This is a genomic window from Pseudomonas neustonica, assembly GCF_003797945.1.
In the GTDB taxonomy this organism is placed as follows: Bacteria; Pseudomonadota; Gammaproteobacteria; order Pseudomonadales; family Pseudomonadaceae; genus Halopseudomonas; species Halopseudomonas neustonica.
In genome coordinates, this window is record NZ_RKKU01000004.1 from 1 (window position 1) to 215,163 (window position 215,163).

205 protein-coding genes, 1 tRNA gene and 2 pseudogenes are annotated in these 215,163 nt (G+C 56.7%); 135 read left to right on the forward strand and 73 right to left on the reverse strand.

The genetic code is table 11. From position 1 onward, the window contains the following. Nucleotides 1-596 precede the first annotated feature (596 nt). The 12 genes from EF096_RS04995 (at nucleotide 597) to EF096_RS05050 (ending at nucleotide 9,993) form a co-directional block, all read left to right on the forward strand. Nucleotides 597-1,178, forward strand: a complete 582-nt coding sequence (locus tag EF096_RS04995) for a hypothetical protein (protein ID WP_123888528.1) — start codon at nucleotides 597-599, stop codon at nucleotides 1,176-1,178. Between the two features lie 52 nt (nucleotides 1,179-1,230). Beyond that, nucleotides 1,231-2,280 (forward strand): DUF2931 family protein, encoded by a 1,050-nt coding sequence (locus EF096_RS05000; RefSeq protein ID WP_123888529.1) that lies wholly within the window; start codon nucleotides 1,231-1,233, stop codon nucleotides 2,278-2,280. A gap of 49 nt (nucleotides 2,281-2,329) precedes the next feature. Further along, nucleotides 2,330-2,764: a hypothetical protein gene (locus EF096_RS05005; RefSeq protein ID WP_235869634.1), complete on the forward strand. Its 435-nt coding sequence runs from the start codon at nucleotides 2,330-2,332 to the stop codon at nucleotides 2,762-2,764. A 35-nt stretch (nucleotides 2,765-2,799) separates the two neighbouring features. Next, a complete protein-coding gene (locus tag EF096_RS05010; protein WP_123888530.1) occupies nucleotides 2,800-3,432 on the forward strand; it encodes a hypothetical protein in 633 nt (210 codons plus the stop codon). 244 nt (nucleotides 3,433-3,676) lie between these two features. Then, a complete protein-coding gene (locus tag EF096_RS05015) occupies nucleotides 3,677-4,138 on the forward strand; it encodes a DUF4112 domain-containing protein (RefSeq protein ID WP_123888531.1) in 462 nt (153 codons plus the stop codon). 227 nt (nucleotides 4,139-4,365) lie between these two features. Further along, nucleotides 4,366-5,049, forward strand: coding sequence for a nitroreductase (locus tag EF096_RS05020; RefSeq protein WP_123888532.1), 684 nt, complete (start codon nucleotides 4,366-4,368; stop codon nucleotides 5,047-5,049). 148 nt (nucleotides 5,050-5,197) lie between these two features. Beyond that, nucleotides 5,198-6,550, forward strand: a complete 1,353-nt coding sequence (locus tag EF096_RS05025; protein ID WP_123888533.1) for an NDP-hexose 2,3-dehydratase family protein — start codon at nucleotides 5,198-5,200, stop codon at nucleotides 6,548-6,550. A gap of 7 nt (nucleotides 6,551-6,557) precedes the next feature. Next, a complete protein-coding gene (locus tag EF096_RS05030) occupies nucleotides 6,558-7,571 on the forward strand; it encodes a glycosyltransferase family 2 protein (protein ID WP_158611238.1) in 1,014 nt (337 codons plus the stop codon). A 145-nt stretch (nucleotides 7,572-7,716) separates the two neighbouring features. Further along, a complete protein-coding gene (locus EF096_RS05035) occupies nucleotides 7,717-8,019 on the forward strand; it encodes a YkgJ family cysteine cluster protein (RefSeq protein WP_123888535.1) in 303 nt (100 codons plus the stop codon). Between the two features lie 203 nt (nucleotides 8,020-8,222). Beyond that, nucleotides 8,223-8,603, forward strand: a complete 381-nt coding sequence (locus EF096_RS05040) for a septal ring lytic transglycosylase RlpA family protein (RefSeq protein ID WP_235869635.1) — start codon at nucleotides 8,223-8,225, stop codon at nucleotides 8,601-8,603. Between the two features lie 85 nt (nucleotides 8,604-8,688). After that, entirely contained in the window at nucleotides 8,689-9,573 is an 885-nt protein-coding gene (locus EF096_RS05045) for a DNA ligase (protein WP_123888536.1), read from the forward strand. 87 nt (nucleotides 9,574-9,660) lie between these two features. Next, entirely contained in the window at nucleotides 9,661-9,993 is a 333-nt protein-coding gene (locus EF096_RS05050; protein ID WP_123888537.1) for a YnfA family protein, read from the forward strand. 95 nt (nucleotides 9,994-10,088) lie between these two features. Here the strand turns inward: EF096_RS05050 and EF096_RS05055 are convergent, their stop codons facing one another. Continuing rightward, nucleotides 10,089-11,195, reverse strand: a complete 1,107-nt coding sequence (locus EF096_RS05055; RefSeq protein WP_123888538.1) for a DUF2855 family protein — start codon at nucleotides 11,193-11,195, stop codon at nucleotides 10,089-10,091. 77 nt (nucleotides 11,196-11,272) lie between these two features. Here EF096_RS05055 and EF096_RS05060 point away from each other — a divergent pair, with 77 nt between their 5' ends. After that, on the forward strand, nucleotides 11,273-11,920 hold the full coding sequence (locus tag EF096_RS05060; RefSeq protein ID WP_123888539.1) for a TetR/AcrR family transcriptional regulator: 648 nt from the start codon (nucleotides 11,273-11,275) through the stop codon (nucleotides 11,918-11,920). Nucleotides 11,921-11,924: 4 nt separating this feature from the next. Here the strand turns inward: EF096_RS05060 and EF096_RS05065 are convergent, their stop codons facing one another. After that, nucleotides 11,925-12,251, reverse strand: coding sequence for a hypothetical protein (locus EF096_RS05065; protein WP_123888540.1), 327 nt, complete (start codon nucleotides 12,249-12,251; stop codon nucleotides 11,925-11,927). Nucleotides 12,252-12,364: 113 nt separating this feature from the next. Here EF096_RS05065 and EF096_RS05070 point away from each other — a divergent pair, with 113 nt between their 5' ends. Continuing rightward, complete coding sequence (locus tag EF096_RS05070) at nucleotides 12,365-12,676, forward strand: Nif3-like dinuclear metal center hexameric protein (RefSeq protein WP_123888541.1); 312 nt, start codon at nucleotides 12,365-12,367, stop codon at nucleotides 12,674-12,676. 123 nt (nucleotides 12,677-12,799) lie between these two features. Here EF096_RS05070 and EF096_RS20870 read toward each other — a convergent pair whose 3' ends face one another. From EF096_RS20870 to EF096_RS05085, 4 genes and pseudogenes are all read right to left on the reverse strand, one after another. Continuing rightward, nucleotides 12,800-13,330 (reverse strand): methyl-accepting chemotaxis protein, encoded by a 531-nt coding sequence (locus EF096_RS20870; RefSeq protein WP_408003376.1) that lies wholly within the window; start codon nucleotides 13,328-13,330, stop codon nucleotides 12,800-12,802. 12 nt (nucleotides 13,331-13,342) lie between these two features. After that, nucleotides 13,343-14,116 (reverse strand): annotated as a pseudogene (locus EF096_RS20875) (PAS domain-containing protein); the annotation flags it as partial. A gap of 227 nt (nucleotides 14,117-14,343) precedes the next feature. Next, on the reverse strand, nucleotides 14,344-14,832 hold the full coding sequence (locus tag EF096_RS05080) for a L,D-transpeptidase family protein (protein WP_123888543.1): 489 nt from the start codon (nucleotides 14,830-14,832) through the stop codon (nucleotides 14,344-14,346). Next, the gene (locus tag EF096_RS05085; protein WP_123888544.1) at nucleotides 14,832-15,380 is read right to left on the reverse strand and encodes an NUDIX hydrolase; all 549 of its coding nucleotides are present in this window, start codon (nucleotides 15,378-15,380) and stop codon (nucleotides 14,832-14,834) included. The genes EF096_RS05080 and EF096_RS05085 overlap by 1 nt, the downstream gene beginning before the upstream one ends. A gap of 223 nt (nucleotides 15,381-15,603) precedes the next feature. Between EF096_RS05085 and EF096_RS05090 the strand changes: the two genes are divergently transcribed. Genes EF096_RS05090 through EF096_RS05110 form a run of 5 tightly spaced genes read left to right on the forward strand, consistent with a single transcriptional unit; the run spans nucleotide 15,604 to nucleotide 18,881 of the window. After that, the gene (locus tag EF096_RS05090; RefSeq protein WP_123888545.1) at nucleotides 15,604-16,197 is read left to right on the forward strand and encodes an NUDIX hydrolase; all 594 of its coding nucleotides are present in this window, start codon (nucleotides 15,604-15,606) and stop codon (nucleotides 16,195-16,197) included. A gap of 11 nt (nucleotides 16,198-16,208) precedes the next feature. Further along, the gene (locus EF096_RS05095; RefSeq protein WP_123888546.1) at nucleotides 16,209-16,733 is read left to right on the forward strand and encodes a gamma carbonic anhydrase family protein; all 525 of its coding nucleotides are present in this window, start codon (nucleotides 16,209-16,211) and stop codon (nucleotides 16,731-16,733) included. Beyond that, a complete protein-coding gene (locus EF096_RS05100; protein WP_123888547.1) occupies nucleotides 16,733-16,951 on the forward strand; it encodes a DUF1289 domain-containing protein in 219 nt (72 codons plus the stop codon). The genes EF096_RS05095 and EF096_RS05100 overlap by 1 nt, the downstream gene beginning before the upstream one ends. Further along, on the forward strand, nucleotides 16,948-18,132 hold the full coding sequence (purT, locus tag EF096_RS05105; protein WP_123888548.1) for a formate-dependent phosphoribosylglycinamide formyltransferase: 1,185 nt from the start codon (nucleotides 16,948-16,950) through the stop codon (nucleotides 18,130-18,132). Before EF096_RS05100 ends, purT begins: the two co-directional genes overlap by 4 nt. 29 nt (nucleotides 18,133-18,161) lie before the next feature. Further along, a complete protein-coding gene (locus tag EF096_RS05110; protein WP_235869636.1) occupies nucleotides 18,162-18,881 on the forward strand; it encodes an SGNH/GDSL hydrolase family protein in 720 nt (239 codons plus the stop codon). On the opposite strand, the gene EF096_RS05115 is transcribed toward EF096_RS05110, so the two are convergent. Both EF096_RS05115 and EF096_RS05120 read right to left on the reverse strand, forming a co-directional pair. Continuing rightward, entirely contained in the window at nucleotides 18,824-20,140 is a 1,317-nt protein-coding gene (locus EF096_RS05115) for an HlyC/CorC family transporter (RefSeq protein WP_123888550.1), read from the reverse strand. The two genes, EF096_RS05110 and EF096_RS05115, sit on opposite strands and share 58 nt — an antisense overlap. Nucleotides 20,141-20,174: 34 nt before the next feature. Continuing rightward, nucleotides 20,175-20,975, reverse strand: coding sequence for a cytochrome C assembly family protein (locus EF096_RS05120; protein WP_123888551.1), 801 nt, complete (start codon nucleotides 20,973-20,975; stop codon nucleotides 20,175-20,177). A 442-nt stretch (nucleotides 20,976-21,417) separates the two neighbouring features. On the opposite strand from EF096_RS05120, the gene ffh reads away from it, so the two are divergent. The 10 genes from ffh (at nucleotide 21,418) to EF096_RS05170 (ending at nucleotide 30,228) form a co-directional block, all read left to right on the forward strand. Continuing rightward, on the forward strand, nucleotides 21,418-22,830 hold the full coding sequence (ffh, locus tag EF096_RS05125) for a signal recognition particle protein (protein WP_123888552.1): 1,413 nt from the start codon (nucleotides 21,418-21,420) through the stop codon (nucleotides 22,828-22,830). Nucleotides 22,831-23,003: 173 nt separating this feature from the next. Further along, nucleotides 23,004-23,252, forward strand: a complete 249-nt coding sequence (gene rpsP / locus EF096_RS05130; protein WP_123888553.1) for a 30S ribosomal protein S16 — start codon at nucleotides 23,004-23,006, stop codon at nucleotides 23,250-23,252. A gap of 2 nt (nucleotides 23,253-23,254) precedes the next feature. Continuing rightward, nucleotides 23,255-23,797 (forward strand): ribosome maturation factor RimM, encoded by a 543-nt coding sequence (gene rimM / locus EF096_RS05135; protein ID WP_123888554.1) that lies wholly within the window; start codon nucleotides 23,255-23,257, stop codon nucleotides 23,795-23,797. Nucleotides 23,798-23,800: 3 nt separating this feature from the next. Continuing rightward, nucleotides 23,801-24,550, forward strand: a complete 750-nt coding sequence (trmD, locus tag EF096_RS05140; RefSeq protein ID WP_123888555.1) for a tRNA (guanosine(37)-N1)-methyltransferase TrmD — start codon at nucleotides 23,801-23,803, stop codon at nucleotides 24,548-24,550. A 32-nt stretch (nucleotides 24,551-24,582) separates the two neighbouring features. Beyond that, on the forward strand, nucleotides 24,583-24,930 hold the full coding sequence (rplS, locus tag EF096_RS05145; RefSeq protein ID WP_123888556.1) for a 50S ribosomal protein L19: 348 nt from the start codon (nucleotides 24,583-24,585) through the stop codon (nucleotides 24,928-24,930). A 93-nt stretch (nucleotides 24,931-25,023) separates the two neighbouring features. Continuing rightward, complete coding sequence (xerD, locus tag EF096_RS05150) at nucleotides 25,024-25,944, forward strand: site-specific tyrosine recombinase XerD (RefSeq protein WP_123888557.1); 921 nt, start codon at nucleotides 25,024-25,026, stop codon at nucleotides 25,942-25,944. A 47-nt stretch (nucleotides 25,945-25,991) separates the two neighbouring features. Continuing rightward, on the forward strand, nucleotides 25,992-26,714 hold the full coding sequence (dsbC, locus tag EF096_RS05155) for a bifunctional protein-disulfide isomerase/oxidoreductase DsbC (protein ID WP_123888558.1): 723 nt from the start codon (nucleotides 25,992-25,994) through the stop codon (nucleotides 26,712-26,714). 74 nt (nucleotides 26,715-26,788) lie between these two features. Next, the gene (locus EF096_RS05160) at nucleotides 26,789-28,093 is read left to right on the forward strand and encodes a homoserine dehydrogenase (protein ID WP_123888559.1); all 1,305 of its coding nucleotides are present in this window, start codon (nucleotides 26,789-26,791) and stop codon (nucleotides 28,091-28,093) included. 91 nt (nucleotides 28,094-28,184) lie between these two features. Next, entirely contained in the window at nucleotides 28,185-29,594 is a 1,410-nt protein-coding gene (thrC, locus tag EF096_RS05165) for a threonine synthase (protein ID WP_123888560.1), read from the forward strand. Between the two features lie 49 nt (nucleotides 29,595-29,643). Continuing rightward, nucleotides 29,644-30,228, forward strand: coding sequence for an exopolysaccharide biosynthesis protein (locus tag EF096_RS05170; RefSeq protein WP_123888561.1), 585 nt, complete (start codon nucleotides 29,644-29,646; stop codon nucleotides 30,226-30,228). A gap of 90 nt (nucleotides 30,229-30,318) precedes the next feature. Here the strand turns inward: EF096_RS05170 and EF096_RS05175 are convergent, their stop codons facing one another. Both EF096_RS05175 and EF096_RS05180 read right to left on the reverse strand, forming a co-directional pair. Further along, a complete protein-coding gene (locus EF096_RS05175) occupies nucleotides 30,319-30,744 on the reverse strand; it encodes an organic hydroperoxide resistance protein (RefSeq protein ID WP_123888562.1) in 426 nt (141 codons plus the stop codon). Nucleotides 30,745-30,913: 169 nt separating this feature from the next. After that, the gene (locus EF096_RS05180) at nucleotides 30,914-31,369 is read right to left on the reverse strand and encodes a MarR family winged helix-turn-helix transcriptional regulator (protein ID WP_123888563.1); all 456 of its coding nucleotides are present in this window, start codon (nucleotides 31,367-31,369) and stop codon (nucleotides 30,914-30,916) included. Between the two features lie 146 nt (nucleotides 31,370-31,515). Between EF096_RS05180 and EF096_RS05185 the strand changes: the two genes are divergently transcribed. Further along, a complete protein-coding gene (locus tag EF096_RS05185; protein WP_123888564.1) occupies nucleotides 31,516-32,391 on the forward strand; it encodes an EamA family transporter in 876 nt (291 codons plus the stop codon). A gap of 5 nt (nucleotides 32,392-32,396) precedes the next feature. Here the strand turns inward: EF096_RS05185 and ypfJ are convergent, their stop codons facing one another. Next, the gene (gene ypfJ, locus EF096_RS05190) at nucleotides 32,397-33,302 is read right to left on the reverse strand and encodes a KPN_02809 family neutral zinc metallopeptidase (protein WP_123888565.1); all 906 of its coding nucleotides are present in this window, start codon (nucleotides 33,300-33,302) and stop codon (nucleotides 32,397-32,399) included. Between the two features lie 98 nt (nucleotides 33,303-33,400). Next, nucleotides 33,401-34,234 (reverse strand): CHAD domain-containing protein, encoded by an 834-nt coding sequence (locus EF096_RS05195; RefSeq protein WP_123888566.1) that lies wholly within the window; start codon nucleotides 34,232-34,234, stop codon nucleotides 33,401-33,403. A 231-nt stretch (nucleotides 34,235-34,465) separates the two neighbouring features. Here EF096_RS05195 and EF096_RS05200 point away from each other — a divergent pair, with 231 nt between their 5' ends. Continuing rightward, the gene (locus EF096_RS05200) at nucleotides 34,466-34,834 is read left to right on the forward strand and encodes a thiol-disulfide oxidoreductase DCC family protein (RefSeq protein WP_218565716.1); all 369 of its coding nucleotides are present in this window, start codon (nucleotides 34,466-34,468) and stop codon (nucleotides 34,832-34,834) included. Between the two features lie 6 nt (nucleotides 34,835-34,840). Here EF096_RS05200 and EF096_RS05205 read toward each other — a convergent pair whose 3' ends face one another. The 4 genes from EF096_RS05205 to EF096_RS05220 form a co-directional block, all read right to left on the reverse strand. Then, on the reverse strand, nucleotides 34,841-35,656 hold the full coding sequence (locus tag EF096_RS05205) for a LysR family transcriptional regulator (protein WP_123888568.1): 816 nt from the start codon (nucleotides 35,654-35,656) through the stop codon (nucleotides 34,841-34,843). Between the two features lie 15 nt (nucleotides 35,657-35,671). After that, nucleotides 35,672-36,568, reverse strand: a complete 897-nt coding sequence (locus EF096_RS05210; RefSeq protein ID WP_123888569.1) for an MBL fold metallo-hydrolase — start codon at nucleotides 36,566-36,568, stop codon at nucleotides 35,672-35,674. A gap of 135 nt (nucleotides 36,569-36,703) precedes the next feature. After that, nucleotides 36,704-37,408: a PspA/IM30 family protein gene (locus EF096_RS05215; RefSeq protein WP_123888570.1), complete on the reverse strand. Its 705-nt coding sequence runs from the start codon at nucleotides 37,406-37,408 to the stop codon at nucleotides 36,704-36,706. 5 nt (nucleotides 37,409-37,413) lie between these two features. Beyond that, on the reverse strand, nucleotides 37,414-37,683 hold the full coding sequence (locus EF096_RS05220) for a YiaA/YiaB family inner membrane protein (protein ID WP_123888571.1): 270 nt from the start codon (nucleotides 37,681-37,683) through the stop codon (nucleotides 37,414-37,416). 163 nt (nucleotides 37,684-37,846) lie between these two features. Between EF096_RS05220 and EF096_RS05225 the strand changes: the two genes are divergently transcribed. Both EF096_RS05225 and EF096_RS05230 read left to right on the forward strand, forming a co-directional pair. Next, nucleotides 37,847-38,629, forward strand: a complete 783-nt coding sequence (locus tag EF096_RS05225; protein WP_123888572.1) for a helix-turn-helix domain-containing protein — start codon at nucleotides 37,847-37,849, stop codon at nucleotides 38,627-38,629. Beyond that, nucleotides 38,577-39,713, forward strand: coding sequence for a mechanosensitive ion channel domain-containing protein (locus EF096_RS05230; protein WP_218565715.1), 1,137 nt, complete (start codon nucleotides 38,577-38,579; stop codon nucleotides 39,711-39,713). Before EF096_RS05225 ends, EF096_RS05230 begins: the two co-directional genes overlap by 53 nt. A 114-nt stretch (nucleotides 39,714-39,827) precedes the next feature. Here the strand turns inward: EF096_RS05230 and EF096_RS05235 are convergent, their stop codons facing one another. Continuing rightward, a complete protein-coding gene (locus EF096_RS05235) occupies nucleotides 39,828-40,544 on the reverse strand; it encodes a YebC/PmpR family DNA-binding transcriptional regulator (protein ID WP_123888573.1) in 717 nt (238 codons plus the stop codon). 147 nt (nucleotides 40,545-40,691) lie between these two features. Here EF096_RS05235 and EF096_RS20735 point away from each other — a divergent pair, with 147 nt between their 5' ends. After that, nucleotides 40,692-41,093, forward strand: a complete 402-nt coding sequence (locus EF096_RS20735; RefSeq protein ID WP_218565714.1) for a YoaK family protein — start codon at nucleotides 40,692-40,694, stop codon at nucleotides 41,091-41,093. Beyond that, a complete protein-coding gene (locus EF096_RS20740; protein ID WP_218565713.1) occupies nucleotides 41,087-41,359 on the forward strand; it encodes a DUF1275 family protein in 273 nt (90 codons plus the stop codon). Before EF096_RS20735 ends, EF096_RS20740 begins: the two co-directional genes overlap by 7 nt. A gap of 12 nt (nucleotides 41,360-41,371) precedes the next feature. On the opposite strand, the gene EF096_RS05245 is transcribed toward EF096_RS20740, so the two are convergent. The 10 genes from EF096_RS05245 to EF096_RS05290 all read right to left on the reverse strand — a co-directional run bounded on the left by EF096_RS05245 (nucleotide 41,372) and on the right by EF096_RS05290 (nucleotide 54,393). After that, on the reverse strand, nucleotides 41,372-42,661 hold the full coding sequence (locus EF096_RS05245; RefSeq protein WP_123888574.1) for a sensor histidine kinase: 1,290 nt from the start codon (nucleotides 42,659-42,661) through the stop codon (nucleotides 41,372-41,374). Next, nucleotides 42,627-43,319 carry a response regulator transcription factor gene (locus EF096_RS05250; protein WP_123888575.1) on the reverse strand — a complete coding sequence of 231 codons (693 nt, stop codon included), beginning with the start codon at nucleotides 43,317-43,319 and terminating at the stop codon, nucleotides 42,627-42,629. Before EF096_RS05250 ends, EF096_RS05245 begins: the two co-directional genes overlap by 35 nt. Continuing rightward, a complete protein-coding gene (locus tag EF096_RS05255; protein WP_123888576.1) occupies nucleotides 43,313-46,468 on the reverse strand; it encodes an efflux RND transporter permease subunit in 3,156 nt (1,051 codons plus the stop codon). Before EF096_RS05255 ends, EF096_RS05250 begins: the two co-directional genes overlap by 7 nt. Next, on the reverse strand, nucleotides 46,461-47,633 hold the full coding sequence (locus EF096_RS05260; protein WP_123888577.1) for an efflux RND transporter periplasmic adaptor subunit: 1,173 nt from the start codon (nucleotides 47,631-47,633) through the stop codon (nucleotides 46,461-46,463). Before EF096_RS05260 ends, EF096_RS05255 begins: the two co-directional genes overlap by 8 nt. Next, on the reverse strand, nucleotides 47,630-48,991 hold the full coding sequence (locus tag EF096_RS05265; protein ID WP_218565712.1) for a TolC family protein: 1,362 nt from the start codon (nucleotides 48,989-48,991) through the stop codon (nucleotides 47,630-47,632). The genes EF096_RS05260 and EF096_RS05265 overlap by 4 nt, the downstream gene beginning before the upstream one ends. Nucleotides 48,992-49,182: 191 nt before the next feature. After that, the gene (locus EF096_RS05270) at nucleotides 49,183-49,512 is read right to left on the reverse strand and encodes a hypothetical protein (protein ID WP_218565711.1); all 330 of its coding nucleotides are present in this window, start codon (nucleotides 49,510-49,512) and stop codon (nucleotides 49,183-49,185) included. A gap of 223 nt (nucleotides 49,513-49,735) precedes the next feature. Beyond that, nucleotides 49,736-51,847, reverse strand: a complete 2,112-nt coding sequence (mdoH, locus tag EF096_RS05275) for a glucans biosynthesis glucosyltransferase MdoH (RefSeq protein ID WP_218565710.1) — start codon at nucleotides 51,845-51,847, stop codon at nucleotides 49,736-49,738. Continuing rightward, nucleotides 51,847-52,101 (reverse strand): hypothetical protein, encoded by a 255-nt coding sequence (locus tag EF096_RS05280; protein WP_123888579.1) that lies wholly within the window; start codon nucleotides 52,099-52,101, stop codon nucleotides 51,847-51,849. Before EF096_RS05280 ends, mdoH begins: the two co-directional genes overlap by 1 nt. A 4-nt stretch (nucleotides 52,102-52,105) precedes the next feature. After that, complete coding sequence (locus tag EF096_RS05285; protein WP_123888580.1) at nucleotides 52,106-53,650, reverse strand: glucan biosynthesis protein G; 1,545 nt, start codon at nucleotides 53,648-53,650, stop codon at nucleotides 52,106-52,108. 323 nt (nucleotides 53,651-53,973) lie between these two features. Next, complete coding sequence (locus tag EF096_RS05290) at nucleotides 53,974-54,393, reverse strand: DUF4399 domain-containing protein (RefSeq protein ID WP_177412299.1); 420 nt, start codon at nucleotides 54,391-54,393, stop codon at nucleotides 53,974-53,976. On the opposite strand from EF096_RS05290, the gene EF096_RS05295 reads away from it, so the two are divergent. From EF096_RS05295 to EF096_RS05325, 7 genes are all read left to right on the forward strand, one after another. After that, nucleotides 54,376-54,612 carry a hypothetical protein gene (locus tag EF096_RS05295; RefSeq protein WP_123888581.1) on the forward strand — a complete coding sequence of 79 codons (237 nt, stop codon included), beginning with the start codon at nucleotides 54,376-54,378 and terminating at the stop codon, nucleotides 54,610-54,612. The two genes, EF096_RS05290 and EF096_RS05295, sit on opposite strands and share 18 nt — an antisense overlap. 144 nt (nucleotides 54,613-54,756) lie before the next feature. After that, complete coding sequence (locus tag EF096_RS05300) at nucleotides 54,757-56,217, forward strand: NAD-dependent succinate-semialdehyde dehydrogenase (RefSeq protein WP_123888582.1); 1,461 nt, start codon at nucleotides 54,757-54,759, stop codon at nucleotides 56,215-56,217. Nucleotides 56,218-56,221: 4 nt separating this feature from the next. Then, nucleotides 56,222-57,358: an isocitrate/isopropylmalate dehydrogenase family protein gene (locus EF096_RS05305; RefSeq protein WP_123888583.1), complete on the forward strand. Its 1,137-nt coding sequence runs from the start codon at nucleotides 56,222-56,224 to the stop codon at nucleotides 57,356-57,358. Between the two features lie 100 nt (nucleotides 57,359-57,458). Continuing rightward, complete coding sequence (locus tag EF096_RS05310) at nucleotides 57,459-58,712, forward strand: aspartate aminotransferase family protein (protein ID WP_123888584.1); 1,254 nt, start codon at nucleotides 57,459-57,461, stop codon at nucleotides 58,710-58,712. Continuing rightward, the gene (locus EF096_RS05315) at nucleotides 58,709-59,659 is read left to right on the forward strand and encodes a D-2-hydroxyacid dehydrogenase (protein ID WP_123888585.1); all 951 of its coding nucleotides are present in this window, start codon (nucleotides 58,709-58,711) and stop codon (nucleotides 59,657-59,659) included. Before EF096_RS05310 ends, EF096_RS05315 begins: the two co-directional genes overlap by 4 nt. Nucleotides 59,660-59,718: 59 nt before the next feature. Next, the gene (locus EF096_RS05320; RefSeq protein WP_123888586.1) at nucleotides 59,719-61,128 is read left to right on the forward strand and encodes an amidase; all 1,410 of its coding nucleotides are present in this window, start codon (nucleotides 59,719-59,721) and stop codon (nucleotides 61,126-61,128) included. A 15-nt stretch (nucleotides 61,129-61,143) separates the two neighbouring features. Further along, nucleotides 61,144-62,349: a pyridoxal phosphate-dependent aminotransferase gene (locus EF096_RS05325; protein WP_123888587.1), complete on the forward strand. Its 1,206-nt coding sequence runs from the start codon at nucleotides 61,144-61,146 to the stop codon at nucleotides 62,347-62,349. A gap of 101 nt (nucleotides 62,350-62,450) precedes the next feature. Here EF096_RS05325 and EF096_RS05330 read toward each other — a convergent pair whose 3' ends face one another. Together EF096_RS05330 and EF096_RS05335 are read right to left on the reverse strand one after the other, a co-directional pair. Next, complete coding sequence (locus EF096_RS05330) at nucleotides 62,451-63,479, reverse strand: IS30-like element ISPsp4 family transposase (RefSeq protein ID WP_123888588.1); 1,029 nt, start codon at nucleotides 63,477-63,479, stop codon at nucleotides 62,451-62,453. 378 nt (nucleotides 63,480-63,857) lie between these two features. Beyond that, nucleotides 63,858-65,054 carry a CaiB/BaiF CoA transferase family protein gene (locus EF096_RS05335; RefSeq protein WP_123888589.1) on the reverse strand — a complete coding sequence of 399 codons (1,197 nt, stop codon included), beginning with the start codon at nucleotides 65,052-65,054 and terminating at the stop codon, nucleotides 63,858-63,860. A gap of 272 nt (nucleotides 65,055-65,326) precedes the next feature. On the opposite strand from EF096_RS05335, the gene EF096_RS05340 reads away from it, so the two are divergent. Further along, nucleotides 65,327-66,241, forward strand: coding sequence for a DUF808 domain-containing protein (locus EF096_RS05340; protein ID WP_123888590.1), 915 nt, complete (start codon nucleotides 65,327-65,329; stop codon nucleotides 66,239-66,241). On the opposite strand, the gene EF096_RS05345 is transcribed toward EF096_RS05340, so the two are convergent. Further along, the gene (locus tag EF096_RS05345) at nucleotides 66,242-67,564 is read right to left on the reverse strand and encodes a diguanylate cyclase domain-containing protein (RefSeq protein WP_158611239.1); all 1,323 of its coding nucleotides are present in this window, start codon (nucleotides 67,562-67,564) and stop codon (nucleotides 66,242-66,244) included. Nucleotides 67,565-67,732: 168 nt separating this feature from the next. On the opposite strand from EF096_RS05345, the gene EF096_RS05350 reads away from it, so the two are divergent. The 11 genes from EF096_RS05350 (at nucleotide 67,733) to ung (ending at nucleotide 80,753) form a co-directional block, all read left to right on the forward strand. After that, the gene (locus tag EF096_RS05350) at nucleotides 67,733-68,230 is read left to right on the forward strand and encodes an MgtC/SapB family protein (RefSeq protein ID WP_123888592.1); all 498 of its coding nucleotides are present in this window, start codon (nucleotides 67,733-67,735) and stop codon (nucleotides 68,228-68,230) included. Between the two features lie 182 nt (nucleotides 68,231-68,412). Next, entirely contained in the window at nucleotides 68,413-68,952 is a 540-nt protein-coding gene (locus tag EF096_RS05355; protein ID WP_123888593.1) for a YaeQ family protein, read from the forward strand. 5 nt (nucleotides 68,953-68,957) lie between these two features. Beyond that, nucleotides 68,958-70,679 carry a single-stranded-DNA-specific exonuclease RecJ gene (gene recJ, locus EF096_RS05360; RefSeq protein WP_123888594.1) on the forward strand — a complete coding sequence of 574 codons (1,722 nt, stop codon included), beginning with the start codon at nucleotides 68,958-68,960 and terminating at the stop codon, nucleotides 70,677-70,679. A 145-nt stretch (nucleotides 70,680-70,824) separates the two neighbouring features. Further along, nucleotides 70,825-73,080, forward strand: coding sequence for an EAL domain-containing protein (locus EF096_RS05365; RefSeq protein WP_235869637.1), 2,256 nt, complete (start codon nucleotides 70,825-70,827; stop codon nucleotides 73,078-73,080). A gap of 42 nt (nucleotides 73,081-73,122) precedes the next feature. After that, nucleotides 73,123-73,533 (forward strand): hypothetical protein, encoded by a 411-nt coding sequence (locus EF096_RS05370; RefSeq protein ID WP_123888596.1) that lies wholly within the window; start codon nucleotides 73,123-73,125, stop codon nucleotides 73,531-73,533. A gap of 312 nt (nucleotides 73,534-73,845) precedes the next feature. Beyond that, nucleotides 73,846-75,471: a methyl-accepting chemotaxis protein gene (locus tag EF096_RS05375; protein ID WP_123888597.1), complete on the forward strand. Its 1,626-nt coding sequence runs from the start codon at nucleotides 73,846-73,848 to the stop codon at nucleotides 75,469-75,471. Between the two features lie 123 nt (nucleotides 75,472-75,594). After that, a protein-coding gene (gene prfB / locus EF096_RS05380) for a peptide chain release factor 2 (protein ID WP_123888598.1) occupies nucleotides 75,595-76,690 on the forward strand; the annotation gives its coding sequence in 2 pieces (ribosomal slippage) (nucleotides 75,595-75,666 and nucleotides 75,668-76,690; 1,095 coding nt in all). A gap of 73 nt (nucleotides 76,691-76,763) precedes the next feature. Beyond that, the gene (lysS, locus tag EF096_RS05385; protein WP_123888599.1) at nucleotides 76,764-78,269 is read left to right on the forward strand and encodes a lysine--tRNA ligase; all 1,506 of its coding nucleotides are present in this window, start codon (nucleotides 76,764-76,766) and stop codon (nucleotides 78,267-78,269) included. 166 nt (nucleotides 78,270-78,435) lie between these two features. After that, nucleotides 78,436-79,716 (forward strand): flavohemoglobin expression-modulating QEGLA motif protein, encoded by a 1,281-nt coding sequence (locus tag EF096_RS05390; RefSeq protein ID WP_123888600.1) that lies wholly within the window; start codon nucleotides 78,436-78,438, stop codon nucleotides 79,714-79,716. Between the two features lie 12 nt (nucleotides 79,717-79,728). Beyond that, nucleotides 79,729-80,058 carry a hypothetical protein gene (locus EF096_RS05395; RefSeq protein WP_123888601.1) on the forward strand — a complete coding sequence of 110 codons (330 nt, stop codon included), beginning with the start codon at nucleotides 79,729-79,731 and terminating at the stop codon, nucleotides 80,056-80,058. 2 nt (nucleotides 80,059-80,060) lie between these two features. Beyond that, nucleotides 80,061-80,753 carry a uracil-DNA glycosylase gene (gene ung, locus EF096_RS05400; RefSeq protein WP_177412301.1) on the forward strand — a complete coding sequence of 231 codons (693 nt, stop codon included), beginning with the start codon at nucleotides 80,061-80,063 and terminating at the stop codon, nucleotides 80,751-80,753. Between the two features lie 158 nt (nucleotides 80,754-80,911). Here the strand turns inward: ung and EF096_RS05405 are convergent, their stop codons facing one another. Both EF096_RS05405 and ygfZ read right to left on the reverse strand, forming a co-directional pair. Beyond that, complete coding sequence (locus tag EF096_RS05405) at nucleotides 80,912-81,745, reverse strand: HDOD domain-containing protein (protein ID WP_123888603.1); 834 nt, start codon at nucleotides 81,743-81,745, stop codon at nucleotides 80,912-80,914. Nucleotides 81,746-81,766: 21 nt separating this feature from the next. Then, a complete protein-coding gene (gene ygfZ, locus EF096_RS05410) occupies nucleotides 81,767-82,780 on the reverse strand; it encodes a CAF17-like 4Fe-4S cluster assembly/insertion protein YgfZ (RefSeq protein ID WP_123888604.1) in 1,014 nt (337 codons plus the stop codon). 125 nt (nucleotides 82,781-82,905) lie between these two features. Between ygfZ and EF096_RS05420 the strand changes: the two genes are divergently transcribed. Both EF096_RS05420 and EF096_RS05425 read left to right on the forward strand, forming a co-directional pair. After that, on the forward strand, nucleotides 82,906-83,160 hold the full coding sequence (locus tag EF096_RS05420; RefSeq protein WP_123888605.1) for an FAD assembly factor SdhE: 255 nt from the start codon (nucleotides 82,906-82,908) through the stop codon (nucleotides 83,158-83,160). Next, a complete protein-coding gene (locus tag EF096_RS05425) occupies nucleotides 83,144-83,596 on the forward strand; it encodes a protein YgfX (RefSeq protein ID WP_123888606.1) in 453 nt (150 codons plus the stop codon). The genes EF096_RS05420 and EF096_RS05425 overlap by 17 nt, the downstream gene beginning before the upstream one ends. Here the strand turns inward: EF096_RS05425 and nadB are convergent. Then, on the reverse strand, nucleotides 83,565-85,178 hold the full coding sequence (nadB, locus tag EF096_RS05430; RefSeq protein ID WP_123888607.1) for an L-aspartate oxidase: 1,614 nt from the start codon (nucleotides 85,176-85,178) through the stop codon (nucleotides 83,565-83,567). The two genes, EF096_RS05425 and nadB, sit on opposite strands and share 32 nt — an antisense overlap. Nucleotides 85,179-85,455: 277 nt before the next feature. Here nadB and rpoE point away from each other — a divergent pair, with 277 nt between their 5' ends. The 13 genes from rpoE to acpS all read left to right on the forward strand — a co-directional run bounded on the left by rpoE (nucleotide 85,456) and on the right by acpS (nucleotide 96,374). Then, on the forward strand, nucleotides 85,456-86,031 hold the full coding sequence (gene rpoE, locus EF096_RS05435; protein ID WP_123888608.1) for an RNA polymerase sigma factor RpoE: 576 nt from the start codon (nucleotides 85,456-85,458) through the stop codon (nucleotides 86,029-86,031). Nucleotides 86,032-86,089: 58 nt separating this feature from the next. After that, the gene (locus EF096_RS05440; RefSeq protein ID WP_123888609.1) at nucleotides 86,090-86,716 is read left to right on the forward strand and encodes a sigma-E factor negative regulatory protein; all 627 of its coding nucleotides are present in this window, start codon (nucleotides 86,090-86,092) and stop codon (nucleotides 86,714-86,716) included. A 2-nt stretch (nucleotides 86,717-86,718) separates the two neighbouring features. Beyond that, the gene (locus EF096_RS05445; protein ID WP_235869638.1) at nucleotides 86,719-87,669 is read left to right on the forward strand and encodes a MucB/RseB C-terminal domain-containing protein; all 951 of its coding nucleotides are present in this window, start codon (nucleotides 86,719-86,721) and stop codon (nucleotides 87,667-87,669) included. Beyond that, nucleotides 87,666-88,130, forward strand: a complete 465-nt coding sequence (locus EF096_RS05450) for a SoxR reducing system RseC family protein (RefSeq protein ID WP_123888610.1) — start codon at nucleotides 87,666-87,668, stop codon at nucleotides 88,128-88,130. The genes EF096_RS05445 and EF096_RS05450 overlap by 4 nt, the downstream gene beginning before the upstream one ends. Before the next feature lie 54 nt (nucleotides 88,131-88,184). Next, nucleotides 88,185-89,612: a DegQ family serine endoprotease gene (locus tag EF096_RS05455; RefSeq protein WP_123888611.1), complete on the forward strand. Its 1,428-nt coding sequence runs from the start codon at nucleotides 88,185-88,187 to the stop codon at nucleotides 89,610-89,612. 163 nt (nucleotides 89,613-89,775) lie between these two features. Further along, on the forward strand, nucleotides 89,776-91,575 hold the full coding sequence (lepA, locus tag EF096_RS05460) for a translation elongation factor 4 (protein WP_123888612.1): 1,800 nt from the start codon (nucleotides 89,776-89,778) through the stop codon (nucleotides 91,573-91,575). A 21-nt stretch (nucleotides 91,576-91,596) separates the two neighbouring features. Then, complete coding sequence (lepB, locus tag EF096_RS05465; protein WP_123888722.1) at nucleotides 91,597-92,475, forward strand: signal peptidase I; 879 nt, start codon at nucleotides 91,597-91,599, stop codon at nucleotides 92,473-92,475. Nucleotides 92,476-92,528: 53 nt separating this feature from the next. Then, nucleotides 92,529-92,906 (forward strand): DUF4845 domain-containing protein, encoded by a 378-nt coding sequence (locus EF096_RS05470; protein ID WP_123888613.1) that lies wholly within the window; start codon nucleotides 92,529-92,531, stop codon nucleotides 92,904-92,906. Next, nucleotides 92,903-93,592, forward strand: a complete 690-nt coding sequence (gene rnc, locus EF096_RS05475) for a ribonuclease III (RefSeq protein WP_123888614.1) — start codon at nucleotides 92,903-92,905, stop codon at nucleotides 93,590-93,592. Before EF096_RS05470 ends, rnc begins: the two co-directional genes overlap by 4 nt. Next, on the forward strand, nucleotides 93,585-94,487 hold the full coding sequence (era, locus tag EF096_RS05480; RefSeq protein ID WP_123888615.1) for a GTPase Era: 903 nt from the start codon (nucleotides 93,585-93,587) through the stop codon (nucleotides 94,485-94,487). Before rnc ends, era begins: the two co-directional genes overlap by 8 nt. Nucleotides 94,488-94,502: 15 nt before the next feature. Beyond that, a complete protein-coding gene (gene recO, locus EF096_RS05485) occupies nucleotides 94,503-95,201 on the forward strand; it encodes a DNA repair protein RecO (protein WP_123888616.1) in 699 nt (232 codons plus the stop codon). Between the two features lie 52 nt (nucleotides 95,202-95,253). Further along, complete coding sequence (pdxJ, locus tag EF096_RS05490) at nucleotides 95,254-95,997, forward strand: pyridoxine 5'-phosphate synthase (protein WP_123888617.1); 744 nt, start codon at nucleotides 95,254-95,256, stop codon at nucleotides 95,995-95,997. Further along, the gene (acpS, locus tag EF096_RS05495; protein WP_123888618.1) at nucleotides 95,994-96,374 is read left to right on the forward strand and encodes a holo-ACP synthase; all 381 of its coding nucleotides are present in this window, start codon (nucleotides 95,994-95,996) and stop codon (nucleotides 96,372-96,374) included. Before pdxJ ends, acpS begins: the two co-directional genes overlap by 4 nt. On the opposite strand, the gene EF096_RS05500 is transcribed toward acpS, so the two are convergent. Beyond that, nucleotides 96,363-99,143: a response regulator gene (locus EF096_RS05500; RefSeq protein ID WP_123888619.1), complete on the reverse strand. Its 2,781-nt coding sequence runs from the start codon at nucleotides 99,141-99,143 to the stop codon at nucleotides 96,363-96,365. The two genes, acpS and EF096_RS05500, sit on opposite strands and share 12 nt — an antisense overlap. A gap of 102 nt (nucleotides 99,144-99,245) precedes the next feature. Here EF096_RS05500 and cysM point away from each other — a divergent pair, with 102 nt between their 5' ends. The 4 genes from cysM to mazG are packed head-to-tail and all read left to right on the forward strand — an operon-like array spanning nucleotide 99,246 to nucleotide 104,587. Beyond that, a complete protein-coding gene (gene cysM, locus EF096_RS05505; protein ID WP_123888620.1) occupies nucleotides 99,246-100,148 on the forward strand; it encodes a cysteine synthase CysM in 903 nt (300 codons plus the stop codon). Beyond that, nucleotides 100,145-101,494: a 23S rRNA (uracil(1939)-C(5))-methyltransferase RlmD gene (rlmD, locus tag EF096_RS05510; RefSeq protein ID WP_123888621.1), complete on the forward strand. Its 1,350-nt coding sequence runs from the start codon at nucleotides 100,145-100,147 to the stop codon at nucleotides 101,492-101,494. Before cysM ends, rlmD begins: the two co-directional genes overlap by 4 nt. A gap of 31 nt (nucleotides 101,495-101,525) precedes the next feature. Continuing rightward, nucleotides 101,526-103,772, forward strand: coding sequence for a GTP diphosphokinase (gene relA / locus EF096_RS05515; RefSeq protein WP_123888622.1), 2,247 nt, complete (start codon nucleotides 101,526-101,528; stop codon nucleotides 103,770-103,772). Then, nucleotides 103,769-104,587 (forward strand): nucleoside triphosphate pyrophosphohydrolase, encoded by an 819-nt coding sequence (mazG, locus tag EF096_RS05520; protein ID WP_256671250.1) that lies wholly within the window; start codon nucleotides 103,769-103,771, stop codon nucleotides 104,585-104,587. The genes relA and mazG overlap by 4 nt, the downstream gene beginning before the upstream one ends. A gap of 87 nt (nucleotides 104,588-104,674) precedes the next feature. Here mazG and EF096_RS05525 read toward each other — a convergent pair whose 3' ends face one another. Further along, nucleotides 104,675-105,019 carry a pilin assembly protein gene (locus tag EF096_RS05525; protein ID WP_123888623.1) on the reverse strand — a complete coding sequence of 115 codons (345 nt, stop codon included), beginning with the start codon at nucleotides 105,017-105,019 and terminating at the stop codon, nucleotides 104,675-104,677. A gap of 183 nt (nucleotides 105,020-105,202) precedes the next feature. Here EF096_RS05525 and ppc point away from each other — a divergent pair, with 183 nt between their 5' ends. The 6 genes from ppc to EF096_RS05555 all read left to right on the forward strand — a co-directional run bounded on the left by ppc (nucleotide 105,203) and on the right by EF096_RS05555 (nucleotide 111,592). Next, nucleotides 105,203-107,842, forward strand: coding sequence for a phosphoenolpyruvate carboxylase (gene ppc, locus EF096_RS05530; protein ID WP_123888624.1), 2,640 nt, complete (start codon nucleotides 105,203-105,205; stop codon nucleotides 107,840-107,842). 242 nt (nucleotides 107,843-108,084) lie between these two features. Then, on the forward strand, nucleotides 108,085-108,732 hold the full coding sequence (adk, locus tag EF096_RS05535) for an adenylate kinase (protein WP_123888625.1): 648 nt from the start codon (nucleotides 108,085-108,087) through the stop codon (nucleotides 108,730-108,732). Between the two features lie 101 nt (nucleotides 108,733-108,833). Beyond that, nucleotides 108,834-109,514 (forward strand): tRNA (adenosine(37)-N6)-threonylcarbamoyltransferase complex dimerization subunit type 1 TsaB, encoded by a 681-nt coding sequence (tsaB, locus tag EF096_RS05540; RefSeq protein ID WP_123888626.1) that lies wholly within the window; start codon nucleotides 108,834-108,836, stop codon nucleotides 109,512-109,514. A 30-nt stretch (nucleotides 109,515-109,544) separates the two neighbouring features. After that, entirely contained in the window at nucleotides 109,545-109,859 is a 315-nt protein-coding gene (locus tag EF096_RS05545) for a hypothetical protein (protein ID WP_123888627.1), read from the forward strand. A 3-nt stretch (nucleotides 109,860-109,862) separates the two neighbouring features. Beyond that, the gene (locus EF096_RS05550) at nucleotides 109,863-110,753 is read left to right on the forward strand and encodes a DUF72 domain-containing protein (RefSeq protein WP_235869639.1); all 891 of its coding nucleotides are present in this window, start codon (nucleotides 109,863-109,865) and stop codon (nucleotides 110,751-110,753) included. 35 nt (nucleotides 110,754-110,788) lie between these two features. After that, a complete protein-coding gene (locus EF096_RS05555) occupies nucleotides 110,789-111,592 on the forward strand; it encodes a class I SAM-dependent methyltransferase (RefSeq protein WP_123888628.1) in 804 nt (267 codons plus the stop codon). Between the two features lie 4 nt (nucleotides 111,593-111,596). Here EF096_RS05555 and plsB read toward each other — a convergent pair whose 3' ends face one another. Beyond that, nucleotides 111,597-114,065: a glycerol-3-phosphate 1-O-acyltransferase PlsB gene (gene plsB, locus EF096_RS05560; RefSeq protein WP_123888629.1), complete on the reverse strand. Its 2,469-nt coding sequence runs from the start codon at nucleotides 114,063-114,065 to the stop codon at nucleotides 111,597-111,599. A gap of 365 nt (nucleotides 114,066-114,430) precedes the next feature. Between plsB and EF096_RS05565 the strand changes: the two genes are divergently transcribed. From EF096_RS05565 to EF096_RS05580, 4 genes are read left to right on the forward strand one after another with little or no spacing between them, the layout of a single operon-like run. Continuing rightward, nucleotides 114,431-115,360, forward strand: coding sequence for an ABC transporter ATP-binding protein (locus EF096_RS05565; protein ID WP_123888630.1), 930 nt, complete (start codon nucleotides 114,431-114,433; stop codon nucleotides 115,358-115,360). Then, nucleotides 115,357-116,091 carry an ABC transporter permease gene (locus tag EF096_RS05570; protein WP_123888631.1) on the forward strand — a complete coding sequence of 245 codons (735 nt, stop codon included), beginning with the start codon at nucleotides 115,357-115,359 and terminating at the stop codon, nucleotides 116,089-116,091. Before EF096_RS05565 ends, EF096_RS05570 begins: the two co-directional genes overlap by 4 nt. A 15-nt stretch (nucleotides 116,092-116,106) precedes the next feature. Beyond that, nucleotides 116,107-117,948 (forward strand): Gldg family protein, encoded by a 1,842-nt coding sequence (locus EF096_RS05575; protein ID WP_123888632.1) that lies wholly within the window; start codon nucleotides 116,107-116,109, stop codon nucleotides 117,946-117,948. An 11-nt stretch (nucleotides 117,949-117,959) separates the two neighbouring features. Beyond that, nucleotides 117,960-118,940 carry a DUF4340 domain-containing protein gene (locus EF096_RS05580; RefSeq protein WP_123888633.1) on the forward strand — a complete coding sequence of 327 codons (981 nt, stop codon included), beginning with the start codon at nucleotides 117,960-117,962 and terminating at the stop codon, nucleotides 118,938-118,940. Nucleotides 118,941-119,077: 137 nt separating this feature from the next. On the opposite strand, the gene trxC is transcribed toward EF096_RS05580, so the two are convergent. The 6 genes from trxC to rlmF form a co-directional block, all read right to left on the reverse strand. Then, nucleotides 119,078-119,518 (reverse strand): thioredoxin TrxC, encoded by a 441-nt coding sequence (gene trxC, locus EF096_RS05585; protein WP_123888634.1) that lies wholly within the window; start codon nucleotides 119,516-119,518, stop codon nucleotides 119,078-119,080. Nucleotides 119,519-119,582: 64 nt separating this feature from the next. Next, entirely contained in the window at nucleotides 119,583-120,038 is a 456-nt protein-coding gene (locus EF096_RS05590) for a potassium channel family protein (protein WP_123888635.1), read from the reverse strand. A gap of 3 nt (nucleotides 120,039-120,041) precedes the next feature. After that, the gene (locus tag EF096_RS05595; protein WP_123888636.1) at nucleotides 120,042-120,419 is read right to left on the reverse strand and encodes a hypothetical protein; all 378 of its coding nucleotides are present in this window, start codon (nucleotides 120,417-120,419) and stop codon (nucleotides 120,042-120,044) included. Nucleotides 120,420-120,451: 32 nt separating this feature from the next. After that, nucleotides 120,452-121,255 (reverse strand): putative RNA methyltransferase, encoded by an 804-nt coding sequence (locus EF096_RS05600; protein ID WP_123888637.1) that lies wholly within the window; start codon nucleotides 121,253-121,255, stop codon nucleotides 120,452-120,454. Next, nucleotides 121,255-122,391: a succinyl-diaminopimelate desuccinylase gene (gene dapE / locus EF096_RS05605; protein WP_123888638.1), complete on the reverse strand. Its 1,137-nt coding sequence runs from the start codon at nucleotides 122,389-122,391 to the stop codon at nucleotides 121,255-121,257. Before dapE ends, EF096_RS05600 begins: the two co-directional genes overlap by 1 nt. 103 nt (nucleotides 122,392-122,494) lie before the next feature. Beyond that, nucleotides 122,495-123,481, reverse strand: a complete 987-nt coding sequence (gene rlmF, locus EF096_RS05610) for a 23S rRNA (adenine(1618)-N(6))-methyltransferase RlmF (RefSeq protein ID WP_123888639.1) — start codon at nucleotides 123,479-123,481, stop codon at nucleotides 122,495-122,497. Between the two features lie 241 nt (nucleotides 123,482-123,722). Here rlmF and tcdA point away from each other — a divergent pair, with 241 nt between their 5' ends. Beyond that, nucleotides 123,723-124,499 (forward strand): tRNA cyclic N6-threonylcarbamoyladenosine(37) synthase TcdA, encoded by a 777-nt coding sequence (gene tcdA / locus EF096_RS05615; protein ID WP_123888640.1) that lies wholly within the window; start codon nucleotides 123,723-123,725, stop codon nucleotides 124,497-124,499. A 299-nt stretch (nucleotides 124,500-124,798) separates the two neighbouring features. On the opposite strand, the gene dapD is transcribed toward tcdA, so the two are convergent. Genes dapD through map form a run of 5 tightly spaced genes read right to left on the reverse strand, consistent with a single transcriptional unit; the run spans nucleotide 124,799 to nucleotide 130,953 of the window. Further along, the gene (gene dapD / locus EF096_RS05620; protein WP_123888641.1) at nucleotides 124,799-125,833 is read right to left on the reverse strand and encodes a 2,3,4,5-tetrahydropyridine-2,6-dicarboxylate N-succinyltransferase; all 1,035 of its coding nucleotides are present in this window, start codon (nucleotides 125,831-125,833) and stop codon (nucleotides 124,799-124,801) included. Between the two features lie 18 nt (nucleotides 125,834-125,851). Continuing rightward, nucleotides 125,852-126,205, reverse strand: a complete 354-nt coding sequence (locus tag EF096_RS05625) for an ArsC family reductase (protein ID WP_256671249.1) — start codon at nucleotides 126,203-126,205, stop codon at nucleotides 125,852-125,854. A gap of 3 nt (nucleotides 126,206-126,208) precedes the next feature. Next, the gene (dapC, locus tag EF096_RS05630; protein WP_123888642.1) at nucleotides 126,209-127,405 is read right to left on the reverse strand and encodes a succinyldiaminopimelate transaminase; all 1,197 of its coding nucleotides are present in this window, start codon (nucleotides 127,403-127,405) and stop codon (nucleotides 126,209-126,211) included. A gap of 9 nt (nucleotides 127,406-127,414) precedes the next feature. Then, complete coding sequence (locus EF096_RS05635; RefSeq protein ID WP_123888643.1) at nucleotides 127,415-130,123, reverse strand: [protein-PII] uridylyltransferase; 2,709 nt, start codon at nucleotides 130,121-130,123, stop codon at nucleotides 127,415-127,417. A 41-nt stretch (nucleotides 130,124-130,164) separates the two neighbouring features. Then, nucleotides 130,165-130,953, reverse strand: a complete 789-nt coding sequence (map, locus tag EF096_RS05640) for a type I methionyl aminopeptidase (RefSeq protein WP_123888644.1) — start codon at nucleotides 130,951-130,953, stop codon at nucleotides 130,165-130,167. Nucleotides 130,954-131,238: 285 nt separating this feature from the next. Here map and rpsB point away from each other — a divergent pair, with 285 nt between their 5' ends. The 26 genes from rpsB to EF096_RS05770 all read left to right on the forward strand — a co-directional run bounded on the left by rpsB (nucleotide 131,239) and on the right by EF096_RS05770 (nucleotide 161,961). Next, the gene (rpsB, locus tag EF096_RS05645; RefSeq protein ID WP_123888645.1) at nucleotides 131,239-131,976 is read left to right on the forward strand and encodes a 30S ribosomal protein S2; all 738 of its coding nucleotides are present in this window, start codon (nucleotides 131,239-131,241) and stop codon (nucleotides 131,974-131,976) included. Between the two features lie 137 nt (nucleotides 131,977-132,113). Next, nucleotides 132,114-132,983: a translation elongation factor Ts gene (gene tsf / locus EF096_RS05650; protein ID WP_123888646.1), complete on the forward strand. Its 870-nt coding sequence runs from the start codon at nucleotides 132,114-132,116 to the stop codon at nucleotides 132,981-132,983. 186 nt (nucleotides 132,984-133,169) lie between these two features. Then, on the forward strand, nucleotides 133,170-133,904 hold the full coding sequence (gene pyrH, locus EF096_RS05655) for a UMP kinase (protein WP_123888647.1): 735 nt from the start codon (nucleotides 133,170-133,172) through the stop codon (nucleotides 133,902-133,904). 3 nt (nucleotides 133,905-133,907) lie between these two features. Continuing rightward, complete coding sequence (frr, locus tag EF096_RS05660) at nucleotides 133,908-134,465, forward strand: ribosome recycling factor (protein WP_123888648.1); 558 nt, start codon at nucleotides 133,908-133,910, stop codon at nucleotides 134,463-134,465. A 25-nt stretch (nucleotides 134,466-134,490) separates the two neighbouring features. Further along, complete coding sequence (gene uppS, locus EF096_RS05665) at nucleotides 134,491-135,243, forward strand: polyprenyl diphosphate synthase (protein ID WP_123888649.1); 753 nt, start codon at nucleotides 134,491-134,493, stop codon at nucleotides 135,241-135,243. Then, entirely contained in the window at nucleotides 135,243-136,058 is an 816-nt protein-coding gene (locus tag EF096_RS05670) for a phosphatidate cytidylyltransferase (protein WP_123888650.1), read from the forward strand. Before uppS ends, EF096_RS05670 begins: the two co-directional genes overlap by 1 nt. Beyond that, on the forward strand, nucleotides 136,055-137,239 hold the full coding sequence (ispC, locus tag EF096_RS05675) for a 1-deoxy-D-xylulose-5-phosphate reductoisomerase (RefSeq protein ID WP_235869640.1): 1,185 nt from the start codon (nucleotides 136,055-136,057) through the stop codon (nucleotides 137,237-137,239). The genes EF096_RS05670 and ispC overlap by 4 nt, the downstream gene beginning before the upstream one ends. 45 nt (nucleotides 137,240-137,284) lie before the next feature. Continuing rightward, nucleotides 137,285-138,646: an RIP metalloprotease RseP gene (gene rseP, locus EF096_RS05680; RefSeq protein ID WP_123888651.1), complete on the forward strand. Its 1,362-nt coding sequence runs from the start codon at nucleotides 137,285-137,287 to the stop codon at nucleotides 138,644-138,646. Nucleotides 138,647-138,722: 76 nt separating this feature from the next. Continuing rightward, the gene (gene bamA / locus EF096_RS05685; RefSeq protein WP_123888652.1) at nucleotides 138,723-141,074 is read left to right on the forward strand and encodes an outer membrane protein assembly factor BamA; all 2,352 of its coding nucleotides are present in this window, start codon (nucleotides 138,723-138,725) and stop codon (nucleotides 141,072-141,074) included. Between the two features lie 106 nt (nucleotides 141,075-141,180). Beyond that, nucleotides 141,181-141,618: an OmpH family outer membrane protein gene (locus tag EF096_RS05690; RefSeq protein WP_259364692.1), complete on the forward strand. Its 438-nt coding sequence runs from the start codon at nucleotides 141,181-141,183 to the stop codon at nucleotides 141,616-141,618. Between the two features lie 9 nt (nucleotides 141,619-141,627). Further along, on the forward strand, nucleotides 141,628-142,689 hold the full coding sequence (gene lpxD, locus EF096_RS05695) for a UDP-3-O-(3-hydroxymyristoyl)glucosamine N-acyltransferase (protein WP_123888654.1): 1,062 nt from the start codon (nucleotides 141,628-141,630) through the stop codon (nucleotides 142,687-142,689). 49 nt (nucleotides 142,690-142,738) lie between these two features. Beyond that, nucleotides 142,739-143,176: a 3-hydroxyacyl-ACP dehydratase FabZ gene (fabZ, locus tag EF096_RS05700; protein ID WP_123888655.1), complete on the forward strand. Its 438-nt coding sequence runs from the start codon at nucleotides 142,739-142,741 to the stop codon at nucleotides 143,174-143,176. Further along, a complete protein-coding gene (gene lpxA / locus EF096_RS05705) occupies nucleotides 143,173-143,949 on the forward strand; it encodes an acyl-ACP--UDP-N-acetylglucosamine O-acyltransferase (protein WP_123888656.1) in 777 nt (258 codons plus the stop codon). The genes fabZ and lpxA overlap by 4 nt, the downstream gene beginning before the upstream one ends. A gap of 18 nt (nucleotides 143,950-143,967) precedes the next feature. Further along, nucleotides 143,968-145,137 (forward strand): lipid-A-disaccharide synthase, encoded by a 1,170-nt coding sequence (gene lpxB, locus EF096_RS05710; protein ID WP_123888657.1) that lies wholly within the window; start codon nucleotides 143,968-143,970, stop codon nucleotides 145,135-145,137. A gap of 8 nt (nucleotides 145,138-145,145) precedes the next feature. Continuing rightward, complete coding sequence (gene rnhB / locus EF096_RS05715) at nucleotides 145,146-145,736, forward strand: ribonuclease HII (protein WP_123888727.1); 591 nt, start codon at nucleotides 145,146-145,148, stop codon at nucleotides 145,734-145,736. A 91-nt stretch (nucleotides 145,737-145,827) separates the two neighbouring features. Continuing rightward, entirely contained in the window at nucleotides 145,828-149,352 is a 3,525-nt protein-coding gene (gene dnaE, locus EF096_RS05720; protein ID WP_123888658.1) for a DNA polymerase III subunit alpha, read from the forward strand. Nucleotides 149,353-149,447: 95 nt separating this feature from the next. After that, complete coding sequence (gene accA, locus EF096_RS05725; protein WP_123888659.1) at nucleotides 149,448-150,404, forward strand: acetyl-CoA carboxylase carboxyl transferase subunit alpha; 957 nt, start codon at nucleotides 149,448-149,450, stop codon at nucleotides 150,402-150,404. Between the two features lie 43 nt (nucleotides 150,405-150,447). Continuing rightward, nucleotides 150,448-151,722, forward strand: a complete 1,275-nt coding sequence (tilS, locus tag EF096_RS05730) for a tRNA lysidine(34) synthetase TilS (RefSeq protein WP_158611240.1) — start codon at nucleotides 150,448-150,450, stop codon at nucleotides 151,720-151,722. Between the two features lie 129 nt (nucleotides 151,723-151,851). After that, the gene (locus tag EF096_RS05735; RefSeq protein ID WP_123888661.1) at nucleotides 151,852-153,483 is read left to right on the forward strand and encodes a CTP synthase; all 1,632 of its coding nucleotides are present in this window, start codon (nucleotides 151,852-151,854) and stop codon (nucleotides 153,481-153,483) included. A 15-nt stretch (nucleotides 153,484-153,498) separates the two neighbouring features. Next, on the forward strand, nucleotides 153,499-154,344 hold the full coding sequence (gene kdsA, locus EF096_RS05740) for a 3-deoxy-8-phosphooctulonate synthase (protein WP_123888662.1): 846 nt from the start codon (nucleotides 153,499-153,501) through the stop codon (nucleotides 154,342-154,344). A gap of 43 nt (nucleotides 154,345-154,387) precedes the next feature. After that, nucleotides 154,388-155,677, forward strand: coding sequence for a phosphopyruvate hydratase (gene eno / locus EF096_RS05745; RefSeq protein WP_123888663.1), 1,290 nt, complete (start codon nucleotides 154,388-154,390; stop codon nucleotides 155,675-155,677). 54 nt (nucleotides 155,678-155,731) lie between these two features. After that, nucleotides 155,732-156,004: a septum formation initiator family protein gene (locus EF096_RS05750; protein ID WP_372237852.1), complete on the forward strand. Its 273-nt coding sequence runs from the start codon at nucleotides 155,732-155,734 to the stop codon at nucleotides 156,002-156,004. Further along, nucleotides 156,001-156,699, forward strand: a complete 699-nt coding sequence (gene ispD / locus EF096_RS05755) for a 2-C-methyl-D-erythritol 4-phosphate cytidylyltransferase (RefSeq protein ID WP_123888665.1) — start codon at nucleotides 156,001-156,003, stop codon at nucleotides 156,697-156,699. The genes EF096_RS05750 and ispD overlap by 4 nt, the downstream gene beginning before the upstream one ends. A 153-nt stretch (nucleotides 156,700-156,852) precedes the next feature. Beyond that, the gene (gene imuA, locus EF096_RS05760) at nucleotides 156,853-157,470 is read left to right on the forward strand and encodes a translesion DNA synthesis-associated protein ImuA (RefSeq protein ID WP_123888666.1); all 618 of its coding nucleotides are present in this window, start codon (nucleotides 156,853-156,855) and stop codon (nucleotides 157,468-157,470) included. Nucleotides 157,471-157,477: 7 nt separating this feature from the next. Next, nucleotides 157,478-158,887, forward strand: coding sequence for a Y-family DNA polymerase (locus tag EF096_RS05765; protein ID WP_123888667.1), 1,410 nt, complete (start codon nucleotides 157,478-157,480; stop codon nucleotides 158,885-158,887). Then, the gene (locus EF096_RS05770) at nucleotides 158,863-161,961 is read left to right on the forward strand and encodes an error-prone DNA polymerase (protein WP_218565717.1); all 3,099 of its coding nucleotides are present in this window, start codon (nucleotides 158,863-158,865) and stop codon (nucleotides 161,959-161,961) included. Before EF096_RS05765 ends, EF096_RS05770 begins: the two co-directional genes overlap by 25 nt. A gap of 14 nt (nucleotides 161,962-161,975) precedes the next feature. Here EF096_RS05770 and EF096_RS05775 read toward each other — a convergent pair whose 3' ends face one another. The 6 genes from EF096_RS05775 to EF096_RS05800 all read right to left on the reverse strand — a co-directional run bounded on the left by EF096_RS05775 (nucleotide 161,976) and on the right by EF096_RS05800 (nucleotide 169,694). Next, nucleotides 161,976-163,022 (reverse strand): enoyl-CoA hydratase/isomerase family protein, encoded by a 1,047-nt coding sequence (locus EF096_RS05775; RefSeq protein ID WP_123888669.1) that lies wholly within the window; start codon nucleotides 163,020-163,022, stop codon nucleotides 161,976-161,978. A gap of 11 nt (nucleotides 163,023-163,033) precedes the next feature. Then, nucleotides 163,034-164,260 (reverse strand): MFS transporter, encoded by a 1,227-nt coding sequence (locus tag EF096_RS05780; protein ID WP_123888670.1) that lies wholly within the window; start codon nucleotides 164,258-164,260, stop codon nucleotides 163,034-163,036. Nucleotides 164,261-164,377: 117 nt separating this feature from the next. After that, nucleotides 164,378-165,247 (reverse strand): MBL fold metallo-hydrolase, encoded by an 870-nt coding sequence (locus EF096_RS05785; protein ID WP_123888671.1) that lies wholly within the window; start codon nucleotides 165,245-165,247, stop codon nucleotides 164,378-164,380. Between the two features lie 98 nt (nucleotides 165,248-165,345). Next, nucleotides 165,346-166,599, reverse strand: coding sequence for an OprD family porin (locus EF096_RS05790; RefSeq protein WP_123888672.1), 1,254 nt, complete (start codon nucleotides 166,597-166,599; stop codon nucleotides 165,346-165,348). Between the two features lie 19 nt (nucleotides 166,600-166,618). After that, nucleotides 166,619-167,995 carry a solute carrier family 23 protein gene (locus EF096_RS05795; protein ID WP_123888673.1) on the reverse strand — a complete coding sequence of 459 codons (1,377 nt, stop codon included), beginning with the start codon at nucleotides 167,993-167,995 and terminating at the stop codon, nucleotides 166,619-166,621. 79 nt (nucleotides 167,996-168,074) lie between these two features. Next, the gene (locus tag EF096_RS05800) at nucleotides 168,075-169,694 is read right to left on the reverse strand and encodes an acyl-CoA synthetase (RefSeq protein WP_123888674.1); all 1,620 of its coding nucleotides are present in this window, start codon (nucleotides 169,692-169,694) and stop codon (nucleotides 168,075-168,077) included. A gap of 175 nt (nucleotides 169,695-169,869) precedes the next feature. Here EF096_RS05800 and EF096_RS05805 point away from each other — a divergent pair, with 175 nt between their 5' ends. Continuing rightward, nucleotides 169,870-171,300: a sensor histidine kinase gene (locus EF096_RS05805; RefSeq protein WP_123888675.1), complete on the forward strand. Its 1,431-nt coding sequence runs from the start codon at nucleotides 169,870-169,872 to the stop codon at nucleotides 171,298-171,300. A gap of 26 nt (nucleotides 171,301-171,326) precedes the next feature. Further along, nucleotides 171,327-171,962 (forward strand): response regulator transcription factor, encoded by a 636-nt coding sequence (locus EF096_RS05810; protein WP_123888676.1) that lies wholly within the window; start codon nucleotides 171,327-171,329, stop codon nucleotides 171,960-171,962. Nucleotides 171,963-172,098: 136 nt separating this feature from the next. Here EF096_RS05810 and EF096_RS05815 read toward each other — a convergent pair. Further along, a tRNA-Met gene (locus EF096_RS05815) sits at nucleotides 172,099-172,175 on the reverse strand. A gap of 235 nt (nucleotides 172,176-172,410) precedes the next feature. Here EF096_RS05815 and EF096_RS05820 point away from each other — a divergent pair. Beyond that, complete coding sequence (locus EF096_RS05820) at nucleotides 172,411-173,592, forward strand: GGDEF domain-containing protein (RefSeq protein ID WP_123888677.1); 1,182 nt, start codon at nucleotides 172,411-172,413, stop codon at nucleotides 173,590-173,592. Between the two features lie 47 nt (nucleotides 173,593-173,639). Further along, entirely contained in the window at nucleotides 173,640-174,692 is a 1,053-nt protein-coding gene (gene dinB, locus EF096_RS05825) for a DNA polymerase IV (protein WP_123888678.1), read from the forward strand. A gap of 56 nt (nucleotides 174,693-174,748) precedes the next feature. Here the strand turns inward: dinB and EF096_RS05830 are convergent, their stop codons facing one another. Next, nucleotides 174,749-175,192 (reverse strand): hypothetical protein, encoded by a 444-nt coding sequence (locus tag EF096_RS05830; protein WP_123888728.1) that lies wholly within the window; start codon nucleotides 175,190-175,192, stop codon nucleotides 174,749-174,751. Nucleotides 175,193-175,339: 147 nt separating this feature from the next. Here EF096_RS05830 and EF096_RS05835 point away from each other — a divergent pair, with 147 nt between their 5' ends. Further along, nucleotides 175,340-176,122, forward strand: coding sequence for an SDR family oxidoreductase (locus EF096_RS05835; RefSeq protein ID WP_123888679.1), 783 nt, complete (start codon nucleotides 175,340-175,342; stop codon nucleotides 176,120-176,122). 37 nt (nucleotides 176,123-176,159) lie between these two features. Here EF096_RS05835 and EF096_RS05840 read toward each other — a convergent pair whose 3' ends face one another. Together EF096_RS05840 and EF096_RS05845 are read right to left on the reverse strand one after the other, a co-directional pair. Then, entirely contained in the window at nucleotides 176,160-176,600 is a 441-nt protein-coding gene (locus EF096_RS05840) for a DUF2489 domain-containing protein (protein WP_123888680.1), read from the reverse strand. Nucleotides 176,601-176,605: 5 nt separating this feature from the next. Beyond that, nucleotides 176,606-177,076 (reverse strand): LEA type 2 family protein, encoded by a 471-nt coding sequence (locus EF096_RS05845; protein WP_123888681.1) that lies wholly within the window; start codon nucleotides 177,074-177,076, stop codon nucleotides 176,606-176,608. Nucleotides 177,077-177,177: 101 nt separating this feature from the next. On the opposite strand from EF096_RS05845, the gene EF096_RS05850 reads away from it, so the two are divergent. After that, complete coding sequence (locus EF096_RS05850; protein WP_123888682.1) at nucleotides 177,178-177,756, forward strand: hypothetical protein; 579 nt, start codon at nucleotides 177,178-177,180, stop codon at nucleotides 177,754-177,756. Nucleotides 177,757-177,812: 56 nt separating this feature from the next. On the opposite strand, the gene EF096_RS05855 is transcribed toward EF096_RS05850, so the two are convergent. Together EF096_RS05855 and EF096_RS05860 are read right to left on the reverse strand one after the other, a co-directional pair. Continuing rightward, a complete protein-coding gene (locus EF096_RS05855; RefSeq protein WP_123888683.1) occupies nucleotides 177,813-178,298 on the reverse strand; it encodes a YchJ family protein in 486 nt (161 codons plus the stop codon). Nucleotides 178,299-178,300: 2 nt separating this feature from the next. Then, on the reverse strand, nucleotides 178,301-178,798 hold the full coding sequence (locus EF096_RS05860) for a DUF6231 family protein (RefSeq protein WP_123888684.1): 498 nt from the start codon (nucleotides 178,796-178,798) through the stop codon (nucleotides 178,301-178,303). 127 nt (nucleotides 178,799-178,925) lie between these two features. Between EF096_RS05860 and dinG the strand changes: the two genes are divergently transcribed. From dinG to EF096_RS05880, 4 genes are all read left to right on the forward strand, one after another. Beyond that, nucleotides 178,926-181,061: an ATP-dependent DNA helicase DinG gene (dinG, locus tag EF096_RS05865; protein ID WP_123888685.1), complete on the forward strand. Its 2,136-nt coding sequence runs from the start codon at nucleotides 178,926-178,928 to the stop codon at nucleotides 181,059-181,061. 131 nt (nucleotides 181,062-181,192) lie between these two features. Beyond that, nucleotides 181,193-182,365 carry a serine hydrolase domain-containing protein gene (locus EF096_RS05870; protein ID WP_123888686.1) on the forward strand — a complete coding sequence of 391 codons (1,173 nt, stop codon included), beginning with the start codon at nucleotides 181,193-181,195 and terminating at the stop codon, nucleotides 182,363-182,365. A gap of 88 nt (nucleotides 182,366-182,453) precedes the next feature. Next, the gene (gene pdxH, locus EF096_RS05875; protein WP_123888687.1) at nucleotides 182,454-183,095 is read left to right on the forward strand and encodes a pyridoxamine 5'-phosphate oxidase; all 642 of its coding nucleotides are present in this window, start codon (nucleotides 182,454-182,456) and stop codon (nucleotides 183,093-183,095) included. Between the two features lie 78 nt (nucleotides 183,096-183,173). Continuing rightward, nucleotides 183,174-183,998 (forward strand): SDR family oxidoreductase, encoded by an 825-nt coding sequence (locus EF096_RS05880; protein WP_123888688.1) that lies wholly within the window; start codon nucleotides 183,174-183,176, stop codon nucleotides 183,996-183,998. On the opposite strand, the gene EF096_RS05885 is transcribed toward EF096_RS05880, so the two are convergent. From EF096_RS05885 to EF096_RS05895, 3 genes are all read right to left on the reverse strand, one after another. Beyond that, nucleotides 183,976-185,220: a TIGR03862 family flavoprotein gene (locus EF096_RS05885; RefSeq protein ID WP_123888689.1), complete on the reverse strand. Its 1,245-nt coding sequence runs from the start codon at nucleotides 185,218-185,220 to the stop codon at nucleotides 183,976-183,978. The genes EF096_RS05880 and EF096_RS05885 overlap by 23 nt on opposite strands. Before the next feature lie 204 nt (nucleotides 185,221-185,424). Beyond that, the gene (locus EF096_RS05890) at nucleotides 185,425-186,639 is read right to left on the reverse strand and encodes a hypothetical protein (protein ID WP_123888690.1); all 1,215 of its coding nucleotides are present in this window, start codon (nucleotides 186,637-186,639) and stop codon (nucleotides 185,425-185,427) included. A 228-nt stretch (nucleotides 186,640-186,867) separates the two neighbouring features. Next, complete coding sequence (locus EF096_RS05895; RefSeq protein ID WP_123888691.1) at nucleotides 186,868-187,788, reverse strand: histone deacetylase family protein; 921 nt, start codon at nucleotides 187,786-187,788, stop codon at nucleotides 186,868-186,870. Between the two features lie 202 nt (nucleotides 187,789-187,990). Here EF096_RS05895 and tesB point away from each other — a divergent pair, with 202 nt between their 5' ends. Both tesB and EF096_RS05905 read left to right on the forward strand, forming a co-directional pair. After that, the gene (gene tesB / locus EF096_RS05900; RefSeq protein WP_123888692.1) at nucleotides 187,991-188,854 is read left to right on the forward strand and encodes an acyl-CoA thioesterase II; all 864 of its coding nucleotides are present in this window, start codon (nucleotides 187,991-187,993) and stop codon (nucleotides 188,852-188,854) included. Beyond that, the gene (locus EF096_RS05905) at nucleotides 188,851-189,435 is read left to right on the forward strand and encodes an HAD family hydrolase (RefSeq protein WP_123888693.1); all 585 of its coding nucleotides are present in this window, start codon (nucleotides 188,851-188,853) and stop codon (nucleotides 189,433-189,435) included. Before tesB ends, EF096_RS05905 begins: the two co-directional genes overlap by 4 nt. Nucleotides 189,436-189,440: 5 nt before the next feature. Here EF096_RS05905 and nadC read toward each other — a convergent pair whose 3' ends face one another. Next, the gene (gene nadC, locus EF096_RS05910) at nucleotides 189,441-190,298 is read right to left on the reverse strand and encodes a carboxylating nicotinate-nucleotide diphosphorylase (RefSeq protein ID WP_123888694.1); all 858 of its coding nucleotides are present in this window, start codon (nucleotides 190,296-190,298) and stop codon (nucleotides 189,441-189,443) included. A 113-nt stretch (nucleotides 190,299-190,411) separates the two neighbouring features. Next, a complete protein-coding gene (locus EF096_RS05915) occupies nucleotides 190,412-191,764 on the reverse strand; it encodes an alanine/glycine:cation symporter family protein (protein WP_123888695.1) in 1,353 nt (450 codons plus the stop codon). Nucleotides 191,765-192,109: 345 nt separating this feature from the next. On the opposite strand from EF096_RS05915, the gene EF096_RS05920 reads away from it, so the two are divergent. The 5 genes and pseudogenes from EF096_RS05920 to EF096_RS20885 all read left to right on the forward strand — a co-directional run bounded on the left by EF096_RS05920 (nucleotide 192,110) and on the right by EF096_RS20885 (nucleotide 198,166). Then, nucleotides 192,110-194,509: a DUF1631 domain-containing protein gene (locus tag EF096_RS05920; protein ID WP_123888696.1), complete on the forward strand. Its 2,400-nt coding sequence runs from the start codon at nucleotides 192,110-192,112 to the stop codon at nucleotides 194,507-194,509. Between the two features lie 68 nt (nucleotides 194,510-194,577). After that, nucleotides 194,578-195,138, forward strand: a complete 561-nt coding sequence (gene ampD / locus EF096_RS05925; RefSeq protein ID WP_123888697.1) for a 1,6-anhydro-N-acetylmuramyl-L-alanine amidase AmpD — start codon at nucleotides 194,578-194,580, stop codon at nucleotides 195,136-195,138. A gap of 11 nt (nucleotides 195,139-195,149) precedes the next feature. Further along, complete coding sequence (gene ampE, locus EF096_RS05930; RefSeq protein WP_123888698.1) at nucleotides 195,150-195,971, forward strand: regulatory signaling modulator protein AmpE; 822 nt, start codon at nucleotides 195,150-195,152, stop codon at nucleotides 195,969-195,971. A 1,202-nt stretch (nucleotides 195,972-197,173) separates the two neighbouring features. Beyond that, a pseudogene (locus EF096_RS20880) lies at nucleotides 197,174-197,305 on the forward strand (HAMP domain-containing protein); the annotation flags it as partial. Nucleotides 197,306-197,461: 156 nt separating this feature from the next. Then, nucleotides 197,462-198,166, forward strand: coding sequence for a methyl-accepting chemotaxis protein (locus EF096_RS20885; RefSeq protein WP_408003377.1), 705 nt, complete (start codon nucleotides 197,462-197,464; stop codon nucleotides 198,164-198,166). A gap of 19 nt (nucleotides 198,167-198,185) precedes the next feature. Here the strand turns inward: EF096_RS20885 and EF096_RS05940 are convergent, their stop codons facing one another. The 3 genes from EF096_RS05940 to EF096_RS05950 form a co-directional block, all read right to left on the reverse strand. Next, nucleotides 198,186-198,752: a cob(I)yrinic acid a,c-diamide adenosyltransferase gene (locus EF096_RS05940; RefSeq protein ID WP_123888700.1), complete on the reverse strand. Its 567-nt coding sequence runs from the start codon at nucleotides 198,750-198,752 to the stop codon at nucleotides 198,186-198,188. Nucleotides 198,753-198,824: 72 nt separating this feature from the next. Continuing rightward, nucleotides 198,825-199,736: a 2-dehydropantoate 2-reductase gene (locus EF096_RS05945; protein ID WP_123888701.1), complete on the reverse strand. Its 912-nt coding sequence runs from the start codon at nucleotides 199,734-199,736 to the stop codon at nucleotides 198,825-198,827. Between the two features lie 8 nt (nucleotides 199,737-199,744). After that, nucleotides 199,745-200,701, reverse strand: coding sequence for a GGDEF domain-containing response regulator (locus EF096_RS05950; protein ID WP_123888702.1), 957 nt, complete (start codon nucleotides 200,699-200,701; stop codon nucleotides 199,745-199,747). A 110-nt stretch (nucleotides 200,702-200,811) separates the two neighbouring features. Between EF096_RS05950 and EF096_RS05955 the strand changes: the two genes are divergently transcribed. Both EF096_RS05955 and EF096_RS05960 read left to right on the forward strand, forming a co-directional pair. Further along, a complete protein-coding gene (locus EF096_RS05955) occupies nucleotides 200,812-201,297 on the forward strand; it encodes a YajQ family cyclic di-GMP-binding protein (RefSeq protein WP_123888703.1) in 486 nt (161 codons plus the stop codon). A gap of 29 nt (nucleotides 201,298-201,326) precedes the next feature. Continuing rightward, nucleotides 201,327-202,163 (forward strand): mechanosensitive ion channel family protein, encoded by an 837-nt coding sequence (locus EF096_RS05960; RefSeq protein WP_123888704.1) that lies wholly within the window; start codon nucleotides 201,327-201,329, stop codon nucleotides 202,161-202,163. A gap of 62 nt (nucleotides 202,164-202,225) precedes the next feature. Here EF096_RS05960 and EF096_RS05965 read toward each other — a convergent pair whose 3' ends face one another. Together EF096_RS05965 and EF096_RS05970 are read right to left on the reverse strand one after the other, a co-directional pair. After that, on the reverse strand, nucleotides 202,226-203,599 hold the full coding sequence (locus EF096_RS05965; protein ID WP_123888705.1) for an AmpG family muropeptide MFS transporter: 1,374 nt from the start codon (nucleotides 203,597-203,599) through the stop codon (nucleotides 202,226-202,228). Nucleotides 203,600-203,629: 30 nt separating this feature from the next. After that, entirely contained in the window at nucleotides 203,630-203,986 is a 357-nt protein-coding gene (locus tag EF096_RS05970) for an MGMT family protein (protein ID WP_123888706.1), read from the reverse strand. Between the two features lie 45 nt (nucleotides 203,987-204,031). On the opposite strand from EF096_RS05970, the gene EF096_RS05975 reads away from it, so the two are divergent. Further along, the gene (locus EF096_RS05975) at nucleotides 204,032-205,054 is read left to right on the forward strand and encodes a DUF481 domain-containing protein (RefSeq protein WP_158611241.1); all 1,023 of its coding nucleotides are present in this window, start codon (nucleotides 204,032-204,034) and stop codon (nucleotides 205,052-205,054) included. A 73-nt stretch (nucleotides 205,055-205,127) separates the two neighbouring features. Here EF096_RS05975 and EF096_RS05980 read toward each other — a convergent pair whose 3' ends face one another. Then, on the reverse strand, nucleotides 205,128-205,886 hold the full coding sequence (locus EF096_RS05980) for an SDR family oxidoreductase (protein ID WP_123888708.1): 759 nt from the start codon (nucleotides 205,884-205,886) through the stop codon (nucleotides 205,128-205,130). Between the two features lie 190 nt (nucleotides 205,887-206,076). Between EF096_RS05980 and EF096_RS05985 the strand changes: the two genes are divergently transcribed. The 4 genes from EF096_RS05985 to ltrA all read left to right on the forward strand — a co-directional run bounded on the left by EF096_RS05985 (nucleotide 206,077) and on the right by ltrA (nucleotide 210,577). Further along, nucleotides 206,077-206,526: an FxsA family protein gene (locus EF096_RS05985; protein WP_123888709.1), complete on the forward strand. Its 450-nt coding sequence runs from the start codon at nucleotides 206,077-206,079 to the stop codon at nucleotides 206,524-206,526. Nucleotides 206,527-206,727: 201 nt separating this feature from the next. Further along, nucleotides 206,728-207,021, forward strand: a complete 294-nt coding sequence (locus tag EF096_RS05990; RefSeq protein WP_092288096.1) for a co-chaperone GroES — start codon at nucleotides 206,728-206,730, stop codon at nucleotides 207,019-207,021. A gap of 49 nt (nucleotides 207,022-207,070) precedes the next feature. Further along, nucleotides 207,071-208,720 (forward strand): chaperonin GroEL, encoded by a 1,650-nt coding sequence (groL, locus tag EF096_RS05995; RefSeq protein WP_123888710.1) that lies wholly within the window; start codon nucleotides 207,071-207,073, stop codon nucleotides 208,718-208,720. Nucleotides 208,721-209,320: 600 nt separating this feature from the next. After that, nucleotides 209,321-210,577 carry a group II intron reverse transcriptase/maturase gene (gene ltrA, locus EF096_RS06005; protein ID WP_218565709.1) on the forward strand — a complete coding sequence of 419 codons (1,257 nt, stop codon included), beginning with the start codon at nucleotides 209,321-209,323 and terminating at the stop codon, nucleotides 210,575-210,577. Nucleotides 210,578-211,235: 658 nt separating this feature from the next. Here the strand turns inward: ltrA and fdxA are convergent. Together fdxA and mutS are read right to left on the reverse strand one after the other, a co-directional pair. Then, complete coding sequence (fdxA, locus tag EF096_RS06010; protein ID WP_123888712.1) at nucleotides 211,236-211,559, reverse strand: ferredoxin FdxA; 324 nt, start codon at nucleotides 211,557-211,559, stop codon at nucleotides 211,236-211,238. A 147-nt stretch (nucleotides 211,560-211,706) separates the two neighbouring features. Then, the gene (mutS, locus tag EF096_RS06015) at nucleotides 211,707-214,247 is read right to left on the reverse strand and encodes a DNA mismatch repair protein MutS (protein ID WP_123888729.1); all 2,541 of its coding nucleotides are present in this window, start codon (nucleotides 214,245-214,247) and stop codon (nucleotides 211,707-211,709) included. A 217-nt stretch (nucleotides 214,248-214,464) separates the two neighbouring features. Between mutS and EF096_RS06020 the strand changes: the two genes are divergently transcribed. Then, a complete protein-coding gene (locus EF096_RS06020; protein WP_218565708.1) occupies nucleotides 214,465-215,040 on the forward strand; it encodes an Arm DNA-binding domain-containing protein in 576 nt (191 codons plus the stop codon). A 15-nt stretch (nucleotides 215,041-215,055) separates the two neighbouring features. Here EF096_RS06020 and EF096_RS06025 read toward each other — a convergent pair. Next, on the reverse strand, nucleotides 215,056-215,163 hold a 108-nt coding region (locus EF096_RS06025; protein WP_148079639.1), incomplete at its 5' end, for an IS3 family transposase.

Below are 215,163 nucleotides of genomic sequence, written 5' to 3' on the forward strand. Positions count from 1 at the left end.
CAAGCTGAGGCCTTGGGCATGACTAACTTGAATGGTGGCACGCTCTGCAACGCTGAGTTCGGAATAAGACATAGGGCAGCACCGTACCGGAAAGGTCAGGTGTTGCACTCAGTTTTTGCCGCCGCCTGGCCTAAATAATTCAAGCAGCGAAGCACACGGTGCAACAGTCATGTGTTGGATGATGGTTGTCTGCCCACTTATAACTGTAGTCTCATTGCCGTTGGATGTTGCAATTGATACGCTTCTTTTGCCTGTGGACGCACTGAGTGATCGCGATGACAAAAAAACAGATCAGTAATAGTGGCGTATAACTAGTATTCCCATTCGCTGCTCTGCGAACACAGAGCCAGTATGCGTAAGATCGTCTGGGATGACGGCATTGAGTTCACCAGCAAACCGATTTTTTTGGTGCAAGGAAATCGGCGTGCTTCTGGGGTTTATTCAGCTCGGTAGGCTTATTCAGGATTTCTACTAGAGCGGACTTTTGCTGTAGATTTTTTGAAAGAGTGAACTAGGCTGAAAAGCTCATAGACGTTCTTGGTCCTTGGGAGCGCTGGATAAATGGCGTTGTTTTTAACTTGAATGGCGTCTGCAGTGTGAATGTTATAAAAAAGTCATGTTTCGCCGGTCTTGGCCTTGGGCTGATTTTATTAGTATCTGCCTGTATGCCCGTATTCCTCTATCAAAAAGACTATTCTTTTTATGATGCGGATTTCGCATTAAGCGCAAATTCCGCGCTGCGCACTGATGGTTTTTATGTGTTTGAAGGGATGGCTGGCCAGCAAGGTAATATTGCTGATAAACCAGATGTGTATGAGGTGTATAAGTTCTATAAATCCGGTCAGGTCAATTTTTTATTGACGGATATGCTGCAGGAAAATGGCGTTTATTTGAACGCCATGAAAGATCAGATTGAGGCGGGCGAGGCGGGGCGGACGTTATTTCAGGGGTACTACAAGATATACGGCGATAAAATCATTATCGAGCAGGTCAATACTGTGACGACGAATTTTATCTATTCATATGCGTTGGTAGATCATGACACGCTGACGGTCGTTAAAAAGACTATCGAGGGTGGCGGAGCGTTCAGGGCCGACTATTTTTCCGGCAAGTCTACTCTGGTCTATCGTTTTACCCCTGACGAAAAAGCAGAGTCTGAGCTGTCACCTAACTGGTGAAATACGGCTTCGGTTTTATTTGGCGTGATTGATAGCCTTACATGGAGGGTATATGGGCAGCGAGACAACAGGTTCGATTTTCCGTCGGCTGAAAATGCTGAGTATCCTGGCGATGAGCATGGCAATCATGGCCTGTCAGAATTTCAGCGCAGAGCAAAAGTACGATTGGTCAGCCACGCTGTCTGCGCCTGAGGAATATCCAGTGCAGGCTTACGCTGGAGCGATCATTGCTGAAGGTTATCAGCAGTCGTTGGCGGGTTTTGGCGATGCTGATGACGGCTGGGGCAATGCGTCAGGCTATGTCGTTATGGGGCCGGATACAAAAAATCTGCCTGATCGTCTGCAAGTCTCTTGGCATTCATTCGTGGATCAAAGGAACTACGAAGGCGCATGGGATTTGCCCAAGGATGCTATCGCGCAGCTATTTGCTGAGGGCTTTATTGATCACACCACGAAGAAGAAACGTACCTACACCACCTTCGTTATAGGCTTGGCCCCCAATGGACTGGTGGTGGTATGGCTGTCTGGTGATGGCAACCAGGTTGAGGTAGCCAATTTTAAAGCACAAGAGACGTTAGTCGATATCGATTACGTTTCGGATGACAGCAGACCTGTTTTCTCAAAAAAATATAACGATGTGGTCTTGTCCCAGTTAAACGACGAATTCAATACATTCGAACGCATCAGGCTGGGTGAATACCCGAGCCCCGATCTGTACGAGCAATTCAGGCAGCGTTACTTATGGCGGCCTGTGGTTGCGCTGCCCGAAGAGTACCAGCTCGATAGCTTTGTATTGCATACCTATAATGGCGAAGTTGAAATAACCTCAAGTGATAATCAAGACAGGCTGTTTGATTATCAAAAGAGAGGTCTGCTGAAAGGCTTTTTCTTTAGTTGGCGTGATGTTGATAACGTGAAAGTGGCGACCTGTTGGCTGGAAGACTTTGATCAGGCTGAAGTGATGAGGGCTTATGCAAACTTCAGCCCTTCAGACAATGTAGACTTGATCGTCAGGGGAGTGGGCTCGCCAGCCATATCGCTTGCCTTGAGAGGGGGCGATAAGGAAATTGAAATCAACACCTTTAAAGCCACAATTGAATGATTGCCTCCCTTTGGCGGGCTGGCTTTTTGGCAGTATATGGGGCGTTAGCATGTTGCAAGCAAAGATGATCCAGCCAGTCGTGCAGGAAGAAGCCACTGGGTGCGGCATTGCATCGGTTGCCAATATTCTGGGCAAAACCTACTCAGACATGAAAGCGATTGCTAACGCGATGGGGATTCAGGCATCGGATCGATCACTGTGGTCAGACACGCGCTATGTGCGCCGCCTGTTATCCAGCGCCGGCGTCACATGCTCTGACGCGGAAATACCTTTTCAATCCTGGGATGGTTTGCCTGATTTAGCCCTGCTATCGATCAAGCACCACCAGGAAGACGGCAAGGATTTTTGGCATTGGGTGGTATTCAAGCGTGTGGCAGGTCAGCCGTTTGTGCTCGATTCAGCCAGCTATCTACCGTCGAATATTCGCCAAGATTTCGCCGCTATGCAGCCTAAATGGTTTATCGAGGTTTATTCGGCGTTGTGAGCTTCTCAATTTAAAGATGGACGGTGGTTAGCAATATGGACGCGATGGAGCTGCGCTTTGTGGTGACAGCAGGGCAGCTAGTGACGCTAGCTGACAGCATCAACGCCCGGCGAAATGAGAAGAACGAAATGCAGGCGACTAAAGCGTATCCTGTTTTTTTACGCCTTTTCTCGTTTTGGCTTCCATTGCTGTTCATGGCCGTGGTCTTTTATTTTTTGTTGGATAAAGACGCGCCAGAAACCTATGTATCTCTAGCTCTGAGTCTTATCGCTTATCTTTTGGCCTGGAAATTTCTGTTAAAAAGACTGGTAGAAAGCCGTGCGCCACCCTTGGTACTAAAAAAGCCGCCACCAGATGGGAGGCTGGAGCCACTGACGCTTTTGCGGTTAAAGCCGCTGCAAGGAGAGCATCGGGTCAAAATAGCGTCTTCCGGTTTACTCTTTTTTCTGCCTAATCGTAAAAGCGTGACGGTGCCTTGGTCGAGGTGCTGCAACCTGAAGCAAGGTTCGGATTTTTACTTCATAACGGTGCGCACTATCGGCTTTTTTAAAGCGACTTACCTGGTCGCGATCTCGGGTGAAGTGGTGGGTGGAGCTAGCTATCAGGCTGGTTTGGATTACCTCTGTAGTCGTCTTGATATCGACAACGGTCCCGCACAAAAAGCCTGAGGCCGCTTGCTCTAGCGTTCAAGGGTTGCCGCTGCGCAGGACGCTCCCAGGGTTATTCTTGATTGCAGCGATTGGTTTGGGAAGAGGCCTTCAAAGGTTCTCTCTAGATGTGGCGAGTCTGACCGCGGCGCAATGGGAGGAGCGGGGTCGCGGTTGTTGCTGAACACCGCGAGCAGGCTGGCATGAACAGCTCCAATTTCACCTTGGCGTGCTTGGCAGACGCTTTACTGTTTCTGGAGGCGTTATGGCGCAACAAGGGATGCAAGCCCGGCAGCGGGCGATATTGAAGCGGCTGGAAAGGTTTAGCCGTTTGACCGATAGCAGTATCAGCTTGCCGTTTACACGATTCAAGATTGGCCTGGAGGCGGTGATTGGCCTGCTACCCGTGGTGGGCGATTTTGTCGGGTTGGTGTTGTCGGGTTACGTGCTGTTTGAGGCGCAGCGAGCGGGTGCGAGCAAGGACCTAAGGCGCCGCATGCTGCGTAATATTGTGGTCGATTTCGTTGGTGGTCTGGTGCCCGTTGTGGGTGATGCCTTTGATGCTATTTTTAAGGCCAATACGCGCAATACCCGGCTGCTGAAAAATCACTTGGAAGAACAGTTGAGTATCGAGCCGCCGCCACCGGCCTTTCCCTGGACGTTACTGATCGGCTTGTCCTTCGTGTTTGCGGTTCTGGTCGGTGCTTTTGTGCTTATTTTAAAATGATCTGCTGAGCTGGAGGCGCTGCCGCTTTGCGGGATTCCAGCGTGACTCACGTATAAGTCGAGGCGGGTTATAGAGGCGCCTTATAAGCTCCTATTGCCGAGCCACCCTTCAGCCGGAGGGCAGACATTACTGTGCTAATGTCAGGTCCGCAGGCTAGCCGCATCCGCGCGCAGTATCTTTTGCGCCCGCCGGATTGCTAGCTCCCCTATCTTGTGAGGAGTTAAACCGTGAACTACGAAGAAGTCGTATTCGGGCGTCGCAGTATTCGCGCTTTTCAACAGAAACCGGTGCCGCGCAGCGTTTTGGAAGAGGTGATAGCCATGGCGACGCGCGCGCCATCTTCCATGAATACCCAACCTTGGCATCTGCATGTGCTGACCGGCGAGCCGCTGGACCGTATTCGGGCTGACAACACCGAGCGCATGCTCAACGGCACGCCACCGTCCAAGGAAAGTCGCGGTATTGGCTCATACGAGGGCGAGCATCGTCAGCGTCAGGTTGATATTGCCGTGCAACTGTTTCAGGCCATGGGCATCGCCCGTGATGACAAGGAAAAGCGACAGGATTGGATTCTGCGTGGTTTCAGGCAGTTTGATGCGCCCATCTCTATAGTGATCACTTACGATAAGGTCTTGCAGGAGGGCGATATTGCTCAGTTTGACTGTGGCGCTCTGGTTAATGGCCTGGTGAATGCGGCCTGGTCGCGTGGCCTGGGCTGTGTAGTCAATAGCCAAGGCATCATGCACTCGCCGGTTGTGCGTGAGCATGCTGGCATTCCTGAGGATCAGGTGATCATGATTTGTGTTGCAATGGGCTATCCGGACGAAGACTTTCCCGCTAACGCGGTGGTGTCGAAGCGCCGTCCGGTCAGTGAGGTTGCCAATTTTGTCGGATTTACCGAAACAGCTTGATAGCCCGCTTGGCCGCTAAGCAGAATACCTCGATCTGCTAGCGTTGCTGCTCGGCGCTAACAGCTTCATGGCTTTTATCGGCACAGCCCATGTGGCTGCTGCGCCGTTAAGCGTTCTGTTGTTTGGTTGTTATGGAGTGGCTAAGTGCATGCAAAGGAATGAGCTGGTGGTCTGGCTGGATGATCATCGCGCGCGCTGTGACATGCAAGTTGAGGAAATCCCCTGGCAAGCGTCGCAGGAATGGGCTCTGCAGCAAGGTCACCTGTGCCATCGGTCCGGCGGCTTTTTCAGCATTGTGGGCGTTTCGCTTGAGGGGGGCTCATCGCGCCATCCCCCGCAGCCGCTTATTTACCAGCCTGAGATAGGTATTCTGGGGTTTTTGCTGCAACGTCAGGCCGGGCGCAAGCATGTATTGGTTCAGGCCAAGCCTGAGCCAGGCAATGTTGGGCTGGTGCAAGCCTCTCCTTCAGTGCAGGCAACGCAGAGCAACTACACCAGAAAGCATCAGGGCAAAGAAACGCCGTTCCTCGACTGTTTTATCGGCACGCCTGATGTTCAGGTACATGCCAGCACGCTGCAGTCGGAGCAGGGCACCCGTTTTCTCGGTAAATATAACCGTAACCTGCTGGTTGAATTGCCGCCCTCTCTGGTTGTTGATGAGGTGGAGGGCTATCGCTGGGCTCCCCTGGAGGAGCTATGCGCACTGCTGGCGATGGACTTTCAGATCAATACCGACGCGCGCTCGGTGCTGGTTTGCTCCCCTTGGCGATTGCTGGCCGCTACAGGCGAACCGTTCCAACGCTGGCGGGGTAAAGGCGGCCTGGGCGAGCAATTGCTGTGCTCTTATTCTGCGCCCGAACGCGCGTTTGCCAGCTCAGACGAGCATGTCGCGGGCAGACTCGAACGCATGCGCGAGACCTTTGCATTTACCACGCAGATGACCAGTCTCGGTTTTGCGCCGGAGTGGATGGCAGGTCGCGCTGCTGTTTTATCTGGCGCTTATGGCAGCTTTGAGGTGCGTCACTACCAGGTCAGCAGCAGTGCGAGGGAAGTGGATTTCTGGGATCAGCCGTTGATTGCTTCCACGGAAGAGGGACTGGCGGTTCTGCTGGCCAAGGAGATCAATGGCGTGCTGCACTTTCTCTTCAAGTGCCGGGCGGAGATTGGATTTACCGAATGCTTTCAGTACGGTCCGTCTATCCAGAGTTCGGGCGGCGTGCCCGCCATTATCGCCGGGCTTGATCAGGAAGATGAAGCGCTTATGGCGGCGCTACAGCAGGCCGAGCCACTGCTTTCCAGTCGTCACTCCGATGAGGGCGGACGTTTTTATAAGTGTGTTTCCTGCTATCGCGTGATGCTGCTCGATAGCGCACAGGAAACGCCGGTAACCGATGCCCTGAGCTGGATGACTCTGGCGCAGGTGGAGCGCTTTTCGCAGCAGCAGGGGTTCTTTTCCAATGAAGCGAGAAGCCTGGTCTCCATGCTGCTTGCCTATCTCTGAGCGCATTATGCAAACACCTCGCGTGACCTTTATTATCGCCACATACCGACGTGTTGATGCACTGCACTCTACGCTTCGCTCGTTGCAGTTGCAGACCTGCCAGCAGTGGGAGGCCATCGTCGTTGGCGATTGTTGCGGGCCAGAGACTGGCGCGATGCTCCACACTCTTGCCGACGATCGCATCCGCTACTACAACTTTCCTGAGCGCTTTGGCGAGCAATCCGGCCCCAATAGTTTCGGTCTGCACCTGGCCACAGGTGATTTTGTCTGTTTTCTCAATCACGATGACCTGCTACTGGCCGATCACCTGGACTATGCGCTTGGCCAGATTGCCGCTGCGGGAGCCGATTTCTATATCGGGCAGGCCGCTAACGGATACCAACTTGCTGCAGACGCTTCAGGTGCCATCATGCCGGTATTTACCTCGGTGTTGCCTTTGCAGCCTGATTTGGTAGACCTGATCAAGGAGGATGATTATGCCTTTGATCCCAGTAGTTTCTGGCTGGTGCGCAGGGCCTATGCCAGAAAGGTTGGGTCCTGGCAGCATTCCAGCCGTCTTTGGCGCACGCCGCTCAGACATTGGATCATGCGGGCGTGGCGGCTTGGCGGTGTTTTCAGCTTTGGCGACAGGGTAACCGGCCTGCGTTTTTGGACGCAGAATGTGCGGGCCAGTACGTCGCTTTATGACGTCGAAACCACTGAGCACCAATACATGATCAAGATGATGGAAGCGCGCTCAGTGCACGATGTACACGCGTTTATTGCTCAGCAGCTGCAAGAGGCAGCGAGCAAACGGGGACCGGCCAGGCGCAAAAAGCCGATAGGTACCCGTCGAGCGCTGCAAAAAGCGCTTTTCCTGCATTTGGGTATAGATCATCTGGTCGTCAGATCCTGGTTCTCTCGCAGGGATAAGGGTGGGCTGCACAAAACTCTGTTGCAAAAGCGCACTGGCGAGTCGATTTCACAGCCAATGGATATCGATAGCCTACTTAAGAACCCCGAGGCCCTTCGGGTCTTGTAAGATACACGTCATCGTTGGCTGCTTTTTACTAGAGTGACGTCGCTGTGCGACTCATCATCCATGCCCGGTGGTAGCCTATCCAGGCAACGCGTATTTGCCAGGCGCTATTGGCGCCTAACCCCCACAAGACGGTCTAGCCTCATCCATGAAGATTGACGCGATAAACTTGCCTGACGCTGATGTCACTTGCGCAACCTGCAGAGCGAATTGCTGTCGCCTGGAGGTGATGCTGATTACGGATACGGGTGTGCCAGACAAGTACGTCGCGGTGGACGAGTGGGGCGGCATGACCATGGCGCGATTAGATGACGGCTGGTGTGCGGCGCTGGACCGAGAAACCATGCTCTGTGGTATCTACGAAAAGCGCCCCTGGATTTGTCGGGAGTTCGAGATGGGCGGTTATGAATGCCTCGAAGAGCGAGCCTCGCTGCCATCCCCCGATGCTTGAGATTTGTCACTGATACCTTCCGCCTTGATGGCAATGTCTTCGTTGCCAGCGACCTGGGGTCATCTTTGCTTGCCAGCCTTTAGGGCGCAAACGCTTAGGCAGACCGACTACGGGTCGTCAGTTTGCAGGCAAGCCCGTTGCGTTGCGATCTGCCTTTCGGTAAAAGCAACAATATCCGTACTCTCAATAAGGTTCCCAAGATCGTGAAATACCTGGCTTTGCTTTCTTTCTTGTTATTGATGCTCGCAGGCTGCAGCACCGCTCAGCCCCGCGCTGCTGGAGATTGGGCCGGGTATAAAGAATCTGGTCAGGCGTCCTTTTATGCTGATAAACACCAGAACCAAAGGACCGCGAGCGGTGCGTTGTACCGGCATGATCTGAGCACGGCCGCCCACAAGAAGCTGCCTTTTGGTTCTGTGGTTAAAGTCACCAATACCAGTAACGGAAAAAGTGTATTGGTGACCATAAACGATCGCGGACCCTTTGTACGCGGGCGTGTTATTGATCTCTCAAAATCCGCTTTCAGCCGTATTGGAAATACCGCCTCCGGATTGTTGAATGTTGAAATTGAAGTGATTCGCTAAACTCAGGCAGTCCCGTGATCAGCCGCTCTAGCGGCTATCGGGTACTCGCCTTCTCCGCCCACGCAGCCATGACAAGGATGTCATCATGCGCACGCTTTTATCCCTGCTGTTGATTGTTTTTCTTACCTACCTCCCGCATGCAGTCTCAGCTGGGCCCAAGGGGCATGAGCCGATGCTGGCGACTGTCTACTCGGGCAACGCCGATGTCACGTCATTCTGGGTTAGCGAGAAGCTGGATGGGGTGCGTGCACACTGGGATGGGCAGGCGCTGTGGAGCAGGGGTGGTTACCGTATTGCGTCGCCAGGCTGGTTTACCGCAGGCTGGCCTGCCATGGCAATGGACGGCGAGTTGTGGCTTGGTCGAGGCCGTTTTGCTGAGGTCAGCGGTATTGTGCGCACAGGCGAGCCGGACGATGCGCACTGGCGTCAGGTCAAGTTCATGGTCTTCGATCTGCCCACGCATGGAGGGACCTTTACGCAGCGGGTGAGGGCGATGGAAGCCTTACCGGCCGTTGGGGGCAACTGGTTGCAAGCGGTACCTCAGTTTAGAGTGGCCAGTGCCGACGAGCTGGACGCACGTCTGTCCACGCTGGTTGCGGCAGGTGCCGAGGGCCTGATGCTGCATCATCAGGATGCGCGCTATCACGCTGGCCGCAGCGCAGCTCTGCTGAAGTACAAGCCCTATGAGGATGCCGAGGCATGGGTCGTAGGGTATACCGCAGGCCAGGGTAAATATGCAGGCATGGTAGGGGCGTTGGAGGTTGAGGACGAGGCAGGACGTCGCTTTCGGTTAGGTAGTGGCCTGAGCGATGCCGAGCGGGCCGACCCACCGCCGCTGGGTAGCTGGGTGACCTATCGCTTTAACGGACTGACGCGCAACGGCTTGCCGCGCTTTGCCCGCTTTTTGCGTGTACGCGAAGACAGGCTGGGCGTCACCATTAAGTCCGCCGACCAGAATACAGGTGGTTGACTGGTAAGGCTTGAGCATTGCGGTGATGCTGCGCATGATGGCCTACGCTTGCTCTGATTTTTCCTGCCCTATCGGGAGTTGTACACTTTGCTGGAACTGAAAACCCTGGGCCTCTTTCTGCTGACGGCGTTGGCAGAAATTCTGGGCTGCTATCTGCCCTATCTTTGGTTACGCGAAGGGAAGAGCATCTGGCTCTTGCTGCCTGCCGCGTTGAGTCTGGCCATGTTCGCCTGGTTGCTGTCGCTGCATCCCCAGGCCGCGGGACGGGTATACGCGGCCTATGGCGGCGTCTACATCTTCGCGGCTATTTTGTGGTTGTGGGCAGTAGACGGGGTCCGCCCGACTGCCTGGGATATGCTGGGCTCCGCTGTTGCCCTGACGGGCATGGCGATCATTATGTTTGCGCCCCGAACGGCTTAATACATCCAGTCGGGAGCGCATGTCGTGCAAGCTTGTTACCCGTTAGCACCACGCGGGCATGGTGGATGTCCGGTAGCGATTGTTACGCTCTCAGCTTAGCCGAGTACGACCGCATGACCTTCCTTCGGATCAATACGCCCGGCTACCAGATCCTCAACCAGTTTTTTTGCTTGCTCAAGGCCGACGTGTTCATTGACCAGCATCCAGGGTTGTTGCGGATTTTTTACCCGCTGAATGAACGCCAGTTGGGCCTCATTGAACTTGCGTGTTACCTCGGCGGCACCCCAGTCGGCGTTGCGTTTCTTGATTTGGTAGGGCGCGAAGTAGGGCTGCGGTGCCGGGCCGTGAGCTGGTGCGTCGGCGGCACTGAGATGTTCATGGTTTTGCGATGAGCCGGCAAAGCAGCTATGCACCAGGTTATCGTTGAAGTGAGCGTGAATGCGGTTGCGCAGCTCGTTATTGCCCGAAAAGTCGACATAAAGCGTCGGCACACTGGCGTCCAGTTGCTCAACCTCATCGTAGGCCATAGCGCGCTGGTAGCAGCCCAGGTTGTCGACAAAGTCAGTGTTGCCGCTGGACGTGAGGCCAATCAACTCAACCTTGGGGTTATTTTCCAGGCAGAAGGCGGTGCCGTAAGCGGTTTTGCTGGACGCGCTGGATATCACGATGCGGCGCGCGCCAAAGAAGTCGTTGTCTTGCAGAAAGTCGGCCAGCATGAAGGAGGTAATGAACAGCGGGCGCAGCAGCATCTGATAGTTCTCATCTTCTGCACGGTAGGCCGCGTCCGTGCTGACGCGCTGATACTGATTGTAGGCTGAGGTCAGCTCCAGGCGGTGTTCGGCCCCGTCGTAAAAGCCGCGCTCTGAGACCCGCACTGGCTTCATCACTACATGACTGGCTACTGGCCAAAAACCATAGAAACGCTCGCCTTTGTGCAGGCCCTCGACTGAGGTTTCCACAATCTCGGCAAAGCCCCAGGCCGGCATGTGGAACCAGGCCTGGTCATTGGTTGGATAGAAGCCCCAGTAACGCAAATGTGGGGTTTCACCAAAAGCCGCGTAGGTAATATTGTTGGTGGTCAGGGCCAGATTACAGATGCGCAGCAAGGCTTCTCCTGCTTGTAGCTCAGGTATGGCTTCGCTGTGGATACGGGCCTGCTGCAGGTCTGCTTTGTTGTTCTGTAATTGGCTGAGGGTCTTCATATTTTGGCTCCTTGGATAGGTGAAACGTGGTGACAATGACTGTAGCCTGTACGCCCGCTTAACGGGTTCGGATATCCATGAGTAACAAGTCAACGCCGCTATACCCCCGTCCCAAGCCGCTCAAGCGACCTACACAGTCGCGCGCCAAGGCCACGGTGCAGGCCATTTTTGATACCTATGTTCGGATTTGGCAGCGTGATGGCTGGGAGCGACTCACCACTCGGGCCATCGCTCTGGAGGCAGGCGTTGCGGTTGGTACCCTGTATGACTACTTTCCCAGCAAGCAGGCACTGCACTCAGGCTATGTACGCCACTGCATCGAGTCGCTATTGCAGGTGATCGAGCTGCGGGCGGTGCAGCCGCAAGACTTAACCTGGGAGCAGCGCGTGTCATGCCTTGTGCGTCTGCTGTGTGGGGCGGAAGGGGCCAGCTCCTGGTTTCATCCGGACATGCTGGAATTGGAGCCTATGGTTGCGGAGCAGAAACACCAGCGTCGCGCCTATGATGAACTTCTGAGTGCCTGGCGCCGGGTTTTGCAAGCCGCAACTGATCTACCCGCGCAGCCATCAGATAGTACGCTGGAGGCATTGCATCTGGCGGTTTGGGGTGGTCGCCGCTACGCCATGCTGGTGCAACTGGATGCTGTCGCCATGCTAGCGTGGGCTGCGCAGATGGAGTCCTTCTGTCACGCCGCTATCAGCTCGGCTGCTGTTCACCGCAGCTAACGGTTCAGGCGTGACGGCTGGTGCGCACCTTGAGATAGTCGCGTTGAATGGCCGTTTCCAGCGCATTGGCTGCACTGACCAGTTCATCGAAGGTTTCCCGTTTGGCTTTGAGTTCGCCGATTTGCTCAAGCGTTGGTTGGTCACCGGTATTTTGCTCAGCCAGTTCGACCAGCGCTTTCAGATAATCCCTGCGCGCCTCGGCAACCAGGGTGATGATCGGCTGCAGGTTGGTAAGGTTCAGTTCAGGCAAAGCGGAGTTGATAACGCTGAAGTTGGTCTCGCGCCGCAGTTTTTCAAATTCCAGCAACAGGCGGTTGCTATCAATGGTCATGCTTGCTTCCTTCCAGATTTGAATGGCTTGTACCCTATACTTACTCTAGTTGAATGCCGTCAGCCAAGATGTGATTTGGGTTGGCAAATGCAGCTATTTTTAGGGGCCGTTGTATGTACAAATTATGTTTTTTTGTTCCGGTTGCTGATGCGGAACAGGTCAAGCAGGCCGTGTTTGCTGCTGGAGCTGGCCGTATTGGTGATTACGATTGCTGCAGCTGGCAGGTGTTGGGGCAGGGGCAGTTCCGGCCGCTAAGCGGCAGTAATCCACATATTGGTGAGCATGGCAAGTTGGAGCAGGTGGCAGAGTTGCGTGTCGAGATGGTCTGCGCAGATGAGTGTATTCTTGAGGCTGTTGCAGCACTGCGGGCCGCTCATCCTTATGAGGAGCCGGCCTTTGATTTTTTTCGCACTAACACGCTCTGAGTGTCAGGCCGTTGGCCATAACGTTAGGCTGAGAACCTGCTTGCTTCAGCCTGGCGGCTGGCTAACGTGCATGACTGCTGACGGTAAAGATGACAAACAAAGTAACATGCGCGAATGAGCATATTACTTTAATTGGTTTGCAAATTGGCTAACGGCATTAACAACTTGTTGGGCGCCCCTTTTGATTTCGGTCATGACCCGGCCGGACTCGTTTGATAATTCCAGCCCTTGTTGTGCCTTATCTTGCCCTTGCCTTATCACTGTTACGGTTGATCGAGTGAGCTGCTGGTTCTTTTGTACAACCTCTACGATTTCCACTGTTGCTTGACTGGTGCGTGAGGCAAGTTGTCTGACCTCGTCTGCAACCACGGCAAAGCCTCTACCTTGTTCGCCTGCTCTCGCTGCCTCAATCGCAGCGTTGAGTGCCAGCAAGTTGGTTTGGTCGGCAATACTGCTAATGCTTTGCACAATAGTCGCGATGAGTTGTGATTGTTTATCCAGTGCGGACATTTCTGTACCCGCTTGCTCCATTTGTTCTGAGAGCTCGCGGATGACCTGAACGGTCCGATCAATGACCTGCGCGCCCTGGTCGGCAATAGCGTCGGTTTCAATTGAGGTGCTGTAGGCAATGCCGGCAGCATCAGAAACGGCCATTTCCCGTTCTATTTCGTTAGTGATAACGGTGGCAAATTTAACCACCTTGTAGAGCTCGTTTTCGTTATTGAATATCGGATTGTAAGAGGCCTCTAGCCAAACCGTATTGCCGTGTCGGTCAAAGCGTTTGAAGCGACCTGAAACGTGCTCGCCGCGCCCCAGCCTGGCCCAGAAAGCGGCGTATTCTGAGGTGTTAACCTCAGCGGGATCGCAAAAGACGCTATGGTGCTTGCCCTTGATCTCATCTTTTTTATAACCCATGGCAGCCAGAAATCGGTCGTTTGCCCCTAGCACATGGCCATTGGTATCAAACTCGATCAATGCCATGGACCGGTTAAGTGCGAGGATCAAGTCCTGGTGCTCTCGAGAGGTCTCAATGGTGCGGGTTAAAACCGTACTGTGTAAGGTGAACTCTTCAAGTTTATTATTGATATCCACGATCGGCTGCAGTATGGATCGAAGCCATGCCTGGCTGCCGTCTGCGTGCTCAAACTGGATAGCGCCCACCCAATGTTTTTTTTGTTCAATCGCCTTTTTGAGCGCGTGATAGTGCTTGGTGTCGCGAGCCTTGCCAGGTACAAAATCCAGTAACTTCTTATTTGCGATTTTTTCTTCGGAGTAGCCTAACTCTTTCGCTGAGTTGGCATTTTGCCAGGTAACAGTGCCTGACTCGTTAAGTGTTAGCACCAGCATGTCGGTGTCCAGGCTGTCTTTCACCTGTTGGAATCTGAGTATTTTTTTTTGCAGGGTGCTAATTTTTTGCTTTAAGTGTTTATCAAAAAACATAGTGCACCTGTATTGATATGTGCTGGCGTTTGCGTGCTTGATTTGCTGGCGGTGGCGTTAGCTGGCAGGGGGCTATAGGTCCAGTATAGCTAGCTGTGAGGCGATGCTAAGAATGGACATATTTCCTCATAATATTTCCAGCGGTCGCTGATCGGCTCTCTAATATCGCTATGCTCGCCCTGTATGGCGCTTCTCACGCGTTATAAAAGCGTGTTTCACCGTCAGTCTCAGGGGCGAATCTCAACCAGGGTGCCATCGGGTACCAGGTTCCATACTTCCTGCATCTCTGCATTGCCCAAGGCAATGCAGCCATTGGTCCAGTCGAGCCCCTTGAAGTACCACTCGGGGTACTCCTCATCTATCGGGGTGCCGTGAATCATGATCATGCCACCGGGGTCTACGTCATTCTTGTAGGCCTCCATTTTGTCCTTCAGATTCGGATAGTCGATGTGCATGCTGAGATTGTAGGCCGGGCTCTCATGCCGCCAGTCAATGGTGTAAATGCCTTCTGGTGTGCGCTCATCGCCCTGCTGGCGTTTGTGGCCAACCGGTTGGCCGCCCAGGGATATGCGGTATTGGTGCAGTACAGCGCCGTCGCTAATCAACTGCAGACGACGTTCGTCCTTTAGGATTAGTATTTTATCGATCACCGGATTTGCGGCGCTGGTGACGAAGCTGCAACCACACAGCAGCAAGGCTAGCAACAGTCGGCGCATCAGCGCGCCTGCTGGGGGCGGTAGAGAATATCGCGGATGCGCACTGGGAACTCATTAGTCTGTCGGTCGATAAAATACTGTTTCAGTGTTTTGCCGACCGTCGGAAAGGCGAGCTCAGTCCAGGGTATCTCCGCTTCGCTAAAGAGCCTTACTTCCAGGCTTTCTTCGCCTGCGCTGAAGTTGAGGTCGGCCAGTTCGCCGCGAAAGAACATATACACCTGATTGATATGCGGCAAGTTGAACAGCATGTACAGCTCGTGCCCCTGCATGCTGGCGCGTGCCTCTTCCCAGGTTTCGCGTAGCGCAGCTTCTTCAGTTGTTTCGCCGTTTTCCATATAGCCAGCCGGTAAGGTCCAGAAACCGACACGGGGTTCTATGGCGCGGCGGCATAGCAGCACATAGCCCTGGTGGGTGGCCAGGCAACCGGCGACGATACGCGGGTTCTGATAGTGGACGGTCTCGCAATGATCACAAATGAACCGAGAGCGGGTGTCGCCCGAGGGTATGCGTGCGGAAACTGTTTTGCCGCACTCACTACAGAAGTTCATGTTTTGTTCCGGCTTGGTCTGGACGTGAATTCGCTCTATCTTGCGGGGCAAAACGCGCTTGGGCAAGAGACTCAGAGCACAAAAGTGTGCGCTGAACCGGGGTGAGGGGTGCAGCTTGGCGGGCCTTGCGTTCGCTGGCTATCGGAGGGTATTCACGCCGGTGTGCGTCTGGTTCTGCTCCCTTGATCATGCCATCATGAGAAAAAGAATAGAGGATCTGTGCATGCTGGATAAAATGCGCATGCAGGTACAGGCGCACTCTCCCCGAACGGTTGAGGCTGCGGGTCTCCCGGAAGCGGGTGTGTTGATCCCCATTACCTGTGTGCATGACCGCCCCGAAGTTATTCTCACGCTACGCTCACAGCGTTTGTCGACGCATTCTGGTGAGGTGGCTTTTCCTGGTGGCAGGCGTGATCCGGGCGATGTCGATCTGCGCTTTACGGCGCTGCGCGAAGCCCACGAAGAGATAGGCCTGTTACCTGAGCTGGTCGATGTTATCGGGCCTATGGGGTCGTTAGTGTCGCGCTACGGTATCAAGGTCACGCCCTACGTAGGCATTGTGCCGGATGTGTTCGATCTGATGCCCAATAGTGGCGAGATAGCTGACGTCTTTCGGGTGCCGGTCGAGTTCTTTCTGGATGATCCACGGGAAATGACCCACCGTATCGATTATGAGGGTCGCAGCTGGTATGTGCCCAGTTACCGCTACGAAGGTTTCAAGATCTGGGGGCTGACAGCCCTGATGTTGGCTGAGCTGATGAATACCGGCTTTGATGCCGGCATTCCGTTGCACACGCCCTACGACAAGCATAAATAAGAGGAGCTCGCATGAAGTACAGCCTGGGTAATGACCGTGTAGAGATGGCGGATGACGCCTGGATTGCCGACTCTGCTGCCGTGATTGGTAAGGTAAAGCTGGAGGCGGGCGCCAACGTCTGGTTTAGCGCGGTGATTCGCGGTGACGTTGAGCAGATCACCATAGGCGAGCACAGCAACGTGCAAGACGGTGCGGTGATGCATGCGGACTATGGTGTACCGCTGGTGCTCGGCAAGGGTATTACGGTTGGTCATAACGCCATGTTGCATGGTTGCACTGTGGGTGATTACAGCCTGATTGGTATCAATGCGGTGGTGCTTAACGGCGCTACCATTGGCAAGCACTGCATCATTGGCGCCAACGCATTGATTCCCGAGGGTAAGGATATTCCGGATGGTTCGCTGGTGATGGGCTCCCCCGGCAAGGTGGTTAAAACCCTGAGTGAGCAACAGAAGAAAATGCTCGAACTGAGCGCTGCGCACTATGTGCAGAACGCCAAGCGCTTTCGCGAGCAACTAAAGGTGCAGGAAGATTAATGAGCGAGCAGGCGCCGGTCCGCTCACCCTGCGTTAGTATTTGCGCATTGGATGACGACGATATCTGTACCGGCTGCCAGCGCAGCGGTATGGAGATCGCGACCTGGGGCCGGATGAGCGAGGTGCAGCGTCGTGATGTGCTGCAGCGTTGCGAGGTGCGCGCTCGCAAACAGGGCCTCTGGTTGGGTTCCGTTAACGAAAAAGGACAACAGGCATGACCGTCGTAATAGGTACTCCGTATTCGGAAGATGCAACCCGCGTACTGCTGCTGGGTTCCGGTGAGCTGGGTAAAGAGCTGGCAATCGAGCTACAACGCTTGGGCTGTGAAGTGATTGCGGTGGATCGCTACGCCCATGCGCCGGCGATGCAGGTGGCGCATCGCAATCATGTGATCAGCATGCTCGATGGGCAGGCGCTGCGTGAGGTGATTGAGGCGGAGCAGCCCGATTACATCGTGCCGGAGATTGAGGCGATTGCTACGCCGACGCTGGTCGAGCTGGAAAGTGAAGGTTACCGGGTGGTCCCGACGGCTGAGGCAACGCGCCTGACCATGGACCGCGAAGGCATTCGGCGTTTGGCGGCAGAAAAGCTGGGTTTGCCTACCTCGGCTTATCGCTTTGCCGAAACGCTGGAAGATTACCGCGCGGCCGTGGCAGAAGTGGGTATGCCCTGCGTGATCAAGCCGGTCATGAGTTCGTCGGGCAAGGGCCAGAGCCTGGTCCGCGAAGCGGCTGATATCGATGCTGCCTGGGAATATGCCCAGGCTGGCGGCCGCGCAGGCAAGGGGCGGGTCATTGTTGAAGGCTTTGTCGACTTTGATTATGAAATCACCCTTTTGACCGTCCGTCACATTGACGGCACCAGTTTCTGTGCGCCTATTGGTCATCGTCAGGAGTCGGGCGATTACCGTGAGTCCTGGCAGCCGCAGGCGATGTCCGAGGCGGCGCTGGCGGAAGCGCAGCGGGTTGCGCAAGAAGTGACAGCAGCGCTGGGTGGTCGTGGCCTGTTTGGGGTTGAGCTGTTCGTTAAGGGCGACAGCGTATGGTTTAGTGAAGTTTCGCCGCGCCCGCACGATACTGGCATGGTTACCCTGATCTCGCAGGATCTGTCTGAGTTTGCTCTGCACGCGCGAGCGATTCTCGGGCTGCCGATTCCCGCTATTCGCCAATACGGCCCGGCGGCCTCTGCGGTGATTATGGTGGAAGGCCAGTCGGCCAATGTCAGCTTTGGTAACCTGGATGAGGCGTTGGCTATCCCGGACACTCAGTTGCGCTTGTTCGGTAAGCCGGAAGTCGATGGTCAGCGGCGCATGGGTGTTGCGCTGGCGCTGGATGAAAGCATCGATCTGGCGGTAAAAAAGGCCGTGCGTGCCGCCGCTACGGTCAAGGTAAAGCTCTGAGTCGCTGGTGGTATCTGGTAGCGCCAGCGTTGCCGCTGTTGTTACCACAGGCGCTGTGGGTCAAGCGAACCGCATTGCGTCTACCTGACGCCTCGCCGCCCTGGCAAGGCTTGGTGCCCGGACAGACACCGTCAACGCCACCACTGCGTTTGTTGTTGTTGGGCGAGTCGACGGTCAGTGGCGTTGGAGTTGATCGGCAAGCTGATGCGCTGGCGGGTCAGCTTGCCGCGCAGCTCGCCGCTATTACTGGTCGCCCAGTGCAATGGCAGGCGCTAGGGCGTAACGGCGCGGATGCGCAAGCCTGTCTGCAGGACCTGCTGCCGCAAGTGCTTGATCAGCGGTGGGATCTGGCGCTACTGGTGTTGGGCGTTAATGACACTACCCACCTGACGTCGCGGCGCCAATGGCGCACGCGGCTGGCTTGCTTGTTGGCGGGTTTGAGTTCGCGTTCGGTACAAGTAGGCGTGACTGCCGTGCCGCCCCTGGGGCGCTTTACTGCCTTGCCGCAGCCTTTGCGGGGCTGGTTCGGCTTGCGTTCTGGTTTGCTGGATCGGGATTTGCGACAGGTTGCTGCGCGACAGCATGCGCTTTATCTGCCTTTGGATTTATCGTTTGAGTCGGCCTATCTGGCGCGCGATGGTTTCCATCCTTCGGCGGCCGGCTACCGCGAGTGGGCGGCCGGCATTGCCCGTCAGTGGGCGCCGCCCGGTGCAGAGCCGTCGCCCTCTTCTGTCGAAGTTGGTACCTGATCCCGGCTACGCTCCCATACGCGTACGCTTTTCACCATGTTGTCCTTGGTCTGCAGAATCTCCATGCGATAGGTGCCGTTCGCCAGACAAACACTGGTTTCCGGGATGCTCTCCAGCTGCTCGGTAATCAAGCCGTTGATGGTTTTGGGACCATTGGCTGGCAGTTTCCAGTTCAGGTGACGGTTGATATCACGGATGGCTGCGCTGCCATCAATGACGTAGGTGCCATCTTCCTGTGGGTGGATGTCCTGGCTGGGGATCAACATGTCGGTGGTGAATTCGCCGACGATCTCTTCCAGAATATCTTCAAGAGTCACCAGGCCAATTACATCGCCGTACTCGTCGACCACGATCGCGATGCGGCGTTTCTGTTTCTGAAAGTTGAACAGCTGCGTATGCAGCGGGGTGCTTTCCGGAATGAAGTAGGGGGCCTTGCAGGCGCCGATCAGGGCTTCCTTGGTCAGCTCGCCGCGACTTAGCAGGCGAGCTATGGAGCGCATGTGAACCAGGCCGGTGACGTTATTTATGTCGCCGTGATACACCGGCAGACGCGTGTAGTGACAGCTGCGCAGTTGCTGGTTGATGGTGGTCATGCTGTCTTCCAGATCAATGCCCACGGCTTCGTTGCGCGGGATCATAATGTCATTGACCGTCATTTTTTCCAGATCAAGGATGCCCAGCAGCATATTCTGGCGGCTGCGGGTAATACCCAGTCCGGCCTCACGCACCACAGTGCGCAGTTCTTCGGTGGTCAGCTGGTCACCGTCGCTATCGTTTGGATTGACGCCTATCAGGCGCAGCAACATGTTGCTGATGACGTTACAGACCCAGACGACGGGGTAGAGCAGACGTTGTAGAAACGCCAGAATGACACTGGCAGGAAAGGCGATCAGCTCTGGTCGTAATGCTGCCAGTGTCTTTGGCGTTATCTCGCCGAAGATCAGAATGATGACAGTCAGCAACATGGTGGCGATGGCGATACCGGCCTCACCCCATATCTCCACGGCGACCACGGTGGCGATGGAGGCGGCGAGAATGTTGACGATGTTGTTGCCGACCAGAATAGTACCGAGCAGGCGATCAGGTCGCTCCAGCAGGCGTGATGCTCGCTTGGCAGCGCGATGACCTTCCTTGCTCAGATGCTTCAACCGATAACGGTTCAGGCTCATCATGCTGGTCTCCGAACTGGAGAAAAACGCAGACAGAATGATCAGCAAGGCCAGTAGTAACAGCAGCAGGCCAGTGTGGGATTCGTTCAAGAGCGTGCCTCAAACAGGTTGGGATAGGGGAGCGTCAGGCGCCAATCAGAACTTCGCGTACCAGCTTGCTGCCAAAATAGGCGAGCATCAGCAGTAGGAAGCCAGCTAGCGTCCAGCGAATGGCGTTGCTGCCGCGCCAGCCACGGAAGTGGCGGCCCCAGAGCAGAATGCCAAAGACCACCCAGGCCAGGCACGACAGCAGTGTCTTGTGTACCAGGTGTTGGGCAAACATGTTTTCCAGAAAGACGAAGCCGGAAATGAGAGCGACGGTCAATAGCAGCTCACCGCAGAGCAGAAACTGAAACAACAGGCGTTCCATCGTCTGTAACGGCGGGAAGGTGCGAATAAAGCGGGTGGGATGTTTGTGCTTGAGTTGATAGTCCTGAACCGCCAGCAGCGTTGCCTGAAAGGCTGCAATGGTAAGAATGCCGTAGGCCAGGACCGACAAGACGATATGCACCAGCAGGCCTTTTTGCCCAGCCGGAAGGGTAGTGGCTTCGTGCGGGAACAGGCCAGCGAGCAGTGCCGTGACGAGTGCCAGAGGATAGAGGCCAAGCAGCAGGCTGGTGACCGGTGCGCGAAAGCTCGACAGCAGGGTGAGGGCAACAATTAGCCAGGCGATGAGCGAGCCTATATTGAATAACCCGAGAGCTAGCCCATGATCGGTCATCAGCTGCAGGTAAAGACTGGCAGCGTGAGCGACCAATGCGATTAGACCTATGCCTCGCAATAGCCCGGTGTTGACGGTCAGGCGTTTGCCCAGACAAAACATCTGGTAAAGCATACCGCCCAAGTAAAAAGCGGCGGCTAGCAGGCTGGGAGTGAGGGCTGTCATACGTCCTTGAGAGCGGTTACCAACAAAACCGCAGTGTGGCACAAGCCGCGCCGCGGTTAAAGCGCTTCGATGGGCTTCCCTATCATCACCCCGGTCGCGGAGGTATACTGCGCCGATAAATTGCTTCGCATGCCCTTGTGGCGGGGGCCGGGGGCTGTTGCTGATTCATCACGAACCCTGTTGCTGTGCAAAGAGTTGCCAGCCTGGACGCGGGGCGCAAAAGTTAGCCGCTCCCTTGTCCAGCCCGAAACGGCGCATATGGCACGCTAACACGCGTAACCCGGAGGGTCGGCCTGTTTCTGCGCGATGCTGCGTTACGCGTCATTTTATTTGGAATGAACAAGCTGTATTCCGTGTGCCTTGCTCCGTGCAATTAAAGCAGGCGCTGGCGCGGTCACGATAATTAGGCAGCAGACCCTAGATAAGCTCAGGAGAGTTAGTGATGTTCGAGAATCTTACCGAGCGCCTGTCGCACAGCCTGCGGGGCGTGACCGGTCAGGCCAAGCTGACAGAAGACAACATTAAGGACACCCTGCGAGAAGTTCGCATGGCGTTGCTTGAGGCTGATGTAGCCTTGCCCGTGGTCAAGGCCTTTGTTGATCAAGTGCGTGAGCGCGCTGTAGGTCATGAAGTGTCACGCAGCCTGTCGCCGGGGCAGGCCTTCGTCAAGATCGTGAAGTCCGAGCTGGAAGCGGTTATGGGGCAGACCGAAGGTCTGAACCTGGCGGTTACCCCTCCGGCAGTGATTTTGATGGCGGGTCTGCAGGGCGCGGGTAAAACTACCAGTGTCGCCAAGTTGGCGAAGACGCTGCGTGAGCGTGAAAAGAAAAAGGTCATGGTGGTCAGCGTCGACGTTTACCGTCCGGCGGCGATCAAGCAGTTGGAGACTCTGGCTGCTGAAGTGGATGTCACGTTTTTCCCCTCGGATCTTGAGCAGAAGCCGGTAGCCATCGTCGAGGCAGCGCTACGTGAAGCGAAGAACCGCTTTATGGACGTGCTGATTGTCGATACCGCGGGTCGTTTGCATATCGACGCCGAGATGATGGCTGAAATCAAGCAGGTGCACGCCGCGGCCAAGCCCTCGGAGACCCTGTTTGTAGTTGACGCCATGACCGGTCAGGACGCGGCCAATACCGCGCAGGCCTTTAACGAGGCGCTGCCGCTGACGGGCGTGATCCTCACCAAGGTTGATGGTGATGCGCGCGGTGGTGCTGCGCTCTCGGTTCGTCACATTACCGGCAAGCCGATCAAGTTCCTCGGGATGGGCGAGAAGGTCGATGCGCTTGAGGTATTCCACCCTGATCGCGTTGCTTCGCGCATTCTTGGTATGGGCGATGTGCTCAGCCTGATCGAGCAAGCCGAGCAAAAGCTGGATAAGGACAAGGCCGAGAAGCTGGCCAAGAAGTTGAAAAAGGGTAAGGGCTTCGACCTTGAAGACTTCCGTGATCAGCTACAGCAAATGAACAGCATGGGCGGTCTGGGCTCGATGATGGAAAAGCTGCCGATGATGGGTGGCAAGATGAATCCGGCCCAGATGGAAACCGCGCAGACTGAAGCGACCAAGCAATTCAAGCGCATGGAGGCGATCATCAACTCGATGACGCCCGGCGAGCGCCGTAACCCCGATATCATCAGCGGCTCACGCAAGCGCCGCATTGCGGCGGGCTCAGGTTCGCAGATTCAGGACATCGGCCGGGTGCTTAAGCAGCATAAGCAGATGCAGAAAATGATGAAAAAGGTCACGGGTAAGGGTGGCATGGCCAAGCTTATGCGTGGCATGGGTGGAATGGGCGGCGGCGGTATGGGTGGCGGCGGTGGTATGTTGCCCCCCGGCGGCGGCATGCCTCGATTCTGAGCTGTTTATCCTTTAGGGGATGGGTCAGTACGGCCTTAAATAAAAAAGAGTTTTCATCGGTCGCGATATTCCGTAGAATACGCGACCTTTCGGGCCCTAGGTGTATGCGTTAATTGCAGCACAGCCCGTGATGAATTTTGTAGCGTTATTCAAACACAGGAAACGATGTCCACATGGTAACCATTCGTCTTGCTCGTGGTGGCTCCAAGAAGCGCCCCTTCTATCATTTGACTGTTGCCAACAGCCGTAACGCCCGTGATGGTCGTTTTGTTGAGCGCGTTGGCTTCTTCAACCCGGTTGCATCCGGTGCAGAAATCCGTTTGTCCGTAAACGACGAGCGTGTTCAGTACTGGTTGAGCAAGGGTGCACAGCCTTCTGAGCGTGTTGCTGCTCTGTTGAAGGAATCTCAGGCAGCTGCCTGAATATGATAGCTGCTCCTGAATCGACAGAATCGCCTCGGGTGATTCTCGGCAAGATCGTATCGGTTCATGGGCTGCGCGGGGCGGTCAAGGTGTATTCGCACACCGACCCGCTGGACAATGTGCTGGGTTATGCGCAGTGGAGCCTTAGTAGAGGTTCCGAGCAACGCACAGTGTCCGTCCTTGGTGGTCGCCTGCAAGGGCGAGTCCTGATTGTTGAGCTCAAGGGCGTAGATGATCGCGATAAAGCCGAGGCGCTGGTTAACTTCGAGATTAGTGTAGAGGCTGGTTCTCTGCCCGAACTCGAAGAAGGTGAGTATTACTGGTACCAGCTGGAAGGCTTGCAGGTGATTAACCTGGAAGGCCAGTTGTTCGGCAAGGTGGATCACCTGCTCGAAACCGGTTCCAACGACGTAATGGTGGTCAAGCCCTGCGAAGGCAGTATTGATCAGCGTGAACGTGTGTTGCCCTACTTGCCCGGCCAGTTTGTAGTGAATATTGATTTGGACAAGGCAACTATCCAGGTCGACTGGGATTCGGAGTTCTGATCGGTGTGGGCCGGTGTGGTAACCCTGTTTCCCGAAATGTTTACAGCGCTGACCGAGTCTGGTGTAACCGGACGAGCCGTCAAGCGCGGACAGCTGGAAGTTGTTTTCAGTAATCCCCGTGAACATGCACATGATCGTCACCGTACGGTAGATGATCGACCCTTTGGCGGCGGCCCTGGCATGCTGATGAAGGTTGAGCCTTTGCTTGAGTCCATTACGGCGATCAAGCAGCAGGCACCCTCGCAAGCCCGGGTGATCTATTTGTCACCGCAGGGTCAGCCACTCACTCAGCAACGGGTTGAGCAGCTGGCAAAGCTGGACAGTGTGATTTTGCTGTGTGGTCGCTATGAGGGCATTGATGAGCGCATTATTGAGCGCTGTGTCGATGAAGAAATTTCCATTGGCGACTACGTGTTGTCCGGTGGTGAGCTGGGAGCCATGGTGCTTCTGGATGCAGTAACCCGATTGATCCCCGGCGTGCTTGGGCATGCGGATTCAGCGGTTGAAGATTCTTTTTCGGCGGGGTGGCTGGATTGCCCACATTACACTCGGCCGGAAGAATTTGACGGGCAGCGCGTACCGGAGGTGTTGCTCAGCGGTAATCATGAACTGATCCGGCGCTGGCGTCTCAAGCAGTCTTTGGGAAGAACCTGGCAACGTCGGCCAGAGTTGCTCGAAGAGCTGGAATTGAGCAAAGAACAGCAGAAGCTGTTGGCGGAATTTATCCGCGAACAGGAAACCGATAACCATTAACAGGTCCGACGGCCTGTGCAGGAGAAGCAACGATGTCCAATATTATTGCCCAGATTGAAGCTGAACAGATGTCCAAGGAAATCCCCGCGTTCGCGCCGGGTGATACCGTCATTGTCCAGGTCAAAGTGAAGGAAGGCGATCGCTCGCGTCTGCAGGCCTTTGAAGGCGTGGTTATCGGTAAGCGTAACCGTGGTCTGAACTCTGCTTTCACCGTTCGCAAGATCTCTAGCGGTGTTGGTGTTGAGCGTACTTTCCAGACTTACTCGCCGCTGATCGACAGCATTTCTGTCAAGCGTCGCGGTGATGTACGTAAAGCGAAATTGTACTACCTGCGTGCCTTGTCTGGCCGTGCAGCACGTATCAAGGAAAAGCTGTCCTGAACGGACGCTTGACCCACAAAAAAGCAGCCTAAGGGCTGCTTTTTTGTGGGCGACTGTTTTTAATGGTGGTTTCCTCAGCACAGTGAGCAGGTCATGTCCGCAGACGAAAACGCGCCGGTCGCACCGGACGACCAGCAACTGATTGTCGAGTTTCTCGATAGTCTGTGGCTGGAACGTGGGTTGTCAAAGCATACGTTGACGGCCTATCGCACCGACCTGAGTTTGCTCGCCGGTTGGCTGGGGCAACGCCGTAGCGACTTGCTCAACGCCTCGCGCGCTGATCTGATGGAGCATCTGGGTTGGCGCATAGCTCAGGGATATCAGGCGCGATCCAGTGCCCGGTTACTGTCCTGTTTACGTGGTTTCTATCGTTATCTGGTCCGCGTGGGCCGGTTGACGCTGGATCCCACCCTGGACGTGGCCATGCCCAAGTTAGGCCGGCCCTTGCCCAAGGCGCTGAGTGAGCGGGACGTTGAGCTGTTGCTGGCGGCCCCGGATATTGAAGACAGTCTGGGTATGCGTGATCGCTGCATGCTCGAAGTGCTTTATGCCTGTGGCCTGCGTGTCAGCGAATTGGTTGGTCTGCGGTTGGACCAGGTCAACCTGCGTCAGGGCATAGTGCGGGTGACCGGTAAAGGCAACAAAGAGCGACTGGTGCCTTTGGGTGAAGAGGCCATGGTCTGGCTTGAACGCTATGTGCAGGATAGTCGGCCAGCGCTATTGGCTGGCAAGCCGAGTGACGTGGTTTTTCCTAGCCGTTTGGGACGGGAGATGACGCGCCAGACATTCTGGCACCGCATCAAGCTACATGCACGCCAGGCCGGTGTCAGCTCTTCGCTGTCGCCACATACCTTGCGACATGCCTTTGCTACCCATCTGCTCAACCATGGCGCGGATTTACGCGTGGTGCAGATGTTGCTCGGCCATAGTGATCTGTCTACTACACAGATATACACACATATTGCCCGCCAGCGATTGCGTGACATGCACGCAGAGCACCATCCCCGTGGGTGATAGGGAGGTTTCATGATAAGCTTTGCCGTCTTCTAGAGGATCAGATTATGCGACTGAGATACGGCGTGACCTGTCTGCTTGCCCTGTGGGGCTCACACGTAATGGCAGATACCCAGACTGCGATCACCGAGGGTCTGGCAAAACTCAAATTTGACGTGCCGGTATCGGCTATTTCTGAAACGCCGGTTGACGGTCTGTATCAGGTTCAGCTGGAAACCGGGCGCGTGCTTTATGCCACCGCTGATGGCAAGTATTTCATGCAGGGCACGCTGATCGAAGTGAACGACGGTCAGCCGCGCAACCTGACATCGGTTGCGGAGGCCAGCGGTATCGCCCAGGTGCTCGATAGAGTCGATGCCAGTGACATGGTGGTGTTTGCGCCGGAAGAGCCAAAAACCCATATCACGGTGTTTACCGACGTGGATTGTGGCTACTGCCGCAAGCTGCATAGCGAAGTTGAACAGTTGAATAATCTGGGCATTGAAGTGCGCTATATGGCCTTCCCGCGCGGCGGCATGCAGTCGCCGGCAGCTCAGGTCATGCAGTCTGTCTGGTGTGCAGACAACCGCCAGCAGGCCATGACGTCTGCCAAGCAGGGCAAAACGGTTGAAGAGAAAACCTGTGCCAATCCAGTAGCGCAGGAATATGAACTGGGTAAGCAGTTGGGCGTGCAGGGTACGCCGGCTATTTTTCTCGCCAACGGCGTGATGATTCCGGGTTATCAGCCAGCGCAACAGTTAGCTACCATAGCGCTGGAAAACAAAGAGTAATCGTCGCTCGGGCAGCGCAGGCTGCCGGGCAATCCAATATGTATTCGACTAGATAACAAAGTGGGGACCAACGTTTGAAACCGGTCAAAGTAGGCATCTGTGGTTTGGGCACCGTTGGCGGTGGCACCTTTAACGTCCTGCAGCGTAACGCAGCAGAAATTGCTCGTCGCGCGGGGCGTGGTATTGATGTGGCGCAGATTGCGACTCGTCACTTGAACCCGGCCTGCAATATTGGTGTGACGCCGACCACTGATGACGTGTTCGACGTGGTCAATAACCCTGAAATCGACATCGTGGTTGAGCTGATTGGCGGTTATACCCTCGCCAAGGATGTCGTTATGGGCGCTATTGCCAATGGCAAACATGTGGTTACCGCTAACAAGGCCTTGATCGCTGTGCACGGTAACGAGATCTTTGCGGCGGCGAGCGAGAAGGGCGTAATGGTTGCCTTCGAGGCTTCCGTAGCTGGCGGTATCCCCATTATCAAGGCGCTGCGTGAAGGCTTGGCGGCGAACCAGATTGAGTGGGTTGCGGGCATTATCAATGGCACCGGTAACTTCATTCTTACCGAGATGCGCGACAAGGGGCGTACCTTTGAAGACGTGTTGGCCGAGGCGCAAGCATTGGGGTATGCCGAGTCGGACCCGACATTTGATGTGGAAGGTATCGACGCGGCCCACAAGCTGACGATCCTGGCGTCTATTGCCTTTGGTATCCCGTTGCAGTTCGATAAGGCCTACACCGAGGGCATTACCAAGCTGACTACAGCGGACGTCAATTACGCTGAAGCCCTGGGTTACCGCATCAAGCATTTGGGCGTGGCGCGCCGCATGGGTAACGGTGTTGAGTTGCGCGTGCATCCGACGCTGATCCCGGCTGATCGTCTGCTGGCCAACGTGAACGGCGTCATGAACGCGGTCATGGTCAACGGCGACGCTGTGGGCTCAACCCTGTATTACGGTGCAGGCGCTGGGGCCGAGCCGACTGCATCTGCGGTCGTTGCTGACATCATCGATGTGGTACGTACCCTGACTACCGATCCTAACAACCGCGTACCGCACCTGGCATTCCAGGCTGACGCCTTGTCTGATTTGCCGGTGTTGTCGGTTGAGGATGTCGAGACCGCCTACTACCTGCGCCTGCAAGCTAAGGATCGCCCAGGCGTGCTGGCCAAGGTCGCGACTATCCTGTCCGAGCGTGGTATCAACATCGAGTCGATCATGCAGAAGGAAGCAGAGGAGCAGGACGGCCTGGTGCCAATCATTCTGCTGACTCACCGCGTGCAAGAGCGTGACATGAATGTTGCCATTGCCGCACTGGAAGCTCTGGATGAAATCGCCGGTCCGCTGATGCGGGTACGGGTAGAACAACTGAACTAAATCGAGCTGGAAGCTGGAAGCCGAAAGCTGGAAGCGTTGCGCTTCTAGCTTCTAGCTTTAAGCTTCAGGCTAAAACCTGAAGGGTTTTGCAATGCGCTATATCAGCACTCGCGGCCAGGCTCCGGCCCTTAACTTTGAAGATGTTTTGCTGGCCGGTCTGGCCTCTGATGGTGGTCTCTACGTTCCTGAGAACCTGCCACGTTTTACCCAAGAGCAAATTGCCTCCTGGGCTGACTTGCCCTACCACGAGCTGGCGTTCAATGTGATGCGCCCGTTTGTCAGTGGCAGCATTCCGGATGCTGACTTCAAACAGATTCTGCAGGAAACCTACGGTGTCTTTGCGCATCAGTCGGTCGCACCGCTGCGCCAGTTGAATGGCAATGAGTGGGTGCTTGAACTGTTTCACGGCCCAACGCTGGCCTTCAAGGATTTTGCCCTGCAGCTGCTCGGCCGCATGCTTGATTACTTTCTGCAAAAGCGCGGCGAGCGCGTCGTTATCATGGGGGCCACCTCGGGTGATACCGGCTCTGCTGCGATTGAAGGGTGCCGCCGCTGTGAGAATGTAGATATCTTTATTCTGCATCCGCACAACCGCGTATCCGAAGTACAGCGTCGTCAGATGACCACCATCAAGGGCGATAACATTCATAACATCGCCATTGAAGGCAACTTCGATGACTGCCAGGAAATGATCAAGGCCAGCTTTGCCGATCAGGGCTTCCTCAAGGGGACTCGTCTGGTTGCGGTCAACTCGATCAACTGGGCGCGCATCATGGCGCAGATCGTCTATTACTTTCACGCTGCCCTGCAGCTGGGCGGGCCGGCTCGCTCTATGGCGTTCTCTGTCCCTACTGGTAACTTTGGCGACATTTTTGCCGGCTATTTGGCGCGCAATATGGGGCTACCGATCAGTCAGTTGATTGTGGCGACCAACCGCAACGACATTCTGCACCGCTTCATGAGCGGCAACGCCTACAACAAGGACACGTTGCATCCGTCGCTGTCACCCTCGATGGATATCATGGTGTCGTCGAACTTTGAGCGTCTGTTGTTTGATCTGCACGGCCGCAATGGTGCGCTGGTGGCTGATCTGCTGAATGAGTTCAAGCAGACCGGTAAGCTGTCGGTTGAGGATGATCGCTGGACAGAAGCCCGCAAACTATTTGATTCCCTGGCGGTTGATGACGAGCAGACCTGCGCAACTATCGCCAGCGTCTATAGCGACTGCGGTGAGTTGCTTGATCCGCACACTGCGATTGGCGTGCACGCTGCGCGTGAGTGCCGGCGTTCGTTGAGCATCCCTATGATCACGCTAGGCACCGCCCACCCGGTCAAATTCCCGGATGCGGTGCGTGAAGCTGGCGTCGGTCAGGAACTGCAACTGCCGCTGCATTTGAGCGATCTGTTCGAGCGCGACGAGCGGTGTACCGTGCTACCCAATAGCCTTGCCGATGTGCAGCAGTTTGTGGCTGCACACGGTAATCGCGGTAAGCCGCTTTGATGTGAGCAAGGCCCGGCGCACAAGCCGGGCTTTTGCAGGAGTCGCACTGGTGCCGGAATTACCCCAAAATCTTGAGCAGATGCTGGATCAGATCGCTGGTCTGGCCGGTGATCAGCAGCGCATTTATATGCGTCAGGTGGTGGAGTCAGTGGGTAGCCGCTCCTTTGGTCCACTTTTGCTGGTTATCGGGGTCACGCTGTTTTCGCCACTGAGCGGCATTCCGGGCATGGCTGTTTTTGCGGGTTTGTTTGTGATGCTGATTGCGCTGCAGATGCTGATCGGCCGCAAGAACTTCTGGTTGCCAGCCTTCATTCTCAATCGTTCAGTGCCGCAGCAAAAGCTGCTTAAGGCGATTGATTGGGTCAAGCCAGGCGCTCGGCGCATTGATCGTCTGATCAAGCCGCGCCTTAGCTTTATGATGCATCCTTCCTCTTCCTATCTGCTGGCCGGTTTATGTGTGACGGTAGCAGCAGGCTTGCCCTTTCTCGAGCTGGTGCCTTTTTCATCGTCAATAGTCGGCCTGGCGTTAGCTATTCTCGGGCTAGCCTTGGTGGCAAGGGATGGTCTGCTGGTACTGATTGCGGTCGGTTTTATCGTTGCTGCGGCCAGTCTGCTGGCGTCCAAGCTGCTTTAAGGCATTCAGTAACAGCCTCATCTTCGCCTTTACCCTCTCGCTGCAACTGGCTCCACAGCCCTGGCCGGGCTATGGAGTCGCGGCGGCCGCTTAAACTCGAGTCAGGGTGACGTCGATATTGCCACGGGTGGCGTTGGAGTAGGGGCATACCTGATGCGCGCGCTCGATCAGTTGGCTCGCTTGCTCATCATCCATGCCCGGCAGGCTGATACGCAGCTCAACTTCGATGCCAAAGCCGTTGGGGATCTGGCCAATACCTACAACGCCTTCAACTGAGGCATCGGCTGGCATGGCGAGCTTGTCCCGGCCGGCAACGAACTTCATCGCACCGATGTAACAGGCGGAATAACCAGCAGCAAATAGCTGTTCGGGGTTAGTGCCTTGGCCGCCAGCCCCGCCGAGTTCTTTTGGTGTGCTCAGCTCAACATCCAGCACGCCGTCGGATGAAATGGCGCGACCATCACGACCGCCGGTAGCTTCTGCATAGGCACGATATACAACGTTCTCAATAGACATGGACAATCTCCTGCGTGATATTCAGCTAATTTTAATTGCGCAAATAATTATTGCGCGCTAACTAAAAAGCTAATCTACTCGCCATTTATCTTGTGCGCAAGATAAATTGTAGTGTCTATTCTGTGTACTTGCTTGAGTGGTCTTGTGGTGCTGCTAATACGCTTGCAATTCAGCCTTCAAGGCTACGCTGTAGCGAGGTGCGCAGCTTGAGTAGCTGGTCACGCAGTGTTACCAGTTCGTCCAGTGATTGATCCGCTGCGTCAACGATGCAGCGTGGCACCGCCTTGGCTTGCTCTTTCAGTGCGTGGCCCGCATCGGTCAAGTGCAGCTCTACCACACGTTCGTCTTGCTTGCTGCGCTGACGCTTGAGCAGGCCTTCGGCTTCCAGGCGCTTGAGCAGGGGAGTAAGCGAACCCGGATCGGTGAGTAGTCGTTTGCTGATATCGCCGACGGTGATACCGTCGTTCTCCCATAGCACCAACATGGCCAGGTACTGAGGATAGGTCAGCGCCAATGCCTTGAGCAGCGGCTTGTACACCTTGGTCATTAGCAGCGAGGTGGAGTGCAGGGCAAAGCACAGCTGATTGTCCAGCATCAGCTCCGGGCAGGCGTCTGATTGGGGCATGAAAATTCCTGTGAGCGGGTGAACGAATACGTCAGAGAGTGATAATTTAGCGCGCAAATAGTCTGGCTGCCAGGGTAATTGCTGGTTCATTGGCTACGCGTCCGCGCAGCAGGCCGTTATACTCACGTTTTTTCCCACGGGATATCATGCCTTTTCTTATTGCCGTTACCTTATTGTGGGCGCTCTCGTTCAGCCTGATCGGCGAATATCTCGCCGGTCAGGTCGATAGCTATTTTTCCGTGCTAACGCGCACCGCACTGGCGAGCCTGCTGTTTCTGCCGCTGCTGCGCCTGCGTGCCTTGCCGCGACCGATGATTGGTGGCCTGCTGTTGGTGGGTGCCTTGCAGTTCGGTGTTACCTACATCTGCCTGTACCTATCTTTCGAATACATTTCTGTGCCGGAAGTGCTGCTGTTTACTATCTTCACGCCGCTACACATTGCGCTGGTGGATAATCTGATACGTCGGCGCTTTAGTCTCGGTCCCTTGGTGGCGGCGAGTATTGCCGTGGTGGGCGCCGGCATCATCCGTTACGACGGGCTGAGTGACAGCTTTATCCGTGGTTTTCTGATTATGCAGCTGGCTAATCTGACCTTTGCAGCGGGGCAGGTGGGTTACGCGCACATGGTGCGCCGCTACCAACTGACTCCGCGCAACCAGTGGCAGGGCTTTGGTTTGTTTTTTATCGGCGCTTTTATGGTGGTGCTGCCAGCCTGGCTGTTCCTCGGTGATCACAGTCGTATGCCGCACACCAGTGTGCAGTGGGGCGTGCTGGTCTGGCTGGGAGTTGCCGCGTCGGGGCTGGGGTTTTTCTTCTGGAATCGCGGCGCAGCGCAGGTCGACGCGGGTACGCTCGGGGTGATGAACAACGCGCTGGTGCCCGCCGGGTTGGTAGTCAATCTGGTTATCTGGAACCACGACGCGGATTTGTTGCGCCTGGGGGCTGGCTCGGTCGTGATCGCGCTATCGCTTTGGGTTAACGCGCGTTGGGACGTCTGGCGCGGCGCCCCTATCAGGGCCTGAGGGTGCTAATTGGCCGCTGAGAAGGTGTCGCAGTCAGCCATGCTGCCCGACTCGAAACCGCGCTTGAACCATTTAACACGTTGCGCAGAGCTGCCGTGAGTGAAGCTATCGGGCACCACATCCTGGCCAGCCTGGCGCTGTAGCCGATCATCGCCAATAGCTGATGCTGCGGTGAGCGCCTCTTCCAGGTCATCCGGGTCGAGTAGTTGCCGTTGACGATTGGCAACATGGCCCCAGATTCCGGCAAAACAGTCCGCTTGCAGTTCCTGCTTTACCGACAGTGCGTTGACGGTTGTCTGCGATTTACCCGTGCCGGCCTGACGTACTTTCTGGCTGATGCCCAGCAGGTTCTGCACGTGATGGCCGACTTCGTGAGCGATGACGTAAGCCTGCGCAAAGTCACCGGGCGCGCCGAGCTGCTGGCGCATGTCGTTAAAGAACGCGAGATCCAGATAGACTTGATTGTCGCCGGGGCAATAAAACGGGCCAACCGCCGAGCTGGCGGTGCCGCACGCGGAATTGACGCGATTGGAAAACAGCACCAGGCGAGGCTCCTGATAGGTTTTACCGGCGGCGCTGAATAGAGCGTTCCAGGTGGTTTCGGTATCAGCCAGTACCACCGATACAAACTGGGCCAGCTCCTGTTCCTGCGGGCTGAATTCGCGCGGGCTTTGGCTTGCCGTTTGACTCCCGCTTCCCAGCAGCATGGGTAGTACATCGAACCCCAGCATTTTGGCACCAAAGACCGCCAGTACACCGAGAATGAGCACAATACGCCCGGTCTTGCTACGCAGCAGCATCGGCAGAAAGCGCACCAGTAATAGGGCTGCGCCGCCGCCACTGGCACGTTGGATATTCTGTCCGCGACGGTCCTCTACGTTGTTGCTCTGTCTTCTGCCGCGCCAATCCATTGTCTCGTCCCTGCCGTTTTTTATCTGGGAGCTTATTTCACCGCATAGCTTGCCGTTCGGGAAGCATAATCTTTGCAGTTGCCTGCAAACTCAGGGGGTCAGCATTTCAACGGCACGTGCGGCTGCTGATAGAGCTGCTCGAACAGTTGTCTGGCTTTTTCCTTGTCATGTGATTTCTGCTGCTCTATAGCCTGCAGTGCCTGCTGGCTGGCGGCTTCAAGCTCGCATGCTGCTAGCGTGCCATTGAGCAGGCTGTCTTCCAGCACACAGTGGTCCTGAAACTGCCCCAATAGCTCACCCAGCTGTTTGAGTGCTTTGATGCTTGCTTTGGCGGCTTTTCGGTCGCATAGCAACTGAGCCTGATAGAGGTAATATTTGGTCCACTTTCGGCACTGGTGGTAAGTATCGTCTTCGCCAGTTTGGTGCGCCTCGAGTGCCAACTTTCTTGCTCGACGGTAGCTGTAGTCGAGACCCTTGGCTGGATCTGAACGGTGCTGCAAACGCAGCAGCTCTGCCCATTGTTCGAGTACCTCGGCAAAGCCAGTGTGGGCGTCTATGGGGTTGATTTGTTCGTTGGCCTGATGGTTTGCTTGAGCAAAGTAATCGAACAGCGGCTGCATAGGCGCTTGATCATCGGCGGGCAGGTTACTGACCAGGCGGCCCAGGGTTTTTTCCTGCACGTGCGCGTCGCGTAGCCCGGCATAGGAATTGGCAAGTTGTTTTAGCAGTTGTTCTACCTGCTTTATGTCGGCCTTGGCATTGCCTGGGCGATAAAGCTGCAGTAGCGCACGCAATTTCTTGCTGCATACGCGGATCGCATGAATCGCTTCGGCATCAGGTGCCTCACCCGGCGTAAGGGGCGCAAGCACCTTGCTGACCTGTTTGCGAGCGGCCTTAAAGATGGGATCGGACTTGCCAGCTGGTTTGTTCATCGCTCTAGTGTAGATGAGTCAGCTTGCAAATAGATGACTTTACGTTGGCTTTGTTATTAGCAAAAAGTCTGACTGATAGCGCTGCAATGCACACTCGTCTTGATCCAGGACAGCAGGGTTTCAGGCTGGCGCTAGCTATTGCATCGATGATCAGACTGCAGTGTGCAGCGACATCTCGCCCTGCTTTCTGGCACACTCATAGACTCTGCGGTTACCGATGGAGCAATGACAATGACGCGACCTGTGGTGTTGTACGATGGCGGCTGCCCGCTATGCCGGCGCGAGATCGCTCACTACCAGCGGCTTGACCAGCAGCATCGGATAGACTGGCTGGACATCGTTGCTGAGCCAGCGCGGCTGGATGAGTTTGGCATTGCCATGACTGACGCCATGCAGGTGCTGCATGTGCGCGATATTGAAGGTCGTTGGCAGCGTGGTGTCGCTGGATTCAAGGTGATCTGGCGAGAGCTGCCCGGTTGGCGCTGGTTGGGGAAACTGGTGCAACTGCTGCACCTCACGCCCTTGCTGGACTGGGGCTACCGCCATTTTGCTGCTCGCCGGTTTCGTGCTCGGTGCGCGGACGGCTGTAAGCTCGATTGATTGGCCTTAGTTAAAGGCGTGGCTAATTGTCTGCTCCAGCCCCGGCGAGTAGGCCAAGCCCAGTTGCCGCAGGCGTAAGTCTTCAGGTATCAAGCCGCTGAGTGGGAAGTGCTGGATTGCTGGAATCAGTTCATCGATATCGTCGCTGACGGCCATGACGGTGGCGCCCTGGCGGTGTTGCACCAGGCTTAAAGCCAGATCCTCGGTATCGACCTGCAGTGTGCAACGCTCTGCGAGGCCAGGCACGTGCGATATGAAGGCTGCGCGTAATTCGCAATCGAGTCGATCAATCCAGCTGTAATCCAGCGCTTCGTTCAGGTCGAGCGGCTGACTTACCGGCCAGCCGCGAGGCAGCAAGAGTTGGTATTCCTGTTCCAGCAGCGTTATGAAACCATAGCCTTTCGGTGCCTGCCGCGCACTGGTAATCCAAAGGTCTGGTGGCGACGTGGGGTTAACCCGTACTTGCAGGCGATAGTCCTGCAGATTATTGGCGACCAGCTGCAGTAGATAACCGCTGTCCCGACTAGCCAGCTGCTGGCTGATGCCCAGAGACAGACTAGCCAGAGTGGGGCGCTTGAAGCGTTGCGCCATGTGCTCTGCGTTACTCAGTAGTTGCGTCGCTGCCTGGTAAAAGTGCTGCCCTTCTGGCGTCAGGACGACTCCCTTTTTGCTGCGGCTGAATAGCCTCAGCGTAAATTCAAACTCTAGTTGCGCTACTGCATTGGAGATCGACGGCTGTGCTACGTGGCAGTGTTCAGCTGCGGCAGTCAGGCTGCCTAGCTCAGCTGCGGCGCAGAAGTAGCGGAGGCTGCGCAGGTCCATGGTATTTTCCTCGGCTTAGTCTTCAAAGGTTGGGAAGTGTGCCAGTGTTGCGGCGACAAACTCGTCATGGGCCGGCACTATGATCAGCTCTGGATCGCGGTTCTGTAGTTGGTGAATGAGCGCCAGCTGGCGGCGGTTTTGTTCAGGGTCACTGTCAACGTGGCTGGTCCACTGCACAACTGAGGGCCTGGTTTGGTTGGTTTCAACCCCGCGTAGCGTCCAGCTGGTATCGCCAATCAGAAATAGACGCTTGCCTGAATCCAGGTTGACGAACAGACCAACCTGACCCGCTGTATGCCCACTCAGGTCGACCAGAATCAGACGCTGGTCGTTGAATAGATCCAGGCTGTGTGGGAATCCCTGATAGGGCATATCTTCCAGCTGGAGGATATACCAGTCCCGTTCGCCAGCCAGTTGCTCGACCAGGAAGGCTGGAGGCATGCCATGTTCACGTGCCTCTTCCAGAGCCCCGGGCAGTATCTTGACCTGAATTCCGGGGAAGTCTGGTAGGCCGCCTACGTGGTCCCAATGCAGGTGGCTGGGGATGATGAAGTCGATATCGTTGATTGTATATCCGGCTTTCTCTAGTTGATCGCGCGCGGGGTCAAGGTGGCGGTAGGCAAGGAGCTTGCGGTTGATCCAATTGTTGTGGGCGAAAGCCGCGTCGGTTTCTCGACCCAGTCCGGTATCGAATAGAAAGCGCCCTTGGGGATGTTCAATCAGCATCGCGTTGTGCACCAGATTGCGCTCTTGCAGCCAGCGTCCGCCACTGACCGTGAGTGCTTCCGGGGCACCGCTGGATTCGGCGGTAGGGATCAGTGACAGGCGCAGCGCAGTGACTGGCGGTGAGGCCTGCAGCAGAGCGGCATAGCTCAGCAGCAGGGTTGCAGAAAGGGCTTTAAAGATATTCATCAGGGTAGCTCCAGTGGGTGTTGGGATACTCTGGCACTGTTCTAAGAATAGGTTAAATATCTTTAATCTGTGTTTGTTGAATAAATAACTTATGGATTGCTGGCGACGATGAGCGTCGCCAGCTTTGCGCTGCTTTCAGCTATTTGTGCGCAGTTCAGTTGTGGCGCGCAGCCTGGACAGTACGCTGTTGGCGTCGCTTCTTCCGGTACTGATGCCGGCCTGTTGCAGACGTGCGTCCAGCGCACTGCCGTCGTCTTCCTGCTGCAGTGTACGCATGGCATTGTCGATGTCGCTGAAGCTGGACTGCTGGCGGCGAATGCGCTCCAGCGAGCTGGCCAGATCACCCATGTGTGCTTGCAGGCCCTGGGTGTGGCCGCCGAGGTTGTTGAGTACCTGCTCGGCATTGCGATTGGCGCGCGCCAGCTGCAACTCTCTGCGGTAGCTCTGGTGCAACTGCGCGGCCTCGCGCAAACGATGGCGTAGCTGAGTCTCCTGTCGTTGCAGGTGTTCGGCTTGTTGGCGCTGCTGTTGTAACTGGTTTTCGTGCTCGGCAATCCACTCGGCCAGCTCATAGGCGAGCCCGGCCTCATCGCGTGTCATGGCCTGTTGGGCCTGTGCTTCGCGGGCTATCAGTTCATCGGCCAGCTGTTGGTTGCTGCGCTGTAATTGCTTGCTGCTGGCCATCAGACAGGCCAGCTCACGTTTTGCCCGCAGCATGGCCTGCTCGGTGTCGCGCAGCTCCTGCTCCATGATGCGCAGTGCGTTGGCATCAACCAGATGTTCCAGGGGTTCCTGAGCCTGAGCGCGGAACAGGGTGCCTACTTTTCGCCAAATAGTCATAGGGGTTACTCCGTATATTCTTTCAATAGTTGTTGGGCGCGGGCGTCGGAAATACGGTTGTGAATACGCTTGCCCTCATGTTCATCGCGCATGGTTTTTGACAGGGTGATAGTGGTGCTGACCAGAAACAGCGCGCAGACGGCCATGTAACCTTTGACCAGCAGGTCGGTGGGTGCGAAGACCACGCCCGCTCCGGTGGCCAGCAAGGCAACCGCAAAAGACACCTTGACGAAAAATACCCAGCCACTGGAGTTACTGTTGATCTCGTTTTCCATTGCTTGCTACCTCGTATTGATTGAGTGCGGCAGGTTTGTCGCCGCTGGAAAGCAATGTGCATTAGTTGCTACCGAGTCGCGAGATAAACCACAAAAGTTGCAATGAAGAGCGCTTTGGGTATTACTGGGCGATACTTTTCTGTGCTCAGGAGAATGTGCGTATATGGCGCAAACGACGGCGATCATTGATGTATTGAAGAAACTGCTTAAAGAGCAAGGCGTTACCTATCTGCAGGTGGCGCAGGCGTTGGCGCTGTCAGAGGCTAGCGTCAAGCGGCTGTTTGCCGAACGGCAGTTCTCATTACAGCGGCTGGACCGCGTTTGTGCGCTATTGGGCCTGGAGATAAGCGACCTGGTGCGACGCTTGGAGCACGATATGTGCATTGATGCGTTGGCGTTAGAGCAAGAGCAGGAATTGGTGTCCGACAGCAAGCTGTTGCTGGTGGCTATCTGCGCATTGAATCGTTGGAGTCTGGGGCAAATGCTGGAAAACTATGCCTTGAGCGAGCCGGAGGCGATCAGCAAACTGGCGCGACTCGATCGTATGGGGTTGATCGAACTGTTACCGGGCAATCGCATAAAGCCGCTGATTACCCATGACTTCAACTGGCAAAAGAAGGGCCCGATCCAGCGCTTTTTTGAATCGCAGGTGCAGGCAGACTTCTTTCAGTGCCATTTTAATCAGCCGGGTGAGTTGCGTCTTTTTCTCAACGGCATGCTGTCACCGCGCAGCAACGAGGCTATGCAGCAAAAGCTGCGTCGTCTGGCTCTGGAGTTTCGCCATAGCCATCAGGAAGACTTGGCGTTGCCGCTGGAGCAGCGTTATGGCGTCAGCATGATTGTCGCTATCCGCCCCTGGGAAGTGGCAGTATTTCAACAATACCGGCGGGCCGATGCACAGAAGTTTTACCCTGGGCATGCCGGCAACGGATCAGATAAGAGGTGAGGTGACTGTGCAGCTGTTGCTCGATGTAATGGATAGCTTGACCAATGTGATACCGCTGCTGGAAACCCTGCTGGTGGTAGGCTTGGCGCTCTGGACTGCGGATTATCTGTTGATCCGCCGGCACGGTGGACTGGGCAACGAGAAACTATTTTCGCGTCAGCTGATCATGCTGAGCTTGACCCTGGTCGGCCTGGTTGCAGTGATTCTGGCGTTACCGGTCAGTGAGGGCTCGCGCAATCAAATCATTGCTCTGCTGGGTTTGCTGGTCTCAGGTGTGTTCGCGTTTTCCTCCAGTAATATTTTTGCCAATCTGGCTGCCGGCATACTGCTGCGCATCACCAAGCCCTTTGTGATCGGCGATTTTATTTCGGTCGGTGCGCATTTTGGTCGTGTAGCCGAGCGCGGTTTGTTTGATACCGAGATTCAGTCCGAAACTGGCGAGCTGATTGCGTTGCCCAATACCTATTTGACCACCAATCCGGTATCGGCCCTGCGCAGCGCCGGGGCGCTGGTATCGGCATCCCTGTCCCTGGGTTACGACGTACACCATGCACAGGTTGAGCCTCTGCTGATCAAGGCGGCAGAGAGCAGTAAGCTCAATGATGCTTTTGTGCAGATACTGGAGTTGGGTAATTTTGCCATTACCTATCGCATCTCCGGGGTGTTGCCGGAGGCCAAGGGTTTGATCACGGCGCGCTCAAAACTGCACAAGTCGATTCTCGATCAGTTGCATGGCGCTGGCATCGAGATCATGTCGGCGACCATCATGAATCAACGCCCGGTTGATGCTGGTTACAGCTTTATTCCTGCCCCCACGCGTCAGCGACCCGCCGCCTCATCGGCTGTGGAGCCTGAAAAAATTGCGGAGAAAGTGCTGTTCGACAAGGCCGAGCTGGCGCAGCAATTACAGCAGCGAAAGGCTGAGCTAGCCGACAGCATGGAAGCGCTAGAGCAGCAGGCCAAGCAAGCTGAGGGCGATGAGAAGCAGGTATTGAAGGAACGCATGGATGTGTTGCGTGAAGAGCGCAAGCAGCTGGATAGAGCTGAAAGCGAGCCATTGAGAGCCAGTGCGGGTCAGGAGTAGGTTATGAAATTGAAGAGCGGGGCGTTGTTACTCTTGTCACTCACAGCAATGGGGCTGTTGCTGTTGTTGCGGTCGCAGACTTAAGCGGGCGCTGCATGGCAGCGCCCTGGCAGATCAGAACTCGGCGTTGTGGTAGATGTTTTGCACGTCGTCCAGCTCGTTCAGCATGTCGGTAAACTTCTCGAACATGGCCACATCCTCACCGCTGATCTCGGTAGTGATTTGCGGCAGAAACTGGATCAGGTCCACTTCAAAGTCCACTTCACCCAAGGCATCGGTCAGGGCTTGCTTGGCCTTGAAGTATTCGGTGCTCGGGGTAAATACGGTGATCAGGCCGTCTTCGTTCTCGATGTCGGTCACGTCGACGTCGGCCATCATCAGCGCTTCCAGCGTGGCTTCTTCGTCATCGCCCTTGAACGCCAGAATCGCGCAATGATCGAACATGTGGCTAACGCTGCCTTCGGTACCGATCTTGCTTTTGGTCTTGGTGAAGCAGTTGCGCACGTCGGCAAAGGTACGGTTGGGGTTGTCGGTCAGGCAGTCGACTATCACCATGCAGTTGCCAGGACCGAAGCCTTCATACTGCGCCTTGGAAAAGTCTTCGCCGCCACCGCCCTTGGCTTTATCGATCGCCTTGTCGATTACGTGACTGGGGACTTGATCTTTCTTGGCACGATCAATCAGGCCGCGCAAGGCCAGATTGCCGTCGGGGTCAAAACCACCTGATTTGGCGGTGACGAAAATCTCACGCGCGTACTTGCTGTAGACCTTGGTTTTGGCATCAGCCGTTTTGGCCATGGACTCTTTGCGGTTCTGATAGGCGCGACCCATGTTCTAATCCTGTTGTTTGGCGAAAAACAGCGATTCTAACCGCAGTTGCTACTCGATATCCATGTCTTGCGACGGCTGGCCGCAGAAAGCCCCGCAAGGTCCGCATCTGGCGGTAAGATGGGACTTTTGGGTGGGGGAGCTAAGCCTGTGATTTCGAGATTGCCACCTTGGGTTGAGACTGGTGCCTTTACCCTGGCCTTTACTGCCGGCAGCGTTAATGCGGTCGGGCTGCTGGGGTTCAGCCATCAGGCGGTCTCGCACCTTACCGGCACGTCAACGCTGTTGGGGCTGGGCATGGCACAATTGGATGTGTTGTCCAGTGTGCACCTGCTGCTGGTGATACTCAGTTTTGTTGTGGGCGCGGCGCTCAGTGGCTTTCTGATCGATAGTAGTGCGCTGCAGCCGGGGCGGCGCTACGGTTTGGCGCTGCTATTGGAAACAGCCCTGTTACTACTGGCGATGCTGGCGCTGCAGCACAATAGTGTGGCTGGCCACTATCTGGCCACTATCTGGCCTCAGCGGCCTGTGGTTTGCAGAATGCGATGGTAACCACCTATAGCGGCGCGATCATTCGTACCACGCACGTTTCCGGTCTATTTACCGATTTGGGGCTGATGTTGGGGGCGCGCCTGCGTGGTCAGGCGATTGATCGGCGCAAGGCGACCCTGTTTCTGCTGTTAATCGGTGGCTTTATCCTTGGCGGCTGCCTGGGTGCGCTGGCCTTTTCTGCACTGCATTTTCAGGCACTATTCTTACCGGCGACGCTGACCGCTGTGATGGCGCTGTTATACCACCGCTATCTGCGCGGTGGCTGATCAGTCTTCAGCTCAGCGCTGCAGTGGTTGTAGCCAGAGTTCGGCGATCTGCCGTTGCTCCTGCTGCTGATTCTGATAGCGCCAGCCGAGTTTGTCGGTGAGTTGAGTGGTCAGTTGTAAGCCCAGGCCAAAGCCAAGATCTTCCCTGTGTTCATCTACTTCCGGGGAAACACTGTTGCTCACGCGTACGCAGTTTTGCTGCTGCACGATGCTGACGTCGCCTTCGCTGCAGTGCTGAAAGGCGTTGCGAATCAGGTTGCCTAGTACAATACGAGCAGGCGCTTCTGCCAGCTGGATACTGTGGGGATCGGTCGTGATTTGCACGTCCACATCTTTGCCACGCAGTAAATAACGCATTTGCTCTACCAGTTCCTGCACCAGCATATCCAGCTGGACCGGCCTGGCCGGCAGGGTGTCCAGATTGTCGCGGCTCAGCCACAACAGGGTTTCGGTCAGGTGCTGCATGGTTTGGCTGGCGCGGTCGATGCGCTCGATGGCCTGTAGCTGGCGGAGATCGATCTGTTGGCCGCTGGCTTCCTGCAATTTGCTTAGCAGCTCTACGTTGTTGCGCACCACGCTGATGGGCGTGCGCAGTTCGTGACTGGTATGCCGCAAAAAGCGATGCTCGCGCTCCAGCCCACGTTGTGCGGATGACAGACTGGTGCGCACCAGCTCGGCAAAATCGTTGAGTTCGGGATAGTTGAAATTCGGTGCCGGGTTATTCAGCGTGCGCTCGTTCAGCGCGCGCGCCCAGTTACCCAGAGCTGTAATCGGGCGAGACACGCGACGCATTACCAACCAGATCAGCAATCCCAGGGTGAGTGCGCTACCCAGGCTAATCCACATCAGGGTGCGGAAGCTGCCGCGATGCTGAGTCAATAGCCGAGGCACCTGGCCGGCGATGATCTGATAGCTCATGAAGCGATCTCCGCCAGGCGTGGTAAAACGCAACGCAAAAAAGACTGCGCTGGGGCGGCCCAGGAAGTTGGGCTGATCCAGTTCTTTGTAGAGCACGCCCTCACGCGCAGGTGGCTGTGCGAAGGCACGCTGGATTGTCTGCGGCTGCTCGCCCCAGCGGCTGGTGACGGGGTAATCGTCGAACAACTGAGCAGCGGTAGCCGGATCGGTCAGGTAGCTTTGGGCAACCTTTTCCATATTGCGCCCGATGGCGGTATCCATGCCGTTGACGAAGTAGTTCAGCGACAGCATGGTGTAGCCAACCACCAGCAGAATGCCGAGTGACAGGAACGCCAGCGCAACGAACCACTTAAGGCTGATCTGGCGCATCTTCAGTGCTTTCATGTAAGACAAAGCCGTGTCCTGGAACTGTATGCAGCAAAGCTGTGGGGAAGGGGCTGTTTAGCGCCTTGCGCAAGTGGAACATATGCACTTTGAGGCTGTTGCTGTCCGGTAGTTCATCGCCCCAGACGGCCTCTTCCAGCTTTTGCCGGCTCACGGTATGCGGATATTCGCGCAACAGCACTTCCAGCAGTTGCCAACCAATGGGAGATAGTTTTACAGCTTGGCCGGCACGGCTTGCCTGTCGGCTAGCCAGGTCCATGCTCAGGTCGGCGCAGCGCAGCACTCGCGCCTGGCCGCTGCGGCGGCGCGCCAGTGCCTTGACGCGCACGACCAGCTCCTGCAGCTCAAACGGCTTGACCAGAAAGTCATCAGTGCCAGCGTTGAAACCGTCGAGCTTGTCGGCTAGCTGGTCACGTGCGGTGAGCATCAAAATGGGCGTGTCATTACCCTGGTTGCGCAGGCGCTGGCAGACACTGAGGCCGTCCATGCGTGGCAGGTTGAGGTCCAGCAGTAGCGCGTCGTAATCATGCTGCTGCGCCAGTTCCAGGCCGCTGACGCCGTTGCTGGCATGATCGCAGCGGATATTCTCCAGCGCCAGATACTGCACCAGGGTTGCGGCGAGGTCCTGGTCATCTTCTACCAATAGAATATCTAGCATGGCGTTGACGGCTCCTCGGCAGCAGGTTGCCCTCTGAAGCGTCGGCGCAGCCACTGGGTGGCATCCTCCTGGATCAGCAACAGCGCGGGTATCAGGATCAGGGTGATAACGGTGGCAAACAGAATGCCGTAGGCCAGTGACACCGCCGCTGGAATCAGGAACTGCGCCTGCCGCGAGGTTTCGCCCAGCAGCGGTACCAGCCCGGCGAAGGTGGTTGCCGAGGTCAGCAGTACTGCGCGCAGACGGCTGCGACAAGCCTCGCTGATGGCCTCGGTGAGTGAGCCCGCGGTTTGCTTGATGTCGTTGTAACGGGCGACTAACAGCAGGCTGTCATTTACCACCACGCCACTGAGGGCGATGATGCCGTTGAGTGAGAGAATGCCGAGCGATAAATCGTTGAACCAATGCCCGAGTATGGCGCCCACCACGCCAAAAGGGATCGCCGTCATGATCAGCACTGGCTGTATATAGGAGCGCAATGGAATGGCCAGCAGCATGTAGATCACCAGCATGGCGATCAGGAATACGTTCAGCATCGATGACTGCGTTTCCGCCTGCTCCTCGGCCTCGCCAGCGAACTGAATGTCCAGGCCTGGAAACTGCCGCTCCAGCTCGGGGACCAGGGTTGCCCGCAGTCGACTTACCAGCTCGGTAGAGGATAGTTGCTCCTTGTCGACATCGGCAGAAAGGTACACCGCGCGTTTGCCGTCGATACGCGTAATGCTGTCACGGGTAAAGCCATAACTCACGCTGGCCACGCTGGACAGCGGCACCACAGCGCCGTCGGGTGTGCGAACCCGCGAGTTGAGTACGTTGGCCGGATTCTGGCGATCGCTTTCCGGGTAGCGCACCTTGACCTCGATCTCGTCGCTATTGCGCTGATAGCGCTGTACTACCTGCCCGCTAAAGGCCTGAAACAACTGCGTTGCCAATTGGTCTGTGGTCATGCCCAGGGCGCGACCCTGTTGGGTGAGCTTCAGATGCAGCTGCGGCTGTCCGGGTGTCAGGTTGTCGCTGATGCCGTTGACTGCCGGGATCGCCTCCAGGCTATTTTTCAGCTGTTCTCCGGCCTGTGTCAGGATGCTGTCATCGTTGGCGCGCAGTTCAATACGCAGGGCATCAACGGAGCCGTAACGGCTGCGCACGTTAATCGTCTTCACGCCTTCCGGGTTGCCGGCCATGGCCCGCCAGCGCCGGGTAAAGGTGCCGATGTCGTAACTGGCATCATCTGCCAGCTCTACGGTTACCTGACCCTCCTGATCGGAAGATGACATCACTTGCAGGTTGGCGATATTGCTTGGCGTATCGGCATTGCCGATCAGCTCACGATCAACCGCATAGGCCTGCTGCTCCAGTTGGTTGAGCGCGGCATGGGTTTGCCCGTAGCTCGCATCGTTGAGCATGCTGACCTGCGCTCGCACGCGATCACCCGGAATCTCGGGAAAGAAGCTCATGCGCACGCTGCCGTTGAAAGGCATGGCCATGACCAGCAGAAAGAGTGCGACGAAGAGCAGGATTACGGCATAGCGGTGAGTCAGTGCGAAGTCGATCAGCGGGCGATAGCAGCGGTCGTTAATCCAGTTCAGGCCGGTATCAGCGCCGTTCTGCAGCCACTGCCAGCCGCGGGTAACGCGGTTGCTACTGCGTTGACGATGGGTATTGAGGTGCGCCAGATGCGCTGGCAGGATCAGTTTGGATTCGATGACTGATAGCACCAGACAGATGGCGACAACGGTCGCGAACTGGGCATAGAGCTGGCCCAGGCCGCCGCTGATTTGTGACAGGGCGTAGAAAGCCGCCACGGTGGTAAACACGCCAAAGAGTGTTGGCACCGCGACGCGCATAGTTCCCTTGACCGTATTGGCCAGGGTATCGCCTTCGGCAGAACGTACGGCATAGACGCTCTCGCCCACCACGACGGCGTCGTCCACGACAATACCCAACGCCATGATGAAGCCAAAGGTGGTGAACTGATTCAGTGACAGGCCGGCGTAACTTTCGCCCATGAAGTACAAGGTGCCGAAGAAAATGAACGGCAGCCCCATGGCAACCCAGAAGGCGACGCGCACGTTGAGGAACAACGCCAGCAGCACGAAGACCAGCAAAATACCCATGCCAGCGTTAGTGACCAGCAGGCGCAGGCGATCGGTGATACTTTCGCTGCTGTCCTGCCAACTGCTGAGTTCGACGCCAGCGGGTAGCTTGCCCTGATCACGCCACTCGGCAATCACGTCATAGGCGGCATCGACGGTGTTGATGATGTCGTCCTGACCAGTGCTGATGATCTCCAGGCCAATGCTTTGGTGACCAGCGAAGCGGGAGAGCACCGAGGTGTTGTCGTCGTAAGTATCGCGAATGGTAGCGACGTCACCGAGCAGCAATTGGCGGCCGGTGGTGCTGTTGATCAAGGGCAGGGCGGCAAAATCCTCCTGCAGATAAGCCTGCTCGGAGGCTTTCAGCTGCAGATAAAGATTGTCATTGCGCAATACCGCTGTGGAGGTGCTGGAGGAGTTCTGGTTGATCGCTTGCTGAACGTCGTTGAGGGTCAGTCCATAGGCTTGCAGGCGCGCCTCATTGACCTCGATAGCCATCATCGGATCGAGCCAGCCGTTGAGGTTTACCTGACTGATGTTGGGGTTGCTCAACAGGTCCGAGCGCAGTGATTCGGCCAGGGCTTGCAGGGTGTAGCGATCGGTATCGCCATAGAGTTGCAGTGACAGGGCATCAGACTCACGCTGCGCCTTGGTGATGACCGGTTTTTTCGCCTCACTGGGGAAGTTGGAGATAGCATCGACCTTGCTCTTCACGTCCCGCATGAGTGAGTCCAGGTCATAGTCAGACTGCATCTCGACGATGACGTTGGCCCCACTGCCGTTGGCAGTGCTGGTGATGCTTTTGATGCCAATCACGTCTTCCAGCGCGTCTTCGATCTTGATCGCCAGCCCTTCTTCGGACTGGGTCGCCGAGCCGCTGTCGTAGGTGATGCCAATGTTGATGCTGTCCGGTTCAAGGGCCGGGAATGCTTCCTTGCGCAGATCGCCCACGGACATGATGCCGAGTACGATAACCAGCAGCATCAGCAGATTGGCTGCGACCGGGTTACGCGCAAACCAGGCGATAATGCCGCCGCCACGCAGCGAATCACTCATTGCTCACCTCCACCGGGTTAACCTGCATACCGTCCAGGTAACTACTGAGTGGGTGTACCAGAATCTGTTGCGCGGCGTTCAGCATCGCCGCTGGGGCGGCAATATAAATGGCCTCCGCATCGGCGAACAGCGGCTGTACTGCGAGGCTCACCAATGCGTTTTCCTCGCTCACGTACCAGATATTGCCGCGCTGGCTGAGCGCGGAGCTAGGGAGCTTCCACAGGTTGTCGATCTCGCGGCCGGGAATACGTGCCTCGACAAAGGTACCCGGTAACAATTCGGGTACCTGCTCCAGCGGATTTTGTACCGCAACGATCAGCGCGCGCTGGCGGGTGGTCTCATCCAGGCTTTGTTCCGCTCTGACGACGGTAGCCTGCCAGTGCTGGTTGTTTTCTACATTGTGCAGACTCACTTGCCATTGTGCTTCGCGCATTTGCTCAAGTGCAGGCAGACTGGCCCAATCCTGGGCGGAGAGGGCGATGGCGACTTCCAGTCGATCCGTGCTGAGCAAACTGCCTACTTCACCGCCGGTTTGTAGGTAACTGCCAGGCGCCGCGCTGCGGCTGGTTATCAGTGCGTCGAAGGGGGCTTTCACGCGGGTTTGCTCCAGATCGCGGCGTGCCTGGGTAACGCTGGCTTCAGCGTTTTTCAGTGTCGCCCTGGCGGCAGCCAGTTGCGGCTGGCGCAGCACCAGTTCGGAGGCCGGTTCGCCATCCAGCCCTGAGGCGCGCCATTCGGCCTGCGCCTGCACACCTTCGCGTTGCTCCTGCAGCAGTGCCAGTTTGGCTTTGGCAAGGGACTCTTCGGCACTGGCCAAGGCCGCACGATACTCACTGTTTTCCAGCTCCAGCAGAACGGTCCCTGCCTTGACTCGATTGCCGGCTTCAAAATCGCTGGCAACCTGTTTTACCTGGCCGGTGACCTGCGTACTTAGCGTTAGCTCAAAGCGTGGCTTGGTCGCGCCGTAGCCGGTCATTTGTGCCTGATAGCGGCCGGGCTCTACACGCAATACGTTAACGCTGGGGCGTACAGCGGGCTCGCTTGCCATCGGGACTTGTTTGCTGGCTTCAAAAGCGCTTGAACGCCAGTGGTTATAGATCAGCACAGCGCCGATGGTGAGCACGGCGCCAACAAAAATGAGGGTGGCTTTGCTGCGGCGAATCATTGGTTGGCTCCCAGACCCAGTGCCAACCCGAGGGTAATTCGGTTGGCCAGGCGGTTGTAGATGATGGTGTCGAGCTGCGCTTCAAGGTTGTAGGTCTGTTGCTGAACGATCAGCAGTTCGAGCACTGTTGCAGTGCCGTTGCGGTAGCGTTCCTGGTATTGGGTGAGGTTGTTCTGCTGGCGCGCCAGTGCGGTTTCGATATGCGCCTGCTGCTGCGCCAGGCTGCGCTCCTGGCCTAAGGCGTTCTCTACTTCGGTGACAGCAGTGACCAGCGTGTCGCGGTATGCCTGATAGCTCTGTGCGGTGGTCAATTCTGCGATGTCGGCGGCTGCGCGCAGTTGTCCGCCCTGGTAAAGCGGTGCGGTAAGCTGGCCGAGCAGCGACCATACCGGATCGGTCAACAGAGCTTGTCCAGGTGAGCTGGCAATATCCTGCAGGGTTGCCTGCAGACTTATGGTTGGCAGCATATCCTTGTAAGCCACACTGGTGCGCAGGTCGTTGGCCTGGATTGCCAGCCAGGCAGCCTGCAGGTCTGGGCGTCGCGCCAGACTTTGCTCGGGTAAGTCAGCCAAGGGCGTCAGCACGCCGGGATAGCCTTCGGGAACGCTGACGTCCACAGCGCTACTGCTGCCCAGTAGCGCTTGTAACGCACGTTGCTGCTGAGCCAGTGATTCCTGGTTGGCGCTCAGGGTGGCGCGGCTGCTTGCTGCCGAGCTGCGCGCGCTATCCAGGTCTTCGAGGCTGCCCAGTCCGCTGCGGTAGCGCTGGGTAATGAAGCTCTCGTTCCGCTCCAGCGTGTCGAGCCGGCGCTGCTCAATGGCGACCGCATGTTGTTGGGCAATGAGGCCAAGCCAGCCGCGCATCACTTCACCAGCGAGCGTGTCACGGGCAGCCTGGTAAAGCGCCTGCTGCTCTGCCACGTCTTTACCGGCAGCGGCTACGCTGTCGCCAATCTTTTGCCACAGGTCCACTTGCCAGCTGACGCTGAGCGAGCCGGTGTAGCTGCTGTCGTTGTTTTCGCTGTCGTTGGCCGCAAAGCCGGCTTGCAGCGCGGGTAGCCGACCGCCATTGGTGCGCCGTTGCTCTGCCTGGCGTATCTGTAGCGTAAGCAGTGTTTGCTGCAGGCTGGGATTGTTGGCCAATGCGGTTGTAATCAGCTGATCCAGAGTGGTGTTGTCGATCAGCTGATTTAGCGACGTTAGATTACTGCCCTGGGCCTGCCCAGACCAGGCAGGCAGTTGTTGCAGTTCGTCTATACGCAACCCCTGATACTCTTCGACTCGTGGCGCATTACTTGCGCAAGCCGATAGCAGCAGAGATAGGCACAGCAGCAGGGGGAATAGGTAAGACCTTATCAAGAAGACTGCTCCCAAACTCGAGGTAAGCCATGCGTTGGTCGCAAGGGACATGGCTATCAGGTGGTGTGCAGCTTAATGCCTGTAGGGTTAACGCGGGGTTAAATTTTTATGGGGTGGGGGGTGTCGGAATCTGCCTGTGAGTCAGGGTGGCAGGCTACCGAGCACGCTGACGTGCTCGGTAGTTCGGCTTCTTAGTCGATATCGTCCAGGGTGAAAGTGACGTCACGTCTGGCGATATCTACGTCCCACAGGGTATAGGTGTCGCCGTCTTCATCTTCCGCTCTAATATCGTAAACCGAGCCTTTTGCCTTGCGCACGCTGACGCGCACCGTGTGGCCGTTCGGCAGTATGTCCTGGTCCAGTACATCTTCTTCCCAGTCGCTGGCATGGGCGGGGCTGACGTACAGGTAGTGAATGTCGTAGCCGGTGTTGTTGGTTACTTCAACATAGCCGTTGAAGGCAGCAGCGGTGGTACTGAACAGGCAGGTGAATACTAAAAGCGCCAACATCTTCTTTATCATTTCTATCTCCTTGGCAGTCTGGGCGCGTTGCCCCGAATCCCCTTCAGGTTGCTCGATTAAGCGAGATTTCTTCTCGCTCCTTGCCAATAATAGCTAGCTCACCCTCAGTTGCGCTAGAACAGTCAAGGGCGGATCACGGTTTGTCACCGCGATGAATAATTATTATAGGCAAGGCGGTTTTTAATTGGCAATGGCTATAGCTGGGTGTCGCCCACATGCTGTACTAGCCGTGGTTATCACCGATACGGTGCTGGAGTAAGCGGCCCCAGACGCTACTCGGCGGCGCTTGCCAGATCTGCGAGTGCAGCCACTGAAGTGTTGTGGCATCGCCAGCGATCAGGTTGCGTTCCGCCCGCGAAAGGGCTTGAGGGCCTTCGCGCAGACAACGTAAAGCGAGCTGCTGCAACTCGCTTTGCTGGCGCTTGGCACGCGGTGCATGGGCCAGCTGCACCTGAAGTCGATTGGTATATGGGTGAATAAGCGCCTCAGAAAACGCGGGTTGCTGCGCGATTTCCAGTAACTCGCTGGGTGCCTCAAGATCGTCCAGCAGGCGCGAGCCACGGGCTTCCTCCGGGATTTGTAGCCAGCGGTGGCGCATCAGCACTTCGCCCCAACCGACTTTGCTTAGCAGAACAAAGATAGGCGCGGCCAGTACCAGTGGTAGTGCTACCGGTAAGGACCAGAGAAAAAACATGGGATCGAGCCACCAGGCAAAACTGGCCCAGCAAAGCGCTAACAGACTGCCGATGCCCTGATTCAGTATGGCGGCCAGCCAGCTGGTTTCGCCACTACGGTTTTGCCCGGCCCAGCGCAAATTGACGTTGAACAGGGCTTCCAGCACGTATCGGCAGTGCGACAGCATGCGGATAGGCGCGAGCAAGGCTGAGATCAGCATTTCCAGCAAAACACTGCCGAACAGGCGTATAGCGCCGCCAAAGTCGTGCCTGCGGCCGCGCAGGAGTACGTCGATAATGGCCAGAAACTTGGGCAGGAAAAGCAGCGTCAGGGTGATGCTTACCATCCATACTGCGCGCTGCGGATGCCACTCTGGCCACAGCGGAAATAGTTGATTTTGCTCAGGAAAATAATTGATTGGCCAGAGGATAAGGCGTGCGACTTCAATGGTGGTGAGCACCAGAAAGCTGAACCACAAGGGCGATGCAACATATCCCATGATGCCATTGAGAAAGGCCATGCGATGGGCCAGTTTCAGCCTTCGGCTGAAGAGCATTAGCCACAGGTGCTGCAGGTTACCTTTGGCCCAGCGGCGATCGCGTGTGAGCTCGTCCGACAGGGTCGGTGGCGACTCTTCATAGCTTTGGGTTAGATCGGGTTCTAGCCAGACTTCGAGCCCGGCGCGGCCCATGTAGGCTGCTTCCGCAAAGTCGTGACTCAGTACAGGCCCTTTGAAGAGTCCCCAGCCGGGTAGCTTGCGCAGGCCACAATGCTGCATGAATGGCTTGATACGCAAAATAGCGTTATGGCCCCAGAATGCAGCATGACCCAGCTGAATCGCAGCTAACCCGGTAGTAAAGAGTGGCCCGTATAACTGGTTGGAAAACTGCTGTAAGCGCGAAAAGAGCGAGCGGCCGTTGATCAGGCTGGGGCTGGATTGCAGGATGCCCACCTGGGGATGGCGCTGCATCAATTGCACCATGCGGACCAGGTTGTCGCCACCCATAAGGCTGTCGGCATCGAGCACTATCATGTATTCGTAAGTGGGACCCCAGCGGCGCAGAAAGTCGGCAATGTTGCCGCTTTTATAGTTCAGATTGAGGGGGCGGCGGCGGTAGAACAGCTGATTTTGCAGGCCCAGTTCGTTGCGCAAGCTGTCCCAGGCTGCCTGTTCGGCCAGCCAAACATCAGGATCACGGCTGTCAGAGAGAATGAAGAAGTCAAAATTCGCCAGTGTGCCGCTGCGCTGCAATGTGAGGATGACACTTTTCAACCCTTGCAGGCTGCGACCAACGGGCTCGTGATAGATCGGCATGACCACGGCAGTGCGCGCCAGCGGGGTCGAGGCTAGTGTGGCCGCATCCTGTTGGCGTAGCAAACTGCGTGGGTCGCCGCCCAGGCGGCGCAGCACAAAGCCTGTCAGTCCAATCCAGAAACCGACGCTGATCCAGGCAAACAGCAGCGCAAATAACGTTGCCATCCCAGCTTCCACCAGGTTGCCGCCATGATAGGGCAGCACCGACAGCATGAAATAGGTGGCAGTCAGGGTTTGCACTAACACCACCAGGGCAAGCAGGCCGCGACGCGCTGTGGCGGCCAGGCGCCAGCGTGGGCGCTGAGGTGTGCTCATTGTTGCCGGCAGCGTCTCAGGGGAATTCATCAATAGTCACCGTAACGCATGCTGCCACGTTGCAGCGGTGGTGAGGCTGCTGGCAGCGGCTGATGCACAGGCAATTCAGCCTGCAGCATCTGCAGGCTGAGCGCCAGGCGGTGGTCATCGGGTTCACACATCAGGCGAGTGGTAATGGCCAACGCGCTCACTTGCGCAGCTTCATCAATAGTGACACCACTCCATGCCCAGTAGGCCAGAATACGTTGCAGCAGGATCTCGCTGACAGGCTGTGATGGGGACACGAGCTTATTTGCCTCGGCCGAGCAGGTGGTTATCGGCAGGTAGTTCGTACTGCCAGGTCTCCGTCAGTGTTTGCTCCTCGTCCCGGAGGAAGGCGCGCAAGCTCAGCGGGCGGTCATCGCCGGGGCGGGCAAGAATCGACAGCCTCCAGCGATTGAGCGGCTCTACATACTCGACAAACTGCTCTATAAGCTCGCCCTCTTGCAGCATGCTGACCTCGCCCAGTACCGGGGAATCTGCTTTTAGTTGGTCTAGCGGCCCGCCAGCGAAGTCGATTATCAGGCGTACCGCCCCTTTTTCATTGCCGCCACCAATGCGCATACCGTCACCAAGGAAGCTTTCCTGTGTGCGGCCAAGGGGCGAGTCGGCGATGTCCGGGCCACCAAAGTGTACGGTGTAGTCGTATTTCAGCGATTGCCCTTGGGCTACTTCAGCCTCGGGTTTCCAGAAGGCAACGATGTTGTCGTTGGTTTCGTCTGGAGTGGGGATCTGCACCAGCACCACATGACCTTTGCCCCAGTCGCCATCAGGTTCCACCCAGGCACTGGGTCGGCCGTCATAGCGCGCTTCGAGGTCCATGAAGTTGTGGAAGTCGGTGTCGCGTTGCAATAGCCCGAAGCCGCGTACGTTTTCGGTGGCGAAGTAATCCATGCTGAGCGCTTCCGGGTTGCGCAATGGCCGCCACATCCATTCGTCAGAGGGTGAGTCGTGGATCAGCAGTCCATCAGAATCGTGTACCTGTGGCCGCCATTCGCCCGCTGGACGAAGGGTGTTCTCGCCGTAATAGAACATGCTGGTGAGCGGTGCTACGCCCATTAGCTCCACAGATTTGCGCGGGAATAGTACGGATTGCACCTGTAGCGCTGTCTCGTCACCGGGGACGACGGTAAAGCGATAGGCGCCCGCCAGGCTTTCGCCATTCAGCAGGCCGTAAAACGTCAGGCTGTCGGCGTCTGGTCTTGGGCGCTCCAGCCAGAACTCAACAAAATCAGGGAATTCCTCGCCACCCGGCAGCCCGGTATTGACCGCCAGGCCACGGCCGGAAATGCCGAAGTTATTATCCCGTCCGACCGCACGGAAGTAGCTGGCGCCGGCAAACACCAGAAATTGATTTTGTGCGCCATCGTGTTTGAGTGGGAAGGTCAGTTTAAAACCGGCGTAGCCCAAGTCAGCAGGCACCAAACGCTCTACCTCGGTGTTGGGGTAGCTGAACTGGCTCTTTTCAAATTTCAGCGGGTGCACGCCTTGCGCATCGATGATGTGCACTTGTACCGGGTGTTTGTAAAACAGCCCTGGCGGGACCGGCATAACCTGAAAGGCTGAGTTGCTTTCGTGCCAGAGGCTGTTTTCCGGCTTGAAGCGAATGCCCTGATAATCATCAAAGCTGAGTTCCTGCAAAAACTTGGGAACTGGTTTGGGTGCCTCATAGGGCGACTCGGCGAGGGTCTTTGCCTTCTCGACGACGTCCGCAAAGTTGAAGTTTTCCGCGCTGGCATGAAGGGGTAGCCATAAGCCGATCACACCGGCTAACAGTGAAATCCCTTTGGTCATTATCTAGCTCCTTGCGAATAGGGTTATTAGCCGTGTGGGTTTTAACCGGCTGGTTACGAGCATCTGCCGGTTTAGGCCGCTAAACAGAGCTACAGTTCCCAGCAGGGTACGTTTACTGCTGGCAATGCCAGTCACGTCACAGTGTGTCTGGAGGAGTCGACTGGGCAGGTATGGCCAGCTTATGTGAGCAGCAAAGCGAGGAAGAGGGGTTGGCTGTCTTGTCAGTGTGCGGGAACGATTTAGCCGCAGGCCGCAAAGGTGACCCGATTGAAGCCTGGGGCCGAGCAAAAAGACAGTCCCAGGCTCGCAGCGGTTATTGCGCTTTACTCAACCGTTATGCTGATTTTCTCAGAGACTACGGAGGGCTCCAGCGGGACATGGTTTTGATCACCGACCAGCAGCTGCAGCGTATGTTCGCCCGGCGGTAGCTCCAGGCTCACCTGTGTTTGTCCGCCGCCAAAGTGTTTGTGATGCTCGTCGGCCGGAATCGGCTGTCCTGCCGGCGGCAAACTCTTTGCATCAATCAACAGGTGGTGGTGGCCAGTTCCAGGGCGTTCGACACCTGCTGGCGCCACGCCCATACCGGTCAAGCCGAACTGCACGGTAACAGGAGAGGTTACGGTCGCCCCATCAGCAGGGCTGATGAAAAAGACGTCGGGTGTCTCGGCGGGTGTCTCGGCCATGGCCAGTGTACTAAGGCCACCCAGCAACAACGCGGAAAGGGTATGGGCGATTTTATGCATGAAAGTACTCCTTCTATGATGAACAAACAGCAGCTTGAGACGCCGCCAGCCAGCCTGCGCCAAGGCCTTTTTAACGGATCTTTGTCGCTTGTTGGAGCGGCAGCAGCAAAAAACAAAAGGCAGACCAACTTAAGTGCGACAGCGTTTTTATCCGTCCGTTCGCTACCGTTCGGCGGTTTGCTTCCGCTGAAAAATCTGCCTAGTCTGGAGGGGAATTAAACCTGTATTTGCGCTTGGTAAGTGGGGCATTAAGCTCGCTCAATGCGCTCTTACGCTCAACTTGGGTTTGAATCTGACAGCGCCGTTATGCCGCGTCTGTCTGCGATTTGAACCCTGTTAATGACAGTTTCAAGGAGTTCGTCCATGTCGGTATCTCGCCTTAAAACCTCACGTTTGTTTCGCCAGCAGTGTTATGTCGGCGGTAAGTGGGTGGGCGCCAGTGATGGCAAAACCATAGACGTAGATAACCCCGCCAATGGTGAGATTTTGGGGACTGTGCCGGTGTTGAGCGAAGCGGAGCTGCAGGATGCGATCAAACAGGCCGATGCCGGGTTCAAGGTCTGGCGTAAAAAGACAGCGCAGGAGCGAGCCGATCTGCTGCTGCGCTGGAATGATTTGATATTGCAGCATAAAGAAGATATCGCCAGCCTGATGACGCTTGAGCAAGGCAAGCCCCTGACTGAGTCACGTGGCGAGGTTGATTACGCGGCATCCTTTATTCGCTGGTTTGCAGAAGAAGCACGCCGTGTTTACGGCGAAACCATTCCTGGCGCCAAGCCCGGCCAGCATATTGTGGTGACCAAGCAGGCTATTGGCGTGACGGCCGCTATCACGCCGTGGAATTTCCCCGCCGCAATGATTACTCGCAAAGCAGGCGCGGCTTTGGCTGCGGGCTGCTCAATGATCGTCAAGCCCGCCAGTGCGACGCCTTATACCGCGCTGGCCCTGGCTGAATTGGCGGACGAGGCGGGTATCCCCGCCGGGGTGTTTAACGTGGTGACAGGTAAAGCCTCAGTCATCAGTGATGTGCTGACCGGCAGCTCTGTAGTGCGCAAGCTCAGCTTTACCGGATCGACCAGCGTTGGTAGCCAGCTGATGGCGCAATGCGCCGAGCATATCCAGAAAGTCTCGCTGGAGCTGGGCGGTAACGCTCCCTTCCTGGTATTCGATGACGCCGATGTGGATCGCGCGGTAGAAGGCGCGATGATCTGCAAGTTCCGTAACACCGGACAGACCTGTGTCTGCGCTAACCGCTTCCTGGTGCAAGCCGGTATTCATGATCGCTTTGTCGAGAAACTGGCCGAGGCCATGGGCAAACTCAAGCTGGGCGATGGCTTTGCAGAAGGCGTGACGCAGTCTGCGTTGATCAACCGCGCGGCGGTGAAAAAAGTGCAGGATCACTTCAAGGACGCGATGAGCAAAGGCGCCAAGCATGTGGCGGGTGCCGTTCCCGAAGGCGACAACGGTAACTTCGTTGAGCCCGTGCTGATTACCGGCGTCACCCGAGACATGCAGCTGTGTGAAGACGAGACCTTTGGTCCCCTGGCTGCCGTGATCAAGTTTGATACCGAAGAGGAAGCCCTGGAGATCGCCAACGATACCCCTTATGGCTTGGCCGCTTATTTCTACAGCACCAATATTCATCGGGTATGGCGTGTGGCGGATGAGCTCGAGGCCGGCATTATCGGTGTGAATGAAGGGGCGGTCTCCAACGCTGCAGCTCCCTTTGGTGGCGTGAAGGAATCCGGTCTTGGTCGGGAAGGCTCCAGCCACGGCATCGAAGAGTACATGGAAATCAAATACCTGTGCATGGGGGCACAATAATCTGATGGCTCAGCAGGCTGCACGCAAGAAAATCGCGCTGATGCCGGGTGACGGCATCGGTCACGAGGTCATGGCGGCGGCTGATGCTGTGCTGCAGGCGCTACACGAGATTGAGCCGCTGCCGCTGGATTGGGAAACACTGTCGTGGCCCAGTACCGCCTGGCACCAGCAACACGGCGAGATGATGCCGGAAGATGCGCTGCAGCAAGTGCAGCGTTATGACGCGCTCTTGCTTGGTGCTCTGGGCGATCCGGGGCCAAGCAGTGATGCCCAGCGTTATCTGCTACCTGACAGTATCTCGCTGGCGCCACTGCTGACCTTTCGCAAGGGCTTGCAGTTGTGGGCGTGCGAGCGCCCTGCCAGGTTGTTGCCGGGTGCACCGCAATATCTTGCTGATCCACGCGCTGCTGATGTCGACATGCTGGTTATTCGCGAGAACAGTGAGGGGGAGTACGTTAACCAGGGCGGTCGCCTTAACCGGGGTACTGCACAGGAGGTGGCGACCCAGCTGGAGGTGTTTACCCGTCATGGTACCGAACGTCTGGTTCGTCACGCTTTTCGGCGTGCGCAACAGCGACTCGCTGCTCGGCCAAAAGGCAGTAACGCGTTTTTCTGCGCCGAAAAGGGCAGTGCTGGTGCACAGGTCTGCCTGATCACCAAGCGCAATGCACAGCCTTTCTGGGGCGATATGTACACCGAGGTGTTTGCCGAGGTGGCTAGTGAGTTCCCGGAAATAGGCGTTCACCATGAGCTGGTTGATGCCGCCTGTATGAAGTTTGTACAGACGCCATGGGCGTTCGACGTGGTGGTGGCGAGTAACTTGCATGGAGACATATTGACGGATCTGGCCGCTGTGCTTTCGGGCGGTTTGGGGCTGGCGCCGTCATGCAATATCAATCCAGACAGCCGGGACATGCCCGCGCTGTTTGAACCCACTCATGGTAGCGCGCCGGATATCGCCGGTCAGGGGAAAGCCAACCCTGCTGCCATGTTGCTCACCACAGCCATGATGTTGGACTGGGTGGGTTGCGCACAAGCTGCAGAGCGCCTGCGTATGGCGGTTGCCAAGGATCTGGTGACGGCCGCAGGTGCTTCGCGAACTTGTCAGGAGGTTACCGCTGGCGTCATCGCCGGACTGTAACCCCCTTCTGCTGTGTCAGGGCTCGCTTGGCGAGTCGCTGGCCTATCTATTTTCGAGCAAAAGCGGGCGCGACGTCCGCTGAAAGGACAGGAGACAGGCTATGAGTCATTTGTCACCACTGCTGAAGCAAGCCAGTAAGGTGTGTGTGGAACGGGGCGAAGGCAGTTGGGTGTTTGACGTCGACGGTAAACGCTATCTGGACTTTACTTCCGGTATTGGCGTTACCAGTACCGGTCACTGCCACCCCAAAGTAGTCGCTGCTGCTCGTGAGCAGGTAGGCAAGATTGTTCATGCGCAATACACCACCGTTGCCCATAAGCCCATGCTGGATCTGTCCGATCGGTTGTCCGAGCGTATGCCGGGCGCTATCGACTCGGTCGCTTTTACCAACTCGGGCTCCGAAGCGGTAGAAGCCGCCTTGCGGCTCGCGCGTCACGCCACTGGCCGCGCCAATATCATTGTGTTCGATGGCGGCTTTCATGGTCGCACCATGGCTGCAGCCTCGCTAACCACCTCGGGTACCAAAGTACGCACCGGCTTCCATCCGATGATGGCCGGCGTCGTCGTTGCACCCTTTCCGCATGGTTATCGCCACGGCTGGACAGAAGAGCAGGCCACCGACTTTGCCTTGCAAGAGCTTGATCACATCATGAAAACCCAGTCTGCCCCCAGCGACACCGCAGCCATGATCATTGAGCCGGTGCAGGGTGAGTTTGGCTATTACCCGGCCAATAAAGCCTTTATGCAGGGGCTGGCCGAGCGCTGTAAAAAGCATGGCATTCTCTTCATCTGCGATGAAATTCAGGCGGGCTATGGTCGTACCGGCAAGTTCTGGAGCCATGAGCACTTCGATGTGCAGCCCGATGTAGTGATTACCGCCAAGGGGCTGGCGAGCGGCTTCCCACTGTCGGCCATTGCTGCGTCCGAGGAACTGATGAACAAAGGCATGCCTGGCTCGCAAGGTGGTACCTATGGCGCCAACGCGGTTGCCTGTGCGGCGGCCCTGGCCACACTCGAAGTCTTTGATGACGAGCAACTGGTAGCCAATGCCGAAAAGCAGGGCGCTCGTCTGCTGAGTCAATTGAGCGAGCTGCAGCAAGGCTATCGTTTTATCGACACCATTCGCGGCAAGGGCTTGATGCTGGGCATGGAGATTGGCGACGACCACCGCACCCCTAGGGCGGATATCGCGGCCAAGTTGAGCGCCGCCGCCGAGGCCCACGGGCTGCTGCTCTTGCGTTGCGGTACCGACGGCCAAATCGTGCGTTGGCTGCCGCCACTGACCGTGTCTGCAAGCGAAATTGACGACGCCGTATCGCGCTTCGCCAAGGCGCTGCAGGAGGTGGCTGAGTGACTCGCATTCTGGTGCTGGTTGCGCCCGGTGAGCCACCTTTGCCGGGGCTTGAATCACTCCCCAACGGGATTGAGCTGACGACCGTCAGTGCTGAGGTGCAGCTGCGTGAGCAGCTCCCGCAGACCGATATTCTGGTCGTGACCGATTTTCGTACCGGGCTGCTGGAAAGCTGCTGGCCAGCGCAGCACAGCATCAAATGGGTACATGCCACCAGTGCCGGGGTTGATGCCCTGCTGTTCCCCGCGCTGGTTGAAAATGACCTAGTGCTGACCAATGCGCGAGGTGTCTTCGATCTGGGTATTGCCGAGTATGTACTGGGTGCGGTGCTGCTTTTTGCCAAGGATACGCTGGGTAATCTGCAGCATCAGCGCGCGCATCAGTGGCAGCACCGAGAAACCGAGCTTGTCAGCGGTAAACAGGCATTGATTATTGGCGCTGGCTCCATCGGTGGTGAGGTTGCACGGCTGCTCAGCGCCTTAGGTCTCGAGGTGACGGGTGTGGCTCGCAGTGCACGTGAGACCCCGCACTTCAAACGTGTGGTAGCCAACGATGACCTTCATAAGCACTTGCCAAGCGCAGATTACGTGGTGATCACCGCGCCACTAACGCCCACAACAGAAGGTTTGATCAATCAACGGACGCTGGCGCAGATGAAGCCTGAGGCGGTGCTGATCAATGTGGGCCGTGGCGCGGTAGTGGTCACTGATGACCTGGTCGAGGCATTGCAGCAGAAGGTAATTGCTGGCGCTGCGCTGGATGTGTTCGAACCTGAACCCTTGCCGCCCAATCACCCGCTTTGGGATATGCCCAATGTGATGATGTCGGCGCATATGTCGGGCGATTTTGTCGGCTGGCGTCAGGCGCTGGGTGAGCAGTTCAAGGCCAATCTCGAGCGTTGGTTGGCTAGTGAGGCCCTGTTCAATCAGGTTGATAAAGGAAAAAGCTGAGCGTCACGCGAAACAGGTGTTCAGTTCTATAAGGTTGTTTTCCACCTAAGGAGGCGGATATGTCCCAGGACATTCTTAAAATGACAGCGGTACAACTGCGGGAACATTATGCCGATAAGCAGTTGTCACCGGTCGAGGTTGCCACTGCGATGCTGGATCAGATCGAGCGGGTGGATAAACATACCAATGGCTTTTGCCTGGTTGATCGGGAGACTTCCTTGGGGTTCGCTCGCGAGGCAGAGCAGCGCTATCAGCGTGGCGAAGCCAATGGCTTGCTCGATGGGGTGCCCGTTGCGGTCAAGGACGTATTTCTGACGCCGATGTGGCCAACCATCAAAGGCTCTCATACCGTTGATCCGCAGAGCACCATGGGTAAGTCGGCGCCCTGTACGGCCGCTCTGGCGCGTCATGGTTATGTGCCCATAGGCAAAACCACTACTCCCGAGTTGGGCTGGAAAGGCGTCACTGACAACCCGGTCACAGGGGTAACCAATAACCCTTGGAATCCGGATACCACCTCTGGTGGTTCCAGTGGCGGCAGCGGTGTGGCGGTGGCGCTCGGTATGGCGCCGATCGCCTTGGGTACGGATGCCGGTGGCTCTATCCGCATTCCCGCTGCTTTCTGCGGCATCGTTGGTCTGAAGCCTTCCTTTGGTGAAGTACCGCACTGGCCGTCCAGCCCATTCGGTACCCTGGCCCACGCTGGTCCGATGACCTGGACGGTTGAAGATTGTGCGCTGATGATGAACGTGCTGTGCGAGGCAGACCACCGCGATACTAATGCGGTACCGCGGCGCAATATCGATTATCTGGCCAATCTGAAAGATGGGGTAAAGGGCCTGAAAATCGCTTACAGCCCTAACCTTGGTTATGTGGATGTAGATAAGGAAGTAGAAGCCTCGGTGGCTGAGGCCGCCAGGGTATTTGAGTCGCTTGGTGCCGAGGTGGTGCGGGTCGATCCCGGGTTCAGCGATCCTCTCGCCGCCTTCGGCCATCTATTCTATGGCGGTGCCGCCAACGCTATCCGTGATCTGGGTGCCAAGAAGCGTGCGGTAATGGACCCTGAACTGATCAAGGTGGCAGAAAAGGCATCGCGTCTGAGTATGCTCGATTACATGGGCGCGGTGAACGAGTCGATGGCGCTGCGCGAGCGTATGGCTGGATTCCATCAGAAGTACGATTTGCTGCTGACTCCAACGCTGCCCATCACCGCCTTCAAGACCGGACGTGAGGTCCCCGAAGATTGGCCCAGCACACGCTGGCCAACCTGGACGCCCTTTACCTACCCCTTCAACATGACGGGTCAGCCCGGACTGTCAGTACCCTGTGGTTTTGATAGCAAAGGTTTACCCATGGGGCTGCAGTTGGTAGGCGCACGCTTTAACGACGCTTTGGTGTTGCAGGCTGGCTATGCCTATCAGCAGGCTGCGCCTTTGACTGACCGTCGTCCAGACCTGTTTACTGCGTGACCCGGGGAGAGTGTTATGGCACTTGGAACAAGTGATGTAGACCTGTACGAATCTGAAGATCCGATGTGGAATCCAGCACTGCTGACCATTCCCATCCCGGGTATTCGAAAAATGGTCAACCTGGCCTCCAGCCTGGAAGATGTGATTCATCTGTCGATTGGACAGCCTGACCTTCCTGCACCAAAAAACGTGGTGGATGCAGCGGTTGAGGCTCTGCAGGCGGGACAGACGGGTTACACCATGGATGCCGGTTTGCCGGAGTTGCTGGACTCGTTGGCAACCTATTACGGAGATCGCTATCAGCGTGAACTGACGGCCGATAATATTCTGGTGACGACGGGTGCGACTGAGGCAATTTATTTGGCGCTGACCGCAGTGGCGGCGCCAGGGCGGCACTTTATTGTTCCCGATCCTGCCTTCATGCTTTACGCGCCCCTGATTCGTATGAATGGCGGCGAGGTGACTGAAATTCCGACGCGTGCGGAAAACAATCATCAGCTTGACCCGCAAGAGGTGATTGACGCCATCGAGCCGCATACCCATGCGATTGTGCTGAACTCACCCAGCAATCCCACCGGTACTCTGTATCCCAAGGAGACGCTGGAGGCCATTCTCGAAGAGGCGGCCTATCGCGGCATTCACGTTATCAGTGATGAGGTCTATGACCACTTGGTCTATGACGGCAAGGAGTACCCATCGGTGCTCTCATGCTGCAGCGACCTGGATCATGTGATGGTGGTCAGCAGTTTTTCCAAGACCTATAGCATGGCGGGCATGCGTATTGGCTGGCTGATCGCTAGTCAGGCGGCTATCAAGAAGTTGCGGCGCTATCATATGTTTACTACTACGGTCGCCAACACGCCTTTTCAGTGGGCAGGGGTGGCGGCACTGCGTGGCGGCAGCGAGTTTACCGATCATATGCTGGCGGAATATACCCGGCGGCGTGATCGTCTGGTGGAGCTGGTCGAGCAGACCCCTCATTTGACCGGCTATAAGCCAGAGGGTGCTTTTTACCTGTTTCCCTCTTTGCCGGAAGGCGTCAATGGCACCAACGTGGCGCTGCGACTACTGAAGGAAACCGGAGTTTGTACCATCCCCGGCGAGACCTTTGGTAATAGCTGCAACAACGCCCTGCGCCTGAGCTATTCGACGTCGCTGGATAAGATCGAAGAGGCATTTGAGCGGATTATTCCGTGGATGGCGAAGCAGGACTTTGGGTGATGGGTAGTGCGGTTATTTCATTTTGTGCACTGGTTGCTGAAAAGCGACTATAAATCGGGCTTTTATAAACTCGGCGGTTGCAGGAGCTGAGTGCAACACGGTTATTGAATTGACGCAGGAGCATCATATTGCATAGCCAAGGCTTTCTGCATCACTTCGCTCATGACTTCGATAGGACATTTGAAATCGAAGCGCTTACGTGGACGCATGTTCAGTTGAAACGCAATGGCATCCAGTTCTTCTTGGCTATGTACCGACAAGTCAGTGCCCTTGGGCAGGTACTGGCGGATCAGGCCATTAATGTTTTCGTTGCTGCCGCGCTGCCAAGGGCTGTGTGGGTCACAGAAGTAGATCGCCACACCGGTTCTCTGGGTGATCTCGGCGTGCTGTGCCATTTCCCGGCCCTGGTCGTAGGTCATGCTCTTGCGCATCGCCAGCGGCATGTTATTGAGGGCGGCGCTGAAGCCCTCCATTGCCGAGGTCGCCGTCGCGTCGTTCATCTTCACCAGCATCAGGTAGCCACTAGTGCGCTCCACCAGCGTACCTACAGACGAGGCGTTAGCCTTACCCTTAATAAGGTCGCCTTCCCAATGCCCCGGCATCAGTCGGTCTTCAACTTCCGGCGGGCGCAAGTGAATGCTGACCATCTCTGGAATCTGCCCGCGCCGATCCACACCGCCAAGGCGTGGTCTACGTGTCGTCTTGCCTTGGCGCAAACAAAGGATCAACTCCTTGCGCAGCTCACCGACGGGCAGGGCATAGATCGCGTTGTAGATCGTCTCGCGACAGACGTAGGCATCTCTAAGACTGGGTATGTTCATACTGCGCAGCTTGCCGGCAATCTGCTCGGGAGACAAACGCTGGCGCAGCATATGGATCACCAGTTCAAAGCGCTCACTACCTGGCAGCAGCTTTCGCATGGGCCGACAAGCCTGGCGGCGGACCTTCATCCGCTGCTGAGCCACGCGGGCCGAGTAGCTGCCAGCTGCATCTCGATTGCGGCGCATCTCTCGGCTGACCGTCGAAGGGGATCGGTTGATCAAGCAGGCAATCCTGCGCAAGCTGAGGCCTTGGGCATGACTAACTTGAATGGTGGCACGCTCTGCAACGCTGAGTTCGGAATAAGACATAGGGCAGCACCGTACCGGAAAGGTCAGGTGTTGCACTCAGTTTTTGCCGCCGCCCTCTTTTGCTAAAGCGGTTGTCCAATAGATGAGGCCGCAATGATTAAACTCATTGCGGTTATTTCATCTAAAAGGAGAAAGCCTGATGAATAGAATTATTTATATCGTGGGTGCCGTTGTCATTGTTCTGGCCATTCTCTCATTCCTGGGGCTTCGTTAAACGCTGGCTTGGTTAGTAAGTAAGCGCTTAAGGCATCTGATCCGGGTCAGTTGCTAAATTGCCACGCCGCGTTTTGTGGCGCGGCCGCTTTGTAAGTGTAAAATCTGCAAGTGATGTGTCGTCAGTAATCTATTCATTCAGCACTGCGATTTAACTGCTTCTTGTTAAATTACTTTCTCTTTACGTAGCCTTTCCAGATCCTTACTTGAATAACCCAGTTGCGACAATATCTGGTGTGTGTGCTCGCCCAGAGCCGGTCCAGTCCACTGCACGCTGCCTGGCGTTTCGGTCAACTTGGGCACTATGCCCGGCATCTTGAACGCCTTGCCATCGGGTAGGGTGGCGTTGAGGAACATCTCGCGTGCAAGGTACTGAGGGTCTTTGAACATATCAGCAGCGGAGTAGATCTTGCTTGCGGGCACCTCCGCGCGGTTGAGCACTGCCAGTACCTCCTCTTGTGTGCGTCGCGCTGCCCAGCTGTCGATCAATGCATATAACTCGTCACGTCGCTCATCGCGGCCAGCATTGTCGGCCAGGGATACATCCTCGGCTAAGTCATCACGGCCTATAGCGCGCATGAAACGCTGGAAAATGGCATCGCCATTGGCGCCGATCTGCACTGCTTTGCCGTCGTTGCAGGTGTGAATGGAGGAGGGCGTAATGCCAGGCATGATGTTGCCACTGCGTTCACGCACAAAGCCCATGACATCAAACTCCGGCACCATGCTTTCCATCATCGCAAATACAGCTTCGTACAGGGCGACATCGACTACCTGCCCTTTTCCTTGATTAACCTCCCGGTGGCGCAGCGCCATGAGCGCGCCAATGACAGCCCAGAGCGCTGCAATAGAGTCGCCGATGGAAATGCCGGTGCGCACCGGTGGGCGATCCTCAAACCCGGTGATGTAACGCAGCCCCCCTACCGATTCGCCTACTGCGCCAAAACCCGGTTGATCCTTGTAGGGCCCGGTTTGGCCGAAGCCAGATAGTCTTACCATGACCAGCGCCGGGTTGAGTTCGTGCAGGATATCCCAGCTCAGGCCCAGCTTTTCCAGGGTGCCGGGGCGGAAGTTCTCAATCAGTATGTCGGCATCAGCCAACAGTTGCTTGAGGATGCGAATACCGTCCTCGGACTTCAGGTTGAGGGTGATTGACTGCTTGTTGCGGGCCTGCACAAACCACCACAGTGAAGTGCCTTCATAAACTTTGCGCCATTTACGTAACGGGTCGCCGCCGTCGGGTGACTCTACCTTGATAACCTCGGCGCCAAACTCCGCGCAGATGCGCGCAGCAAAAGGGCCGGCAATCAAAGTGCCCAACTCGATAACCTTGAGTCCAGCCAAGGGTTTGGCGGCGTTCATGCACTCTCCTCATGAGTTTTGTTCTGGTTGCACAGTGTAGGCGATTGCGGCTAGCCCAAGAAAGCGGGCCGAGTTGGGGTGTTATTCGTGGGGAGCGAATCTGGCCGGGTGCTGTCATATCACTGATATTCCTGCGCTGGACCGGGCCGCTGCTTGCGGTTAGCGTATTGGTCTGCGGTGCTCAGGCGAGGCTTGGGTGCAGCGACAAAGAAAAATACGCATACTGCCGTTAATTACCAGCCTCTGTATTGCCATGAACAAGGAGTGCCACCTTGGCCACCAGTTTGCTCGTACTGATTGATGATATTGCGTCATTGCTCGATGATGTTTCCTTGATGACCAAAGTGGCCGCAAAAAAGACCGCTGGCGTACTGGGTGATGATCTGGCGTTGAACGCGCAGCAGGTCACCGGAGTCAAGGCTGATCGAGAGCTGCCGGTGGTCTGGGCGGTTGCCAAAGGCTCCTTCCGCAACAAATTTATTTTGGTGCCGGCGGCATTGCTGATCAGTGCCGTGGCGCCATGGCTGATCACCCCTGTGCTGATGCTGGGTGGTGCCTTTCTTTGCTACGAGGGGGCGGAAAAGCTCGCGCATCGTTTTCTGCATGACACCAAAGCGGAGCATGCAGAGACAGTCAAAAATCTATCCAGCGATCCTGCTGATATCGTCGCCAGAGAAAAAGAAAAGATTAAAGGGGCGGTGCGTACCGATCTCATTCTGTCTGCAGAAATTATCGCTATTACCCTGGGTACTGTGGCTGACGCTGAGTTTTTGCAGCAGGTGATTGTGGTGTCGGGCATTGCACTGGTTATGACCGCCGGTGTCTACGGATTGGTTGCGGGTATCGTGAAACTGGATGACGCTGGCCTGGCGTTAGCTCAGCGAACCAGCGAAGCGGCGCAGAAACTGGGCGCGGGTATTCTATGGTTTGCACCCTGGTTGATGCGCACGCTTTCGGTCGTAGGTACTGCAGCCATGTTTATGGTGGGCGGTGGCATTCTTACCCACGGTGTCGGTGTGTTGCACCATTGGATTGAAAACAGCGCAGGCATTGCAGGCGAGCTGCCTTTCGTGGGTACCGTACTTGGCGGGCTATTGCCGACACTGATCAATTCTGGGCTGGGGGTGGTTGCGGGGGTGGTTATTTTGTCCGTTATTACCTTGATCGGACGTTTGCGTAAACGCTGATTAACGCTGGCTTAGATTGTGCGCATGGGTGGTGAGGTCGCCGCCGATTCGATACTGGTTGTTGCCGCTGCGTTTGGCCGCATACATGGCCAGATCGGCAGCATGAATCAGCTTGTCCATAGTTACGGCGTGATCCGGGAAGACCGCGACCCCCAGGCTGGCGCCGATACGATGCTGCCAGCCATTTAGCGTTAATGGTGGTGCCAGCTCGGCAAAGATCTTTTCGCACAGATTGTGAGCTTCTTCGGTTAATCGCAGCTCGGGTGCCAATCCTTCCATCAGTATCACAAATTCGTCGCCGCCCAGGCGCGCGACCATGTCGCTGCTTCTAAGGCCTTTGCGTAGGCGGCCAGCGACCTCTATCAGTAGCTCGTCACCGATCGCGTGCCCATGTTTGTCATTGATGTGTTTGAAATTATTAAGATCGATGAACACCAGCGCCACGCGCGTTTTTTGGTTGCGTGCAACGGAAAGAGCTTCATTGAGTCGTTGTTCCAGCATCAGTCTGTTGGGCAGGCCGGTCAACGGGTCATGATGCGCTAGCTGCTCGAGCGCTTGGGTTGAGCGTTTGTCTTCGGTGATGTCGCGGACCACGCCCATCATCTTGAACGGTCGTCCTTGCTCATCTTTTACCACGTTACCGGTTTCCCGCACCGAGTGGACGCTACCGTCGGGCCAAACCACGCGGTACTCCTCATCATGTGTAGCGCCCGTCTCGATACAGACCATCTCGCTGGCCCGAACCTGCTCCCGATCATCCGGATGGACGCTATCGCAAAATAGCTGGTAGGACGGAGTGATTTCTCCTGGCTGATAGCCAAACATGCCGTAGATAGCTTCGGACCAGTAGAGTTGATCGGTTCCTATGTCCCAGTCCCATGTGCCTATTTGGGCGAAATACTGGCTACGTTTTAATCGCTCCATTGCTTCGTGGCTGGCGCTGGCGGGTTCGTTCGGGTGAATCAACAGGACAGGAGTGCGCCTATCGACGTCGTGCAGACGGGTAACGTTTAATTGATGCTTGGTCATTTCGTTGTTTAGCGCCACTGTTTCCAGGCGCTGCAGCTTTACCGGTAGCGTTTCCATCATCGGCAGCCAGCGACTGACCGGGGTGCCATTGAGTAGATGAGAGGGGCATTGCAGTAGCTTGGCTGCGGAATTGTTATGCCAGCTTATGCGGCGCTTGCGGTCCAATATGAGGATGCCGTTGGGTGACAGGTCCAATATGGCTCGAAAGCGCCGCATTTTCTGTCGGGTGCTCAGTACAAGTACGGCCGCCATCAGCGTTAGCAATAGGCAGATAAAGATTGAAAGCAGGCTCATCGTGGGCCTCGTTTGATATTCATTAGGCCAGTATAACCATGATGCTGCGGGTTGCAGGTCAATACTGGCGTTTTGGCATGAATTCTTCCAGCGCTGAACCTTGGATACGCTTTTGACTCCGAATAGCATCGATAATGCAATTGCCATGGCCAGCGACAGGGAGGCGATATGATCTGGGAGCAGGAAACCCTTAATGTGATAGGTCGTACCTTACTGCACGAGTTTTCTGATTTATCCGACGTAGAGCAGGGTACGCGCGTGACGCTTCGATTGGTGTTGGCGGTTCTGCTGGGCGGCTTATTGGGTATGGAGCGTGAGCAGCAAGGCAAGGAGGCGGGGGTGCGCACGCACATGCTGGTGTCGCTCGGCGCTGCGCTCTTTGTTCTGGTGCCGGATATGGCAGGGGCGATGGACGATGCGATGAGCCGGGTTATTCAGGGCGTTGTTGCGGGCGTCGGCTTCCTTGGCGCGGGCACTATCCTCAAAAGTAACCGTAATGACGAGGTCAAGGGTTTGACTACTGCCGCAGGTGTCTGGCTGACCGCCGCCATTGGCGTCACTATCGGTTTGGGGCACGAGGCAACCGCACTTCTGGCAGCAGTAATGGCGTTCGTCATCCTGCACCTGGTGCCCTCGCTGATGCGGCGCGACTCCTCTGGTAGCTAGGTAGGTCGTGGGTTCTGGCGCATAGTCAGAACAGTCGATAGCACAAGCCAAAGGCGAGGAGGCGCGCTGCTTTTATTCACCGCAGTCCAGGTTGCGGCGGATATCGAATTGCTGCCGGCCTCGGTTCTGGCCAACACGATCAGTTACAATGCCTGCCTATTTTTCATCAGGATGCATTTCTCATGGCGCTGCAGGCTACTCCCTACAAGGTTCAACTGAACATCACCGATACCGACCTGGGCGTCTACGAAAATGTGCGCATGACGGTGGCGCGCCATCCTTCAGAGACGGAGCAGCGGCTCGCTACGCGTATTCTGGCTTATGCGCTCTGGTATCAGGAGCGCTTGGCGTTTGGTCGCGGTCTGTCGGATGTGGATGAGGCCGCGTTGTGGCACAAAAGTCTGGATGACCGCATCGAGCACTGGATAGAAGTTGGGCAGCCAGACGCCGAGCGTCTGACCTGGTGTTCGCGCCGCGCAGAAAAAGTCTCCCTGCTGGCCTACGGCAATACCAAGGTGTGGGCCAGCAAGCAGTTGCCTGGAGTAGCAGGGCTGAAAAATTTGAACATTGCGGCACTGCCTTCCGATGAGCTGGATGCGCTGGCCGCCAATATGGGGCGTACCATCGATTGGGGCGTCATGATCAGCGATGGCGTGCTCTATGTTAGCGATGGTGATGCACAGCATGAGCTGGCTCTTGAGTGGCTACAGGGAGAGCGCTGAGTTTTATGCTGATCGAATCTCGTCAACCACCGGAACAGCTGCCCGATCTTGGCGACATCTCGCCGTTATTGACTCGGCTTTACGCGACGCGCGGCGTGCAAAGTGCTGCCGAGCTGGATCGGGGCTTGCGTGCGTTGCTGCCCTATCAGCAGCTCAGCGGGATGGATGCGGCGGTCGAGGTTTTGTGCGAGGCATTGGCCGCACAGCAATCAATTTTGGTCGTGGGTGATTTTGACGCTGATGGTGCTACTGCCAGCAGTGTGGCGGTTCTGGCGTTACGTATGCTCGGCGCGCAGCAGGTTGATTATCTGGTCCCCAACCGCTTTGAATATGGTTACGGACTGACGCCGGAGATTGTGGCGGTCGCATTGCAGCGCAGCCCTGATCTGTTGGTAACGGTCGATAACGGGATATCCAGTATCGATGGCGTGGCGGCGGCCAAGGCTGCCGGATTACGGGTGCTGGTGACCGACCACCACCTGCCCGGTAGCGAGCTGCCGCAGGCGGATGCCATCGTCAACCCTAGCCAGCCAGGCTGCGCCTTTCCGAGCAAGGCGATGGCGGGTGTCGGAGTGATTTTCTACGTAATGCTGGCGCTGCGCGCCAAGCTGCGTGATAGCGGCTGGTTTGCCACCCATGCTGAGCCTAATTTGGCTGAGCTGCTCGATCTGGTGGCACTGGGGACAGTGGCAGATGTGGTGCCACTGGATGCAAATAATCGTATTTTGGTGCATCAGGGCTTGGCGCGGATTCGTGCTGGCCGCTGTCGCCCCGGTATTCGCGCTTTGCTGGAAGTCGCCGGGCGGCCTGCAGACAAGCTGGTATCGACCGACTTGGGCTTTATTGTTGGCCCCAGACTGAATGCAGCCGGTCGGCTGGATGACATGAGCCTGGGTATCGAGTGCCTGCTGACCGAAGACGAGGGGCTGGCGCTGGATATGGCGCGTGAGCTTGATGGCCTTAACCGCGATCGTAAATCGATTGAGCGCGACATGCAGCAGCAAGCGCTGAAAACCCTTGATGCCATGCAGCTCGATGAGACAGATTTACCCTTTGGGTTATGTCTTTTTGATGTTGAGTGGCATCAGGGTGTGATTGGTATCCTGGCGTCCCGCCTTAAAGATCGTTTCCATCGCCCGGTTATTGCGTTTGCTGATGCCGGTGAAGGCATGATCAAGGGGTCGGCGCGCTCAGTTGCCGGCCTGCATATTCGTGATGCGCTGGACGCAGTTGCTGCGCAGCACCCACAGCTGATCAGCAAGTTTGGCGGGCATGCCATGGCCGCCGGGTTGTCGTTGCTGGAATCCGATTTTGCTGCATTCCGTGATGCCTTTGATACAGAGGTGCGACGTCAGCTTAGCGCGGCTGACCTCACTGGCCGCCTGCTGTCGGATGGTAGCCTGCAGGATCACGAGTTATCGATGCAGACCGCCGGTCATCTGCGCGAGGCTGGCCCTTGGGGGCAACACTTTCCTGAGCCGCTATTTGATGGCGAATTTAAACTGGTGCAACAGCGCCTGGTAGGCGAGCGTCATCTGAAGATGCTGCTACAAACGCCCTCTGGTAGTGACCTTTATGATGCTATTGCTTTTAATATTGATCCGCAGTGCTGGCCAAACCAGCAGGTAAGCCGAGTCCGTATTGCCTACACGCTGGATATTAATGAGTTTCGCGGCCGGCAGAGCCTGCAGCTCATGGTGCGTCATCTGGAGGCGCTGGACGGGTAGCGTCACCTTTCTCCTTCGCAAAGAGGGGATTGACGCCTTGCTTGGTTTCCGTTCTGATAGCGGTACAAAAATGCGAAATGCGTCACAATTCAGCGGTATGCCGTTCTGTGACGCATAAATAATTGCACGAGCAAGGATGTCACGTGTGCCCGATCTGAAGCAGAAGCTGGTGGCAATGCAGCGCAATCTCGGTTTGAATCCCGACGAGATTCGTCAGCGTTTACGCCTGTTGTTGATTACTGAAGCCCGACTCCCGGCATTGCAGGAAAACCTGCGCCAACTCGATCGAGTTCACCTCGATTGCATCCACGCGTTATTTATCCACCTTGAGCAGTTCGATGAGCCGGCCCAGCAGATGCAAGAGTCTGCTCAGCTGCTGCAACTGCAGCTCGAACAACAGCATTACTTTCGGCGGATGCTGCGTGGACCCTACGATATGCAGTATGCGCGCTTGCGTCTGTTGGTCGGGCTAAAGCATCAAGGACAGGGCCTGGGGCTGAAATGGTACCTGGGCGCCTTCCACTTCTATCTGGACTATATGCACACGGCTATTCGCCGTGAGTGGGCTGAACAACCGCTGCTTGCGGAGCAGCTCTATGCCAGTCTTTTGAAAGCGGCATTTTTTGACATTGCGCTCACGGTTGATAGTTACGCAAGCGCTGACAAAATGGCCCTGCAGGCAAGTCAGGACCGTTATTCCAGAGCCTTGCGCGGTGCCAATGATGGACTCTGGGAGTGGCATGTCGAGGACGACTACCTATATGTCTCCGAGCGCTGGTCAGCGATGCTCGGGCTCGACAGCAAGCATGCGCCAATGTCTTTCGAGGGCTGGGCCGACCTGATGCCGGAGGCACAACGTCTGCTTTTCCGATCGGCGGTGCAGGCCCACCTGGAAGGGCGTCAGGCCTTTTTGCATGTTGAGTGTCAATTGCGCGATAGCTGGGGGCAATTAGTCTGGGTGCTGATCCGTGGCGTAGTGAGTACTGATCTCTATGGCAAGCGATTGCTGGCGGGCTCACAGACCGATATCAGTCAACGCAAGCAGGCTGAGCAGGAGTTGGCCCACGCTACGCTGCACGATAGCCTGACCGGACTACCCAATCGACAGAGCGCCAGCCAGTTAATAGCGCAGGCTTTGCAGCGTCAGCGCAAGCCTGGCGCGCGCAAGGCTGCTGTGCTCTTTATCGGCCTTGACCGCTTTAAATTGATCAATGACAGTCTGGGCCATCAAGCCGGTGATCAGGTATTGATTCAGGTTGCCAATCGGATTGAGCGTTGCCTGCGTCCTGGTGATCACCTGTGTCGTTTTGGCGGTGATGAGTACGTTGTACTGCTTGATGATATGGCGCTGGAGCATGATGCCGAGCTGGTCGCCAAACGCATCATGCAGGCACTACAGTACCCTCTGGTTGTTGATGGGCGTCGACTCAGCGTTAGTGTCAGCATTGGTGTGGCGCCGCTCAAAGGGCAGGACTATCACCAGGATGCCCTGCGCGAAGCGGATTTGGCACTTTACCGAGCCAAGGCCTTTGGCAAGTCGCAGCTCGCTCTTTTCAGCGATCGGCTGCAAGAGGAAGTGCATCAGCGACTTAACCTGGAGAATGCACTCAGCGAAGCGCTCTCGCGCAAGCAGTTTGAACTCTATTATCAACCGATAGTGAGAGTGTCGGCAGGTCGCTCTAAGGTGGTTGGCGTAGAGGCGTTGCTGCGTTGGTGGCAGGACGACAGGCTGGTGCCGCCGGACGAGTTTATCTCGGCGTTGGAAGAAAGTGGTGAAATCGTCAAGGTCGGTGATTGGGTGCTGCAGCAGGCCTGCACACAAGTACGTCAATGGCAGCAGGATGGCTTGCCCGGGCTGCGCTGTTCGGTAAATTTGTCCAGCAGGCAGCTGCAGGAAGCTGGCTTCGCTCGACGCGTGGCGCAGGTGCTGCAGGAGTCTGGCTTGCCGGCGACCAGTTTGGTTCTGGAAATTACCGAAAGCCTGCTGATGCGCGATGTACCCGATACATTAGCGACCTTGCGCGAGCTGGAAAGCATGGGCGTGCGTATTGCGCTGGATGATTTCGGCACGGGTTTTTCGTCTCTGGGCTATCTACACCGCTATCCACTGCACATCATCAAGGTCGACAAGAGCTTTGTCACCAAAGCGCCGCACGATGAGCGGTTGAAAGCGATCAGTCGAGCTATTATCAGCCTCGGTCGTGGGCTGGAAATGGATGTGGTTGCTGAAGGCATCGAAACGCTAGAGCAGATGGACTTTCTGCAGCTTGAGGGTTGTCAACTGATCCAGGGTTATTGGTTTAGCCAGCCGCAATCTGCTGCTCTGATACATCCCGTGCTGTTGCGTCTTTCTGGCGTCTCGAGTGAGTCTGTGTCTGCTGAAGCAATGCTTTTGCAGTAAGCGCTGCTATAGTTCTTTGACATTTAATGAACGGGTGATTTTATGCGGCGCTGGCTATTGGCATTTGTGGCAGGTTTCCTGGCAGTTCTCTGCTTTCATCAGGTCGCTTTGGGCTTGCTGCATTCGGCAGGCATCGTACCCTTTGCGCCTTTCTCGCTGACGCCAACTGAACCCCTGGGTGTGCCGTCGGTATTATCGGCCTCTTTTTGGGGCGGGCTCTGGGGGCTGGCGCTGGTATGGGTTTTGGCCCGCTGGGGTAATAGCCTTGTTTGGCTTAAGGCCGCTCTATTTGGCGGCGTCGCCTTGACGTTGGTGGCTCTGATTGTAGTATTTCCCCTCAAAGGCTATGGGTTTGATGTGGCGCAGTTACCAGCTCGCTTCGTCATTGGGTTTATTCTCAACGCATTCTGGGGTGTCGGTACTCTCGTGTTCTTGCGTTGCTTTGGTCGCTAATCGCTCATTGCGAACGGCTACAAAGTTGATGGCTGTACCTCGAGTTAGGGATGCTTGCTTCCAATAGCTTAGTGCCTCCTATTGTCGTTCACGCTGTGATCGGCAATAGGATTTCCGGGTGCCTAACTACGCAAAGCAGTGTTTATACATAACCTCGTTTCTTTCATTCTCTGGATTGCTATCGGCGCGCTCGGCATTTTGCCTGCGTGGCGAGGTGCTGTTGCCTGTACTACTCTGCAATAGCATGCATGGCTTGGTCTCCAGGTTATGTTTTTATATCGTTATGTGAAGCCGGGTTTCAGGGAGAGGTCTATGTCAATCAGGAGCGTGAGTATTGGTGTTAGGGCTGTCATCTGCTTTTCGTTGCTAGCGCTATTGCTGGTCGCGGTAGCCGGGCTTTCATTGACTCAGATGAAGCGCATGGACCACATGTCCGAGCAGATCGATGAGAATTGGCTGCCAGCGATACTTGCAACCAATGATATGGGCGTTGCTATTGGTCGAGTACGTGCGTTGACGCTACGTCTACTGACGCTGAAAAGTCCTGAAGATACCGAGGATACCATTCGCCGCATGGGCGATGCGAAAGCGACCCTGGATGCGGCCGAAGACCGCTATAAGTTGCTTATTTCTTCGCCAGAAGAGGAGGCCGTGCATGAGCGTTTCGCTAATTCAGTGAAGCGCTACATGGAGCAGCAGGCAAAGATTATCTCTTTGGAGAGAAGCGGTGCGCGGGAGGCTGCGCTTGAGGTGGTCAATACAACACTGAATGATTATGCCGACGATATGATGCAGCAGCTTCAAGCACTAAAGGAGCTTAATCGTATTGGTGCATCTGAGGCTACCAAGACGGCTGATGCGAGTTTCAATAGCGGGTTTACCCTGGTGGTTGCGCTTTCCATTGGTGCGATGATTCTTACGGTCATCCTTGCGTTCATGTTGATTCGCAGTATCGTCAGCCCCCTGTCTCAAGCCGTTACCGTCGCTCAAACCATTGCCTCCGGTGATCTTACCCAGCGATTTGCCGTAGAGGGTAAGGATGAAGCTGCTCAGCTGCTCGAAGCACTTAGAGTGATGCAGAGCAGCTTGCGTGACACTATTCAAAGTATCAGCAGCTCTTCCATACAGCTCGGGTCTGCGGCGGACGAGCTCAACGCCGTTACTGAGGATTCTAACCGGGGGATGCGTCAGCAAAACCATGAGATGGAGCAGGCAGCTACCGCGGTAAACCAGATGACGACAGCGGTGGAGGAGGTGGCAAGGAACGCCGTGAGTACCTCTGAGGCGTCCAAAGATACGGACGAAAGTGCGCGTGATGGAAGTGAGCGGGTGCGGCAAACAGTGTCCGCGATCAATGAGCTGGCAAGCGATATGACCGCTACCTCAGAGAGTGTGGAAGGACTGGCTAACGATATTCGAGATATTACTCAGGTGCTCGATGTTATCCGCGCGGTAGCCGAGCAGACTAATTTATTGGCACTAAATGCGGCAATTGAAGCGGCCAGGGCCGGTGAGCAGGGTCGGGGTTTTGCCGTTGTCGCTGACGAGGTTCGTGCGCTGGCGCATCGCACACAGCAGTCCACCGAAGAAATCGAAAGAATGATTTCGATTGTGCAAAAAGGTGCCGCCAGTGCGGTATCAGCTATGCAAAAAAGCATGGGGCAGGCGAATTCGACGCTCGGGCTGGCTCAAGCCTCAGGCGAAGCGCTAGGCAGGATTACGCTAGCCATAGGCTCCATCAATGAGCGCAATATGGTCATCGCCAGTGCTTCAGAAGAGCAGGCGCAGGTAGCACGAGAAGTAGATCGTAATCTGGTGAATATCCGCGATCTGTCTATGCAGGCTGCCTCAGGAGCTGAGCAGACAAGCTCTGCCAGTCACGAATTATCTCGTTTGGCCGTGGATTCAAATCAACTGGTCGCGCGCTTCAAACTATGAGTTTGTTGCTCTCAAAGCGCTATAGGAGATAGCCGGGGCTGTCTCTTCTAGCGCACTTAGACGCTGCACTCGGTACCCGATTTCCGCTACAATATCCGCTTTTTCCTGCCGGGATGAGTCAATATGGAAATCAATCCGATTCTGAACACCATCAAAGATCTGCGTAGTCGCTCCGAAACCATTCGGGGGTATCTTTGACTACGATCAAAAGCATGAGCGCCTGATCGAAGTTGAACGTGAACTGGAAGACCCCAGCGTCTGGAATGAGCCTGAACGCGCCCAGAATCTGGGTCGTGAGCGTGCGCAACTGGCGCAGATCGTAGAAACCCTGGACCAGATGAGCAGCGGCCTGGCTGACGCGTCCGAATTGCTGGAAATGGCGGCGGAAGAGGAAGATCAGGGCGCCGTAGACGATGTGGTGGCGGAACTGGCTCGGCTGCAGGTAGCGTTGGAGAAGCTGGAGTTTCGACGCATGTTCAGCGGCGAGATGGATGCCAGCAACTGCTATCTGGATATTCAGGCTGGCTCTGGTGGTACTGAAGCGCAGGATTGGGCCAATATGCTGCTGCGCATGTACCTGCGCTGGGCCGATCAGCGTGGTTTTGAAACCGAGATTGTCGAGCTGTCCGAGGGCGAGGTAGCCGGTATCAAGAGTGCGACCGTTTATATCAAGGGTGAATATGCCTTTGGTTGGCTGCGCACCGAAATCGGTGTGCATCGCTTGGTCCGCAAGAGCCCGTACGACTCGGGTAATCGCCGACATACCTCGTTTTCAGCGGTGTTTGCCGCCCCTGAAATCGATGATGATATCGAAATCGATATCAACCCGTCTGACCTGCGGGTTGATACCTACCGATCCTCCGGCGCTGGTGGCCAGCACGTTAACACTACTGATTCTGCCGTGCGTATAACCCACGTACCTACCAATACGGTGGTCAGTTGCCAGAACCAGCGCTCTCAGCACGCCAACAGGGACACCGCCATGAAGATGTTGCGGGCCAAGTTGTACGAGCTGGAAATGATGAAGCGTAGTGAAGCAGCACAGGCACTGGAAGAGACCAAGTCGGATATCGGCTGGGGTCATCAGATTCGCTCTTATGTGCTGGACCAGTCGCGGATCAAGGATTTGCGCACCGGCATCGAGAACAGCAACTGCAACGCAGTGCTTGATGGCGATCTGGATGAGTTTATCGAGGCCAGCCTGAAGCAGGGTTTGTAATCGCAGAAATCAGCCGAGTGCTCACTGCTTACAGCCAATCTATATTGATTTGATTTTCCGGGATTCCATTGACATGACCGATCAGCAGCAAGACCAGCAAGCTCAGCACGAGGAAGAAAACCAGCTCATTGCACTGCGTAAAGCCAAACTGGCTGCCGCGCGTGAAAAAGGCGCGGTCTTCCCCAACGACTTCCGCCCTGACAGCTATTGCGGCGACCTGCAGAAAAAGTACGCCGACAAGAGCAAGGAAGAGCTAGCTGAGACGGCCATTCCGGTCAAAATTGCTGGCCGTATCATGCTCAATCGGGGTGCCTTTATGGTGCTGCAAGATATGAGTGGCCGCCTGCAGGTCTACGTTGACCGTAAAGGCTTGCCAGCTGAGACGCTGGAAGAAATCAAACATTGGGATCTGGGCGACATCATCGCCGCAGAAGGTAACCTGGCGCGCTCCGGCAAGGGTGATCTGTATGTGCATATGACGGCGGTCAAGCTGCTGACCAAGTCTTTGCGCCCGCTGCCCGACAAGCACCATGGCCTGACGGATACCGAGCAGCGTTATCGTCAGCGCTATGTTGACCTGATCGTCAACGAAGACACTCGTAACACCTTTATGGTCCGCTCTCGGGTGATTGGGCATATCCGCAAGTTTCTCAGTGAGCGCAACTTCCTCGAAGTGGAAACGCCTATGCTGCAGACTATTCCAGGCGGTGCCGCGGCCAAGCCGTTTGAGACGCATCATAATGCGCTGGATCTGCCGATGTTTTTGCGTATTGCGCCTGAGCTCTACCTAAAGCGTTTGGTGGTTGGCGGCTTTGAGCGCGTGTTCGAGATCAACCGTAACTTCCGCAATGAGGGTGTTTCCACGCGCCATAATCCGGAATTCACCATGTTGGAGTTTTATCAGGCTTACGCCGATTACGAAGACAACATGGATCTTACCGAAGAGCTGTTCCGCGAACTGGCTCAACTGGTTTTGGGCAGTACCGATGTGCCCTACCAGGGCAAGGTGTTCCATTTTGGCGAGCCCTTCGCACGTCTCTCGGTATTCGATTCCATTCTCAAATACAGCCCCGAAGTCACGGCCGCGGATCTGCAAGACCTTGACCGTGCGCGCGTCATCGCTAAGAAAGCCGGTGCCGACGTTAAGGGTTTCGAGGGGCTGGGCAAACTGCAAACCATGATTTTTGAGGAGCTGGTTGAACATAAGCTGGAGCAACCTACTTTTATCACCCGTTATCCGTTTGAAGTGTCTCCGCTGGCGCGCCGTAGCGATGATGATCCAAGCGTGACCGATCGTTTCGAGCTGTTCATCGGTGGTCGCGAGATCGCCAATGCTTATTCGGAGCTTAACGACGCTGAAGATCAGGCTGAGCGTTTCCATGCGCAGGTCAAGGACAAGGATGCGGGTGATGACGAAGCCATGCACTTCGATGCTGATTTCGTCCGTGCGCTGGAATTCGGGATGCCGCCAACAGCGGGCGAGGGTATTGGTATTGATCGTCTGGTGATGTTGCTGACGGATGCGCCGTCTATTCGGGACGTTATTCTGTTCCCGCACATGCGGCCAGAAACGGCGTAAGCCGTTTCAGCTACAAGCCGGAAGCTAGAAGCAAGAGGCGGCATCGGTTAATGAATTGCCATGTCGCCGGACGCCAAGATTGTTCTACTGGGGTATCAGGCGATCTTCAGAATTGTCTAACGCACTTCCAGCTTGAAGCTTACAGCTGCGACCGAAGGGAGCTACCGTGAAACAGAATGAGCAATATCAGCTGGTGATTCGGAGTTTATCGGACCGCATTGTCGAGGCGCAGGCGCCTATTCGCGTGTTGGATGCGATCAAATGGGACGATAGCGTCCGTGATAGCTTTTTTCAGAAGCGCTGCAAGGCAATTCCTGATATCACCCCCGATTATTATGCCCAGCGCCCCCTGGGGTATAACCCCGGTGAGTTGCGGCAGGTGTTTCAGGATATCGAGCGAGACATAACGCGCCAGTTGGGCACCTTCAATCCGGTTGGTCAGATCATGCGTCGCATGTGTCGTGAGTACCGCATGGTGATTCGTATGCTGGAGGCGCGTGGCAGCGCTGACTTCGGGCTGATCTCGCAGGAGCTTTACGGTGCTGCCTCCGATGCGTTTCATGCCGGCGATCCGACGCTGACCGACCTTGGTATAGCGCTGAGTGAGTCGCTAAGTAATATCGCTCGCACGGAAATTGCCCGTGAACCCAAGACAATTGCGGCTCCCGAAGCCGTGGATATTCTGCAAGCGCGCATGAATGACGCCTTCCCGGATGATCAGGCGGTGCGGGTATTCGAGTCGGATGGCATTGTTGCCGACGCGGCCGCCGGGGCTGACTATATCAAGATTCGCAGTGACGCCAAGTTCAACCAACGTGACCTGAACATTCTTGCGGTGCACGAGGGTATGGTGCACGTGGCGACCAGTTTGAATGGCCAGCATCAGCCAATTTGTACCTTCCTGGCTAAAGGCCCGCCGTCTTCGACGGTTACCCAGGAGGGCCTGGCGATTCTTATGGAGGTGCTGACGTTCGCGTCTTATCCTGCGCGTTTGCGCAAGTTGACTGACCGCACCCGCGCGATTCAGATTGCCGAGACTGGCGGCGATTTTATGGATGTATTCCAGTTCTACCGTGATGAGGGCTATTCGCGTGAGGATGGCTACAACAATGCCAGTCGCGTATTCCGGGGCTCAAGCAGCAACGGTCTGCCCTTTACCAAGGATCTGGTTTACCTCAAGGGCTTTATTCTCACTTACAACTACATTCAGCTGGCTGTGCGTAAAGGCAAGCTGCAGCAGATTCCGCTGCTATTTTGCGGCAAGACCACGCTGGAGGATATGCGTACCCTGAACCAGTTGGTTGAGGAAGGCTTGGTGGTGCCTCCACGTTACTTGCCTTCACCCTTTGCTGATCTGAATGCACTGAGCGCCTGGATGTGTTTTTCCGGGTTCTTGAATAACCTGAGTTTGGAGCGTGTCGAAGCCGACTACGCCAATATTCTTTAACTGGAGCTGTAGATGTCGGAGTCCCGTGAAATAAACAAGTTGCCGCTTATGCTGACGGCAATGGCCAGCGTCATGTGTACCGTGTTGTTACTGCACCTTTATGGTTATCTGAACTTTGCCAAGCCTGAAGAAGGGCTTGAGCTGGAAGACTATCGTCTGGTCACCGTAGGCGCGGAGGATGCCGGGCAGTTGCGCAGCAATCCGGCCAAGCATGAGGCTGAGTGCGTCGACGGTATCCTGGTGTTGCACGCTAGCCACATGAACGGTCTCTCTGGTGTGCTCAAGGACAGTCGTGATCGCGTGGTGCGCTGTATCGAGCAGACAGTGCCGGCGGCAAAGTAGTGATGGCTGAGCGGCGTATTGAGCTGGAGTCAGGCTGGTTGCAGGCGCTGGAAGCCGAGTTTGATGCGCCCTATATGCAGTCCCTCAGGGCCTTTTTGCAGGCTGAGAAGGCGGCGGGTAAGGAGATCTATCCGCCAGGACCTTTGATCTTTAATGCGCTGAACTCGACGCCGCTGGAGCAAGTTAAAGTGGTGATTCTTGGTCAGGATCCTTATCACGGTCCCGGGCAAGCGCATGGTTTGAGTTTTTCGGTTCCGCCGGGTGTCCGTCAGCCGCCGTCACTCAAGAACATATTGAAAGAGCTGCAGCGCGATTTTGACTTACCGATGCCGAGTCACGGCTGTTTGCAATCCTGGGCGGAGCAGGGCGTATTACTGCTCAATTCGGTGTTGACGGTCGAGCAGGGCAATGCCGGATCTCATGCCAACCGGGGCTGGGAAGTATTCACGTCAAAGATCATCGAGGTGATTAACCAAAGTCACACTGACTGTGTGTTCATGCTCTGGGGCAATTATGCTCAGCGCAAAGGAAAGCAGATTGATGAGACGCGCCACCGCGTTCTAACTTCGGTCCATCCTTCCCCGCTATCGGCGCATCGTGGCTTTATTGGTAATGGCCACTTTTCTGCTGCCAACGATTATCTGCTAGAGCGAGGGCGCACACCCGTCGACTGGGGTTTGCCTGCTGCTGAGTAGGCTTCTTGGTCAAACCTTTGTTAAGTAAGAAGACACCGCTGTTGCTTGATCGCAAGGTGCCTTGAATATCATGGGGGGATCAGGGAGGCGTTGCCGCACTTCTGGGCAACTGCCCGCCGCAGGGGGGGCGGGCAGATAATGGATCTATCAGCTCGTTATCAGGCGAGCAGCTGCATGGCTGCTTCCATTTCAGCGGATAGGTCTTCGTCTTCCTGCTCTTCACTGGGGTTGAGGCCGAGCTTGGCAAAGGAGCTGATAGTACTCCAGTCGAGCTGGGCGTAAGGGTGCGTGCTTCCGGCGAGAGACTGCAGTACTGCGACTTGCACGATATCAGCGTAGTCGACCGCGCTGGAGTTGCGGTCGAAGTCCAGGTGTTCAGTCGGCACGTGGCGCAGTGGTTGCGGAAAGTCCCACGCCTTCAGAATGCGGTCGCCAAGGATTGGATGAATCTCTTCAATAACCAGATTCAGGCTGATGGAATCGCGCAGAAGCTGGCTGTTTTCTTCGGCATAGGCAAGGATCGGCAGTACGCCGATCTGGTGCACCAGGCCGCCCAAGGTTGCCTGGTCAGGCTTGAGGCGAGTGTAGTGCTTGCATAGTACGTGGCTGATACCGGCCACTTCGGTACTGCGGGTCCAGACTTCACGCATCTTGCGGTCAATAACGTCGGAGGTGGCCTGAAACATCTGTGACATCGCCAGGCCGATCGCCAGGTTTGCAGTGTAAGTAATGCCCATGCGGTTGACGGCCATCGACAGGTCGGTGATTTCCTGCCGGCTGCGTAATAGAGGGCTGTTGACGACTTTGATCAAGCGGGCGCTGAGCGCGGCATCGTTGCTGATCTCCTTGACCAGAAAGGGGATGCTGACATCAGGGTCTTCTGCTGCTTCGCGAACGCGCAGGGCTACTTCGGGCAGTGTCGGAAGCACCAGTTGGTCTTTTTCGATCGCCTGGATCAGCTCTTCTTTTACGCGTTGGGCCATATCTGTCATGGGTAATCCTTTATTTGATTGCTACTGCACAGCCTCGTCGCTGGCAGTCAGATCAGATTCGTACGGCAGGTCGGCAAGAGTTATCAGTGGCCCCTGTGCATTGCCTGCGCTTAATGTAGCCAATTGTGCCGCATCCTTCTGCAACACGGCCAGCATTTCTACCAGCTTCCGACCTCTGGCGGCGATAACCACCTCGCCAACCGTTTTACCGCTATCTCGGTCGATAATGGGGGTGCCCGCGTCAGGGCACGCCTCGCCAGCGAGCAGCAAGCGGTACATGCGGCGCTTCAGCTTACCCAGGTACTGCATGCGCGCGACGATTTCCTGGCCGGTGTAGCAGCCTTTTTTGAAGCTGACACCACCTAGTTGTTGCAGGTTGAGCATTTGCGGAATGAATAGCTCCAGCGTTGGTCCTGTCACTTGGCCCAGGCCTGCCTGAATTTGCCGCAATAGCCAGTTGTTCAGGTTGTCTGCACTGCTGTGTTGCAACAACTGATCGGTAGCTTCTAGTGCTCGTCCCGTCGTCAACCAGACTTCATAGGCGCCATCAGGCAGGCTCAGCACTCGGGCGTCGAGTGTTGTGGTTACCTGTCCAGGGCCAGCTGGTCGTTCAAGGTCCGCTGCAGCAAGTGCTTTATCTGTATGCTCTCCCCACAGCCCCAGCCTGATCCATTGATCGGACTGGTCGCTTAAAGAGGTCTTGAAGAAGGCCGCGTATTTACTGAGCTCGGTTACCTGTGGCGTGACCAGCTCCTGTGCCATGCTTAACAGGAAGCCTGTCTCGCTGCGGTGCAAGCGGAAGCTGGACTGCATGCGACCCTTGGGGTTGCAGCGTGCGCCCAGCGTGCTCTGCTTTGCGCCAAGGTGCGCTACGTCACAGGTCAGCTGACCTTGCAGAAAGCGCTCTGCATCAGGGCCGTCGACGGCGATTACGCCTTCATGGGTTAGCCAGCACAGGCTGGTTCCGGAGTCACCGGAAGAGGTAGTGTCAAAGCGATTGCTCAACTCGATCGCTGTATTAGAGAGTGCAGTCATACCGATGATTGTTCCCTTGGCGGTGAGTGTTACATCATAGGGGCTATGCTGGGTATTTGTCAGGCATGCCTATCGTTATAATGGTGGTGATGTACTCTAGTTCAATCCTTAGTGTGGAGTTGCCGATGTCGGCCGATATAGAAGTGAAGCGTTTGTACTGGCACAGCCGTCGCGGCATGCTGGAGCTGGATGTGCTGTTGATCCCCTTTCTGGAGGAAGCCTATCCATCGCTGGAGGACGCTGACAAGGATCGTTATCGGATGTTGCTCGAGTCGGAGGACCAGGACATGTTTGGCTGGTTTATGCAGCGCAGCGAGCCTGAAGATCCGGATCTGAAACGCATTGTGAGGATGATATTGGACCGTGTACAGCCAGACTGATTATCTCGTTATGCACCGCCAGCCTTCGCGCTGGCTAGCGCTGCTACTGCTCTGCGGCAGCCTTCTGGCCTGCCTTGCAGTATTCCAGAGTGCGCTTAGCTTGCTGCCGAGCCTGCTCTGCATTTTGCTTGTTTGCGGCTATGGCTGCTGGATCTGGCCACGCCAGGTCAGCCTTAGGCATCCACATTCCGTTACCGGGCTGAGATTCGACGGCGAGGGTTGGCATGTGTTGCGCCGTGATGGCTCAGAAGCTGCAGCCAAGCTGCTCGCCGATACCTACGTCAGCGCTATGCTGACAGTGGTTCGTTTGCGCGAGCAGGGTCGCTGGCGTGCTGTTTCAGTGATACTGGCGAGTGACGCGGCCTCGGAAGAGAGTCTGCGTCGTTTGCGCTTACGTCTGCGCTTCAGTCGGCAGCGCTGGGCGGCTGCAGAATAGTGTCGACGGCTTCGTCCAGTTGGGCGGGGTAGTCCAGCGTGTAATGCAGTCCGCGGCTTTCCCGGCGCTGCATCGCCGAGCTGATAATCAGATCGGCAACCTGAGCCAGGTTGCGCAGCTCCAGCAGGTCACGACTAACCCGGTAGTTGCTGTAGAACTCGTGAATTTCGCCACGCAGCATATCGACCCGGTGTTTGGCGCGCTGCAAGCGCTTCGACGTGCGCACAATACCGACATAATCCCACATGAAACGCCGTAGTTCGTCCCAGTTGTGGGAAATGATGACGTCTTCGTCCGAATCCGTGACCTGACTTTCGTCCCAGTGAGGCAGGTCGCGCGGCATGCTTACCTGATCGATCTGACTCAAGATGTCCTGGCTGGCGGAGCGGCCATAAACAATACATTCCAGTAACGAGTTGCTGGCCATGCGATTGGCGCCGTGCAGTCCGGTGAAACTGGTTTCACCGATGGCATAAAGCTGCTCCACATCAGTGCGACCGCTTGCCTCGACCATCACCCCGCCACAGGTATAGTGTGCCGCAGGGACAACTGGAATGGGCTCTTTGGTAATGTCTATGCCAAAGGCGAGGCAGCGTTCATGCACGGTCGGAAAGTGACTGCGAATAAAGTCTGCCGGTTTATGGGTGATGTCCAGGTAGACGCAATCCAGCCCAAGCCGCTTCATCTCATGATCGATCGCGCGTGCGACTATGTCTCGAGGGGCCAGCTCGGCGCGCTCGTCAAAGCGCGGCATAAAACGCTCTCCGTTGGGGAGTTTGAGCAATGCGCCCTCGCCACGCAGCGCTTCAGTCACCAAAAAGCTCTTGGCCTTGGGGTGATAAAGGCACGTTGGGTGGAACTGGTTAAACTCCATGTTGGCGACTCTGCAGCCGGCTCGCCAGGCCATTGCAATCCCGTCGCCGGAGGCGCTATCCGGATTGCTGGTATAGAGGTAGACCTTGCTTGCGCCGCCTGTGGCCAATACGGTAAAGCGCGCTGCGACGGTTTCCACATGCCCATTTGATCGATTAAGGATGTAGGCGCCGAGGCAGCGCTTGCCGGGACGGCCCAGTTTCTGGCTGGTAATCAGGTCGACGGCAACCCGGTTATCCAGCAGCTCAATATTGCTATGGGCTTCGGCGCGCTTGAGCAGCGTGTTGAAAATGGCCGCGCCAGTCGCATCAGCGGCATGAATGATGCGCCTGTGACTATGGCCACCTTCTCGAGTCAGATGAAAGTCATCGGTTTCGCTGCCATCCTCACGCCGCTCGCGGGTGAATGGCACGCCTTGCTCGACCAGCCAGCCGATAGCGTCGCGGCTATCCCCCACGATCTGTCGTACCGCATCTTCATGGCAAAGTCCGCCGCCCGCAATCAGGGTGTCCTGTACATGGGCGTCGACGGTGTCGCTATCGTCAAGGACAGCGGCAACGCCCCCTTGAGCCCAGAAGGTCGAGCCTTCGGACAGTTGTCCTTTGCTCAGCACTGCCACCCGCAAATCACCAGCCAGATGCAGGGCAAGTGTGAGCCCGGCCGCGCCGCTGCCAATCACTAGTACGTCATATTCCTGTTGCTGCGTCATAATATCTCGTCTTGCCGTCGGGTGGCGTGGAATGCTTGTCACGGCGATCTAGTATATAGAAGCTGTCTGTCTCACAATACTGCCTGTCGCGGGGTGTTATCGCGTTACACCGTTAAGGTGGTCGCCAATGATGGCTATTTGCATGCTATGTGCGGAACTTTCTGCAATACGCTGGCTCTTAAATTCCGTACCTGAGTGAGGGGAGAACTTTTGGTTACATCTTGGGTCTACCATAACAACGTCGACTGGCAGGCCTGCGGCATGCAGGAGCAGCGATATGACTGAGCAGAGCGACCAGCAGTTGGTCGAACGTGTTCAGAAAGGTGATAAGCGAGCTTTTGATCTGTTGGTGTTGAAGTATCAGCACAAGATTTTGGCCTTGGTTACGCGCTTTGTACATGATAATCACGAAGCGCAGGACGTGACCCAGGAAGCCTTTATCAAGGCTTACCGGGCACTGGCCAACTTCCGCGGCGACAGTGCGTTTTATACCTGGCTGTACCGTATTGCGATCAATACGGCCAAAAATTACCTGGTTGCGCGTAATCGCCGACCACCTGATTCTGATATTGCGGCGGATGAAGCAGAGTTCTACGAGGGAGACAGCATCCTCAAGGACAATCATTCGCCAGAACGCGAAATGTTGCGCGATGAGATTGAACAAGTTGTCAATCGCACGCTCCAACAATTGCCGGACGATTTGAGAACAGCTCTGACCTTGCGTGAGTTCGAAGGTTTGAGTTACGAAGACATTGCCAATGTAATGGACTGCCCTGTTGGTACCGTAAGGTCGCGTATTTTCAGGGCGCGAGAGGCAATAGATAAAGCGCTGAAGCCCCTGCTGGAAGCATGATGGGTATTCGGTTGCGCAACGCAGAGAGCCCTTTGGGGCCATTAGCAGAGGTACAGCGATGAGAAACGAAGTCTTGCAGGAGTCTCTTTCCGCACTCATGGATAACGAGGCTGACGAACTGGAAGTGCGGCGTGTTCTCCAGGCCGCCGAACAGGATCCCACGGTGCGCGGTACTTGGGAGCGTTATCAAATAGCGCGCTCGGTGTTGCATAAAGAGCATTGGCAAGGGTCGGTTGACCTTTCGGCCGGCATTGCCGCTGCGTTGCGCGATGAGCCGCAGTTGCAGGTCGCTGCTGAATCGGCGGCGCCGCTCAAGTCTGGTTTGTGGCGCAATATGTCTCGGGTGGCTGTCGCTGCGTCGGTGACTATGGCTGTATTGGTAGGCGTTCGCATGGTTAACCAGGGCGATGTGCCTGCACAGCCTACGCTGGCAGTCGAGAATACGGTTGAAGTGCCCAGCTTTGCGGCTGCGGGTGGAATGTCTACCCGTTCAGGTGCGGTATTGGCAGGCTACTCGCAGCAGCCGGGTGTAGGTGCTGAGCCGCTTGCTGCTGCCAAGGCGCCTTCAGCGTGGCATGAGCAGCGTATTGGCCGTTATCTGCGCGAGCATGCTGAGAACAGCGCTCAATCGTCTTCGCCTCAGCTGGTTCCCTACGCACGTGCGGCCAGTATAGAAGGACGATAGTGGTGATATCCAAGCGTAGTTTGGGCTGCTGCTGTGTGGCGGCCCTTTTTGTCTCGCCTGCGGTGCTGGCGAATGACGCAGCAGATCTGTTGCAGCGCATGGCGCAGGCAACAGAACAGGTAAGCTACAAAGGAGCGTTCGTCTACGAGCGCTCTGGCAGTTTTTCCACCCACCAAGTTTGGCATCAAGCGGATAGCAAGGTGGTCACTGAGCGACTATTGCAAGCCGATGGCGAGCCGCATGAATGGGTTCGTCGCAACGGCGATGTACAGTGTGCCAGTTCCTATTCTGCAGGCCCGGTCTGGGATCCTGCTGCCCAGCCAGCAATGAGCCCAGAACGGTTGGAGCAGTGGTATTCGCTCGAAACGCTAGGTACCACTCGCGTTGCCGACCGACCTGCCACTGTACTGGCAGTGAAGCCCCGGGATAATTACCGTTACGCCTACGAGCTGTATCTGGATAATGAAACAGGCTTATTGCTTAAGTCGCTGTTGATCAATGAGCGCAGCACCCTGCTTGAGCGTTTCCGGTTTACCAATATTGCTGTGACTGACGTTGCTGACGCGGAGCTTGCGCCCGGCGCCGGTTGTCTGCAGGTGGGTGTTACCCTGAAAGACGATGCCAGCAAGGCCGAAAGCATAGAACCCAGCTGGTTGCCGCCTGGGTTTAGTGGTGGCGAAGAGGATGTTCGGGCTTACTCCGTAGATGAGAGCCCGGTCTCCAGTCGTGTATATACCGACGGTATGGCCCGGTTCACGGTTTTTGTTGAGCCGTTGGGCGAAGAAGGGTTGGCTGATGATTTGCGCGCTCAGCTCGGGCCTACCGTGGCGGTTAGTCGTAAGCTGAGCCTGAATAATGGGGTTTTTCTGGCGACAGTAGTTGGTGAGATTCCGCCAGCTGCGGCCGAGCGTATCGCTGCCTCTTTTGATCAGTCTGTGGAAGCGCAGCAGTGATCGAGGAGCGCGGTCGGGTTCTAAGCACGGAGCCCGGGGCTGTCTGGGTTGCAACTATTCGCTCTAGTACCTGCGGCAGCTGCCAAGCGAAGGCAGGATGTGGTCAGGCGTTGCTGCAGAAACTGGGTTCGGGCTCTTCTCAAGGCTTTGTTCGCGCGCTGACCGACCGCGAGTGGCAGGTTGGGGATGAAGTGATGATTGGCGTCCCCGAAGATGCGCTAGTAAAAAGCGCTATCTGGGTATACCTGGTTCCGCTTGTCTGCTTGTTTGCTGCTGCGCTGTTAGCGCAAGCGCTAAGCTGGTCTGAGCCACAAATGATTCTATCTTCTGCCGTGGGTCTGGCTTTTGGTTTTGTTTTGGTTCGCTGGCATGACCGCATGGTGCGGTCAGATCCGCAGTTGCAGCCACAGGTGATCGCCGCCGCGCTTGGATACTCTATGGTATCGGAGTCAGCACGCTAGGATGCTAGTTACGCTTCAGCTTCTCTCGTTCTATCAATAGGAGAAAACACGCATATGTTGTCATTACGACGTTGGGTAGTAGCAACGGCAGGCGCTGCCCTGCTGGGTTGGCAATCTCTTGTACTGGCGGCGGATCTGCCTGATTTTACCGAGTTGGTAGAAGATGCATCTCCCGCTATCGTCAATATTAGTACCAAGCAAAAGCCCTCGGCTGTGCCGACCGCTGGTATGCAGGGTATGCCGGATCTGGAAGGCATGCCGCCGATGTTCCGTGAGTTTTTTGAGCGCAGCTTTCCGCAGTCGCCGGCCCCTCGTGAACACCAGGCGCCCCAATCGCTGGGCTCCGGTTTTATTATTTCCAAAGACGGCTACGTTCTTACCAACAACCATGTGGTAGCAGATGCGGATGAAATTTATGTACGCCTCTCCGATCGTCGGGAAATGGAAGCTACCCTGGTAGGTGCTGATCCTCGTTCAGATCTCGCTCTGCTGAAAATAGACGCAGGTGATGATTTGCCCGTCGTAAAGATTGGTAAATCTGCCGATCTCAAGCCCGGTGAGTGGGTCTTGGCTATAGGCTCCCCCTTTGGCTTTGATTACTCGGTGACGCAAGGCATCGTCAGCGCCAAAGGGCGCAGTCTGCCAAATGAAAACTATGTTCCTTTCATCCAGACAGATGTAGCGATCAACCCAGGTAACTCCGGCGGCCCGCTATTCAATCTGGATGGCGAAGTGGTTGGCATTAACTCGCAGATCTTTACTCGTTCTGGCGGCTTCATGGGGCTCTCTTTCGCGATCCCCATGGACGTAGCGATGGATGTAGTGGAGCAGTTAAAAGCCAGCGGCAGCGTGCAGCGAGGCTGGTTGGGTGTTGTGATTCAGGAAGTTAACAAAGATCTGGCTGAGTCTTTTGATCTGCCCAAGCCCGCCGGTGCTCTGGTTGCCCAGATTATGCCGGGTGGCCCGGCGGACGAAGGCGGCTTGAAGGTGGGTGACGTCATCATGTCGTTCAACGGCGCAGAAATTAGCCGTTCAGCCGATTTGCCACACGCCGTTGGGCGCGTACGTCCAGGCACCGAGGCGAGCATGGTGGTTATGCGTGATAAATCGCGCAAAACGCTGACGATGGAAATCGGCAGCCTGCCTGAGGATGACAGTGTCGCTGCGCTGGGTGATTCAGACTCGGCAGCGCCTTCCAAGGCTGACAATCGCTTAGGGGTTAGTGTTGCCGAGCTGAGCGACGAGCAGAAGAAGAATCTGGATATTCATGCTGGCGTCGTGGTGCGTGAAGTAACCCAGGGGCCGGGCGCTATGGTAGGCCTGCGTGCGGGTGACATTATCACCAACCTGGATAACCAGGCAGTCGACTCGGTTGCCAATTTTGAAGAGATTGCCAAGGACCTGCCAAGCAATCGCTCTGTCTCCATGCGCGTGATCCGCCAGGGTCGTGCCAGTTACATTACCTTCCGCTTGCCTGAGTAACTCGGCCCCTGCAGTTTCCGCTGAAAGGCGCTTCGCGCGTCCTTCAGCGGCTAGCGCTGCGATAGCACCGTCCTTTGTAATCAGGTACACTCGCCGGCTGTTTTCAAGGGATTTTCTCCCTTTCATCGCCATGTCTGGCAACTACGTCTGGATGATCCGCGCTGTGAGTGACCTGAGCTTAATACGTAATTTCTCCATTATTGCCCACATTGACCACGGCAAATCTACTCTGGCGGATCGGTTTATCCAGATCTGCGGCGGATTGACCGAGCGCGAGATGGAAGCCCAGGTGCTGGACTCCATGGATCTGGAGCGTGAGCGCGGCATTACCATCAAGGCGCACAGCGTGACGCTGTACTACACCGCCAAGGATGGAAAAACCTACCAGCTGAATTTTATTGATACGCCTGGTCATGTCGATTTTCATTACGAAGTTAGCCGGTCCCTTGCCGCCTGTGAGGGCGCGTTGCTGGTGGTGGACGCCGCGCAAGGGGTTGAGGCGCAGTCAGTAGCCAACTGCTATACGGCGATTGAGCAGGGCCTGGAGGTGATGCCGGTCCTCAACAAGATCGACTTGCCGCAGGCTGAACCTGAACGGGTGAAGGCTGAGATTGAAAGTGTGATCGGTATTGATGCTACCGACGCCGTGGCGTGCAGCGCCAAAAGCGGGATCGGAGTAGAGGAGGTGCTGGAAGCACTGATCAAGACTATTCCGGCCCCTGAGGGGAATATTGATGCACCCCTGCAAGCGCTGATTATCGACTCCTGGTTTGATAACTACCTTGGCGTCGTATCTCTGGTTCGAGTCAAACACGGCCGTATCAAGAAAGGCGACAAGGTTCTGGTCAAATCTACCGGCAAACAGCATCAGGTTGACAGCGTCGGCGTATTTAACCCCAAGCATTCTGAAACCGCAGACCTCAAGGCTGGGGAAGTTGGCTTTATCATCGCCGGTATCAAGGACATTCATGGTGCCCCGGTGGGCGATACGCTGACACTGGCTGCGACGCCGGACGTGGATATGTTGCCCGGCTTTCAGCGGGTCAAGCCGCAGGTATATGCGGGCTTATTCCCGGTCAGCTCTGACGATTTTGAAGATTTCCGCGAAGCACTGCAGAAGCTCACGTTGAACGATGCGGCGCTGCAATTTGAACCGGAAAGTTCGGAAGCCCTGGGTTTTGGTTTCCGTATCGGCTTTCTGGGCATGTTGCACATGGAGATCATTCAGGAGCGCCTGGAGCGCGAGTATGATCTCGATCTGATCACCACGGCGCCTACGGTAGTCTTTGAGGTGGTCAAAAAGGACGGTGAACTGATCTACGTCGATAACCCGTCCCATCTGCCTGATCCTTCGATGATCGAGGAAATGCGTGAGCCTATTGTGCGCGCCAATATTCTGGTGCCGCAGGATCATTTGGGCAGCGTGATTACCCTGTGCATCGACAAGCGCGGTGTGCAGCATGACATGATTTTTCTCGGCACCCAGGTTCAGGTAATTTACGACCTGCCGATGAACGAAGTGGTGCTGGATTTCTTTGATCGACTCAAGTCGGTTAGTCGCGGCTATGCTTCTCTGGATTACAGTTTTGACCGTTTCCAGGCTGCCAAGTTGGTACGTCTGGATGTGATGATCAATGGTGAGAAGGTCGATGCTCTGGCGTTGATTGTGCATCGCGACGCGGCGGCCTTCAAAGGACGCCAGCTGGTTGAGAAAATGCGCGAACTGATACCTCGCCAGATGTTTGATGTGGCCATTCAGGCGGCCATGGGCGGGCAGATTGTTGCGCGTTCAACGGTCAAGGCGTTGCGCAAAAACGTACTTGCCAAATGTTATGGTGGTGATGCCAGCCGTAAGAAGAAACTGCTTGAGAAGCAGAAGGCCGGTAAGAAACGCATGAAGCAGGTGGGTAGTGTAGAAATTCCGCAGGATGCCTTCCTTGCGGTCCTCAAAGTAGATAACTAGGAACGAGACGCGCACATAATGATGCACATCAATTTCCCGCTGGTGTTGGTGCTGGCCGTTGCCATCAGCGGTTTTCTCGCGCTGATCGACTTCCTGTTTCTTGCTCCTCGCCGCCGCCGCGCGGTGGCCCGCTATGAAGCTGAAGTCGACGTGGCGGACCCGCAGACTATCGAGCGATTGGATAAAGAGCCGCTGCTGGTTGAGTATGGCAAGTCGTTTTTTCCAGTCCTGGCGGTGGTGCTAATCCTGCGCTCTTTTTTGGTTGAGCCGTTTCAGATTCCGTCCGGATCAATGAAGCCTACCCTCGCAGTGGGTGACTTTATTCTGGTGAACAAGTTTGCCTATGGCATCCGCTTACCGGTCGCTGACGTCAAGGTGATCCCGATAGGTGACCCCCAGCGCGGCGATGTCATGGTATTCCGCTATCCTAACGATCCGGCCACCAACTACATCAAGCGGGTGGTAGGTCTGCCGGGCGATCACATTCGTTACGCTGACAAGCAGCTTTACGTGAACGGTAAAAAGGTCGAGCACGAGCTAGTCGAAATAACCCATGATGATGAAGTACCGGCGGGACATCCTTTGCAGGCCTTTGCGAATGCAGCTATATATCGTGAACAGCTGGGTGAGGTGAGTCACCTTATTCGCCAGAAGGAACTGTCACAAACGCCGCCCGAAAAAGAGTGGGTAGTGCCTGAGGGGCACTACTTTATGATGGGCGACAACCGTGACAACTCCAATGACAGCCGTTATTGGCATGCCGACGATATGCCCAAGGAGTTGTGGGGAATGGTTCCGGACAACTATATTGTGGGCAAGGCTTTTGCCGTCTGGATGCACTGGCCCGAACCCAAGCTGAGCAATCTGCCGAGTTTTTCCAGCGTGGCCCTGATTCACTAAAGGGCGTGTGGCAGTTGTCAACATAACATCAACAACGGACGTGCGAGGTTATCATGCGCCACTCTCAGAAAGGGGCATCGTTTTTTGGCTGGTTGGCGGTTATTGCGCTGCTGGTATTTGCGATGGTCATTGCGATGAAGCTGGTTCCTATTTACATGGACCATTTTGCCCTGCGCAATATCGTGACTTCGGTTAACGAGGACCCTAGCCTCAAGATTCGTTCAATGCGTGATTTGAACTCCCACATCAGCAAGGGGCTGCAGATCAACAGTATTCGCGATATCGATGCGAAGGAAGCAATCAAGGTTACTGCCAGTGGCAATGATGCCTACACGGTGGTGATCAAATACGAGCAACGCGCGCCATTGCTCGACACAGTGGACCTACTGGTTCATTTTGACGAAACTCATATTATCAGACCTTTAAAGTGAGCAATCAGCTAGACCGACTGGAACGCAGGATAGGCTATCAGTTCAAGGATCAGGACCTCTTGGTGCTGGCCTTGACTCACCGTAGTCTCGGTGGCCGAAACAATGAACGGCTGGAGTTTTTGGGCGACTCGATTCTTAACTTTGTCGCCGCCGAAATGCTCTTTCAACACTTTCCGCAGGCACGCGAAGGTCAGCTCTCACGCCTGCGTGCACGTTTGGTCAAGGGTGTGACCCTGGCTGAACTGGCCAAGGGCTTTGAGTTGGGCGAGTATCTTCGTCTGGGCTCTGGCGAGCTTAAAAGCGGCGGTTTCCGCCGCGAATCCATTCTTGCTGATGCGACTGAAGCGATTATTGGCGCCATCTATCTTGATAGCGGGATGGAGGCGGCTCGCGAGCGCGTGCTGGATTGGCTGGTTGGTCATATTTCGACCTTGACGCTGGTCGACAATAACAAGGATCCGAAAACCCGACTGCAGGAGTTTCTGCAGTCGCGGCAGAGCGAACTGCCTCGTTATGAGGTGATTGAGAGTAGTGGTGAAGCCCACTGCCGTACCTTCAAAGTGGACTGCCAGGTTGATCTGCTGGCGCAGCCTACGTTCGGTGAAGGTAATAGTCGTAGACTGGCTGAGCAGAAAGCGGCTCAGTTGGCCCTTATTGCCCTGGGTGTGGAGAAAGCAGATGACTGAAGCTGTCAGCCGTTGTGGTTATGTTGCCATTGTCGGGCGTCCCAACGTTGGCAAGTCGACCTTGCTGAATCATATTCTTGGCCAAAAGTTGGCAATTACCTCGCGTAAGCCGCAAACCACGCGGCACACCATGTTGGGTATCAAGACTGAAGAGGCCATTCAGGCTATTTATGTAGACACACCGGGTCTGCATAAGGAAAACGAGAAGGCGCTCAACCGCTTCATGAACAAGAGCGCCAGTCAGGCGTTGCGTGATGTCGATGTTGTGCTCTTTGTCGTGGATCGTACCCGCTGGACGGACGAGGACCAGATGGTCTTTGATCGAGTGCAGTACGTTACTTGCCCGATTATCCTGGTGGTCAACAAGGTTGATCGAATGGATGACAAAAGCGAGGTCTTGCCGCACCTGGAGTGGCTGACTGCGCAACTACCCAATGCTGAGGTGGTGCCGGTGTCGGCCTTGCATGGTCGTAATATCGAGCTACTGGAGCAACTGATCGCCGAGCGTTTGCCCGAGAGTGAACACTTCTACCCGGAAGATCAGCTTACTGACCGCAGCTCCCGTTTCCTGGCTGCAGAGCTGGTGCGCGAGAAAGTCATGCGCCAGCTGGGCGCCGAGATCCCTTATCAGGTTGCCGTCGAAATTGAGCAGTTCAAACAGGAGGGCAAGATTTTGCATATTCATGCCTTGATTCTGGTTGAGCGCGATGGTCAGAAGAAGATCATTATTGGTGACGGTGGCGACCGTCTGAAGAAAATTGGTCAAGAGTCCCGGCTCGATATGCAAAAGCTGTTCGGCAGCAAGGTTATGTTGCACTTGTGGGTTAAAGTGCGCCGAGGCTGGTCGGACGACGAACGCGCGTTGAGTTCGCTGGGCTATCGTTTCGACGACTGATTCGGCGTCCTCGCCATGATCCTCGATCTGCAGCCGGCCTACGTGCTGCATAGCCGACCCTACCGCGACAGCAGTGCGCTGGTGGATCTGCTGACGCTGCATGGTGGATTGCAGCGTGTTGTCTGGCGGGGGGCGCGACGCGGCAAGGGTATACGCCCGCAAGCTTTCACCCCGCTGTTGGTGGCGCTCTATGGCCGCGGCGAACTCAAAACCCTAAAGCAGGCCGAGGTTGCCGGTAGCCATGTTCGCCTGCAGGGGGAAGCACTTTTCAGCGGGCTCTATCTCAATGAGTTATTGGTCCGTTTGCTGTCTTTCGGCGATCCGCAGACATTACTCTTTTCCGCCTATCAAACTGCACTGGAACAACTGGTCGGAGAGCGCTCGGTAGAGCCGGTTTTGCGTGAATTCGAGTGGCAACTGCTTGACCTGATGGGCTACGGTTTCAGTTTGTTGCACGACGCGCAGGATCAACCGCTGTTACCGTCCGCGCTTTACCTGTGGGATGCTGAGCAGGGACTGCTGCGAGTTGACCGAGAGCAGCCTGGGTTGCTCCCCGGCGCAGGGCTGTTGGCGATGGCAGTCAGTGACTGGCAGCATCCGGCGGCGCTGCATACGGCTAAGAGGTTAATGCGCAAAGCGCTCGCGGTGCACTTGGGCGATCGGCCGCTGATGAGTCGCCAGCTGTTTTCCGTGGGGCGTGACGCCAAGTCTTGAGCTTTTTATCGCGGCGACTTACGGTCGTTAGCAATGACAGGAGATGTTCAGCATGAGTGAGATTAGTCGTGTGTTGCTTGGAGTTAATATCGATCATGTTGCCACCTTGCGCGAGGCTCGCGGTACGCGGTACCCGGACCCGGTCCAGGCAGCCATTGAAGCGGAGCAGGCCGGTGCGGATGGGATTACGGTGCACCTACGCGAGGATCGCAGGCACATTCAGGAACGTGACGTTCTGCTGTTGGCAGAGGTGCTGCAAACGCGGATGAACTTTGAGATGGCAGTCACCGACGAAATGATCGCTTTTGCGGAAAAGCTCAAGCCGGCCCATGTTTGCCTTGTGCCCGAGCGGCGTGAAGAGCTGACCACCGAGGGCGGGTTGGATGTCTGTGGCAATGAGGCTCGTGTGCAGTCGGCAGTAGAGCGTCTGTCGGCCGCAGGCTCAGAAGTGTCTCTGTTTATTGATCCGGACGCGCGTCAGATTGAGGCTGCGAAACGCGTCGGGGCGCCGGTGATTGAATTACACACAGGGCATTATGCTGATACCGAAGGTGCCGAGCAGCGCGACGCACTCAAGCGTATTCAGACTGCCGTAACTTATGCACGCAAGCTGGGGCTGGTGGTCAATGCAGGCCATGGGTTGCATTACCATAATGTCGAGCCAATCGCGGCCATAGCGGGTATCAACGAGCTGAACATTGGTCACGCTATTATCGCGCGCGCGCTATTTTCCGGTCTTGCCAGCGCGGTGAAGGATATGCGCTCGCTGATTCTCGACGCTGCTGCGCGGCCATGATTCGCGCTATTGGCACTGATCTGGTACTGGTGTCGCGCATTGAAGCCGTGCTGGGGCGTCAGGGTGAACGCTTCGCCAGGCGTATATTGACGGCGACGGAGTTTCAACGGTTTGCCGTGCATCGCCAGCCAGCCCGTTTCTTGGCTAAGCGTTTTGCCGCTAAAGAGGCGATCCTCAAGGCGCTGGGCACTGGGCTGGCTGGCGGACTGTCATGGCAGCATATGCAAATTGATAACGATCCGGCTGGCGCGCCCTTGGTGCAGCTGAGTGGTGTTGCGGCAGAGCGTCTGGAGCTGGGCGGAGGCGGCCGCATGTTGCTGTCGTTGAGCGATGAGCGTGAGCAGGCGCTGGCCTTTGCCGTATGGTCACTCGACTGAGGTTATTTCCAGCAACCGCTCCATGGCTTGCATCATCAGGGTGATCTCCACCTCTGCAGCCCCGCCTTCTTTCAGTCTGGTCTCGGCACGCAGACAGGCTTGACGCAGTTCCGGAACGCCACAGTATCGCGTGGCGCCGTGCAGTTTGTGCACGGTTTCCAGCAAGGCCTCCTGGTCACCGTTTGTCATAGCCTGAGCCATACGTGTGCGCTCACCAGGTAGGCCAGCCAGCAACATCTCCAGCATGTCACTAGCCAGGTCGGCTTTGCCCGCAGCTAGGCGCAGGCCCTCCGCAGGGTCTACCACCAGCGGGCTCGGCTTGGATAGAACCTCAGGTTGGGCTGCTTGTGGCGGTGGGGTAAGCAGTTGCTGCCCGGTCCACTTCTCAATACATTCGCGCAGTTGCTCGGGGCTGATTGGCTTGCACAGGTAGTCATTCATGCCGCATTTGAGCAGGCGCCGACGTTCGTCTGCCAGCGCGTGCGCGGTGAGCGCGATAATCGGCGCCGGGTGCTGGTCGCTTAGCTCCTCACGCAAGCGAATTTCCTCAGTGGTCTGGCGGCCATCCATGCCGGGCATTTGCACGTCCATGAAAATCAGGTCGAAGCGTTGCTCATGCAAAACCTCTAATGCCTCTTCGCCACTGCCGACGCTTAGCACTCGGGTGCCCATTTCTGACAAAAAGGTTTCCACCAGCTTAAGATTAGCTTCGTTGTCATCCACGCACAGTACGCTAACCGAACCTGGGTTCTCGCGCCTCTCTGTTTGCTGGCTTAGCTGTTGTGTGGCCAGCAGACTGCGTGGTTGCAATAACTGAGTCGCTGCGCGAAATAGTTTGCGCGTGCACAGCGGCTTGGATAACACGGCGCAGTGCGCACCGGGCAGGCTATCTAGTTGCTGGGTGTGCTCCGTCGTATTGGTCATCAGAATGCTTTGGCAGCGTCCACTGTCAGCCCAGTCGCGCATGCAGGCCAACATGGCCGACATAGATGTGTCGAGCGCTGGGCTGCCCAGTAAAACGAGGCGAATATCCTGACCGTCGGGCATGTCCAGTGCGCGTTCCAATGCACTCAGATCTGGATACTGGTTAATCTCCAGCCCCAGATCCTGCAGGCAATGAACCAGCGCCTGCCGGCTTAGTTGCTGAGGCTCGCAGAGTGCCACCCTGATACCTTTCAATGGCTGGATAGGCAGATCGTCACTGGCTTGGCTGGACTTTTTCAGGCGAATGGTCAGCCAGAACTCGGAGCCTTCATTAACGGCGCTGTTGAGTCCGATATCGCCATGCATTTGCTCAACCAGGCGTTTGGTAATGACCAGCCCCAGGCCGGTGCCGCCGGGTTGGCGTGAGAGCGAGTTATCTACCTGGCTGAATGCTTTGAATAACGACTTTTGTTGGGCGCTGGTCAGACCTTCGCCAGTGTCGGTGACGCTCAGGCGCAGCGTTACGTGATCCTCGTCTTCGTCCTCCAGCATAGTGCGCAGGCAGACTGAACCCTCGTGGGTGAACTTGATGGCGTTGCTGACCAGATTGGAGAGAATCTGTTTGAGTCGCAAGGCATCACCGCTAAGTCCCAGCGGCGCGTCGCGGTAGATCAGGCTGACGAGCTCGAGGTCTTTTTGATGCGCGGCTGGTGCGAGCATCGTCAGGGTGTCCTGAATCAGATCGCGCAGATTGAATGGCATGTTTTCCAATACCAATTTGCCGGCTTCGATTTTCGAGAAATCGAGAATCTCATTGATAATGGCCAGCAAGTTGTCGGCAGACTTGGTGATGGTGCCCAGGTATTCTTCCTGGCGTGACGTCATTTCGGTACGTTGCAGCAGGTTACTGAAGCCGAGAATGCCGTTTAGTGGCGTGCGCAGTTCGTGGCTCATGTTGGCGAGAAATTCTGACTTGATGCGATTCGCTTCCTGTGCGGTTTTGCGCGCCATATCGAGTTCGATATTTTGTACTTCAATGGTTTCCAGCGTTTGTCGCAGATCTTCGGTCGCTTGATCCACGTTTTGTTGCAGCTCGCCCTGTGCGCTTTGCAGTGCCTGGGCCATGGTATTGATCCCGCTGGCGAGATCGTCCAGTTCGCGGCTGCCCTGTTCGTCCAGCCTGACGTCGAGTTGCCCCCTGCTGATACGTGCGATTGTTTGGTTGATATGTGCGATCGGACCTATGATTCGCTGGCCCATAGCGCTAACCAGCGCCCCGGTTATAAGCAAGCCGATCATAATCAGTACCAGCGTGGTCAGCAGACTTTGATAACTGCGTAGCAGTGTATTGCCGTGACTCAGTTCTACTTCCAGCCAGCCAAGCAGGGCATCAGGTTCAAGGTCGGGGCGATCCACCTTTTCCAGCAGGCCGGGACTGGCCAGCAGTGGTAGCGTGAAGTGGGTGCTTTGTTTGCTGGCCTGAATCTGCAGGCCGGTTCCGGCAGCCAGGCCGGTCTCCGGTAGGGTTCGGCCTGCCAGGTGCATTTGTGGGCCGCTATGCTCAAGCAACTGCTTGTCGCTGTCGTACAGCGAAATTGAACGCACGTCCTGGTAGTTCAGTGCGCGACTCAATGTGCTGCGCAGGCGCTCTGGTTGGCGTGCCAGAAGCGCTTCGGCCGCTGGCCGCTGCAGGTGCTCTGCGGTCATCTGGCCGCGTTCCAGCAACTGTTGCTCCAGGTCCTGCAATTGCTGCCAACTGAAGTAACCACCCAGCACCAGAGCGAGCAGGCCGCAGGGGAGCAGGGTCATTAGCAGAATGCGGGTCTTTATGCCGATCTCGTTCATTGTGTATATCCGCCAAGCCGATGCCGGTATCATAGGCCGACTGAAAAGAAAGCGCAGCCTTGGCTGGTGATTTGCTCCGTGACCAGGCTCCCAGGATGAACAATGACGATTGAATATCCCACTATTGCCGAATGTATTGGCAATACCCCTATGGTGCGGCTGCAGCGGTTGCCAGGCACTACCAGTAACACCATTTTGGTCAAGCTTGAGGGTAACAACCCTGCCGGTTCGGTCAAGGATCGGCCCGCGCTGTCCATGATTGAGCATGCCGAACGGCGCGGTGCCATTACACCTGGCGATACCCTGATTGAAGCAACATCGGGTAACACCGGCATAGCACTGGCAATGGTTGCCGCGATGAAGGGCTATCGCATGGTGTTGATCATGCCAAACAATATGAGCGCTGAGCGTAAATCGGCCATGACGGCCTACGGTGCCCAGTTGATTGAAGTGACGCAGTCGCAGGGTATGGAAGGTGCGCGTGATATGGCGCTGCGCATGCAGGCTGAAGGTCGCGGCAAGGTGCTGGATCAGTTTGGCAACCAGGATAACCCTGAGGCGCACTATCACGGTACCGGCCCAGAAATATGGCGCGACACGGGCGGCAGCGTTACCCACTTTGTCAGCTCTATGGGCACGACAGGGACCATTATGGGAACCTCGCGCTATCTCAAGGAGCAGAACCCGGCCATCCAGATTGTGGGTTTGCAGCCGGTTGAGGGCGCTTCTATTCCGGGCATTCGGCGCTGGCCAAAAGAGTACCTGCCAACGATTTTTGATGAGACGCGCGTCGACCGGATAATCGATATGGGCCAGGAAGAGGCCGAAATCACCATGCGCCGGCTGGCGCGTGAAGAGGGCATCTTTTCGGGTGTTTCTTCTGGTGGCTCGGTCGCCGCCGCGTTGCGTTTGAGTGCCGAAGTCGAGAATGCGGTAATTGTTGCCATTGTTTGCGACCGTGGCGACCGTTATCTGTCGACCGGGATCTATGATGGTGAAGCATGAGCAGGCAACGGGCGCGGCAGCCGCGCCGGCAAAGCAGTGACTCTCCTGCAGCTATAGGTCAGCGTATTGAGCTGAATCTGGAGCGCCTGGCTCATGATGGGCGAGGCATTGGCCGTTGGCAGGGGCGCACCGTTTTCGTTGAGGGTGGGCTACCGGGTGAGCGGGTTCAAGCACGCGTCGTTCGAGCGCGCAGCAAGTTGATTGAAGCCCGTCAGGAACAGCTGCTGCAGGTTAGTCCTGAGCGTTTGCAGCCGCGTTGTGAGCACGCAGAGCTCTGTGGCGGTTGCAGTCTGCAGCATATGCCGCATAGCAGCCAATTAGCGATCAAGCAGCAGACGCTCGCGCAGCAGCTGCAGCATTTTGCGGGTGTTCAGCCTGACCAATGGGCTGCGCCGCTCGAGGGCCCTGCTTACGGATATCGCCAGCGAACTCGTGTGTCCGTGCGCTGGCAGCCCAAGCGCAATGAGCTGGAGGTTGGCTTTCGGCAGCGTGCCAGTAGTGACCTGGTGCAGGTGCACGAGTGCCCGGTTCTCATTCCTGCATTGCAGACAGTTATTGCCGAGCTACCGGCGCTGCTGCGCTCGCTGGCGGATCCGCGTTCCCTCGGGCATGTTGAGCTGATTGGCGGTGAGCAACCCGCTTTGGTACTGCGTCATACCAGTGCACTCTGCGAGTCGGACCTGCAGTTGCTGGACGGCTTTACGCAACAGCACGGCTTGGCTTGTTGGCTCCAGCCGGGTGAGGTGGAGTCGTTGCATTGTGTGACGCCTGGCGCCGCGGAACCAAGCTACCGGCTACCTGATCAGGACTTGCAGCTGAGCTTCGGGCCTGGCGACTTTACTCAGGTCAATGCCGCGGTCAATCAAGCCATGGTTAATCAGGCACTAGACTGGCTGGCGTTGCAGCCAGGCGAGTCGGTGCTGGATCTGTTTTCTGGTGTGGGTAATTTTGCTTTGGCCATGGCCCGGCAGGGCGCCGCGGTTACCGGTATTGAAGGCAGCGAGCTGATGGTGGCGAGAGCACAGCAGAACGCACGGGATAATAAGCTCGATGCGTTGCACTTTCTTGCTGCGGACTTGTCGAACCCTCTCATATTGCCGGCTGCTGCCCCAGCATTCACCGCAGCCTTGCTTGATCCGCCACGAGATGGCGCTCAGCAGTTGGTCCTGGATCTGGCAGAGCTGGGAGTCAAGCGCATACTTTATATTTCCTGCAACCCGGCAACGCTAGCGCGGGATGCAGGTATTTTGGCGACTAAAGGTTATAGCCTGGTCAAGGCGGGGGTGATGGATATGTTCCCGCAAACCTCGCACGTGGAAGCCATGGCATTGTTCCGCAAGCATTAGCACGGCTAGTGCGGCGGACGAGGATAATAAGATGGTACAGGTCAGGGCGGAACATCCGACCAATCGAGACGGCAGCATCAACATCGACGCATGGATTGAGCGTATCGATAAGCGACTCAATCTGGCAACTCCGGAGGTATTACGCGAGGCCTGCGAGTGGGCTTGCGAACTGGAGCGTGCCGCCATTGCGGCGGAGAACATTTGGGCAGACGGCACCAATAGTTTTTTGACCGGGCTTGAGATGGCGGAAATTCTCGCTGATCTCAAGCTGGATCAGGACTCGCTGGTGGCTGCGGTGGTGTATCGCGCAGTGCGTGAGCGCAAGACCGATTTGCTCGCAGTCGAGCATCGTTTTGGCGAGGTGGTAGCGCAGTTGGTTGACGGCGTGCAGCGCATGGCCGCCATCAGTGTCTCGCAGAATGCCGGCAAGAATACGGTATTCAGTCCGCATGCCCAGGTCGAGAGCCTGCGCAAGATGTTGGTCACCATGGTAGACGATGTCCGGGTCGCGCTGATCAAGCTGGCAGAGCGAACCTGTGCTATTCGTGCCGTCAAGGATGCGCCGGAAGAAAAACGCTATCGGGTTGCCCGTGAGGTATTCGATATCTATGCCCCGCTAGCCCACCGCTTGGGCATTGGCCACATCAAGTGGGAGCTGGAAGATCTCTCTTTCCGTTATCTGGAGCCAAACCAGTACAAGCAGATTGCCAAGCTGCTGGATGAGCGTCGTCTCGACCGGCAGGAATACATCGATACTGTCATGGCGCAAGTGCGTGCTGCGCTGGAAGAAGCGTCCATTTTTGGCGACATTACCGGCCGTGCCAAGCATATCTACTCCATCTGGAGGAAGATGCAGCGTAAAGGCATCGACTTCAGTCAAGTCTATGACGTGCGCGCCGTTCGTATTCTGGTGCCGCAGGTGCGTGACTGTTATACCGCACTGGGAATAGTCCATAGCCTGTGGCGGCATATCCCTAACGAGTTTGACGACTACATTGCCAACCCCAAAGAGAATGGCTATCGCTCGCTGCACACGGCGGTTGTCGGCCCTAATGGCAAGGTGCTTGAAGTGCAAATCCGTACCCAGGCGATGCACGAGGAAGCTGAGTTGGGGGTGTGTGCGCACTGGCGCTACAAGGGAACCGATACCGGCTCTTCGTCCAACGCCTACGAAGACAAGATTGCCTGGTTACGCCAGGTGCTTGAGTGGCACGAGGAAATGGGCGACATCGGCGGTCTGGCAGATCAACTCCGGGTGGATTTTGAACCGGACCGTATCTATCTATTTACCCCTGATGGCCACGTGCTGGACGTACCCAAGGGCGCTACGCCACTGGATTTCGCCTATCGGGTCCACACTGAAATTGGCCATAGCTGCCGTGGCGCCAAGGTAAACGGGCGCATCGTTCCGCTTAATTACATTCTGCAAACGGGTGAGCAGGTCGAGATCATTACCGGCAAGCACAGTAACCCCAGCCGGGATTGGCTCAATTCGAATCTGGGCTACGTCAATACCTCGCGGGCGCGGGCCAAAGTCCAGCATTGGTTCAAGCAGCAGGCGCGCGAGCAGAACGTGCAGGCCGGCAAGTTGATGCTGGAGCGAGAGCTTACTCGTCTAGCGCTTAATGGCGCCGATTATGCCCAGTTGATCGATCGGCTGGGTATCAAGGGCCAGGAAGATCTGTTTGCCGCAGTAGGGTCAGGGGATATGCGTCTGGCCCACGTCGTCGGGGTTGCGCACCAGCTCGTGGAGCCGGACCGCCACAGCGAGCAGCTGGAGTTAATACCCAAGAAGCAGAGCAAGGTGGGGCGCCGTGGCGACGTTTATATACAAGGCGTTGGCAACCTCATGACCCAGCTCGCTGGCTGCTGTCAGCCGGTTCCGGGCGACCCTATCATTGGCTATATCACCCTCGGCCGCGGCGTTACCGTGCATCGCGCTGACTGTGCCAACGCCATGCAGCTGCAGGACCAGGACTCTGAACGACTGATAGAAGTGAACTGGGGCGGCGCGCCGGTGCAGACCTATCCGGTAGAAATCTACATCAAGGCGTATGACCGCTCCGGTCTGCTGCGTGATGTGTCGTTGATGCTGGCTAACGAGAAGCTCAATGTGCTGGAGGTGAGCACCCGCACCAATAAGGACGATAACTACGCAGCTATGCTGCTGACCATTGAGGTTCCTAACCTTAACCTTCTAGGACGCCTGTTGGGGCGTATCAGTCAGCTGCCCAACGTGATCGAGGCGCGTCGTAATCGACAGGAGAACCGGGCGTGAGTTATCAACTTGATGACTTGTTGTATCTCATGGCGCGCTTGCGCGACCCACAGCATGGCTGCCCATGGGATCTGGAGCAAAATTTCGCCTCTATAGTGCCGCATACGCTGGAAGAAGCTTATGAAGTGGCTGATGCCATTGAGCAGGGCGACTTTGAGCAGTTACGCGGCGAGTTGGGCGATTTACTGTTTCAGGTGGTGTATTACGCTCAGTTGGGTAAAGAAGTGGACCGCTTTGGCTGGCCTGAAGTCGTGGACGGCATTACTCGAAAGTTACTGCGCCGCCATCCGCATGTATTTCCTGACGGCAATCTGCGCACGCCACCCGGCACTCTGACGCTGGCGCCGGAGCAGATCAAGCAGCGCTGGGAAGAGATCAAGGCTGAGGAGCGCGCGGAGAAGGCAGTTCAGCCGCAACAGCTGTCATTGCTCGATGACGTGCCTCAGGCGTTGCCCGCGCTGAGTCGTGCGCAGAAATTACAGAAGCGTGCTTCAGGTGCCGGTTTTGATTGGCCAGACGCGGCACCCGTTGTCGACAAAATTGCCGAGGAACTGGACGAAGTGCGCGCCGCGTTGAGCCAAGGGGATGCCGCCGCCGTAGCGGAGGAAATGGGTGACCTGCTGTTTTGCGTGGTAAACCTTGCGCGTCATCTTGGCGTGGATGCTGAGCATGCGCTGCGCGAGGGCAACAACAAGTTTGAGCGGCGTTTTCGCTTTATAGAGCAGCAGTTGCGTGATCGCAGCAGCAGTGTTGAGCAAAGCGATCTGGCTGAGCTGGATAGGCTGTGGGATCAAGCCAAGCAACAAGGGCTTTGATCGCCCACCTTTACTGCGCGATCTATCACTCAGGGCACCTTTGAAAAAGATGCCCTTTTTTGCGCTTGAGCTGAGTGCAAGCGCAGGCTAGTGCTGTATTTCCTGTTGTTGTTCCACCAGCTGCTGTAGATGCTTGCGGCTGAGAGCCAGATATCTCGGAGTTGCGCCTTCATCCTTGTACAAAGGATCGCCCAGCTCGTCGCGCGATATGACCTCCGTGCCTGCTTGATAGGGCAGGCTGGCTTCGAGTTCTTCCAGTGCCGAGCTGAGCAGATCGGTAATCAGATCTTCAACCTGGCGCTTGGGATACATTTCGTGCAGCGCTGCCAGACGGGCAGCGTCCTCCAGGCAGAGTTTTACCTCGTAGCTGTTTCGCGTTACGCGGCCCTTTGCAGTCTGTTCCCAGTTTTGGGTGAGTTCACGGATCTTCATGGTTCCCCCTAGTCCTATTGGATTCGCTTGTGGCGACATTTCCAGCATAGACCATTTGTGCCTTACGCTAGTGGTTTAGGCAGCTTTGTACTGCCTGATTTCATCGCACTTACTACTCTTGACCCCTTGTCAGCGTCTTTGTTGCATCGCATGCTGTTTATCTACTCGGCCGGAGGAACCTGTATGACTGAAATTGATGCTCGCCTGCGTGAAGACGTAAACAAGCTGGGCACTCTGCTTGGGCAAACTATCAAGGCGCATTTGGGCGACGATTTTTTGCAGCGTATTGAGCGTATTCGTCTTGGCGCCAAACAGGGGCGCAAGCAGGATGGTGCAGCCCATGAAGAGCTGCTGGCTGCGTTGCAGGATCTGCCTGACAACCAACTGCTACCAGTCTGCCGCGCCTTTAATCAGTTTCTCAATCTGGCCAATATCGCGGAACAGCATCACCGTATTCGTCGGCGGCGCGCAGATGAGCCGCTGGAATTTGAGATGCGCTGCGTCAGTGACCTGCTAGGTCGTTTGCAGGATGAAGGCTTTAGCTCTGAAAGGATCATGCAACAGGTCAATACGCTGGACATCGAGCTGGTTCTGACGGCACACCCAACCGAGGTAACACGCCGTACGCTGATTCAGAAATACGATGCCATTGCAGAAGCATTGGCCCGCGGTGATCACGACGACCTGACGGCTGCTGAGCATGAATCCGTGCGCCAGGACCTGGCGCGGCTGATCAGCGAGGCCTGGCATACCGACGAGATTAGACATAATCGCCCAACGCCGGTCGACGAAGCGAAGTGGGGGTTTGCTGTCATTGAACATTCTCTGTGGCAGGCGCTACCCCAATTTCTGCGCAGCTTTGATGCAGATATTCATGCCGCAACCGGCGAGCATCTGGGGTTGCGCGCCGCGCCGGTACGTATCGCCTCCTGGATGGGCGGTGACCGCGACGGTAATCCCAACGTGACTGCGCCGGTGACGCGAGAGGTGTTACTGCTTGGCCGCTGGATGGCGGCGGACCTGTATCTGCGAGACATCGAAGCATTGGCTAACCAGTTATCCATGCATGCTGCTACAAATGAGTTGTTGGCGCTGGCGGGTAACGTAGCCGAGCCTTACCGTGCGGTGCTCAAGCAATTAAGAACGCGACTGCTGGCAACGCGTGACTGGGCCGAGACCGCCCTCACCGATGAGGTTGCGCCCGCAGATGCGGTGCTACAAAGTCTGGACGAGCTGCGCGGTCCGCTTGAGGCCTGTTATCAATCGTTAGTCCAGCTCGGTATGCGGCGCATTGCCCACGGCCCCTTGCTGGATACCTTGCGTCGCGTTAATGCGTTTGGTCTGGGTCTGGTTAAACTGGATATTCGCCAGGATGCGGGGCGGCATGCAGACGTCTTCACCGAGCTGACGCAGTACCTGCAGCTTGGTAATTACGCCGAGTGGGACGAAGAGGCGCGCTGCCGGTTTCTGTTAACCGAGCTGCACAATCGTCGTCCGTTGCTGCCGACTGACTGGAAGCCCAGCGCCGACGTCGCTGAAGTTTTGGCTACCTGCAGTGTCGTCGCCAGCCAGCCGGAGCTGATGCTCGGCTCCTATGTGATCTCCATGGCATCGCACCCCTCTGACGTGTTGGCGGTCAAACTGCTGCTGAAAGAGACCGGCGTACAGTGGCCGATGCGCGTGGCGCCCTTGTTTGAAACCCTGGCGGACCTGGATCACGCAGCTGACGCTATCGATCGCCTGTTGTCACTGAAGGACTATCGTGCGTTGGTCGGCGATGAGCAGGAGGTGATGATTGGTTACTCCGACTCAGCCAAGGATGCGGGCACATTGGCTGCGGGCTGGGCTCAGTATCGGGCTCAGGAAGCGCTGGTGAAGGTTTGCCAGCAACGTGGCGTGCGTCTGCGTCTGTTTCATGGTCGCGGCGGCACTGTTGGCCGGGGCGGCGCTCCGGCACATATGGCGATCTTGTCGCAGCCACCCGGGTCGGTGCAGGGGCAGCTGCGGGTAACCGAGCAGGGCGAGATGATCCGCTTCAAGTTTGGCTTGCCAGGTATCGCCATTCAAAGCTTCCAGCTCTATGCCAGCGCGGTACTGGAAGCCAGTCTGCTGCCGCCGCCTGCCCCTGAACCGGCGTGGCGCGAGCTGATGCAACGGTTGGCGGATCGCTCGGTTGAGGTGTATCGCGGCGTCGTGCGCGAGGAGCCGCAGTTTGTCGAGTATTTTCGGCAGGCGACGCCAGAGCAGGAACTGGCTCGGTTACCATTGGGTAGTCGTCCAGCCAAACGCCGCAGCCAAGGCGGTATCGAGACCTTGCGCGCTATTCCCTGGATATTCGCCTGGACCCAGACACGTCTGATGTTGCCAGCTTGGCTGGGCGCCGGGCAGGCGTTGCAAGAGGCTCTGGATGCCGGCGAAGGCGCTGCTTTACAGGATATGATGGCAGGCTGGCCGTTCTTTCTGGCGCGGATTGAAATGCTTGAAATGGTCTTGTCCAAGGCGGATGCAGGTATTTCGCGTTTTTATGAACAGCGTTTGGCCAGTCCAGAACTCTGGCCCCTTGGCGAGCGGCTGCGCGCAGATCTGCAGCAGGCCACAGAGGTCATTCTCACTGTGCGCGGCAGCGACACGCTATTGGCCCACAACCCGGCGCTGGGTGAGTCCGTTGCGGTGCGAAATCCCTACACGGACCCCTTGCATCTGCTGCAGGCGGAATTGATGGCGCGCACGCGGGCGCAAGGCGAGCGCATCGATCCTGATCTGGAACGCGCCTTGCTGGTCACTGTGGCCGGTATTGCTGCAGGGATGCGCAATACCGGTTGATCGCCGTTGAAGGGCGCCATTGCCAGCTGGTTTTAGGCGTCTTTTATATTTAATTCAATAAGTTATATGGGTGCGACAATGGTCCTGCTTGTGCGCGCTGGCGCGTGCGTGTATGTTGAACGCCCTTTTGCCCCCGCCTGCGTGGGTTGAATAGTTTTTTTGACGGCCTACGCGCCTGTCCTCTGCCAAGGTTTGGCCAGTTGCCGCCGTTGGCGTGGTTTCAGTTAGACGAGGAGTAAATCATGCGAGTCATCCTGTTAGGCGCCCCTGGTGCGGGCAAGGGTACCCAAGCACAGTTTATCTGTGAGCGTTTCGGTATTCCGCAGATTTCTACTGGCGACATGCTGCGTGCAGCGGTCAAGGCGGGTACTGATCTGGGTAAGCAGGTCAAGGAAGTCATGGACAGTGGCGGGCTGGTCTCCGATGATCTGATCATCGGTTTGATCAAGGAACGTATCACTCAGGATGACTGCGCCAATGGTTTTCTGTTTGATGGCTTTCCGCGCACTATTCCGCAGGCTGAAGCGCTGGTAGATGCGGGTATCAAGCTGGATCACGTGCTGGAAATCGCTGTCGCTGACGAAGAGATTGTTGCGCGTATGTCCGGGCGTCGCGTACATCCGGGTTCGGGCCGCATCTATCACGTCGACCATAACCCGCCGAAAGTCGCGGGCAAGGATGACGTGACTGGTGATGAGTTGATTCAGCGCGAAGACGACAAAGAAGAAACCGTGCGCAAGCGCTTGCAGGTTTACCACACTCAGACCAAGCCACTGGTCGAGTTTTACCGCGAGCAGGCTGCCGCAAACGGTGCGCCCAAGTGCTCCAAGGTAGAAGGTGTTGGCTCGGTAGAGCAGATCACCACCAAGGTGTTGGCAGCGCTGAGCTGATCTTCATCTGATGTGGCAAAGGCCCGTGTTGACGTCCTGTCGCACGGGCCTTTGCATTTGGGTAGAATTCCAGCCCACTTTGAACTCAATACGGATTGCCCATGACCACACTGCTAGCTCTGGATACCGCTACCGAGGCCTGTTCAGCAGCCTTGCTGCATGAGGGTGAAGTGGTCTATCGCAGCGAGGTTATTCCACGTGAGCATGCACAGCGTATTTTGCCGATGCTGCAAGAGCTGATGCTGGAGCGCGGCATTACTCTTGGCGACGTGGATGCGCTGGTGTTTGGTCGCGGCCCGGGCGCTTTCACTGGCGTGCGCATTGCTACCGGCATGGTACAGGGCCTGGCTTTTGCCAGCGGCAAGCCGGTTATCGCTATTTCTAACCTGGCAGCCTTGGCGCAGCGCGCCTGGCGCGAGCATCAGGCTGAATACGTTGCGGCCGCCATTGATGCGCGCATGGATGAAGTTTATTGGGGTGTATTTGCCCTTAATGATGGCGTTATGCGGCCACTTTGCGACGAGCGGGTATGTGCGCCGGAGCAGGTTGAGTTGCCGCTCGAGACCGGGCAGGCCGATGTGGCGGGAGCGGGTACCGGCTGGCAGTTGGCTGATCGCCTGGCGGTCAAGCCGTCGCGGTACTGGTCCGACATGCTGCCTGATGCGCGCGACCTGCTGGCGCTGGCCTTACCGCGCTGGCTGGCGGGTGAGGTGCTTGATGCCGCCGACGCCCAGCCCATCTATTTGCGCGACAAGGTTGCCACGCCCAAGGCGCAGCGCTAATCTGAGCGTCTTGATAGCGGAGAATCATCAGTGCGTGTTGACGGCCTGAATCCATACAATACGCTCCCGGAGCGCAGCAATCGTAACGTTACCAGCGCTGCGCCGGTTGATGCTGCGCGTGCGCCAGCCGCAGAGCAGGCCAATAGCGTATCGGCTAGTCGCTCGCTGACAACCCGCTCGGTCAATGCCACCTCCGCTAATGCCGAGTACATTCCCGCTCGCCGTGAGATTCAGCAACCCGTTTATGGTCGTGCTAACCAGGCGTTGGCCAGCTACGAGGCGACTGCCAGTATTCCCGTGGATGGCGAGTCGAATAGTGTCTTCGGCATCGATCTGTTCGCCTGATCTGTGGCGGTACCTGATCACAACCCCATTTTGCTGGGCTGCACACAATGGTCCGACCCTGTTTGGCAGGGCACGCTGTACAGTTCCGGCAGTGATGCCGATCAGCGACTGGCGCAATATTGCAGTGTGTTTGCTGCGGTAGAGGGCAATACCACCTTTTATTCCTTGCCCGGCGCTGATCGCGTAGCGCGTTGGGCTGAGTTGATGCCGACTGATTTTCGCTTTTGCGCCAAGTTGCCGCGCGACATCAGCCATGGTTCGCGGTTGACCGCAGATGCCCCCGCGCTGCGCGACTTCTTTACGCGCATGGCGCCGCTCGGACAGCGTCTTGGTCCTATCTGGCTGCAACTGCCCCAGCGCTTCTCTCCCGCAAGAACCGCTGAGTTGATTGCTTTTCTGGATGCGTTGCCGCGCGACTTTGACTACGCCGTAGAAGTGCGTCATCTCGATTTTTTCCGCAAGGATAAGAACGAGCAGCACCTCAATCGCCAATTACACGAGCGAGGTATTGAGCGCATTATCTTTGATACCCGCGCGCTCTTTGCCAGTGATGACGCCTCGGCGGCCACGCTTGAAGCCAAGGAGCGTAAACCCCGTCTGCCGGTGCACGCGGTGGCGCTATCCAACCGACCTGCTGTGCGTTTTGTCGGCGGTATGGATAACAGTGCTAATCTGCGAGCGCTAGAGCCCTGGCTGAATAAATGTGCCGAGTGGTTGCGCTCGGGGCACCAACCCATGATCTTTATGCATACGCCCGATAACCGGCTGGCCCCACAACTCGCGCGCCTGTTTTATCAGCAATTACAGAAGCGGGTACCCAGTCTGCCGGTCATGCCGTGCTGGCCCGGTGAGCAGGAAGCGGCCATGCAACCTGAGCAGGTTGATCTGTTTTGACTAGGAATAAATATGGTGGATAGGGAGTACGCTGAATGAGCCGTGATGACGGCCGGGTCACCCTGGCATTGGCGGGTGCCGAAGGATTTGAGCAGGCTTCAGCGGAACTGGCGCAGCGCTTGCTGCTACCCTTGCAAGCGCCGGATAGGCCGCTGGCAGAGCTGTTACTGTGTCTGGATGAGCAAGGCCTGAGTCTGCGAAGCACTGAGGCTGATGTCCCGGGAGCGGCAGCCACCGGTGCGGTGCGGGTTGATTTCGTCGGTGGTGCGCTGGCTCACCGTCGTCAGTTTGGCGGCGGCGCCGGGCAAATGGTCGCTCGCGCGGTGGGTATTCGCGGTGCGGTGCGCCCCAGTATCCTTGATGCTACCGCAGGCTTGGGGCGCGATGCCTTCGTTATGGCGTCACTTGGCTGTGACGTGACCTTGCTGGAGCGTCAGCCGGTTATTGCTGCCTTGCTGGAAGATGGTCTCAGGCGCGCCCGCGAAGCAGGAGGGGAGGTGGCCGAGATAGCTAGCCGGATGCGGCTCATTCACTGTGATGCCATTAGCGCGCTGTGCGATTGGTCTGAGGCTATCCCGCAGGTGATTCACCTGGATCCGATGTTTCCACATCGGGAAAAGTCGGCCTTGGTCAAAAAGGAAATGCGGCTGTTTCGGCCGCTCGCTGGTGATGACAACGACGCTCCAGCCCTGCTTCGCGCCGCCTTGGCGCTGGCGAGCCATCGAGTTGCAGTAAAAAGGCCGCGTAAGGCGCCGGCCATTGCAGGCCCAGCACCCAGTGCGGAGATGAAAGGGCAGTCCAGCCGCTACGATATTTACGGCAAGAAGCGGCTGGAGTAACCCTTTATTCCGCCGTTGAGCTGCGCGCTACCTGGCGAATCGAAAGCCGAATTTCGGCGCTCAATACCCGCTTGGCAATGTTTTCCGCGATGTCTTCCAGCCCTGCTACATAGTGCAGTCGACCTTCCTCATCCGCGCTGACAACGTGCAGGTCGATAAGGCGCTGGATAAATTGGCGAAACAGCGTCTTGTCGAAAAACTCGGGGGCATTCAGACCGTGCAGTATCGACAGTCGCTGAGCCATCACCGAGCACAATGCCTCCAACTGCTCGGCAGTCTGTGTGCCATTGGGGAAATTCAGCAATAAAGCGGACGCCATGTAAAAGCGCTCGAGAACCTGGATGATGCTGCGCGACAGCAGGCTTAGCATGACAAAGTCGCTTGAGCTGAGGTCGGGGCGGTGAATTTGTTCATCCTCTTCACGCAGTAGCCCTTGCTCTACCAGGCTGTCGACCCAGGTTTGTATCGCTTGCGGCAGCGTCTGTTCGTCCCATTGCAAAAACAGCTCGCCCTGCAGATAAGGGTAAATGCCCAGAATCAGACGTTCGATCTGTGAGCGCTTCATGCGCGGATTATTCTGGAACAGACAGGCAATCAACGCAGGCAGTACGACCAAGTGCACAATATTATTGCGGTAGTAGGTCATCAGTACGGCTTGCGGCTCATCCAGGACCATGATTTCGCCCAGGGCGTCAGACTGGCGCTGAATCATCTGCATGTCTTCCACATGCTTGATCATCGCCTGCCCATCCATGTCGGGCAGGGTCACGCTGGCGCTGTAAGGTACCTGGCGCAGCAGTGCGGCGTATCGGTCGAGTACCCGTGCCAGTGACGTTTCATCCAGCGCCAGGCGCGCGGTAGACAGCATAGCGAGCGCGACCAGATTGACCGGGTTGACGTCTGCTGCGGCACTGATTGCACTGGTCAGGGTGCGCGCCAACTGATTAGTGGTGTCGTTAAGCCAGGCTGGTCGGTAGTCCGGTGCCAATGGCTGCTTACGCCAATCTGGCTGCTGCTGATCGAGGAAATCAGCCAGCGGCAAAGGTTCGCCAAAGTTGACGGCTACCTGACCGAAGCGCAGCTTGAGCGCAGAAATGACCTGGAACAGATCAAAAATAGACTCTTTTTTCTTGCTTTGTCCGCGTAGTTCGCCGAGGTATGTGCGGCCTTCCAGTACCCGTTCATAGCCGATGTAGACAGGTACAAACACGATGGGGCGACGCGGCGAACGCAGAAAGCTGCGCAGCGTGATTGCCAGCATGCCGGTTTTCGGGCTGAGCATGCGGCCGGTGCGCGAGCGACCGCCTTCGATGAAGTATTCGACCGGGAAGCCGCGGCTGAACAGCGTGTGCAGGTATTCGTTGAAAACCGCGGTGTAAAGCTGATTACCTTTGAACGTACGCCGCATGAAGAAGGCGCCGCCACGGCGCAGGATGCCGCCGATTACCGGCATGTTGAGATTGATGCCAGCGGCAATATGCGGTGGCGTAAGGCTGTTACGCACCAGCAAATAGGAGAGCAGAAGATAATCGATATGACTGCGATGGCAGGGTACGTAGATGATCTCGTTGCCCCGTGAAATGTCGTGTACTCGCTTGATATTATTTACTTTTATGCCGTCGTAAAGCTTGTTCCAAAACCACGAAAGCACCACTTCAAGAAAGCGGATGATGCTGTAGGTAAAGTCCGAGGCAACTTCGTTGGCGTAGCGTGCCGCGAGTGCCTGCGCCTTGTCCTGGCTGATGTTGTTCTCGGCCGCTTCGCGGCGTATCGCTTCTTTCACCATGGGCGCGTGCAGCATGCCTTTGAGCAGCGTGCGACGGTGAACCAGTTCAGGGCCGACGACGGCTGCGCGCTGATGGCGGAAGTGAACCCGCAGTAGACGGTTGACCCGGCGCAGGTGGCGTTCGTGGTCGGGTTCACCTGCGGTCAATGTCTGCAGTGACAGGCTTTCGCCGAAGTGCACCCGAATCTTGCGCCCGTGCACCAGTATTGCGAGCAGTTTGCGCAAACGCCCACCGACCCAATTATAGGCAAACAGCAGCTTGATCGGCGAAGACTCAGCATCGGGCGATAGTCCCCAGAAGACGGTGATCGGTACCAGCTGAACTTCAGTACAGCCTTGTTCGGCTGCGTCGAGAATTTGCCCCATGCGCGGTGATTGGCGGCGCAAGTCAGGCCTGCCAACCCAGGAGCGCTCGTTACTCAGAAAAACGTAGGATTCGTGTTGGTCCAGAGGCTCGCGTGGCGGCCTTACTGGCCGAGGTAGTCCCGCCCTGACGCACTCACGGTCAGCGACGATAAGATCAGACAGGGAGCGGTAGGGTAAAACGTAGATCACCGGCTTGAGTGGGTCGACTTTAAGGTCGCCAGCGGGATTGCCAATGCTTTTTGATTTAGCCCAGACATAAAGCAGACGTCTGGCCAGGCCAAAACGCATGCGACCGAATAAAGAGGAGTAGTCTGCGGGCATAGTGTTCTCAAGGCAGTTGAATCGCTGACAGTCCTGCTGTCAGGGGCTTAGGCACGAATTCTATCGCGTTTGCACGGCAGTAACAGCCCGGCTTGTGCGAGATCGTCCGGCGCGCCGGTATATCCTTGCTTGAAATGCGTACGGGGGATTCATATAGTCGTTGCCCTGAGCGCAACGCGTTCCAGTAAAATTGAACTCATTCCGCGCTGTGACAAACGGCTGCAGGTTTTACACCCGGGAAGTGTGAACCAGCGCACGTTGCCATTGTCCATGACCATGCGTTCAATCCTGGAAAGAAGCGAGTGCCTGGCAGCGCATGCCCACGGGCACGTTGCGACCTATACATTGGGGGAATAATAAAAGGCATGATCAGTATAAATAGCCTGACCAAACGCTTCGGCGAGCACGTCGCCGTCGATAATCTGTCATTCGACGTCAAACCGGGCGAAGTGCTCGGCTTCCTCGGCCCCAACGGCGCCGGAAAATCCACCACCATGAAAATGCTTACCGGCTTCCTGACACCTGATGGTGGCTCGGCATCGGTCTGCGGCTTTGATGTGCAGACGCAGATCCTGCAGGCGCAGCAGCAGATGGGTTATCTGCCCGAAGGGGCTCCCTGCTACGGCGATATGCGGGTGAAGGGTTTTCTTGAGTTTATTGCCTCTGTGCGTGGCTTCAGCGGTGCCGAAAAGCACAAGCGGGTCGCGCGTGCGGTTGAGCAAGTTGAACTGCAATCGGTGCTGGGCCAGCGCATTGAGACCCTGTCGAAAGGCTTCAAGCGGCGCGTCGGGCTGGCACAGGCCATCCTGCATGACCCGCAGGTGCTGATTCTGGATGAGCCCACTGATGGTCTGGATCCTAACCAGAAGCATCATGTGCGCCACCTGATTCAACAGTTGGCCGAAGGCAGTAACAAGATCGTGGTTATTTCTACACATATTCTCGAAGAGGTCAGCGCCGTATGTTCCCGCGCGGTGATCATCGGTCGCGGTCGACTCCTGGCTGACGGTACGCCGGAGGAGCTGGAAGCACGCTCGCGCTATCATCAGGCGGTGACCTTATCCCTGTCGCACAGTGTTGATACGCAAGCGTTGCAACAACTGCCAGGCGTGCTGGCGGTGGAAAGCCTGCATGATGGTCAGCAATTGACCGTGCTGGCCAAACCGGGTGAGGTGATCTTCCCGGCGGTAGGACAACTGGCTCGCGAGCAGCAATGGCAGGTCGCAGAGCTGTCGGTAGAACGTGGTCGTCTGGATGACGTCTTCCGTGGTCTGACGTCAGGGGAGGCGGCATGAGTAATCTGGGTGTGATTTTCAAACGCGAGTTGGGCAGCTATTTTGCCACTCCGCTGGCCTATATTTTTATCGTCATTTTTCTGGTGTTGTCGGCGTTATTTACCTTCGATCTGGGCGGTTTTTACACCGCCGGTCAGGCCGACCTCAACGCGTTCTTCTCATTCCATTCCTGGCTATACCTGTTTTTGGTGCCAGCGCTTGCCATGCGGCTATGGGCCGAGGAGCGCAAGTCGGGAACTATCGAATTGCTGATGACGCTGCCGGTATCGCGCACCGACATGGTCTTGGGCAAGTTCATCGCCGCCTGGGTCTTTGTTGGTATTGCGTTGTTGCTGACCTTTCCGATCGTGATTACCGTCAACTATCTGGGTAACCCGGATAACGGCGCCATCTTTACCGGGTACATCGGTAGCTGGCTGCTGGCTGGCGGTTATCTGGCCATCGGCTCCTGTATGTCGGCCGCTACCAAGAATCAGGTGATCGCGTTCATTCTCAGCGTTGTCGTCTGCTTCATCTTCATTGCTGCCGGTATTCCCATGGTGCTCGACTTCTTTAGCACATGGGCGCCCCAGTGGCTGGTCGATGCCATTGCCTCATTCAGTTTTCAGGTTCGCTTCAGTGCATTGAGTCACGGCGTACTGGAACTGCGTGACCTGCTGTATTTCTTCTCGCTGATGGCTGGTTGGTTGTTCGCCACTGCGATTGTCATCGACCTGAAAAAGGCCGATTGAGGCAAAGGAGCATTCATGAAACGTTTAATTTATTCTGGCGCCGGGTTACTGGTGCTGCTGCTGGCTTTTGTTGCCTTCAATATGGCCACCAACGTGTTTCTGCCGGGCGCGCGTATCGATCTTACCGAGCAGAAGTTGTATACCTTTTCCGATGGTACTCAGCAGATTCTGGCTGACCTGAAAGAGCCAATTGATCTGTATTTCTTCTTTTCCGATCAGGCCAGTAAAAAGAATGTGGCGCTGCGCAACTATGCCAAGCGCGTCGAGGAGATGCTGAAGGAATACGAGCGTGAGGCTGATGGCAAGATTCGCTTGCACATCATTGACCCGCAGCCTTTCTCGGAAGCTGAAGACCGCGCCGCCGAATTTGGTTTGCAGGCCATACCGCTGAACCAAACCGGCGATAACCTGTACTTTGGTCTGGCAGGCACCAACGAGCTGGCTCAGCGTGAAGTGATTCCGTTCTTTGCGCTGGAGCAAGAGGGCATGCTCGAGTATGAGCTCAGCCGCGTTATCAGCACCCTGGCCGAGACTGAAAAGCCTAAGGTTGGCCTGATTTCCGGTCTGCCCATTGGTGGCGGAGCTTCACCTTACTCGCAGCAGCCGGCGCCACCCTGGGTGGTACTGGAGCAAATGCAGCAGATGTTTGAGGTAGAGCAACTGCAGCACGACGTCGATGAGATTCCTGACGATATTGGCGTGTTACTGCTGATCCATCCCAAGTCGTTAACTGAAGCGGCGCTCTATGCGGTCGATCAGTTTGTCCTGGGCGGCGGTAAGTTGCTGGCCTTTATTGATCCCTATGCCGAGTCTGATCAGGCGATGGAAGCGATGATCGAAGGCATGGCGGACGGTAAATCGTCTGATCTTGGACCGCTGCTGAGAGCCTGGGGTGTGCAGTATAACCCCGAGCAAGTGGTGGTAGATGAAAGCCAGGGTATGTCGGTTAGCCGTGGGCAGGGCCAATTACCGGCGCGTCATATCGGCTGGCTGGAAGTGGAGCCTGCGCAGATCGACAGCGACGACACCATTACCGCGCCTTTGCAGCTGCTCACAGTGGGCACCGGCGGTGCGCTGATTCCGGTTGACGGCGGGCAGACGCACTTTACGCCGCTGCTGACCAGTACAGCCAACAGCAGTCTGATGCCCAGCGATGCATTCGCCAAACTGCGTGATCCCGAAGAGCTACTCAAGGGATTCAAAGCGGATGATCACACCTATACCTTCGCCGCGCGCCTGACTGGCCCCGCCAAATCTGCCTATCCGCAAGGCATGGAAGGGCATGATCCGGGTCTGCAACAGGCTGACAACATCAACGTGGTGGTGGTCGCTGATACCGACATGTTGACCGACCGCATGTGGGTGCAGGTGCAGGATCTGTTTGGCCAGCGCATTCCGCAGCCGTGGGCTGACAATGGCGGCTTCCTGATTAACGCGCTGGATAATCTGTCCGGTTCTGATGCCCTTATCAGTGTGCGTTCGCGTGGTGACTTCAGTCGTCCGTTTACCGTGGTTGAAAAACTGCAGCGTGATGCTGAAAGTCGCTTCCGCGCCAGTGAGCAGCGCTTGCAGCAACAGCTGGCGGAAACCGATCAGCGCCTGGCTCAACTGCAGCAGAATCAGGACCCCAACCAGTTGACCGAACTGACGGCTGAGCAGCGTGATGCAATTCAGCAGTTTATTGACGAGAAGCTGGCGATCCGCAAGCAGTTGCGCGACGTGCGTTACAAGCTCAATGCCGATATCGATAACCTGGGTACGCGCTTGAAGTTCATCAATATCGCATTGGTGCCATTGCTGCTGACACTGGGTGTGTTGATCTGGTGGCTGGTTGGCCGTTTGCGTCGCAAGCACTGAGGAGGGACGAGATGCGCAAGATAGTATTGTTGGTAGTCGCGCTTCTGGCCGTGGTGCTGGTTGCGGCGGCTTTACAGTCACGCAAGGACGACCGCGAGGTCGACCTGCAAAGTCATAAACTGCTGTCTGAACAGCAGTTACAGATTCTGGCAGATACGCAGGCGATTACCTTGCAGCGTGGTCAGCAGGAAGTGAAGCTGGTGCGCCAGGACGACCAGTGGCTGGTAGCCAATAGCGATAACTTCCCGGTCTTACAGCCACGTTTGGCGGCCTTGCTACTGAATCTGCGTGGCGCTGAGGTACAGGAAGAGAAAACCGATAACCCTGATTATCATCAGCGTCTTGGTCTCAGTGCCGACAGCGAGCTACCGGTATTGCAGGTCACCCTCGATGCGGGCGATACCACACTCGGTCTGCTTTACGGTAACGCAGTGGGTAAGGGGCAACTGCTCCGTTTCGCCGACGCCAATCAGGTGCTATTGATCAACCGGCCTTTGACTGTCTCGGTGAACAGCCATGATTGGCTTGATTTGCAGGTCAGCAATGTGCCGTTAGAGCAGATTGCCAAGGCACGCTGGGAACATGCCGATGGCGAGACGCTGGTGTTGGACAAGGCGGAGCAGGGCGACTACAACTTCCGTTTGGCTGGTGAGGCGTCGGCAGAGGGGCAGGAGCGCAAACTCAATTCCATGGTGTTGGCCCTGGCCAACCTGCAGGCGCAGAACGTGAGTTTGCGCAGCAAGCTGGCGCTGGGTCAGCCTGGCTTGTCGATGCAACTCGATACCTGGTCGGGCGCTCAGCTTGCAGCGTCGCTATACCAACTCGACAATCAGTACTGGTTGACGGTGGATGCGGTCAAGCAAAGCGACGAGCAGCCGCTGGATGTGCGTATTGATCCTCGTTGGGCTTATCAGCTCAGCGTGGCCCAGCATGATCAGTTGGCACTGCGTGCAGCCGATCTGCAGCCAGCAGAGGTGGAAGTCGGCGAATAGTCGCGTTTGCTGATAGCCGGCGACATGGGTCGAGTCGCCGGTTGTTATTTTGTCTCTTGCTCTGATTTATTCCCTCTTTCCTACTTGCCCTGTACAGGGCACAGCACTGCCAGTGCTTTCAACAGTGTCTGTAACTGTCAGAGCGCAGGTAGGTTGGTCAGCAGCCAGCGTTCAAACTCTTGCGCTGGCATGGCGCCGTTCAGGCGTGCTATCTCTTTGCCGTGATGCAGAATCAGCAGGGTGGGGATACTGCGTATGGCAAAGCGTGCCGCAAGGTCCGGTGCGGCTTCGGTATCTATCTTGATCAGGCGCGCACGGGGTTCGGCACGGCTTGCTGCCTGCTCAAATACCGGAGCAAATTGCTGGCAGGGCCCGCACCAGCTTGCCCAGAAATCGATTACCAGCGGCAAATCGGCACTGCTGTGCTTGGCAAATTGCGCTGACGTTAGCGCGAGTGGTTTACCGTTGAACAGGCTCTGTTTGCAGGCTCCGCATTGCGGGTTAGCGCTCAAACGCTCGACCGGCAAACGGTTTTTGCGATGGCAGTGCGGGCAGGTGATCAGCATGCTATCTGTCATGGTGCTCTCTGCATTTGGGGGTGCATGGATGATCCATCAGGATCGTATCTCTGGGTGACACTGTCTATCTATCGGGATCAGCTCGGCGACGCCAGTGCCGTTGCAGCTCAACAAAGGTGAGCGAGGCGGACCAGGTGATCAATACCAGCCCTGTAAGTGCCTCGGTACCGTAGAGAAAACGGATGTTGCCTACCGGCGTGATGTCACCGTAACCCAATGTAGTATAGGTGGTGGCCGACAGATAGACCGTCTCGAACAGGGTAGGGTCCGGCAGCCCGGCAATACTGCCTAGCGCAGGTATCTCAAGCATAAGCAGCGCGCCTATGCCAAACAGCCAGATTTCGCCGATGTGAGCGATCAATAGCACAAAGATCAATGTAAGGATGCGCGGGCGCTCGGCCCAGCGAGTCGTGGTGATAAAGGCGTTGAGCCGCGACAGAATTTCGTAGTGCATGACCACTGCACAGACCGCCAGCAACACGCTGCCAGCGGCCATGATCCAGTGGTACTGATCAATCATCGGCTAGAGCGCCCAGACGAATTCACTTTCGCCATCGGCATTGACCTTTAGCCAGCGGTCGGGATCGATAACGCCCTCGCTTTCGTCCCAGCTGCCGATTGAGCAGCGCACCTCATGACCCAGCGCGGTATGGACGGCATGTGCACACTCGGTGTCGCTTGCCCAGGGCGTCTCGGCGCTGTCAAACCAGATGCTGGTCCACTTGCCGGCGGCCTTGCGCACTATCATCAACGGGATTGCCGGAGTGCTTTGGATAACACCCTGTCGGGTGTTGCCCTTGGCTTCTTCGAGGACCAGTGGTCCCAAGGCCTCGGGTATCCAGGCAAGCAAATCCTTGACGTGGTCTTCGCGCAGATAGATCTCAATGTCAGGTTGGCGCACGACGTATCCTCGGGGAGCAATTGATCTGTTGTTCAGCTTCGTTCCAGTAATACCATCTGCATGGCGACTTCCAGGCCTTCGATGCCGCTGGCGCACAGCGCCTGCTGGCGCTCCTGCTGGCTGCGGAAACCGTGTGGTGTCATGCCAATGAGATTGGCCAGCTCGTCGGCTGGCACCTGCAGAGCATAGCGCAGGGTGCTTTGCGAAACGATGTGCAATTCATCCGGCAATGATTTGATTAGCTCGGGTGTAGGGTGAACGCTGTCGTACAGCTTTTCACGCAGTGCCATCAGGTGATCGCCATGCGGTCCGACAATCAGTACCTTGCCGCCAGGCCGCAGGGTACGCACGCACTCCTCTGGGGACCAGGGGCTAAATACACAGAGTGCCGCGTCCAGGCTCTGATCCGCTACTGGCAGGCGGGCACTGGAGGCCACCAGCCACTGTATATCCTTGCTGCGTCGGCAGGCCTTGAGGATGGCGTCCTTGCTGATGTCCAGCCCCGCCAGTTGCGCCTGCGGCAGTACGCTAGCCAGTCGGCTAGTGTAATAGCCCTCACCGCATCCCATGTCGAGCACTCGCGCCGGGGTTTCGGCGACCAACAGTTGATTGATCGCATCGCTTACCGGTTGATAATGCCCCGCATCCAGAAACGCCTGCCGGTGACTCAGCATTTGTGGCGTATCGCCCGGCTGCTTGCTGTTCTTATGCTGCACCAGCAGCAGGTTCAGGTAGCCCTGACGAGCCTGATCGTAGCTATGGCCGTTGACGCAGCGCCATTGTCGGTCGGTCTGCAGGAGCGCGTCATGGCAGTGCGGGCAGATAAGTTCGATCATCAGGCGAGTAACCGTTCCAGTGTGGCTTCATAGATATCGGTAAGAATATCCAGGTCACTGGCTTTGATACATTCGTTGACCTGGTGGATGGTAGCGTTGACCGGACCTAGCTCGACTACCTGAGTGCCCATGGTCGCGATAAAGCGGCCGTCAGAGGTGCCACCGGAAGTAGAGGGCTGAGTGTCACGCCCGGTTACCTGCTTGATGGCTGCCGCGACGCCGTTGAGCAGGGCACCAGGTTCGGTCAGAAACGGCAGTCCGGAGACGGTCCAGTGCAGCTCATAGTCCAAGCCGTGCTGGTCGAGCAGGGCACGCACACGCGCCTGTAACCCTTCGACCGTAGACTCGGTAGAAAAGCGGAAGTTGATCAGCGCCTCCAGCTCACCCGGTACCACGTTGGTGGCACCCGTCCCGGAGTGAATGTTGGAAATCTGGAAGCTGGTGGGTGGGAAAAAGTCATTGCCTTCATCCCACATCTCCGCTGCCAGGGCGGCGAGCGCCGGTGCTGCCAGATGGATCGGATTGCGCGCCAGGTGTGGGTAGGCTACGTGCCCCTGTTTGCCCTTGATGACCAGGCGGGCGTTCAACGAGCCGCGGCGGCCATTCTTTACGACGTCACCGACCAGCTCAGTGCTCGATGGCTCGCCAACGATGCACCAGTCGACTTTTTCTCCGCGCTCAACCAGGGTCTCGACTACCTTGACGGTGCCTTCAGTCGCTGGCCCTTCTTCGTCACTGGTGATGAGGAAGGCAATGGAGCCTTTGTGCGTTGGGTGCTTGGCAACGAATCGCTCGGCGGCGACCAGCATGGCGGCAAGGCTGCCTTTCATGTCTGCTGCGCCGCGGCCCAGCAACATGCCATCACGAATAACCGGCTCAAAGGGCGGTTGATCCCATTTCTCCAGCGGGCCGGTTGGCACTACATCCGTGTGACCGGCAAAACACAGGACCGGTCCGCTGTCGCCGCGCCGGGCCCAGAGGTTATCTACCTCGCCAAAGTTGAGTTGTTCCAGCTTGAACCCCACTGCCGCCAGGCGCTCGCCCATCAACTGCTGACAGTCTGCATCTTCAGGGGTGGTGGAATTGCGCGAGATCAAATCGCAGGCAAGGGACAGGGTAGGGGATAGCTCGGTCATGGCTCGCTTCGCTGTTGATGTGTCTGGCGCTCATGATACCAGAGTGAACTGCAAGGCCAGAGCACAGCCGAGCAGTCGCTGCTGTTATCGGGTAAAAGGCGTATCAGTCGGGTTTGCTGGCAGCGGGCCAGCGTGCTTTGCGCCATGCGCGTCGCTGCTTCTTGTCGAGAAAGGTCCAGGCCAGTAGGCGACTGCGCTTCTGTCCTTGTGCCATGTCCATGATGCGAACATCGGTTGCGCCGAGTTCGCGCAACTGGGTGGGTAGTTGCTTAAGACTGTCAGCGTTTGAGACCAGGCTGCTGAACCAGAATACCTGGCGGCCAAATTCCGCGCTTTCAATTGCCATGCGCGATAAAAACCCGGCTTCGCCACCTACGCAATACAGCTCACTGGCCTGACCGCCAAAGTTGAGCACGCCGGCTTTGCTTTCGGCCTGCTTGTTGAGTTGTTGCCACTTGCGCTGATTAGCTGCGCGGGCTTCCTCTGCGCTGGCATGGAATGGGGGATTGCACAGGGTAAAATCAAACTGTTCTTCCGGCTTGATGATGCCGCGAAAAAGATGCTCATTGTGCGGCTGCAGGCGCAGGCTGATGCGTTGGGCTGCAGTGGCGTTGGTATCGAGCAGTCGTTCGGCGTTATCCAGTGCTGTCTGATCGATATCGCTGCCGACAAAGCTCCAGCCATACTCATGACTGCCAATCAACGGATAGATCAGGTTGGCGCCGGTTCCCAGGTCCAGACCGACCAGTTTCTTGCCTGTGGGTATCTTGCCGTCGTGGCTGTCGCCGAGCAGGTCTGCCAGGGTGTGCAGATAGTCTGCTCGTCCCGGGACAGGGGGGCAGAGATAGCCGGGTGGAATATCCCAATCACGCACCTTGTATTGCAGCTTGAGCAGAGCGCTATTCAGCGCCTTGACTGCGTCTGGTTTGCTGAAGTCGAGCGTGCTGCCACCTGCTGGCGAATTGATGAGATGCCCACGCAGTGCGGGGTTGGCGCTGGTCAGTGCAGCGAAATCATACTGGCCCTGATGGCGGTTGCGTGGGTGCAGACCGGTTTTGGTCGACGCCTTGGGGCTGGTTTTGCGGGGCATGGGATATTCCGTAGTGATGGACGCTGATTCTCCCACAGGTGGCTCTCCACATCCATGCAAAGCGCTCTGTTGGCTTGTGCACAAATACCGGGGATGAATCTGTGGATAACCCAAGGATAGCTTTCGCCAGCGTATGGCTGGCGGGCCTTGGGCCAAGCTGGATGTTATTTGATCAAGCGTTGCAGTACGCCGAGTGACTTGCGCGCTGATATACTCGCTGGCTGACAGCAGTGGAGTGAATATGACGACAGATGATCCGCGATTTGGTGGCATAGCACGCCTGTATGGCGTCGATGCATTGGCACGTCTGCAGGCCAGTCATGTGGTGGTGGTGGGTATTGGCGGGGTCGGCACCTGGGTGGCTGAAGCGCTGGCGCGAACCGGGATTGGCCGTATCACGCTGATTGATCTGGACGAAGTCTGTGTGACCAATACCAATCGCCAGTTGCCAGCGATGGAAGGCAATATCGGTCGACCCAAGGTCGAGGTCATGGCAGAGCGTCTGCGCGCAATCAATCCTGCCTGCGGGGTGAATCCGATTCTCGACTTTCTCAGCCCGGCGAACATGGAAGACTATCTTGGCGAGGATGTTGATTGTGTAGTGGACTGCATTGACAGTATCAAGGCCAAGGTAGCGTTAATTGCCTGGTGCCGACGCCGCAGGATTGCCGTTATTACCACAGGCGGCGCGGGAGGGCAGACAGATCCGACCCAGGTTACCGTGTCCGATCTGTCAAAGACCGTCAACGATCCGTTGGCAGCCAAAGCCCGCTCGCAGCTGCGCCGCGATCACAACTTTCCCAAGTCCGGCAGCAAGCGCAGTTTTGGCGTGCCCTGCGTCTACTCGAAAGAGCAACTGCGTTACCCCCAGCCAGACGGCTCGGTCTGCCAGCAAAAGGCTTTTGTCGGTGAAGGTGTGCGCCTGGACTGCGCTGGCGGTTTTGGTGCGGTGACTATGGTAACGGCGACGTTCGGCATGGTCGCTGCTGCGCAGGCGGTGCAGCGGTTGTTGCGCTGAACAGTAGCCGCAAGCCGAAAGCCGCAAGCCTTAAGTTGCAAGCTTCAAGCTTCAAGCCAAAAGCCAAAAGCCAAAGGCAGTTTGGGTGAGGTGGTTTTTTGTGTTGAGGTGCAATCGAGATGTTGACGCAAAGCCTGCAACTGGCTCCACACTATTAAGCTTGCAGCTTGCAGCTTGCAGCTTGCAGCTTGCAGCTTGCAGCTACAAAAAAGGCCCGAACCGATAACCGGAACGGGCCTCTCACATCACTGCTTGCAGCTTAAAGCTTGTTGCTTGCAGCTACTGGGCGCCGAAGGCGCTCAGTTATGCGCGTGCAGCATGTCGTTCAGCTGGATAGCGCTCTTGTTGGTCTTGCACTCGATGGCGCCGGTTTGCGAGTTGCGGCGGAACAATAGGTCGGACTGGTTGGCCAGGTCGCGCGCCTTGAGTATCTCGACCAGATTATCGGCGTCGTCCAGCAGAGTGACCTTGATGCCGGCGGTGATGTACAGACCGGCTTCTACGGTGCAGCGGTCGCCCAGCGGAATACCGATACCGGCGTTGGCGCCGATCAGGCAGCCTTCGCCAACGGAAATGACAATGTTGCCGCCGCCGGACAATGTGCCCATGGTCGAGCAACCGCCGCCCAGATCCGAGCCCTTGCCGACAAACACACCGGCGGAAATACGGCCTTCGACCATGCTGGTACCGGCAGTACCCGCGTTGAAGTTGATAAAGCCTTCGTGCATGACGGTGGTGCCTTCGCCAACGTAGGCGCCCAGGCGCACACGGGCGGTATCGGCGATGCGAATGCCGGATGGCGCAACGTAATCGGTCATGGACGGGAATTTATCGACGCTGTTGACCACCAGTGACTGGCCCTGCAGGCGAGCAGCCAGTTGGCGTTGCGGTAGCTCGTTAACGTCAATGGCGCCGTGATTGGTCCAGGCAACGTTGGGTAGCAGCGGGAAAATACCTGCCAGAACAACACCGTGTGGCTTGACCAGGCGATGCGAGAGCAGGTGCAGCTTGAGGTAGGCCTCGGGGGTGGACACAGGCGCTTCGTCAGTGGCCAATACCGTGGCGACCAGCGGACGTGTGCTGCTGGCCATCTGTTCGATCAGTGCGCTAGCTTCGGCAAAGCCTGCTTGCTTCAGTGCGCTGGCGAGTGCTGCACATTGGCTGGTGGAGAAACTGATGGCCTGGTTGCCTTCGCTGTAGCCGAGTTGCTCGCTGACGACGTCAATCAGTGCGCTGTCGGGGTTCAGCATGGGCTGCGGATAGTAGACTTCAATCCAGTTGCCTGCGCTGTTCTGGGTGCCGATGCCAAAGGCCAGGCTGAAACATTCGCTCATGGGGTGGTTCCTTTGATGCTATGCATTGGTGTCGAACGCGCTGGCATACCATTCCGGCTTGAAGCCAACCAGGCGCTGTGAGCCGGTATCCAGTACCGGTCTTTTGATCATCGAAGGGTTGGCCTGCATAAGAGCAATGGCCTTGTCGGTGTCGATGTCTTGTTTGTCTGCTTCATCCAGCTTGCGGAAGGTCGTGCCCTTGCGGTTGAGCAGGGTTTCCCAGCCGTGTTCGGCGCACCAGGCGCGAAGATGCTCGGTGTCGATTCCGTCTTTCTTGTAATCATGAAAAGCATAATCTACCTGATGGTCTTCCAGCCAGGTACGCGCCTTTTTCATGGTGTCACAGGCTTTGATGCCATAGAGAGTAATCACGTGTTACAGACCCTTTATGAAGTCGCGGATGCGCTCGGCAGCTTCGATACAGTCACTCAGCGGCGCGACCAAGGCCATGCGCACGCGTCCCGCGCCGGGATTATAACCATCAATGTCGCGTGACAGGTAACGTCCGGGCACAACGGCTACGTTGTACTCGGCCAGCAGGCGTCGAGTAAAGGTGTCATCATCAATCGGCGTGACGGGCCACAGATAGAAGCCTGCGTCGGGGCGCTGCACCTCCATGACCTCACCGAGGATGCTCAATACCGCGTCGAATTTAGCCTGATATTGACTGCGGTTATCCACGACGTGAGCTTCGTCCTGCCAGGCCGCCAGGCTGGCGAGCTGGCTTTGCACGGGCATGGCACAGCCGTGATAGGTGCGGTACTGCAGGTAGGGTTGCAGCAGGCTGGCATCGCCAGCGACAAAGCCCGAGCGCAGGCCAGGCAGGTTTGAGCGTTTGGACAGGCTGTGGAATACCACGCAGCGACTGTAGTCGTCACGGCCCATGGCGGCGCAGGCCTGTAATAGACCAACAGGTGCAGGGCCCTCAGGCGAGTAGATCTCGCTATAGCACTCGTCGGAGGCGATAACGAAGTCATGCTCGTCAGCCAGCTTGATCAGTTGTTGCAAGGTGTCGAGCGGTATGACCGAGCCGGTTGGATTGCCTGGTGTGCAAATAAACAATAGTTGGCAGCGCTGCCAGACGTCAGCGGGTACCTTGCCGAAGTCAGGAATGAAGTGGTTGCTGGCGTCACAGGCAAGATAGCAAGGCTCCACACCGGCCAGAAACGCAGCACCTTCGTAGATCTGATAAAACGGGTTGGGGCTGACTACCAGGCCCTGTGGATCACGCTCTATCACGGCTTGGGTAAAGGAAAATAGCGCCTCGCGTGTGCCGTTGACCGGAATTACGTGCTGCGCGGGGTCAAGACTGCCTGCCTTTAGGTTAAAGCGCCGGGTCAGCCAGTCTGCTATGCCCTGACGTAATTCAAGCTTGCCTTGCGTGGTCGGGTAGACCGCTGCCTGGTCCAGATTGGCGGCAAGCGTCTCCAATACAAAAGGCGGAGAGGGGTGCTTGGGCTCACCAATGGACAGTGAAATCGGGCGTAGCGCCGGATTGGGAGTTACATCTGCTATCAGCGCGCGCAGCTTTTCAAAGGGGTAGGGCTGCAGACGTTGCAGGTCGCTATTCATTCAGAGTCCTCAGGGGCCAATGGCAATTGGGCTGCTGTACGCCTGCTCGGTTGGCTGGGTACTGCTCAGGGTGTCGATAATGGTTTGCTGCAGACTCTCGCATAGAGCCGGGTCGGATAGTGCTTGATTGTCGGCATCAGTCAGTACGAAAACGTCGTCCACGCGTTCGCCCAAGGTCACGATCTTGGCGTTCTGCACACTGATGTCAAAGTCGAGCAGAATGCGGCCCATGCGGGCGAGCAGGCCTGGCCGGTCGGGTGCGCTGAGCTCCAGAATCGTGTGTTGGCCGTTCGGATCGTTGAAGATCGTCACCTCGGGCGCAAAGGCAAAGTGCTTGAGCTGGCGCGGCACGCGACGCTGGATAATAGTCGGGAAGGCGTCGGGATCAGACAGCGCTGCAATCAACTCGGCTTTGATCTGGCGGATACGTTCAGGGTTGTCGCCAATAGAATCACCGCCCGAGTCGAGCACGATGTAGGTGTCGAGGCTGAACTGACTGGTTGAGGTGATGATGCGTGCATCCTGAATACTCAGGTTGAGCTGATCCATGGCCGATACGGTGGCGGCAAACAGATCGTTCTGCTCAGGCGTGTAAATGAAGATCTGGGTCGCACCTTCAAATTCGCGCTGCGCGGTCTCCTTGATGAGCACCAGCGGACCGTGCCGGCTGCTGTGCTGCACTATGGCCTCGGTATGCCACGCCACATCGCTGGCGGTATGGCGCAGGAAATAGTCATCACCCAGCTCGGCCCAGAGCGCTTCGGCGTCCTCTTCTTCAATACCGTTGCGCACCAGAATATCCAGTGCCGCCTGCTGGGTCTGCAGAATGTGCTCGTCGCGATCCGGCGGGTTGTCGAGGCCGCGACGAAGAGCCCGCTTGGTTTCGGTGTAAAGCTGACGCAGCAGCGACGCGCGCCAGGAGTTCCACAGCGTAGGGTTGGTCGCGTTGATATCGGCAATGGTCAGCACGTAAAGGTAGTCAAGGCGTACTTGATTGCCCATACGGACCGCAAAGTCGTGGATCACCAGGGGGTCGGAAATATCCTTGCGTTGCGCTGTCGTTGACATCAGCAAGTGGCTTTCAACCAGCCAACTGACCAGATGCGTGTCCCAGGCGGGCAAGTGGTGACGGTTACAAAATTGCTCCGCATCGACGGCGCCCAGCTCCGAGTGGTCGCCGCCGCGGCCCTTGGCAATGTCGTGATAAAGGCCGGCGATATACAACAGATCCGGCTTGGGCAGGCGACAGAAAATGCGCCAGGCCAGGGGGTATCTATCCTGGTATTCAGGGCGATTGAGCTTGCGCAGATGCTTGATCAGGTTGAGCGTGTGTGCGTCGACCGTGTAGATGTGGAAAAGGTCGTGCTGCATCTGACCGACAATCTTGCCGAACTCGGGTAGATAGCGGCCGAGAATGCCGTAGCGATTCATGCGGCGCAAATTGCGGTGAATGCCTTCCTTGCAGCGAAACAGCTCGATAAACAGGCTGGTATTGCGAATGTCGGTACGAAAATCATCGTCGATCAAGTGACGATGGTCACGTAGCAGACGGATACTCTCGGCGCGCACGCCCCGAATTTCAGGGTGTTGAGCCATAAGCACGAAAATTTCGAGAATGGCGAAAGGGGTGCGCTTGAAGACGTTGGGGTTGGTGACTTCAATGTAGTGGTTACGTATCTGAAAGCGGCTGTTGAGCGGGCGAATATCGGCGGCTTCGGCGTCACGCAGCAGTATCTCTTCAAAATGCTGCATCAACAGATCGTTCAGTTCTGACAGTGACATCACTACGCGGTAGTACTTCTGCATGAAGCGCTCTACCGCTAACTTGCTGTCATTGCCTTCGTAGCCGAGCATCTTTGCCAGTGCGCGCTGGTGGTCAAACAGCAGTCTGTCCTCGGCACGTCCGGACAGGTTGTGCAGGGCGAAGCGGACCTTCCAGAGAAAATCGCGGCCAGCGGTAAGAATGTCGTACTCGGGCTCGTTCAAAAACCCCTGATCAACCAGTTTGCGCAGATCGTTGGTGCCAAAGTGACGCAAGGCAACCCAGGCGATGGTCTGGATGTCGCGCAGACCGCCGGGTGAGCTTTTAACGTTGGGCTCAAGGTTGTACTCGGTGTCGTTAAACTTGGCGTGACGAGCTTGTTGCTCGGCGCGTTTGGCGCGGAAAAACTCGGCGTCATTCCACATGTTCTTGGTGCTGATCGCAGTCAGCATGCTCTGGCGCAAGACTTCGTCACCAGACAGTGTGCGTGACTCCATCAGGTTGGTAATGACTGTGAGGTCAGCCTTTGCTTCCTGTTCACACTCCTCAATGGAACGCACGCTCTGGCCCACTTCCAGGCCAATGTCCCACAGCAACATAAGGAAGTTTTCGATCGAAGAGCGGAAGGCTTCGGGATCGTCGCGCACCAGAATGAGCAGGTCGATATCGGAATGCGGGTGCAGTTCGCCTCGGCCATAGCCGCCAACAGCCAGCAGGGCAATGCCTGGATCCTGGGCGCAGTCGAGTCTGGCCCATGCCTGCTGCAGTATTTGATCGGTAAACCAGGCGCGCTCGTGGATCAGTTGTCGGATATCGCGCCCGCTCTCAAAGCGGCCTTGCAGCGCGTTGTCGGCGTGCCTTATGGCTTTTTTGAAAGCGCTGATAGGACTGCTTTTTAATGCCAGCTCCGCTTGGAACTGGCCCGGATCGAAAAGCGCGTTATCCATGGTTTTTATCCTTGGCAGTTAGTGGCCTTGGCTGTGACTGGCGGCTACTGCTATTGAAAGGATTCTTCGCTGCGCAGGGTAAGGACTTCATAACCGTCAGCGGTCACCAGAATGGTGTGTTCCCATTGGGCTGACAACTTACGGTCTTTGGTGATGGCGGTCCAGTTATCACCCAGCAGGCGTGTTTCTGCGCGGCCCTGATTGATCATCGGCTCGATGGTGAAGGTCATGCCTTCCTGCAGTTCCATGCCAGTGCCTGCGCGCCCGTAATGAAGCACCTGGGGGTCTTCATGGAACACCTTGCCAATGCCGTGGCCACAGTACTCACGCACCACGCTGTAGTGGTTGGCGTGCGCATGATCCTGGATGATCTGGCCGATGTCGCCCAGACGAGCGCCGGGACGCACGACCGAGATACCTTTATACATGCACTCTTGAGTCACGCGTGCCAGACGCTCAACCCACTCGGGTGCCTCACCAACGATGAACATTTTGCTGGTATCGCCGTGGTAACCATCCTTGATCACGGTTACGTCGATATTCAGCGCATCACCATTCTTCAATGGTTTTTCGTTGGGTATGCCGTGGCATACGACGTGATTGATGGATGTGCAGATCGACTTGGGGAACGGCATGCGGCCTGGCGCGCCACCATAGTTCAGCGGGGCGGGAATGGCCTGCTGCACGTTGACGATGTGGTCGTGGCAAATGCGGTCGAGCTCTTCGGTGGTAACGCCAGGCTTGACGTGTTCGCCGATCATCTCCAGCACCTCGGCTGCCAGGCGTCCGGCAACGCGCATGCCGGCAATGTCTTCCGGTGTCTTGATGGATACGGTCATGTCAGGTTTCTCTTGATTAAACGCCAGCAGGCGAAAGTGTGACAAACCTCGGATTCTACCAGACCTGAGCCCGGCTGTTGAGACAGCGTGAAGTGCTGTAAGCCGCTAGAGGAACTTTATTCGCCCTGTTATATATGGTATAAAGCGCGGCGCCTGAACAAACGTCCGGTTTTCCGGAGTCAGGTGAACCTTAAATCCGCACACGTATCGTCACGGTATCCTGGGTGCCCTTCGGGGTTGGATATTGGGATGCGTGGAGGCCAAACCCAACTTACTGGAGTTATCATGACCCAAGTTTCTATGCGTGACATGCTGAAGGCCGGTGCGCACTTCGGCCACCAGACCCGTTACTGGAATCCGAAAATGGGCAAGTTCATTTTCGGTGCTCGTAACAAGATCCACATCATCAACCTTGAAAAAACCATGCCGATGTTCCACGACGCCCTGAGCTTCGTTGAGAAATTGGCCGCTGGCAAGAACAAGGTTCTGTTCGTTGGTACCAAGCGCGCTGCCAGCAAGATCATTGCTGAAGAAGCGTCACGCTCCGGTCAGCCTTATGTTGACCATCGCTGGTTGGGCGGCATGCTCACCAACTACAAGACCATCCGCCAGTCCATCAAGCGTCTACGCGACCTGGAAGTTCAATCCCAGGATGGCACGTTTGACAAACTGACCAAGAAAGAAGCGCTGATGCGCACTCGCGATCTGGAAAAGCTGGATCGTGGTCTGGGCGGTATCAAGGACATGGGCGGCCTGCCTGATGCTCTGTTCGTGATCGACGTTGAGCACGAGCGCATTGCTATCACCGAAGCCAACAAGCTGGGTATTCCTGTTATCGGTATCGTTGATACCAACAGCAGCCCTGATGGCATCGACTATGTTATCCCCGGTAATGACGACGCTATCCGTGCCATCAAGTTGTACGCTGCTGCTGTTGCTGACGCAGTTCTGCGCGGCAAGAACAACAACGGCGGCGCTGATGAGTTCGTTGAAGAAGCTGCTCCGGAAGCCTCTGAAGGCTAAGGTGCGGTCGGCGAGTTTAATGCCGTAGAAAAGGGGGCTTTGCCCCCTTTTTGCAATATATTAAAAGCAACATGATACGGCGGCCTTGCTTATCCCTTCGGGCTGCCAACAGTCAAAGTAATCTAGAGGATTATTTCATGTCACAGATTTCTGCAGCCATGGTCAAAGAACTGCGTGAGCGCACCGGCCAAGGCATGATGGAGTGCAAAAAAGCACTGGTTGCCGCTGAAGGCGACATTGAAAAAGCCATTGATGACATGCGCGCATCCGGCGCAATCAAAGCAGCCAAAAAAGCTGGCAACATTGCTGCTGAAGGCGCGATCGCTGCCAAAGTAGCAGATGACAAGAAATCTGCTGTCATCATCGAAATCAACTCGCAGACCGACTTTCTGGCGCTGCAGGATGACTTCAAGGGTTTCGTTGCTGCCAGCCTGGACAAGGCTTTTGAGGCCGGCTACACCGACGCAGCTCCCCTGATCGCTGACCAGGAATCTGCCCGTGAAGCCTTGGTCGCCAAGACCGGTGAGAACGTCAATATCCGCCGCCTGACCCGCGTTGAGGGTGATGTGGTTGGTGCCTATCTGCACGGCCATCGTATTGGTGTCGTGGTTACGCTCAAGGGTGGCGACGAAGAATTGGCTCGTGACATTGCTATGCACGTTGCTGCCAGCAATCCGCAGTTCCTGGATCCTTCCCAGGTTTCCGAGGACGCCATTGCCAAGGAAAAAGAGATCTTCCTGCAGCTGAATGCCGAGAAGATCGCTGGCAAGCCTGAGAACATTGTTGAAAATATGGTCAAGGGCCGTATCAACAAGTTCCTGGCGGAAGGTAGTCTGGTTGAGCAGGCCTTCATCAAGGACCCCGATGTTAAAGTCGGCGAGCTGGCCAAGAAAGCCGGCGCTGAAATCCTGTCCTTCGTACGTTACGAAGTGGGTGAAGGTATTGAGCGTGCAGAAGTCGATTTCGCTGCCGAGGTCGCTGCCCAGCTGGCCGCTTCCAAGCAGTAAGTAGGCTATAGTGCACCCTGACCAGTGCACCGTGGCGACCTGCGGGTCGCCGCGAACAGGTTGATCGAAGAGGCTTCCCGCGCAGGCGTGAGGCCTCTTTTTTAAGAAATACTGAACAAGTGCCCGCCGCTACAGTCTGCTGGAACTCGTTGAGTATTTCTCCATTCCAGCGCAGGAGAGTCAAGCATGGCCCAAGTCCCCAGCAGCCGCCAACCCAAGTACAAACGTATTCTTCTCAAACTCAGTGGCGAAGCCCTGATGGGAACCGAAGGCTTCGGTATTGATCCCAAGGTGCTGGATCGCATGTCGTTGGAAATCGGTCAGTTGATCGGTATCGGCGTGCAGATCGGTCTGGTTATTGGTGGTGGTAATCTTTTTCGTGGTGCGGCGCTGCACAGCGCTGGCATGGATCGGGTGACCGGCGACCATATGGGTATGCTGGCAACGGTTATGAACGGTCTGGCAATGCGTGACTCGCTTGAGCGCTCGAATATTCAGACCCGGGTCATGTCCGCCATTACCATGGAAGGTGTAACCGAGCACTATGACCGCCGCAAAGCTATGCGCTATCTGGCGGGCGGGGACGTGGTAATATTCTCTGCCGGTACCGGCAATCCTTTCTTTACGACTGATACCGCCGCCTGTCTGCGTGGTATCGAAGTCGATGCTGACCTGGTGCTCAAGGCCACCAAAGTGGATGGCGTCTACAACGCTGATCCAATGAAGGATCCAAATGCAGAGCGCTTCGACAGCCTAAGCTACGATCAAGTGCTGGATTTGAAGCTCGAAGTGATGGATCTGACCGCGATCTGTCTGATTCGCGACCATAAGATGCCTTTACGGGTATTTAACATGAACAAGCCAGGCGCGCTGTTGAACGCAGTAGTGGGCAGCGCCGAAGGAACACTGATCGAGGGTTGAGGAATGATCAACGAAATCAAGAAGGACGCGCAGGCGCGCATGGGTAAATCGGTAGAGTCTCTGGGTCATGCTTTTGCCAAGATTCGTACTGGTCGTGCCCACCCCAGCATCCTGGATAGCGTGATGGTTAACTGCTACGGCGCCGACACTCCGCTGCGCCAGGTCGCCAACGTGAACGTTGAAGATGCGCGCACCCTGGCGCTGAGCGTTTTCGACCGGAGCCTGATCCAGGCTGTCGAAAAGGCGATCATGACGTCTGACTTGGGTCTTAATCCTGCGACTGCCGGTACCACTATTCGCGTGCCAATGCCCGCCCTTACTGAAGAAACCCGCAAGGGCTATACCAAGCAGGCGCGCTCTGAGGCAGAAAATGCGCGTGTCGCCGTGCGCAATATTCGTCGCGATGCATTGAGTCAGCTGAAGGACCTGCAGAAAGAGAAGGAAATCAGTGAAGATGAAGAGCGTCGCGCCGCGGATGACGTTCAGAAATTGACTGACAAGTTCATTGCAGAGGTCGACAAGGCTCTTGAAGCCAAGGAAAAAGACCTGATGGCAATTTGATCACTGTCTGTTGAGTGAGCCTGGCATGAACAATAACAGCAGCACCGGCGCTCAAGCCGAAATGCCACGTCATGTTGCCATTATCATGGATGGCAATAATCGGTGGGCGCGCAAGCGTTATCTGCCCGGAGTCGCTGGTCACAAGGCCGGAGTCGACGCGGTGAAGGCGATGATAGAAGTGTGTATCGAGGACGGTGTCGAGGTACTCACTTTGTTCGCCTTTTCCAGTGAAAACTGGCGGCGGCCGGAGGATGAAGTAGGTGCTCTGATGGAGTTGTTTCTCGGTGCATTGCGCCGTGAAGTGCGTAAGCTCCGAGAGAATGGTGTTCGGCTGCAGATAATTGGTGATCGCAGCCGTTTTGCGCCAGAGCTGCAGCAGGCAATGCAGAAGGCTGAAGAAGCGACCGCCAACGAGACTCGCCTGACGTTGGTTATTGCAGCCAATTACGGTGGTCATTGGGATGTAACGCAGGCGGTTCGGCAGCTCGCTGTCGAGGCCGCTCGCGGTGGACTGGACCCAGTCAGGATCACTGAGCAGGATATCGAGTCGCGATTGTCTACAGCCGATTTGCCTATGCCAGACCTGTGTATTCGCACCGGTGGTGAAAAGCGCATCAGTAATTTTTTGCTTTGGCAGTTCGCCTACACCGAATTTTATTTTTCCGATCTGTTTTGGCCTGACTTCAAGCAGGACGCTCTGCGTGAGGCTTTGGCTGATTTTTCCTGCAGGCAGCGCCGCTTTGGCAAAACCAGCGAACAGCTTGCAGCGGAGTCCTGATGCTCAAACAACGGGTAATTACTGCACTTATTCTGGCACCCTTGGCCGCAGCAGGCTTCATCCTGCTGCAAGGTGCCTGGTTTGCCTTCTTTATTGGGGCGGTGGTCGCGCTGGGGGCCTGGGAATGGGCTCGACTGTGTGGCGAGACCAGGCAGGCTGGACGCATTATCTACGCCTTGACCCTGGGACTGTTCATGATCGGCTTGTATCGTGATAGCTGGCCTATTATCTACTACGTTATTCCAGCGTTGCTTTGGTGGGCTTTTGCCACTGTGATGATAGTGCGTTATCCCGCAGGCAAAGGCGTATGGCAGGGTAGCTTTGTGCGTCAACTGTTCGGCTTGCTGGTGTTACTGCCAGCGTGGGCTGGTCTGGTTTGGTTGCGTGCTCAGGAATATGGTTTGTGGCTTATTTTTTCTCTGCTCATTCTGGTGTGGGCGGCAGATATCGGCGCTTACTTTGCAGGCAAGACGTTTGGTCGCAACAAGTTAATGCCGAATGTCAGTCCGGGTAAAACCCGTGAAGGCTTGCTGGGCGGCTTGATCGTCAGTGAACTTCTTGCTCTGGCTGCGATGTTTTACCTCGGTTGGGGAGCGACAGCCATCTTGCTGGGAGTCTTGGGTGCTGGCCTGGTGGTATTGATTTCAGTGGTCGGAGACCTTGCCGAAAGTCTTTTCAAGCGCGAAGAGGGCTTAAAGGACAGCAGTAGTCTGTTACCTGGGCATGGTGGTGTACTCGACCGGATAGACAGCCTTACGGCAGCTATTCCTATGTTCGTCGGATTTTGGTTGCTCCTCGGGAGCTATTTGGCGTGACCGTTTCGCGGATCACAATCCTCGGCGCTACTGGCTCAATCGGAGTAAGTACGCTGGATGTTATCGCTCGCCATCCTGACGAATATCGGGTGCACGCCCTGACTGGTCACAGTCGCATGGACGTGCTGGCGGACCAGTGCGTGTTACATCGGCCCGTCTACGCGGTGGTCGCGGACGAGCAGCAGGCGCTATCGCTGCAGTCGCGGCTGGATAGCCATGGCGTCCCGACTCGGGTTCGCCATGGTGCTGAGGCGCTGGCTGAGGTGTCCGCTGACGGCTGTGTAGATATTGTGATGGCCGCGATTGTCGGTGCCGCCGGATTGCGGCCCACGCTGGCGGCAGTCAAGGCGGGCAAGCGCGTGCTGCTGGCCAATAAAGAAGCTTTGGTGATGTCAGGCGCGCTATTTATGCAGGCGGTGCGTGACTCTGGTGCTCAGCTGCTACCTATCGACAGTGAGCACAACGCCATCTTTCAGTGTATGCCCGTCGATTACAAATCGGGGCTAGCCAAGGTGGGGGTGCGGCGTATTCTGTTGACCGCGTCCGGCGGACCTTTCCGCGAGTTCAGCGCTGAGCAGCTGGCCTCTGTGACGCCTGCCCAGGCCTGTGCTCACCCCAACTGGTCTATGGGTCAAAAAATCTCGGTTGATTCCGCCAGCATGATGAACAAAGGGTTGGAGTTGATCGAAGCCTGTTGGCTGTTTGACGCGCGCCCGGACCAGGTCGAAATAGTGGTCCACCCGCAAAGCGTTGTGCATTCGCTGGTGGATTATGTGGACGGTACCGTACTGGCTCAAATGGGTAATCCTGATATGCGTACGCCGATAGCGCACGCGCTAGCCTGGCCGCGACGCATCGACTCCGGCGTCAGCGCGCTGGATCTGCTTTCCGTGGCGCGACTGGATTTTGAGGCGCCGGATGGTGAGCGCTTTCCATGCCTCAAGTTGGCGCGGCAGGCCGCCGCAACTGGGGGCACTGCCTGTGCGATCCTGAACGCTGCCAATGAGGTCGCGGTATCCTCCTTTCTGTCAGGGCGTATGGGCTTTACTGATATCCCTGTTATGATCGAGCACGCGTTAGGGTCGATGCCAAGTGAGGCGGTCCTGGATCTGGATCACATCATGCTGGCAGACCGCAAAGCGCGTGAGCTTGCTGAAGCCTGGCTTGTTCAGCGTCGCTGATTATTACTTATTTGCCGTGTCCTGAATCCATGTGAGGTCCCCTGAATGGAACTGCTGTTTACCCTTATGGCCACTGTTGTTGCCTTGGGCCTGCTGGTCACCATTCACGAATATGGTCACTTTTGGGTGGCGCGGCGCTGTGGCGTTAAAGTGCTGCGCTTTTCCATTGGTTTTGGCCCGGCTTTGTATACCTGGCATGATCGCCGCGGAACAGAGTACGCCATTGCTGCCATCCCACTGGGTGGTTACGTCAAGATGCTTGACGAGCGCGAAGGCCCGGTGCCGGCTGCAGAGCTTGGCCAGGCCTTTAACCGTAAACCAGTAGGGCAGCGTATTGCGATAGTCGCGGCAGGCCCGGTGGCTAACTTCCTGCTGGCAATTGCGGCTTTCTGGTTGATCGCGGTATTGGGTGTAACCACGCTAGTGCCTGTTCTCGGCCCGGTTGAGGCTGATACTCCTGCGGCACGCGCTGGATTGCACGAGAATCTTGAGCTGATTGCTATCGACGGAGAGCCCACGCCCAGTTGGCATGACGTCAATTTGCAGCTGATCCGACGTCTTGGTGAGACAGGAGTGCTCAAGGTTGAGGCGCAAGAGCGTGATGGCGGAAGTCCGCAGATATACGCCGTGCAATTGGATAGCTGGCTGAAGGGGGCGGAGGAGCCTGATCCATTGGCCGCTTTGGGTATGGCCAGCTGGCAGCCCAAGGTTGCTCCGCGCATTGGCCAAGTAGAGCCCGGCGGAGCGGCTGAACGTGCCGGGCTGCAGCCCGGAGATCTTATTGTCGCAGTCAATGGCGAGCCCGTTTCAGATTGGGTCAGTGACGTGGTGCCCGCGATCCAGGCTAACCCGCAGAAAAAGCTGCTGCTGGATATAGAGCGCGATGCAAAACAGGTTGAACTTGAGCTGATTCCAGCGGCCAAAGCGCAGAATGACGAAGTACTGGGTTATATCGGTGCTGGCGTGGCCGGGTTTGAATGGCCTGCCGACATGATGCGCGAGATTCATCATAATCCTTTGGCGGCAGTGCCGGTGGCACTACAGAAAACTTGGGGTATGACCGCGCTCACTCTGGATTCGCTGAAGAAAATGCTGACAGGGCTTGTCTCGGCAAAAAACTTGAGTGGCCCGATAACCATTGCTAAAGTGGCGGGCGCTTCAGCCAAGTCGGGATTGGAAAGCTTTCTCAGCTTCATTGCTTACCTGAGTATTAGTTTGGGTGTTTTGAATCTGTTGCCGGTGCCGGTATTGGATGGTGGGCATCTGGTTTATTATGTCGCCGAGTTGATCAGGGGCAAGCCTCTGTCCGAAAGGATACAGACTTGGGGGCTGCAGATTGGCCTTAGCCTCATCGTAGGGGTTATGCTGTTCGCGATTTATAACGATATTAGTCGCTTAGGCGGCTGATGGGCTGCACCACTGCCTGAACATGAGTTGCCTCTTTAGGCAGCACTATTTTAACCAGCTATTCAGAACGGACTTCATGAAACGTTACCTATTGCCTGCGCTTCTTCTGATACTTATGGCGCCGGGAGCTTTTGCCGACGCCTTCCAGATCTCCGATATCCGCGTCAATGGGTTGCAACGGGTCTCCGCCGGCAGCGTGTTTGGAGCCTTGCCACTGAATATTGGCGATCAGGTGGATGACCAGGAGTTGGTGGAGGCAACCCGTGCGTTGTTCCGCATCGGCTTCTTCGAGGATGTACAGCTCGGCCGTGATGGCGATGTGCTTATTATTAGCGTGGTTGAGCGACCTTCAATTTCGTCAATCGAGCTTGAGGGCAACAAGGCAATCAAGAGCGAAGATCTGCTCAAGGGGTTGAGCGCTGCGGGCTTGTCCGAGGGCGAGATTTTCCAGCGCGCTACACTGGAAGGCGTGCGTAACGAGTTGCTGCGCCAGTACGTTTCTCAAGGCCGCTATTCGGCTGACATCGAAACCCAGGTCATTCCCGAGCCGCGCAACCGAGTAGCGCTGAAAATTGTGGTAGATGAAGGCTCAATTGCCTCTATCGCTCATATCAACGTGGTAGGTAATACGGTTTACGATAACGAAGAGCTGGTTAATCTATTCGAACTGAAGACCAGTGGCTGGCTGTCTTTCCTGCGCAACGATGACAAGTACTCGCGTGAGAAGCTGGCGGGCGATCTGGAGCGCTTACGCTCTTACTACCTCGATCGCGGTTACATCAACATGGCTGTGTCTTCGACTCAGGTATCTATTACGCCTGACAAGAAGCACGTCTATGTCACCGTTAATATTAACGAAGGTGATCGCTATACGATCCGCGATGTTCGTCTTTCCGGTGACCTGGTGGTGGGCGAAGCCGAAATCAAGCGTTTGATGTTGATTGAACCCAATCAGGTGTTCTCCCGCCAGGTAGTGACCTCAACCTCTGATCTGATCAGTCGTCGCTTGGGGAACGAGGGTTATACCTTCGCCAACGTCAATGGTATTCCGGAGATTCACGAAGACGACAAGACGGTATCGGTTACTTTCTATGTGGACCCTGGCAATCGCGCCTATGTCAATCGCATCAATTTCCGTGGCAACACCAAGACAGATGATCAGGTGCTACGTCGTGAGATGCGCCAAATGGAAGCTGGCTGGGCGTCTACCTATCTGATTGATGAGTCCAAGACGCGCCTGGAGCGCCTTGGTTACTTCAAGGAAGTGAACGTCGAAACAGTGCCTGTTCCCGGTGCTGAGGATATGGTCGACGTGAACTACACCGTAGAAGAACAGCCCTCCGGTTCGGTGACGGCGAGCCTGGGCTTCTCGCAGAGCTCGGGTATTATTCTGGGCGGCTCGATCAGCCAGAATAACTTCTTTGGTACCGGTAATCGCGTAAGCGTCGGCGCCAACCGGTCCGAGTATCAGACTTCGTTGTCGTACGGCTTTTTGAATCCTTACTTTACCGTTGACGGTATCAGCCTGGGTTACAACGCCTTTTATCGCACAACTGACTATGATGAGCTGAACGTCGACATTTCCAGCTATGCGGTCGACTCTTTCGGCGGTGGCTTTAATTTCGGTTACCCGATCAGTGACAACTCACGTGTCTCTTTTGGTCTGAGTGCTCAGCAAGATAGCTTGAAGACCGGGACCTACACCGTCCAGGAAATTGTTAACTTCCTGGACAAGGAAGGGGATAGCTTTACCAACTTCTTCTTTAACAGTTCATGGTCGCAGAACACCCTTAACCGGGGCGTATTCCCTGACCGTGGCTACTCGCAAAATCTGGGCTTTGATATTTCCATACCGGGTAGCGATCTGAGCTTCTACAAGCTGGATTATCGCGCACAACGCTTCTTTGCCATGACGGATGATCTTACGCTGCGCTTCCATACCGACCTTGGTTTTGGCAAAGGCTTTGGCTCTACCGATCAAATGCCCTTCTATGAGCATTACTATGCCGGTGGTATCGGTTCGGTGCGTGGCTACAAAGACAGTACCCTGGGGCCGAAAAGTACGCCGGCAACAGCTGATCCGGATCAGGATCAGTTGCCCTTCGGTGGTAACATCAAGCTTACTGGCGGCGCAGAGCTTATTTTTCCGGCGCCTTTCGTGAAGGATCAGCGTTCCTTGCGCACGGTACTGTTCCTTGATGTGGGTAACGTTTACGATACGTATTGTTCCAACTCTGTGTTGAACAATGGCTCAGATAACCCAGGCTGTGGTGATGTCGAACTAGCCGATATGCGATACAGCGCGGGTATTGGTCTGTCATGGCTAACTGCGTTGGGCCCACTGGGTTTCAGTTTGGGTATGCCGCTGAACAGCCAGTCTGAGGATGATACGCAGGTGTTCCAATTTACTCTGGGTCAGACGTTCTGATTCAGAAAATCAACGATGTGCAATCGGGAGTATTAGAGTGGGTAAGTTTATTCGCGTGACAGTATTGTCGCTGCTGGCATTGGTCAGTTTTCAGGCCGCTGCTGAAATGAAGATTGCAGTTTTGGACTACCAAATGGCTCTGCTTGAGTCAGATGCAGCCAAAGCGTACTCCGTTGATGCGGAAAAGAAGTTTGGTGCTCAATTGCAACGCCTGAAGAACCTCGAAGCAGAAGCCAAGCGTCTGCAAGAGCGTCTGCAGCGTGACGGCGCTCAGTTGAATCAGAGCGAGCGTGAAAAGCTGGAGCTTGAATTCCGCCAGAAAGCGCGTGAATTCCAGGTTCAGTCCAAGGAATTGAACGAAGCCAAAGCCTTGTCCGACCGTGAAATGCTGGAAGCACTCAAGCCCAAGCTGGATGCAGCGGTTGAGACTATTCTGCAGAACGGCAGCTACGATCTGGTGCTGGACCGCGGCGGTGTGGTTGAGGTCAAGCCAGAGTTTGATATCACGCGTCAGGTTATCGAACGCCTGAACAGCACTCGCTGAAGTATCGCCATGACTGGCAACGTCAGCTTTACCCTCGCGCGCCTGGCTGAAGAGCTCGGCGCGCGTCTGGTTGGTGACCCTGATCTGTTGATCAGCGGTCTGGCCACGCTGCAGGAGGCTGATCCGCAGCACCTGGCTTTTCTTTCCAACAGTCAGTACCGCAAGTTTTTGGCAAATACGCGCGCTGGCGCGGTCCTCTTGACCGAGTCTGACGCAGACGGCTTTGCCGGTAATGCGTTGATCGTCGCCGATCCGTATTTGAGCTATGCGCGCTTGTCGCACCATTTTGATCCCAAACCACGTGCTTTAGCTGGAATTCATCCTGCCGCGGTCGTGGCTGAAGACGCTGTGGTTGATCCCACTGCCAGCATTGGTCCTGGCGCTGTCATCGAGTCTGGAGCGCATATTGCTGCACATACCAGTATCGGTGCTCAGTGTGTTGTCGGTGCTCGCTCACAAATAGGCGAGGGCGGGTGGCTGGCGGCTCGGGTCACTGTCTATCACGATGTTGTTATTGGTGAGCGTGTGGTGATTCAGTCCGGAGCGGTTATCGGTTCCGAGGGCTTCGGTTTTGCCAACAACGCCGGGCAGTGGCAGAAGATTGCCCAGATTGGTGGTGTGCGCATCGGCAATGACGTAGAGATTGGCGCGAATACCACCATTGATCGCGGTGCCGTTGCCGACACCTTGATTGGCGACGGCGTCAAACTCGACAACCAGATTCAGATCGCGCACAACGTACATATTGGTGATCACACGGCCATGGCGGCCTGTGTGGGTATTTCCGGCAGCACCCATATTGGCAAGCATTGCATGATTGCGGGTGGGGTGGGCATGGTCGGCCACATCGAGGTTTGCGACAATGTATTTGTCAGTGGCATGACCATGGTGACGCGCTCAATTACAGAGCCTGGTGCCTATTCTTCCGGCACGGCGATGCAGCCGGCGGCAGAATGGAGGAAGAGTGCTGCACGCATTCGCCAACTGGACACGCTGGCGAAACGGGTTCAGCAGTTGGAGAAGCAGCTCCAGGTGGTGACTCAAGGGACGCAGGACTCATCCAAATCCTGATCAGCACCTCTTAGGTGCCTATACTTTTTTCAGCAAGGCCTGCGAATACATGGATATCAACGAAATAAAAGAATACCTGCCTCACCGTTACCCGTTTCTGTTGGTTGATCGGGTAGTGGAGCTGGACCTTGAGGGTAAGCATATTCGCGCCTATAAGAATGTGTCGGTTAACGAGCCCTTTTTTAACGGACACTTTCCGCAGCACCCCATCATGCCGGGTGTGCTTATCATTGAAGCCATGGCGCAGGCGGCTGGTCTTCTGGGTTTTAAAATGATGGGTGTTCAGCCTTCCGATGGCACGCTTTATTACTTTGTCGGCTCCGATAAGCTGCGTTTCCGTCAGCCGGTAGTGCCGGGTGATCAGCTGCAACTTGAAGCGCGTTACCTCAGTGACAGACGTGGTATCTGGAAGTTTGCTTGCCGCGCGGTAGTGGATGGCAAGGAAGTGTGCTCTGGCGAAATCATCTGTGCGGAACGTCGGGTATGAGTAGAATTCATCCTCAGGCGATTGTTGACCCGGCAGCCAGCCTGGCCGATGACGTTGAGGTTGGCCCCTGGAGCTTTATTGGTCCGGGCGTAGAGATTGCTGCTGGTACGCGTGTTGCCTCGCACGTTGTCATCAAAGGCCCTACCACTATCGGTAAAGGCAACCGTATTTTTCAGTTTGCCTCAGTCGGTGAAGACTGCCAGGACAAAAAGTACAACGGTGAGCCAACGCGGCTGATCATCGGTGATAACAACGTCATACGCGAAGGCTGCACGCTGCACCGCGGTACTGTTCAGGATCAGGGCGTCACGCGCATTGGTAGCAACAACCTGTTGATGGCGTATGTGCATGTGGCGCACGACTGCGTTGTGGGTGACGACATTATCATGGCCAATAACGCCACCATCGCCGGCCATGTTCATGTCGGCGATGGCGCCATCCTGGGCGGGTACACGACGGTTCATCAGTTTTGTCGCTTGGGTCCCTGGTCGATGAGTGCTGCCAATACGGCGGTGTTCAAGGATATCCCGGCGTTTGTCATGGTGAGCGGCAACCCGGCCAGTGCCCATGGTATGAATTTCGAGGGTATGCGTCGTCGCGGTTACTCTGCAGAGCTGGTAACGGCGCTGCGCCGCGCATATAAGCTGGTGTACCGCCAAGGTCGAACCTTGAAAGACGCCCTTGTTGAGCTGGAAGAATCAGCTGAACTATTCCCTGAGGTGGCGCTGTATCGCGACTCTATCCTGGCCTCCACGCGAGGCATCACCCGATAACCCGAGCGGGTCCCGTTGATGCTGCACTCTGATAAACCCTTGTGTATCGCTCTGGTGGCTGGCGAGGCGTCGGGCGATACTTTGGGCTCAGGCCTTATAAAGGCACTGAAGCAACGCTTCCCCAACGCTCGTTTTATCGGTATCGGTGGGCCACGCATGCTCGCCGAAGGCATGCAGAGCCAGGTGCCTATGGAGCGGCTGTCAGTCATGGGGCTGGTCGAAGTGCTGGGGCGTTTGCGTGAATTGCTGCGTATTCGTCGCGACCTGGTCAGTTACCTGAAAGGCGAGAATCCTGACGTGTTCATCGGGATTGACGCGCCTGACTTTACACTCAATGTAGAACAGCAGCTGCGCGACGCCGGTATTCCTACCGTGCATTACGTGAGCCCCTCGGTGTGGGCCTGGCGTGAAAAACGGGTGCTGGGTATCCGCAAGTCGACTGATCTGATGCTCACTCTGTTTCCCTTCGAAGAAGAAGTCTATCGCCGCCACGAGGTTAGTGTCCGTTGTGTTGGGCATACGCTGGCTGATCAGATTCCACTGCAGCCTGATCGTCGGGCTGCACGTGAGGCGCTGGGCTTACCGCAGGACAAGCGCATTCTTGCATTGCTGCCAGGTAGCCGTAATGGCGAGTTGCGCAAGCTGGGACGGCTGTTTCTGGATACCGCGGCCTGGTGTCAGGAGCGCGAGCCAGAGCTGTTATTTGTCATGCCCTGTGCCAGTTCCGAGCGACGCCAGCAGATGAATGACATTCTGGCGGAAAGTGGGCTCGAACTTCCCTTAACCCTGTTTGATGGTCAGGCCCATGAGGTGCTGGCGGCTTGCGACGCAGTACTAATCGCCTCTGGCACTGCCACGCTGGAAGCCATGCTGTTCAAACGCCCCATGGTCGTGGCTTATCGCATGGCCGGGCTGACGTTCCGCATTCTCAAGCGTCTGGTCAAGGTCGGACACGTGTCGCTGCCCAACTTGTTGGCCGGGCGTGAAGTTGCCCCTGAGTTTCTGCAGGACGCCGCTACGCCAGAGGCGATGGGTGCGGCGTTGCTGGAGCGTTTACTGCCAACGCGTGAGCGTGAGGCGACGCAGCAGGTATTTGTCGAGTTGCACCACAGTCTGCGGCGTAATGCTGATCAGGCGGCGGCAGATGCTGTGTCGGAGCTGCTGAATACGCGAGGGCATTTGACGTGACGCAACTGATGATGGACTGGGTCGCTCCGGTTGACGGCGAGTTGGTGGCGGGCGTCGATGAAGTGGGACGCGGGCCACTCTGCGGGGCTGTGGTGACGGCGGCGGTGATTCTTGATCCAAGCCGTCCGATAGCCGGCTTGAACGACTCGAAAAAATTGACCGAGGCTCGGCGTGAGGCCCTGTTTCCATTGATACAGCAACAGGCATTGGCTTGGTGTATTGCACGCGCCGAGGTGGATGAGATTGATGAGCTGAATATTTTGCACGCCACCATGCTGGCCATGCAGCGCGCTGTTGCGGGTTTGTCGCTCCGCCCCGATCTGGTATTGATCGATGGTAATCGCTGCCCTGCATTACCCATGCGCAGTGAGCCGGTGATCAAGGGCGATAGTCGCGTACCAGCCATTGCAGCGGCCTCCATATTGGCTAAAGTCGCGCGTGACCGTGAGATGCAACTGCTGGATCAGCAATATCCTGGCTACGGTATTGCCAAGCATAAGGGTTATCCTACGCCGGTCCATTTGCAGGCATTGCGCGACCTGGGGGCTACCCCCATTCACCGGCGCTCTTTCGCGCCTGTGCGAGCGGTGCTGGTTTAGCATCGCACTTGTGCTCTCTGCGTCTGGTCGCCAGCTTCCCCCCTAGTTACAATCAGCGGTCTTGCCGCTTGCCCTCTGAAACAGGATTTATATGAGCTTTTCCTTCGTTCACCTGCGTGTCCATAGCGAGTACTCACTGGTCGATGGTCTGGTCAAGGTCAAACCCTTGATCAAGTCAGTGGTGGACAACGGGATGCCCGCAGTTGCCGTGACCGACCAAAACAATATGTGCAGCCTGGTCAAGTTTTATCGCGGCGCCATGAGTGCGGGCATCAAGCCGATTTCTGGTGTGGACCTGTGGGTGCTGGGCGGTGAGGACGATAGTCAACTGACGCGCATGACGTTGCTGTCGATGAACAAAGAAGGTTATCGCAACCTGACCGAACTTATCTCCCGTGGCTACACCGAGGGCCAGCGCAACGGCTTGGTGACGATTCGCCGGGAGTGGATTGCTGAGGCGAGCGAGGGCGTGATCGCCTTGTCGGGTGCCAAAGAGGGCGAGATCGGCTTGGCGCTGTTGTCCAACTCGCCCGCCGCGGCAGACGATCTGCTGGATTACTGGATGGGGGTTTTCCCCGGCCGTTTTTATCTTGAGCTGCAGCGTACCAGCCGCGTCAATGATGAAGAGCACTTGCACGCAGCGGTGGCCTTGGGTATCCGCAAGGGCTGTCCAGTGGTTGCGACCAATGATGTGCGCTTTATCCGCCGCGAGGATTTCGAAGCGCACGAGACGCGAGTGTGCATTGGTGAGGGGCGCGTGTTGGGGGATCCTCGGCGTACGCAGCAGTATAGTGAAGAGCAGTACCTGAAGACACCGGAGGAGATGGCTGAGCTGTTCGCCGATATCCCCGAGGCGTTGGAGAATAGCGTCGAGATTGCCAAGCGCTGCAATATCGACGTGCAGCTGGGCAAACACTTTTTGCCCGACTTTCCGATCCCGGACGGCATGACCATCGAGGAATTCCTCAACAAGGTCTCGTTTGAAGGTTTGGAGGAGCGGCTCAAGGTGATCTTGCCGCCGGGCACCGAGGATTATGAGGCCAAGCGTCAGGTCTACATTGATCGCCTGAACTTCGAGCTGAAGATCATCAATCAGATGGGTTTTCCCGGTTACTTCCTGATCGTCATGGACTTTATCAAGTGGGCCAAGGGCAATGGCGTGCCGGTTGGTCCCGGTCGTGGTTCCGGAGCAGGCTCGCTGGTGGCCTACTCGCTGTTGATTACCGACCTTGATCCCTTGGCCTATGACCTGCTGTTCGAGCGCTTTCTTAACCCGGAACGGGTATCCATGCCCGACTTTGACGTCGACTTCTGCATGGAGGGGCGCGATCGGGTAATCGAGTATGTGGCCGATATGTACGGTCGTAATGCGGTATCGCAGATCATTACCTTCGGTACTATGGCGGCCAAGGCCGTAGTGCGCGATGTGGCGCGAGTGCAAGGCAAGTCTTATGGCTTGGCCGACAAGCTGTCAAAAATGATTCCTTTTGAAGTCGGCATGACGCTGACCAAGGGCTATGAGCAGGAAGAGATCCTGCGCGATTTTCTGGCCGGAGATGAAGAGGCCCAGGAAATCTGGGACATGGCGCTCAAGCTTGAAGGTATAACCCGTAACGTGGGTAAGCACGCCGGTGGTGTTGTTATTGCACCGACCAAGCTGACCGATTTCTCGCCGCTTTATTGTGATGAAGCTGGTGGCGGTCTGGTAACGCAGTTTGATAAGGACGACGTCGAGGCGGCTGGCCTGGTCAAGTTCGACTTTTTGGGTCTGCGGACGCTGACCATCATCAAGTGGGCGATGGAAACCATCAACCGGGAGCAGGCAAAGCAGGGCCTGGAGCCGCTCAATATCGACTTTATCCCACTGGATGACGCGCCGACTTATCACATGCTGCAAAAGGCGGAGACCACAGCGGTTTTCCAGCTCGAGTCACGCGGCATGAAGGAGCTGATCAAAAAGCTCAAGCCGGACTGTCTGGAGGACATGATCGCACTGGTAGCCCTGTTCCGCCCGGGGCCACTGCAATCGGGCATGGTGGACGACTTCATCAACCGTAAGCACGGGCGTGAAGTGGTTTCCTATCCGCATCCGAATTACCAGTATGCAGGGCTCGAACCGGTTTTGAAGCCAACCTACGGCATCATTCTGTATCAGGAACAGGTGATGCAGATTGCACAGGTGATGGCGGGTTATACCCTGGGTGGCGCAGATATGCTGCGCCGCGCCATGGGTAAGAAAAAGCCGGAAGAAATGGCCAAGCAGCGTGGCGGCTTTATCGAGGGTTGCGCTAATAATGGTATTAGTGGTGATCTGGCAGGTAATATCTTTGATCTGGTAGAGAAGTTTGCGGGTTATGGTTTTAACAAATCGCACTCGGCTGCCTACGGCTTGCTCTCTTATCAAACGGCCTGGCTGAAGGCACATTACCCGGCGCCTTTCATGGCGGCGGTCTTGTCGGCGGATATGCACAACACCGACAAGGTGGTGACCCTGATCGAAGAGTGTCGCAGCATGAAAGTGCGCATTCAGCCGCCCAACGTCAACGTGTCGGAATACAAGTTCACGGTCGATGAAGCCGGTGATGTGGTTTACGGTTTGGGTGCTATCAAAGGCGTGGGTGAAGGGCCGGTCGAGACCATAGTGCAGACCCGTGCGGCCGGTGAGACCTTTATTGATCTTTTTGATTTCTGCGCCAAGGTTGACCACAAACGCATTAACAAGCGGGTTATGGAGGCCTTGATTCGTTCGGGTGCGCTGGACTCGCTGGGTCCGTTTTACGATGCCGATGAAGCGGTCTATTTGAAGCAGGTGGATCGCAATCGTGCTGCCTTGATGGCGGCCATGGAAGAAGCCATGGCGTCTGCTGAGCAGACTGCCAAGAGTGCTGACAGTGGCCACGATGATCTGTTTGGTGAGCTGCTTGGGCCGTCGACCGTGCGTGACGTCTATGAGTCTTACCGCAAGGCACGTGAGTGGACCTTCAAGGAACGCTTGCGCGGCGAGAAGGATACCCTGGGGCTGTATCTGACCGGTCATCCGATTGATGAGTACGAGCGTGAAATTCGGCGTTTTGCCCGTCAGCGCATTCTGGATCTGAGGCCCTCGCGTGAGAGTCAGACCATCGCCGGTCTGGTGTTTGATCTGCGCGTGATGAAAAGCAAGCGCGGCGACAAGGTTGGGTTTGTGACCCTGGATGATCGTTCGGCGCGGATTGAGGTCTCACTGTTTGCCGAGGCCTATCAGAATGCGCAGGCGCTACTGCAGAAGGATGCATTGCTGGTGGTCGAAGGTGAAGTGGCGCTGGACGATTTTTCCGGCGGTCTGCGTATGCGCGCCAAGCGTGTCATGAGCCTGGAGGAGGCTCGCACCAGTCTGCTCGATAGCGTTCGAGTCTGCCTGGATACCACTCGGCATAGCGAGCAGGCGCTGGCTAAAATGGCCAGCCTGTTTCAGCAGTATCGTGGTGGTTGTGCGGTGACGGTAGAGCTTCAGCGACCCGATTCGAGCGCTGTTTTAAAGCTGGGTGAGCAGTGGCGAGTCGAGCCTGCAGACGATCTAGTACAGAGTTTGCGTGACCAGTTGGGTAAAGACAGCGTCTCTTTGCACTATAGATGATGGGAGTGAGGGTGCTCGACGAGCGCCCGGCAATCCCGTAAGGTAAAAACAAAATTTAGATGCCCGCGTTGGGCGAAAGCGGACGATGGATGCCTATGAGCAACAGCCAGAAATACTTGGGGTTTGAACAGCCAATCGCGGATCTGCAGGCCAAGATCGAAGAATTGCGTCTGGTCGGCAGTGATAATTCGCTTAATATCACCGAAGAAATCACCAAACTGCAGGACAAGAGCAAGTCTCTGACCGAAAGCATTTTTGGTAACCTGAGCAGCTGGCAGATCGCGCAGATGGCTCGTCATCCTCAGCGTCCCTACACGTTGGATTACATCAAAGCCATTTTCACCGACTTTGAAGAGCTGCACGGCGACCGACACTTTGCCGATGATGCCGCCATCGTGGGCGGTGTTGCCCGCCTGGACGGTCGCCCGATTATGGTGATCGGCCACCAGAAAGGCCGCGACGTGAAGGAGAAGGTGCGCCGTAACTTTGGTATGCCCAAACCTGAAGGCTATCGCAAGGCCTGCCGTTTGATGGAAATGGCCGAGCGTTTCAAGATGCCGATCGTTACCTTTATTGATACCCCCGGTGCCTATCCGGGTATTGATGCAGAGGAGCGTGGCCAGAGCGAGGCGATTGCCTGGAATCTGCAAGTGATGGCGCGGTTGAAAACACCGATTATCGCTACCGTGATTGGCGAGGGTGGCTCTGGTGGTGCCTTGGCTATCGGCGTTTGTGACCACCTGATGATGCTGCAATACTCGACTTATGCCGTTATTTCGCCCGAAGGCTGTGCGTCCATTCTGTGGAAAAGCGCTGAGCGTGCTGCCGACGCAGCTGAGGCCATGGGTATTACCGCTACGCGTCTGAAGGAGTTGGGATTGGTTGACAGCCTTATTCCTGAACCATTGGGCGGTGCGCATCGTGCTCCGCAAGAAACCGCAGAGCGAATCAAGGCTCAGTTACTGACCGAGCTGGACAAGTTGCAGGCGCTGTCTGACGAAGATCTGCTGGAAAGCCGCTATGAGCGTCTGATGGCTTTCGGTATCAAGTAATATGTTTACCTTGCAAGGGCTGCAGCAGCAGCTCGGCCCTTGTATGAATTCATCCGCCTGGATTGTTGGTTTGTCCGGCGGTTTGGATTCCATGGTGTTGCTCGATGCGCTGGTGCAATTACGTGACCAGCTGATTCTCCCCCCTCTATCCGCTATGCATATTCACCACGGACTCAGTGCCGAGGCGGACGCGTGGGTGGCGTTCTGTGAGCAGGAGTGCGCCAAGCGCGGCGTTGAGCTTTACGTTGAGCGTGTTCAGCTGGCGCCGGGGGCAAGCATTGAAGAGGCGGCGCGTAGTGCTCGTTACCAGGCATTTGCCGTGCATCTGCCAGCGGGAGCGACGCTATTGCTGGCACATCATCGTGACGATCAGCTGGAGACGCTGCTGTTTCGCATGATGCGTGGCACCGGGCTACGCGGTCTGGCGGGTATGCCGGCACAGCGGCAACTGGCTGCTGGACAGCTGTTGCGGCCATTGCTGCCTTGGCGTCGCCGGGATCTGGAGCTATGGGCGCGTGAGCATGGGCTGGCCTGGATTGAAGATCCGGCGAACCGCGATCCACGTTTTGCTCGCACTGCGCTGCGGCACCAGTTGTTGCCGGCACTACGCGATGGCTGGCCACAGGCAGAAGAGGGCCTGTTGCGCCTGGCGGGGCACGCCGGTGAGGCGAATGAGTTATTGGATGAGCGTGCGGCGGAGGATTTGAGTGCGACGTCCAAGCCACTGAATGATGTCTGGTTGCGGCATTGGCCTAGCTTGGACATGGACGCACTTAGTGCGTTGTCGCCGGCCCGCCAGCGTAATCTGCTGCGCTACTGGCTAGCTGCGCAGGGTGCATTATTACCGGCGTCGCGGAGACTGGATGAGTGGCTGGGTCAGTTGGCGGCGGCGACCGACAGCCAGCCGCAGATCGATCTTGGCGAATACCGCTTATACCGTTCGTCAGGTCGCTTGTGGTTTGTGCGCACCGACTGGCCTTCGGCTGGTGTGCCGCAGGCCTGTACACAATCCGCTGTGCAGTTATTAGCGGGCGGTAATGGTTTGCTCCATCTGGCGTTAGCCAGCGCCAGTGCTGGCCCCTGGCATATTCGCTATCGGCAGGGCGGCGAGCATATCTGTCTGCCTGGGCGTGGCAAGCAATCGTTGAAGCACCTGTTTCAGCAGGCGCAGATACCTGTTTGGCTGCGTCCCTGTATCCCCTTGCTATACTGCGCTGATGAGCTGGTTTCGGTTGCAGGACGCTGGAACGCCGAGCCAGCTGTGACTGGCGACGAGCAAAGCGGTTTTACGGTCAGTTGGGAGCCTGTTTCGGATTGAGCAAGTCGGGGCTGTCTGGTATCCTGACTTCCCATCTTGACGAGACTTTGGAAGCGCCTCCCGCTTCTGCAGACTCCCTTCGATTCCCCGCGGCATTAGCCGCTTAACAGTTCAATCTATGGGTTTTTCATGACGCGCTACATCTTCGTCACGGGTGGTGTTGTATCTTCTTTGGGTAAGGGTATTGCCTCGGCTTCCCTGGCGGCGATTCTTGAGGCCCGCGGCCTCAAGGTGACCATGCTCAAGCTGGATCCCTACATCAACGTGGATCCGGGTACCATGAGTCCTTTCCAGCACGGTGAAGTCTTCGTCACCCATGATGGTGCCGAGACCGACCTTGATCTGGGGCACTACGAGCGTTTCGTTAACTCCACGATGAGCCGCGCCAACAACTTCACCACCGGTCGAGTGTATGAAGATGTGCTGCGCAAGGAGCGTCGTGGTGATTATCTTGGCGCGACCATTCAGGTCATTCCGCACATCACGGATGAAATCAAAAGCCGCATCATCAAGGGTGCCGGTGACGCCGACGTCGCGCTGGTAGAAATTGGCGGTACCGTTGGCGACATCGAGTCCCAGCCATTTCTTGAGGCTATTCGTCAGCTGCGGGTAGAAGTAGGTGCCAAGCGCGCCATGCTGATGCACCTGACGCTGGTGCCTTATATCGCGACTGCCGGTGAAACCAAGACCAAGCCGACCCAGCATTCCGTCAAGGAGCTGCGTTCCATCGGCCTGCAGCCTGACGTGCTGATTTGCCGCTCTGATCATCCGATTGACCTGTCCTCACGCCGTAAGATCGCACTCTTTACCAATGTTGAAGAGCGTGCGGTTATCGGTTTGGAAGATGTCGACACCATCTTCAAGATCCCCATGGTGCTGCATGCACAGGGCCTGGATGACTTTGTTGTGGAGCGTTTTGGTCTGGAATGTGGCGGTGCCGATCTGTCCGAGTGGGAGCGCGTGGTGGATGCCAAGCTGAACCCGGAGCATGAAGTCACCATCGCCATGGTCGGCAAGTACATGGAGCTGCTCGATGCATACAAGTCGTTGATTGAGGCAGTCAGCCATGCGGGCATTCAGAGCCGTACCAAGGTTAATCTGCGTTATATCGACTCCGAAGACATTGAACAGGAAGGCACTGCGCTGCTGGAAGATGTCGATGCCATCCTGGTTCCGGGTGGTTTCGGTTCGCGTGGCGTGGAAGGCAAAATTGCAGCGGTGCGTTATGCCCGTGAAAACAAGGTGCCTTATCTGGGCATTTGCCTGGGTATGCAGGTTGCCGTGATTGAGTACGCGCGTAACGTACTGGGTTGGGCAGATGCCAACTCGACCGAGTTCGATAAAACGTCAAAGCATCCGGTCGTGGGTCTGATTACCGAGTGGCAAACCGCCAGCGGTGAAATGCAGACCCGCACTGAAGCGTCCGACCTTGGCGGCACCATGCGCCTCGGTGGTCAGGAGTGTGCACTTGAAGCTGGCTCCAAGGCACACGACTGCTACGGCAAGGACGTGATTGTTGAACGTCATCGTCACCGTTATGAGGTCAACAACAACCTGCTGCCTGAGCTGCAGGCGGGTGGTCTGAATATCTCTGGTCGTTCGGTTGATGGTGCACTGGTTGAGATGGTTGAGGTTGCAGATCATCCGTGGTTTGTCGCGTGCCAGTTCCATCCGGAATTCACCTCCACGCCGCGTTATGGCCACCCATTGTTCAGTGGTTTTGTCGGTGCCGCGTTGAAGCAGAAAGAAAGCAAATCCTGAGGAAGCGAAAAGGTTATGGCACAGAAAATCGTGCGGGTTGGCGACATCGAAATGGCGAACGATAAGCCGTTCGTCCTTTTTGGCGGCATGAATGTGCTGGAGTCGCGGGACCTGGCCATGCAAATCTGCGAAAAGTACGTAGAAGTAACCGATAAACTCGGTATTCCCTACGTATTCAAAGCCAGTTTCGATAAGGCCAACCGTTCTTCAATTAACTCCTATCGTGGGCCTGGGATGGAAGAGGGGCTAAAGATCTTCGAGGAGATCAAACGCACCTTCAATGTCCCGGTCATCACCGATGTGCACGAGCCGCATCAGGCGGCACCGGTGGCTGAAGTCTGTGACATTATCCAGCTGCCAGCCTTTTTGTCCCGGCAAACCGATCTGGTCGTGGCGATGGCCAAGACCAGTGCGGTAATCAATATCAAAAAGGCCCAGTTCCTGGCTCCGCAAGAGATGAAGCACATCCTGACCAAGTGCGAGGAAGCGGGTAACGATAACCTGGTGCTCTGTGAGCGTGGTTCCAGCTTCGGTTACAACAACCTGATTGTCGACATGCTCGGCTTCGGCATCATGAAGCAGTTTGAGTATCCGGTTTTCTTTGACGTGACCCACGCGCTACAGCAGCCGGGTGGTCGCAGTGATTCTGCCGGCGGGCGCCGTGCCCAGGTGACTGATCTGGCCAAGGCGGGCATGAGCCAAGGCCTGGCCGGTCTGTTTCTGGAAGCGCATCCCGACCCGGACAACGCCAAATGCGACGGTCCCTGTGCCTTGCGTCTGGATAAGCTGGAGCCGTTTCTCGCCCAGTTGAAGACACTTGATGACTTGATCAAGAGTTTCCCTGAATTGGAAACGGCTTGAGCCTTTACCCCGATTACCCGTTATATGGAGCTAGCAAGTAAAGATGGCAAAAATCATTGATATCAAAGGCCGCGAAGTGCTCGACTCGCGTGGCAACCCAACCGTTGAAGCGGACGTTATCCTCGAAGGCGGCATCATCGGTAGTGCCTGTGCTCCCTCCGGTGCCTCAACCGGTTCACGTGAAGCACTCGAACTGCGCGATGGCGACAAGAGTCGTTACATGGGCAAGGGGGTGCTCAAGGCAGTTGCCAATATCAATGGCCCCATCCGCGAATTGCTGGTTGGCCGCGATGCTATCGCTCAGGTTGAGCTGGATCGCGCAATGATCGAGCTGGACGGCACCGAGAACAAGGCTACCCTGGGGGCTAACGCCATCCTGGCGGTCTCGTTGGCAGCGGCCAAGGCTGCAGCTCAGGCCAAGGGCGTTCCCTTGTACGCACACATTGCTGATCTGAACGGTACACCCGGTCAGTACAGCATGCCGGTACCCATGATGAACATCATCAATGGTGGCGAGCATGCTGATAACAACGTGGATATTCAGGAGTTCATGGTGCAGCCGGTCGGCGCCAAAAACTTTGCAGAAGCGCTGCGCATGGGTGCCGAGATTTTCCACCACCTCAAGGCAGTACTGAAGGCACGTGGTCTGAATACAGCGGTTGGCGACGAGGGTGGCTTCGCGCCAAACCTTGCGTCCAATGAAGATGCGCTGGCTGCTATCTCCGAGGCTGTTGCCAATGCCGGCTATACCTTGGGCGACGATGTAACCCTGGCCCTGGATTGCGCTTCCAGCGAGTTCTATAAAGACGGCAAGTACGATCTGGCGGGCGAAGGTCAGGTGTTTGATGCGGCCGGGTTTGCCGATTATCTGGCTGGTTTGGCTGATCGCTACCCCATTATTTCCATCGAAGATGGTATGGATGAGTCTGACTGGGCTGGTTGGAAGGTGTTGACCGACAAGATTGGTGACAAGGTGCAGTTGGTTGGTGACGATCTGTTCGTAACCAATACCAAAATCCTCAAGCGCGGTATCGATGAGAAAATCGGTAACTCCATTCTGATCAAGTTCAACCAGATCGGCTCGCTGACTGAAACACTGGAAGCTATCCAGATGGCTAAAGCGGCTGGTTTCACTGCGGTTATCTCACATCGCTCGGGCGAAACCGAAGATAGCACCATCGCTGATCTGGCTGTCGGTACGGCTGCGGGTCAGATCAAGACCGGTTCACTGTGCCGCTCTGACCGTGTATCCAAGTACAACCAGCTGCTGCGTATTGAAGAGCAACTGGCCGGTCAGGCACCGTATAACGGTCGTGCTGAGTTCCGCGGCTGAAGTTGAGCAGGGGGACAGACGTCTCCCTGCCAGCCTTGCAGGAGTATCGATATTGTGAAATGGCTATGGCTAGGTGCTTTGGTTTTGTTGGCTGGCCTACAATATCGCCTGTGGGTTGGTGAAGGCAGCCTGGCGCATGTGGCGCAGCTTAAACAACAGATTGCCGGCCAGGAGCGCGAGAACGAACAGTTGCTGGAGCGTAACCGTGTGCTCACAGCTGAAGTTATCGAGCTCAAGCAAGGTGTTGAAACCGTCGAAGAGCGTGCCCGACATGAGTTGGGTATGGTCAAGCAGGGTGAAACCCTGTTTCAGTTAAGCGGCGAATAATTGCTGTGACACTTCCTTTCTGGGTGGTACTGCCAGCGGCCGGCGTCGGTTCGCGTATGCAGGCAGACCGGCCAAAGCAGTACCTTCTCTGGGGTCAGCGCACCCTGATTGAACATACCCTGGATTGCTTTCTTGATCAGCCCGGTCTGAGTGGGCTGGTTGTGGCATTGTCGGCCGCTGATGACTGGTGGGATGAGCTGCCCTGCGCTCGTGACTCACGTATCACTCGCACGGCAGGTGGGCGCGAGCGAGCCGACTCGGTACTCAAGGGTTTGCTGGCGCTGCGCCAGCTTGGCGCCGTCGATGCCGACTGGGTGTTGGTCCACGATGCTGCTCGCCCCAATCTGACTGACAGTGATCTGCAGAAGTTGATTCATACCCTGGCCGACGATCCGGTAGGTGGTCTATTGGCCGTTCCGGTACGTGACACCCTGAAGCAGGTGGGCGATGACGGCCGAGTCAGCGCTACGCCAGATCGCTCCTTGTTCTGGCAGGCGTATACGCCACAGATGTTCCGTCTGGGCGCGCTGCAGCAAGCCCTCACGGATGCCCTTGCAGCTGGTGCTAGCATTACCGATGAAGCTTCCGCGATGGAGTGGGCCGGCATGGCGCCGCTACTGGTGGAAGGGCGTGCGGATAACATCAAGGTAACCCGCCCCGAGGATCTGGAGTGGCTGGCGCACCGCCAACACTGATCTTTATCTGTCTTTCTTCCCCCCGCTATTGGTTTGCCTGGTCAATGTTGACCAACCATTGGTCGTTCCTGTTGTTTACCGATTGACCGCCTGTCTTTGAATAAATATGCTGTACAGATATACAGTATATTGCATCCAGACAGGAGGTGGTCGATGGGGTCCGTAGTTGCGCTTGATACCTTGCTGCAGGAGCGCCGTATATGGCGTGGTCAGCAGGATTTGCCGCCCACGACGCGCCAGCCTACCGGGCACTCTGGGCTGGATGCGGTGCTGCCCGCTGGCGGGTGGCAGGCGGCAGCGGTCAATGAATTACTCTTGCCGACACTGGGCAGCGGTGAGTTGCAGCTGCTGTGGCCAACCCTGGCGCGTTTGACGCTAGCCGGTGAGCGAGTCGTGCTGGTCGGCCCGCCGGCGATTCCCTTTCCTGCCGCCTGGTTAATGGCCGGGGTCACGTTGTCTCAGTTGTCGATTATTCGGGCCACGGGAAGCGATGCACTGTGGGCGGCCGAGCAGTGCTTGCGCTCCGGTAGTTGTGGCGCTGTGGTGAGCTGGCCTGAGCGCGCCAATGATAGGGCCTTGCGACGTTTACAGGTGGCAGCTGATAGCGGGCAGACGCTGGCCTTTGTCTGTCGCCCACAAAAGGAAGCGGTGAACTCCTCTCCGGCGGCTGTTCGGCTGTTGCTTGAGCTACGCCCGCCGCAGCTGCGCATTCTCAAATGCCGAGGTGGCTTGGCACCGGCTAAGCCGATCCATTTTTCCGGCTGGCACTGAGGCGCGCATGCGTTGGGCCTGTATTCTTTTCCCACAATTGGCGCTGGATGCGGTGTTGCGCCGTCGTGACGATCCGCAGGCTCCGCTGGTCTTACTCAGCGGACCACTGCAGCGACGGGTGCTGCAGGCGGTCAATCCTTCGGCCCAGGCGTTGGGGCTTCGCCGTGGCCAGACCCTGACAGTTGCTCGGGCTCTGGTTGAACACTTTGATTGTGAAGAGTACCAGCCGCAGCAGGTGGAGCACTGGCAACAGTTTCTGGCGGCCTGGGGTTACCGCTTCAGCTCCCATGTCAGTCTGGATTTCCCCCGCGCTCTGTTGCTGGAGGTGGAGTCCAGCTTGAGTCTGTTCGGTCCCTGGCCGCGCTTTGAGCAGCGCTTGCGCGAAGAGCTGCAGGCACTGGGGTTTCAGCATCGTATTGTGCTGGCGCCCAATGCCCTGGCCGCACGAATACTGGCTAACGTGGCCGATGGCTTGGCGGTAGACGAAGCGCAATTACCACAGCGGTTGGGCAGCTTACCGATTAGTCGTTGTGGCTTTGCGCCCGAAGTGGCCAGCGCTTTTGCCGGGATGGGCTTGCGCCGTCTGGAGCAGGTGCATGCATTGCCGCGGGCGAGTGTCGCCAAACGTTTCTCGCGGGCGGTGCTGGAGCATATTGACCGCCTGCACGGGCATTTGCCGCAGGCGCTGGATTGCTATCGTCCGCCTGATCACTTTCATGGGCGCATTGAGTTCAACTTTGATGTCGAGTCCAGTACCGCTTTGTTGTTTCCCTTACGCCGTTTAACCGCTGATCTGGCCAGCTTTCTCGCTGGCCGCGACTGTGGTGTTCAGCGTTTCTTGTTGTTGCTTGAGCATCGTGGTGGAACGGCCACCGAGGTCAGGGTGGGTCTGCTTAGCGCCGAGCGTGAACCCGAGATGTTATTCGAGCTGGCGCGTGGACGCCTTGAACCGGTGCAATTGGTAGCGCCGGTGCAAGCCTTGAGCCTGCAGGCTCAGGATTTACCGCGTTTTGTCCCGGCGGCGGCCGAGCTTTTTACTGAGCGACCTCAGCAGTCACTCGGCTGGGAGCAACTACGCGAACGCCTGCGCGCGCGCCTTGGTGACGAGGCTGTTGGTGGCATCGCTGCGCAGGCAGATCACCGACCTGAGCGTGCCTGGAGCGAGTTGGGTCAGGGCACTCGCGTTAGCGGCGCACAGGTGCCGCGGCCGGGCTGGTTGTTGTCTGACCCGCAGCCCTTATCTGACTTTTTTCCACGGGTATTGGCCGGGCCGGAGCGAATTGAATCCGGTTGGTGGGATGGCGCTGACGTGCGGCGTGATTACTATCTGATCGAAACCGCAGACGGGCGTCGTGCCTGGGTCTTTCACCCGGCAGGCAAACCGGATCAGTTCTGGGTGCATGGATGGTTTGCATGAGTAGCCCTTACGCGGAACTGCACTGCCTCTCCAATTTCAGCTTTCAACGCGGAGCCTCTAGTGCGCAAGAGCTGTTTGAGCGCGCTCACCAGCATGGTTACTCGGCCTTGGCGATTACTGATGAGGCCACGCTGGCGGGTATTGTGCGTGCCTGGCAGGCCGCACAGGCCGCGGGCCTTAAACTGATTGTCGGTAGTGAGGTACAAATAGACCAAGGGCCCAGGTTGGTCTTGCTGGTTGAGAACCTGACTGGTTACCAGCATCTCTGCAGTTTGCTCACGCGGGCCCGGCGCCGCGCGAAAAAGGGCGACTACCAGCTGTTGGCTGAGGATCTGGATGAGACTACGGATGGCTTGCTGGCACTGTGGTTGCCGGATGACGATCAGAATGAGGCGCATGGCCGCTGGTTGGCTGAGCGTTTTACGCAGCGTCTGTGGCTGGCGGTGGAATTGCACCGTGGCCCGGACGACGCACGTCGTCTGGATCAGCTACAAGGCCTGGCAGCGCGGCTTGGCTTACCCTGCGTGGCCAGCGGTGATGTGCATATGCATGCGCGCGGCCGCCGCGCTCTGCAGGACACCATAACGGCAATACGGCACCACTGCACAGTGATGGACGCCGGGCACCGGCTGTTTGCCAACGGCGAGCGGCATTTGCGCAGTTTGCCGGTGCTGGCGGCGATTTATCCGGCGGCGTTATTGACAGAAACCCTGCGGATTGCCAAACGCTGCCACTTCGATCTGGGACAACTGCGTTATCAATATCCCCATGAGGTAGTACCGAGCGGGCACTCGCCGGCCAGCTGGCTGCGGGAACTGACGCAGCGCGGTATGCGCTGGCGCTGGCCCGATGGCGTCTCGGACAAGGTTACCGAGCAGGTCGAAAACGAGCTGCAACTGATCGCCGAGAAAGGCTACGACAGCTACTTTCTGACGGTTCAGGATATTGTCGAGTTTGCCCGCCGTCAGCAGATACTCTGCCAAGGGCGGGGTTCGGCGGCCAACTCGGCAGTCTGCTATGCCTTAGGTATTACCGAGATCAATCCCGTGCACAGCAATATGCTGTTCGAACGCTTCATCTCCCGCGAACGCGACGAGCCGCCGGATATCGACGTGGACTTTGAGCACGAGCGGCGAGAAGAGGTGATTCAGTATGTGTTTCGGCGTTACGGTCGTGAGCGGGCAGCACTGACGGCGGTCGCCAATACCTATCATGCTGCTGGTGCGCTGCGCGATGTGGCGCGTGCGCTAGGTTTGCCGGGTGAGCAGATTGATCAGTTGGCGCGTTGTTGTGGTCGCTGGCGCCGAACGCTACCTGATGCCGAGCGTCTCGCCGAGGCCGGCTTTGACGCGAACAATCCTGCATTGCATCGAATTCTGACCCTGGCAGGGGAGCTGATAGGTTTTCCCCGTCATCTGTCGCAACACCCGGGTGGTTTCGTGATTTCCGAAGCTCCTCTGCATACGTTGGTGCCGGTCGAAAATGCCAGTATGGCCGAGCGCACGGTTATCCAGTGGGACAAGGACGATCTGGATGCGGTCGGGTTGCTCAAGGTGGATATTCTGGCGCTGGGTATGCTCAGTGCGCTGCGTCGCTGTTTCGATCTGCTGCGCCATTACCGCAACCTCGATCTTTCGCTGGCCAGTATCCCGGCGGATGACAAGCCAACTTACGAGATGATCAGCCGGGCCGATACTGTTGGTGTATTTCAGATTGAATCGCGGGCGCAGATGGCGATGTTGCCGCGGCTGCGTCCGCAGAACTTCTATGACCTGGTGATTGAGGTCTCTATTGTGCGCCCCGGGCCCATTCAGGGCGATATGGTGCACCCCTATCTGCGCCGCCGAAATGGCGAGGAGCCGGTGGTCTATCCCTCCGAGGAGTTGAAACAGGTCTTTGAGCGCACGCTGGGGGTGCCGCTATTTCAGGAGCAGGTGATGGCGCTGGCCATTGTGGCCGCCGGTTATACGCCTGGAGAGGCTGATCAGTTGCGGCGCTCCATGGCAGCCTGGAAGCGTCATGGCGGGCTTGAGCCGCATGAGCAGCGCTTGACCGACGGTATGTTGGAACGTGGTTACAGCCGTGAATTTGCCGCGCGGATATTTGAGCAGATCAAGGGTTTTGGCAGCTATGGTTTCCCTGAGTCGCATGCTGCCAGCTTTGCGCTGTTGACCTACGCCAGTTGTTGGCTCAAATGTCATGAACCCGCGGCTTTCACCTGTGCGCTGATCAACAGTTGGCCAATGGGCTTTTATAGTCCGGATCAATTGCTGCAGGACGCGCGCCGACACGGTATTGAGACCCGCCCGGTAGACGTAGAGCACAGCGATTGGGATTGCACCTTGGAGCCGGCCCGGACCGAGCAGATGGCTATTCGTCTTGGGCTCAGGCAAATAAAAGGCTTCAGCGAGCCAGAGGCGCAGCGGATCGTGGCGGCGCGCGAGCTACAGCCTTTCGCTGATGTGGCAGACCTGGTGCAGCGCGCTGAGCTTGGCGCTCGTTCGCGCTCGCTGTTGGCCGACTCGGGTGCCTTGCGGGCACTGGCAGGCGGGCGTTTTCGTGCGCGCTGGGCGGTTGCCGGGGTCGAGCCGCAGCTGGCGCTGTTCAGTGGCCAAAGTGCTCCGCGGGAAGCGCCCGCAGCCATACCGGCCCCCAGCGTGGTGGAAGATATGCAGGCAGACTATGCCAGTGTGGGCACGACCTTCGGGCCGCACCCGCTGAGCCTTTTGCGTACCGAACTTGATAGTCGGCGTTGCCGCAGCTTCCGTGACCTGTTGCAGCTGGAACCGGATAGCCCGGTTGTCGTGGCGGGGTTGGTCGTGGGGCGGCAGCGCCCTGGTACCGCAACCGGGGTGACTTTTGTCACCCTGGAAGACGAGTTTGGCATGATCAACGTAGTGGTCTGGCGCGATTTGGCAGAACGCCAGCGCCAGGCGTTGGTTGGTTCTCAGCTGCTGTTGGTCAAAGGCCGGTTTGAGGCGCGCGATGGTGTGCGTCATGTAATTGCCCGCCAGCTGCACGATCTCACCGAGCTATTAACCGGGTTGACCATACGCAGCCGGGACTTTCACTGACGCGCTGTTAGGCTTTAAAGATCAGCAAAAAACGCGGCAATGCGCTGGCTATCGAGTTGATCGATATGCGCCGGGTTCCATTTTGGCTGCTTATCCTTATCGACCAGCAGCGCTCTTACGCCCTCCATGATATCGCCACCGTCAAACCACAGACGATCCAGGTGCAGCTCCATGGCAAAGCAGTCAGTTAGGCTCATATGTCGGCCGCGGCGCAGCAGTTCAAGCGTAACGGCCATGGCAATGGGCGAGCGGCTGTCGATCACGCTGATCGTTGCGGCTGCCCAGTCGGCAAAGTCCGGACGCGTTTCTGTCGCCAGCGAAGCGCGAATGGCGCCTATGTCCGGCTGCGCAAAGTGCGAATCGATAGCCGGTTGCAGGGCGCGCAGCTCAGGCTCTGGCAGCGGGCATTGGGCTAAAGCGGCGATCTGGTCGTGCAGGTTGCTTTGCGTGCCATCAAAGGCGTCGAGCAAGCGATCCAGTTCGTTGAGCTGATCGCTGTGCAGGCACAGGTCGGCCAGTCCGGCATAGAGCGCATCGGCGCTGCGTAGATGATTACCGGTGATGCCCAGGTAGAGGCCGATTTCGCCCGGTAGGCGGGGCAGAAAATAACTGCCGCCCACATCCGGAAAGTAGCCGATGCCGGTTTCTGGCATGCCTAGGCGTGAGCGCTCGGTAATCACCCGGATGCTTGCGCCTTGAGCCAGGCCCATGCCGCCACCGAGCACAAAGCCGTCCATCAGCGCCAGTACCGGCTTGGTATAGGCATGCAGATAAGCATCCAGGGCATATTCTTCTTCGAAGAAGGTATCGATGTTGGGCTCGCCGGCCAGATGCTGTTCGTAGATGCCCCGAATGTCGCCACCGGCGCAGAAGGCACGCTCACCAGCGCCGCGCAGCACCACGGCATGTACGTCTGTATCCTCAGCCCATTGTTCCAGTTGGCTGCGCAGCAGGCGCACCATCTCCAGCGTCAGGGCGTTGAGTCCGGCAGGGCGGTTGAGGGTCAGATGGCCGATATGGCCGCGGCGCTCGGCCAATACGGGCAGTGCAGAATCAGACATGCAGGTCTCCATCAGGGGGTAGTCTTAACAGCGGAAATATGGTCGGGATGGCGTTCTTCGCGGACCAGCATGGCAAGCAGGGCGCTGGCCAGCAAACATAGCGGAATAGTGCTGGTTGCCAGGGCAAAGTCGCCGTGCTGCAGGTCCAGTAGATAGCCCAGCAGGGGTTGAAAGATGAGCGCGCCACCAATGCCGATCATATTGACGAACGCAATGATCGAGCCGGATACCTCGACGGGCTCGCCCTCTTTGGCCATAGCAAAGGTAAGCATCTGGCCGCCGCCGAAAAAGCCGGCGATAAATAGTAGTGCAGCAGTTTGCGGCAAGCTGGTCGAGCTGCCGTAAATGGCCAGCGCGTAGGCGGCTGCCGCCAGCAGGGCACTGATAACGACCAGCCATTTGCGATGGCCAAGCCAGTCGGAGATCAGGCCGGCGGTGATGCTACCGGCTGCCATGCCCCAGTAGATCATGGAAATCGCGGTTTCAGCCTGTACGGGCGACAGCGCATGATCCTTGATCATCTCCTGCTGGCCCCAGAGTCCGCCAAATACGTTCACCGGCATATAGTAAAGCGCGCCGAGTACTGCAATCAGCCAGATTCGTGGGCTGCTCAGTACCGTGCGCAGCGGGCTGAGCAGATTGTCGTTGCGCGCTTCGGCATCACGCACGCCGTGCAGAAAGAGCAGTGCCAGCAGGAACAGGCCTAGTCCGGCGGCACCACTGATCAGGAAGACATTACGCCAGCCACTGACTTCGATCGCACTGGATAGCGCCACCGCGCCGATCGCCGCGCCCAGCATGCCGGTGGCATTGACGATACCCGAGAGCACCGCAAAGCGCTCCGGAGCAAATTGGTGGTTGACCACATAGAGCGCACCAACAAAGGCGAAGGAGGCGCCCAGTCCTGTCAGTAAGCGTGCTGCGGCCGTTAGCGCTAACCAGTCGGTCGCGGCAAACAGTGCCGTGCCCAGCGCGCAAAACAGAATCGCGGGTACAACAGTACGCCGCACGCCATAGCGGTCCAGTGCCAGGCCCACCACCAGCTGCATGGGTGCGTAAATCCAGAAGAACAGACTGACCAGAATGCCAAAGCCGGTATTGCTCAGGCCAAGGAAGCGGCTGATGTCGGTAGCGGCGAGGCTGGGCTCGATGCGCGCGACGAATTCATAGAGAAAGAACAGGCTTGCGGTGATAAAAGCCAGCCAGCGGAAAATAGCAGCGTTGTTGGTATTGCTCATGCCTCAGATACCCCGGGGACAAGACCGGCACAGGCCGGTACAGCGTTATCCAGTGCCGGAGTATAGGGCACCCTGCCGCTGACCATAACCCGTCAACGGCAACAGGGGCTTTCTGTGTCAGTGATTCAGACCGCTGATCTGCGCCTGACTGTCATCCACGCTGTAGCGCCCGCTTTCGCTATCGCGGGCTACTCGCGCCATGGCAACGCGCGGGTCGTGGGTGAATACCAATCGCCCATTACGTGATACCAGATTGTCCAGCAAGGCTTCTTTTTCCTCGATCAACGCTTCCGGGAACCGGTCGTAGCCCATGGTGATGGGCAAGTGAACCCAGGGTGCACCAGGGATCAGATCGCCGGGGAAGACCACGGGGCCATCGGGCATATCGATGATGGGAATCATCAGCCCTGGTGTGTGGCCATCACTGAACCGGAAACGCCAGCCTGCGCCCAGAGTGGCAGACGCCTGGCCGTCGTCAATCAGCTCGAGGCGCCCGCTATTTTCCAATAGTGTCAGCAACTCCGGGATGAACGAGGCCTGATCGCGCGGATGCGGTCGCTTGGCGCGGTGCCAGTGGCGTTGTCCGGTGATGAAGGTTGCATTGGGGAAAAGCAGCTGCGAAGGCTGGCCTTCCTGCCAGGCACTAAGTAGTCCGCCAGCGTGATCGAAGTGCAGATGCGTGAGTACCACCACGTCAATATCAGCGTCAGTCAAGCCAGCGGCGGCCAGGCTGTCGAGCAGTACGTGCCGGTCTTCCACGACGCCGTATCGATCTTTCAGATGCGGTGCGAAAAAGGCGCCGATTCCGGTTTCTACCAGTATGTTGCGATTGTCTTCCTGAACCAGCAGTGCGCGGCAACTCAGGGCGATACGATTTTTGTCATCGACCTCGACCCAGCGGGACCAGAGGGCCTTGGGAGCGTTGCCGAACATGGCACCGCCGTCGAGTCGCTGGCTGTTGCCTTCCAGAGTAGAGAGTGTGCGCATGGGGGCGCTCCTATAACAGAAGGCCATGCGTTGACTCGTTTGTCATGCGCATGGCAGCAGGTATGTTGTCAGCCCGTTTGCGGGCTGTCCAAGTTATCTCAGAGTGAGAAGGTGTAGCCGATAATAAAGCGGTTTTCATCCATGTCGCTGGCGAAGCTACTGCGGTAGGTCGCGTTGCGCCAGTGCAGGGATAGATTCTCCAATGGTCCGCTTTGTATGGTGTAAGCCAGATCGGTGTTGCGCTCCCATTCACTGGCGTTGTCGCTGCCGCTGACGATGTTGATATTGTCGCCGTGGGTGTAGCGGTTCATCAGCTTCAGGCCCGGCAAGCCCAGATCGGCGAAACTGTAGTCATGGCGTACTTGCCAGCTGTGCTCACCACGATTGGCAAAGTCGTTGATCTGTACCAGGTGGACCAGAAAGGGGTCGGTGCCCTGCAGGTAAGCGAAGCCGGTATTGCCATCCATCTGTTGGTAGCTGCTGGCCAGGCGATGCATGCCGGACTGCCAGGAGAGCGCCAGACTGGTCATGCGGTTGTCGACATTGCTGCGTCCGGCATCACTGCTGTCGGCGTAACGCAGGTTAGCATTCAGGCTGCCGCCACCCAGTGCCCGGCTATGGTTGAGGGTCAGGTAATGTTGGCGGTAGATGGAATCTAGCTCGCCGTAGTGATAGCTGGCGCGTGTATCAGGGCTGAAAGCATAAGTGGCGCCAGCAAAGTCAAAGGCGTTGCTCTGCTGTTTGCCGGTCACTATGACATTGCGCGCGCCGCCTTGTACGGGCTGCATGCTCTGATAGTCCGACGAATCGCGCAGATTGATGGCATCAAAGCGGCCCAGGTCGAAGCTAAGGGCATCGTTGCCCTGGGCTTGCAGCCAGCCACCACGGAACGTTTGCGGCAACAGGCGGCTATCGTTATGCATGGCGACGGGCAAGGTGGGTATCAATGTGCCCAGGCGCAACACGTGTTCATCCAGTCTTAGTTTAGCGGTCAGCCCCAGCTCGCCGTATTCAGACATGGCGCGCCCATCGCTGCGGTCACGCTTGAGCAAGCCTGTGCCAGTGCGATCAGGGCTGGAGTCCAGTTTGATGCCAAGCAGCCCGATGGCGTCCAGCCCGACGCCGACGCGGCCAGCGGTATAACCTGATTGCCAGTAGGCACGTACGCCCTGCGCCCACTCATCGGCCTTGCTCTGGGCCGCGCCGGATTGACGAAAGTCACGATTGAAGTAGAAATTACGCAGCTCGATACGACTCTCTGCATCCTGCAAAAAGTCGGCATGTGCCGGCAGAATCAATAGACCTGGCAGGGCTGTCAGTAGAGTGGCTTGTAGCAGTTTCATAGTGTTCATCTCTTGTTTTTATAGTTGATCAGTCAGGGGTGTCGGCGTTTTTGCTCGGCATGTCCTTGACGCTGCGAAAGCGCAGGATGTGGGTGCGTTCGACCAGGATGTACAGCACGGCACCTGCTGCCAGCCCCCAGCCGGCGCCATACACGGCCAGGACGACGCCCATGGTGCCGGCAACGCCGCGCTCGGTATTGTTGTTGAGTTGCTCAAAGCCGACCATCAGGCAGATATAACCGGTCAGGACCAGAGTCAGCGACAGAGCAATGGGCAGCACAGGTTGAAAGAAGCTGACCAGCGGCAGCATGAACAACGCAAGGAAACCGGTGATCCAGAAGGTGCCTGCGCCGCTATAGATCGAGTCCATTGCCTTGCGGCCGTACTTGTAGCGCTCAGCCATGGTGGCGGCGACTGCGGTCCAGATTGGGCCGGCCAGCCCTGGATAGGGGGCGAAGAAGGCATGCAGCGCATTACGCAACGCCGTCACCAGATGCGCTCGATCGATGTTGTTCTCGATGACTTCGTCTGGGCGCAGTTCGTCTGCGCGCTGCATCAGTGACTGACCCACGATAATGTCACCGAAGGCAATTATGTAGGCAATAACCGCCGTTGGTGCCGCCAAGAGGAAAACCTTGGCGTCCGGGAAGCCAACATTGAATGGCAGGTAATTCCACATCTCGGCAAAGGCCGGCATGGTAATGCCCCAGCGCACATTCGGTACCTGATACTCGCCTACCGCAATGCCGACGATAATGGCGATCAACATGCCTGGCACCATGCCGTAGTTGACGATCTTGCGCATGAATGGGACGCGCTCGGTCAGCCCTTTGAAGGATACCGAGAACATCAGATACAGGCAGATCAAGGTGCCCAGGATCAAGGATATTGGTGTGTTGGCCAGGCGGCCGCCGGTCGATATTTCGCCCATCAGAGCGGCGATGCCGGCACCGATAACAATGCCGCCCTTCATCGAGTTGGGCACGATGCGCACCATCACGCTACCGAGCCGGGTGATACCCAGTATCAGAAAGATCAGAAAGACCGTGAACTGCAGTGCGAACAGCGCCTGAATAGCCTCTGGTCCCGGTGCGAAATCACCAAGAAACAGCAGCACAACAGGAATCGCCGGGGTGATCCAGCCCGGTACCATAGGCACCCCAAGCAGGGCCGGCAGCATGAAACCGATGCCGCAGACTACGACGTAGGCCAGCGCGACGTCGTAGGGCAGTCCGAGAAATTTTTCCAGTAGCGGGATCATGCCCAGGCTGACCACAAACATGATCAGCGCCTGCAGCATTTCTGCGGTTTCCCAGCGATAGTGGACGAATGGCAAACGGATCTTGAACGGGCCACAGGGCCAGAAAGGTTGCTCTGCGCCGTCGGCGCGCTTGAAAATAGACATGAAAGGCTCCGTCAGCCGGGCAATACCCGGCTGCTTATTGTTGTTGTGAAACGGTTTTGTGGTGGTGCGGTGCTGTCGTCTAGAGCGCCTTGGCCCAGTCACGCAGCACGTACTTCTGGATCTTGCCGGTTGAGGTTTTCGGCAATTCGGTAAAGATCACGGTTTTGGGTGCTTTGAAGGCTGCCAGGTGCTCGCGGCAGAAGTTGATGATGTCCTCGTGTGAGATGTCGTGGCCGCGCTTGCGGGTTATGAAGGCGCAGGGTGTTTCTCCCCACTTTTCATCCGGACGGGCGACGACGGCCGCTTCCAGCACGGCAGGGTGTTTGTAGAGCGTATCCTCCACTTCGATGGTTGAGATGTTTTCGCCGCCGGAAATGATGATGTCCTTGAGACGGTCCTTGATCTGCACATAGCCGTTGGGGTGACAAACGGCCAGGTCGCCAGTGTGGAACCAGCCGCCCTCAAAGGCTTCTGCCGTGGCTTCCGGGTTTTTCAGGTAGCCTTTCATGACAGTGTTGCCGCGCATGAAGATCTCGCCGATGCTCTTACCGTCACGTGGCACTGGCTGCATTGTTTCCGGGTCACCTACCATCACGCCTTCCAGTGTTGGATAACGCACACCCTGATGGGACTTAAGGTCAGCACGCTCGTCCAGCGACAGGGCGTCCCACTCGCTGTGCCAGGCGCAGACTGTGACCGGGCCATAGACTTCGGTCAGGCCATAGGTATGGGTGATTTGGATACCCATGTCTTCAACCGCACCTATGACCTTGGCCGGTGGAGCTGCGCCGGCGACCATTGCCTTGACTGGATGATCGATGGCGGCCTTGGCCGAGTCGGGCATGTTGGCCAGCGCATTCAGCACAATCGGGGCGCCACACAGGTGAGTGACCTGATGCTCATGGATCAGGTTGAGAATCTTCTGTGGGTCGACCCGGCGCAGGAATACATGCACACCGGCCATGGCTGTGATGGTCCAGGGGTAGCACCAGCCGTTGCAGTGGAACATCGGCAGCGTCCACAGATAGACGGGGTGCAGGCCCATGGCCCATGTCATCTGATTGCCGATGGCATTCAAATAGGCGCCCCGGTGGTGGTAAACCACACCCTTGGGGTTGCCGGTGGTGCCTGAGGTGTAATTCAGCGATATCGCATGCCATTCATCCGTCGGCCAGTGCCAGTCGTATTCGGGGTCGCCTTCGGCGAGAAAGGTCTCGTAGTCTAGCTCGCTGACCGGCTGGCCCTCACCGTATTCGGGATCGTCAACGTCGATGACCAGAATGGGCCGCTTGATCAGATCCAACGCCTTGCTGATGACCTCGTGAAACTCACGGTCGGTAATCAGCACCCGCGCTTCGCCGTGATTCAGCATGAAGGCGATGGCCTCGGCATCCAGACGTACGTTCAGGGTATTGAGTACCGCGCCAATCATGGGCACGCCAAAGTGAGCTTCAAGCATCGCCGGGATGTTTGGCAGCATCACAGCAACCGTATCGCCACTGCGAATACCGCGCTCGTGCAGCGCTGAGGCAAGGCGTCGGCAGCGTTGATAGGTTTCCTGCCAGTCGCGGCGTATGGCGCCGTGGACGACCGCCGGGTAGTGTGGATAGACATGGGCCGTGCGCTCAATGAACGACAGCGGGGACAGGGCAATATGGTTCACGGGGGCCGGTGCGAGGCCTTCCTGGAAGATGCTCATGGCAAAACCTTCTTGTAGTTGTCGGCTGTGCGCGGTGATGTACGATGCGCATGCGGTTCTTGAGATACCCAGTTTGGTGCGGTACGGGTATCCTGCTAGAGGTATTTATATACCAGTCAGAGTTAATATGGAATATACCCTAAGGTATTATGGTGTAATTACTATATGGTGATGCATGGCTGAATCCCTACCCTCGTTGCGTGGTCTGCTGCAGGCGGACCCATTGCCGATGATGCTGGTCGCGGCGCAGGGCTTGCCGCTGTTTCGTAACGCGGCGCTGAGCCGGTTGGCTGACGACGCCAGCGGCCTGGATGCCTGGCTGCCACCGAATCATCTGTCGCTGGTTAACTCGGCGCTGCAACAGCGGCGAGCCATCGAAGATGTGCATACCTGCTGCGGGGAGCGCCATTTGTTGTGGAGTTATATTCCGCTGGTCGAGACCGAACAGGTCTGGGTGCGTGGCCGGGATGCAACGCAGTGGCTGCAGCATCAGGAGCAGGCGACTGTAGCGCGCCGTCTGTATCATTTGATTATTGAAAACACCACAGACCTGATCTCTCGGCATCGTCCGGACGGTCGCTTCATTGATGCTTCTCCGGCCTCCTGGACCTTGCTGGGGGTCTGGCCTGAGCAACTGCGCGGGCAGTTGCTTGATAGCCTCTTTCATCCGCAGGAGCGCGAGCAGTTGATCGCTCGTTTTCGTAATGCCCTGGAACAGGATGGCTATCTCACCTATACCTATCGCATCCGCCATCGTGATGGCCACTACCTGTGGTTCGAGACCGCCAGCCGGGCGATTCGTGAAACCTACACCGGTGAAGTAGTCGAGGTCGTGAGCGTATCGCGAGACATCACCGAGCGGCTGCAAAGTGAAGAGCAGAACCGCCGACTGCAGGATGAACTGGCGCATGCTGCGCGCCTGGCGACGCTGGGCGAGTTGGCTTCAGGTATTGCCCACGAGATCAATCAGCCGCTGGCAGCCGTACTCAACTATGCGGGCGCCAGTCAGCGCTATTTGGCGCAACTTGAGAGTGACACACCAGAGGCGATCAAGATTGGCCAGGGCCTGGAACGCATTCAGCAGCACGCAGAACACGCCGCAGCGGTGATCCGGCGTTTGCGTGATTTTTTGCGTAAGGGGCAGCGACGTTTACAGCAGGTTAACGCCGGTCAGTTGGCCGCTCAGGCCGTTGGCTTGTGCGCTTGGGAGGCGGGGCAGTATCAGGTGCGTATCATTGAACAGATAGCCGATGAACTGCCGGACCTCAACGTCGACCCGATTCTGCTGCAGCAGGTCTTGTTGAACCTGCTACGCAACGCTATTGATGCCAATCGAGAGAGTCATGGGGAGCGTGGCTCAGAGGTCCTTTTGCGTATCTCGTTGCATGGGCAGCAGGTTTGTATCGAAGTGATTGATCAGGGGCCCGGTGTCTCTGCCGAGGCCCGCGAGCGCTTATTTGTGCCTTTCTACACCAGTAAGGAAGATGGCTTGGGCTTGGGGCTATCAATGAGTCAGGGTATCGTAGAGGGCTTTGGCGGCAGTCTGGAAGCCTTGCCTGCCGATACCGGCGGCCTCTGCCTGCAGTGCCTGCTTCCCGCCGGATAAATTGATTTCGTTAACAGGGACAATCGATGTCTGAGTACGCGCAACAACGGGTTTACGTCGTCGACGATGATCAGGGCATGCTGGACTCTACGGTCTGGCTGTTCGAGTCGATCGGTTTGCAGGCGCAGCCTTTTACCAGCGGTCAGGCGTTTCTGGATGCCTGCGACGCTGCCGCGCCAGCCTGTGTGCTGCTTGATGTGCGCATGCCGGGCATGGGGGGGTTGGCGGTACAGGAAGCCATGCGTGAACGGGGTATTGAACTGCCGGTGATTTTCGTTAGCGCCCATGCCGACGTCCCTATCGTGGTACGCGCTTTTCGGGGTGGTGCGGTGGACTTCATCGAGAAGCCCTACAACGAGCAATTGCTGCTCGATAGTGTGCAGCGAGCGCTCAGTCAGCGGCGGGTTTTTATTCATCCGCAGATACCTGCAGTACAGGCTCGCTTTGAGTCGCTGACGCCGCGCGAGAGCGATATCCTGCTACCGCTGGTTCAGGGCTTCAACAATCGAGAAATAGCCGAGCAGTTGGGTATCAGTGTGAAAACAGTGGATCTCTATCGCTCCCGCGTGATGAAGCGCATGCAGGCGGACAGTTTGCCGGCGTTGGTCGGCATGGTGATTGGATTAGGGTTAATTGATCCCTTCACGCAGCGCCTGATTTAGGCGTGCTGGCGGAGAGCGCGCATCACACTCAAGCATCAAGGTCATGGAAGAGGGTGGTGCTTATGGTGTGAATGGGTACTAATTTTCAGGCATAAAAAAACCGCTGAAGGGGTTAACCATTCAACGGTTTTTAACTTGGTTGCGGGGGCAGGATTTGAACCTACGACCTTCGGGTTATGAGCCCGACGAGCTACCAGACTGCTCCACCCCGCGTCTGTGGTGGCCATTCTACGCATAGAACATTTTCTGTCAAGCAATTGATGGGAAAAGATTTTTTATTGGGGTCTTGGCTTGATTTGCGTAGCAGGGCAGTGCGAATAATTGATGCCATAATGACATCTCTGCGCGTTTGTCTTACTCTTCGTCTCAGGCATGGGCGTTGTCTCATGCCTGAGATAAAAAATAAAAAACGGTTCAAGCCGCATAGCTACGGAAGGTACAAAAGCCAGTGGAAACCAGGAACGACATCTATCACTTGTCAGCTTGGCGCGGAGAGTTCACCCATCCTGAAATCGAGCGCGGTTACCGCCAACATAACCAACTGACTTTTGCGCGCCATTTGCGTCGGTGCTTGGTTGTTTGGCTGGTGCTATTGCTGCTATTCGGTCTGCTGGACTATCCGGCGCTGGGCGTCAGCACCGAGTTCGCGATAGTTGCCGGTTTGCGATTGGCGACTGCGGTATTGCTTCTGGCTTTATTCTTTCAGTTGAAAAGCAAACCTGAATTGGCAACCGAGGGCTACGCGGTCACTGCTATTGAGGTCTTTGGCTTTGTACTCTTCTTCTTTCTCTACTTCATTCGCCACGACATCGTCAGCTGGATTATCGGCGTGGTAGCGATGCTGATCATTAGCCTGTACGTATTTGTGTCAAACAGGGTTTACCTATCTACTCTGGCTGCCTGTTTTGGTATTGCCGGTATGCTTTATTCTGTCTGGCTGAATGGTTTCGGTGCTCCTGAGCTGATCGGCTTACTATTCATGCTGTCTTTGCCTACGGTGGTTGGCTTTTTTACCGCGCTGCGCCTGCAGACAGTGCAGCGTCAGCAGTATGCCCTGTTCAAGCAGGTCAGCTCGATCAATCGCAATCTGCAGAATGAGATTAAGCAGCGTGAAGCCTTGGAAGCAGAGCTTAAGCGACAAGCCACCACTGATCCGTTAACCGGATTGCTCAATCGCCGTCAGTACGAAATGCTCTTTAATCGAGAGCGCGAGCGTTGCACTCGGCAGGAAAAGCATATTTCCCTTTGTGTGGCAGACCTGGATTATTTCAAGCGCATTAATGATACCTACGGGCATGACGTCGGCGATCTGGCGTTGCGTCATGTCGCCGACCTGTTCAACCGCACGTTACGGCAGTCTGATGTGCTGGGGCGCTATGGTGGTGAGGAGTTTGTCTTGATTCTGCCCGATACCGATCTCGATCAGGCGGCAGATGTGGTTAATCGGCTGCGAGAGGCGCTGCAGGCAAGCACACTGAAAATACCGTCAGGCGAGATCAGGTTGACCGCGACTTTCGGACTTGCCCAGGTTGCCGGCGCTGAAAAAAACATTGATAGCGTGATAAAGCGTGCTGACCGAGCCTTGTATGATGGCAAGGCTGCTGGCCGCAATCGGGTAATGACGGCCTGATCGGTTACACTGGCAGCCAATCAGTTATGGCCTGACCCGGTTCCCGCGTGCGCAAAATTATTCATGTAGATTGCGATTGTTTTTACGCAGCCATCGAGATGCGCGATGACCCGCGTCTGCGTGGCCGACCGTTGGCGGTGGGCGGCGATCCGGGTAAGCGTGGCGTCATATCCACCTGCAATTACGAGGCAAGAGCCTTCGGTGTGCACTCAGCGATGGCATCGGCTTATGCTAAACGGCTGTGTCCGGATCTGTTGATCGTGCCTGGCCGCATGTCGGTCTACCGGGAAGCCTCTGCCGCGATTCAAGCGATCTTTACTGACTACACCGACTTGATTCAGCCATTGTCACTGGATGAGGCTTATCTGGACGTTACCGAGAGCCAGGCATGTCGGGGCAGCGCCACGTTGATCGCCCGCGAGATTCGGCAGCGAGTGCAGGCGAGCCAGGGTATTACCGTGTCTGCCGGTGTTGCGCCCAACAAGTTTCTCGCCAAGATTGCCAGTGATTGGAATAAACCGGATGGGCTCAAGGTAATTCTGCCTGATGAGGTTGAAGCCTTTGTGCATCAGCTCCCGGTCACCAAGCTGCACGGTGTTGGCAAGGTGATGGCCGAGCGGTTGAAACGCGTGGGTGTGGATGTCTGCAGTGAGTTGTTACCCTGGCGCAAGCAGGACCTGGTGCGTGAATTTGGCAGCTTCGGCGAACGCCTGTGGCAGCTGGCGCGGGGCATCGACGACCGCCCGGTAGTGGTGGAAAGCAAGCGCCAGTCTGTCAGTGTCGAGCATACCTATGAGCACGACCTGCCGGACCTGGACGCCTGTCAGGCGGCACTACCGCCGCTGCTGGACAAGCTGGCCGAACGCCTCGGCCGACTGGATAGCGTTTACCGGGTTAGCAAGCCCTTTATCAAGCTGAAATTCCACGACTTTACCCAGACTACTCTGGAGCAGGCAGGCGCCCCGATAACGCCAGAAGGCTACGCCGAGCTTTGTGCTCAGGCGTATGCCCGCGGTGGTCGTGCGGTTAGATTGATTGGCGTTGGCGTGCGGCTGGATAACGCGCACTCGCCCATGGGCGAGCAGTTGGCGTTGTTCTAGCAGGCGCTTTCACCCTTGATCATGGGGTGCCGTATCTATTAGCCGATGGTGCAGCGTTAGTGGCTTTGTTGTTTGCGGGCGCAGGCGGGGCAGAGGTGGTTGTCACCTTGTGGCTGCCAGCCCAGCTCGGCGATGCGAGCGACTGCTTTTTGGGTGCGCGCGGGCAGGTCATCGCGCTCGGCGGCGAGAAACTCGAAGGCTTGCTCGCGCGCGCACTGGTCACAGGTGATGGACCAGCCCAAGACCGCTTGTCCGCGCAGATCGGGCCCCTTGGCAGTCGCCGTCCACTGTCCCGCCGGATTGATCAGATAGCGGACCTTGTCGACGGTCAGGCGTAGCGGCAAATCACGACTACCCTTTACCGTGCAGATGAGCATGTCAGTGGGCTGAATACCGCCACCCTGGCCCGTCACCTGATAGAGCCCGGCGCCCAGAGTGCGGCACTCAATCAGAGTATGTGAAGGGTTCAGTGCGGTGCGTCTAAAGTCGTGTTCAGCCATGTTCAGGTCCGGATCGGTAAAAGCGGGCATGATAACACCAGTGTGGGGCGGCATATCACGCGGATCACTGATGGTCGGCCTATGGGCTCCGGGTGACTATGATACCGGAGTTGAATTGTCATCCATTGAGACACAAGAGGATATTCCATGAGCGTCAAGCAACTGTTCGATATGACCGGCAAGGTCGCACTGATCACCGGCGGCACCAAGGGCCTGGGCCTGCAGATGGCAGAAGCCTTTGGCGAACAGGGAGCCAAGGTGTTCATCAGCGCGCGCAACGCAGCAGAAATCGAAGCCGTCGTGGCAGATTTGAAAAAGCAGGGTATTGAAGCGGCGGGTGTAGCCTGCGATATGGGTAACCTGGAAACCAAGCCCGTTCAGACGCTGGTCGACGCCTGTGAAGCTGCCTTCGGCACTGTAGACGTGCTGGTCAATAATGCCGGTACCACTTGGGGTCAGCCTGCGGAAGACCACAGCTATGAAGGTTGGCAGAAGGTGATGACCCTGAATGTTGACGTTTGCTTCCTGGTCGCTCAAGAAGTGGCACGCCGCTTCATGATTCCGCGCCAGTCCGGCAAGATCATCAACATCGCATCGATTGCCGGCTTCAAAGGTAACCGCGCCAACTCGGGTATTCATACCGTCGCCTATAACACCAGTAAGGCGGCAGCAATCAACCTGACGCGCGCATTGGCCGGTGAATGGGGTCAGTACAACATCAACGTGAATGCCATCTGCCCCGGTTACTTCCCAACCAAGCTGGCTAAAGGTCTGGAAAAAGTGACCGAGTTGATCAAGCAAGGTACGCCGTTAGGCCGTATCGGTGGTGAGGAAGACATCAAGGGCGCAGCGGTATTTCTGGCCAGCGAGGCGTCACGCCACGTAAGCGGTCAGGCATTGGCAGTCGATGGGGGTAATTCGGCAGTCTGACGCTGTTGGGGCGGTGCAATGCCGCCCCTCACTCGGCCTAGTTCAGGCCCTTGGTCAGCTCGCCAGCGGCCTGCTTTACCTGCTCTTGATGATCCCGTTCCAGTGTTTCCATCAGGCGTGAATGCAGCTTGCGTTCAGCGGCGCTCAGCTGTTTCCAGCCAGTATGGGTGGGGATGTGGGCGGTCTGATCGTAGATCTCGGTAAAGATGGTTACGTCCAGATCACTGCGCCGCGGACCAGCGTAATTATCCAGCAGCACCTTGATCCGGATCGACCCTTCAATCAAGGGCACCTGGCCGTTCAGCAGGCTTTGGCCGATGAACTGAATGTCCTCCGCCAGGCGCTTGTCACGCCCATCCTGTTGCTGCTGTTGTTCGGCGCGCGTGCGCCAGACCCGACGCCATAACGTCAGGGCATAGCCTGCCAGGGCAATAATGATCAGGAGGCCTGCGAGTAGTAACCAGTGTTGCATTTGCATAGGGATCAAAAACTCAGTTGCGAGGGTTCCAGCGTCCCTTCTTCTTTCAGGTTGATATTGGGGGCGAGAAAGAAGCCGGTGCTGATATGTCCTTCTATACGGTAGGTGACCGCTTGTTGCTTGTCGACCAGTTTGACCAGATCAGAAAGGTGACGCCACAGGTTGGATCGGACCTCCAGATCGAAGGTTTCCGAGCCATAGGCCGGTACGTCAAACGCGTTGTTGCTGACGCCGGTCGCCAGGCGCATATCGTTTAAATAGACCTGATACTGCATTCCGCGAATGGGCAGTGCCTTGCTGTTGGGGTTATCGACTCGCAGCTTTAGCCGAAAGGACTGCTCCCACAGGTTGGATTTGAGCATTTCTACATTGGCCAGACTGACATCCGGTTTGCTGTACGACGGCGTGAGCATGGCGCAGCCGTGCAATAGCAAGCAGGATATCAGCACCATCATTCCCAGTACGCGCGACTTCATTGTCTCCCTCCGCAGTCTGTTCAGGCCGACTTATAAGTGGAGTTGTCGATCAGCCTGGGTCGGACCATACTAACCCTAATTGACGTACAGGGAGTGACAAGATGGCCCGTTTTGAGATTGTTTTTCAAGGGCAGGTGCAGTCTGGCGTGCCTGTAGAAGAGGCGCGAGCGCGTATCGGTCAGCTGTTTCAGGTCGCTGGCGAGCAACTGGATACGCTGTTTTCCGGTCGCCGGATTGTTATCAAACAAGGCCTGGATGAGGCGGCAGCGGCCAAGTATCGCGCGGCCATTGAGCGCGCCGGTGCGGTCTGTAATGTAGAGCCTATGACGCCTGCTGAGCCAGATTCGGCTCCAGCACCAGAACCAGCTCCGGCGCCTGCTGCTCCGCCGGTAAGTCAGCCTACGCCCGTGCCACAGCCTGGCACCGCCAGCGATAACCACGGCAAGCGTCTGGCGCCGCGGGATGAGTATATGGCGGCCTTTGTTGATGTCGAGGCCCCGGATTTTGATATCGCCCCGCTCGGCGCTGATATGCAGGATGACTACGATGAAACGGCGGCGCTGCCAATTGATCTGAGTGCGCTTAGTCTGGCGCCCACTGGTAGCGATCTGGGTGAGCTCAAGCGAGAGTTGCCAGCGGTATCGCCGGATATCAGTTACCTGAAGTTACAGGATGATTAACCCGTGGTCCCGTCAGGCCGCAGCTCGTGAGGGCGACGGCCTGGTAGCAGGCTCGGCTAGAGCATGCAGCATTGTTTGAATTTGCGCCCTGAGCCGCAGGGGCAAGGTTCATTGCGGCCAGCTTTAACACTATGATTGGGATCGATGAAGTACCAGCGCTCGCCAATCTGCTTGAAGTCAGAACATTCGCGGTGGCCATGCACGCTCTCATCCGGATCTGCCCAGCGCGCCGTGAACGTGACCTGGGCGCGGTTGCTGCCAGCACCGCCAGTCACTTGTTCAACCTCTAGTCCTAGCCATCTGCTTTGCTCGCTCCAGCTGCGCATCTGTTCTACTTCCAGCTGGGTCTGTTGGGCGGGGAGAGTCGTCGTCACCAGATAATCAATCAGTCCCAGGGTGTAGGCGCAATAGCGCGACCGCATCAGAAGCTCTGCATTGCCAGCTGGCGCGCCGGCGTGACAGGGTTGACAGCATTGGCCATAGACTTTGCCGCTGCCACAGGGGCAGTTGTCAGCGCTGTTGATCGTTGCCACTGTGCTCATGCTTACCACCAATATTTATCGAACATCTCGGGATTGGCCCAGTATTTATTGTTGAGCCAGTCCGGAACCTGTTTGTAATCGGCCAGATCGTAGGTATAGAGCGCCAGCGTGCGTTCATCCGTGCTGCCAGCCTGGGTAAAGCTGGCATGGCGTTGTAGCGCCAGGGCAAAAAAATCATTTTCTTGCCAGTGTGCACTTTGCGTCAGATCAACCAATACCGCCAGACGGCTGGCTGAAAGGTTGCGCAGCCCTGCCAGTAACTCAACGCCGTTACGCTGCGGAATATGTTCCAGCAAGTCAGCAATGATCGCCAGATCATAGCGCTGGTTGGCCAGCTCCACCGGTAAGGGCGTCTGATCACTGGTAATCAGTTGCGTGTCGGGGTGGTCGGCGCAAAACGCCTCGACGGCGGGCACCCGCGTTTGGCTGACGCAGAGCAGCCGGGCAGGCTGGTAATGCTGCAAAATGCTGAGCAAGGTGGCGTTCGGAGTGGCCGTCATGGCGTTCCTCAATGGGAAAATAAAATGGTCGGCTGACCCTAGAGTCTCGCGCCGGTCGATGCAAGCTTGTTGGCAGTCGGTTGCCGGCCGGTTCAATGTTATCATCGCGGGCTAGCCCGGAGCCCGCATGCTGAACGATGAACTCAAAGGCCAGATTCAAACGGCCTATCGCACCTTTCTCGAAAACAAATCCCTCAAGCCACGCTATGGTCAGCGGGTGATGATTGCCGAGGTCGCCAAGCTATTTGGCGGCGTTAAGCTGGATGACGACGGCCATCGCGACGGCGACCCGGCGGTGGCGGCGATCGAGGCGGGCACCGGTACCGGCAAAACCGTCGCCTATTGCCTGGCGGGCATTCCCATTGCCAAGCATTTGGGTAAACCGCTGGTAATTTCCACGGCGACGGTGGCGCTGCAGGAACAGATTGTACTCAAGGATCTACCCGATATTCAGCGTAATGCCGGCCTGCAGTTTGGTTTCTCGCTGGCCAAGGGCCGTGGGCGCTACGTTTGCCTGTCCAAGCTCGATAACTTGTTGCGGGAAAACCAGTCGGCGGCGGATCAGCAGCAAATCTTTGCTGACGAGGGCTTTAACCTCGATGTGGATGAAGCCGGGCTCAAGCTCTACACCCGCATGGTGGAGGCGCTGGGCGGCAACAAATGGGACGGCGAGCGCGACTCCTGGCCTGAGGCGTTGGAGGATCAGGACTGGTCACGACTGACCACCGACCACATTCAGTGCAGCAACCGCCGCTGCGGCCACTTCCAGCAGTGCGTGTTTTACAAGGCGCGTGAAGGGGTGCAGAAAGTCGATGTCATTGTTACCAACCACGATCTGGTATTGGCTGACCTCGCGCTTGGCGGCGGTGCCATTTTGCCGGACCCGCGTGACTGCCTGTACATCTTTGATGAAGCACATCACTTGCCCGACAAGGCTATTTCGCACTTTGCCCATAATACCCGCCTGCACGCCACAGCAGATTGGCTGGAGCAACTGGACAAGAATCTGAGCAAGCTGCTTGCCCAGCACCCGCTGCCCGGTGAGTTGGGTCGCCTGATTGAAAAAGTACCGTTGGAGGCGCGCGAGTTAAAGCCGCACCAGCAGTTTATGCAGCAGGCGATGGGCGATGTAGCCGACTTCTCCAGCGCCGAAGACTTGCGCGGCAATATTCGCCCGCAGCATCGTTTTGAGCACGGCATAGTGCCGCAAGAACTGGTGGACATGGGGCTGGAGCTCAAAGCCGGCTTTGGTCGCATCACCGATTTGCTACAGCGCTTGGTGGATATGCTGAAAGAGGCGATGGATGGTGAGGCAACCATAGGGGTGTCCGAATCCCAGGCGGAAGAGTGGTACCCGCTGTTTGGTGTGCTGCTGGCGCGCTCCGAGGCCAACTGGACGCTCTGGACGCAATTCTGCCTGCAGGACCCGGAGGGCAAGCCGCCTACCGCGCGCTGGCTGACCCTGACCGAAAATAACGATATAGAAGTGCATGTCAGCCCGATTCTGGCGGCCGAGACCCTGCGCATGTATCTCTGGCACAGCGCCTTTGCTGCACTGGCTACCTCGGCAACCCTGACCGCGCTGGGCAAGTTCGATCGCTTTAGTCAGCGTGCGGGCCTGCCCAGGAGCGCGGTTTGTACCATGGCGCCAAGTCCGTTCAAGCATGGCGAGGCGGGTGTGCTGAGAGTACCCAACTATGGTGCCGATCCGCGCGACAGCGCCGGGCATAGCGCCTCGATTATCGAGCATCTGCCGGATATTCTGGCTGAGGAACGCGGCAGTCTGGTGCTCTATTCTTCGCGCAAGCAGATGCTCGAAGTCTATGCGGGTTTGCCCGCGGCCTTCCGCGAACGCATCCTGGTACAGGGCGACCTATCCAAGCAGGAGCTGATTCGCCAGCACCGCAAGAGAGTAGACGAGGGCAAGCCGAGTGTGATCTTCGGTCTGGCCAGTTTTGCCGAGGGCGTCGATTTGCCCGGCAAGTACTGCGAGCATGTGGTGATCGCCAAGATCCCCTTCGCGGTCCCGGATGACCCGGTTGAGGCAGCACTGGCTGAATGGATCGAGAAAAACGGCGGTAATCCCTTTATGGAGATTGCTGTGCCGGACGCCAGCTTGCGTCTGATTCAGGCCTGTGGTCGATTGCTGCGCACCGAACAGGACAGCGGCACTATCACGGTCCTGGACCGCAGGTTGGTGACTCAGCGTTACGGTAAAGCGATTCTCAAGGCGCTGCCGCCGTTCCGTCAGGAAATTGATTGAGCGGCAGCCCGGGCCTGGCGTCATCAGTTGCATCGATAATGCTGTGGTTTGGCGCCTTATGGTCGCTGCATTTGTTGACGCAAGCAGCTTAAATGGCAGCACAACAAGACACCGACTGAGGAAAGACATCCATGGGTAATGTTCAGGGTTATTTTGATCCGCGCTTCGAGCGAGTGCGCGAACTCTTCGCCGAGCAGCAGCAGGACGAGCAGGCGCGCGGCGCGGCGCTCTGTGTAACCGTGGGTGGCGATACCGTGCTGGATCTCTGGCAGGGCGTAATGGATAAGGAAAACCAGCAGGTCTGGGAGCAGGACACACTGGTTAATGTGTTCTCCTGCACCAAGCCCTTGGGCGCCGTGGCGCTGCTGCAACAGGTGGCTGCTGGCCGGATCGAGCTGGACGCACCGATTGCCGAGGTATGGCCGGAATTCGCCCAGGCTGGCAAGCAGGGTATCAGCCTGCGCCAGTTGTTGAGTCACCGCTCTGGGCTATCGGCCGTAGCCAAAACATTGCCACCGGAAGCACTGTTTGACTGGACTGCCATGAGCACCGCCTTGGCTGAGCAGGCGCCCTGGTGGGAACCCGGCGCAGCGCACGGTTACGCGCCGGTAACCTACGCCTGGTTATTGGGTGAGCCGCTGCGTCGGCTGACCGATCAGCGCGCCGGCAGCTACATTCAACAGCATATCTGCCAACCGCTGGGTATGGATTTTCATGTTGGCGTGCCGGATCAGGATTTACCGCGTATTGCGCACGTGTCACGTCTGCGCAATCAATATGGCGATGAGGGTGCGCGGGCGTTATTTGCTGCCATGGGCGAACCGGAGGGCCTGACCGCCAAGGCGTTCGGCAATCCGTCCAGCATGATGACCAGCACTAACAAGCGCGAGTGGCAGCAGGCGGAAATTCTGTCGGCTAACGGCACAGGCAATGCCCGCTCCCTGGCGCGTTTCTGGCAGTTGCTGGCGCACGGCGGCAAGTTGGATGGTGTCAGCTTGCTGGATGCTGAGTTGGTTGCGCTGATGCAGCAGGAGCACAGCAAGGGCCAGGATCGTACGTTGCTGTGCCCCACCCGTTTCGGCTTGGGTGTGATGCTGGAGCAGGATACCCCCGGTGGTGGTTTCGGTATGGGGCCGCGCGCCTTTGGGCACCCGGGTGCTGGCGGCTCGCTGGGCTTTTGTGACCCGGATGCGCAGGTCGGCTTTGGTTATGTAACCAACACCATGGGGCCTTATGTGTTGATGGACCCACGCGCCTTGGCGCTAAGTAGCGCGGTAAAGGATTGTCTGCGCGAGCTTGACTGAAGGCTGCCGTAGGTCAATACCGTTAATGCGTCGCATGTTAGGCTGAGCTCCTGTTGATACATGCCATGCCGCTGAAGGAGTTGCGTTGATGAAACCCACTATTGCCGATTTGCGCCGTGATTATACCCGCGACGGGTTGACTGAATCGCAGGCGCCGAACGAGCCCTATACGCTGTTTTCTACCTGGTTTGCTCAGGCGGTAGAAATCGAGTCAACCGAGGCTAACGCCATGATGCTGGCGAGCGTCGATGCACAGGGGCAACCGCACTTGCGTACGTTATTGCTCAAGGGTTTTGACGAGCGTGGCTTTGTGTTTTTTACCAACTACCAAAGCGCCAAGGGTGAGCAGCTGGCGGCGCAGCCGTTGGCCGCCATGACCTTCTGGTGGCATGACCTTGAGCGTCAAGTGCGTATCGAGGGGCAGATCGAGCGCGTAAGCAGCGAAGAGTCTGACGTGTATTTTCACAGCCGACCTGCAGGTAGCCGTCTGGGCGCCTGGGCCTCGCCGCAAAGTCAGGTGATCGCCGGACGTGAGGTGCTTGAGGATCGTTTGCAAGCGCTTGAGGTGCAATACGCGGAGGAGCAGCCGCCACGGCCGCCGCATTGGGGTGGTTATCGCCTGGTACCCAGTTTGATCGAGTTCTGGCAGGGGCGTTCCAGTCGCCTGCATGATCGCCTGCGCTATCGCCTTGAGTCAGGTCAATGGGTGCGTGAGCGCCTGGCGCCCTGAGCTGTCGCCTGTTCAATTGGCTTGCCGCCATTCTCCACTGGCTTTAGGCTGGGCCAATAAGCCAGTAGAGGAGGCGATATGGGCAGGCGAGTCTTTCAGCAGAAAGTAGTCGTAATTACCGGTGGCTGCGCCGGCATTGGCCGTGCGCTGGCACTGCGCTTTGCCCAGGCTGGCGCCCACATCGCCATTCTCGATATCCAGGATGAAGCCCTGGTTGCCTTTCGTCAGCAGCTGCACGATAAGCTCAACGCTGACGTCATGGCATTGCACTGTGATGTGTCGGATGACCAGCAATGCGCGGAGGCGATCAGTCAGGTGGTCGAGCGTTTTGGCGGCATAGATCTGCTGATCAATAACGCTGGCATAACCCACCGCAGTGCCTTTGCCGATACCGATATCGCGGTGTTTCAGCGCATCATGGCAGTGAACTATTTCGGCGCCGTGAATTGCACGCGACATGCCTTGCCCAGTCTGTTGGCGCGGGGTGGGCAGGTAATCGGGTTGAGTTCGCTATCTGCCTTCGCACCCTTGCTTAACCGTGGCGCTTACAATGCCAGCAAACATGCGCTACACGGTCTGTTTGAAACCCTGCGCATGGAAGTGCGCAGTCAGGGTGTCAACGTCATGCTGGTGACGCCTGGTTTTACAGCGACCGATATTCGCAAGAACGCGCTGGTTGGCGATGGCTCGATCAATCAAGCCGCTACCAATTTGAGCTTCAAGGTTGCGGCACCTGCTGATGTGGCAGATGCCATCTATCTGGGCGCGTGCAAGCGCAAGCGGTTGTTGGTGTTGTCGAACGTGGATTGGCTGGCGCGGCAATGCGCCCGGTTCTTTCCGCGCTTGTTTGAGCGCTGGATGTTGCCGCGGCTCTCGGGCGTCAAGTCTTCGCCAACCAACTGACAACGCCGTTGCCCGCGCGCTTGCCGCTGGCAAAGCAGGCGGTCAATAGATAACCACCGGTGGGGGCTTCCCAGTCGAGCATCTCGCCAGCGCAGAATACCCCCGGCAGGCTCTTGAGCATCAAATCCTCAGTTAAACTTGGTTGCTGCACGCCGCCGGCGCTGCTGATCGCCTGATCCAGCGGACGGGTGTCGCGCAGCACTATGGGTACCTGTTTGATTGCTTTGGCCAGGTCTGCAGGTGTGGCTAGTTGGTCTTTACCAAAGCATTCATGCAGTAGCGCGATTTTCAGTGCATCCAGCCCGGCTTTCTTGCGTAGCAGCGACGCTAGCGACTGTCCTTTCCGGCTGTCTGATAGCGCGGTAATGAGCTGGGGCTCACTGCGGTCGGGAGCGAGATCCAGTGCTAGTGTTGCCTGGCCATGAGCTTGTAGTTGGTCGCGCAGCGGCGCTGACAGAGCATAAATCAGACTGCCTTCCAGCCCGTCATGGGTGAGGATGCATTCGCCACGCCGACTGATGAGCTGCCCGTTGGTATCGTTCATGCTGGCAACGATCGGCTTGAGTGGTTGGCCGGCGAAGCGCTCACTGAGAAACGGGCTCCAGTCGCAGATAAAGCCACTGTTGCTGGGCAATAAGTCGCGCACGCCGGCGCCTTGCTCGCGCAAAGGGCCGACCCAGCTGCCGTCAGAGCCAAGGCGGCGCCAGCTACCACCGCCGAGTGCGAGTACGCAGGCCGTTGGCGTGAGGTGAAACTCACCGTCGGCGTTTTGCAGTCGCAGTGCGCCATCTGCCGTCCAGCCGAGCCAGCGATGCCGGGTATGCAGCTGTACGCCTTTGTTGCGCAGTCGTTTGAGCCAGGCACGCAGTAGTGGCGCTGCTTTCATGTCGGTGGGGAACACTCGGCCGGAACTGCCAACAAAGGTGCTGATGCCCAGCTCATGAATCCATTGCTGCAGGTGCTCTGCGTCCAGCTCGGTGAACCAGTCGCTGGCCCAGGCTGCTGCTTCACGGTAGCGCTCGACAAAAGCGGGTTTGGGCTCGGAATGGGTAATATTCATGCCGCCGACACCCGCCAGCAGAAACTTGCGCCCAACTGATGGCATAGCGTCGAACAACTCCACCTGGTAGCCCGCATTGGCGATGGTTTCTGCCGCCATCAGGCCGGCCGGTCCACCGCCGATTACGACAACACGATTGGCGTCTGGTTGTTGCGTGGTCATGACTCTGTCCCCGGCGTTGGCTAGCGTTCTATTACACGCCGCGCAGTCTACCGCAAAGTGCGCTACAGCCCTATTGGTGGGGCGTTCGTGTACTTTGGCCAATCGCTTGCTGTTATTGTCATGCTGGCGCCTACCCGACCTCCCGCTGCTCAGCGGTGATCATGGTGCCGTTGGGCTATGCCGCCGCCGTCAGGTTGCGCACAATCAGGCTGCGACCGGTTCAGCCAACACGATAATGGCCACCGCGACCAAAACTGCCGCCGCGAATCCGCCTGCCCGCCAGCTTTGGCCGCGCCGCCATGCTGCCAGTGCGGCTTGCAATGCCTGCAAGCCGTAATAGATGACGAACATCTTGGAGGCGTAGGTGATGATCTCGTAGATATTCGCCGACCAGGTAATGACAATAGCAACCAGAGCGGTGACCAGATTGCCAAGTTTGACTGGAACACGGCGGCGGGATGATTCCGCCAGGAGCCCGCCGGCGCCATTCATATCGGCTACGGCTGCAGATAGCTGCGAGGCCAACGCGGTCACAATGAGTAACGGGGCGACCAGCATGCCTAGTGGCCGTAACAGGTCAATAATCGCCGTTTCACCCCCTTCAGACGGTAGATCGCTGTGAAAGAAATCGGTTATCAGCACCAGGAACACGAGATAAATCGCGCAGGAAATCCACTGTGCCCATCGCATGCTGCGAATTCGGGTCGCTGCGTCGTACTGGCTACCAAGATAGCGCGAGGTTTCAAAGCCTTGCACCAGAATCACCAGCCCTAGCAGTATCGCTAACTGCTGATGGTCTTGCAGGTTTGCCTTTTGTGCCCATTGGAACGAGCCGTCCACCATGGCCGCCAGATTCACCTGCGTCAGCATCGCCAGCAAGCCGCCGATCAGGGATAACTTTAACGCGACTACTATGACCTCTAAACGCTCGAGTCCAGCTAGACCGCGGAGCATGCCGAGCAGTCCAATAGTGGCTATCACCGCTGTGGCCACGATACGAGTCCATAGCGGGTCAATTATGTCACCAAGGCGCATGCCGAAAGCAGCAAACAGGTTGAGATAGTAGGTAACGGAAACAAAGTAAGCCAGTGCCAGCGCCAGCTCTGACAGACGCTCCAAGGCGGATTGGTAGCCCGGAGGGTGATCCGCCAGGCTAGGCTCAACATAGCGGATGTTATAGCGGATAGCTGCGCCGAACCAATAGCTCAATGCGCACAGTGCCAGCATCGCCAACCAGGCCCAGGGACCAACGGCGTGCGCCAGAATTGGCCCTGCGACGAGAAAGCCGGAACCAATAATCGAGGCAAGCGGCGTTACGGTAGCACGCCATCCCGGTGCTGCCATCAGGCGTGGCTGGAAGGACAGTATGGCTAGTAGTAATGCCACGCTCACTAAAATGAGGTTGTTAAGGTTGAACATTGATTAACCTGGCTTGCGTGCGCGTGCTGAGAGTGTGTTGTTTTCTCTGTTTCGGTGGGCGTGCCGCTCGGGCGGCAGGCGAGATCTGCCAAGCTGCAAGGAGGGATGCCGATCGGCCTTATTGGGCTTTTTTGTCACAGCAATTGACTTCCTCGGCAAGCGCGGTGATTGGCTGCTATCTAGTAGTGCTCTTAGCCAAGGACCGGATGTTTGAATGCGCTGCGTAGTTTACCTCAGGGCATGCTGTTGCCATATCCGGGCCGCATTGTGATGCAGAATGCCGTGACGTTTGGCCAGTGCGACGCGGTCCTGATCATAGCCCCCGCCAATCACCGCGCAGACCGGAATATCTCGGCTCAGGCAGGCGCTGATTACATGGCTGTCGCGCTGTGCGATACCGGCATCGGTCAGCGCCAGATAACCTAGCGCGTCGGCCTGATGCACGTCGACCCCAGCGTCATAGAGCACCAGGTCAGGCTCGTACAGTGGCAGTAGATAATTCAGTGCTTCATCGACGGTATTCAGATAGCCCTGATCGCCCAGTTGCCGGGGCAGGGGAATGTCCCAGTCGCTTTGCGCCTTGCGCGCCGGGAAATTGTTTTCACAGTGCAGCGATACCGTGATGGCGTCGCTATCGTGCTCCAGAATGCGTGCTGTGCCGTCGCCTTGATGCACATCGCAGTCGAAAATCAGCACGCGCTCTACCTTTCCGGCCGCGAGCAGATAGCGGCTGGTAATCGCCAGATCGTTGAAAATGCAGAACCCTGAGGCAAAGTCATGGTGAGCATGATGGGTACCACCAGCCAGATGGCAGGCTAGCCCATGTTTGAGAGCCAGCTCGGCAGTCAGCAGCGTGCCGCCGACTGCGCGCAGGGTTCGCGCTACCAGCAGCTCGCTCCAGGGTAAGCCCATACGGCGTTGGGCGGCGGTATCGAGCTGGTTGCTGCAGAAGCGCTCTACATAGTCCGGGTCATGTGCCAGTAGCAGCAGTTCCTGGGGGCAGGATTGCGGCTGGTGCAGGTTTTGTGTGTGTAGCAGGCCGCTAGCGCGCAGGTGATCGTGCAGGCGCACGAACTTATCCATGGGGAAGCGGTGTGGCGCCGGAAAGGCGAAGCTGTAGTCTGGGTGGTATACCAGCGGTAGGTCCACGCTAACTCCTTGGCAAACAGCATAAGTATGCTGGGCCTGGCGGCTGTTGAATAGTCTCACTGCCGAATCAGTCATGCCGCTGGCCTGCTAACTTGGGACAATCCGGGTTAAACTTGGCGGCAATATAAAAGGCCAGCGTGATCGCTGTTGCTGAACCAATGTAGTGCGACAGCCGTGGTCGCGTCGATTGTGAGGAAGAATAATGAGCCAATTGCTGGATGATCTGGTGGACCTGCTGGCGCTGGAAAAAATTGAAGAAAATCTGTTTCGCGGTCGCAGCCAGGATCTGGGCTTCAAGCAGTTGTTTGGCGGTCAGGTACTGGGGCAGTCACTCTCTGCTGCCAGTCAGACGGTTGATCTCGAGCGCCATGTGCATTCAGTGCATGGTTATTTTCTGCGTCCGGGTGATGCGACTCAGCCTATCGTGTATCAGGTGGATCCGCTGCGTGATGGCGGCAGCTTTACCACCCGTCGGGTGCAGGCTATTCAAAAGGGTAAGCCGATTTTCACCATGATCTGCTCCTTTCAGGGCGATGAAGAGGGTTATGAGCATCAAGTGCAGATGCCCGATGTCCCTGGCCCGGAAGATCTGCCCAACGAAACCGAGTGGACGCGTCGGCACCAGCACCTGATTCATGAGAAGGTGCGTGACAAAGTGCTGTGCGGCAAGCCTATTGAGATTCGCCCGGTTGGCGAGTTCAATCCGTTCGAGCCCAAGGTTGCCGAGCCCGTTCGCTACATGTGGTACCGCGCTGATGGCCAGTTGCCGGATGACCCACAGGTACACCGTTACCTGTTGGCATATGCGTCTGACTTCCATCTGTTGGGCACCGCGATGCAGCCACACGCGATCTCTAGTTGGTCAACCAAGTTGCAGGTTGCCAGCCTGGATCACGCCCTGTGGTATCACCGTCCACTGCGCATGGATGATTGGTTGCTGTATGCCATGGATAGTCCTTCGGCCAGTGGTTCTCGCGGTATGTCGCGGGGGCATATTTTTAATCGTGCAGGTGAGCTGGTTGCGTCAGTGGCGCAAGAGTCGCTGATGCGTAAGGTCAAGGATTGAGTATGCGTGATCTGCAGGGCTGGATCTTTGATCTGGATGGTACGCTCACCCTCGCGCAGCATGATTTTGCCGCGATTCGGCGGGAGCTGGGCGTTCCTTCAGATTCTGATATCCTCACCTATATCGCAGGCTTGCCTGCTGCTGAGGCGACTGCCATGAAGGCAGAGCTTGATCAGATTGAGCTGCGTTTGGCGCAAGAGGTCGAGGCTGCACCGGGCGCAGTTGAGTTGATCCGCTACTTGCATCAGCAGGGTCGACGGTTGGGGATATTGACCCGTAACCTGCGCTGCGTAGCGATATCGACGCTGCAGCATCTGGATGTACTGGATTGCTTTGCGCCAGAGGACGTATTGGGGCGCGAAGAGGCGGCACCGAAACCGCACCCGGAGGGGATTGAACTACTGCTTCAGCGCTGGCAGCTGAGCCCGGCGCAATCGGTCATGGTTGGTGATTTTCATTTTGACCTGCAAACGGGCAGGGCAGCTGGCAGCAATACCTGCCTGGTTCACCCGCAAAACCAGTGGCCTGAGCTGGCCGACTGGCATGCGGTAGATTGTCGAAACCTGCTGGCGTTGCTCTGATTTTTTCAGGTGGTTTGAAAGCGCAGGCGCATCGACAGGTCAACGGCTTTGACATCCTTGGTCAGGCTGCCGATTGATATATAGTCAACACCGGTGTCGGCTACGCTGCGCAGGGTAGTTTCGTTGATGCCGCCAGAGGCTTCCAGAGCGGCCTTGCCAGCGGTCAGGCTCACCGCTTTGCGCATATCTTCCAGGCTCAGCTCATCCAGCATGACGATGTCGGCGCCGGCGTCCAGCGCCTGTTGCAATTCATCCAGACTTTCTACTTCTACTTCCACCGGCTTGCCGGGCGCGATCTGGTTCGCCTGGGTGATGGCGGCGGCTATACCGCCGCACGCCGCTATGTGGTTTTCCTTGATCAGAAAGGCATCAAAAAGTCCGATGCGGTGATTATGGCAACCACCGCAGGTAACGGCGTACTTTTGCGCCATGCGCAAGCCTGGCAGTGTCTTGCGGGTATCGAGCAGCTTGACTGCGGTATCTTTCACCAGGTCGGCGAAGTGGCGGCTACGGGTTGCCGTAGCGGATAAGGTCTGAATGAAGTTGAGCATGCAGCGTTCGGCTGTCAGCAGGCCTCGTGCCGGGCCGTGCAGGCGGCACAGGGTCTGGTCAGCGCTGAGCATATCGCCATCGGCAACCCGCCACTCGATTTGAATGCTGGGATCGACCTGGCGCACAACTTCGTCGGCCCAGGCGCGGCCGCAGAATACGGCAGCTTCGCGGGTGATGATGCTAGCGGATGCCTGGTTATTGGCCGGAATCAGGCTGGCGGTGATGTCGCCATCGCCCACGTCTTCATTTAATGCGCGGCGCACATCGTCAACGATGACGGCCTGTAGGCTCTCGAGAGTCAGGTTTGGCATGGGGGCTCCAGCAGTGTTTCCGAATGCCGGCGAGTATACCCGATTGATAAAAAAATACCCGCCTCGAAAGGCGGGTATCGGTCGCAGGTCAGAGCTGCAGTTGAGCTTCTTTCTCAGGGTGTCGGATTATTGAAATAATCACGCGTCAGGCGGAATACCACGGGGCTGAGTAGCAGCAGAGCAATCAGGTTGGGGATTGCCATCATGGCATTCAGCGTGTCCGCAACCAGCCAAAGGCTGGCCAGATCAATGTTCGGTATGGTGCCCAGCGGTACGGCAATAATCCACAGTACGCGGAAGGGAGTGTTGGAGCGCTCGCCGAACAGAAACTGGGTGCATTTTTCGGAGTAAAAGCTCCAGCCGATGATGGTGGTGAAAGCAAACACGGCCAAACCAATACTGACGATGTATTGACCCCAGCCACCGGGCAGACCCTGACTGAAGGCCAGTGCCGACATCGGCGCGCCGTTCTCGCCGCTCTGCCAGGCGCCGGTCACCATGATCACCAGGCCAGTGATCGAGCAAATGATAATGGTGTCGATGAAGGTACCCAGCATAGCAACGGTACCCTGGCGAATCGGGTTGTTGGTCTGCGCTGCGGCATGGGCGATAGGCGCGCTGCCCAAGCCCGCTTCATTGGAGAAGACGCCGCGGGCAATACCAAAGCGCATTGCTGCCCAGATAGTAGCACCGGCAAAGCCGCCAGCAGCGGCTGCGGGGTTGAACGCGTAGTGGATGATGTCGGCGAAGGCGGCTGGGATGCGGTCGAAGTGCGTGATCAAAATGATCAGCCCGCCACCGACGTAGAACAGCGCCATGATAGGTACCAGCTTACCGGCAACATCGCCAATACGCTTGATGCCGCCGAGCAGAACCAGGGCAACCAGCACGGCGATGATAATGCCGGTAACCAGTGGCGGGATGCCAAAGCTGCTGCTCAGTGCATCAGCAACCGAGTTGGACTGGATGGTATTACCGATGCCGAAGCCGGCGAGCATGCCAAAAATAGCAAACATGATGCCCAGCCATTTCCACTTGGTACCCAAGCCGTTTTTGATGTAGTACATCGGACCGCCGACGTGGTTTCCCAGTGCGTCCTTCTCGCGAAAGCGCACTGCCAGGACTGCCTCGGCAAACTTGGTGGCCATGCCAACCAGCGCGATGACCCACATCCAGAAGAGTGCGCCGGGCCCGCCAAAGAAGATGGCGGTAGCAACGCCAGCAATATTACCGGTGCCGACCGTTGCCGAAAGAGCGGTCATCAATGCGTTGAAAGGGCTTATATCGCCTTCTTCACTGCTCTTGCGGCCGCGCCAGAGCATGCTGAAGCCATAAAATAGTTTGCGTTGCGGGATAAGCTTGAGGCCAAGCGTCAAGTAGAGCCCGGTGCCTGCCAGTAGCGCTAGCATGGCGGGACCCCAGACAACGCCATTAATCTGGCCGATCAGGTTGATGATTGCTTCCATTAATGCTGCTCCTGATGTCTACCGTTGTGGATATGGACATGCCATACCACTGTTATTAATGTGTTTTTGAACCGATGCGCTCTCAGGATATACCAGGATTGTCGATTCGGCGTTAGCCAAAGATGCAATCGCTATATTGTCATGCTGGTGCAAGGTAAAAACTGATGTCTAGAATGTGATCTATGTCCATAAAATATAACGACGCAGGATGCGCTGGTTATGAAAGTGGGTATAATGATTAAAAATTTTGACGCCAAATTTACGACACACGGAAGACTACCTTTTTAGTGGAATAAGCATCCCAGGCGTTTTGCGCGATAAGCCACGCTTATCAAGAGAGGCAGCATGTCCCAGGATCCCAAGGTTGTATCGATTAAGCCGAATCTCGCTGGCCGCAAGGGCGCGCGGGCGGGCGAGGGTTCCTCTGTTTTGCCACTGCCGCTCATAGCGGTTCGCGAGCACCTTCAGCAATATCTCCTTGGCGCGCTCAATACCCTGTTTGATGCGGCGGACGACAATCTCTTCGAAATGGCCGATCGGGCCTCAAGTAACGCCGAGCAGAACCTGTTTTTTGAAGCTATGCGTGCTGTGCGCCTGCAGCGTGGCGCCATTCTAAAGAATGCTGCTGACGAGCTTGTTCAGGCGACCGAAAGGTTAAATAGCGACACACCTGCTCGCGCCCTGCATACCTCTTTCGAGCTGGATAGCCTGGCTTTGGTGCAGCCTGATGAGCTGGAGCAGTCGGTCACGCTGGACGGCATGGTCAGCAGGGTTAATGGGCGAAACCAGCAGCCGTTGATGCACTTGGCTATCCGCAGTAACAGCCTGGTCAAAAGCCTGATTGATGAGCGCAATAACCCCTTGGCGCCGGCAGCGCTAGCCCAGTATTTTGCTGATGCAATTAAGCCGCTGGGGTTGGAAATCAAGGTTCGTCTGATTATTTTCAAGCTGTTTGAGCGCTATGTATTCAATCCAATTGATACTGAATACGAAGAGCTCAATACGCTGCTGATCAATTCTGGGGTGATGCCTGACCTGCGGCTGGCGCAAGTGACGCCTAGCTCGCGCCGCGTGCCTGCGGCCGGGTCTGGTTCATCTTCTAGCAATGAAGCCCGAAGCGGTCAGTCCAGCAGTGCCGATCAGCAAGAAGTGCTGAGTATGTTCAGTGAGCTTATCGGCAACTGGCGTCACGCCAGCGGTGACATGGCGCTATCGGGGTTGACCGGCGCGGGCGCCAAGCCCATGCCCAGCAACGAACTGCTGCAAGTACTTGCCGACATGCCGGCGGATCAGCTGGCTAATGGTGATGCCGAGAATCAGCTCCCGGGCATGCGTCAACGTATTCAGCAGCTGTTGCAGCAGCAGCGGCATCAGACGGGTGGGGATCACAAAACCTTGGGCCGGGTGGATGACGATGTCATTAGCCTGGTGTCCATGTTGTTTGATTTTATCCTGGAAGATCCGGCGCTACCTGCCGCTGTCAAGGCCATGATCAGCCGCCTGCAACTGCCCATCTTGCGCGTAGCCATTGCCGACAAGAGTTTCTTCAGTCGGGGCTCTCACCCTGCGCGCCGCCTGCTCAATGAGCTGGCACGGGCTACCATGGGCTGGAATGACCACGATGATCTGCGCCGCGATCAGCTGCATGCGCTGCTGGAGAGTATCGTGGAGCAATTGTTGGCGGTCAGTGCACCACAGGACTCGTTGTTTGAGGCGCTGAATGTTGAGCTCACCAATTGTCTGCGTAATGAGCAGCGTCGCTCAGATCGGATAGAGCAGCGCACGCGCGATGCTGAAGAAGGGCGAGCGCGCATGCAACTGGCGCGCAATGACGTTGCCAAGGTCATCAACAACCTGTTGGTCGGTCGTACGCTCCCGGTGACGCTGGTTGACCTGTTGCGTGATAGCTGGAGTCAAGTGCTGCAAATGGTCTGTCTGCGCGAAGGTGCGGACTCCAAGGCGTGGCGGCAGAGTGTCGACCTGGCTCAGCGCATGATCGATAGTATTGAACCCGTCCCTCTGGGTGAGATGCGCGCGCGCGCTGAGAGTAACCAACAGGTGCTTGATGCATTACATGTGGGCCTTGAATCGCTGGGGATGGACGCCTCTGCGGTCGCTGTGCAGGTCGCGCGGTTATCACTGCCTCAGGCGCGAGCGCTCGCGGTGGCACAAGACGCTGCGCAGAAAATACTAGATGAGCGTGCAGCTCAAGCCGCTGCACGCGTTGCCGTGCAAAAAATTGAAAGCCCGGAAGAGTCGGTGCGGGCAGGAGGCGATGCGGTTCAGGGCGCAGCTGCTGCTGACGTGCCTGAGCAGGAAAGCGTATCGTCACCCCTGCAGCCGGAAACGCCCGAGTCGGTTATCGAGCCTATTGCGCAGATACGGGTTGAAGCTCCGGTGCTGGAACAGCTGGATTCGGAGCCAGAGGCGGACACGGTTGATGACTTGCCTAGTGTCGGCGCTCAGCGTTGGATCGAGAGCCTGCGTGCTGGCTGTTGGTTTCGCTTGGGTGCGACCGAAGGTCGGCCAGAGCAACGCTGCAAGCTGGCAGCAATCATCAGCTTCAGCGGCAAATATATCTTCGTCAATCGTGGCGGCATGAAGGTCGCCGAGTTTGGCAGGATTGAGCTGGCGCACCATTTTGAGCAGGGCCTGATTACAGTACTGGACGAGAACCAGCTGTTTGATCGCGCGCTTGAGTCAGTGATTGGCAACCTGCGGCGCCTGCAATCCGGAAAACCCTGATCCAAGCCGGGTGCGTGGCTGCTTTGCTCCTGTTAGCATAAGGTTTTGTTGATGGGAGTTTGAGCATAATGCGCCTGCATAAGGGCTGGTTAGACAGCGCGCGAATATGCCGTTCAGAGCATTTTAATGATCGCCCTGACGGCGAAGCTGTGTCGCTTCTTGTTGTGCACAATATCAGTTTGCCGCCGGGCGACTTCGGTGGTGGCCACGTGCAGCGTTTTTTCTGCGGTCAGCTCGATTCCTCCCTGCATCCTTATTTCGCTGAAATCGCGCACCTGCGCGTATCCGCACATTTTTTTATTGAGCGCGACGGCGCTATCACCCAATTTGTCAGTTGTGACGAGCGTGCCTGGCATGCCGGTGCCTCCTTTTTTGGCGGGCGCGACAACTGCAATGACTTCTCTATTGGCGTAGAGCTGGAGGGCACAGATCAGACGCCCTACACTGACGCGCAGTATGCTGCTCTTGGCGAATTGACTCAGGCCCTGCAGCTGGCCTATCCGGCGATCACTCCCTATCGGGTTACCGGGCATGAGTTTATCGCGCCGGGACGCAAGACAGATCCGGGCAGCGCTTTCGATTGGCGCCGGTTTTTGCTCAGCCTGACGTCTGTTAAACCCACTGCTTAAAGGTCCTGCGCATGCGTTTCCTCATTTTGTTGGCGACCGTTCTGTTGATTCGATTCACGCCCCTGAGTCGCGGCGTGCGTCCGGATTTGACTGCTGCCTGGGCGCGCTACAGTGCGCGATTTGCTGAGCGCCGACCGGGCTGGCCAGCGCTGCTATGTCTGTTGCTGCCGTTGTTACCGTTGGAAATTGCCTTCTGGTTGCTGGCCGATGTGGCGCACGGCATTTTTGTGCTGGCGCTGGGCGTTCTGGTGTTGCTGCTGGGGTTGGGCGGGCATGATTTGCTGCGCGGCTTTGGATGCCGCTTTGAGCAAGCCTGGGGACGAGGTGACAAAGCCGCGGCAACCTTAATTGCTGAGAATGACTGGGGCGTGCGGGCAAGCGATGAGAGGATGCTTGTCGCGCAGGTCCGCAGTCGCATGCTGGTCGAAGCCTGTGCCAGTTATTTCGTGCCATTACTCTGGTTTCTGCTCCTTGGCCCCATGGGCGCATTGGGATACCGTCTGTTAAGGCTATACGTAGATAGACTCCCGGTTGAAGCGCAGGGTTACGCGGGCAGTCTCGTGCACGCGATGGAGTGGTTGCCGGCACGATTGCTTGCGGTCAGCTTTGCACTGGTTGGACATTACGATCGGGTCTTCGGGGCGATGCGCGGTTTGTGGGGTGATTGGGAGCAACCGGTTGAGCTGTTCTTGTCCAAGGCGGCAGAGGCGGCCATCGAAGGTGAATCCAGCCAAGCGCAAAGCGGGAACGTTTTAGCTCCGATCCGCTCACTGTTATTCCGCGCGGCACTGGCTTGGGCTGTACCTGTGGCGCTGCTGGCACTCTTGGGATAGATTTCGCCCCAACGTTAAAGTTGTCTCGGTATCAGCCGATAGGCTCAGCATGGGACGAAAAGAATTAGCTACGCGTTAACAGGTCCGAAATAGTAGTACATATAACAACAAACAGGGGTGTCGGGACGATGCCTGCCAGGTCTGCCATAGACCGGTCTATTTAGGAGAAAAACTGGGTGAATAGTCTTCTTGCGCCTGCCATTGCCCTGATGAACCGCCTCAGCTACGGAATGAAGTTCTGTCTGATCAGCGTGCTCTTTTTTATTCCGCTCGGCATTGTTAGCAGTATGGTGGTCCATCAGGCTTACGAGCGTGTTCAGATGACGCGCCACGCCCAGCAGAACCTGGAGCTCGTGCGAGCGAGCTCGGCCATTGTGCATGATGCAGAAGTGATCCGGGATATGGAGAACGTGACCTCCATGCTGGGGCAGGGTCAGCTTGCAGCAGAGCTGGAAGCCCGTGGTGCAGGTTTGCGTAAGCAAGTGCTGGAAAAGCTGCAGGCGTTGCCTCTGGATACGCAAGACGATGCTGCAGCAGATGTTGCCACTAAACGCGACGAGTTGATTGCGCTTTACCAAGGCTTGGCCAATGAGTCGGTTAGCGGTAAGAAGGTGCTAGCGGTGCAGGGACTGGCCGAAGCGGCTACCTTGCTGAACTTTAGTGCGGCCTATGCAGGTCTGCCGCAGGACTTTGATCGCGACGTTCGTCAACTCACAGAATTGCTCATTGATGCTACCCCGCAGGTTACCTCCGCACTGGGCGAAGGGCGTGCCGTGGGCGCTTACTCCATGGGGCTGGGTTTCATTAACTCTGATGCCAGTCGTGCAATGGATGACCTGTTTGAGACGCTGCAAAAGCTGACTGCAAACTATCAGCAGAAGCTGCAGCAGACGTTGTCCGGGTCAGAGCTGCAGGGCCTCAAACCGGCGGCTGATGCCAGTTTGGAGAGTTTGAGCGTTGCACAGAACATATTTGATGAAGAAATCATTTTGGCTAACTCACTGGAAGGCGAGTGGGATGATTACTTTGCGCGCATTACGGTCGAAATTGAAAAGACCTACGCGCTGGATGCAGCGATCTTTGACACCTTGTCTACGCGGTTGAAAGCGCGTTTAGGGCAGAATCAGCGGTCTATGCTGATCCTTATTGTGTCGCTCTCTCTGGTTGGCTTGCTGATCATTTATCTCTACGCCGGTTTCTATATGGCGACGCGTCGCACCCTGAAACGCTTGTCTTCGCAGATGGGGCAGGTGGCCGGCGGCGATATGACGGTTCAAGTCGAGGTGGATAGTCACGACGAGCTGGGCGATCTGGCGGCGGACTTTAATAACACAGTGCTCAAGGTTCGTGAGCTGATTCGTCAGGTCAGTACTACCTCGGATCAGGTGCAGGAGCAGTCGCGTCAAGTCGAGAACATCGCTACCGAAAGTAGCCATGCGGCAGCGTCTCAGCGTAGTCAGATCGAGCAGGTTGCAACGGCCATGAATGAGATGGCGGCAACCTCACAGGAAGTTGCCCGCAGCGCTGCCTTGGCAGTAACCAACGCTGAGGAGGTTAACAACCAAACGCTCAGTGGTCGGCGCCTGGTGGAATCCTCGGTGGATGGGATTGAAAAACTCTCTGGTGAGATTGAAAACTCGGTTCGGGTTATCAACCAGTTGGCCGATGACAGCTCATCAATCAGCCGCGTGCTGGATGTAATCAAAGGGGTTGCCGAACAAACCAACCTGTTGGCGCTCAACGCCGCCATTGAGGCAGCGCGCGCTGGCGAGCAGGGTCGAGGTTTTGCCGTGGTCGCGGACGAAGTGCGCACCCTGGCGCGCCGTACCCAGCAATCAACCGAAGAAATTGAGCAGATGATCGTGCGTCTGCAAGATGGCGTGAGTGCGGCGGTGAAGGCTATGGGTAGCAGTCATAGCATGACGGCAGAAGCCGTGGATGCCTCCCGCAAGGTGCAGGAAGGGCTCGACAATATTCTCAAGTCAGTCGTGCATATCGTTGATCAGAGTCAGCAGATTGCGGCGGCTGCAGAGCAGCAGACCGCCGTCAGCCATGATATCGATCACAATATCGTGGAAATCAATCAGGCTGGCGAGCGCACTGCTGCAGGGGCGAGTCAGGCCGAAGAGTCCAGTGGCCGTATGACGCAGTTGGTGCAATCGCTGCAAAGTATTATCAGCGCGTTCAAGGTCTGACGCGCTGTGCTTCCCAGGCTCAGGCTGCAGGCTTGGGTTTGGGAGCCCAGAGCACTTCCGGCGTTTCCTCAAGGCGGGCAATGGTCCGCGCCAGCACAAACAGCAGATCAGATAACCGGTTGAGGTAGATCAGCGCCTGCTGATTTACCTCAACCTGTTGCGCCAGGCTGATGTATTGTCGTTCCGCTCGGCGACACACACTGCGCGCCATGTGCGCCTGCGCAATCGCCTTTGAACCGCCTGGCAGAATGAAGTTTGTCAGCGGTTCCAAATCGGCGTTCAGCTCGTCAATAGCCTGCTCCAGCTGCGCCACATCAGCGGCATCGATCATGTCGTGGCCAGGTACCGCCAGTTCGCCACCCAGATCAAACAGGCGATGCTGTATAGGCGTTAGCAGTGCGAGCAAAGGATGCACGCGGTAGTCGGTTAACTCGGTGATGAGCAGGCCCACCTGGCAATTAAGCTCATCTACGTCTCCCATGGCCGCGACGCGCGGATGGTTCTTGGCGATACGTTCGCCATTCGCCAGGCCCGTGTCGCCCTTATCGCCGGTACGGGTATAGAGCTTGCTCAAACGATAGCCCATGGTGTTTCGCTCTCCGCTAAATAAAGTGTTGATTGCTTGAATATCGCGTAAGCCTAGCGGTAAAGCGGGTGGTCAGTCCACGGGCAGGTTTTTATCGGCCAAGCACTGACGGGTTGCCTGCAGTAAGCGGGTGAGGGCGGGAACCGCTATATTGCGTTGCTGCGCCTGGCGGCAGGCATAGCCGAGAATATAATCCAGCTCGGTGCGGCGCTTGGCACGCAGGTCCTGGCGCATTGAGGAGCTGTTGCTCGCAGTGCGCTGAATGACGTCATGAATCTGTTTGGCGAGCTCGTTAGTGTCAGCGACACCCTGTGCTGCCAATAGCAGCTGTAATTCCTCAATGCACCTATCTAACCAATCACCCGCGCGGCTCGGCACGGCGCCATTGACGCAGTCAAATAGCAGGGTGAATGGGTTGATCGCGCAGTTGATTGCCAGCTTGCGCCACAGCACGGCAAGGATGTCGTTATCCCACTGCCATTCGATGCTGCTGGTTATGCGCTCCAGCCAAGGGGGCGGGGGTTGTTGATCCGGATCTCCAATAACCGTTTTGCCTTGCCCTGCCCAGACCAGATGCTGCGGTGACGGTTGCCAAGCGCCATCGGTGACGCTGGCGTAGAGCACCCGCTGTTGCGCGAATGCAGCACTGACCTCTTGCTGCGCACCAAGGCCATTTTGTAGCAGTAGTATCTGGCTGCCCGGATTCAGCCGGTGACGGATAGACTCCAGCGCCGAGATGACGGCGTAGGCCTTGGTGGCTACAACGACGATGTCTATCGGGCCAGTGCTCTGGGAGGCAATCTCTGTGGTTACGGGGAGCACGCGGCGGGCGCCGTGGTGCTCAAATATCAATTGGTTGCTGTTGTTTTGCCATTGCGTCAGTGCAGATGAGTTACGCAGTAGCAGGCAGCAGGACTGGTTGGCCTGCTGCAGCCGCGCAATCCACAGCAGACCGAGACTGCCAGCACCAAGAACATGCACCATGAAGTGGGTTATTTACCGCGAACTTCGGTGATCAGATTGGTTTCGTAGGCCTGCTGCAGGTGGTCTTCGACTTTGGCTAGCAAGTCCTCGGGACTAGGCAGATCATCTTTGTTAGTGACGGTGCATAACGCCATACCAGCGCGAATCGACAAATAGCCTTCGGTTGTTTTAAAGGCTTTGAGGTTGAGACCGTCGTGCAGGCGGCGAAAGCTGTTGGGTTTACACTCTTCGGCATCGTCTGCGAGGGTCACAATGGCGAAGGCGTTAGTGGCTACCCGGGCTATTACATCGGTGGGGCGCACCAGCTGTTGCAGGCGCCTGGCGGTGCCTCGCAGAACCTCGCTCTGCACCGCTTCGCCGAAGCGATCGCCTAGCGATACCAGGTTTTGTACGCCCAGCAGTACGACGCAGCAGGCGCCACCGCGTGAATCAACGCTGCGCAGCGCTTCTTTCAGGCGCTGCAATAGGTAGCGACGATTGCCGATCGCTGTCAGGGTGTCGACCAGATTGTGTTCTTCGAGCTGGGCATTGTTATTGGCCAGCAGGTGATTTTCGTCCAGTAGACGATTAATCAGCTGGGAGGTGCGGTCGGCGGCAAAAATGCGAGGCAGCAGTTGTTCATTCATTGAGGACTTGCTGATGAAGTCATCAACGCCACGGTCAAACGCCTCGCTGAGGACATTGTCGCCTTCGCGGGCGGTCAGCAAGACAACGTAGGTATAGTGATTGTCCTGCTCATCCATTTGACGGATACGCGTGGTCAATTCAAGCCCGTCCATCTCCGGCATGAGCCAATCGGCGACCATAACGCTGGCTGGACGCTCTTCCTGCATACGCAGGGCATCCATTGCAGAGTTGGCGAAACGAATATCGTTGTAACCGGCCTGACTCAGGGTGTGTCCGATAACGGCGCTACTGAACTTGGTATCGTCCACCACCAAAATACTGAGTTGGGGGTTAGGCATCGAAGGTGCTCCCTGCTGGTCTCTGGCTGACTGCCGTTATAATGCTACGAGGTTATACTGTTGTTTTCTATCGAACATCATAATTATGCGTTTTGTGTGAGGTGATTCCAATGCCATCGTTTGACGTTGTTTCTGAGCTTGATAAACATGAAGTAACCAACGCGGTAGATAATGCCATGAAAGAGCTTGAGCGGCGTTACGATTTGCGTGGTAAGGGCGGCTTTGAATTCAATAGCAAGAATCTGCAGGTCACTATTTCATCGGAAGCAGACTTTCAGCTTGAGCAGATGCTGGAAATTCTCAAGCTGTGTCTGGTCAAGCGCAACGTCGATATCCAGTGCCTTGAGATCAAGGACTCATTTGCCTCGGGCAAGCAAGTAAAGCAGGATGTGGCCCTAAAGGAAGGCATAGACAAGGATCTGGCGCGCAAGATTGTCGCTCTCATCAAGGACGCCAAACTGAAGGTGCAGGCAGCCATTCAAGGGGAGCAGGTCAGGGTAACCGGTAAGAAGCGCGATGACTTGCAGGAAGCGATGGCGCTGCTGCGCAATAGCTCGCTCGATATGCCTCTGCAGTTCAACAATTTTCGTGATTAAAAACTTTAAATCTATTTGGGGGTAGTGCAATGGAGGGACTTATGGAAAAGCTACAGGGCCTGGAGGAGGCGTGGTTGCCGCTGGTACTTGAGTACGGCAGCCAGTTTTTGTTGGCATTGCTCACGCTTGCGGTTGGTTGGTGGATTGTTGGCCGCCTGGTAGCTGCGCTGAACACGCTAATGCAGAAGCGTAACGTTGAGCCCACCTTGCATGGCTTTGTTTCTTCGCTGGCAAGTATCGCGCTCAAGGTGCTGTTGTTGGTCAGTGTGGCTGGCATGGTGGGGATCGAGACCACCTCGTTTATTGCCGTATTGGGTGCTGCCGGTCTGGCGGTGGGGCTGGCGCTACAAGGCAGTTTGGCCAATTTCGCGGGCGGCGCGCTCATTCTGTTTTTGCGTCCATTCCGTGCTGGCGATTACATCGAGGCACAGGGTGTTGGCGGTACCGTTGATAGCATTCAGATTTTCAATACTATTTTGAAGACTCCGGATAACAAGACGGTCATTGTTCCCAATGGCAGTTTGTCCAATGGCAATATCGTCAACTACTCACGCCAGGCCACTCGCCGTGTTGATGTTAATATTGGTATCGATTACGGCGACGACGTCAAGCAGGCGCGCTCCATTCTGCTGGGTCTGGCGGCAGCGGATAGCCGAGTATTGAAAGATCCCGAAGCGGTTGTGTGGTTGGTTTCACTGGGCGATAACTCGGTAAACCTGTCGCTGCGCATGTGGACTAAAACAGAGGATTTCTGGGGTGTGTTCTGGGATATTCAGGAGCAGGCCAAGGAAGCCTTTGATGCACAGGGCATTACCATTCCGTTCCCGCAACGGACAGTGCATGTGGTAAAGCAAGAAGCTGAATAGGTATTTTTCAGACATTAAAAAACCCGGCCATGTGCCGGGTTTTTTAATGTCTGCTGTCGCTCTCAATCAATACCGGGACGTTTCAGCTTGTCCGGATGTGCGAAGCGCAGCAAGAGAAAGCCCAGAATGATGGCGGGCAACCCGGTGAGTGCGGTGATGGTAAAAAAGCTGACCCAGCCAACATTGGCAGCCAGCACGCCGGTAAAACCGGCTGCAAACTGGCCTGGGAGTGTCATTACCGAGCTGAACAGGGCGTACTGCGTGGCGGTGTAGGCTGTATTTGTCAGGCTCGACAGATAAGCGATAAACACGGAGATTGCCAGTCCGCCGGTTATGTTGTCAGCAATAATGGCTAATACCAGCCCGTCTGGTTGCGGGCCGATAAACGCCAGCCAGGCGAAGATGAGGTTAGTGGCAGGGGCCATAAAGGCGGTCAGTATCAGGATTGGAGCGATACCAAAGCGCGCTACCATCAGGCCGCCCAAGGCCGCGCCAAGCAGGGTCATGGCCAGGCCGAAGGCCGCGGCTATGTTGGCGATTTGTTCTTTGCTGAAGCCAATATCCAGATAGAAGGGGTTGGCCATGGTGCCCATGAAAATATCGCTGATGCGGAACGTGGCGACAAAGAGCAGTATCAGCAGCGCTACTTTGCCGTAGCGCTCAAAAAACTCGGTAAAAGGCGCGACGAAGGCGCTGAAGAACAGGCTGGACAGGTTCAGTCGCATACCCTTGTGCCGTGATGCGCCCAGAAAGCGAGTCAGGCGTTCTTCCTGGTCGAGGGTGTCTCTGGTGATATGCACCTTGGGTTCGGCAATACAGAAGGTCGTTATTACGCCTACCAGCATCAGTGCCGCCATGCCCGTATAGGCGAGGCTCCAGCTATCCAGGGCTGCCATGTGCAGTGCGCCTGCGCCGGCGGCGAGAATCGCCACGCGATAGCCAGTGACGTAGGTTGCGGCCATCGCGGCCTGTCGGTGCTTGGCTTCCGCTTCGACGCGATAAGCGTCGATCGCCACATCCTGCGTTGCTGAGCCAAATGCGACCAATACGGCCCAGATGGCGACCAGCTCCAGCTGCTGGGTCGGGTCCGTCATCGCCATACCAAACAGACCGCCTGCAATCACCAACTGGGCGAGCAGCATCCAACTGCGCCGTCTGCCCATCAGGCGAGTCAACAGTGGCACTGGTAGGCGGTCTATCAACGGAGCCCATAGCACTTTAATCGAGTGCGCCATGCCAACCCAGCTGAGGAAGCCGATCGCCGCCAGCTCTACACCCAGGTCACGCAGCCATGCGCTGAAGGTTCCGCCGACCAGCAGCAAGGGTAGGCCGGCAGAGAAACCGAGAAATAGCATGCCAACAACACGGGGCTGCAGGTAAACCTTTAGTCCCTCGGGTTCTGGCAGGCGATTGGAATCTGAAGAAAAGGAGCTCATTAATGTCCTTGTTATGATGATTGTAGGTCTTCAAGGCCAGGCATATTGCCCTAAGTTCACTCGGCCGTCGCGCACCAGCACGCCCTCGGCGAGCAGTCGTGCACGTTGTTTCGCGCCGCTTGGGCTATCGGCCGGCAATGATAACTTACCCTGGCTGTTCAAGACTCGATGCCATGGCAGTTGGGTATCATCCGGCAGTTGCCCCAGCCAGCGCCCGACCAGGCGAGCACCTTTACCCATACCGGCGAGCTCGGCAATTTTGCCATAGCTGCTTACCCGGCCTGCGGGAATACTGGCCAATACGAGGAAAAAAGCCTCTTTTTGTGGGGCATGCCCGGTTAAACCAGGTGGGCTCCGGAACACTACAGCCTTGTTCGGGTCTTTCATGGATACTATTCCGATTATGTCGACGTTATGTTCGAGGGTGAAAGAATGCTGTGTGTACGCAAGGTGCTGGCGCTGAGTTTGTCATTTATACCCTTTGGCAGTTTCGCCGATACGCTTTGGCTCGACAATGGTGACCGTCTCACCGGTAAGATCGAATTTCTTGAGGCCGGCAAGATGTCCATCAAGACCGATTTTGCCGGGATGATTACGGTCAGTACCGCACGGGTTGCTACCTTTGAAAGTGATGAACCGCTGCTGCTCAAACTTGGTGATCAGGCGCAGTACATTACGCGTCTCCAAGCCTCTGACCAGAAAGGGCAAGTCACTCTGGCGTTTGACGAGTCAGAGAATCAGGCGCGTCATGTTCAGGTGCGGCAGATCAGCCAGCTACTGGTACCCACGCCGATCATTCAGGATATGGTGTGGGAAGGTGATGCCAGCGCTGCATTGGAGTTCAAGAACTCGTCCGGCACGGAAACCGAAGACCTGGATCTGGATGTCAGCTCGCGTTTGCGCCACGGTGACTGGCGTCATGATCTGACACTGGATTATGAGCGCGACTACCGCGACGATATTAAAACCCGACATACATGGGAAACCGATTACGACATCAATCGATTCCTGACCGAGCACTGGTTCTGGATGACCAGTTTGCGCTACCAGCGCGATTATCTGAACGAAGTCGCCAAGCGGCGCCAGTTTGGTATGGGCCCAGGGTATGAGTGGTGGAATAACACCTTGGGGCGTTTCGAGACCTCCGCGCGTCTGGATAGGACCTGGGTTGAAGAGCAGGATGGTAGCAAAAGCAAATATAACGCCCTGGGTTTACAGTGGGACTATCGACGCTTTCTGCTGGGTAAACGCTTTGAGTTCTTCCATAAGGCAGAAACTCAGATACCTGATGACCCTAATGTGCGCTATCAGATTGATACTGAAGCGGGCCTGCGCTACAGCCTGACCAACTGGGCGTCGTTGAGCCTCAAGGCGGAGATGGACTACCTGGATAGCTCTGACGATACCGATTATCGTGACACGCGTTACACCATGGGGTTTGGAGTAGGTTGGTAACCTTTGGATCGCAAAGCAAAAAAACGGGCGCACTAGGCGCCCGTTTTGCTATCGCTGCCGCGCTGGCAAATGCCTAGATGCGCAAGCCACCGTCCAGCTCCAGAATACGACCGGTGTAATAGTCGTTTTCAAACAGGTAGGCCGCAGAGTGTGCGATTTCTGCGGGTTTGCCCATGCGTTTCAGCGGAATACCAGCCGTCATCTTCTCCAGTGCTTCGGGTTTCATGCTGCCGGTCATTTCGGTTTCGATAAAGCCCGGCGCGATACCGGCGACGCGGATGCCATAGCGCGATAGTTCTTTGGCCCAGGTTACGGTCATGGCGGCAACGCCTGCCTTGGCGGCGGTGTAGTTGGACTGTCCAACGTTACCAGCACGTGAAATCGATGAAATATTGATGATCAGGCCTTGATTGCCCAGTTCGATCATCTTGGCAGCCACTTCGCGGGTGCCGAGAAATACGCCGGTCAGGTTAACGTCAATTACCGATTGCCACTGTGCCAGGCTCATCTTTTGGGTCACGCCATCCTTGACCTTTAACAGCAAGCCATCGCGCAGGATGCCGGCATTGTTGATCAAACCATGGATAGCGCCGAAATCCTCGGCCACCTGGCTTACCATGTGGATGACCTGCTCTTCGTTGGCCACATTGCAAATATAAGAGCGTGCGTCACCACCGGCCGCTTTGCAGGCTGCAACAGCAGCGTCAAGCGCCTCCTGGTTAAGGTCAACCAGGGCCAGTTTGGCGCCTTTGGCGGCCAGGAATTCGCCCATAGAGCGGCCCAGGCCTTGTCCACCGCCGGTGATAATGATGACGCTGTCTTTCAATTGCATGAGTTGCTCCTCGGAAAGAGTGATGAAGTAAGGTGGGCAAGAATGCCCGAGTTTTCATATCTTTTGAATACCTAAATGCTAGTTCTGGTCACTTTCTGACTTGGCTTTCGGTTAAACGCTGTTGTTGCTGCCTTGAAAGCCAGAAGAGCAGTACCCATATAGTTATTACATACAACCTTGAGAGGTGCGCATGCCCTTTTTTCGCTTATTGATGCTCGCTTTTCCGCTCCTTGAGCTGGCGTCACTTATTGTGCTCGGCAACCGCATTGGTGTCGGGGCAACGCTGTTATGGGTGCTGGGGAGTGGTTTGCTCGGTTTGGTGCTGATACAGCGTCAGGGCTGGAGCATGTTGCAGCAGCTACAAATCAAAATGGCCGAGAACCGTTCACCTTTTGCCGTGCTTAAAACCGGCATGTGGTGGTTGCTGGCCGGCGTATTGCTGATGATTCCAGGCTTGATCACGGACGTTTTGGCCGTGCCGTGCCTGGTTATGGCGTTACTCAACAAAGATCGGCCTGCACCCGGCGAGCCGGGCGGCCCTGGGGTCTATAAGCGGGGTGGTAACACCATCATTGAGGGTGAGTGGCAGCCGGGCGAGGCCAAACCGGCCGAGCCCGAAGATCGAATTGATCAACGTTGAAAAAAATCTGCTTGCGGCCCTTGAAATAGCGACTCAGGACCCCATCTTAGATGCAACGGTTTTGACAGGCTCTCCCGGAAGGGGAGCAACAGAACAGTGACGTGGCTTCTGGCCCGTCCTTCGAGCTCGGTTTGGGCTCGTTTTAACTCGAAATAGCCGATCCTTCGGCAATTGACATTACCTATTGGGAGACACATAACGATGAAAATTCGTCCGTTACACGATCGCGTTGTCGTTCGTCGCAGCGAAGAAGAGACTAAAACCGCTGGTGGTATCGTTCTGCCAGGCTCTGCCGCAGAAAAGCCGAATACCGGTGTCGTCGTTTCCGTAGGTACCGGCCGTGTGCTGGACAACGGTGAAGTACGTCCGCTGGCCCTCAAAGAAGGCGACAAGGTCGTTTTCGGTCCTTATTCCGGCAACAACACCATCAAGGTTGATGGCGAAGACCTGCTGATCATGAGCGAAACCGAAATCTTTGGTGTGCTGGAAGCCTGATAACGGCTCCGCTGCATCCCTTAACGAACTCATTTGAAGGAAAGCAAACATGGCTGCTAAAGAAGTTAAATTTGGTATCTCCGGTCGTAACAAAATGCTGGACGGCGTCAACACGCTGGCCAACGCCGTTAAGGCTACCCTGGGGCCAAAAGGTCGCAACGTACTGATCGAGCGTAGCTACGGCGCGCCGCTGATCACCAAAGACGGTGTAACCGTTGCCAAAGAAATCGAGCTGAAAGATCGCTTCGAAAACATGGGCGCTCAGCTGGTCAAAGATGTTGCCTCACGTGCCAACGACGACGCGGGTGACGGTACTACTACCGCTACCGTTCTGGCCCAGGCCATCGTTACCGAAGGCCTGAAAGCGGTTGCTGCTGGCATGAACCCGATGGATCTCAAGCGCGGTATCGACAAGGCAACTGCTGCCATCGTTGCCGAGCTGAAGAACCTGGCCAAGCCTTGCGCTGATTCCAAAGCTATCGCTCAGGTCGGTACTATCTCCGCCAACTCTGACTCATCCGTCGGCAACATCATTGCCGAAGCGATGGATCGCGTCGGTAAGGAAGGCGTCATTACGGTTGAAGAAGGCTCCGGTCTGGATAACGAGCTGTCCGTTGTAGAGGGCATGCAGTTTGACCGTGGTTATCTGTCTCCTTACTTCGTCAACAAGCCAGAGACCATGTCTGCCGATCTGGACCAGCCTTACATCCTGCTGGTTGACAAGAAAATCTCCAACATCCGTGAACTGTTGCCGGTTCTGGAAGCGGTTGCCAAATCAGGCCGTCCGCTGATGATCGTTGCTGAAGATGTTGAAGGCGAAGCGCTGGCGACTCTGGTTGTCAACAACATGCGCGGTATCGTCAAGGTTGTTGCGGTCAAGGCACCTGGTTTTGGTGATCGTCGCAAGGCTATGCTGCAGGACATCGCTGTACTGACCGGTGGTACCGTCATCAGCGAAGAAATCGGCCTGAGCCTGGAAACCGCTACTCTGGAGCACCTGGGTCAAGCCAAGAGCGTTCAGATCAACAAGGACAACTCCACTATCGTTGACGGCTCTGGTGCCAAAGTCGATATCGAAGCGCGTGTTACTCAACTGCGTAAGCAAGTTGAAGACACCACTTCTGACTACGACCGTGAGAAGCTGCAAGAGCGTCTGGCCAAGTTGGCTGGCGGTGTTGCTGTGATCAAGGTTGGCGCTGCTACCGAAGTTGAAATGAAAGAGAAGAAGCACCGCGTAGAAGACGCTCTGCACGCTACTCGCGCCGCTGTCGAAGAAGGCGTGGTACCTGGCGGTGGTGTTGCTCTGGTTCGTACCCTGGCTGCCATCGAAGGCCTGAAGGGCGACAACGAAGACCAGAACGTCGGTATCAAGCTGCTGCGTCGCGCTGTTGAAGCGCCCCTGCGTCAGATCGTTACCAACGCGGGTGATGAAGCTGCCGTGGTACTGCAGGCAGTCAAGGCTGGCGAAGGTAACTACGGTTACAACGCGGCTACTGGTGAGTACGGCGACATGATCGAAATGGGTATTCTCGATCCTGCCAAGGTCACTCGTGCTGCGCTGCAAGCGGCTGCCTCGGTTGCCAGCTTGATGATCACCACCGAAGCCATGATTGCCGATCTGCCTGAAGAGGGCGGTGCTCCGGCTATGCCTGATATGGGCGGCATGGGTGGTATGGGTGGCATGGGCGGCATGATGTAATATTGCTGCACTGTTGTACCCGAAACCCGGCTCTTTTGAGCCGGGTTTTTTTATGGTGCGCCCGGCAGGGCGCACTCACTTGGAGGTGAAAGTCCTCTACACGCCCGGCAAGGGGAAGTGTTAGCCAGAGGCAAGGGTGTCGCGGGTGACTGCGAATCTGGAGGAAGCCCGAGGCAAAGCGCTGGCCTGACGAACAGGAAGCGGATACGAGGCGACGCGTCGGGGTAAGGCAGCCATAAAGGTCAAAGCCCGATACTTGCACGGAGCGACGTGGCGTAGATCCGACAGGCATAAGCGTGAAGGTGGGTGCATCATACCCGGGGAGATCTGCATGGTTGCCACTGTGCTACCGACGTTGCGAAACGTCGGGATGATCATGCAGAAGTCAGCAGAGGCCATAGTAGGTGCGCCTACCGAAGGGCCGAACATGAATGACCGCGATTAGGACGGCAGATACTCGATGCAGTCGATGAGACGCAAATGCGTGGAACAAGCGCAGCCATGACAACAGAGTCGGGGCGGAACCCCGGGGGTGTTGATCGTGGTGTTGATGTCTGCACGGCGACTGGCGGGCAAACGAAAGCGGGGGAGCTATCGCTGATGGAAGCGGTGGTGGATCGAACCAACGTATGGCTGGCGTACCGCAAAGTCGTCACTAACCGCGGTGCCCCGGGAGTCGATGGACTCACGGTTGAGCATTTCGGGCAATGGCTGAAGGTACACTGGCCAAGCATCAAGACAGCTCTGCTAAGCGGGCAATACCTGCCGCAGGCGATACGCGCAGTGGACATACCCAAGCCTGCGGGCGGGGTACGAACGCTCGGTATTCCGACGGTACTGGATCGCCTGATCCAGCAAGCGCTGTTGCAGAAACTCCAACCTGTATTTGAGCCGACCTTTTCCGAGTCCAGCTACGGCTTCCGGCCGGGGCGCAGCGCTCAGCAAGCCGTTCTTGCAGCACAGCAGTATGTGCAGGAAGGCCTCCGCTGGGTGGTGGATACTGACTTGGAGAAGTTCTTCGACCGCGTAAATCATGACATTCTGATGTCACGGATCGCGCGGCAGGTAAGCGATGCACGCGTGCTCAAGCTAATCCGCCGTTATCTGGAAGCAGGCCTGATGCGTGAGGGTAGGATGACAAAGCGACGTGAAGGCGCGCCGCAAGGTGGGCCGCTATCTCCGTTGCTGTCAAACATTCTGCTCACGGATTGGGACCGCGAGCTTGAGCGAAGGGGGCATGCCTTCTGCCGGTATGCAGACGACTGCAATATCTATGTCCGAAGCAAAACGGCGGGCGACCGGTTACTGATGCAGATGAAGAGGTTCCTTGCGGACCGGCTGAGATTGCAGATTAACGACGCCAAAAGCGCATGTGCCAGGCCCTGGGCGCGTAAATTCTTGGGCTACAGCCTGACGGCTCACCGTCAGGCGCGACTGCGTATTGCACCACCAAGCCTGCAAAGGCTAATGGAGCGGGTCAAAGAGCTACTTCGACAAGGACGAGGAAGAAGTCTGACACATACCATCGAGATACTGAATCCGGTGCTTCGAGGATGGATCGGCTACTTCAAGTACACGCAGACCAGGAATGCGCTGGAGAATCTGGATGGATGGCTAAGGCGGAGACTGCGCTGCCTGCTCTGGCGGCAAGCAAAGCACCGGCAAGGCCGAACCACGATGCTGCGTCGGCAGAGGCTAAGGGAAGATCGCGCATGGCGCTCGGCCCGCAATGGGCAAGGCCCGTGGTGGAATTCGGGTGCGTCACACATGAATGCTGCCTTCCCGAAACGCTTCTTTGATGCCTTGGGATTGATCTCGCTGCTGGATACCCAGCGGCGCCTTCAGTGTCAGTCATGAACCGCCGTATGCGGAACCGCACGTACGGTGGTGTGAGAGGGCGGCGGGAGTAATCCCGCTCCCTACTCGATCATGATCTTGGGGCTGGGATTTTTAGCCTGGAAAAGGCTGATTGATACGGCCTCGTTTGTAAGAGATCGCCTACAAGGCGTGTAGGTGATTGGCACTAGGTGGTGTGGGTATATTGGTTGTTTTGCTATAGGTATATTGGTAAGTGTCTGTTTTTTAAGTTTTTATAATCTTTGAGGTGGCCAGTAGTGCGGTCTGCGGCCAGTTGCGCGCGGCTTTGCGTAGGGTAAGATACATCCATGCGCAACGGACAGCGCCGCTCGGCAGGATGCTTGAGCCAAGGATTTTCAGGATGATGAAGCCAGGACGGCTAGACAGGGAAGGCACATAGGGAATGAAGAGTGGGCGAGTTTACTCGCCCCTTTTTTTGCCTGAAATTTAGCTTCAAGCCTCAAGCCTCAAGCCTCAAGCCTCAAGCTTAAAACCAAAACCAAAACCAAAACCAAAACCAAAAATCAGGCCCATACTGTCAATGCTTGTAGCTTGTAGCTTGTAGCTTGTAGCTTGTAGCTTGTAGCTTGTAGCTTGCGGCTTGCAGCAACAAAAAACCGGCACATGGCCGGTTTTTTGTTGCGTGGCAGCTGGCTGCTCAGCGCTCCAGGTACTGCATCTTGTCTGGTACGCCATCCCATTCTTCAGCATCGGGCAGCGAATCTTTCTTCTCGGTAATGTTTGGCCAAATCTCCGCCAGATCAGCATTCAGTTCAGTGAACTCCTGCATGTCTTCCGGGATCTCGTCTTCGGAGAAGATGGCAGTCGCTGGGCACTCGGGCTCGCACAGCGCGCAATCGATGCACTCGTCCGGGTGAATAACCAGAAAATTCGGGCCTTCATAGAAGCAATCGACTGGGCAGACCTCAACGCAATCGGTGTACTTGCACTTGATACAGTTGTCGGTAACAACAAAAGTCATGGTGGGGTCTCCATCAGAATCAGGCGAACAAAATCTGGCGCGTAGTCTATCAGCTTTTACGCGCCGGTACAGAGCGCTTGCGTTGTTTGCGTAGATTAAGCGATGTTTGCTGCACGTTAATGAAAATAAGTATCATTTACCAATAAGTTACTGCCATTCCTTCTGCATCTGGTATAGCAGGTCCAGTGCCTGGCGCGGACTCAGCTCGTCTGGTTTTAGCGCCTGTAGTTGCTCGACCAGCGGGTGCGGAGCGCTGGCGAACAGGTCGCTTTGCATCGGTTGACCAGATTGCTGATTACGCGCGCCGCTGTGTTGCTCAAGGCTGCTTTGTTCCAGTTTTGCCAGGTGCTCGCGTGCGCGCAGAATCACCGGTCGTGGTACCCCTGCGAGTTGCGCTACCTGCAAGCCATAGCTTTGGCTTGCCGGACCTGGCTGTACTTTGTGCAAAAACACGATGCGTTCGTTATGTTCGGTCGCGTTCAAGTGCACATTGGCCACCCCGGGATCGGTTTCGGCCATGCCGGTGAGTTCAAAGTAATGCGTCGCGAACAGCGTAAAGGCGCGTACTTTGGCCAGATACTCGGCCGCAGACCAGGCCAGTGACAGACCATCAAAGGTACTGGTTCCGCGGCCCACTTCGTCCATCAGTACCAGGCTGTCGGCGGTGGCGTTGTTGAGAATATTGGCGGTTTCGCTCATTTCCACCATAAAGGTGGAGCGGCCGCCGGCCAGGTCGTCGCTCGAGCCGATGCGGGTGAATATGCGGTCTACGCAGGACAGCTCAACCTCAGCGGCGGGCACAAAGCTGCCGATGTGCGCTAAAAGTACAATCAGCGCGGTCTGACGCATGTAAGTTGATTTACCGCCCATGTTGGGGCCGGTAATAATCAGCATGCGCGTATCTTCATCGAGCGTGAGGTCGTTCGCCACGAAGGGCGTTTCCAGCACCTGCTCAACGACTGAATGGCGGCCTTGCTGAATGTCGATGCGGCTGTCTTCAACAAAGCGCGGGCAGCTGTAGCTCAGCGTGCCTGCGCGCTCTGCCAGGGTGCTCAAAACGTCGACTTCGGCCAGGCTGGCGGCGGTGGTCTGCAGGTCGGCCAGGTCTTGATTCAGGCGGTCGAGCACTTCTTCGTACAACTGCTTTTCGCGTGCCAGAGCGCGACTGCGCGCTGACAGAGCTTTATCTTCAAAGGTCTTGAGTTCCGGTGTGATGAAGCGCTCCGCACCCTTGAGCGTTTGTCGGCGAATATAATCCGCTGGCGCCTGCTCGGCCTGGCTGCGTGACAACTCGATAAAATAGCCGTGCACGCGGTTATAGCCCACTTTCAGACTACTTAAACCACTGCGCTCGCGTTCGCGTGTTTCCAGATCAATAAGGTACTGCCCGGCGTTTTCGCTGATGTTCTGCAACTCGTCGAGCTCGGCATCAAAGCCCGCTTTGATCACGCCGCCATCACGCAGTACCGCTGGCGGGTTGTCGATAATCGCGCGGCTGAGTAAATCAGCCAGTTCAGGATAGGTTTGAATATGGCTTGCCAGCGCCTTCAGGTGGTCTGACTCCAGATCCTGCATGCAGCTCTGTAGCTCTGGCAGCGCGACCAGCGCATCGCGCAGACGCGCAAGGTCTCTGGGTCTTGCCGAGCGCAAAGCGATCCTGGCGAGAATACGCTCGATATCGCCGATACCCTTGAGCTGTGGCTGCAGGTCCAGATAGAACTGTTGATCCAGCAAGGTGCTGATACTGGCTTGCCGTGCGTTGAGTATTTGCATGTCGCGCAGTGGCCGGTTCAGCCAGCGCGCGAGCAAGCGGCTACCCATGGCTGTCGCACTGTGATCCAGGACGTCCAGCAGGGTGTTTTCGCGTCCGCCACTCAAATTCTGATCTATTTCGAGATTGCGGCGGCTGGCGCCATCGATGATCACGCTGTCTTCAAACCGCTCCTGCGCGATGCTGCGAATGTGCGGCAGTGCGGTACGCTGGGTCTCCTTGGCATAGCTCAGCAGGGCACCGGCCGCACCAATACCGAGGGTCAGCGAGGCGCAGCCAAAGCCAGCGAGATCTTTAGTGCCGAATTGCTGGGTCAGGGCTTTTTGTGCACTGTCCTGATCAAACTCCCAGGGTGCACGGCGACGCACGGCTCTGCGGCGCTCAATCGGCGTATTACTTTCCCAGTCATCCGGGATCAGCAGTTCGGCGGGTGCCAGGCGTTCCATCTCGCCCAGCAGGGTTTCCCAACCGCTCAGCTCCATGACGACAAAACGCCCGCTATTGATATCCAGTGTCGCCAGACCAAAGCCTTTCTCAGCGCCCACCAGGGCGGCCAGCAGGTTGTCACGGCGCTCATCCAGCAGCGCTTCATCACTCACCGTACCGGGAGTGATAATGCGCGCAACCTGACGCTCGACCGGTCCCTTGCTGGTCGCCGGATCGCCAATTTGTTCGCAAATGACGACCGACTCGCCGAGTTTCACCAGCTTGGCCAGATAGCCTTCGGCTGAGTGGTAAGGCAGGCCTGCCATGGGGATCGGCTGGCCACCGGACTGGCCGCGGGCGGTCAGGGTGATGTCGAGCAGACGTGCCGCTTTTTTTGCATCTTCATAAAACAGCTCGTAGAAATCACCCATACGGTAAAACAGCAGCTGTTCCGGGTGTTGCTGTTTGATGCTGAAGTACTGCTGCATCATGGGGGTGTGTGAAGTTTTGAGATCGTCTGTGTTCACTGGTAGCTCGCCTGTAGAATAGCTTCAAACCGCCTTTTGACAGGGGGTTTTCTGGTAAATTTGTCTGTGTAGCGTCTGAAGGAGTCTGATGAAATCTGCTGTAATCCAGTTCAAGAGTATAGGTTTTGGTATAGCTTTTGGTGTAGGGTTGTGGGCGCCTTAACAAAAAAGGCTGTTGATGATGAAAAGCTATACTTATGGCCAGAGCTTCATCAATGCCATCGATGGCTATCGTTCCAATCAGTTAATGGATCAAAGCATGCAGAATAACAAACACGGCAACAAGCCACTATCGGCGAGAGCCATCGAGACGATGCGGCCTGGCGATAAAGTCAAAGTAGACACTGGAGAGAATGCCGGTCTGCGTGTGACTTGCGGGGCTAGCGGTGGCAGGTCGTTCATCTATCGCTATCGGAGCCCCGAAACGGGCAAGCTAACTCAAGTCAAGATAGGGAATTACCCCTCGATGAGTCTGGCTGAGGCTCGCCTAGAGCTTGCTCGGATGAAGGCTTTACGACGAGATGGCGTATGCATTCGTGCCGAAATTCAGCGGGAGAAAGTACGTCAAAGTGCAAAAATTGAACAGGAAAAGGAAGCGGCAGAGGTGGCCGCGTTTACTGTTCGTGACTTGGTTGATCTGTACTTAACTGAAGTGATTGAGGATCGACTGGTTGTAAATCGTCGAACTGGGGCTCAGAAACGAGTTCCTGGTGCACGGAAACCTAAGGGGCAGGCCGAGACTAGGCGCACCCTGTGAATCGCCCCCAGTATTCTAGACACTCGCCAGACTCTGGTAATGACGCTTTTCGTACTCGACCGGTGACAGGTCACCACTCGTGCCGTGCCGGCGCCTTGGGTTATAAAACATCTCAATGTAATT

Excerpts from the sequence above, each read along its gene's own strand:
- EF096_RS05000 (WP_123888529.1), top strand. The coding sequence starts at position 1,231 with ATGGGCAGCGAGACAACAGGTTCGATTTTCCGTCGGCTGAAAATGCTG.
- EF096_RS05005 (WP_235869634.1), top strand. The coding sequence starts at position 2,330 with ATGTTGCAAGCAAAGATGATCCAGCCAGTCGTGCAGGAAGAAGCCACT.
- EF096_RS05010 (WP_123888530.1), top strand. The coding sequence starts at position 2,800 with ATGGACGCGATGGAGCTGCGCTTTGTGGTGACAGCAGGGCAGCTAGTG.
- EF096_RS05015 (WP_123888531.1), top strand. The coding sequence starts at position 3,677 with ATGGCGCAACAAGGGATGCAAGCCCGGCAGCGGGCGATATTGAAGCGG.
- EF096_RS05025 (WP_123888533.1), top strand. The coding sequence starts at position 5,198 with ATGCAAAGGAATGAGCTGGTGGTCTGGCTGGATGATCATCGCGCGCGC.
- EF096_RS05030 (WP_158611238.1), top strand. The coding sequence starts at position 6,558 with ATGCAAACACCTCGCGTGACCTTTATTATCGCCACATACCGACGTGTT.
- EF096_RS05035 (WP_123888535.1), top strand. The coding sequence starts at position 7,717 with ATGAAGATTGACGCGATAAACTTGCCTGACGCTGATGTCACTTGCGCA.
- EF096_RS05045 (WP_123888536.1), top strand. The coding sequence starts at position 8,689 with ATGCGCACGCTTTTATCCCTGCTGTTGATTGTTTTTCTTACCTACCTC.
- EF096_RS05055 (WP_123888538.1), bottom strand. The coding sequence starts at position 11,195 with ATGAAGACCCTCAGCCAATTACAGAACAACAAAGCAGACCTGCAGCAG.
- EF096_RS05060 (WP_123888539.1), top strand. The coding sequence starts at position 11,273 with ATGAGTAACAAGTCAACGCCGCTATACCCCCGTCCCAAGCCGCTCAAG.
- EF096_RS05065 (WP_123888540.1), bottom strand. The coding sequence starts at position 12,251 with ATGACCATTGATAGCAACCGCCTGTTGCTGGAATTTGAAAAACTGCGG.
- EF096_RS05070 (WP_123888541.1), top strand. The coding sequence starts at position 12,365 with ATGTACAAATTATGTTTTTTTGTTCCGGTTGCTGATGCGGAACAGGTC.
- EF096_RS20870 (WP_408003376.1), bottom strand. The coding sequence starts at position 13,330 with ATGGCCGTTTCTGATGCTGCCGGCATTGCCTACAGCACCTCAATTGAA.
- EF096_RS05080 (WP_123888543.1), bottom strand. The coding sequence starts at position 14,832 with ATGCGCCGACTGTTGCTAGCCTTGCTGCTGTGTGGTTGCAGCTTCGTC.
- EF096_RS05085 (WP_123888544.1), bottom strand. The coding sequence starts at position 15,380 with ATGAACTTCTGTAGTGAGTGCGGCAAAACAGTTTCCGCACGCATACCC.
- EF096_RS05090 (WP_123888545.1), top strand. The coding sequence starts at position 15,604 with ATGCTGGATAAAATGCGCATGCAGGTACAGGCGCACTCTCCCCGAACG.
- EF096_RS05095 (WP_123888546.1), top strand. The coding sequence starts at position 16,209 with ATGAAGTACAGCCTGGGTAATGACCGTGTAGAGATGGCGGATGACGCC.
- EF096_RS05100 (WP_123888547.1), top strand. The coding sequence starts at position 16,733 with ATGAGCGAGCAGGCGCCGGTCCGCTCACCCTGCGTTAGTATTTGCGCA.
- purT (WP_123888548.1), top strand. The coding sequence starts at position 16,948 with ATGACCGTCGTAATAGGTACTCCGTATTCGGAAGATGCAACCCGCGTA.
- EF096_RS05120 (WP_123888551.1), bottom strand. The coding sequence starts at position 20,975 with ATGACAGCCCTCACTCCCAGCCTGCTAGCCGCCGCTTTTTACTTGGGC.
- ffh (WP_123888552.1), top strand. The coding sequence starts at position 21,418 with ATGTTCGAGAATCTTACCGAGCGCCTGTCGCACAGCCTGCGGGGCGTG.
- rpsP (WP_123888553.1), top strand. The coding sequence starts at position 23,004 with ATGGTAACCATTCGTCTTGCTCGTGGTGGCTCCAAGAAGCGCCCCTTC.
- rimM (WP_123888554.1), top strand. The coding sequence starts at position 23,255 with ATGATAGCTGCTCCTGAATCGACAGAATCGCCTCGGGTGATTCTCGGC.
- rplS (WP_123888556.1), top strand. The coding sequence starts at position 24,583 with ATGTCCAATATTATTGCCCAGATTGAAGCTGAACAGATGTCCAAGGAA.
- xerD (WP_123888557.1), top strand. The coding sequence starts at position 25,024 with ATGTCCGCAGACGAAAACGCGCCGGTCGCACCGGACGACCAGCAACTG.
- dsbC (WP_123888558.1), top strand. The coding sequence starts at position 25,992 with ATGCGACTGAGATACGGCGTGACCTGTCTGCTTGCCCTGTGGGGCTCA.
- thrC (WP_123888560.1), top strand. The coding sequence starts at position 28,185 with ATGCGCTATATCAGCACTCGCGGCCAGGCTCCGGCCCTTAACTTTGAA.
- EF096_RS05175 (WP_123888562.1), bottom strand. The coding sequence starts at position 30,744 with ATGTCTATTGAGAACGTTGTATATCGTGCCTATGCAGAAGCTACCGGC.
- EF096_RS05180 (WP_123888563.1), bottom strand. The coding sequence starts at position 31,369 with ATGCCCCAATCAGACGCCTGCCCGGAGCTGATGCTGGACAATCAGCTG.
- EF096_RS05185 (WP_123888564.1), top strand. The coding sequence starts at position 31,516 with ATGCCTTTTCTTATTGCCGTTACCTTATTGTGGGCGCTCTCGTTCAGC.
- ypfJ (WP_123888565.1), bottom strand. The coding sequence starts at position 33,302 with ATGGATTGGCGCGGCAGAAGACAGAGCAACAACGTAGAGGACCGTCGC.
- EF096_RS05195 (WP_123888566.1), bottom strand. The coding sequence starts at position 34,234 with ATGAACAAACCAGCTGGCAAGTCCGATCCCATCTTTAAGGCCGCTCGC.
- EF096_RS05200 (WP_218565716.1), top strand. The coding sequence starts at position 34,466 with ATGACGCGACCTGTGGTGTTGTACGATGGCGGCTGCCCGCTATGCCGG.
- EF096_RS05205 (WP_123888568.1), bottom strand. The coding sequence starts at position 35,656 with ATGGACCTGCGCAGCCTCCGCTACTTCTGCGCCGCAGCTGAGCTAGGC.
- EF096_RS05210 (WP_123888569.1), bottom strand. The coding sequence starts at position 36,568 with ATGAATATCTTTAAAGCCCTTTCTGCAACCCTGCTGCTGAGCTATGCC.
- EF096_RS05215 (WP_123888570.1), bottom strand. The coding sequence starts at position 37,408 with ATGACTATTTGGCGAAAAGTAGGCACCCTGTTCCGCGCTCAGGCTCAG.
- EF096_RS05220 (WP_123888571.1), bottom strand. The coding sequence starts at position 37,683 with ATGGAAAACGAGATCAACAGTAACTCCAGTGGCTGGGTATTTTTCGTC.
- EF096_RS05225 (WP_123888572.1), top strand. The coding sequence starts at position 37,847 with ATGGCGCAAACGACGGCGATCATTGATGTATTGAAGAAACTGCTTAAA.
- EF096_RS05230 (WP_218565715.1), top strand. The coding sequence starts at position 38,577 with ATGCACAGAAGTTTTACCCTGGGCATGCCGGCAACGGATCAGATAAGA.
- EF096_RS05235 (WP_123888573.1), bottom strand. The coding sequence starts at position 40,544 with ATGGGTCGCGCCTATCAGAACCGCAAAGAGTCCATGGCCAAAACGGCT.
- EF096_RS20740 (WP_218565713.1), top strand. The coding sequence starts at position 41,087 with ATGGTAACCACCTATAGCGGCGCGATCATTCGTACCACGCACGTTTCC.
- EF096_RS05245 (WP_123888574.1), bottom strand. The coding sequence starts at position 42,661 with ATGAAAGCACTGAAGATGCGCCAGATCAGCCTTAAGTGGTTCGTTGCG.
- EF096_RS05250 (WP_123888575.1), bottom strand. The coding sequence starts at position 43,319 with ATGCTAGATATTCTATTGGTAGAAGATGACCAGGACCTCGCCGCAACC.
- EF096_RS05255 (WP_123888576.1), bottom strand. The coding sequence starts at position 46,468 with ATGAGTGATTCGCTGCGTGGCGGCGGCATTATCGCCTGGTTTGCGCGT.
- EF096_RS05260 (WP_123888577.1), bottom strand. The coding sequence starts at position 47,633 with ATGATTCGCCGCAGCAAAGCCACCCTCATTTTTGTTGGCGCCGTGCTC.
- EF096_RS05270 (WP_218565711.1), bottom strand. The coding sequence starts at position 49,512 with ATGATAAAGAAGATGTTGGCGCTTTTAGTATTCACCTGCCTGTTCAGT.
- mdoH (WP_218565710.1), bottom strand. The coding sequence starts at position 51,847 with ATGAATTCCCCTGAGACGCTGCCGGCAACAATGAGCACACCTCAGCGC.
- EF096_RS05285 (WP_123888580.1), bottom strand. The coding sequence starts at position 53,650 with ATGACCAAAGGGATTTCACTGTTAGCCGGTGTGATCGGCTTATGGCTA.
- EF096_RS05295 (WP_123888581.1), top strand. The coding sequence starts at position 54,376 with ATGGGCGATTTTATGCATGAAAGTACTCCTTCTATGATGAACAAACAG.
- EF096_RS05290 (WP_177412299.1), bottom strand. The coding sequence starts at position 54,393 with ATGCATAAAATCGCCCATACCCTTTCCGCGTTGTTGCTGGGTGGCCTT.
- EF096_RS05300 (WP_123888582.1), top strand. The coding sequence starts at position 54,757 with ATGTCGGTATCTCGCCTTAAAACCTCACGTTTGTTTCGCCAGCAGTGT.
- EF096_RS05305 (WP_123888583.1), top strand. The coding sequence starts at position 56,222 with ATGGCTCAGCAGGCTGCACGCAAGAAAATCGCGCTGATGCCGGGTGAC.
- EF096_RS05310 (WP_123888584.1), top strand. The coding sequence starts at position 57,459 with ATGAGTCATTTGTCACCACTGCTGAAGCAAGCCAGTAAGGTGTGTGTG.
- EF096_RS05320 (WP_123888586.1), top strand. The coding sequence starts at position 59,719 with ATGTCCCAGGACATTCTTAAAATGACAGCGGTACAACTGCGGGAACAT.
- EF096_RS05325 (WP_123888587.1), top strand. The coding sequence starts at position 61,144 with ATGGCACTTGGAACAAGTGATGTAGACCTGTACGAATCTGAAGATCCG.
- EF096_RS05330 (WP_123888588.1), bottom strand. The coding sequence starts at position 63,479 with ATGTCTTATTCCGAACTCAGCGTTGCAGAGCGTGCCACCATTCAAGTT.
- EF096_RS05335 (WP_123888589.1), bottom strand. The coding sequence starts at position 65,054 with ATGAACGCCGCCAAACCCTTGGCTGGACTCAAGGTTATCGAGTTGGGC.
- EF096_RS05345 (WP_158611239.1), bottom strand. The coding sequence starts at position 67,564 with ATGAGCCTGCTTTCAATCTTTATCTGCCTATTGCTAACGCTGATGGCG.
- EF096_RS05350 (WP_123888592.1), top strand. The coding sequence starts at position 67,733 with ATGATCTGGGAGCAGGAAACCCTTAATGTGATAGGTCGTACCTTACTG.
- EF096_RS05355 (WP_123888593.1), top strand. The coding sequence starts at position 68,413 with ATGGCGCTGCAGGCTACTCCCTACAAGGTTCAACTGAACATCACCGAT.
- recJ (WP_123888594.1), top strand. The coding sequence starts at position 68,958 with ATGCTGATCGAATCTCGTCAACCACCGGAACAGCTGCCCGATCTTGGC.
- EF096_RS05370 (WP_123888596.1), top strand. The coding sequence starts at position 73,123 with ATGCGGCGCTGGCTATTGGCATTTGTGGCAGGTTTCCTGGCAGTTCTC.
- EF096_RS05375 (WP_123888597.1), top strand. The coding sequence starts at position 73,846 with ATGTCAATCAGGAGCGTGAGTATTGGTGTTAGGGCTGTCATCTGCTTT.
- lysS (WP_123888599.1), top strand. The coding sequence starts at position 76,764 with ATGACCGATCAGCAGCAAGACCAGCAAGCTCAGCACGAGGAAGAAAAC.
- EF096_RS05395 (WP_123888601.1), top strand. The coding sequence starts at position 79,729 with ATGTCGGAGTCCCGTGAAATAAACAAGTTGCCGCTTATGCTGACGGCA.
- ung (WP_177412301.1), top strand. The coding sequence starts at position 80,061 with ATGGCTGAGCGGCGTATTGAGCTGGAGTCAGGCTGGTTGCAGGCGCTG.
- EF096_RS05405 (WP_123888603.1), bottom strand. The coding sequence starts at position 81,745 with ATGACAGATATGGCCCAACGCGTAAAAGAAGAGCTGATCCAGGCGATC.
- ygfZ (WP_123888604.1), bottom strand. The coding sequence starts at position 82,780 with ATGACTGCACTCTCTAATACAGCGATCGAGTTGAGCAATCGCTTTGAC.
- EF096_RS05420 (WP_123888605.1), top strand. The coding sequence starts at position 82,906 with ATGTCGGCCGATATAGAAGTGAAGCGTTTGTACTGGCACAGCCGTCGC.
- nadB (WP_123888607.1), bottom strand. The coding sequence starts at position 85,178 with ATGACGCAGCAACAGGAATATGACGTACTAGTGATTGGCAGCGGCGCG.
- rpoE (WP_123888608.1), top strand. The coding sequence starts at position 85,456 with ATGACTGAGCAGAGCGACCAGCAGTTGGTCGAACGTGTTCAGAAAGGT.
- EF096_RS05440 (WP_123888609.1), top strand. The coding sequence starts at position 86,090 with ATGAGAAACGAAGTCTTGCAGGAGTCTCTTTCCGCACTCATGGATAAC.
- EF096_RS05455 (WP_123888611.1), top strand. The coding sequence starts at position 88,185 with ATGTTGTCATTACGACGTTGGGTAGTAGCAACGGCAGGCGCTGCCCTG.
- lepB (WP_123888722.1), top strand. The coding sequence starts at position 91,597 with ATGCACATCAATTTCCCGCTGGTGTTGGTGCTGGCCGTTGCCATCAGC.
- EF096_RS05470 (WP_123888613.1), top strand. The coding sequence starts at position 92,529 with ATGCGCCACTCTCAGAAAGGGGCATCGTTTTTTGGCTGGTTGGCGGTT.
- era (WP_123888615.1), top strand. The coding sequence starts at position 93,585 with ATGACTGAAGCTGTCAGCCGTTGTGGTTATGTTGCCATTGTCGGGCGT.
- recO (WP_123888616.1), top strand. The coding sequence starts at position 94,503 with ATGATCCTCGATCTGCAGCCGGCCTACGTGCTGCATAGCCGACCCTAC.
- pdxJ (WP_123888617.1), top strand. The coding sequence starts at position 95,254 with ATGAGTGAGATTAGTCGTGTGTTGCTTGGAGTTAATATCGATCATGTT.
- acpS (WP_123888618.1), top strand. The coding sequence starts at position 95,994 with ATGATTCGCGCTATTGGCACTGATCTGGTACTGGTGTCGCGCATTGAA.
- EF096_RS05500 (WP_123888619.1), bottom strand. The coding sequence starts at position 99,143 with ATGAACGAGATCGGCATAAAGACCCGCATTCTGCTAATGACCCTGCTC.
- cysM (WP_123888620.1), top strand. The coding sequence starts at position 99,246 with ATGACGATTGAATATCCCACTATTGCCGAATGTATTGGCAATACCCCT.
- rlmD (WP_123888621.1), top strand. The coding sequence starts at position 100,145 with ATGAGCAGGCAACGGGCGCGGCAGCCGCGCCGGCAAAGCAGTGACTCT.
- relA (WP_123888622.1), top strand. The coding sequence starts at position 101,526 with ATGGTACAGGTCAGGGCGGAACATCCGACCAATCGAGACGGCAGCATC.
- EF096_RS05525 (WP_123888623.1), bottom strand. The coding sequence starts at position 105,019 with ATGAAGATCCGTGAACTCACCCAAAACTGGGAACAGACTGCAAAGGGC.
- ppc (WP_123888624.1), top strand. The coding sequence starts at position 105,203 with ATGACTGAAATTGATGCTCGCCTGCGTGAAGACGTAAACAAGCTGGGC.
- adk (WP_123888625.1), top strand. The coding sequence starts at position 108,085 with ATGCGAGTCATCCTGTTAGGCGCCCCTGGTGCGGGCAAGGGTACCCAA.
- tsaB (WP_123888626.1), top strand. The coding sequence starts at position 108,834 with ATGACCACACTGCTAGCTCTGGATACCGCTACCGAGGCCTGTTCAGCA.
- EF096_RS05555 (WP_123888628.1), top strand. The coding sequence starts at position 110,789 with ATGAGCCGTGATGACGGCCGGGTCACCCTGGCATTGGCGGGTGCCGAA.
- plsB (WP_123888629.1), bottom strand. The coding sequence starts at position 114,065 with ATGCCCGCAGACTACTCCTCTTTATTCGGTCGCATGCGTTTTGGCCTG.
- EF096_RS05565 (WP_123888630.1), top strand. The coding sequence starts at position 114,431 with ATGATCAGTATAAATAGCCTGACCAAACGCTTCGGCGAGCACGTCGCC.
- EF096_RS05570 (WP_123888631.1), top strand. The coding sequence starts at position 115,357 with ATGAGTAATCTGGGTGTGATTTTCAAACGCGAGTTGGGCAGCTATTTT.
- EF096_RS05575 (WP_123888632.1), top strand. The coding sequence starts at position 116,107 with ATGAAACGTTTAATTTATTCTGGCGCCGGGTTACTGGTGCTGCTGCTG.
- EF096_RS05580 (WP_123888633.1), top strand. The coding sequence starts at position 117,960 with ATGCGCAAGATAGTATTGTTGGTAGTCGCGCTTCTGGCCGTGGTGCTG.
- trxC (WP_123888634.1), bottom strand. The coding sequence starts at position 119,518 with ATGACAGATAGCATGCTGATCACCTGCCCGCACTGCCATCGCAAAAAC.
- EF096_RS05590 (WP_123888635.1), bottom strand. The coding sequence starts at position 120,038 with ATGATTGATCAGTACCACTGGATCATGGCCGCTGGCAGCGTGTTGCTG.
- EF096_RS05600 (WP_123888637.1), bottom strand. The coding sequence starts at position 121,255 with ATGATCGAACTTATCTGCCCGCACTGCCATGACGCGCTCCTGCAGACC.
- dapE (WP_123888638.1), bottom strand. The coding sequence starts at position 122,391 with ATGACCGAGCTATCCCCTACCCTGTCCCTTGCCTGCGATTTGATCTCG.
- rlmF (WP_123888639.1), bottom strand. The coding sequence starts at position 123,481 with ATGCCCCGCAAAACCAGCCCCAAGGCGTCGACCAAAACCGGTCTGCAC.
- tcdA (WP_123888640.1), top strand. The coding sequence starts at position 123,723 with ATGACGACAGATGATCCGCGATTTGGTGGCATAGCACGCCTGTATGGC.
- dapD (WP_123888641.1), bottom strand. The coding sequence starts at position 125,833 with ATGAGCGAATGTTTCAGCCTGGCCTTTGGCATCGGCACCCAGAACAGC.
- dapC (WP_123888642.1), bottom strand. The coding sequence starts at position 127,405 with ATGAATAGCGACCTGCAACGTCTGCAGCCCTACCCCTTTGAAAAGCTG.
- map (WP_123888644.1), bottom strand. The coding sequence starts at position 130,953 with ATGACCGTATCCATCAAGACACCGGAAGACATTGCCGGCATGCGCGTT.
- rpsB (WP_123888645.1), top strand. The coding sequence starts at position 131,239 with ATGACCCAAGTTTCTATGCGTGACATGCTGAAGGCCGGTGCGCACTTC.
- tsf (WP_123888646.1), top strand. The coding sequence starts at position 132,114 with ATGTCACAGATTTCTGCAGCCATGGTCAAAGAACTGCGTGAGCGCACC.
- pyrH (WP_123888647.1), top strand. The coding sequence starts at position 133,170 with ATGGCCCAAGTCCCCAGCAGCCGCCAACCCAAGTACAAACGTATTCTT.
- frr (WP_123888648.1), top strand. The coding sequence starts at position 133,908 with ATGATCAACGAAATCAAGAAGGACGCGCAGGCGCGCATGGGTAAATCG.
- uppS (WP_123888649.1), top strand. The coding sequence starts at position 134,491 with ATGAACAATAACAGCAGCACCGGCGCTCAAGCCGAAATGCCACGTCAT.
- EF096_RS05670 (WP_123888650.1), top strand. The coding sequence starts at position 135,243 with ATGCTCAAACAACGGGTAATTACTGCACTTATTCTGGCACCCTTGGCC.
- rseP (WP_123888651.1), top strand. The coding sequence starts at position 137,285 with ATGGAACTGCTGTTTACCCTTATGGCCACTGTTGTTGCCTTGGGCCTG.
- bamA (WP_123888652.1), top strand. The coding sequence starts at position 138,723 with ATGAAACGTTACCTATTGCCTGCGCTTCTTCTGATACTTATGGCGCCG.
- EF096_RS05690 (WP_259364692.1), top strand. The coding sequence starts at position 141,181 with ATGAAGATTGCAGTTTTGGACTACCAAATGGCTCTGCTTGAGTCAGAT.
- lpxD (WP_123888654.1), top strand. The coding sequence starts at position 141,628 with ATGACTGGCAACGTCAGCTTTACCCTCGCGCGCCTGGCTGAAGAGCTC.
- fabZ (WP_123888655.1), top strand. The coding sequence starts at position 142,739 with ATGGATATCAACGAAATAAAAGAATACCTGCCTCACCGTTACCCGTTT.
- lpxA (WP_123888656.1), top strand. The coding sequence starts at position 143,173 with ATGAGTAGAATTCATCCTCAGGCGATTGTTGACCCGGCAGCCAGCCTG.
- lpxB (WP_123888657.1), top strand. The coding sequence starts at position 143,968 with ATGCTGCACTCTGATAAACCCTTGTGTATCGCTCTGGTGGCTGGCGAG.
- rnhB (WP_123888727.1), top strand. The coding sequence starts at position 145,146 with ATGATGGACTGGGTCGCTCCGGTTGACGGCGAGTTGGTGGCGGGCGTC.
- dnaE (WP_123888658.1), top strand. The coding sequence starts at position 145,828 with ATGAGCTTTTCCTTCGTTCACCTGCGTGTCCATAGCGAGTACTCACTG.
- accA (WP_123888659.1), top strand. The coding sequence starts at position 149,448 with ATGAGCAACAGCCAGAAATACTTGGGGTTTGAACAGCCAATCGCGGAT.
- tilS (WP_158611240.1), top strand. The coding sequence starts at position 150,448 with ATGAATTCATCCGCCTGGATTGTTGGTTTGTCCGGCGGTTTGGATTCC.
- EF096_RS05735 (WP_123888661.1), top strand. The coding sequence starts at position 151,852 with ATGACGCGCTACATCTTCGTCACGGGTGGTGTTGTATCTTCTTTGGGT.
- kdsA (WP_123888662.1), top strand. The coding sequence starts at position 153,499 with ATGGCACAGAAAATCGTGCGGGTTGGCGACATCGAAATGGCGAACGAT.
- eno (WP_123888663.1), top strand. The coding sequence starts at position 154,388 with ATGGCAAAAATCATTGATATCAAAGGCCGCGAAGTGCTCGACTCGCGT.
- imuA (WP_123888666.1), top strand. The coding sequence starts at position 156,853 with ATGGGGTCCGTAGTTGCGCTTGATACCTTGCTGCAGGAGCGCCGTATA.
- EF096_RS05765 (WP_123888667.1), top strand. The coding sequence starts at position 157,478 with ATGCGTTGGGCCTGTATTCTTTTCCCACAATTGGCGCTGGATGCGGTG.
- EF096_RS05775 (WP_123888669.1), bottom strand. The coding sequence starts at position 163,022 with ATGTCTGATTCTGCACTGCCCGTATTGGCCGAGCGCCGCGGCCATATC.
- EF096_RS05780 (WP_123888670.1), bottom strand. The coding sequence starts at position 164,260 with ATGAGCAATACCAACAACGCTGCTATTTTCCGCTGGCTGGCTTTTATC.
- EF096_RS05785 (WP_123888671.1), bottom strand. The coding sequence starts at position 165,247 with ATGCGCACACTCTCTACTCTGGAAGGCAACAGCCAGCGACTCGACGGC.
- EF096_RS05790 (WP_123888672.1), bottom strand. The coding sequence starts at position 166,599 with ATGAACACTATGAAACTGCTACAAGCCACTCTACTGACAGCCCTGCCA.
- EF096_RS05795 (WP_123888673.1), bottom strand. The coding sequence starts at position 167,995 with ATGTCTATTTTCAAGCGCGCCGACGGCGCAGAGCAACCTTTCTGGCCC.
- EF096_RS05800 (WP_123888674.1), bottom strand. The coding sequence starts at position 169,694 with ATGAGCATCTTCCAGGAAGGCCTCGCACCGGCCCCCGTGAACCATATT.
- EF096_RS05805 (WP_123888675.1), top strand. The coding sequence starts at position 169,870 with ATGGCTGAATCCCTACCCTCGTTGCGTGGTCTGCTGCAGGCGGACCCA.
- EF096_RS05810 (WP_123888676.1), top strand. The coding sequence starts at position 171,327 with ATGTCTGAGTACGCGCAACAACGGGTTTACGTCGTCGACGATGATCAG.
- EF096_RS05830 (WP_123888728.1), bottom strand. The coding sequence starts at position 175,192 with ATGGCTGAACACGACTTTAGACGCACCGCACTGAACCCTTCACATACT.
- EF096_RS05835 (WP_123888679.1), top strand. The coding sequence starts at position 175,340 with ATGAGCGTCAAGCAACTGTTCGATATGACCGGCAAGGTCGCACTGATC.
- EF096_RS05840 (WP_123888680.1), bottom strand. The coding sequence starts at position 176,600 with ATGCAAATGCAACACTGGTTACTACTCGCAGGCCTCCTGATCATTATT.
- EF096_RS05845 (WP_123888681.1), bottom strand. The coding sequence starts at position 177,076 with ATGAAGTCGCGCGTACTGGGAATGATGGTGCTGATATCCTGCTTGCTA.
- EF096_RS05850 (WP_123888682.1), top strand. The coding sequence starts at position 177,178 with ATGGCCCGTTTTGAGATTGTTTTTCAAGGGCAGGTGCAGTCTGGCGTG.
- EF096_RS05855 (WP_123888683.1), bottom strand. The coding sequence starts at position 178,298 with ATGAGCACAGTGGCAACGATCAACAGCGCTGACAACTGCCCCTGTGGC.
- EF096_RS05860 (WP_123888684.1), bottom strand. The coding sequence starts at position 178,798 with ATGACGGCCACTCCGAACGCCACCTTGCTCAGCATTTTGCAGCATTAC.
- dinG (WP_123888685.1), top strand. The coding sequence starts at position 178,926 with ATGCTGAACGATGAACTCAAAGGCCAGATTCAAACGGCCTATCGCACC.
- EF096_RS05870 (WP_123888686.1), top strand. The coding sequence starts at position 181,193 with ATGGGTAATGTTCAGGGTTATTTTGATCCGCGCTTCGAGCGAGTGCGC.
- pdxH (WP_123888687.1), top strand. The coding sequence starts at position 182,454 with ATGAAACCCACTATTGCCGATTTGCGCCGTGATTATACCCGCGACGGG.
- EF096_RS05880 (WP_123888688.1), top strand. The coding sequence starts at position 183,174 with ATGGGCAGGCGAGTCTTTCAGCAGAAAGTAGTCGTAATTACCGGTGGC.
- EF096_RS05885 (WP_123888689.1), bottom strand. The coding sequence starts at position 185,220 with ATGACCACGCAACAACCAGACGCCAATCGTGTTGTCGTAATCGGCGGT.
- EF096_RS05890 (WP_123888690.1), bottom strand. The coding sequence starts at position 186,639 with ATGTTCAACCTTAACAACCTCATTTTAGTGAGCGTGGCATTACTACTA.
- tesB (WP_123888692.1), top strand. The coding sequence starts at position 187,991 with ATGAGCCAATTGCTGGATGATCTGGTGGACCTGCTGGCGCTGGAAAAA.
- nadC (WP_123888694.1), bottom strand. The coding sequence starts at position 190,298 with ATGCCAAACCTGACTCTCGAGAGCCTACAGGCCGTCATCGTTGACGAT.
- EF096_RS05915 (WP_123888695.1), bottom strand. The coding sequence starts at position 191,764 with ATGGAAGCAATCATCAACCTGATCGGCCAGATTAATGGCGTTGTCTGG.
- EF096_RS05920 (WP_123888696.1), top strand. The coding sequence starts at position 192,110 with ATGTCCCAGGATCCCAAGGTTGTATCGATTAAGCCGAATCTCGCTGGC.
- ampD (WP_123888697.1), top strand. The coding sequence starts at position 194,578 with ATGCGCCTGCATAAGGGCTGGTTAGACAGCGCGCGAATATGCCGTTCA.
- ampE (WP_123888698.1), top strand. The coding sequence starts at position 195,150 with ATGCGTTTCCTCATTTTGTTGGCGACCGTTCTGTTGATTCGATTCACG.
- EF096_RS20885 (WP_408003377.1), top strand. The coding sequence starts at position 197,462 with ATGGCGGCAACCTCACAGGAAGTTGCCCGCAGCGCTGCCTTGGCAGTA.
- EF096_RS05940 (WP_123888700.1), bottom strand. The coding sequence starts at position 198,752 with ATGGGCTATCGTTTGAGCAAGCTCTATACCCGTACCGGCGATAAGGGC.
- EF096_RS05945 (WP_123888701.1), bottom strand. The coding sequence starts at position 199,736 with ATGGTGCATGTTCTTGGTGCTGGCAGTCTCGGTCTGCTGTGGATTGCG.
- EF096_RS05950 (WP_123888702.1), bottom strand. The coding sequence starts at position 200,701 with ATGCCTAACCCCCAACTCAGTATTTTGGTGGTGGACGATACCAAGTTC.
- EF096_RS05955 (WP_123888703.1), top strand. The coding sequence starts at position 200,812 with ATGCCATCGTTTGACGTTGTTTCTGAGCTTGATAAACATGAAGTAACC.
- EF096_RS05960 (WP_123888704.1), top strand. The coding sequence starts at position 201,327 with ATGGAGGGACTTATGGAAAAGCTACAGGGCCTGGAGGAGGCGTGGTTG.
- EF096_RS05965 (WP_123888705.1), bottom strand. The coding sequence starts at position 203,599 with ATGAGCTCCTTTTCTTCAGATTCCAATCGCCTGCCAGAACCCGAGGGA.
- EF096_RS05970 (WP_123888706.1), bottom strand. The coding sequence starts at position 203,986 with ATGAAAGACCCGAACAAGGCTGTAGTGTTCCGGAGCCCACCTGGTTTA.
- EF096_RS05975 (WP_158611241.1), top strand. The coding sequence starts at position 204,032 with ATGCTGTGTGTACGCAAGGTGCTGGCGCTGAGTTTGTCATTTATACCC.
- EF096_RS05980 (WP_123888708.1), bottom strand. The coding sequence starts at position 205,886 with ATGCAATTGAAAGACAGCGTCATCATTATCACCGGCGGTGGACAAGGC.
- EF096_RS05985 (WP_123888709.1), top strand. The coding sequence starts at position 206,077 with ATGCCCTTTTTTCGCTTATTGATGCTCGCTTTTCCGCTCCTTGAGCTG.
- EF096_RS05990 (WP_092288096.1), top strand. The coding sequence starts at position 206,728 with ATGAAAATTCGTCCGTTACACGATCGCGTTGTCGTTCGTCGCAGCGAA.
- groL (WP_123888710.1), top strand. The coding sequence starts at position 207,071 with ATGGCTGCTAAAGAAGTTAAATTTGGTATCTCCGGTCGTAACAAAATG.
- ltrA (WP_218565709.1), top strand. The coding sequence starts at position 209,321 with ATGGAAGCGGTGGTGGATCGAACCAACGTATGGCTGGCGTACCGCAAA.
- fdxA (WP_123888712.1), bottom strand. The coding sequence starts at position 211,559 with ATGACTTTTGTTGTTACCGACAACTGTATCAAGTGCAAGTACACCGAT.
- mutS (WP_123888729.1), bottom strand. The coding sequence starts at position 214,247 with ATGATGCAGCAGTACTTCAGCATCAAACAGCAACACCCGGAACAGCTG.
- EF096_RS06020 (WP_218565708.1), top strand. The coding sequence starts at position 214,465 with ATGAAAAGCTATACTTATGGCCAGAGCTTCATCAATGCCATCGATGGC.